This window comes from Bradyrhizobium genosp. SA-4 str. CB756 (assembly GCF_000473125.1).
Taxonomy (GTDB): Bacteria; Pseudomonadota; Alphaproteobacteria; order Rhizobiales; family Xanthobacteraceae; genus Bradyrhizobium; species Bradyrhizobium arachidis.
In genome coordinates this window covers 4669844-4897881 of sequence record NZ_KI421499.1, presented here as the reverse complement: position 1 = coordinate 4897881, position 228038 = coordinate 4669844, and the positions used below count along the sequence as shown (strand labels likewise).

The window sequence follows — 228038 nt, the reverse complement described above, 5'->3', positions numbered from 1 at the left end:
ATGACGTTCCCGTCACGCATGACTGATATCATTGCATAATGCGTGGGCAGAGCGCGCCACGTGAAATGCGCGAAATCCCCTGGAAAACAAGCTGAGAATAGATGGCGGCCGCAGGTGTTAATCACCTCGGGAGCGTGCGCTCTCCGCACTTAGTTGATGATGTCTCAATATCAATTTACTCACGCCGGGAGAATCCGTAAGTAGCATCCGGCTCTGTATTCAGTAACGAAGCCAAACAAAGAAGGGCCGACAAGGATGCCCGGCCCCAGGGAGGAATGAATGAAACTGACGCGACGCGACTTCACTGCCGGAATTGCTGCCGGCATTGCCGCGCCCTACCTCATCAAGAGCGCACATGCGCAAAGCGCCACCATCAAGATCGGCATGTGCGCGCCCGTCACGGGTCCGGCCGCTGAATCCGGCGGTTACGCCATCAAGGGCGCCAGGCTCGCGCTCGAAGCCGTCAACAAGGCCGGCGGTATCCTGGGCAAGCAGGGCGAACTGATCGTCGAGGACGACCAGACCACCAATCCCGGCATCGTGCTCGCGTTCTCCAAGCTCGCCGCGCAGTCCGACATCGTCGGCTTCCTCGGCTCGATCCGTTCGACCCAGGTGCATGCGATGGCGCCCGACGTGATCAAGCTCGGCAAGCCCGTGATGATCGGCGGCACCGATCCGAATCTCACTCACATGGGCAATCAGTGGCTGTTCCGCTGCCGTCCGAATGACAGCTATTCCGGCCGCGTCATCGCCGAATACGGCGTCAACACGCTCGCCAAGAAGAAATGGGCCGTGCTGCACTCGACCGATGCGTTCGGCACCGCGGGCGGCAAGGCGCTGACTGAAGCGCTGACCAAGCTGGGCGCGCCGCCCGTGCTCGATCAGGGCTACGCCAACCAGAGCCAGGATTTCACCCCGGTCGTGCTTGCCATCAAGCAGTCGGGCGCCGACATCCTCGGTTCCTACTTCACCTTCGAGAACGATCTCGGCATTTTCGCCCGCCAGCTCCGTCAACTCGGCGTCAACATTCCCTGGGTCGGCTCTCCCTCGATCGTCAACATCACCGCGCTGAAGCTCGCAGGTCCCGCGCTCTACAACACCTATGGCGTCGCCGACTATGCCGAGGATTCCAGCGAAGGCTCGAAGGCGTTCGGCAAGATCTACCGCGACGCGGTCAAGGTTGCGCCCGACAACCAGAGCTCCTGGACCTTCGACGCCATCAACGTGCTCGCGCAGGGCATCAACAAGGCCGGCACAACCGAGCCCGGCAAGGTTCGCGAAGCCATCCTCGCGATCAAGAAGTTCGCCGGCGCCGAGGGCGAATACAATTTCGACCAGAACGGCGATGGTCTTCACGGCTACAACATCGTGAAGAACGACAAGGGCAAGATCGTCTTCGACAAGCACATCGAGTTCAACGACTGACGTTGAAACGACCTCCTCGATTCCAGTCGGGGAGGTCGAAACGTCTTTCATTGGACGAATCTGACCTCCAACAGAACGCTTGTCATGGATCTCGCCCTACAACTCCTGTTTACCGGCATCGGTATCGGTGCCGTCTACGCGCTGGTTGCGCTCGGCTTCGTGCTGATCTTCCGTGCCACCAACGTGGTGAACTTCGCCCAGGGCGAATTCTCCATGGTCGCCGCCTATCTGATGGTCGTCGCGATCGAAGCCGGTCTGCCCTATTGGGCGGCCTTCATCGTCGCGCTGCTCGGCATGGCGCTGCTTGGTGTCATCTTCAATCTCGGCGTCTACTATCCGCTGCGCCACCGCACCTATCTGCCCGTGATCATCGCCACCATCGGCGCCTCGATCCTGCTGGCGAACTCCGTGCTCGCGATCTACGGCCCTCAGCCCCAGGTGCTGGAAGGCTGGTTTGAGACCCCGGGCATTCAGGTCGGCCCGGTCTATCTCGACAGTCAGTATCTCCTGATCATCGGCGTCACGATTTGTCTCGTGATCTTCAATTTCTGGTTCTTCGAGAAGACGCTGCTCGGCAAGAAGCTGCAGGCGACCTCGCAGGACAAGGAGATGGCTTCGCTGCTCGGCATCTCCGTCTCCACGATGATCATGATCACGTTCATCTATTCGGCCGTGCTCGGCGGTCTCGCCGGCATCCTGGTCGCACCGGTGCTGTTCGTCTCGATCCAGATGGGCTCGACCATCGCGCTGAAGGCGTTCGCGGCCACCATCATCGGCGGCTTCGGCGATGTCGCCGGCGCCATCATCGGCGGCCTTGCGCTCGGCGTGATCGAGACGTTTGGCGCCGCCTATGTCTCGGTGCCCTACAAGGACGGCTTCGCCTTCCTGGTGCTGATCGCCTTCCTGATCTTCCGGCCGCAGGGCATCTTCGGCGAACGCGTGGCGGAAAAAGCATGAGCGCCCCCAGCGACAACATGCCGATTCCGGCGCCCGCCATCCACTCGAAGCCGCTGCTGGTCCGGCATCTGCCGTACTTCATCGGCGCCGCGATCATCGTCGCGCTCGCCGCGACCATGCGCTTCGACGGATATGTCCACAACATCCTGCTGCAGGCCACCACGTTCTCGATCGCGGTGTTCGGCCTCTCGGTCGTGCTCGGCCTGTGCGGCCAGATCAATCTGGCGCAGGCCGCATTCTTCGGGCTCGGCGCCTACGCGGTCGGCATCGGCACGACGGACCTGCATGTCAGCTTCTGGGTTTGTCTCGTCGGCGGCTGCCTGATCTCGCTGCTGGCCGGCGCGTTCCTCGGCATGTCGACCTTGCGGCTCGGCGGTCATTATCTCGCGATGGTGACGATCTCGTTCCAGCAGATCGTCACGCTGGTGATGATCAACGCAATCTGGCTGACGCACGGTCCCGACGGCGTTCCCAACATCAAGCGCCCGGAGCTGTTCCAGTCGTCGCAGAGCTATCTCGCCTTCTGCGTCGCGATGCTGGCGATCGTCGGTTATCTGGTCTGGCATCTCGCCGATACCAAGCTTGGCCGCGCCATGCGCGCGGTGCGCGACAACGAGCTGGCGGCCGGCGTCAATGGCATCGACGTCTTCCGCACCAAGATCTACGCCTTTGCGCTCTGCGCATTGCTCGGCGGTCTCGCGGGCGGCCTGTTCGCCGGCGGCTTTGCCTATGTCAGCCCCGATCAGTTCTCCTTCGCGGAATCGATCGTGTTCCTGACCATGTCGCTGCTCGGTGGCGTCGCGTCGCCGATCGGCTCGGCCATCGGCACGGGTCTTTTGATCCTGATCCCGGAATGGCTGCGCTTCCTCAAGAGCGTGCCAGGGCTGTACCTCGCGATTTACGGCCTGTTCGTAATCCTGATCATCCGCTTCATGCCCGACGGCATCTGGGGCTTCGTCGCCGATGCTTTCACGCGCTGGCGCGCCAAAACCAAGGCGCCGCCCGCTGCGGCCGCACTGCAGTTGAAGCCGGCAACCGTCGGCGGTGACACGGTGTTGGAAGTTACCGGCCTGTCGAAGCATTTCGGTGGCCTCAAGGCCGTCGATGGCGTCGATATCGCCGTGAAGCGCGGCGGCGTGCATGCGCTGATCGGGCCGAACGGCTCGGGCAAGACCACCACGCTCAACGTGCTTTCGGGCCTCTATGAAGCGACGTCAGGCAGGATCGTGCTCGATGGCACCGATATCACCCACATGCCGCCGCATCAGCGCACGGCCGCAGGTCTCGGCCGCACCTTCCAGAACATCCGCCTGTTCCGTTCGATGACCGCGCTGGAGAATGTTGAGATCGGCGCGGAGCGGCCCGGCAATACCATGGTCGGGAAGGGCGATGACGCTCTCACCGAGCGTGCGATGGAGGCGCTGACCTTCGTCGGTCTCGGCAACCGTGCCAACGAGCTGATCTCGAGCTTCTCTTACGGCCATCAGCGCCTGATCGAGATCGCGCGTGCGCTGGCCTCGAACCCGACGCTGCTGCTGCTCGACGAGCCCGCGGCCGGCCTCAATTCGACCGAGAAGCTGGAGCTGCACGAGCTGCTCAAGCGGATCGCCGCGCAGGGACTGACCATTCTGATCATCGATCACGACATGACGCTGGTCTCGGAAGCGGCCCAGCACATCACCGTGCTCAACTTCGGACGCCGCATCGCGGACGGCGAATCCATGGCCGTGCTGCGTCATCCCGACGTCGTCTCCGCCTATCTCGGGAGCGAATGATGCCGTTGCTCGAAATCCGCAATCTCGTGGTGCGCTACGGCGAGATCGAAGCGCTGCGCGGCGTGACCTGCGCCGTGGAGCAGGGCCAGGTGGTGACGCTGCTCGGCGCCAACGGCGCCGGCAAGTCTACGACCCTGCGCGCCATCTCCGGTCTCGCCAAGCCGACCTCCGGCGACATCCTGTTCGACGGCAATTCGATCGCGGGGCTCGGCCCGGAGGCGATCGTCCGCATGGGCATCAGCCACGTGCCGGAAGGACGCCGCGTCTTCCCGGGTCTCACCGTGAAAGAGAACATCATGCTCGGCGCCTCCAACCGGAAGGCCTCGACCTCGGAGATCTCGCGCGAGGCGGACGCGATGTTCGACCTCTTCCCGGATATCCGCAAGTTCAGCAATGCGCTCGGCTGGACGCTGTCCGGCGGCCAGTTGCAGATGGTCGCGGTTGCGCGCGGGCTGATGGCCAAGCCGCGGCTGTTGCTGCTGGACGAGCCCTCGCTCGGCCTTGCGCCCGTCATCGTGCAGGCGGTGTTCAAGATCATCTCCGAGATCCGGCGCAACACGACCGTGCTGCTGGTCGAGCAGAACGCGCGCATGGGCCTGTCGGTGGCCGATTACGGCTATGTGCTGGAGACCGGCCGTATCGTGCTCGGAGGCAAGCCCGACGAGCTCTGGGGCAACGAAGCCATCCGCGCGGCGTATCTCGGCGGCCATGCCAAGGTGAGCGCGTAGCGGGGCCGGTTCCGTCACCGGGATACTGATTCCGGGCGGAAAAATCCGCCGGTGAAGGTATCGAGGCATCCCCTTGCCGGGCGGCACCCGGGCGGCGATAGTGACCGTCGCCCGCAAGGCCGGCATCCAGAGGGCGATTGCATAGGTCTTGCGTCATTGCGAGCGTAGCGCCGCGACCCGGTTCGCGGTAACAGCGAGGGTGCGCCATGGCGGCGCTCGGCGTGGTGACGAAGGTCCAAACAACACGGTCCAAACAACAAAGAAGGAAGGCAACGTGGCGAACAAGGTCAAGGAAATCTGGAAGTCGGGCAAGGCCGTGGTCAACGCGTGGCTCGCTATTCCCTCCGGCTTCTCGGCCGAAATGATCGCGCAATGCGGCTTCGACAGCGTCACCGTCGACATGCAGCATGGCGTGCAGGATTATCTGTCGATGGTGCAGTGCTTCCAGGCGATGGACAAGCATCCGGTGACCCCGATGGTCCGCGTGCCCTGGAACGAGCCCGGCATCATCGGCAAGGTGCTCGATGGCGGCGCCTATGGCGTGATCTGCCCGATGGTCAACACGCCGCAGGAAGCCCGGAACCTCGTTTCCTATTCCAAGTATCCTCCGCAGGGCGTCCGCTCCAACGGTCCGATCCGTGCGGGCATGTACGGCACCGCGGGCTCCTACCAGAAGACCGCCAATGCCGACACCATCCTGCTGCCGATGATGGAGACGAAGACCGCGGTCGAGAACATGGAAGCGATCCTCGACGTCGAAGGCATCGACGGCGTCTATATCGGCCCGTCCGACCTCGGCTTCTCCTACGGTCTCGAGCCCAAGCTCGATCGCACCGAGCCGGAGATCCTCGCGATCTACGAGAAGATCATCAAGGAGTGCGGCAAGCGCGGCCTCAACCCCGGCATTCATTGCAGCGGCGCCGAAGGCGCGGCGCGCGCCATCAACATGGGCTTCAAGCTCGTAACGCTCTCGAACGAGGTCGGCCTGATGACGACCTACGCCAAGATGCAGGTCAACGCGACCCGCAAGGAGTCCGGCGGCAAGGCCTAAGAAACTTGCGAATGGCGAATGGGGGGTAGCGAATAGTGCTGCTCCCCATTTTCCATTCGCCACTCACCACTCGCTATTCGCCTCCGAAGGAGATTCGCCATGACCATCAGCCCCGTCATCCGCCTGCATCCCGATGATGGCGTGCTGATCGCGCGCGCCAGCCTGCCGCCGGGAACGGTCGTCGCCGACGGCGTCACCACCGTCGATCGCATTCCCTCCGGCCACAAGGTCGCGATCAAGCCGATCGCGGTCGGCGAGCCTGTCATCCGCTACGGCCAGATCATCGGCTTTGCGACCGCACCGATCGCGCCGGGCCAGCATGTGCACGTGCAGAACATCGGCATGGGCGACTTCGCCAAGGACTATGCCTATTGCGCCGACGTCAAGCCGACGCCGAATTTCGACCTGCCGGCAACCTTCGAAGGCATTCGCCGCCCCGACGGCCGCGTCGCCACGCGCAACTATATCGGCATCCTCACCTCGGTGAATTGCAGCGCGCATGTCGCAAGCCTCGTCGCCGACGTCTTCAAGAAGAACCCCTTCACCGGCGACAATCCGCTGGCGGACTTCCCCAATGTCGACGGCGTGGTCGCGCTGACCCACAAGACCGGCTGCGGCATGACCCAGAACGAGCCGCTCGCGCTGCTCCGCCGCACGCTGGGCGGCTATGCGCGTCACGTCAATTTCTCCCATGTCATCGTGCTCGGCCTCGGCTGCGAGGTGAATCAGATCGGCGGGCTCATGGAAGAGCAGAAGCTCGCCGGCCGTCTGCGCGCGATGGACATCCAGGAGGTCGGCGGCACCCGCAAGACGGTCGAGGCCGGCATTGCCTTCGTGCGCGAGGCACTTGCTGACGCCAACAAGGTCAAGCGCGAGAGTGTGCCTGCAAGCGAGCTTACCGTGGCCCTGCAGTGCGGCGGCTCGGACGGCTATTCCGGCGTGTCCGCCAACCCGGCGCTGGGGGCTGCGAGCGATCTCATCGTGCGCCACGGCGGCACCGTGATCCTCTCGGAGACGCCCGAGACCTACGGCGCCGAGCATCTGCTCACGCGCCGCGCCGTCAGCCGCGAGGTCGGCGAGAAGCTGGTCGATCTGATGCGCTGGTGGGACGAATACACCGAGCGCGAAGGCGCCGAGATGAACGCCAATCCGAGCCCCGGCAACAAGGCCGGCGGCCTCACCACCATTCTGGAGAAGTCGCTCGGTGCGATGGCCAAGGCCGGCACCACCAATCTCGTCGAGGTGCTGCGCTACGCCGAGCCCATCACCAAGAAGGGCTTTGTCTTCATGGACACGCCCGGCTACGACCCTGTCGCTGCGACCGGCCAGGTCGCCGGCGGCGCCAACCTCGTCTGCTTCACCACCGGCCGCGGCAGCGTGTTCGGCTGCAAGCCCGCACCGTCGATCAAGCTCGCCACCAACACGCCCATGTACAAGCGCATGGAAGAGGACATGGACGTCAATTGCGGCACCATCCTCGAAGGCGAGGAGAGCGTTCAGGAGTGCGGCCAGCGCATCTTCGATCTCATCCTCAAGACCGCATCCGGCCAGCCGACCAAGAGCGAGAGCTTCGATTTCGGCGGCGCCGAGTTCGCGCCCTGGGTGCTGGGCGCGACGATGTGAGAGGGGCGAATGGGGAGTGGCGAGTAGCGAATAGGAAGTAGCGAGTGGAGCATTCTGCCCCCATTCGCCACTCCCTACTCGCCATTCGCCTGGCTTCGCTACTCACCACTCGCCCGTGCCGTAGGCACACCGTGCCCGTTGTTAGTGCTTGATCGATGTCACCAGCGGTGTTCTGCTCAAAAAAGCTGCTGGAGCACCGCACCCCGTGTCGATCTACGTCGCACTGCATCACGTCACGCATTACAAATACGACCGCCCGATCGATCTCGGACCGCAGACCATCCGCCTGCGGCCGGCGCCGCACACGCGCACGCCGATCCTGAGCTATTCGCTCAAGGTCACGCCATCAAATCATTTCGTGAACTGGCAGCAGGACCCGCAGGGCAACTGGCTCGCTCGCTACGTCTTTCCGGAGAAGACCACCGAGCTGAAATTCGAGGTCGACTTCACGGCGCAGATGACCACGGTCAATCCGTTCGACTTCTTCGTCGAGCCCTATGCCGACAGCTTTCCGTTCGAGTATCCGAAGGATCTGAAGACGGAGCTCGCGCCTTATCTCGAGACCATCAAGCCCGATCGCCTGTTCGCGAAATATCTCGACACCATCCCGCATGAAGCACCGAACACGGTCAACTTCCTGGTCGAGCTCAACCGGGGGCTCCAGAAGAAGGTCCGCTACATCATCCGCATGGAGCCCGGCGTGCAGACGCCGGAGGAAACGCTCGCCTCCGGTGCCGGATCATGCCGCGACTCCGCCTGGCTCTTGATCCAGACCCTGCGCCATCTCGGCCTCGCTGCGCGCTTCGTCTCCGGCTACCTGGTTCAGATCCGTCCCGACATCGATCCGATCGAGGGCCCGCCGGAAGTCGAGAACGACTTCACCGATCTGCACGCCTGGGCCGAGGTCTATCTGCCGGGCGCGGGCTGGGTCGGGTTCGACGCGACCTCCGGCATGCTGGCGGGCGAGGGGCACATCCCGGTCGCCGCCACCCCGCATTATCGCTCGGCCGCGCCGATCTCCGGCGGCGCCGGCTTTGCCGAGGTCGAGTTCGCCTTCGACATGAGCGTGAAGCGCATCCGCGAAGCGCCGCGCATCACAAAGCCATTCTCCGACGAATCCTGGGCGCGCCTCAACGATCTCGGCGAGCAGGTCGACGGCGATCTCGTTGCCCAAGACGTGCGGCTCACCATGGGCGGCGAGCCGACCTACGTCTCGGTCGACGACCTCGAAGCGGCAGAGTGGAATACGGACGCCGTCGGCCCGACCAAGCGCACGCTCGCCGACGACCTGATCCGCCGCCTGCGCACGCGCTTTGCGCCCGGCGGCCTTCTGCATTACGGCCAGGGCAAATGGTATCCGGGCGAGAGCCTGCCGCGCTGGGCCTTCGGTCTCTACTGGCGCAAGGACGGCGTGCCGATCTGGAAGAACGCCGATCTCATTGCCAAGATCGAGAATCCGCGGCGGCCGGAGGTCAGGGACGCGCAGGCCTTCATGGAAGGCACGGCGGCGCGGCTCGGTCTCGACCTCGGCTACATCATGCCGGCCTATGAGGACCCGGCCTATTGGCTGCAGAAGGAGGCCGAGCTTCCGGTCAACGTCGATCCGACGGACTCGAAGCTGTCCGATCCCGAAGCGCGCGCCCGCATGGCCCGGGTGTTCGACCAGGGCCTGACCACGCCGCGCGGCTTCGTGCTGCCGATCCAACGCTGGAATGCACCGCCGCGCTGGCGCAGCGAGCGCTGGCCGCTCCGGCGCAATCACCTGTTCCTGTCGCCGGGCGATTCACCGCTCGGCCTGCGCCTGCCGATCGGCTCGCTCGGCTACGTCCCGCCCAACCAGTATCCCTACATCGTCGAGCAGGACCCGATGGAGCCGCGCGGCAAGCTCCCGGTGTTCACCCGCATGGCGCGCCCGGCATCGCCGGCGCGGACAGCGCCCGAGCAGCTGAACACTGCGATCCCGGTGCGCACCGCCATGGCGGTGGAGATCCGCGACGGCGTGATCTGCGCCTTCATGCCGCCGGTCGAGCGCATCGAGGATTATCTCGAGCTGATCTCGGCGCTGGAGGATACCGCCGAGGAGATGCAGCTTCCCGTCCATGTCGAGGGCTATCCGCCGCCGTTCGACCCGCGCATCGAGGTCATCAAGGTGACGCCTGACCCCGGCGTCATCGAGATCAACATCCAGCCGGCGAAGAGCTGGCGCGACGCGGTCGAGATCACCTCCGGCCTCTATGAGGACGCCGGCAAGGTGCGCCTCGGCGCCAACCGTTTCCTGGTCGACGGCCGCCACACCGGCACCGGCGGCGGCAACCACGTCGTGGTCGGCGGCTCGAGCCCGCAGGACTCGCCGTTCCTGCGCCGGCCCGATCTGCTGAGGAGTCTGGTCCTGTACTGGCAGCGACATCCCTCGCTGTCCTATTTCTTCTCCGGCCTGTTCATCGGCCCGACCAGCCAGGCGCCGCGCATCGACGAAGCCCGTCACGACAGCATCTATGAGCTCGAGATCGCGCTCTCGCACGTGCCGCCGCCCGGCTACCAGACGCCGCTGTGGCTGGTCGATCGGCTGTTCCGCCATCTGCTGGTCGACATCACCGGCAACACCCATCGCGCCGAGATCTGCATCGACAAGCTCTATTCGCCGGAAGGGCCGACCGGCCGCCTCGGCCTCGTCGAATTCCGCGCGCTCGAAATGCCGCCGGATCCGCGCATGTCGTTGGCGCAGCAACTCCTGATCCGCGCGCTGATCGCAAAATTCTGGCGCGAGCCGCAACAGGGCAAGTTCGTGCGCTGGGGCACGGCGCTGCACGACCGCTTCATGCTGCCTCACTTCATCTGGGAAGACTTCGTTGATGTGATTTCTGAGTTGAAGCAGTCAGGCTATCCCTTTGAGCCGGAATGGTATCTGGCCCAGCTCGAATTCCGTTTCCCTGCTTTCGGCCGCGTTCATCATGGCGGCGTGACCTTGGAATTGCGTCAGGCGCTGGAGCCCTGGCATGTCTTGGGTGAGGAGGGCTCGGCCGGTGGCACCGTGCGCTACGTGGACTCGTCGGTTGAACGACTTCAAGTGAAAGCTGAAGGTTTCGTCGAAGGCCGCCACATTGTCACCTGCAATGGCCGCCGCCTGCCGATGACCGCGACCGGCCGCTCGGGCGAGGCCGTGGCTGGCGTCCGCTTCAAGGCCTGGCAGCCGGCCTCCGGCCTGCACCCGACTATCCCGGTGCATGCGCCGCTGACCTTCGATCTCATCGACACCTGGAACGGCCGCTCGCTCGGCGGCTGCGTCTACCACGTCGCCCATCCCGGCGGGCGCAGCTACGACACCAAGCCGGTCAACACCTACGAGGCCGAGGCGCGGCGGCTGGCGCGCTTCCAGGACCATGGTCATACACCGGGTCCGATGCAGCCGCCGCCCGAGGAACGCACAAATGAGTTTCCGCTGACCCTCGACTTGCGGACCCCGCTCCTGCAATGAGTATGATGGTGGGGCAGGGAGAGGGGCATGGCCGAGGGCGCAGCCGAGGATGACAGAGCGGGGCAGGCGCAGGGCCAGCGTGAAGGCCAGCGCCGTCTCGCCCAATGGGTCCGCGACTACAGCCGCCTGCCCGGCATCCCCGACGAGTTTCTGGGGCCCGATGGTGCCCCCCGCGCGGTCTGGAGCCGCTTCTTCGACGCCTTCGGCGCGCTGGCGCCCGACGAGGCCGAGCGGCGCTTCGCCATGGCCGACCGTCACCTCCGCGAGGCCGGCGTCACCTACCGCGCGCCCGGCGACAGCGCCGACCGGCCGTGGTCGCTCAGCCAACTGCCGCTCCTGATCGACGAGGCCGACTGGCAGCAGCTCTCCGCCGGCATCACCCAGCGCGCCGAGCTTCTGGAGCTCGTGCTACGCGACATCTATGGCGAGGGCCGGCTGGTCGCCGAGGGCGCTTTGCCGGCGGCCGCGATCGCCGGCAGTCCCGAATATCTCCGTCCGGTCTGCGGCGTGCCGCCGCCGGGCGGGCGTTACCTGTCGCTCTATGCCGCCGATGTCGGCCGCGGCCCCGACGGCCGCTGGTGGGTGCTCGGCGACCGCACCCAGGCGCCGTCGGGCGCGGGCTATGCGCTGGAGAATCGCCTGGTGCAGTCGCGGGCCTTCTCCGATCTCTACAAGTCGATGAACGTGCCGCGCGTCGCGCCGTTCTTCGAGGCGTTCCGTGACAGTCTTCGCGCGCGCGCCGACCGCGACGAGCCGCGCATCGGCGTGCTGACGCCCGGCAGCTTCAGCGAGACCTATTTCGAGCATGCCACGCTGGCGCGCTATCTCGGCTTCCTGTTGGTCGAGGGCGACGATCTCGCCGTCAGCGACAACCGGATCCACATACGCACCGTCGCCGGCCTGAAGCGGCTCGACGTGCTGCTGCGCCGGGTCGATTCCAACTCGCTCGATCCGCTCGAGCTCGATGCGTCCTCGCATCTCGGCGTGCCCGGCCTGATCGACGTGCTGCGCAAGGACGGCGTCGTCGTCGCCAACATGCCGGGTTCGGGCGTCTTGGAGGCGAGGGCGCTGCTCGGCTTCCTGCCGGCGCTGAGCCGCCGCCTGCTCGGCGAAGAGTTGAAGATGCCGCACATCGCGACCTGGTGGTGCGGCCAGCGCAACGCGCGCGATGAGGTGCTGTCGCGGCTCGAGGAGGTCGCGATCGAGGGCGCCTACCGCCGTGGCGTTCCCGGCTTCGACAGCAAAGGTCCGGTGCTCGCAAGCGAGCTCGATGCCAGCGGTCGCCAGCGCCTGGTCGACGCCATCAGCGCGCGCGGCATGGACTATGTCGGTCAGGAGGTGGTGCGGCTCTCGACCATGCCGGTGTGGGAGCAGGGACAGCTCACGCCGCGCCCCTTCGTGCTGCGCGTGTTCGCGGCCGCAACCCCGGACGGCTGGGCCATCATGCCCGGCGGCTTCTGCCGGATCGCCGAGCAAGCCGATGCGCGCGCGGTGTCGATGGGCGACGGCGCGCGCGCGGCCGACGTCTGGGTGGTCTCCGAGAAGAAGGTCTCGACCGCGACGCTGCTGCCGGCGACTGACAAGGTCCGCATCCGCCGCATCGCCGGCGTGCTGCCGAGCCGCGCCGCCGACAATCTGTTCTGGCTCGGCCGCTATCTCGAACGCGCCGAGGCGACGCTGCGCCTCGTGCGCGCGCTGGGCTCGCCGAGCGGACCCAACAAGGGCACAGCGGCCTCGCTGCAATCGGCCGACCGCATCCAGCGTCTGCTGGTGGCCTGGGGCGCGATCTCGCAGGCCTCGCGCGCGGCGCCGGGGCGCATCGTCGCCGAAGCGTTGCAGAGCGCGGAGCGCTTTGGCTCGGCGCTGTCGCTGGTGCGCGCGGCACAGCGCACCGCGACCTCCTTGCGCGAGCGGTTGTCGCCCGATGCCTGGCAGGTCATCACCGAGATGGCCGAGCGCCTCGCGCTCGAGGTCGAGGACGACGACGACGTGCTGAGCGCGGCCGAGCTCACCTTGCAGGAGCTCGCGAGCTTCGCCGGCCTTGCGCAGGAGAACATGAACCGCGCGGCCGGCTGGCGCTTCCTCGACATTGGCCGCCGCGCCGAGCGCGCCATCAACACCACGCGCTTTGCACGTCAATTTGCATATGACGAGGCGGGCGATGAGGATCTCGACATCCTGCTGACGCTGGTGGATTCCCAGATCACCTATCGCTCGCGCTATCTGCTGGCGCCGATCCTCGCGCCCGTGCGCGACCTCGCCGTGCTCGACACCTACAACCCGCGGTCCGTCGCGTTCCAGGTCGCGACCTTGAACGAGCACATCGCCGCGCTGCCGAGCCTGAAGGAGCACGGCCTGATCGAGCAGCCGCAGCGGCTTGCGGTGGCGGTGCAGGCGATGCTCGCCACCGCAGAAGCCGAGAAGCTCGAGGTCAAGACGCTGTTCGGACTGGAGCAGGATCTGCTCAGCCTCGCCGAGGCGGTGGGCTTGCACTACTTCCCGCACGGCCCCAATGCCAGCCGGCCGGAAAAGCTGACGGGGCTGGCGTGATCTACGACATCCGTCACGTCACCACTTACGAGTATGAAAGTCCGGTCAGTTTCGCCCGCTGCACGCTGCGACTGGAGCCGCGAACCGGCAATGGCCAGGAGCTGATCTCGCATCGCGTCGAGATCCGTCCGCGTCCGGCCGAGCGTCATGTCCGGCGCGATTTCTTCGGCACGCTGACCGAGAGCATCGTGATCGAGGCCGCGCATCGCAACTTGCGGATCGATTCACGTTCGCGTGTCTCCGTCGAGCGGCAGCCGCCGGCGCGAGATGCCTCGAGCCCGCCCTGGGAGAGCGTTCGCGACGTCGCCTTCGAAGCAACCAGCCTCGGGCCGTCCTCGCCGGTCGGCTATGTCTTTGCAAGCCCGCTGGTGCCGGTGCTGCGTCCCGTCAGTGCCTATGCTGCAGAGAGTTTTGCGTCAGGCAGGGGTATCCTCGCTGGCGCGGTCAATCTCATGCATCGCATCCGCACCGAATTCCGCTACGATCCCAAGGCCACCGTGATCTCCACGCCGCTCAACGAGGTCTTCGACAAGCGCCACGGCGTTTGTCAGGATTTCGCTCATGTGATGATCGCAGGGCTGCGCGGCCTCGGTCTGCCGGCGGCCTATGTCAGCGGCTATTTGCGCACCATTCCGCCGCCGGGTCAGCCGCGCTTGCAGGGCGCCGACGCCACCCATGCCTGGGTGTCGCTGTGGTGCGGGGCGGAGCTCGGCTGGGTCGATTTCGATCCGACCAACGATCTCCTGGTCGCCAATGACCATATCATGCTCGCGGTCGGCCGCGACTTCTCCGACGTCTCGCCGGTCGACGGCATCATCGTCGGTTCGCCGAAACAGAAGCTCGGCGTCGCCGTCGACGTGCTGCTGGTAGAGTGAATGCCGTGTTCTCACTGCGGTCGCCCGGGCGTGTCGATCCGTTCCCGCAAGCCTGATGTCGCAGAGCACAACGGTAACATATTTCCGTCATCGCGTTGCCGGGGGTTTGGTCACTTGGCCCAAGATGGGCTATGCTGGCCGCCTGCGTCGAGGGCAAGAATGAAACGTCGGGAGTTGGCGTGAGACACCACCGGCAAGCGGGGCTGCATCGAACGGGGCTGCATCCATGATGACGTTACCGAGACTGGCGGCTGAATCCCTGGAGAAGTTGCTGGGCTCGTTCATGCGTCGCAGGTACGACGAGTCCTATGCCAGGGTGGTGGAGGCCTCGACGCGCACCGCAATGGAATGCATCGGCAACAGCGATGCGCTCTATCACAACATCGAACATACGATGCTGGTGACGCTGGCGGCCCAGGCGATCATGCTCGGCCGCAACCTGCACGCGCACATCGATGCCGAGGACTACATTCATGTCCTGATCGCCTGCCTTGCGCACGATATCGGCTATGTTCGCGGGCTGTTTCCGGAGGATGACGAGGACGGTTTCGTGATCGACGAGGCCGGCACCAAAGTGTCGCTGCCGCGCGGCGCATCGGATGCCAGTCTGATGATGTATCACGTTGATCGCTCGAAACTTTTCGTGAGGCGGCGGCTCCCGCCGATCCGCGGCGTCGACAGCGAGCGCGTCGCCCGCGCCATCGAGGGCACCCGCTTCCCGGCCCGCGAGGGGCAGGAATATGACGACGAGGCCTCGATCCTGCGCGCCGCCGACTTCATCGGCCAGCTCGGCGATCCCAACTATCTGCGCAAGGCCAACGCGCTGTACTACGAGTTCGAGGAGGTCGGCATCAACCGCCAGCTCGGCTACGACTCGCCCGCCGACATCGTGAACCGCTATCCACAATTCTATTGGAACAGCGTCGCACCACACATCCAGACCGAGATCGGCTATCTCAACAAGACCGAGATCGGCCGGCAGTGGATCGCCAACCTCTACAGCAACGTCTTCCGCGCCGAGCGCGACATCTCGCTGTCCGGCCCGCAGAAGTAACGGCGCGCTCGTAGCCCGGATATCGCGGAGCCTGTCATCGGCCTACGATACCCCGCGCATCCGTGAGAAAATCATGCAACAAAAAACCATCACCACGGATATCCTCGACATCGCCTATCTCGACTACGGCGCTGAGGATGGCTGGCCCTGCATCATGGGCCACGGCTTTCCCTACGATGTGCACGCCTATGCCGACACCGCGCCGCTCATCGCGGCGGCGGGCGCGCGGGTGCTGGTGCCCTGGCTGCGCGGCTACGGGCCGACGCGGTTTCGCTCCGCGTCGACCTTGCGCTCCGGCGAGCAGGCGGCGCTCGGGGCCGATCTCCTCGCCTTCATGGACGCGCTTCGCATCGAGCGCGCCGTCGTCGGCGGCTATGATTGGGGCGGACGCGCGGCCTGCGTCGTCTCGACGCTGCATCCCGAGCGCGTCGTCGCGCTCGTCTCCGGCAATTCCTACAACATCCAGAACATCGCGCGCTCCATGGAGCCGGCCTCGCCGCCGGAGGAGGCGGCGTTCTGGTATCAATATCTCTTCCACAACGAGCGCGGCCGCCGCGCGCTGGAGCGCAACCGCCGTGGCTTTGCGCGACAGCTCTGGTCGATGTGGTCGCCGACATGGACGTTTGATGACGCGACTTTCGAGAAGAGCGCAGCCTCGTTCGACAATCCTGATTTCGTCGATGTCGTGATCCACTCCTATCGCCACCGCTACGCGCTGGTCGAGGGCGATCCGGCCTATGCGGGCATCGAGGCGAAGCTCGCCGCGCAGCCGCAGATCCGCGTTCCCACCATCGCGATCGACGGCGACAGCGATGGCGTCAATCCCGGCACCGCGCACCACGCGCGCAAGTTCGAAGGTTTTTTCGAGCGCCGCGTGTTCGCCGGCGCCGGTCACAATCTGCCGCAGGAGCGCCCTGCCGAATGGGCGCAGGCCGTGCTCGACGCGCGGAAGGCGGCTGCGGCATAGACAGCCTAGCTCCTCATCCTGAGGAGCCCGCAAAGCGGGCGTCTAAGGATGAAGGCCACGGCTGGGCCTGCATGGTTCGAGACGCGCTTCGCGCTCCTCACCATGAGGGTCTTGGAGCGCCTGCGCCCAACTAAGCCGCCACCCTTCGCGATTTTTCCCGATTCCGGGAACCTTTTGCAGCTGCCGCCGTCCAAGCTGTGGGGCCGCTTCTGTCCGCGGCTCGTTGCAGGGGAGGTTTTGAATGAAGTTGCAAGCGCGCAAGCTGGAACGGGTTGCGGTGGCGCAGGCGCCGAGCGACCGGCCCGACAGGGCGGAGGTCGAGCAGGCGATCCGGACCATGATCCGCTGGGCCGGCGACGATCCGGCGCGCGACGGCCTGCGCGAGACGCCGGACCGCGTCGCGCGCGCTTTCGAGGAGTATTTTTCCGGCTATGCGCAGGATCCGACCGAAATCCTGCAAAAGACCTTCGAGGAGATCGAGGGCTATGACGAGATGATCGTGCTGCGCGGCGTTCGCTTCGAGAGCCATTGCGAGCATCACATGGCGCCGATCGTCGGCCGCGCCTGGGTCGCCTATATCCCGCAGGGGCGCGTCGTCGGCATCAGCAAGCTTGCGCGCGTCGTCGATGTCTACGCCAAGCGCCTCCAGATCCAGGAGAAGATGACCGCGCAGATCGCCAACACGATCAACGATGTGTTGAGGCCCGAAGGCGTCGGTGTCATCATCAAGGCGACGCATCACTGCATGACGACGCGCGGCGCGCACAAGCCCGGCACCGATCTCGTCACCAGCCGCATGTTGGGCGTGTTCCGCGACAATGCGCTGACCCGCCAGGAACTCCTGGGGCTGGCCAATTCGGACGATTGATCCGCAAGGAGACGACGCCAAGGAGACGATCATGACCGAGGACAAGAAGCCGAGCGGACCCGACCTCACCGGCGGCGTGTCGCTGACCGAATTCAAGGACGGCAAATTGCTCGGCCATGTCGGCGAGGAGGATGTCCTGCTGGTGCAGGCCGGCAGCGACATCTTCGCGATCGAGCCGGCCTGCAGCCACTATCACGGCCCACTCGCCGAGGGGCTGGTGGTCGATGACACCATCCGCTGTCCCTGGCATCACGCCTGCTTCTCCTTGCGCACGGGCGAGGCGACCCGCCCGCCGGCGCTGAATGCACTCGCGGTATGGGACGTCGCCCGCGATGGCGACAGGATCGTCGTTCAGCGCAAGCGTGAGGCGCCGAAACCATCAACGGCTCATCGCAGCGCGCCGACGCCGGAAAAATTCGTCATCGTCGGCGGCGGTGCGGCGGGCTTTGCGGCGGCCGAGACGCTCCGGCGCGAGGGTTTTAGCGGCGCCATCACCATGCTCAGCAATGACGCCGCGATGCCGGTCGACCGTCCCAACCTCTCCAAGGATTACCTCGCCGGCAACGCGCCGGAGGATTGGCTGCCGCTGCGCGGCGAGGACTATTATCAGGACGCCGGCATCGACCTCAGGCTGAACACGGACGTCTCGGCGATCGATCCGAAGGCGCGCAGCGTGACGCTCGGCAATGGCGACAAGCTCCCGTTCGACCGGCTGCTGCTGGCCACCGGCGCCGAGCCGGTCAAGCTCCGGATTCCCGGCGCGGACCAGCCGCATGTCCACACCCTGCGCTCCGTCGCCGACAGCCGTGCCATCATCAAGGCGGCCGGCAGCGCCAAGCGCGCGCTGGTGATCGGCGCCAGCTTCATCGGCCTGGAAGTTGCGGCATCGCTGCGTGCGCGCAAGATCGAGGTGCATGTCGTCGCGCCCGAGGAGCGGCCGATGCAGAAGGTGCTCGGCCCCGAGATGGGCGACTTCGTGCGCGCGCTGCACGAGGAGAACGGCGTCAACTTCCATCTCAAGGACACCGTCGAGAAGCTCGACGGCACCCGCGCCACATTGAAGAGCGGCGCCGTCATCGAGGCCGATCTCGTCGTGGTCGGAATCGGCGTCAAGCCGCGCCTCTTGCTGGCCGAGCAGGCCGGCCTTGCCGCCGATCGCGGCGTCAGCGTCAGCGAATTTCTGGAGACCAGCATCGCCGGCATCTTCGCAGCCGGCGACATCGCGCGCTGGCCCGATCCGCATTCGCGGCACACCATCCGCGTCGAGCACTGGGTGGTGGCGGAGCGCCAGGGCCAGACCGCGGCGCGCAACATGCTCGGCAGGCGCGAGCGCTTCGACGCCGTGCCGTTCTTCTGGAGCCAGCATTACGACGTGCCGATCAACTATGTCGGCCATGCCGAGAGCTTTGACGACATCGCGATCGACGGCAGCATTTCCGGCAAGGACTGCTTGTTGAAGTACCGCAAGGGCGGCCGCGTGCTGGCGGTCGCCTCAATTTATCGCGACCTCGACAACCTCAAGGCCGAGCTCGAGATGGAGCGGTCGCGCCCCTGACGCGCCGCATTCGATCTTGATTTGCGTCAATGTTGCTGCCGCTGAGGGTGCTCTGCTGGCTGTCGCCCCGGCCCGGCCCGTGCTATCCTGGCGTGTGCCTCCGGGCTTGCATGCAGGAGTAGCCGCCATGACAAGTGCTTCGGATACGACTCATCCTTCAGGCCTCGGCTCGGGCATTACGGCGCTTCACGCCAAATGGGGCTGGATCGTCGCCCTCGGCGTCGTCTATCTCATCGCCGGCTTCATCGCGCTCGGCAGCATGGTGATGGCGACGGTCGCGAGCGTGATCGTGGTCGGCGCCATGATGATCGTCGCCGGCGCCACCGAGATCATCGGCGCGTTCCAGATGAAGAGCTGGGGCAAATTCCTGATCTGGGCGTTGCTCGGCGTGCTCTACGTCATCGCCGGCTTCCTCACCTTCGAGAACCCGCTGTTTGCGGCAGTCCTGCTGACGCTTTTCCTCGGCATATCGCTGATCGCCTCCGGCGCCGTCAGGCTGTTTCTCGCCTTCAGCATGAAGCGCGAAAGCCCGTGGGTGTGGGTGGCGCTCTCCGCCGCCATCACGCTGCTGCTTGGCCTCCTGATCGTGGCGCGCTGGCCGGTCAACAGCGTCTACATCCTCGGCCTGTTCCTCGGCATCGACCTGATCATGGCCGGCGCCGGCTGGATCAGCCTCGGCTTCGCCCTGAAGCGGCGCGGCTAGGGCGATCGCCGGGGGACCCTGATGCGCTGGCTCTATCTCGCGATCATCGTTCTCATCGCGGCGGCGACGGTGATCTTCGCCGCGCAGAATTTTGAGACGGTCACGATCTCCTTCTTCAGGATGAATTTCAGCCTGCCGCTCGCAGTCCAGACCGTCGTGGTCTATCTGCTCGGCGCGGCGACGGGAGGTAGCTTGTTTGCCCTGCTGCGCCGCTCCTACGCAGGCTCGAAACGAAGCGCCGAGTGACCAGCAACTCGACGCAAGACCATCTTGCGGAACTCCGCTGAGCTGACGCGCTGACAAGAAGCAGCGCGCCGCGTGGTTGCCTCGCGCGGCGATAATCATCGGGGAGAAACCATGAAAGCCGCTTTGGCCCTGGCCGCAGCGCTGGCTGCAGCCTGCCTGTCGACGCCCGTGTTCGCGCAGAAATCCTACGGTCCCGGTGTCAGCGACACCGAGATCAAGATCGGCAACACCATGCCCTATAGCGGCCCGGCATCGCCGCTCGGCATCACCGGCCGGGTGATCTCCGCCTATTTCGACGAGGTCAACGAGAAGGGCGGAGTCAACGGCCGCAAGCTCAACCTGATCTCGCTCGACGACGCCTTCTCGCCGCCCAAGACCATGGAAGCTGCGCGGCGCCTCGTCGAGGGCGACGGCGTCGCCTTCATCTTCGCAACCATGGGCACCGCACCGAGCTCGGCGATCGCGAAATATCTCAACAGCAACAAGGTGCCGCAGCTCTTCTTGATCAGCTCGGCCTCGAAGTGGAACGATCCGGCCAACATGCCGTGGTCGATGGCGCTGCCCTGGGCGCCGAACTACACCAGCGAGGCCGCGATCGACGTCGCCTATGCCCGCGCCAAGAACCCGAATGCGCGCTTCGCGGTGCTCTATCAGAACGACGACGCGGGCAAGGAATATTTCCGCGGGGTCAAGGAGGCGCTCGGCGCTGACGCCGACAAGGCGATCGCGATGGCTTCGAGCTTCGAGGTCACCGATCCCACCGTCGATTCCCAGGTGCTGACTCTCGCCAACACCAAGGCCGACGTCTTCATGATCTATTCGGTGACGCCGCGCGCCTGCGCGCAGGCGATCCGGAAAGCCCATGAGGTCGGCTGGCAGCCGACGCGCTTCCTCGCCTCCGGCTGCGCCAACAAGGCGACGGTGATGACGCCTGCTGGCCTCGATGCCGGCAAGGGCGTGCTCTCGCTTGGCTCGCTCAAACCCTTCGTCGAGCAGCCCAAGGACGATCCGGCGATGGCGGCCTATATCGAGTTCATGAAGAAGCGCCTGCCCAATGCCGACATCAACAACGTCGCCGGCCTCTACGGCTACACCGTCGCCGAGGCGCTGGTGGTGCTGCTCAAGCAATGCAAGGACAATCTGACGCGCGAGAACATCATGGCGCAGGCGGCTAACCTGAAGAACGTGCCGCTGTCGCTGCTGATGCCCGGCATCACCCTCAACACCACGCCGCAGGATTTCCGCCCGATCAAGGACGGCTACATGCTCCAGTTCGACGGCAACGACTGGGTCGTCGCGAGCGAGCTGCTGCGAGGGACGTGAGGGCAGGCGGCGGGTCGGGTCAGCCGGCCTCTCCGCGAACTCGGTATCGTAGGGTGGGCAAAGGCGCACTTGCGCCGTGCCCGCCACCTATCAATACGGAAACAGGAGCGTGGGCACGCTTCCGCCTTCGCTCTTCGAGCTACGGCGGACAGGTCGCTTTGCCCACCCTACGAGACTGACGAATGCCACAGACGCGGTGCACCCTCTCCCCTTGCGGAAGAGGGTGGATGCGCGAAGCGCAGCCGGGTGAGGGGTATCTCTCCGCGAGTCAAATTTGCGTTTGAGTTTGCGGAGCCAACCCCTCATCCGGCGCCATAGCCGAAGCTTTGCTTCGGCGTTCTTAAGAACGGCGGCCGAAGGCCGCCTATGCCACCTTCTCCCACAAGGGGAGAAGGAAAGAGGAGACCACCATGGACTTTCAACACTCCGCCCGTTCGCTGGAGCTGCAGGACCGCGTCCGGCAGTTCATGCGGACCCATGTCGAGCCGGTCGAGGAGCTCTATTACGAGCAGGTGAAGCCGGAGGCCGCGCGCTACAAGACGCCGCAGATCCTGCAGGACCTGAAGCGGCTGGCGCGGGAGCAGGGGCTCTGGAATCTGTTCCTGTCAGGCGAGCACGGTCCGGGGCTCTCCAACCTCGAATACGCGCCGGTGAAGGAGATCATGGGCCGCATCCTCTGGGCGCCCGAGGTGTTCAACTGCTCGGCGCCCGATGTCGGCAACATGGAGGTGCTCGCAAACTACGGCACCAAGGCGCAGCAGGAGCGCTGGCTGAAGCCGCTGCTGGAAGGGCGCATCCGCTCCGGCTTCTCGATGACGGAGCCGCAGGTCGCCTCCAGCGATGCCACCAACATCCAGTGCGCGATCAAACGCGACGGCGACGACTACGTCATCAACGGTCGCAAATGGTTCACCTCCGGTGCCATGAACGAGGATTGCGAGATTCTGATCGTGATGGGCAAGACCGCGCCCGATGATCCCGATCGCCATCGCCAGCAATCCATGATCCTGGTGCCGAAGGCGACGTCCGGCGTGCGCATCGTCCGCGACATGCTCACCTACGGCTACGACGACGCGCCGGTCGGCCACCCCGAGATCGTCTACGACAATGTCCGGGTGCCCGCCGAGAACATGCTGCTCGGCGAAGGCCGCGGCTTCGAGATCGCGCAGGGGCGGCTCGGCCCCGGCCGCATCCATCATTGCATGCGCCTGATCGGCTGCGCCCAGCGCGCGCTGGAATTGATGTGCCAGCGCTCCGTGTCGCGCGTCGCCTTCGGCAAGCCGCTGGCCGAGCAGGGATCGGTGCGCGAGGACATCGCGCACTCCTTCTGCGAGATCGCGCAGGCGCGGCTGCTCACGCTGCAGGCCGCCGACAAGATGGACCGCGAAGGCAACAAGGCCGCGCGCGATTTGATCGCCGCGGCCAAGATCGTGGTGCCCAGCATGGCCGCCCGCGTCATCGACCGCGCCATCCAGATCCACGGCGCCGCCGGCGTCTCGCAGGACACATTCCTCGCCCGCGCCTATGTCTACGCCCGCTTCATCCGCATCGGCGACGGGCCGGATCAGGTGCACCTTGCCGCGGTCGGCAAGGAGCTGATCAAGCGCGGCGGGGTGATGGGTTAGGGCCGAATGGCGTTGGGTTGAATCGGGTGCCGCAGGCTCGGTTCACCTCGCCCGCTTGCGGGAGAGGTCGGCATAGGCGGCCCTTGGCCGCCGTCCTTTAAAAACGCCGATGCTTTGCATCGGTTATGGCGCCGGGTGAGGGCTTTCTCCTCTAGGGAGTGTCCCATTGCGGATGCACCCTCACCCCAACCCTCTCCCGCAAGCGGGAGAGGGCGCGCACCTCCGCCGTTGCAGCGATCAAGTCTCATCTCATCGCGCTTTAAGCCGCAAGGAGCTTAGCCGCCGGCCGTGACGGATGCGCAGCCGGGCACCGCAGGATCGCCGGCGCAACATTATATGTTATGTTTTGTGTTATTTATGAGAATCGGAAGGCTGCCCCTGGCCTGCCTCCGGCAATGACTTGGCATTATTTCAGGCCATTGCGGCATTGTTTCAGATCATTGTAGCACAATAGTAACGACTGCCGTTGAGAGTGGCGCTGAGCGCGCTCTACCGCAGGTTCACGCAGGTGAAGGGAATAGACCGCTTCCGCCCGCGGAGAGCGCTTTTTGCCGGCCTCACAAGGGGCGGCCGCGCCCCGGATCTGTCAGGAAGCAATTTCAGCATGAATCACCGTTGGATGATCGTGGCCGCGATCCTGCTGACGGCCTTGCTTGTTCAGATACCCGTCGTTCTCAACGCGGATCTGGGCTGCCTGCTGACCGAAGGCGAGAAGGTCCTGGATGGCGGCAAGCTCGGGGTCGACGTCTTCGAGGTGAATCCGCCGCTCTCGGTCTACCTCTACATGCCCGCGTTGATGTTTGCGCGCGCGACCGGCCTCGCACCCGAGATCGTCGTGATCATCCTGGTGATGATCGAGATCGTCGGCGCGCTCGTCGTGATCGACCGCGCCGGTGTGGCGGCAGGGCTGGAAGCCGGCGAGAGAAATCTTGCAACGTGCCTGCTCGCGTTCCTGTTCGCAATTCTTTCCAGCGCCGTCTTCGGCCAACGCGAGCACATTGCCGTCATTGCCCTGACCCCTTTCGTCGCGATCACCGCGATCCGCTGGCGCGGCCTTGGTCCGGGACCGGTTGCGGTCGTGGCGGGACTGGGGGCAGGACTCGCCATGAGCCTCAAGCCGCATCTTGCGCTCGTGGCAGGCGTTCCGATCATCCTTGCCGCCTTGCGCCAGCGCTCGCTCAGGGCCTTGTTCACCGCTGAAGCGTGCACAGCCGCTGCCGTCGTCACCGGCTACGGCGCGGTGCTCGTTCTCGCCTTTCCCGACTATCTGTTCACCTATGCTCCGATGGTCGCGGCCACCTATGTGCCGTTGAGGATGAATCTGGGCGATCTGCTGTATTTTCCGGCCATCGTGATCTTCGCGTCCATCGCGTTTCTGCGCCTTGTGGCTCCGCAACACTTCAAGCTGGACGGCGACGCAACCCCGTGGCTCGCCGCAGCCGTCGGCGGCGCCGCGAGTTTCGTTCTGCAAGGCAAGGGCTGGACCTATACGGCGTTCGCGCTTTGCATGTTCGCGGTCGCCGCGCCGTTGCTGCATGTTCGCACGAGAACGTTGCGCCTGCCGGTCATGATCGGCGGCCTCGCGGCCATTGTGTTCATCGGGTTCTGCCTGTCCGTGCCGGTCCGGCACTTTCCTCCGCTGGAAGAGCGTATCGAGGCCCTCGTCAAAAACCCGCGGCTGCTCACGATCACCGATCACGTCGCTCTCGGGCATCCGCTCGTCCGCCAGATCAATGGCACCTGGGCGGGCAATTCCTGTGTGCAGATGCTGGCGGCCGGCGCGATGATGATCCAGAAAAACGCGCAGCTCAGTCAGGGCGAACGGGCAAAGCTGGACGGCATCATCGATTTCGAACGGCGGCAACTCCTGGCCGACCTGCGAAGCGGCCGCCCCGATGTGATTCTGGTGGACACCTACATGTTGAGCTCGGTTCCGTTCGATTGGCTGGCCTGGGCCAATTCGGATCCCGAGCTCAAGCTCGAGTTGAGCCACTATCGTGAGGTCGAGGATGTCGGCCGCGTTCGAATCTTCGTCGATCAAAAAGCGATTTCGGAACGATAGTCCCGCGACGCATGATCCGGTTCCGACCCGGCGCGACATTTTGTCGATGCAACATCGTCATGATCTATTCAAAATTCACGGCTAGTCTCTGCATTGACGATACGGTTCGCCGGATGTACGCGGGCTGGATCGCAAGCCTCGGCCCGCATGCCGGGGCTTTTCGTTGTTGAGGCCTTCGCCACGGGAATGGCTGCGCAGGCCGCGCGAGACGCACCATCATTCGTTGATCTGGATCAAGCAGGACACGGCGCCGCGTGGCGCGATACGGCCCGTATCGCATTTCACCGGAGCCCCACAATGTGGGTCCTGATGTACGTCTTCTCCTATTCGGTCAGTCCAGCCGCAACGAACGACAGGGCGGAATGGCGGCTGCTGCCGACCGTCGTGTTTCAGGAGTTCTCGAGCGAAGAGCGATGCAGGGCGGCAAAGTCGACGCTCGAGTCCAGCCTGGGCCAGGCGGGCGCGAGGCTGAAGAGCGGCCTGGAAGACTTGAAGAGCCTGGGAAAGGCCGACCCCAGCCAGATCATCATCGCCTACAATGTGGAATGTCTGCCGAAATAGGCGCAGCGGCGGACCAGGCCGTGTACCTATAAACCCGGCGGCGTCATGTGCCGGGTGACTACGTCTGCTTTGCTCCAATAGCGACCAGGTTCGTGGGGCCGAAATTTGCCGTAGGGAACACAACCGCCTGACCTCATTGCTTTGCGGGCTGTCGCGAACCGGACTCCGGTGCTCTCCATGGGGCCACCCGCGGAACCCAGCGGCGGACGTTCGCGCGATATGCCTCGTACTCTGAACCAAACGTGTCCCGCAAAGTCGGCTCTTCATAGGCAACGACGAACAGGTGGAAGGCGAGCCAGAGCAGTGCGCCAAACAGAACGAGGCGCCCATCGCCAAACAACATAGCCTGACCAAGGATGATTGCGACGACGGCGAGGTAGATCGGATTGCGCACATGCCGGTAGAGACCTGTGACCACCAGGTTCTTGGTTGGCGCAACGGGCGCAGGTGTGCCGAGTCCTTGAAGCGCAAATCGTGCAAAGGAGTCCACGAGTCCCGGCAAACCGACCAAGATGAGGAGGACGCCGACTGAGCGCGCGCCCTCAAGACCGAAAAAAGCAGGCCTAAACTCCCAGCGAGTCATCGACCACGGGATCAGCCCTGCGAGCACGCACGGCGCAACCAGGAAGAATAGTGCAGAGCCCAAGACGGCACTCACCCTTTGCATGGTGACCCCCTGATGCTTTCGCTGGCGGCGCTATTTATTGAAAGAGCATCGGTTGAATCGCGACGGCCTTGCGAAAGCGTCTCGACCAAGCCCACAGTCCAGCACATCGGGCATCCGCGTAACGCGACGAGGGCTGCAACGCCCGCGCCCAGGGATAGCCAAGGGTGCGCGGTCTGGTGGACGATGGCCCAAGCGAGTAGCGCCGCCGCCGCTGCGCCGCGCATCAGGTGTGCGCCCAGGAAAGCGCTCCCGAACATGCCGATTCCACGAAAGTAATTCATGTGCTCTCTCGTCCGCTGTTCTTTGTGCCGAGCAGGTATTCGCGCACCAATGTGCGGGCGCGGCGCAGGCGGCTTTTGGCCGCTTCGCGCGTCACGCCGAGCCGCCGGGCGATTTCCCCAATCGTCAGATCTTCGAGATCTCGCAACAGCAGCACTTCGCGATGCGACGGCGAAAGCGACTCGATCGCATTGACCAAGTCTATGCGTAACTCGTCCGGCGGGACCTTTGCGAGCTCGCGTGCCTCTTCCAGGCTGGCGAGCTCCTCGACACCGCGCATCAGCATCAGCGCCGGCAGCATGCAAAGGCGCGCGATGACGGTTAGCAGCCAGCCAGCGAGTGCGGCTGGACTGCGGATCGTGCCCACGCGCCGGTAGACGACGATGAGTGCTTCTTGCACCACATCTTCGATGACCGAGGCGCGGTAGCAAAGGCGCCGGGCGTAGCGTCGAATGTCCGGCTGCAGCGCCACCAAGAGCTGTGTGAGCGCGTGCCGGTCGCCCGACTGTGCCGCGAGCAAGAGATCGTCTGATACGCGCGCCAAGGCGGTCACCCCTTCAGCGGCTCGCGCCCGGCGACGGCGCAAGCAGGACAATAGCCGAACACGCCAGTGACCAGCGTCACCACACCCGCACCGCTGAGCAGTAGCCCGAGCGGCGAAGCGTGCAGCGCGACCACGCCGCAGATGAGCATCAAGCCGCCGCCGATCAGCCTGGCCGCGCGCTCCCACCCGCCAACATTCTTCCTATACCACATGGTTCTGTGCTCCGGTTCGTGACGCGCCGCTATGGCGCACTCACCCAGACAAGAGGGCGCAAACCCGGCGCCGGGGTCGCGGCCGAAAAAATAATTTTCAGGGGGGGCAGCTTCAGCAGGCTGTCGTGGGCGTCGGGCGCGGGCCCCGCGACATTCGGAAGGCGGCCGCCCATGAGGCGTAGCGCAAAATCGCGGTCTGTCGCAGGTCATCCGGCCGGATCGCATCGGCGGGCCGCTGCATCATAGCGCCACGGCAAAGCGCAACCAGGTCGAACGATTCTTCAACAGGATCAAACAATGTCGTCGTGTGGCGACGCGCTACGACAGGCTTGCGGGAAACTACCTTGTGCTCGTCCAACTCGCATCTATCCGGCTATGGCTGGCCGCGCGTTATGAGTCCACGCCCTAGCCTGGCCTGTCGAGGTGGCGCATTGTCCGTACGGTCCATTCTGGCACAAACTGCATAAATTGACCGGCCTAACCCATGTTAGTCTTGGGCATGAGCAACGAGCTTCTCCTGCGTGTCATCGCCATTGCGGCCGGTGCTTTCACTGTGGCCGCCGTCTCTGCACTCATCTTTAATCATTGATCTATCTCAAGCCGTGCGTGTCGCCCAGGCGTTTCATGCTGCGGGCAGGACACCCGGACGGAGTGCAACGATGCGGCCGTGGGCGATGCATTCGCTGGCTTGGGGGTTGACCGCGATCGGCCTGATCGTCCTCGCTTCCATGATGCTCTAGGGCTGCCACCGGCGCGCAAGCGCCTTATGCGCGCATCGACCAGCTGCGCGCATGGACCAGCGCCGCGCGATCAAGACGTTGCTGACGGTGTGACGGCGGAGCAGGGCGCCGTCTATCGGGAGCGGCTTTGCAGGCTCCCGATCAGCTGCCCAACGTGCTCATCGATCTTGCCCAGCGCCGTTGCCGCATCGAGATACTCGATATCATCCACGTCCCAGTATTCGACACGATGGGCGACGCCGGCAAAGCGGCGCTCGATCATGGGGCGATGCTCGGCGTCCTTCAGCGCGACCACAAGCCCAGCTTGCGCAAAATCGTCGAGCGTGCAGAGCACCGGATGCCGCGTACCGCCTCCCGGCGCGATGCCCTTCGCTTGCAGGGCTTCCAATGCGTGGCGCGAGATCGGTCCCACGTTTTCAGGCGAGAGCCTTTCGGCCACGGCGCGCGAGAAGGAGAGCCAGTCCAGCCCTTCGCGCCTGGCGCGGTGGTTGAAGATCTCTTCGGCGTAGCGGCTGCGGTAGTAGTTGCCGGTGCAGAGAAACAGCACGCGATTGTTCTTGTTCATTGAGTTGTACTTCCAGGGATGACTGTCTTTGCCGTTTGCGGCAGCCCGCGTGGTTTGCGACGAATGAAATCACCGTGCCCGCGAGGGCGGCAATTGCGACCGAATGCCTACCCAGCGCAGGGATGATGGGATCGGGAATGGAAGCATCGCGCGGCCACGGGTCCGGATCGGCATGCTGACATCATGCCAGTGTTTTGCCCGACGTGTCAAAGAGAATTCGTAAAATCCGCATAAATCCTGCGCGGACAGCCAATCCATTGATAAGGCTCACCCCGGCTACTGTGCATGGGGTTGTTTTCGATATTTTGTTTGGAGCAGGCCCACCGCCGCCTCTGCAGCGGCGGATGCACTGATCATCCCGCCTTGTCATCCCGCCTTGGCGATGCGGCCGTCCGCCGCGCCCGAGCGCAGGTTCTGGAAGAATTTTTCCACCTCCCGCGACAGCGTCTCGGCCGTTGCGGTGAGGCTGCTCGCGGCCGTCAGCACGGAGGATGCGGCCGTGTCGGTCTCGCCGATGGCGTCGCGCAGCGAGGTGATGTTGGCGACCAGCGTCTCGTTGCCCTGGGCGGCGCTTTGCGCGTTGGAGGAGATCTCGCGCGTGGCCTGGTCCTGCTGGCCGATGGCGCCCGCGATCGCCGAGGTGACCTCGTTGATCTCGCGCACCGCGCCGCCGATCTCGCGCACCGCATCGACCGCGTTGCGGGTGGAGCTCTGGATCATCGAGACGTTCTCGCCGATCTCGGCGGTGGCCTTGGCGGTCTGGCCCGCCAGCGCCTTCACCTCGTGGGCGACGACGGCAAAGCCGCGGCCGGCATCGCCGGCGCGGGCGGCTTCGATGGTGGCGTTGAGCGCGAGCAGGTTGGTCTGCTCGGCGATCGCCTGGATGAGATTGAGCACGCCGTCGATGCGCTGGGTGGCGGCCGCAAGGCTCTCGATCTCGGCAATGGATTTCTCGGTGCGCTGGCCGGTCTGCTCGACCGCGCTCGCGGACTGCCGCACCTGGCGGCCGATCTCCTCCACCGACGCCGACAGCTCCTCGGCCGCGCCCGCCACCGCGGTGACGTTGTTTGAAGCCTGCGCGGTGGCGTCGGCTGCCGTGCCGGCGCGGCCGCTGGCGTTGGCGGTGGCGCGCGTGATGGTCTGCGCGGTCTCGCGCATGACGGTGGCGTTGTCGCCGAGGCCGCGCATGATCGCGCCGATCGCCTCGCGGAACGCCTCGACGGATGTCTCGATGTGGCGGGCGCGCTCATCGCGCGTCGCAGAGTCCTGCGAGACCTGCGAGGCCAGATTGCGGTTGCGGTCCATGGCCTCCTGGAAGACCTGGATCGCGCGGGCCAGCGCGCCGATCTCGTCGGCGCGCTCGGTGTGCGGCACCGTGACATCCTCGGCGCCGTCGGCGACCTGCTTGATGGTCGCGGTGATGGCCGAGAGCGGCCGCGCGATCGAGCGAGCGATGATGACGATGCCGATCACGACCAGCACCAGCGCCACGCCGCCGAGGCAGGTCAGGACGAAGGACAGGGTGCGGTTGGTCTCGGTCTCCTGCGCGATCTGCTTGGCGCGCTCGGCATAGACCTTGGACAGTGCCTCGAGGTCCTTGTTCAGCGCCGAGCGCACCGCGCGGTTGGCGTCGTTGTCGCCCCATTCGCGGCCTGCCGCTGCATTGATCTCGACGCCGCGGCGCACCAGCTCCTTGCGGAAGTCGACGAACTGCTCGATGCGCTTCTTGAAGGTGGCGAACTGCTCGGCATCGTCGGCCTTGACGATGGTCTCCCAGCGCTTCACGACCTCGAGGATCTGCACGTTGAACTTGAGCAGGCCGTCGCCGAATTTCTTCACGACGGCGGGCTCGGTCGACATGTAGACGCCGCGCGACTCCATCACGACCGCGTAGACCAGCGAGTTGACCCGCTCGACGTTCAGCGCGGCGGCGTTGGCGGTCTCGATCGCGCTGGTCAGGTCGGCGCTGCGCCGGCTGTTGTAGTCGGACAGCATCGCGATCGCCGCCGTGAGCAGGGCGAACAGCGCGAAGATCGCATAGAGCTTGACGGTCAGCGTGAAACGGCCCGCCTGGCTGGCGGCATTCCCAGATCGGTCTGATGTCATGGTGCGGGGCCCGAATGGCCGGGAGCGGCCGGAAAGTGCGGTCGTCTAAAATTGATGCAAAACTATGCAGAACGAAGGTGGATGCAGCGTTAACGCGCAGCTTCGGCCCCTTCGCCCTTAGTCGAAGGAAAGGTAAGATATTTCAGCGTCTTGATCCGAAGGTATAGTTTCAGGATAGTCCATGGTGTCGGCCGCTGGCCGACGAGCCCCGGAGAGGCCCTTGGTCTACCGCCACACGATCGATGCCACGACCTACACCTTCCCCGACTTGCGCGATCTGCTCGCCAAGGCGACCCCGCCGCGCTCCGGCGACCGGCTGGCCGGGATCGCCGCCGCTAGCGCCGAGCAGATGATCGCGGCGCGGATGACGCTGGCCGATGTCCCGCTCGGGCAGTTCCTCCAGGAAGCCGTCATCCCCTATGAGGCCGACGAGGTCACCCGCCTCGTCATCGACAGCCACGACGCAAAAGCGTTTGCGCAGGTCTCCTCGCTCACGGTCGGCGCCTTCCGCGACTGGCTGCTGTCGGATGCGGCAACGCCCGAGGTCCTGCGCAAGCTGGCGGGCGGCATCACCCCGGAAATGGCCGCTGCGGTGTCAAAGCTGATGCGCAACCAGGACCTGATCCTGGCGGCGCGGAAATGCGAGGTCACCACCGCCTTCCGCAACACCATCGGCCTGAAGGGCCGGATGAGCACGCGGCTCCAGCCCAACCATCCGTTCGACGATGCCAGGGGCATCACCGCCTCGATCCTCGACGGCATTTTGCTGGGGGCCGGCGATGCCTGCATCGGCATCAATCCGGCCAGCGACGATCCGGCCGTGATCGCACAATTGCTGCGGCTGCTCGACGAGATCATCGCGCGGCTGAAGATCCCGACGCAAGGCTGCGTGCTCACCCATGTCACGACGACGCTGTCGCTGATCGGGCAGGGCGTGCCGGTCGATCTCGTCTTCCAGTCGGTCGCCGGCACCGAGGCCGCCAACCGCAGCTTCGGCATCGACCTCGCCTTGCTGAAGGAGGCGCGAGAAGCCGGGCTGTTGCAGAAGCGCGGCACGGTCGGCGAGAACGTGATGTATTTCGAGACCGGGCAGGGCTCGGCGCTGTCGGCCAATGCCCATCACGGCGTCGACCAGCAGACCTGCGAGGCGCGCGCCTATGGGGTCGCCCGCGCCTTCGCGCCGTTGCTGGTCAACAGCGTGGTCGGCTTCATCGGCCCGGAATATCTCTATGACGGCAAGGAAATCATCCGCGCCGGGCTGGAGGATCATTTTTGCGGCAAGCTGCTCGGCCTGCCGCTCGGCATCGACATCTGCTACACCAACCATGCCGAGGCGGACCAGGACGACATGGACAATCTGCTGACGCTGCTCGCGGCTGCCGGCGTCACCTTCATCATGGGCGTCCCCGGCGCCGACGACGTCATGCTGAACTACCAGTCCACGTCTTTTCACGACGCGCTCTATGTCCGCGACGTCTTCGGACTGCGCCGTGCGCCGGAATTCGACGACTGGCTGGTGCAGTCAGGCATTGCGGGCGCCGATTTCCGCCTTGCCGGCGATGCAGGCCTGCTGCCCGATTTTGCCTCGCGGCTGATCGCATGAGGGCGCTGAAGCGCCCAGATCCCCGAGAGGAAACCATTGGCGGGCTTCGCGAATTAAGATGCTGCCACAATATTGAGAAATTCCGGCGGCAGCGTTACGCTATGTGTCTGCTGGCAATTTCCGCACCATCTGTCGAGCGTGGCTGGGGGAGCTTTGATGCGAGCTGAAAGCAACGGTACGGCCCGGCGGATCCTGTGTGTGTTTCCGCGTTACACGTCGTCGTTCGGGACCTTCGAGCACTCCTATCCCTTGACCGACGGCGTCTGCGCCTTCATGCCGCCGCAGGGCCTGCTGCTGATCTCCGCCTACCTGCCTGAGGACTGGCAGGTCAAATTCGTCGACGAGAATCTCCGCCGCGCCACGAAGGACGAGTTCGAATGGGCGGAAGCCGTCTTCGTCAGCGGCATGCACATCCAACGCCAGCAGATGAACGACATCTGCCGCCGCGCCCATGAGTTTGATCTGCCGGTCGCGCTCGGCGGTCCCTCCGTCAGCGCCTGCCCGGACTATTATCCGTCGTTCGACTACCTCCATGTCGGCGAGCTTGGCGACGCCACCAACCAGCTGATCGAGATTCTGTCGCGCGACACCGCGCGTCCTGGCGAGCAGGTGGTGCTGACCACCAAGGACCGCGTGCCGATGACGGAGTTTCCGATCCCGGCCTATGAGCTCGCCGATGTGAAGAAATACTTCCTCGGCAGCATCCAGTATTCCAGCGGCTGTCCCTATCAGTGCGAGTTCTGCGACATCCCCGGCCTCTACGGCCGCAACCCGCGCATCAAGACGCCGGAGCAGATCATCGCCGAGCTCGACCGCCTGCGCGAATGCGGCATGACGGACACGGTCTATTTCGTCGACGACAATTTCATCGGCAACCGCAAGGCGGCGATGGATCTGCTGCCGCACCTGATCGAATGGCAGAAGAAGACCGGCTATGTGGTGCGGCTCGCCTGCGAGGCTACGCTCAATATCGCCAAGCGCCCCGAGATCCTCGAGAAGATGCGCGAGGCCTATTTCATCACCATCTTCTGCGGCATCGAGACGCCCGATCCCGATGCGCTGAAGGCGATGCACAAGGACCACAACATGATGGTCCCGATCCTCGAGGGCGTGCGCACCATCAACTCCTACGGCATGGAGGTGGTGTCCGGCATCATCATGGGGCTCGACACCGACAAGCCGAATACATCCGAAGCGCTGCTCGCCTTCGTCGAGGAATCGCGCATTCCGCTGCTCACCATCAACCTGCTCCAGGCGCTGCCGAAGACGCCGCTCTGGGACCGGCTGGAGAAGGAAGGACGCCTGATCGAGGACGATGGGCGCGATTCCAACGTCGACTTCCTGCTGCCCTATGACGACGTTGTCGCGTCCTGGAAGCACGCCATGGCCGTCGCCTACGAGCCCGAGAAGGTCTACGCGCGCTTCCAGTATCAGTGCGACCAAGTCTATCCCCACCGCCTCAAGATGCCGGTGCCGGACGAGATGAAGACCTGGGCTAATATCCGACGCGGCCTCGTCATGGTCAGGAACATCTTCTGGAAGGTCGGCGTGCTCGGCAATTACAGGCGCGTGTTCTGGAAGTTCGCGCTGGGCCGCATCAAGCGCGGCGATCTCGAAGGCCTGATCGGCTGCACCCTGATTGCGCACCATCTCATCACCTTCGCGCGCGCGGCGTCGAGCGGCCAGCAGAATGCCTCGAACTACTCGATCCGGCTGCGCGAGGCTGCCGTTCCCGCCGAATGAGTGATAAGTCCGTTCCGGCTCGGCCGACCATTGATCTGCGGTCGCTCACACCCGCGCGCGTTGCGCTCGGGCGCAGCGGTGCGAGCGTGCCGACCAAGCCGCTGCTCGATTTCACGCTGGACCATGCCCGCGCTCGCGATGCCGTGCATGCCGCCTTCGATGCGTCGCGGCTCGCTGCCGATCTCCGCGCGCTCGGTCTCGCCGTCACCGAGGCGAGCAGCCAGGCGGTCGATCGTAGGGATTATCTGCGCCGGCCGGATCTCGGACGACAGCTCGATGCCGGCTCGGCGGAGCTTCTGGCGCGAAGTGCTTCCGAGCCTTGCCAGCTCGCGATCGTCATCGGCGATGGCCTCTCGGCGGCGGCGGTCCACGCCCATGCGGCGGCGCTGGTGGCCAGCCTGCTGCCGCTGCTTGCGGAAGGGGATGTCGCGATCGGCCATTTGGTCGTCGCCTCAGGCGCGCGCGTCGCGCTCGGCGACGAGATCGGCGCGATTCTCGGTGCGCGCATGGTCGTGATGCTGATTGGCGAGCGGCCCGGCCTGTCGGCGCCCGACAGCCTCGGCGCCTATCTGACCTTCGCGCCCAAGCCCGGCCGCAGCGATGCCGAGCGCAATTGCGTCTCGAACATCCACAAGGCCGGGTTGAGCTATGACGAGGCCGCCTTCAAGATCGCCTGGCTGGTCCGCGAGGGGCTGGCCCGGGAGGTCACCGGGGTGGCGCTGAAGGACGAGAGCGGGGACCGGGCGCCGCGTCGAATCGGCACGGCGCAGCCCGAATGACGGGCATTCCGGCAAAATCGCCGCATCTTGATCGATTCGGCCACCTTCCGCCGCCTTGCGAAAAGGCCTTTTGACCTGCTAAACCGCTGCCGGCGATTTTCCGCGCATTTTCAAAGGGCAAGCCTCCCATTGGTATGGCATTTTCAAGCCGTTCGCGGGACGCCATAAGCTCACAACTTGAGCCGATTTAGGAACTGGATAAGGCATGCTCGAAAAGCACAGCGAGAGTGAGGTTCATGTCGACAAGGTCGAGCAGGGACCTGCGTCCTCGATCGCCTTCGGGCTCGAGCGCATCGGCCTGATCGCGGTCCGGGTGCCGATCGTCTCCTGCATCATCCTCCTCGCGCTGATCGTCGGCGCCGTGTTCGGCATCCACCGGATCAAGATCGACGATTCGCTGTCGCAGCTGTTCCGCTCCGATACCCGCGAATTCAAGCAGTATGAAGAGGTGACCAAGAAGTTCCCGGCCGAGGAATTCGACGTCCTCGTCGTGGTCGAGGGCAAGAACCTCCTGGCGCGGAACAACCTCGAGAAGCTGCGCGACTTCATCACCGACATGCAACTGGTCGAAGGCACGCGCGGCCTCGTCTCGCTGTTCTCGGCGCGTCAGGCGCCGGCGCCGGGCAAGCTGCCGGCGGCGCTATTCCCGGCCGAGCTCCCCGAGGGCGAGGCCTATGACAAGTTCATCGAGACCGTCAAAAACAACGAGATCATCCGCGGCAAGCTGCTGTCGGAGGACGGCACGCTGGCGCTGGTCGTGCTGTCGCTCGATCCGGAGGTGGTCGCGTCCAGCAAGCTGACCAAGACCGTCGGCGACATTCGCGCGCTGATGAAGGAGGATCTCGGCGACACCGGCCTCAACGTGCAGCTCTCCGGCGTGCCGGTGATGCAGCTCGAGATCCGCAACGCCGTCGAGCGCGACGGGCTGACCTACAACATCCTCGGCATCCTCGCCGGCTGCGTCATCGCCATCATCTTCTTCCGCAAGATCTCGTTCATGATCGCGGCGGCGTTCCCGCCGATGATCGCGATCCTCCTGGCGCTCGGCGCGCTCGGCTGGGCCAATTTCAATCTCAACATGTTCCTGAACGTGATGACGCCGCTCATCATGGTGATCAGCTTCTCGGACTCGATGCAGCTCACCTTCGCCGCGCGCGACCGGCTGATCGCAGGCCAGGACAAGTTCACCGCGTTCAAGAACGCCGTGCTGGTGGTGGGCCCGGCCTGCGTGCTGACGCACGGCACCGCGGGCATTTCCTTCATCGCGCTGCAATTCTCCGACTCCGACCTGATCCGCAAGTTCGGCGAGGCGGGCCTCGCCGCCACCATCATCGCGCTGGTCGCGGTGCTGTCGCTGGTGCCGGTGTTCGGCGTGCTGTTCGTGCGCAACGAGAAGATCTTTGCCGTGAAATTCCAGAGCGCGGATGCTGGCGTGCAGGCGCTGCGCAATTTCTGCTACTGGATCGCGGTGCGCATGGTGGGCCGCCCCGGCCTGTTCAGCCTGATCGCGGTGCTGTTCGTCGGCGGCCTCGGCGTCATCTACGCCAATCTGGAGCCGCGCTACCGGCTCGCCGACCAGGTGCCGGACAAGCGTCAGGCCGTTGCCGCCAGCGACCGGCTCGACGCCAAGCTCACCGGCGCCAACCCGGTCAACGTGCTGATCCAGTTCCCCAAGGGCGAAACACTGTATTCGCCGGAGACGCTGCAGACCATCGCGGACGTGCACGCGACCGTGGAGAAGGCGGCCGGTGTCGGCAATGTCTGGTCGCTCGAGACCCTGCGGCGCTGGCTGGCGGCAAAGGCCGGCAGCGCCGACGTCGCGACGCTGAAGGAATATGTCAACGTCATCCCCGAGCATCTGGTGCGCCGCTTCATCGACGCCGAGCAGGATGCCGTCGTGGTCGCGGGCCGCGTTCCGGACAAGGATTCCAGCCAGCTGCTGCCGATCGTCGACAAGCTCGATTCCGAGCTCGACGCCGTCCGCAAGAAGCATCCGGGTTACGAGATCGCGGTGACGGGCCTCGCCGCTATCGCGGCGCGCAACTCGGCCAGCATGATCGAGAAGCTGAACCGCGGCCTCACGGTTGAATTCGCGCTGGTCGCGCTCTTCATCGGCCTGGCCTTCCGCTCATGGGTGGTGATGTTCGCCTGCATCCTGCCGGGCATCTTCCCCGTCGTGATGTCGGGAACGGTGCTGTGGGCGATGGGCGAGGGGCTGCAATTTGCCAGCGTCGTCGCGCTCACCGTCTCGTTCGGCCTGGGCCTCAGCGCCACCATCCACTTCCTCAATCGCCTGAGGCTCGAGAGCAAGCCCGGCGTCGGCTCGGCGCTCGCGGTGGAGCGGGCGACCGTGCTGGTCGGCCCCGCGCTGATCCTGACCACGGTGGTGCTGGCCTGCGGCCTCGTCGTCACCGTGTTCTCGGACCTGCCGTCGCTGCGGCTGTTCGGCTGGCTCAGCGCCTTCTCGATGGTCATGGCGCTCGTCGCCGACCTCTTCATCCTCAGGCCGACGGCGATGTGGCTGATCAATCTGCACGCCAGGCTTCAGGGGCCCGACAAGCCGGCGATCTGAGCGCCTTCATCCACCGGACATGGAATCGGCGCAGTCTGGACGACTGCGCCGGTTTTCGTTCCGAGGATAGCTCATGCGGCCGATACGGCACGACAGCTCGATCGTGGAGTTTCAGCGGAAGCGGGGCGGCGATTGCGCCGCCTTTTTCGTCCCGTTCTTGACATCGGGCATGATCCTGCTCGACGCCGGCTGCGGGCCCGGGACGATTACGGCGGCGCTCGCTGGCCTGGTCGCAAAGGCGGTCGGCGTCGACATCGAGCCGAACGCGATCGCCGCCGCCGATCGGCTGGCAGCGGCGGAAAGCTTGACCAACCTGTCCTTCGTCGAAGCCGACATGACCGCGCTTCCGTTCGAGGACGAGGCGTTTGATGCGGTGTTTTTTCATGCGGTGCTCTACCATCAGAGCCAGGCGGCGCTGGCGCGAGCGCTGGCCGAAGCCTTGCGGGTGCTGAAGCCCGGTGGCCTCATTGCGACGCGTGACGCCGATGTCGGCGGCAACGTCCTTCATCCTGACATCGACGGCGTGCGCCTCGCGCTCGATCTCTGGCAGCGCTGGTACGAGCACGACGATCCGGACGCGCTTCGCTTCGGCCGGCGGCAGAGCTCGATTTTGCGTGCTCACGGTTTTACGCCGGTTTGGACCGGTGCGAGCTATGTCAATCATAGCGCCGATGCTACGAGCCGCAGCGAAGCCGTCGCCGATGCGCGGCGGAGCTTGCTCGGTCTCGGGCCGCAGCTTTTGCGCAAGGGGCTCGCCACGGATGATGAAATTCAGACCGCGTTGGCCGGATGGGACGCCTGGGGGCGCGATCCGGATGCGGTCTATTTCAGATGCCGGTGCGAATGCGTCGCGCGCAAGGACTGACCGGGCCGCGTGCGGCGCTCACGCCTCTACGCGGACGATCCCGTACGGATTGAACTTGAAGTCGTCCTCGGCGTAGTCCTGCTCCCGCGAGATCGTGAGCTTGCGATCGCGAAGCGTCGCCTCGATGCCGTGCTCAGCCATCGCGTTGGCGATCTCCTCCATCAGCATCACCGCGGACCACTCGTTGCCGCGCGATTTCGCGACATAGACCTCCGGCAGGCCGACGAGGTGATAGCCGACGGTCTCGTAATAGCGATCGCCGCCGAGCGGGCGCTTGGCGAAGGCAAGGCGACAGGCCTTGGCGAGGCCGAGCGTCATGCCAAGGCCCTGGCTGGTCTTTGCGCCCGTGCGTGCCTGATCAGCGAGACTGCGCCACCGCACAAGCCCGTGGGCGACGCCCGCGCTTTCGCCCTTCACGGCGGTGGCGCCGGCCTCGATCATCTCCTCGACGATGCGCAAGGCCGCCGCCGAATAGGCGACCGCCTTCTGCTGCTCTAGCGGCGGGCTCAGCAAATAGAGCACGGCTTTATGGTTGGCGACGGCGGCTTCGTCGGCAGCAGACCATGCTTTCGGGAAGACCCGGTCCCAGCACACGCCGAACGACCGCTCCATGTGCGGGTCGGGCTTGGCTTGCGAATAGGTGCGGTCGATCTCGAAATTGAAATCGGCGATCGTCTTTGCCACCGCCTTCGGCGGATGCAGCAGGTTATCGTCCTTGCCAAGAAAGCAGAGCACGTGACGCGGCTTCACGGGCGACGGCTGCATGTTCGGTCCTCGCTGGTCATCGGCGAACGCGCGGGTAGCTGCGAACAGCCCGATCGCCTTGAGCAGATGTCTGCGAACTGGGTCCATCTCAGCAAGCCCGTCAGAACACGTTCACGTCAGCAAAAAGCCCCCGGCTCGCGAGAACCGGGGGCGTGTTCCACATCGATCGGGAAGGGATCAGCCCTTCGTCATCGTGATGTTGACGCCGCGGATCTCGCCCTTCGAGGAGATCTGTACCGTCTGCTTGGTGCCGTTGGTGCGCAGCGACAGATTGGCGGCGAAGCCGTTGGCCTCGACGAAGACGTCGATCTGGCCGCCGCCGGCGGTGCCTTGCAGATTGCCGAAGATGTTGCGGTTGGACTCGCTCCAGTTGCCGGAGATCCGCTCGCCCTGGCTCGTGACATCGCTGGTGAGGTCGAACTTGTAGCTGTCGGAGGCGCAGTGCAGGGCCTGCTTGAGCGCGAGGCCGCTGCCGGCGACCTTGTAGTCTGCCTTGCAGCGGATGCGCTCGGTGGAGCCGTCTGACAGCGACACCGTGCCGGTGCCGGTCCACGCGCCGTCGAAACCGGCAAAGGGTCCGGACGACTGAGCGTGGCTTGCCGTAACTGAGAAGAGCAGCGCAGCCCCGATGCCGGCCGCCTTGATTGCCAGTCCAGATCGCCCAAAGAATTTCATCTCAAATATCCCGTTTTGGAACGACGTTCACTTACGATTAAGAACGTCTCGCCACATCGAAAGTTTAGTGCCTTGAGCCCGTGTCAGGTTCAAAGCTTGGCCGCCAGAGATGGTGGTTCACGACGGCTTGCGCCGCCCCCGATATCGCAATTCCCCGTGTTTCCGCGTGTTTCTGGCCGAAATGGCCGGGCGGAGAGATGCAGGTGTGCAACAGGTGCCAAGCAAAACGCGACGCCTCTGAATTATGACGTAGTATCAATCTCTTCCATCTGCCAATGAAAGCGCAGGGAAGACCTGATTTGGCAGGGTGGCGCCAATTTGGCCGCATTTGCCAGTGCTTGTGCCTTCTCCGAGGCCGCTACTTCCGCGGCGACTTGCCATCAGAACAATCCGTTCCGGCCGTCCGCCCTGTGCTGTCCGGGATCGGTGCGATTCTGCCGTCAGAATGAAGGAATACAATGCGTAAGCTTCTCGTCGCTCTCACCCTGGTGTCCGCATCTCTTTCGACGGCAGCATTCGCCCAGCAGCAAGGTGGGCGCGGCACGGACGCCGAGCAAAAGGCCTGCACGCGCGACGTGCAGAAGTTCTGCCGTCCGGTCATCGACCAGGGCGATTTCACCATCCTGGCCTGCCTCAAGGAGAACCGGGCCAAGATCTCGCAGGCCTGCGACCAGGTCCTGAAGAACCATAACCAGTAAGCTCGGCCACTGGCCCACAAAGGCGGCCGCGGAGCCGCCTTTTCAGGCCGGATCCGGAAGGGCTGCCATCGAGAGACAGGATTGGTTTTGCGGCCGTATTCCCCTATATGGGGGCCGCGGCGGCATCGCCGGCACGAGCCCGCGCGAGCGAAAAAGCTCTTCCTGTCCAAACGATTGTAAACCAGCCCTCGATGACCTCTGCGAGCGAATTGCGATCCGGCAAGGGTGACCGCGACGAGAATTTTCCCGTCGCGTCCTGGATCATTCATCCGCGTCATCGCGCCCTGATCCTGGCCTATTACAATTTCGTCCGCACCGCCGACGACATCGCAGACCACGCCACGCTGCCCCCCGACCAGAAGCTCGCTTATCTCGACCTGCTCGAGGCGGAACTGCTCGGCAAAGGCGACACCCAGGCCGAGGCCGTCACGCTGCGGCGTGCGCTGGCCGAGCGCGGCATGACGCCGCGGCACGCGCTCGACGTGCTGATCGCGTTCCGCATGGACGTGACCAAGCTGCGCTACGAGACCTGGGACGAGGTGATCCACTATTGCCGCTATTCGGCGATGCCGGTCGGCCGCTTCATGCTCGACGTTCATGGCGAGAGTACCTCGACCTGGGCTGCGTCGGATGCGCTCTGTGCTGGCCTTCAGATCAACAACCACCTGCAGGATTGCGGCAAGGATTTCCGCGAGCTCAACCGCGTCTATCTGCCGCGCGACGCGCTGGCGGCGAGCGGTGCTTCCGTGGAGCAGCTTGGGCTGGCGCAGTCGCCGCCGGCGATGCTGGCCTGCCTTCAGTCGCTTGCCGCGCGCAACGAGGCCCTGCTCGACGAGGGCAGGTCGCTAGCTGCGGAGATCCGGGATTTCCGCCTCGGTGTCGACGTCGCGGTGATCCAGGCCTATGCAGATCGCATCGTGCGCCTGCTCAAGGTCCGCGATCCCCTGCGCGAGCGCGTGCATCTGAACAAGTTCGAGCTGCTCACCTTCAGCCTCGCCGGCATGATCGGCGAAGTCGGCCGCCGCGCGATCGGGCGCAAGGCCATTTCCAGACCGGGGACTGCACATGACGCTTGAGGCGGCCACGCCCGGCGCCAGTTATGGCTCGACCGCATCCGGCAGCTCGTTCTATGCCGCGATGCGCATCCTGCCGCATGACCAGCGCGAAGCGATGTTCCAGATCTACAGCTTCTGCCGCCAGGTCGACGACATCGCCGATTCCGACGGCCCGCGCGACGAGCGTCTCGCCGCGCTTCAGGAGTGGCGCAACGACATCGATGCGCTCTATCAGGGCAATCCGCCGCCGCGGCTGAAGGACTACGTCGCCTCGGTGAAGACCTTCGGCCTGAAGCGCGAGGATTTCCTCGCCATCGTCGACGGCATGGAGATGGACGTGCCGCAGGACATCCGCGCGCCTGACATGGCAACGCTCGATCTCTATTGCGATCGCGTCGCGAGCGCTGTCGGTCGATTGTCGGTGCGCGTGTTCGGCCTGCCGGAAGAGGATGGCATCCTGCTCGCGTACCATCTCGGGCGCGCGCTCCAGCTCACCAACATCCTGCGCGACATCGACGAGGACGCAGGTCTTGGCCGGCTCTATCTGCCGCGCGAGGCGCTGCTGCATGCCGGCATCACCTCCAACGATCCGAACCGCGTGATCGCCGAGCGCGCATTGCCGAAGGTCTGCGCACCGCTGACGCAGCGCGCGAAGGCGCATTTCGAGAAGTCGGACGAGATCATGAACCGCAACAAGCGCCGCGCCGTGCGCGCGCCGCGGATCATGTCGAAGTACTACCATTCCATTCTGGACCTCCTGATCGCGCGCGGTTTCAACGCGCCGCGCGAGCCGGTGCGTGTGTCGAAGGTCACACGCATCCTGATCCTGCTCCGTTACGCTTTCATCTGATGCAAATGACAGCTCACATCATCGGCGCCGGAATTTCCGGCCTCTCTGCCGCCGTGCGGCTCGCCAATGCCGGCTTCAAGGTCGCCGTGCACGAGGCGACGCATCAGGCCGGCGGCCGCTGCCGCTCCTATTTCGACGGCGCCACCAATCTCACCATCGACAATGGCAATCACCTGCTGCTGTCAGGCAACGGCCATGCGCGCGCCTATGCGCGTTCGATCGGCACCGAAGCGGGTCTCGTCGGCCCCGACAGCGCGCAGTTTCCCTTCGTCGACATCAAGACCGGCCAGCGCTGGCAGATCGATCTCGGCAACGGCCGGCTGCCGACCTGGGTGCTCGACGAAAGCCGCCGCGTGCCCGACACCGGGCTCACCGATTATCTGAAGCTGGCGCCGCTGATCTGGGCCTCGGAAGACACGCTGGTCGGCAAGTCGATTCCTTGCGAAGGCATCCTCTATCAGCGCCTGGTGCAGCCGCTGCTGCTCGCAGCTCTCAATGTCGATCCGCCCGAGGGCTCGGCCGGGCTTGCCGGCGCGATCGTGCGCGAGACGCTGCTTGCGGGCGGGCAGGCCTGCCGCCCGCTGATCGCGCGCGATGGCCTCAGCGCCGTGCTGATCGAGCCGGCCGTGAACTTCCTGCAGGAGCGTGGCCACTCCGTTCAGCTCGGCCATGAGCTGCGTTCGTTCGTCAGCAGCGACGGCAAGGTGACCGCATTGAATTTCGGCGGCGAGGACGTGGTCCAGCTCGGTGCGGGCGACGTCATCGTGATGGCGGTGCCGCCGCGCGCGGCAGCGAGCCTGCTGCCGGGCCTGAAGACGCCGACCGAATTCCGCGCCATCGTGAACGCGCATTTCCGCTTTGAGCCGCCGCCCGGTTCGGCGCCGATCCTCGGCGTGATCGGCGGCGTCGTGGAATGGCTGTTCGCGTTCCCGAACCGCCTCTCGGTGACCATCAGCAATGGCGACCGTCTGGTCGACATGCCGCGCGAGGAACTGGCGCAGGCGATCTGGAACGATGTCTGCGAGGCGGCCGGCGTGTCCGGCGAGCTGCCACCGTGGCAGATCGTGCGCGAGCGCCGTGCCACATTTGCGGCGACGCCGGCCCAGAATGCCCTGCGTCCGGGGCCGGCGACCGCGCTGAAAAACCTGTTCCTTGCCGGCGATTGGACTGCTACGGGGTTGCCTGCAACCATCGAGGGATCGGTCCGGTCGGGTGATCGCGCCGCCGATCTGGTGCTGGCCGCCAAAGGATCCTGAAAAGCGGCCCTGACGGGCGAATGTCCCGGTCACTTTCAATCGACTATCGGAGCAATCGAGCGACATGGATTCCTTGAACGCGACCCGCCGCGAGGCGGTGGAATCGAGGGTGTTGGAATCGAGCATTGCGTCGGCGACGCAGGGCGTCCTCGGCTTCCAGCAGTCCGACGGCCATTGGGTGTTCGAGCTCGAGGCCGACTGCACGATTCCGGCCGAGTACATCCTGCTGCGCCATTATCTCGCAGAGCCCGTCGACACCGCGCTCGAGGCCAAGATCGGCAATTATCTGCGCCGCGTCCAGGGCGCCCATGGCGGCTGGCCGCTGGTGCATGAAGGCGAGTTCGACATGAGCGCCAGCGTGAAGGCGTACTTCGCGCTGAAGATGATCGGCGATTCCACAGATAGCCCGCATATGGTGCGTGCGCGCGAGGCGATCCATGCCCGCGGCGGTGCGATCCATAGCAACGTCTTCACACGCTTTCTGCTCGCGACGTTCGGGGTCGTGACCTGGCGCGCGGTGCCGGTGCTGCCGATCGAGATCGTGCTGCTGCCGTTCTGGTCGCCGTTCCACCTCAACAAGATCTCCTACTGGGCGCGCACCACCATGGTGCCGCTGATGGTGATCGCTGCGCTCAAGCCGCGCGCGAAGAATCCGAAGGGCGTCGGCATCGACGAGCTGTTCTTGCAGGATCCGCGTTCGATCGGCATGACGGCGAAGGCGCCGCATCAGAGCATGGCGTGGTTCCTGCTGTTCCGTTCGCTCGATGCGATCCTGCGCGTCATCGAACCGATGTTTCCGAAGAGCCTGCGCCAGCGCGCGATCGATGCGGCGCTCGCTTTCACCGAGGAGCGGCTGAACGGCGAGGACGGCATGGGCGCGATCTATCCGCCCATGGCCAACATCGTCATGATGTACGACGCGCTCGGCAAGGACGAGAACTATCCGCCGCGTGCGGTGACGCGCCGGGGCATCGACAAGCTGCTGGTGATCCGCGACGACGAAGCCTACTGCCAGCCCTGCGTCTCGCCGGTGTGGGACACGACGCTGACCGCGCATGCGCTGCTGGAAGCCGGCGGCGACAAGGCGGTGCCTGCGGCCAAGCAGGGCCTCGACTGGCTGATCCCGAAGCAGGAGCTCGAGGTGAAGGGCGACTGGGCGGTGAAGCGGCCCGACGTGCGTCCGGGCGGCTGGGCCTTCCAGTACAACAACGCCCATTATCCTGATCTCGACGACACCGCCGTGGTGGTGATGTCGATGGACCGCATGCGCCGGGAGCACGGTGCGACCGGTTACGACGCGGCGATCGCCCGCGGCCGGGAATGGATCGAGGGCATGCAGAGCGACGATGGCGGCTGGGCCGCCTTCGACGTCAACAACCTCGAATATTACCTGAACAACATCCCGTTCTCGGACCACGGCGCGCTGCTCGATCCGCCGACCGAGGACGTCACCGCGCGCTGCATCTCGATGCTGGCCCAGCTCGGCGAGACCGAGAAGACCAGCAAGCACGTCGCCGACGGCGTGGCCTATCTCCGCAAGACCCAGCACCCGGAGGGTTCCTGGTACGGTCGCTGGGGCATGAACTTCATCTATGGAACCTGGTCCGTGCTCTGCGCCCTCAACATGGCCGGCGTCGACCACAAGGACCCCATGATGCGGAAGGCTGCCGCCTGGCTGGCCTCGATCCAGAACAAGGATGGCGGCTGGGGCGAGGACGCCGTCAGCTACCGCCTGGACTACAAGGGCTGGGAAACCGCCCCCTCGACCGCCTCGCAAACGGCATGGGCCTTGCTTGGCCTGATGGCGGCAGGCGAGGTTGATCACCCGGCCGTCGCCCGCGGGGTGGAGTACCTGATTGCAACACAGAACAAAAAAGGACTGTGGGACGAGCAGCGGTACACCGCCACGGGCTTCCCCCGCGTGTTCTATCTACGTTATCATGGTTACCCAAAGTTCTTTCCGCTGTGGGCGCTGGCGCGGTATCGGAACTTGCGGAACACCAACAGCAGGGTGGTAGGGGTCGGAATGTGACTTTGGGGACGGGGGACTATTTTACCGCGGGCAATGCCATTGATCCGCGGCCGATCTTGATCGTGACTGGACTGGTTCAGGAGGCCCGTATCGCGGCCGGGCCTGGAATGGCTGTGATCTGCTCGTCCAGCAGCCCCAGCCAGCTCCGAGCGCTGCTGACGGTGGTCGATCCTGATACGATTCGCGGTGTGATCTCGTTCGGCGTGGCCGGCGGGCTCGACCCGACGCTGCGCTCCGGTGACGTCGTGCTGGCGACCGAGGTGCTGTCCGGCGATACCCGCTGGGCGGCTGGCCTGTCGCTCGGCGACGACCTGATCGACCGCCTGACGTCGGGCCGCCGCCGCGTGGTGCGCGGCAGCCTCGCCGGCGCCGAGGAGGTGGTCACGAAACGGTCCTGCAAGGCGGCGCTGCATTCCGAGACCGGGGCTGCGGCCGTCGACATGGAAAGCCACATCGCGGCCGCCTATGCCGCCGAGGCCGGGCTGCCCTTTGCCGCGGTCCGCGTCATCAGCGATCCCGCCCACCGTGCGCTGCCCGCGATCGCCCGCGCCGCGATCAAGCCGAACGGCCAGATCGACCTTCCGGCCGTGCTGCGCGGCATCGTGCGCAACCCCACGACGCTGCATGCGCTGGTCTCGACCGGCATCGACTTCAACCGCGCGCTGCGCTCACTTCGCGGCTGCCGCGACTATTTGATCGGGACGGAGCTCATCGAGAGCGAGGTCCTGGTGTCCAAGGCGGCCTGACCTCCTGATGCGATAAAACAAAAGCCCGGCCACCATTGGTGACCGGGCCTTTTGCGTTTTGGTGCATGCTCACTCGGTCGCCACGTGGTTCCGGTCCACGACCCACAGCGTCCGCCGCATCATGCCCTCGACAATTGCTGCCGACTCGCTGGGACGCAGATAGATCGCCGTGGACTTGAGCAGCCATGGCAGCACCGCTTGCTCGAGCCGCTCCTCATAGGCGCGGCGCATCATGTCAAATGCCTGCAGCCCGGGTCCCGCCAGGATCACATGGTGTGGGCGCAGCACGGATATCGTTGCCGCGACCGCCTCGGCAAGCGCGCGGCCCGCCTGCTGAAATACGTGCTCGAGACGGGGATCGCCGCCCCGCGCTCGCTCGCGCAGGAGGGCCATCTGCGCCTCGGAAGGCTGTTGCGCCGCCGCCGGCGGCAGGTCGAGAAATGTGCGGGCGTCGCGGTAGAGCGCATAGTCGGCCAGATGGGCCTCGATACAGCCGCGCTGGCCGCAGCGGCATTGCGGCCCGTTCGATCCCAGTTTGATATGGCCAATCTCGCTGCCGGCGCCGGCGCCCCAGCGCGCTTCGCCGTCGACAACGACGCCCATGCCGACGCCGTGGCCGACCATGATCGTGGCCGAGAGGCCCTGCGCCAGTGGCGGCTCCGCGGCGGTGAGGGCGAGCGCAACGGCGACAGCGTCATTCGCCATCACGACTTCGGCGTTGAAGGCCTCGCGCACCGGCTTCACCAGATCGACATCGGTGACGGAGAGCGCCGGACTCCACAGATGCCGGCCGGTGTCCGCGTTCACGATCCCCTGCAGGGCAATCCCGATTCCCAACAGGCGATGGCGCGGCGTGGCCGTCGCCTCAAGCATCGCATCGATCTGCGTTATCACCAGATCGCACAGCGCGCCCGGATCGAGAGCCCGCGTCGCGATTTCGAGCCGCGATTGCGCCAGGCCGGAGCCGCTGAAATCCGCGATCAGTGTTTCAATCAGATTCATGCGGAGCGAGACCGCGATGATGCGGCCGAACTCCGGGTTCAGGGTCAGCAGCACGGCCGGCCGGCCGCGGCGGCGGCCGTTCAGCCCCTCTGCATCGTCTTCGTCCGTGTCGTCGGACCATGAGGTCGCCGCCGTCTCGGTCTCGCACAGCAACTCTTCCGCGATCAGTCTCGACGTCAGGCCGGAAACGGCGGCGAAGCTCAATCCCGTGCTTCGGGCGAGCTCCACACGCGGCAACGGCCCCTGACGTCGCAAGACCTCGACGAGGCGGCCGCGATTCGAGCCGCGGGCGGTGCTGGAAATTCGTCTCGGCTGCTCAATTTGGTCAACCATGCTGCCTCTTTAATTCATTAAGTGAAGTTAATGAATGAGTGAAAGGGTAGTGTGATCGAAAAAACACAGCTAATGGGTGACGATGGAGAGTCATATTTACTAATGTCATGCCTCATGTACTATTTCCGCGTGAAGAAGGGGGCAGTACATCCCAATTTCGATGTTTTTGCTCTGCGACATTTCTTCGCTTCGTAAAGAAAATAAGGCGCAAAAGCGTCTGAAGCCCCTCATCCGGGGTGGCCAAAGGGAGCTGAAACATGAACGGATCGATGAAGAAATTGCTAGTGCCGTTGCTTGCGACCGCGGCGCTCGCGATGGCGACGGGTGTGGCGCAGGCCCAGCAGAAGAAGACCATCGCGCTGGTCACCAACGTTGCAGCCGACTTCTGGACCATCGCCGGCCGCGGGCTCGAAAAGGCGCAGAAGGAGCACCCGGAATACAACATCGAATTGATCGTCACCAACGAAGGCACGGCGGCGGGCCAGCGGCGCGAGCTCGACGACCTCTTGGTGCGCGGCGTCGCCGGCATCTCCATCTCGGTCGACGATGCGCCGCACGCGACCGAACAGCTCAACAAGGTTGCGGCCAAGACCGTGTTGATCACGACCGACAGCGACGCGCCGCAGAGCAATCGTCTCGCCTATATCGGCACCGACAACGTCGCGGCCGGGCGGCAAGCAGGCGAAGAGATCAAGAAGGCGCTGCCGAACGGCGGCAAGATCGCGCTGTTCGTCGGCACGATGGACGCGGACAATGCCCGCGAGCGGGTGCAAGGCATCAAGGAAGCGATCGCCGGCACCAAGGTCGAGCTGGTCGACGTGTTCACCGACCAGGTCGACTTCGCCAAGGCCAAGGCGAACATGGAGAACGTGCTCGTCAAATATCCCGACATTGCGCTGTTGTCCGGCCTCTGGAGCTACGAGACACCGCTGATCTATGACGCGGTCAAGGCGGCGGGCAAGGCCGGCAAGGTGAAGATCGTCGGATTCGACGAGGACCAGCGCACGCTGCGGGGAATATCCGACGGCACAATCGAATCCACTGTCGTGCAGCAACCGTACGAGTTCGGATACCTCTCCGCCACCAACATCATCAAGACGCTGAACGGCGACAAGTCCTGGATTCCGGCTGACAGCAAGCTGATCGTGCCGACCCAAGTGATCAGCAAATCCAACGTCGCGGAGTTCACCGCAAATCTGAAGGGCCTGCTGAAGAAGTGACTTTCAGCGCCTTTCGACGCCCGGCGGCACGGCCGTCGGGCGTCGTGCGGGAGGAGATGAATGGCGGAAATCCTGTTCGAACTCGCCGGGATCAGCAAGTCCTATCCCGGGGTCATGGCCCTCGACGATGTCAGCCTGCGTGTGTACCGCGGCGAGGTGTTGGGTCTGATCGGCGAGAACGGCGCCGGCAAGTCGACGCTGATGCGCGTGCTGGGTGGCGTGATCGCGCCGAGCAAGGGCGTGATCCGCATCGGCGGCACCGAGCACGTCCGCATGACCGTGAACGAAGCGACGCAGGCCGGCATCGCCTTCGTGCATCAGGAGCTGAACCTTTTCGAAAATCTCGACGTCGCCGCGAACGTCTTCATTGGACGCGAGAGGCTTGTCGGCGGTCCGCTGAAGCTGGTGGATAGCGCGGAGATGCGCGCCCGCGTGACGCCGCTGCTGGAGCGGCTGGGCGCCGATTTCACCCCTGACACGCTCGTCGACAACCTGTCGATCGCCGAGCGTCAGCTGGTGGAGATCGCCAAGGCGCTCTCGATCGACGCCCGCGTGATCATCATGGACGAGCCGACCTCCAGCCTGACGATTTCGGAGACTGAACGGCTGCTGGAGGTGATTGCCGATCTGAAGGCGCACGGCATCTCGGTGATCTACATCTCTCACCGGCTCAGCGAGATCATGACCTGCGCCGACCGCGTCGTGGTGCTCCGCGACGGACGAACGGTGGGAGAGCTGGCGCGGGACAGGCTGAGCCACGCCGCAATGATCCGGCTGATGATCGGTCGCGACCTGAAAGCGCTGCATACGCCGCCGAAGCAGTCGCCGCAGCCGGGCGGCTGCGACATCGTCGGCCTCGTGACATCGGCCTTTCCCGACCGGCAGATCGATCTTTCCGTGCGGCATGGCGAGATCCTCGGACTGGCAGGGCTCGTGGGCGCCGGTCGCACCTCCCTGGCCCGCGCGGCTTTCGGCATTGATCCGCTGCTGGGCGGCGAGATCAGGATCGACAACGCGCCGGTCGATGTCGCATCGCCGCGGGACGCGATCAGGCAAGGCATCTATCTGATGCCGGAGGATCGCAAGAAATCCGGGCTCGTGCTGGAGCTGCCGATCCGGGAGAACGTGACGCTAGCCAGCCTGCTGAATTATGCGCGGATGTGGCTGGTCAGTGGCCCGGCCGAGCGCAAGGTCGCGAAAGAGCAGGTGAGGCGCCTCTCCATCAAGGTGCCGAGCATCGATATGGAGGCCGTGACGCTCTCCGGCGGCAACCAGCAAAAGGTCGTGCTGGGCAAGTGGCTTTCGATGCAGCCGCGCGTGATGTTCTTCGACGAGCCGACCCGTGGCGTCGATGTCGGCGCCAAGAGCGAGATCTACGCGCTGATGCGCGAGCTCGCCGACCAGGGCGTCGCGATCGTGATGATTTCTTCCGACATGGAGGAGGTCATTGGCGTCTCCGACCGGATTGCGGTGATGCATGAAGGGCGCGTCAGCGGCGTGCTGGAGCGCCCGCAGTTCAGCGAATACAACGTGTTGCAGCTTGCAATCGGCCAGGCGCCGGACACCATGGAAGCGGCCGCGCCATGAACAAGAAAGAACTCGGCCTGGGCCTGCTGCTGCTGGTGATTTCCGCCGTCACGGGCGCGATCAATCCGGCCTTCCTATCGCTGGTGAACTTGCTGAACATGGCCAATCTGATCGGCCTGTTCGGTGTGTTCGCGCTTGGCGAGGGGCTGGTGATCATCACCGGCGGCATCGACCTCTCGCTTGGCTCGATGTTCGCGCTGCTCGGCGTCATATTCATCGACCTTCTGACGACGTATCAGGTTCCCTGGCCCTTGGCGCTGCTGGCCGTGTTGCTGGGCGGGCTGGCGCTGGGAGGAATTCAGGGCTTCCTCGTCACCCGGTTGAAGATGCAGCCCTTCATCGTGACGCTGTGCGGGTTGCTGATCTACCGCGGCGCCGCCCGTTACTACACCAGCGACTCGACACGCGGCTTCGGCTACGGCGACGAGGCCGGGACGCTGAGCAGCATTGCCTCGGGCAATGTCGCGGGCATCCCGAACACCTTTATCCTTCTGATCATCCTTGCGCTCGTCCTCGGCGTGCTGCTGCACCGCTCGGTCTACGGGCGCTGGCTCTATGCCGTCGGCAAGAACGAGGAAGCGGCGCGCTTCTCGGGCATCAACACGAATATCGTGATCGCGACCGCCTATATCATCAGCGGCGGGCTCGCCGGAGTTTCAACAGTCTTGTTCGTGTTCTACACGAACTCGGTGTCGCCGAGCTCCTTCGGCAATTTCTATGAGCTCTACGCGATCGCGGCTGCCGTCCTCGGCGGGTGCAGCCTGCGCGGCGGCGAGGGCTCCATCCTCGGTATCGTGCTGGGGACCGCGCTGCTGCAGGTGCTGCAGAACCTCGTGAATATCCTGGGCATTCCCAATTCCCTGAACTTTGCGGTGATGGGGACGGTGATTTTGATCGGCGTGTTGGCGGATCATCAGTTGCAGGCCCGACGGCGGCGCAAGATGGCGCTGGCCGGCCTCGCCCGCACGGCGCCGAGATCGGCATTTGAAGGACAGCAGGGCGCAGCACCGCGCGGCGTGGACGCGCTGCCGGCAAGAACGGGCGACCAGGCATGACGGATCCAGGCTCCAGTCGACACAAAGCAGCTTCGGGGGCGCGCGGCTGCGACGGTGTGCTGGGGAAGGAGCGCGTTCCAGGCTCGATGGCTTGGCGGGAACGTGAGGCAAGAATGACAAAGCCTGAGACGGCGGGAGGACGAGAAAAATGTTGCCCAGGTTTTTGAACACCGCATGTGCATGGGGTGTGGGGATTGCTTTGTCATCGCTGATGGGCGGTGCGGTACACGCGGCCGATTTTCCAACGAAAGCCGCGCCTCTTCCCTATGTGGACGCCGACGACTTCTGGACGAGACCTTATCTGTTCGGCGATCTCGGCCGAACGAGGCTGAAGGAGCAGGGCATCGATCTGGGCCTGACGCTGGGTAATGAAACCGTCGGCAACCTGTCGGGAGGAGACAGGAACACCGCGGCCAACGCTGGACAATTGTGGTTCGGTGCCAAGCTCGATATGGCGAAGCTTGCCGGCATCCCGGGCGGCACGGTCGGCCTCACGCTGGTCCAGCGTTTCGGCGACAACCTGAATACCGAGGCAGGCATTCCGGCCTTGCAGCTGACCAACGAAGTTTTCGGCCGCGGAAATATCTTTCGCCTGACCCAACTCTATTACTCGCAGAAGCTTTTCAATGATCAGCTTGAACTCAAGGGCGGCCGTCTTCCAGTCGGCTCCGACTTCTTCTTCGGTCTGTGCGAGTTCATCAACCTGACCTTCTGCGGCGGCCAGCCCGGCAACATCCAGGGCGGCTACATCTATAACTGGCCGGTGAGCCAATGGGCCGGTGTCGTCCACTACAACTTCGCCAAGGATTTTCAATTGTCGGTCGGCGTCTACGACGCCAATCCGAATTATCTGACGACGGACGATCCGACCGTCTACTACTTGCCGGGCGTCCCTCACTCCAGTCCCGCCAGCGGCGTGCTGGTGCCGGTGGAGTTGGTCTGGGCGCCGAAGGGGCCCTTGAACGGGACCTGGAGATTTGGCGGCTGGTACGACAGCGCATCGACCATCGATGGCGGCCTTCCCGGTATCATCTCCACCATCCCCGGCACTGGAGGCGTCCCGGATCAAAATCTCGGAGATCGACGCGGCCGGTACGGCGTCTACGAGTCGATCCTGCAACGGTTGACCGTTGACGGTCCCGGTGCGGTGGGTTGGTATACCTTCCTCAATACGACCGTTGCCGATCATCGGACGTCGTTCCAGGACTACCAGATCGCCTTGGGCTTCCGGCATACCGGAACGTTCAGCTGGCGTCCCCAGGACGAAGTCGGCTTCGCGGTGGGCACGACCCACGTGAATTCGGCGGCCCTCAGCCCCAACGCGGGCGGCAACGAAGTGCCGATCGAAGTCTGGTACGGCTGGCAGGCGACCGGCTGGCTGAACCTCAAGTTCGACGCGCAGTATGTGATCAATCCCGGCGGCCGCGGCTATAACGCCGCCGGTGTGAAGACCGACAATGCCGTGGTTCTCGGCATGCGTACCGAGGTCCATTTCTGATGTGACGCCAACACGTCTGATGCGAAAGCCGCGGCATGCATGGGGTTGTTGTTCACCTCTTGCATGAAGGAAGCCCAACCAAGGAGGAGAGGGAGCGTAGCCCCGCACATCGCTCCGGTCCTCTCCTTGGCGCTTGAGCGGGACAAAACAAAATGCCCGGTCGCGGTGGCGACCGGGCCTTATGGCTTTGAAGCGCTACTCCGCAGGATGGGTTGAGCCCTTGCGAAACCCATCGCGTCCCGATCACCGTTCTCCGTAATCGCGGCCATCGCTGGCCTGATCGCCGGCCCAATCGGGAGGATAGTTGCCAAAAATCGATCTCGCCGCGATCGTGAATGGATGGCTCTGGCGGATCTCACGAAACGCCGCGCGCAACAACTCGACATGGTCCGTCAGCAACGATAGCTTCCTCTCCGCCGGATTGACGGTGGAGACAGCGCATTGATTTTCCGCCGGCGATCGAACGTCGAGCCCTGTCGATCTCGACCAATGCAATCGGAATAACGGCAGCGTTCTGGTTCATCGAGCGCCGGTGATGAGCAGGTGCCTCAGTGAAAGGAAATCACATGTACAAGACGCTTGGCTTACTGGTGCTGGCAAGCACGATGAGCGGACTGACGGCCGGCCTCGCCCAAACCGCCCAGGAAACAGTGCCGACCATGCTCGCGGCGCAGATACGGATGCAGGGCTTTGCGTGCGAGAAGGCGCTCAGCGCCGTCAAGGACAGCAAACGATCAAAGCCCGATCGCGAGGTGTGGGTGCTGAAGTGCAGCAACGCGACCTACCGAGTCGGTCGCGCTCCCGATATGGCAGCGAACGTCGAGCGGTTGAAATAGCGCCAAGCGAGGGGGCAGGGAGCACAGCACGCGGATTGATTCCGGCCTCCGCGGGCGCTCGCGGCGAACAAAGCAAAAGGCCCGGTCGCGGTGGCGACCGGGCCTTTTCGTTCGTGCCGACTCGTGCGCTTACGCAGCCGTCGAAGCCTTCCGCGCCGCCTTCTCCGCGGCCGCCGCGGCTTCGTCCTTGCGGATCTCCGAGAGCTTCTTCTGGACCTGCTCCGAGAAGATGTACTGCGCCGGGCGCTGCTTGGACATGTCGATCTCCGGCACCATCGGGCCCGTCGTCTTGATGCCGCGCAGCGACACCCACATCGCCTTCAGCGGGTTGTTGAGGGCTGCGGTCGCCGCCGTCGGCTCGTAGCCGCAATGGGCCATACAGTCGGCGCACTTCTCGTACTTGCCGGTGCCGTAGGTTTCCCAGTCGGTGGTGTCCATCAGCTCCTTGAAGGTCTTGGCGTAACCTTCACCGAGCAGGTAGCAGGGCTTCTGCCAACCGAAGATGTTGCGCGCGGGCATGCCCCACGGCGTGCACTCGTATTCCTGGTTACCGGCGAGGAAGTCCAGGAACAGGCCGGAATGCATGAAGTTCCACTTCTTGCCCTTGCCCATCGCGAAGACGTCGCGGAACAGCTTCTTGGTCTTGGTGCGGTTGAGGAAGTGCTCCTGGTCCGGCGCGCGCTCATAGGCGTAGCCCGGCGACATCGAGACGCCGACACCGAGCTCGACGGTGAGGTCGAGGAATTTCGCGATCTCCTCGGCCGGGTGGCCGTCGAAGATGGTGGCGTTGACGTTGACGGTGAAGCCGCGCGCCTTGGCCGCCTTGATCGCGGAGACGGCGCGGTCGAACACGCCCTTCTGCGACACCGCCTTGTCGTGGTGGTCGCGCAGGCCGTCGAGATGCACCGAGAAGAACAAATAGGGCGAGGGCTCGAACAGGTCGAGCTTCTTCTCGAGCAGCAGCGCGTTGGTGCAGAGCGAGACGAACTTCTTGCGCGCAACGAGGCCGCGCACGATCTCGCCGATCTCCTTGTGGATCAGCGGCTCGCCGCCGGGAATTGCGACCATCGGCGCGCCGCACTCGTCGGCCGCGTCCCAGCACTCCTGCGCGGTCATGCGACGGTTGAGGATCGCATCCGGATAATCGATCTTGCCGCAGCCGACGCAGGCGAGGTTGCAGCGGAACAGCGGCTCCAGCATCAGCACGAGCGGATAGCGTTTGCGGCCAAGCAGTTTCTGCTTGAGCAAATAGCCGCCGATACGCATTTCCTTGAAGAAGGGGATAGCCATTGCAGGTTTCTTTCTGGGATTGGAATTCGGGGTAGGTCAGCTCGCAGCCAGTTCGGCCGGAAGCCTGAATTCGATGTTTTCCTCGCGGCCCGGCAGCACCTGGACCTTGACCGGTCCGATCCGCCGCATCGCTTCGATCACGTCATCCACGAGTACCTCGGGCGCCGAGGCGCCGGCCGTGACGCCGACGGTCCTGGCATTCTTCAACCACTCCGGATTGAGCTCGCTGCCGTCGGCAATCAAATAACTCGCGACGCCGGCTTCAGTGCCGATTTCGCGGAGCCGGTTCGAGTTCGAGCTGTTGGCAGCGCCCACCACCAAGATCACGTCGACCAGCTTGCTCAAGTCCCTTACCGCAGATTGGCGGTTCTGTGTCGCATAGCAGATATCCCGGATATCTGGACCTTGAATATCTGTAAAGCGGGCCTGGAGGGCCGCAATGATGTCCTTGGTGTCGTCGACCGACAGTGTGGTCTGGGTGATGTAGGCCAATGGCGTATCTGCGGGCAGCGTCAGGGCGTTAACCTCTTCAACGCTTTGGACCAGCAGCACGGGGCCGGGAACCTGGCCCATCGTGCCCTCGACCTCGGGGTGGCCGGCATGGCCGATCAGGATCAGGGTGCGGCCGCGCGTGATGTAGCGCTTCCCCTGATTGTGAACTTTCGTGACCAGCGGGCAGGTGGCATTGAGCACCGGAAGGTCGCGTGCGGCGGCCTCTTCCTCGACGCTGCGGGCGACGCCATGGGCGCTGAAAACGGTCACGGCCTTCGGCGGAACCTCGGACAGCTCCTCGACGAAGATCGCGCCTTTGTTCTTCAGGCTCTCGACTACGTATTTGTTGTGCACGATCTCATGGCGCACGTAGACGGGCGGGCCGTACTTCTCCAGCGCCCGTTCCACGATCTCGATTGCACGCACCACGCCCGCGCAGAAGCCGCGCGGTTGCGCTAGGTAAACTTCCATAGGACGTCCATCACGCAAGTTGCACCAATCCGCTTCAAGTCCCCGGCGGCACCCCGATCCCGACCAATCAGGTGCAATAACCGCACCATTGGTTTCGCGCACGCGGTAACCACCCACCCCCATCGGGGTTCCGGCGCATGGAGGCGCAATACTTTGTGTCAAAAAATCGGCAGCAAGGAAAGGTCAATGAACCCAGGTTCCCTGGCCGCAGAGGTGTGCGGTATTATAATATGGGAATGCCGGTGAGCAAAAGGCGACCTTTGTGCGCACCGGATCGCCACTTTCCCGCCTCAACTCCCCGGCTATACCGACCGCCCGCATTTCGTGACGGACTTTGCCGTTTACCTCGAACCTCGGTGCGGCGATTGCCACTCAAAACAGCAATAGGTTTCGCCGGGGAACTCCGATAAACAGCGGGCGTTTTCGGCAAGCTGTTCACCAGAAAGAAAAGATGTGCTGCAAAGCGTAGTCGTTGCCATCGTCAGGGCCTGCACCCGGTTTGCCTCCCTCGTCGTCGTTCTCGGGCTCCTGCTGTCGGTAGGTGCGGGCTATTACGCCGCGCGGCACTTCGCCATCAACACCGACATCAATTCGCTGATTTCGCAAAATCTCGACTGGCGGCAGCGCGACCAGCAGTTCGACCGCGCCTTCGACCGCGACGCGACGATTCTGGCGGTCGTTGAGGCCGCAACGCCCGAGCTGACGACCGCCGCGGCGGACGCGCTCTATGCGAAGCTGAAAGACGACAAGACCAATTTCGTGTCGATGCAGCAGCTCGGCACCGGCGAGTTCTTCGAGCGCAACGGCCTGTTATTCCTGCCGACCGAAGAGGTTGCCAAGGCGACCAGCCAATTCGAATCCGCAGCGCCCCTGATCGAGATCATGGCCGGCGATCCCTCGATCCGCGGCCTGACCGGGGCGCTCGAAACCGGGCTTGCCGGCGTCAAGCGCGGGCAGGTGAAGCTCGACAGCACCGAGCGGCCCTTCAACCAGATCGCGCAGACCGTCGAGACCGTGCTCAACAAGGGCAATGCGACCTTCTCCTGGCGCGAGCTCGTCAGCGACCAGCCGCTGTCGGATTCGGACAAGCGCGCCTTCATCGAGTTCAAGCCGATCCTCGACTACAACGCGCTGGAGCCGGGCAAGGACGCTACCGACGCGATCCGCAAGGCTGCAGCCGACCTCGATTTCCCGACCAAATTCCAGGCGCGGGTGCGGCTGACCGGCCCCGTGCCGATCGCGAACGAGGAATACGCCACCGTCCAGGAAGGCGCCGTGGTCAACGGCGTCGGCACGGTCCTCGTCGTGCTGCTGATCCTGTGGCTAGCGCTGCATTCGGCCAAGATCATCTTCGCCGTGTTCATCAATCTGTTCGTCGGACTCGCGATCACGACCGCGGCCGGGCTGATGATGGTGGGCTCGTTCAATCTGCTGTCGATCGCGTTCGCCGTGCTGTTCGTCGGCCTCGGCGTCGATTTCGGCATCCAGTACAGCGTCCGCTATCGCTCGGAGCGCTACAAGCACGACGACCTCACGGGTGCGCTGGTGCTGGCGGCGAAGCGTTCGGCGATCCCGCTGTCGCTGGCGGCGATGGCGACCGCGGCCGGCTTCCTCTGCTTCATGCCGACCGATTACAAGGGCATCGCGGAGCTGGGCCAGATCGCCGGCGTCGGCATGCTGGTGGCGTTCGTCTCCTCGATCACCGTCCTGCCGGCCATGCTCAAGCTGCTCAACCCGCCCGGCGAGAAGGAGCCGGTCGGCTACGCCTTCCTGGCGCCGCTCGACCACTTCCTGGAGAAGCACCGCGTGCTGGTCGTCGGCGGCACGCTGCTGCTGGCGCTCGCCGGCCTGCCGCTGCTCTATTTCATGAAGTTCGACTTCAACCCGATGAACCTGCGCAACCCGCATGCCGAGTCGATCGCGACCTTCCTCGACCTGCGCAAGGATCCCAACACCGGCGCCAATGCCATCAACGTGATGACCACGTCGGAGGAGCAGGCGAGGCAGGTCGAGGCGAGGCTGGAGAAGGTCCCGGAGGTGCTGCGGGTGATGTCGCTCGACAGCTTCGTGCCCCAGGACCAGCAGCCGAAGCTGAAGCTGATCGCGCAGGGCGCCAAGGTGCTCAATCCCGCGCTCAACCCCGATCAGATCGATGCGGCGCCGACGGATAAGGAAAATGTCGAGGCGCTGAAATCCTCGGTCGACAATCTGCGCCGGACCGCCGGTGATGCGAAGGGGCCCGGCGCGGTCGCCTCGCGCCGGCTGGCGGACGCGCTCGAGAAGCTCGCCAATGGCGACGAGGCCACGCGCAACAAGGCGCAGGACGTGTTCGTCACGCCGATGAAGATCGTGTTCGACCAGCTCAGGAACGCGATGCAGGCAGGTCCGGTCACCCTGGCTTCGCTGCCGCCCGATCTCGTCAGCGCCTGGAAGAGCAAGGACGGCGTCATCCGCGTCGAGGCGCTGCCCAAAGGCGATCCCAACGACAACGACACGCTGCGCAGATTTGCCGCCGCGGTGCTCGCGGCCGAGCCGACGGCGATCGGCGGGCCGGTCTCGATCCTGAAGTCCGGCGATACCGTGGTGAAGGCGTTCATCCACGCCGGCATCTACGCGCTATTGGTGATCGGCCTGTTGCTGTGGATCACGCTGCGGCGGTTCGTCGACGTGTTGATGACGCTGGTGCCGCTGCTGGTGGCCGGCGCGGTGACGCTCGAGATCTGCGTGTTGATCGGCCTGCCGCTCAACTTCGCCAACATCGTCGCGTTCCCGCTGCTGCTCGGCGTCGGCGTCGCTTTCAAGATCTATTATGTCGTGGCCTGGCGCTCCGGCAGAACGAACCTGCTCCAGACCAGCCTCACGCGAGCAATCTTCTTCAGTGCGCTGACGACGGCGACTGCGTTCGGCAGCCTGTGGCTGTCGAGCCATCCCGGCACGTCCAGCATGGGCAAGCTGCTCGCACTCTCGCTGGTGACGACGCTTGCCGCCGTGCTGCTGTTCCAGCCGGCCCTAATGGGCAAGCCCCGCAATCTCAGGGAGTAGGCAGATGTCGCCGACCGTGTCGGCGGCACCCTTCTGACCAGGCTTGGCGGCGGTCTTCGGCGCTGCGGGCGCAGGGGCCGCGGCGCCCGTCGTGCCCGGAGCTGCCTGGGTTTTCGGCGCCGTGGGCTTCGGTCCACCTTTCGCCATGGCGTTGGCTGTGCTCAAGGGAATCGGCGGGCCGACCCGGATCCAGGTCTCGCCGCCGCAGAGGAAGCCCATCACGCAGCCCTTGATTTCGAGCTGGTCGGTGCCGACAGGCGTGATGGTCGCGCTGTAGAGTTGGCCGTCCTTGGCGTTGTAGACCTGACCTTCCCACTGATCGGCGCCGGGCTTTTTCTTCATGTCGATCAGGGTCGGCATGCCCAGGGTCGGCCTGTTCTTTTTTGACACATCCGGATTGTTCTCATCGCGGCCGCCGGGCTGCTTTTCCCAGGAAACCGCGCCCCACATGCTGCCACTGCATTGGGCGACACGGATGTTGGCGACGCCGTCGGCGACCCGCCAGTCGCCGGTCGGGTCCGCGGCGAGCGCGGGGGTCAGGCAGGTGTAACCGCCAGCCAGTATTATTCCGGTGTAAAGGGCTAAACGCATGAGAGTTCCTTGGCAGTGCAACATGGTCTAAAGCTGTGCTTGCGAAGATGGTCCGAAAAAGGGCAAAAGGCCGCACAGACCGTTTTCAGTAACGGTCCGTTTTCAGTTGACGAAACGGCCCTCAACCGAAGTATGTAGCGGATGCACAGTCCAAATCCAGACATGTCTCAGCTGTTCGCGGACCGGCAGGCCCAGCGCAGCGCCCTGCATAATCGGTACCTGAACGAGCAGTTCGTCCGGGTTCTCAAGACCATCGGCTACGATGTCGGCTTCCAGAAGGGGCAGGGGCAGTACCTCTACGACCGCGACGGGGCGCGCTATCTCGATCTGTTGTCCGGATTCGGCGTGTTCGCGATCGGGCGCAATCATCCGGTCATGCGCGAGGCGCTCAAGAGCGTGCTCGACGCCGATTTGCCCAATCTGGTCCAGTTCGACGTCTCGACGCTCGCCGGCGTGCTCGCCGAGCGCCTGCTGAAATATGTTCCCTATCTCGACAAGGCATTTTTCGCCAATTCCGGCGCCGAATGCGTCGAGGCGGCGATCAAGTTCGCCCGCGGCGCCACCGGCCGCCCCGGCATCGTCTATTGCGCCCACGGCTATCACGGCCTCACCTATGGCGCGCTGTCGCTGACGGGTGATTCGAACTTCCGCACCGGCTTCGAGCCGCTGCTGCCGGGCTGCACGTCTATCCCGTTCAACGATCTGGCCGCGCTGGAAAAGGCGCTGGCCTCGCGCGAGGTCGCAGCCTTCATCGTCGAGCCGATCCAGGGCAAGGGCGTCAACATGCCCACCGACGAGTTCCTGCCGGGCGCAGCCGCGCTCTGCAAGAAATACGGCACGCTGTTCGTTGCCGACGAGATCCAGACCGGCATGGGCCGTACCGGCCGCTTCCTCGCGGTCGAGCACTGGAACGTCGAGCCCGACATGGTGCTGCTGTCGAAGTCGCTGTCCGGCGGACACGTGCCTGTCGGCGCGGTGCTGACGCGCAAGAGCATCTTCGACAAGATCTTCAACCAGATGGACCGTGCGGTGGTGCATGGCTCCACCTTCTCCAAGAACGACCTGGCGATGGCCGCGGGCATCGCCACGCTCGATGTCATGGAGTCCGAGAAGCTGATCGAGTCCGCTGCCAAGCGCGGCGCCGAGCTGCGCCTTGCGCTGACGCGCATGGTGCCCGGCTACGAGCTGATGAAGGAAGTGCGCGGCAAGGGCCTGATGATCGGCGTCGAGTTCGGCCCGCCGAAGTCGCTGCGGCTGCGCGCCTCCTGGAACGTGCTGGAGACCGCCAACAAAGGCCTGTTCTGCCAGCTCATCACCGTGCCGCTGTTCAAGGACCACAAGATCCTCACCCAGGTCGCCGGCCACGGCAGCCACACCATCAAGCTGCTGCCGCCGCTCACGATCACCGAAGAAGACTGCAACTGGATCGAGCGCGCCTTCGACGACGTCATCGCCGGCAGCCACAAGGTCCCCGGCGCGATCTGGTCGCTCGGCAAGACGCTGGTGGACAACGCGGTGCGGCGGTCGGCGTAAGGCCCCCGCCGCGGCCTGATGTCGCGACGTGCGACCTGCTGAAGCAGGCCGCCTCCTGAAACCCCAAATCGGCACTTACTTTCCCGGCATTGACCTGACCGGGAGAGGAGCTGCGCGATGCCTGTGACTGGCGGCTGTCATTGCGGCGCGATCCGCTATGAGGTGAACGGCGAGACGATGGTGCACGCGCTCTGTCATTGTACGGATTGCCGTCGCCATTCCGGAGCACCGATGGTCGGCTGGGCGATGTATCCGCGCGAAGCGGTCAAGGTGGTGCGCGGCCAGCCGAAGATCTATCACTCCTCGAAGCATGGACGCCGGCACTTCTGTGCCGATTGCGGCACGGGGCTGTTCTACATCAACGAAAACCTGATGCCCGACGTCATCGACATCCAAAGCGGCACCTATGACGACCCCGATGCCATTCCGGCCGTGATGCACATCCAGGCCGCCGAACGGATTGGCTGGATGGAGCGGGCGCATGAGCTGCCCGTGTTCGAACGGTTTCCTCCGCTCGAATAACGGCGTCCGCAGGCGCCGCTACCCCTCCACATTCGCCTTCATCGCGGCCTCGAACTTGTCGACGAACTCGGCGAGCTCGTCGGCGCCGATATCGCTGACGGCCCAGAAGTTCAGGCCGCGATTGCCCCAGCGGCGGCAGTTGAAGCCTTGCATGGTCTCGGTCTTCGGTGCGCGATATTCCGCATTCGACGTCTGCGACACGAACAGGTTGATCACGTGCTGCCGGCGCTTGTAAACGACGGCGCCGATGGCGCGCGCGTCGACATAGTCGAGCCGGCCGCCGACCAGCGTAAAGCCTTGCGCGGTGAGGTCGATCACGGGCGGGGCGACGTCGAGCTTGCCGTTGAACCACGGCTTGACGGTGTGCTGGTCGGTCGAGACCACGTCGATGAGGTGGCCGGCCTGCAGCGAGCGCAGATGCGCGGAGACGACCTCCGACAGGATGCGCTGCTGGTCGTCCTGGCGCAGCACCACGGCGACGACGCCGGAGGCGGCGAGCGCGGAGACCGCCGAGCCCATCGCAAAGCCGCGCAGCACGGAACGGCGGCTCGGCTGCTGGCGCTGCGGCAGCGAGGCCTCGATCCGGCTGCGCAGGCTTGCGGGCGCGGTGTAGCGCAAATCGGTGTCGGCAAGCACGCGCTGCATCTCGCGCTGAGCGGCAAATTCGGCGGCGCAGTCCGGACAGCCAGCGATATGGGCTTCGACCTCGCGCGCATGGCCGGCGTCCAGCTCGTTGTCGAGCAGCGCGTGAAGCAGGATCTTTGCTTCGTCGCAGGTCATTTCGAATGCTCCTCTTCCGCCGTCCAGGCCGCGCGCAGCATGGCGCGGGCGCGGGCGAGGCGGGACATCACGGTGCCGACGGGCACGCCCGCGGCCTCGGCGATTTCACGATAGGACAGGTTATTGATCTCCCGCAGTACGAATGTTTCCCTGAATGGCTCGGCGAGCGCCTCGATCAGCTTGCGGACGACGCCGGCATCGCGGCTGCGCAGCACCTCGGTCTCGGGGCTCGCCTCGCTCTCCTGCCATAGTGGCGTCTGCTCGGCGGCGCCGGGCGTATCCTCGATCGCGCTCGGCCGGTGCGCCCGCCGCGCATATTCGGCGTTGCAGACATTGCGCAGGATCGCGAACAGCCAGGGCTTCATAGCCGGCCCGCGATAGCTGTCGAAGTGCTTCAGCGCGCGCAGATAGCATTCCTGCACCGCATCCTCGGCATCGGAGGCGTCGCGCAGGAGATAGCGCGCGAGCGTATAGACGTCGTCGAGATAGGGTAGCGCCGCCTCGCGGAAGCGCTGCGCCTTCTGCAAATCGTCGTTGGCGGGCATCGCTCCTCGCTTTGCCTCTTGCTTTGCTTCCGCTTTCGCCGCGGTCGAAGCCGCGTGAGCCCGGCCGGCGTGGGACCACCGGCCGGGCAAGACGTTGATGCCTTGGTTGGAGACGTTACTCAACCTTGATCATCCCCGTCATGTGCGGGTGCAGCGAACAAAAATACTTGTAGTCGCCCGCATTGGTGAAGGTGAACGAGAACTTGTCGTCGGTGTCCAGGGTCTTGGACCTGAACTTGCCGGCCGACACCACGGTGTGCGGGATGTCGTCCCGGTTGGTCCAGGTCACGGTGGTGCCGACCTTGATCTTGAGCTCGGCCGGCTGGAACACGAAATTGTCGATGTGCACGTCCAGGTCGTTGTCGGCACGGGCTTTTGTTGCGGGCAACAGGATGGCCGCGGCCAAAGCGAGACCGAGGTCGACACCGAAGTCGCGGCGATTGAGTATTTTCATTGTCAGCTTCCGTTCAACCTTAGCCCTGCAGCGGCGTGTCGATGATCGCGAGCCGCTGCTCGTTCTGCTTGAAGTTGACGCTTGCAACGCCGAGCATAGAGCGGAGTTTTGCGTCCTCGACCTTCATCGGTCCAGGCGAAGGGGCGGCTCCCGGCGCCGGCTGCGGGAACGCGGTCGAGCGCGCGGTGTGGAAGGTGACGTTGCCCTCGACCTTCTGCATCACCTGGTGGATGTGGCCGTTGAGCACGGTGACCGAGCCAAAGCCTTTCACGAGCTCCAGCGCGCGGCCGCCGTCCTCGGTGCCCCAGCCCCATTCGGGATAGACGGTCCAGAGCGGGATGTGGGCGAACAACACGACAGGCGTCGATTTCGACTTGCCGCGCAGATCATCCGCGAGCCAGGCGAGCTGCTCGGCGCCGAGATTGCCGAGGCCACCGGCCTTGAGGTCGACGACGTTGACGAGGCCGACGAAGTGCACGCCGCCGGCGTCGAAGGAGTACCAGCCCTGGCCCTTAGTGCCGCGGCCGTAGCGCTCGCGATAGAACTTCACCTCCTCGTCGAGGAAGTCATGTTCGCCGGGGACGTAGTGCACGTCGAGCTTGCTCTGCGAGATGATGCGCTCGGCATTGTCGAACTCGGCAGCCTTCGACAGGTGGGTGATGTCGCCGGTGTGGATCATGAAGGACGGCTTGGCCGGCATCGCGTTGATCTTGTTCACGGCCTCCTCCAGCGTGCCGAGCGCGTTGGGATTGGCCGGCTTGTCGAAGCCGACATGGCTGTCGCTGATCTGCAGGAAGGTCATGCCGGGCGTGGCCGCCGTCGCGGCTTCAGCCGCGTCGATGATGCCGAGCGAGCGCGGCACGCCGCCCGTGACGGTCCAGAGCACCCCCGTGCCGGCCCAGGTCATGCATTCCAGCACCTTGCGGCGGCTGAAGCCGTCGTCCCCTTGATCGTGTCCGCTCATCGCACCTCTCCGCTTCGCCCGGAATTGGGCTTCGGGGAGGTGATTGCGGGAGGGGGAGGCTTATTCCCGGATGCGATGACGATTTCGTGAGTGAGGCCTCGTGTCACGGACGTAGCGCAGCGCCTCTTGCCGGTGCGCTGCAGAGCAGGGACCTAGAAGGCCGCACGGTACGTGGTGAGATGGCTCCGGCTCTGCGCAGCAGCGTTGCACGCTGCAGCGCGTCCGGGGCACGAGACTTATTTCGCGAATTCTTTCGCGAATTCGCGCACGGCTTCCACCACGGCCGCCGGCATCTCCTGCGCCACGCAATGCCCGGCACCCTCGAAGACCAGCGTGCTCACCTGCGGAATCAGCGAGACCGCGCGCGCTGCCATCACCTTGTAGATCGGCCCCGACTTCGCGGCGGTGGTGACGCGCACCGGGCAGTCGATCTCGGTGAGCGACGTAAAAGGATTGCCGCGGGCGTCGCCGACGTAAACCTGCGTCATCGCCTCGTAGATCGGACGCAGCATCGCTGCCTCGATCTCGGGCGTGCAGCAGAGCCGGACCCGGCCATCCCCCAGCGGCACGAAGCCGTGACGCACATAGGCCCGCAGCGAGGTCTCGGTCCAATCCACGAATGCCGGCGCCGCGCGGTAGCGGTTGAACACGGCATCGTGGCTGTCGAATTCCGCCTGCCGGCGCAGCGCGCCTTGCACGCGGGAGAGGGCCTCTCCGTCCAATCCACCAGCGCGTGCCGCGCGCGGGTCCATGATGGTCGGCTCCATCACGAACAGGCGCGTGAAACGCCCGGGCAATAGCTTTGCCGCGAGCAGGAGGTCGGTCGCCCCCGCACTATGGCCGATGCCGTAGACATCGTGCAGCCCGAGCGCATCGATGACCCGGCAGACGTCGTCGGCGAAGTCCAGGAAGTGATAAGTGCTGGGCTTGTGGCTGGCGCCGTGGCCGCGGCGGTCGAGGGCGTAGACGGTGTAGGTCGACGCAAGTTCGCGCGCGACCTCGTCCCAAACATCGGCGACGAAACCGGTGCCGTGCACGAGCAGGGCGGGCGGCTTGCCGCTCTCGCCCCATTGCAACATGGCGATCTCTGCGCCGGCGGGGCCGATTGAAAAGCGGTGCGGATTGATCATGGCGATGCGATGCTACTTCGCATCCTCCAAGATCATCGTCGCACCCTTCTCGGCGATCATCGCCGTCGGCGTGTTGGTGTTCCCTGACGTGATGGTCGGCATGATCGAGGCATCGACGATGCGAAGGCCGCTGAGGCCGTAGAAGCGCAGGCGCTCGTCGACCACGGCCATCGGATCGTTCGCTGCGCCCATCTTGGCGGTGCCGACAGGATGGAAGATGGTGGTGCCGATGTCGCCGGCGGCCTTCGCCAGCGAGGCATCGTCGTCGCCGACGGAGGGACCGGGCAGATATTCGCTCGGGCGATATTTTGCCAGCGCCTTCTGCTGCATCAGGCGACGGGTGGTGCGGATGGCGTCCGCGCCGACCTGGCGGTCGTCGTCGGTCGACAGATAGTTCGGCGCGATGATCGGCTTTTCGTCCGGTGTCGACGAACGCAGCCGCACGGTGCCGCGCGAGGTCGGCTGGAGATTGCAGGCGCTGACGGTGATCGCGGGGAAGCGGTGCAGGGGATCGCCGAATTTGTCGAGCGACAGCGGCTGCACATGGAACTGGATGTTGGCGCGCGAACGCGTCGCATCAGAGCGCGTGAAGATGCCGAGCTGCGAGGGCGCCATGGTCAGGGGACCGCGGCGGCGGAAGGCGTAGTCGAGCCCCATCAAACCACGGCGGAAGAGATTGTAGTAGGTCTCGTTCAGCGTGCGCACGCCCTCGACCTTGTAGATCGCGCGCTGCTGGAGATGGTCCTGCAAGTTTCGGCCGATGCCAGGCTTGTCCATGACGATGTCGATGCCGAGCGGCGACAGCCAGTCGGCGGGGCCGATGCCGGAGCGATGCAGCACCTGCACCGAGCCGATCGCGCCTGCCGAGAGGACGACCTCGCGTTTCGCGCGTGCCTCGAGGATCTCGCCGTTCTGGATGAAGCGCACGCCGACGGCGCGGCCCTGCTCGATGATGAGGCGATCGACCAGCACATGCTTCTCGAGCCGCAGATTGGGGCGGTTCAGCGCGGGCTTGAGGAAGCCGCGCGCCGACGACCAGCGGCGGCCGCGCTTCTGGTTGACATGGAAGTAACTGGTGCCTTCGTTGTCGCCGGTGTTGAAATCCGGGATGCGCTTGATGCCCATCTCCTCGGCGGCATCACCAACGGCATCGAGAACGTCCCAGGACAGCCGTGGCGCCTCGATGCGCCAGCCGCCGCCGGCGCCGTGATGCTCGCTCGCGCCGAGGAAGTGATCCTCGATCCGTTTGAACAGCGGCAGCACGTCGTCATAGCCCCAGCCAGTCAGTCCGAGCTGGCGCCAATGGTCGTAGTCGGCGGCCTGTCCGCGCATCGAGATCATGGCGTTGATCGCCGAGCAGCCGCCGATCACCTTGCCGCGGGGATAGGCGAGCGAACGGCCGTTCAGGCCGGGCTCGGCCTCGGTCTTGAACATCCAGTCCGAGCGCGGATTGCCGATCGCGAAGAGATAGCCGACCGGAATGTGGAACCAGATCCAGTTGTCGTCGCCGCCGGCTTCGAGAATGAGAACACGGTTCTTGGGCTCGGCCGACAGCCGGTTGGCGAGGATGCAGCCGGCGGTGCCGGCCCCGACGACGATATAGTCAAACTCACCTTCGAGCCGTCTTGGCATTCTGCTTCCACCCAAACAGACGTCATGCCCGGGCTTGTCCCCGGCATCCACGCGCTTCCCGTCCTAATAGTCAGACGTGAATGGCCAAGACAAGCTGGAGACAAGCTGGCCACAAGCCCGGCCATGACGAGGAGACAGAGCTCCCCCGGACCCCAGGCAGTTGGGTGGACTCGCGCTTGCATGGTAGACAGTGCTGTATTTTCAACCAAGCTTTGAGACCTTCCATGCCCATCGTGAACCGTGTCGCCGACCTCCAACCCGATATTCAGGCCTGGCGCCGGGACATTCATGAGCATCCCGAGCTGCTCTACGATGTCCACCGCACCGCAGCATTCGTGGCGGACCGCCTGCGCGAGTTCGGCTGCGACGAGGTCGTGACCGGCATCGGCCAGACCGGGGTGGTCGGCGTGATCAAGGGCAGCAAGCCGGCCGGCGAGGGGCTCAAGGTGATCGGCATGCGTGCCGACATGGATGCGCTCCCTGTCGAGGAAGAGACCAACCTGCCTTACGCCTCCAAGACCCCCGGCAAGATGCATGCCTGCGGCCATGACGGCCATACCGCGATGCTGCTCGGCGCCGCGCGTTATCTCGCCGAGACCCGGAACTTCGCCGGCGATGCCGTGGTGATCTTCCAGCCGGCCGAGGAGGGCGGCGCCGGTGGCGCGGCCATGGTCAAGGACGGGCTGATGGAGCGCTTCGGCATCGAGCAGGTCTACGGCATGCACAACGGCCCCGGCATACCGATCGGCTCGTTCGCGATCCGGCCCGGTCCGATCATGGCAGCGACCGACGAGGTCGACATCATGATCGAGGGTTTCGGCGGCCATGCCGCGCGCCCGCACAAATGCGTGGATTCCGTGCTGGTGGGTGCGCAGGTGATCACGGCGCTGCAATCGATCGTTGCGCGCAGCGTCGATCCCTTGGAATCGGCGGTGATCTCGATCTGCGAGTTTCACGCCGGCAATGCCCGCAACGTCATTCCGCAGACGGCGACGCTGCGCGGCACGATCCGCACGCTGACGCCGGAGGTGCGCAGGCTGGTCGAGAAGCGCGTGCATGAGGTGGTGGCGGGCGTGGCGCAGATCACGGGCGCCAAGATCGATCTGCGCTACAAGCGCAACTATCCCGTCGTGAACAACCACGCCGCGGAGACCGAGGTGGCGACGCGCATTGCGAAGCACGTTGCGGGCGAAGCCAACGTGCTCGAGATGCCGCCGCTGATGGGCGGCGAGGATTTCGCCTATATGCTGGAAGCGCGCCCCGGCGCCTTCATCTTCTGCGGCAACGGCGACAGCGCCGGCCTGCATCACCCCGCCTACAATTTCAACGACGAGGCGATCGTCTACGGCACGTCCTACTGGGTCAAGCTGGTCGAAGAACAGCTCGCGGCGTCGTAAGGCCGAAGCTCGACGCACAAAATGAAAGGGCCCGTGCTTGCACGGGCCCTTTGTCGTTGCGGGATCTGATCGGCTTAGAAGATGCGCGAGAAGATCACGTAGAGCGTGCCCGACAGCAGGATGGCGACGGGCAGGGTCAGGACCCAGGCCATCACCATGTTGCGGATGGTGGCGATCTGGAGACCCGAGCCGTTCGCGGCCATCGCGCCTGCTACGCCTGACGACAGCACGTGCGTGGTCGACACAGGCAGGCCGAAGGTGTCGGCGGCACCGATCGTGGCGGCGGCGACGAGCTCGGCGGAGGCGCCCTGCGCGTAGGTCAGGTGGGTCTTGCCGATCTTCTCGCCGACGGTCACGACGATACGCTTCCAGCCGACCATGGTGCCAAGGCCGAGCGCGATCGCCACTGCAACCTTCACCCAGGTCGGGATGAACTTGGTCGCGCTGTCGAGCCCGCCCTTGTAAGCGTTCAAGGTCGCGACCTCTTCCTTGTTGAGGTCGTTTTCCTTGTCCTTCATCAGGAAGCGGATCGCTTCCGAGGTCAGGTACATGTCGTTACGGGTGTTGCCGACCACTTCCGCCGGCACCTTGTTCAGGGAGCCGTACTTCGCGACCTGGTCGCCGACATCCTTCACCAGCACCGACAGCGAAGGATAGGTGCCTTCGGTGATGTGATGCGAGGTGATGTACTGCGTCACCGCGGGGCGCGGGTCGCCGATGATGTTGTGGCCGGCGCCCTTGGCCGCGATCACCTTGGAGGCGGCGTCCGAAACCTTCTGGAACTGGGCGACCTGCGTCTCCGGCAATGCGCGGTTGAGCGCGTAGGCCGTCGGCACGGTGCCGATCAGGATCAGCATGATCAGGCCCATGCCCTTCTGACCGTCGTTCGAGCCGTGGGCGAAGCTGACGCCAGTGCAGGTCAGGATCAGGAGGCCGCGGATCCAGATCGGCGGGGCCTTGTGGCCTTCGGGAGCTGCGTAGAGCGCCGGGTTCTTGACGATCATCTTGAGCAGCAGCAACAGGACGGCGGCGCAGACAAAGCCGACCAGCGGCGAGAGCAGGAGCGCATAGCCGATTTCGGTGGCCTTGCCCCAGTCCACGCCCGAGGTGCCGTCGCGGCCGCGCATGATCGCGTTGGCGACGCCGACGCCGATGATCGAGCCGATCAGCGTGTGCGAGGAGGAGGCCGGCAGGCCGAAGGCCCAGGTGCCGAGGTTCCAGAGGATCGCGGCGATCAGCAGCGCGAACACCATCGCGAAGCCGGCGCTGGAGCCGACCTGCAGGATCAGCTCCACCGGCAGCAGCGAGACGATGCCGAACGCGACGGCACCGGTCGACGTCAGCACGCCGAGGAAGTTGAACAGGCCGGACCACATCACCGCGAATTCGGCCGGCAGCGAGTGGGTGTAGATCACGGTCGCCACCGCGTTGGCAGTGTCATGGAAGCCGTTGACGAATTCGAAGCCGAGCGCGATCAGCAGCGCGACGAACAGCAGGATGTAGGGAACGTAGCTCGTGACCTTGGTGCCGGTCGCATCGACGTCGGAATAGATGCTGTAGGCGACGAACAGCAGGCCTGCGGCGAGGATGCCGAAGAACAGGATCATCGTCAGCGGATTGAAACCCTTGTCGAGATTGGGCCGGGAAGCAGGCTGGACAGGCGCCGGATCGCCTACCGCACGGTCGAATGCAACATCTGTCATTTTTGGACGCCCCTTAACTAATTTGAAGGGCTATTGTCCGCGATGGATTTGAAGGCTGGATGACAAGTGCGTCCAAAAGTCGCTTTCCCACCTGTATTTAGGCGGCGCGCGGGGCCTTCTTCTGCAGGCCGGCGGCGATCTTCAGGTCTTCGACAAAGCGCTGATACTCCAGCACTTTGGCTTCCGGATCGGGCAGCCGCAGCAGATAGGACGGGTGCACCGTCACCAGCGCCTTGCGCCCGTCGGGCAGGTCTATGAGCCGGCCGCGGGTCTTTCCGATCGGCGTGATCTTGCCGAACACGCTCTGCGCGGCGGTGGCGCCCATCGCGACGATGAGGTCGGGCTGGATTGCCGAAACTTCCCGCTCGTACCATTGCCGGCAGGCCCGGATCTCAGGTGTGTTCGGCTTCTGATGCAGGCGGATCTTGCCGCGCGGCACGAATTTGAAGTGCTTGACCGCGTTGGTGACGTAGACCTTCTTGCGATCTACGCCGGCTTCTTCCAGCGCACGATCGAGCATCTGCCCGGCCGGTCCGACGAAAGGATGGCCGGCGAGGTCTTCCTTGTCGCCGGGCTGCTCGCCGACCAGCATGATGTTGGCGGACTTCGGACCTTCGCCGAACACGGTCTGCGTCGCGTCCTTGTAGAGAGGGCAGGCGCGGCAATGCGCGGCCTCCTCGCGGAGGGCTTCGAGATCGTCGGCAGCAGGTTTGCGTTTCATCGGAGCCTCCGGCCGCTTCTGAGGCTTGTGCGGATCGGTTGCGGCATTGGCAATCATGGCGCCGGTCATGCGCTCGGCGTCCTCGATCAGGGGCTTAATGATCGAAGCCTCGGGCAGGTTCCTCCAGTATTTCTTCGGCATCTCCGTCTGCATCGCCTTCACCTTGAGCCGCGCCGGATTGAAGATGCTGGCGTAGTAGCGCCGCCAGGTTTCCTCCAGCCGGTCTTCGCCCGGCGCCTCGCTCTTGCTCACGCCCGGCGTGAACGAGAGCGTATGGCCGTCCCAATGCGCGCAGAGGTCCGGCGTCAGGATCGACCAGGGCATGTCGGCAAAGCGTTTTGCAAAGAACGGCGCGGCAAGCTCGACGATGTGATGCTCCGGCTCGAACCAGGCGACGTAATGCGCGGCTCGCTCGCGGCCGATCTCGCGGAAGCGCACGAAGGCGTGCATCTTGTGCTCGTCGCGATGGACCGCTCTTGCCATCGCCGTGATGAGCGCGACATCGGGATCGATCGCGACCTCGATGAGATCGTGGTTGTCCTTCAAGCGCCAGAGCAGGCGATAGAGGATCGCAAATCGCTCACCATCGCGGTGGAGGATTGCTGCTTTCGCGAGCTCGACGAATTTTGCCGGCACGTTGAAGGTGCCGTCGTTCACCTCGAGGATCGGAGACGGCGCGGATGGCGCGAACAAATCGGCTTCGCCGCCCTGCACGGCCCAGGTGACATCGGTCGGCTCCACATGATGAAGCACGAGCGAGCGCGCGGCGTTGCGCCAGCCGTCGAAATCGGTTTCGGTGTCGAGGATGATGTACTGCATCAGAAGCCAAATCCCAGTTGCGTTGCCTTCGGCTTGAACCGTTCGATGAGTCCGGCCGCTTCGAGGCGATGCGGTGAGGGGCGGTGATCGCTGAGGACGATGAACGGCAGCGCCTTGTTGCGGGGCACGTGCAGGCGCGCGAGATCGGAGAGGCGGATCGTGGTGGTGCGACGCGCCGCGATGATGCGTTCGACCGCCTTGGTGCCGAAGCCCGGCACGCGCAGCAACTCCTCGCGACTAGCGCGGTTGACGTCGAGCGGGAAGCGGTCGCGATGGCGCAGTGCCCAAGCGAGTTTTGGATCGATGTCGAGCGGCAGCATCGCGCTATCGTCGACGATCTCCGCAACGTCGAAGCCGTAAAACCGCATCAGCCAGTCGGCCTGGTAGAGCCTGTGCTCGCGCAGCAGCGGCGGCTGTACCAGAGGCAGAGCGCGGCTGGCGTCCGGGATCGGGCTGAAGGCGGAGTAGTAGACGCGCCGCAACCGGTAGGCGCCGTAGAGATTGGCGCTGGTGTGGAGAATGGTGTGGTCGTTCGCGCTGTCGGCGCCGACGATCATCTGCGTGCTTTGTCCGGCGGGCGCGAAGCGCTGCGGTTTTGTTTTGGTCTTTGTGTTGCGGTCTTCCTCGGCCTCGTCGAGCTTCAGCCGCAGCCGGCCCATGGTGCGGCGGATCGCGCGGACATCCTTCTCCGGCGCGAATTGCTGCAGGCTCGTCTCCTGCGGCATCTCGATGTTGATGGAGAGACGGTCGGCATATTTGCCGGCCTCCGCGATCAGCGCGTCGTCGGCCTCGGGAATCGTCTTGAGATGGATGTAGCCGCGGAAGTGATGCTCCTCGCGCAGTTTTCGCGCGACGCTCACTACTTGCTCCATCGTGTAATCAGGGCTGCGGATGATGCCGGAGGAGAGGAACAGGCCCTCGATGTAATTGCGCCGGTAGAAGTCGAGCGTCAGCTTGACCACCTCGTCGATGGTGAAGCGGGCGCGCGGCACGTTCGAGGAGGCGCGGTTGACGCAATAGAGGCAATCGTAATTGCAGGCGTTGGTCAGCAGCACCTTGAGCAGCGAGATGCAACGTCCATCCGGCGCGTAGGAATGGCAGATGCCCATGCCTGGGGCGGTCGAGCCCATGCCCTTGCCGTCGCTGGAATCCCGCTTCTCGGTCCCGCTGGAGGCGCAGGAGGCGTCGTACTTGGCGGCATCCGCGAGAATTTCCAGTTTGCGTTGTACGTCCATGCTTGAATCTCTTTGATTCCACTCATGAATCTTTGGCGCGCCAATTCGATTGACTCTTCGGCTGCCGTTAGCTTTATATTAGAACATATCATGAACAAATGAGCCAGCCGCTGGTTCTCTTTTTGAGAGCCACCGGCAATCACCTCTGAAGGAGCGGCGAGCATGAGCAGCGCACGCATCAGCGCGCTTGCGACCTTGCGCGGCCAGATCGAGCGCATCGAGACGGCGGAGGTCGTGCATCAGTATGACCGCGTCGCGCTCGGCCATGGCGAGGCCGATGCCGTGCTGAAGGGCGGGCTCGCGCGCGCGGCGATCCACGAGGTGTTTTGCGCTGGGTCTCAGGGAACAGTTGCGACGGGTTTTGTCATGGGCCTCGCAGGACGCGTCTCGGCGCAGCGGCCGCTGCTGTGGGTGCGGCAGGATTTTTCGGAACTTGAGACCGGCGCGCTGTCGATGAGCGGGCTCGCCGAGCTCGGGCTCGATCCGCGCCGCGTGGTGATGGTGCGCGCCGCCGATGTCGAGAGCGCGCTGCGCACCTCGGCCGACGCGCTCGCCTGCGATGCGCTCGGCGCCGTCGTGCTCGAGCTCTGGGGCGATGCCAGGCAGTTCGATCTCGTCGCGAGCCGCAAGCTGACGCTGGCCGCGCAAGGCTCAGGCGTCACCGGTCTGATGCTGCGGATGGCGGCGCAGCCGCTGCCTTCGACTGCCGAGACGCGATGGATGCTGCGCGCGGCGCATTCGCCGCCGGGCCCAATATGGAGTGCCTGGGGCGCGCCGCGCTTCGATGCCGAACTCTTGCGCAATCGTCATGGCCCGTGTGGCCGGTGGATCATGGAATGGAATTGTGATGAGTGCCAGTTCAGTGAACCGTCGACGCATTCTCAGCCTGTGGCTGCCGCGCCTGCCCATCGACCGGATCCAGCGGTTTTTGCAGGTGAGCGGCGGCGCGCCGGGTGACCCGAGCATCGTCGTCATCAAGGAGAACAATGCGCTGGTGATCCATGCGCTCGACGAGGCTGCCGAGCGCCTCGGCCTGTACATCGGTCAGCCGCTCGCCAATGCGCGGGCGATGTGTCCGGACTTGAAGGTGTTCGACGCCGATGTCGTGGCCGATGCCAAGACGCTCAGCGACATCGCCGACTGGTGCGACCGCTTCACGCCGCTGGTGGCGCTCGATGCGCCGCATGGGCTGTTTCTGGACATCACCGGCTGCGCGCATCTGTTCGGCGGCGAGGCCGCGCTGTTGCAGACGCTGGTCCGTGCGCTTGCCCGGCAAGGTTTTGCCGTCAGTGCGGCGATCGCCGGCACCTCAGTCTGCGCGCGCACGCTGACGCGGCAAACGTCCGGCATCATCGTCGCCGACGGCGGGGAGGCGGTAGCGATCGACCGGTTTCCGGTGTCCGCGCTCGGCGCGGGCGAAGCCATCACCACCGGCCTGCGCCGTGCCGGCCTGAAGACCATCGGCGATGTCGCCTCGCGTTCGCCGAGCGAGATCACGGCGCGGTTCGGTGCCCGGTTCTCCACGCTGCTCGCGCATGCGCTGGGGCAGGGTGATGCGCCGATCAATCCGCGCAAGCCGCTGCCCGACTACATCGTCGAGAAGCGCTTTGCCGAGCCGATCGCAACCGACACCATGATCGCGATGACGCTGTCGCGGCTGGCCGATACGTTGATCGCCTCCATGGAGAAACAGGGCAAGGGCGCGCGGCGCCTCGAAGCCGCGTTCTTCCGCACCGACGGCGTGGTGCGCGCGATCATGGTCGAGACCGGGCGGCCGGTGACGCGAAGCGCGGTCGTCGACCGCCTGTTCCGCGAGCGCCTCGATGCGCTCGCCGATCCCCTCGATCCCGGTTTCGGCTTCGACATGGTGCGCCTGTCGGCAAGCCGCACCGAGATCGTGGTACAGGAGCAGCGTGATCTCGACGCCCATGTTCACGACAATGACGAGCTTGCCGCGCTGATCGACCGCATCGCCGCGCGGATCGGGGGGAAGCGTGTCGTCGTGCACCTGCCGCAGGACACGCATATTCCCGAATGCGCGGTGCTGGCCGCGCCCGCGCAGCATCATCTCGCGGCCGCCATGCAGGCCGAATGGCCGGCGCGCGCCGAGAGCGAGCCGCCGCTACGCCCCTTGCGTCTGTTCGAGAAGCCCGAGCCGATTAAGGTGCCGTTCGCGACCGTGCCCGACGGCCCGCCGCATCAATTCACCTGGCGCCGCGCGCTGCATGCGGTGGTGCGGGTGGAAGGGCCCGAGCGCATCGCCATGGAATGGTGGCGGCAGGACGGCAAGCAGCTGACGCGGGATTATTTCCGCATCGAGGACGCCGAGGGCCTGCGCTTCTGGATTTTTCGCGACGGGCTTTACGAGGGAGAAGTGTTCGACGGCGACGGCGAGCCCGTTTCTCCCAACTGGTATGTGCACGGTCTCTTTGCATGACGACATCAGCCTATGCCGAGATCGGCATCACCACCAATTTCTCCTTCCTGCGCGGTGGCTCGGATCCGCGCGCCTATGTGCATCAGGCCAGCATCCTCGGCATCCCCGTGATCGGCATTGCCGATCACAACACGCTCGCCGGCGTGGTGCGTGCCTACAAGGAGCTCGACAATGACAAGGTGCTGCACAAGCCGAAACTCTTGATTGGCGCGCGCATCGTCTTCATCGACGGCACGCCTGATATTCTCGTGTACCCGCGCGACCGCGCTGCCTATGGCCGGCTGTGCCAGCTCCTCACCCGGGGCAAGCGCGGCGACGACGACATCACGCGGATCGAGAAGGGCGAATGCCATCTCAGGTTTGCTGACCTGCTGGAATTTTCCGAAGGGCAGCTCCTGGTCCTGACGCTGCCGCATCGCTTCGAGCAAACGCAGGCGCTGGATATTCTTGCAAAGCTGAAGGACAGGGGTGCCGAGGGCGTGTGGCTGGCGGCGAGCCTGGTCTATCGCGGCGACGATCGCCGCCGCCTGGCGCGGCTCGATGATCTCGCCGCAAAAGCAAAGGTGCCGCTGCTCGCGACCAACGAGGTGCTCTATCACCATCCCGCCCGCCGTCCGCTTCAGGACGTGCTGACCTGCATCCGGGAAAAGACCACGATCGAGGCGATCGGGCGCAAGCTGGAAGCCAATGCCGAGCGGTTCTTGAAGACGCCAAAGGAAATGTCGCGGCTGTTCCGCGATTTCCCCGAGGCGATCGCGGAGACCATGCGCTTTGCGGACAGAATCGACTTCACGCTCGACCAGCTCAAATACCAGTATCCGGACGAGCCGGTGCCGCCCGGCAAGACCGCGCAGGGGCATCTGGAGGATCTGACCTGGGCAGGTGTCGACAAATATTTCGGCGGCAAGATCGACGACAAGCTGCGTGCGACGCTCAACAAGGAGCTCGCGCTGATCGCCGAGCTGAAATACGCACACTACTTTCTCACCGTGCACGACATCGTGCACTACGCGCGCAGCCAGGACATCCTCTGCCAGGGCCGCGGGTCGGCGGCGAATTCGGCCGTCTGCTACGTGCTCGGCATCACCTCGGTCGACCCGACCAAGGTCGATCTCTTGTTCGAGCGCTTCATCTCCAAGGAGCGGCTGGAGCCGCCCGACATCGACGTCGACTTCGAGCATTCGCGGCGCGAGGAGGTGATGCAATATGTCTATCGCCGCTACGGCCGCCACCGCGCCGCGATCATCGCCACCGTCATCCACTATCGCCCGCGCAGCGCCATCCGCGACGTCGGCAAGGCGCTGGGCCTGACCGAGGACGTCACCGCCGCACTGGCCGACACCGTCTGGGGCAGCTGGGGCAAGGGCCTCAACGACATGCAGGTCAGACAGGCCGGGCTCGATCCGCAAAATCCCATGATCAACCTCGCGGTCGAGCTTGCGACCGAGCTGATCGAATTCCCGCGCCATCTCTCCCAGCATGTCGGCGGCTATGTGCTGACGCAGGACCGGCTCGATACCTATGTGCCGATCGGCAATGCCGCGATGGATGACCGCACCTTCATCGAATGGGACAAGGACGACGTCGACGCGCTCAGCATGATGAAGGTCGACGTGCTCGCGCTGGGCATGCTGACCTGCATCAGGAAGTGTTTTGATCTGATCGCGGACCACAAGGGGCGGCGTTACGTGCTGGCGAGCGTCCCGCAGGACGATCCCAAGGTCTACGACATGCTGTGTGCCGGCGAGTCGCTCGGCGTCTTCCAGGTCGAGAGCCGCGCCCAGATGAACATGCTGCCGCGCCTGAAGCCGCGGACATTTTATGATCTCGTCATCGAAGTCGCGATCGTGCGTCCGGGGCCAATCCAGGGCGACATGGTCCACCCGTATTTGCGGCGGCGGAATGGTCTGGAAAAGGTGAGCTATCCGTCTCCGTTGCCGGATCACGGCGACAAGGATGAGCTTTACAATGTGCTGCACAAAACGTTGGGGGTGCCGCTGTTCCAGGAACAGGCGATGCGGATCGCGATCGAGGCGGCAAAGTTTACCTCCGAGGAGGCCAACGGCCTGCGCCGCTCGATGGCGACCTTCCGCAATGTCGGCACCATCGGCCAGTACGAGGAGAAGTTGATCGGCAACATGGTGGCGCGCGGCTACGATCCCAACTTTGCCAAAAGCTGCTTTGACCAGATCAAGGGCTTTGGCTCCTACGGCTTTCCGGAGAGCCATGCCGCGAGTTTCGCGCAGCTCGTCTATATCTCGTCATGGCTGAAACACTACCACCCCGACGCCTTCTGCTGTGGCCTGTTGAACTCGCAGCCGATGGGCTTTTACGCCCCGGCGCAGATCGTCGGCGATGCCCGCAAGAACGGCGTCGAGGTGCTGGACATCGATGTGTCCTACAGCTTTGCGCAGAACACGCTGGAAGAGGGGAGCGGCAAATACTGCGCCGTGCGCCTGGGTTTTCGCCAGATCGACGGTTTTCATTGGCTGGACGAGGATGAGGAGGAGCTCAAGAGGCAGCAGGCAAAGCGGCAAGGCAAAGTCCATGTCACTCAGAAAGACTGGGCCGACCGCATCATCGACGCCCGCAACAACAGTCGATTCACCTCGCTCGAAGACTTCGCCCGCGACACCGGCCTGCCCAAGCGCGCGCTGATCCTGCTTGCGGATGCCGATGCGTTCCGCTCGCTCGGGCTCGATCGCCGCGAGGCGCTGTGGCAGGTGCGGCGGCTGCCCGACGACGTGCCGCTGCCGCTGTTCGAGGCCGCGACCGCGCGCGAGCAGCCGGACGAGCACGCAAAGTCGCTGCCGCTGATGCCGCGCAGCGAGCAGGTGGTTGCGGATTACCAGACCATCCGCCTATCGCTGAAAGGCCACCCGATGGAATTCCTGCGTGAGATGTTTTCGCGCGAGCGTGTCGTCGCCTGCAAGGAGATCAGCCATGAGAACGAGCGGCGCCGCGTCCGCTGCGCCGGCGTGGTGCTGGTGCGGCAGCGGCCGGGCAGCGCCAGCGGCGTCGTGTTCATGACGCTGGAGGACGAAACCGGCATCGCCAATGTCGTGGTGTGGCCCAAGGTCATGGAGCAGTACCGGAAAGAAGTGATGGGCGCGCGCCTCATCGAGGTCCAGGGCTACATCCAGAGCAGCCCCGAAAAGGTCACGCATCTGATCGCCCAGCGCATGGTGGACCGCTCGCACGATCTGGTCGGATTGGCCAACGATGCGCTGAGCCGCAAGCATCCGGTGCCGGCAGGCGCCACCGTGGTCGAGCCCCTCAACGAGGACCCCCGTGCGCTTGCAGACATGCCCGCGCAAAAACACCGCCACCCCCGCAACGTCCGTATCCTGCCGCCGTCCCGGGATTTTCATTGAGATATGGCACGACGGCCAATCTATCACCGTCACCCTGAGGTGGCCGCTTCTTAAGCGGCCCTCGAAGGGCGACGGCCCCGCAGCACCCTGGCCGTGCATCCTTCGAGTCTCCCCATGGGACGCGGTGCGTCCCATGCCTCGCACCTCAGGATGACGGAACTGGCAGTCGTTGCGAGCCTAGCTGTCGTAGGGTGGGCAAAGGCGCGTAAGCGCCGTGCCCACCATTCCAGGACTCATCGCGAAAGTGGTGGGCACGCTTCGCTTCAAATTCTACGCTAGCAATGACGGGTTTGTTGATCGATCGCGCGCCTCAGTCTCAGTCTCAGTCTCAGTCGTCATGCCCGGGCTTGACCCGGGCATCCACGTCTTTCTGAGTGCGCAGTGACGCGTGGATGGTCGGGTCAAGCCCGGCCATGACGGCGGAGGGAGGTGCGCGCCGCTCTCTAGAAATTCACCCGGTTCGAGATCGCGCCGTCCACCACGAGGTTAGATCCCGTCGTGAACGCCGACACTGGGCTTGCCAGAAACACTGCCGCGCTCGCGATCTCCTGCGGCGTTGCCATACGGCCGGTCGGGTTGCGCTTCATCGCGTCGTTGTAGCGATCGGGCATGTTCTGCTCGATCGTGTTCCAGACGCCGCCCTTGAAATAGACCGTGCCGGGCGAGACGACGTTGATGCGGATTTTCTTCTTGGCGTATTGCCGCGCCAGTCCCTTGGCCATGTGGATCAGCGCTGCCTTGATCGGGCCGTAGGAGCTTGCCGCATCCGCCTGCGCCGCCGCAATCGAGGAGATGATGACGAAGGCCGCATCGCCGCTGCCGGCGCCGCCGGCTTCGAGGAACGGCCGCGCCGCGTCGAACGCATGTACGGCGCCGAGCACGTCGAGCCGGAAATTCTGCTCCCAGGACGCGGCGTCCTGGCCTTGCGCCATCGCGCCGGCATTGGAGAACAGCATGTCGACGCCGCCGAGCTCTTTCGCCGCGCCCTCGATCCAGGCTTTCAGCGCCGCGCCGTCGGTGACGTCGACCGTACCGCCGGTGGCGCGGATGCCGCTGGCCTTCAGCTCGGCGACGGTCGCCGCAACCTGATCGGCATTGCGCGCGCACACCGCGACGTTGGCGCCTTCACCGGCGAGCGTATCCGCAATCGCCCGCCCGATGCCGCGCGTGCCGCCGAGCACGATGGCGTTCTTTCCCTTGAGACCGAGATCCATTGTTGGTTTTCCTTCTTGCTGATTGTGCGCAGTGTAGTCACGTACGCGGCATGGTCGCAAATGCCATTCCGTCACCCTGAGGTGCCGGAGCGTAGCGGAGGCCTCGAAGGGCGACAGCCCGGCTGCCACCGCGGCCGTTCATCCTTCGAGGCTCGACTTGCGATGCGTTGCATCGCAAGCCTCGCACCTCAGGATGACGGGACCGGCAGCAAAGGATTCAAAAGCAATTCTATCCTCACTCCGGCGAGGCCCCCACCGGCGGGCCGCCGGGCGGGCGGTGCAGGAAGGTCAGCGATGCATACGCGCCGACCCAGGAGCCGATCGCGGCGAAAGCCACATAGAAGGCGTTTTCGGTGTAGCTGATCACGGCATAGGACGAGAGCAGGTACCAGATCGCGCTCCAGGTCGCCGCCGGCATGCGCTTGCGCGCGACCACGGCCGAGGTGAACATCACATAGACCGCGTCGGTGGCCGCCGTTGCGACGAACACGGCGCCTGCGGTGAGGGGATCGATGGCGGCCATTGCATTCCTTTCTGCGATCATGACATGGTCGCGAAAATTACAGCATGATGCGGAAAAGTGCGCAGCGGTTTTCCGAAAAGATCATGCTCAACCCGGAAAGGGAGAGAAGCGGTCATGCAAAGCTCCGCCGATATTCTTAGGGGTATCTGGACCTCCGCCGGCGGCGATGCGGCCGCGCTCGCACGCGTGCGGCTGACCGGGGAAGAGCCGCAGATCCCGTCCTCGTTTCGCGTCGCTGTCGCCGGACAGACGACGATCGCTGCCGCCGGCCTCGCTGCGGCCGAAATCTGGCGGCTGCGCAGCGGCGAGGCGCAGGACGTCTCCGTCGACATGCGCCACGCCGTCGCCGAATGCCGCTCCGAGCGCTATCTGCGCCTTGACGACAAGCCGCCGCCTCCGGCCTGGGACGCCATCGCCGGCGTCTACAGGACCGGCGACAATCGCTTTGTCCGCTGCCACACCAACTTTCCGCATCATCGTGACGCCGTCTGCAAGGTGCTCGGCTGCGAGGCGGAGCGCGAGAAAGTGCAAGCCGCATTGATGCACTGGAAGGGTGAGGATTTTGAAACCGCCGCTTACGCCGCGGGCGGTGTCGTTGCCTTGACGCGCTCCTACGACGAATGGTCCGCGCTGCCGCAGGCGCGTGCGCTTGCCGAACTGCCGCTGATCTCGATCGAGAAGATCGGCGATGCTCCGCCAAAGCCGTGGCCCAAAGGCGATCTTCCGCTCTCTGGCATTCGCGTGCTCGATCTCTCCCGCGTCATTGCAGGCCCCGTCGCCGGGCGCACGCTCGCCGCGCACGGCGCCGATGTGCTGCTGGTGTCGGGCCCGGAGCTGCCTGCCATTCCCTGGCTCACCATCGACACCGGCCGCGGCAAGCTCACCAGCTTCATCGAGCTGAAGAGCGAGGCGGGCAGGGCGCAGATGCGCGCGCTGCTGCAAGACGCCGACATCTTCTCGCAAGGCTATCGCCCACGCGCGCTCGCGAGTCTCGGCTTTTCGCCGGAGGATGCAGCGCGCATCAATCCCGGGATCGTTTACGTGACGTTGTCCGCCTACGGCCAAGCCGGTCCCTGGGCCGAGCGGCGCGGCTTCGACTCGCTGGTGCAGACCACGACCGGCTTCAACGATGCGGAAGGGAAGGCTGCCGGCATCGACGGCCCCAAGGAATTGCCGGCGCAGATGCTCGATCACGCCACCGGCTATCTGATGGCGTTCGGCGCAATGATGGCCAAGGCGCGCCAGGCGAGCCAAGGCGGTAGCTGGCACGTGCGTGTGTCGCTGGCCCAGACCGGGCGCTGGCTGTGGAATCTCGGCCGGCTCGATCGCGGCCAGGATACCCCGGATCTTACGGAGGAGGCCGTACATCCTGCGTTCATCGAAGCCGTGCCATCTGGCTTCGGCACGTTGAAGGCGGTGCGCCATTCGGCGCTGCTGTCGAGGACGCCGGCACAATGGAGCCGTCCGGCGATGCCGCTCGGCAGCCATCCGGCACAGTGGCCGGCGCGAAACTGACGGGAAGCTGACGCATCGCAAAATTTTAACGCAAACCGAAAGGTGCCTAGCGTTTTTTAGGTTGTTTGAAATCCCAATTCAGCACTATTAGCGCGACCGACAAGGCAGCCATCTGCCGAGATCGTCGCAGACACGACCGGGCCCCATGGTAGTTGAAAATACCAAGCGAATGCAGGTGCTTACAAAACAACGGGTGATCACATCCGTAGTTTTACTAGCTCTTGCCGGTGCCGGTACCTATGGCTTCCTGCGTGCGGGAGCCAAGGAGAAGAGCCACTCCGAGATTTCCAGCCAGTCGCGCAGGAATGCGCAGAACTTCACGCCGACGCCGTCCGAATGGGCCACGCTGACGATCGAGCCGGTCAAGGCCAGGACCTTCCGGGCCGAATACGTCACCGAAGGCAAGGTCGCGGTCGACGAGGACCGCTCGACGCCGGTGTTCTCGCCCTATGCGGGCCGGGTCACCAAGCTGCTGGCGAAGCCCGGCGAGACCCTGAAGCAGGGCCAACCGCTGTTCACGATCGAGGCCGCCGACACCGTGCAGGCCCAGAACGATTTTATCGCGGCGATGACCGCGCAGAACAAGGCGAAGTCGGCGATCGATCTTGCCGACATCCAGTTCAAGCGTGCCAAGGATCTCTATGAAGGCCACGCTATTCCGCTGAAGGATTATCAGCAGGCGGAAGCGAACCAGGTCCAGGCGCAGAACGACATGCGCTCATCGGTGACGGCGCTGGAGGCCGCGCGCAACAAGCTGCGCATCCTCGGCTTCACCGACGAGACCATTAAGGCGTTCCAGGACAAGGGTGTCATCGATCGCGAGATCACGATCTACTCGCCGATCTCCGGCACGGTCGTGCAGCGCAAGATCGGCCCCGGCCAGTATGTCAACGCCGGCGCCAGCGATCCGGTGTTCGTGGTCGGCGACCTCTCCACGGTTTGGCTCACCGCCTTCGTGCGCGAGAGCGATGCGGCCGCGGTGTGCATCGGTCAGGACATCACCGTCAACGTGATGGCGCTGCCGGGCCGTCCGCTCACGGCCAAGATCAATTACGTCGCCGCCGCGATCGATCCCAACACCCGCCGCCTCCTGGTCCGCGCCACCATCGACAACAAGGACGGCCTGCTCAAGCCGGAGATGTTCGCCAACGTCACGATCTATTCGGCCGGCGATCGCGCCGCGCCGGCGGTGCCCAAGCAGGCGCTGATCTATGAAGCCGACAAGGTCCGCCTCTGGGTCGCGCGCGATGACAAGTCGGTGGAGCTGCGCGAGATCAAGACCGGCCTCATCAACGGCAACCTCGTCGAAGTCACCAGCAATCTGAAACCCGGCGAGCAGATCGTCGTCAAGGGCAGCCTGTTCATCGACCGCGCGGCGTCCGGCAGCTGATCGACGATCTAACACACAAGACAAGCTGAAGACCTAATGGATCGCCTCGTCGCCCTTGCCGTCAATCGGCGCTTCCTGATGGTCGGCATGTTCGTCGCCGTGTTGGTCGGCGGCCTGATCGCGTTCAACCAGCTCAACATCGAGGCCTATCCCGACCCGACCCCGCCGATGGTCGACATCGTGACCCAAAGTCCGGGCCTGTCGGCGGAGGAGATCGAGCGCTACATCACGATCCCGATCGAGACCCAGGTCGCAGGTCTGAAGAACATCACGACCATCCGCACCATCTCGCTCTACGGTCTCTCCGACGTCAAAATCCAGTTCTCCTTCGCCTATACTTATGAAGAGGCGTTGCAGCAGGTGCTGAACCGGCTGGCGCAGCTCGCGCCGCTGCCGGGCAACGTGCAGCCGCAGATCTCGCCGCTCAGCCCGATCGGCGAAATTTTCCGCTACCGCCTGGTCGGCCCGCCGAACTACAGCGTGCTCGATCTCAAGACCATCCAGGACTGGGTGCTCCAGCGCCGCTTCCGCGCCGTGCCCGGCGTCATCGACGTCACGGGGTGGGGTGGCAAGAGCAAGACCTACGAGCTCCAGGTCGATTTCAACAAGCTGGTCGCCAACGGACTGACGCTGCCGCAAGTGCTCCAGGCCGTCGGCAATGCGAACGTCAATGTCGGCGGCAACACCGTCAATATCGGCCAGCAATCGGCCGTGGTGCGCGGCGTCGGCCTGATACGTTCGATCGACGATCTCGCCAACACCATGATCGCCCAGACCAACGGCAATCCGGTGCTGGTCAAGGACGTCGCCACCGTCACCGTCGGGCAGAAGCCCCGCCTCGGCATCGCCGGCATCGACGATGCCGACGACATCGTGCAGGGCATCGTGCTGATGCGTCGCGGCGAGCAGAGCTCGCCGACGATCAAGCGCGTCCATCAGCTCGTTCAAACCATCAACAACTCCAGCATCTTGCCGCCGGGCGTGCGCATCGAACGCATCTACGACCGCGGCGACCTGATCGAGCTCACCACCCACACCGTGCTGCACAACATGGTGGTCGGCATTCTCTTGATCGTGCTGCTGCAATGGATCTTCCTCGGCGATCTCCGCAGTGCGTTGATCGTCGGCGCCACCATTCCGTTCGCGCTGTTCTTCGCCGTGATCATCTTGGTGCTGCGCGGTGAATCGGCGAACCTGCTGTCGGTCGGCGCGATCGATTTCGGCCTGATCGTCGATGCCACCGTCATCATGGTGGAGGCGATCTTCCGCCGCCTGACGCAGACGACGCCGGTGTCGGAAACCGAGCACATGTCGCCCGAGACGCTGTTCGGCATGAAGAGCCACGCCATCCTCAGCGCCGCCGCCGACGTCTCGCGCTCGATCTTCTTCGCCGCCGCGATCATCATCGCGGCGTTCATCCCGCTGTTCACGTTGTCGGGCGTCGAAGGCAACATCTTCGGGCCGATGGCGCGCACCTATGCCTATGCGCTCGCCGGCGGCCTGCTTGCGACCTTCACGGTCACCCCAGCGCTGTCAGCGATCATCCTGCCCGCGCATGTCGAGGAAACCGAGACGAAGGTCATGCAGATCCTGCACCGGCTCTACATGCCGGTGCTGAATTGGGCGGTCGCAAACCGCAGCATCGTCCTCGGTGCCGCGGTCGGCCTCGTGCTGATGACGGTCGCGCTCGCCCGGCTGCTCGGTCTCGAATTCCTGCCGAAGCTGGAAGAGGGCAATCTCTGGATCCGCGCCACGCTGCCGCCGACCATCTCGCTGCAGGAAGGCAATTCCTACGTCAACGAGATGCGCAAGGTGATCCGCGCCCGGCCCGAGGTCGAATCCGTGGTGTCGCAGCATGGCCGTCCCGACGACGGCACCGACGCCGCCGGCTTCTTCAACGCCGAGTTCTTCGCCCCGCTCAAGCCCGCTAGCCAATGGCCCGGCACGCGCGACAAGGAAGAGCTGACCGCGCAGCTGCTCAAGCAGCTCGACGACCGCTTCCCCGGCGTCGAATTCAACTTCTCGCAATATCTCCAGGACAACGTCTCCGAAGCCGTCTCCGGCGTGAAGGGCGAGAACTCGATCAAGCTGTTCGGCAGCGATCTCCAGGCGCTCACCGACACCGCCAACAAAATCAAGCAGGTGCTGTCGACCGTGCAGGGCGTCACCGACCTTGCGGTGTTCACCTCGCTCGGGCAGCCGACCATCCAGATCGACATCGACCGTGCCAAGGCCGCCCGCTATGGCCTCGCGCCCGGCGACATCAATGCCACCATCAAGGTCGCGATCGGCGGTGACACCGCGGGCGATCTCTATGAGCCCGGCAGCGACCGCCACTTCCCGATCATCGTGCGCCTTGCGCCGGAATACCGCCGGAGTGCCGAGGCGATCCAGAACTTGCGGATCGGCGCGCCCGGGCCGAATGGCACCGTCACCCAGATCCCCTTGAGCGAGGTCGCCACCATCAACCTGGTGTCGGGTGCGGCCTACATCTATCGCGAGCAGCAGGAACGCTATCTGCCGATCAAGTTCTCGGTGCGCGAGCGCGACCTCGGCAGCGCGATCCGCGAGGCGCAGCAGAAGATCGCCGACCAGGTGCAATTACCGCCCGGCTCGCACATGGAATGGGTCGGCGAATTCGGAAACCTCCAGGACGCGATCCGCCGGCTGTCGATCGTGGTGCCGATCTCGCTGGCGCTGATCGGCGTGCTGCTCTGGTTCAATTTCGGCTCGATGGCCGACACGCTGCTGGCGATGAGCGTGATCCCGATGGCGATCTTCGGCGGCGTGCTGGGTCTCTTGATCACCGGCACGGCGTTCAGCGTCTCCGCAGCGATCGGTTTCATCGCGCTGTTCGGCATCGCCGTGATGGACGGCATCATCATCCTGTCGCAGTTCAATCAGTTGATCGAAGAGGGCATGGACCGCATGAGCGCGGTGGTGCGCACCGGCGAATTGCAGCTGCGGCCCGTGCTGATGACCTGCGTCGTCGCCGGCGTCGGCCTGTTGCCAGCGGCGCTGTCGGAGGGCATCGGCTCGCAGGTGCAGAAGCCGCTCGCCGTCGTGGTCGTCACCGGCATGATGCTGGCGCCGGTCGTGATCCTCGTGACCTTGCCGGTCTTGATCTCTTTCTTCTCGCGCCGCGCGCGCTGATATCAGGCCGGCAAACTAAAGCGCGATGAGATTGCGATGAATCGTCATCGCGCTTTAGATTATTGTTTGAGCATGATCTTTTCGGAAAACCGCTGCGCACTTTTCCGGATCATGCTCTAGAACCCGTAAAGCCGCGCCGGATTGTCGACCAGGATTTTCTTGCGCACGCCCGCATCCGGCGCCCACACCGGAAGCTGGTTGAGCAGCCGACCGTCGTCGATCTGGTAGAGCGGCGCGATGTCGGTGGCCTTGCGTCCCTCGACGCGGCTCGAATCCGGATGCGGCCAGTCGGTGCCCCAGACGATGCGATCGGGGTTGGCCGCGATCAGCGCCTGCGCGTACGGCGCCATGTCCTGATAATCGGGCGCGAGCTTCGACGAGCGGTAGGCGCCGGAGATCTTGACATAGGCCTTGCCGGACTTCACCAGCGCGACGAGATCGGAGAAGCCGGGCTGCTCCAGGCCCCGCTCGGCTTCGAGGCCGCCGAAATGGTCGAACACGACCGGCACCGGCGCGGTCTCGACGAGGTCCTTGATCGCCGAGATCATGGCAAGCGTGGTGTAAAGCTGCACGTGCCAGCCGCGCGCTTTCATGCGCTCGACTGCGGCGGTGAAGCGGGGCCGGCCGACATTGGGGTCATTGACGCCGCCGGTCGCCAGATTGAGGCGGACGCCGCGGAAGCCGTCCTGATGCATCGTGTCGAGCGCGCTCTCCGGCGTCTTGTCGTCGATCACGGCGACGCCACGCGCATTCGCGCCGCGCGCCTTCATGCCGAACAGGCTCGACGAATTATCGGTGCCGTAGACGCTGGGCGTGACGATCACCACGCGCTCCATATGTAGCGCCTTGTGCAGTGCGGCCATCTCCTCCGGCGAAGCCGGCTCGGGCGTGTAGACGCGCCCGGCGAAGAACGGAAACTTTTCGACATCGCCGTGGATGTGGGTGTGGCAGTCGCAGGCGTGCGGCGGAACGTCGAAATTGACCGGCGTCGCGGGCTGCGCGGCCCGGGCGTGGGCTCTGTTGGTCATGGCTACTCCGGCGGCGAGGGAGGCAAGCAGGACGCTGCGTCGATTGAGCACGGTTTCTCTCCCTGATTTGTTTTTTTGAGGCCGTGCGAGACAGTATCACATCAGTCCGGCAGCCGCTCCGCTTCGCTGCATAGCTGCTCGACGAGGTCCGCAAGCGGGCGTGAGCCGTCAACGCGCACGACAGGGCAGGACAGGCCGGAGAGCCACGCTTCATGCTTTGCAAGATTGCGGCCTTCGCGATCACCGGCTTCGTAGTGCGAGGCCCATTCGACGAAGTCTTCGGTCTCGGCATGGCGCCAGCCGCCCGGCGCGACGGCATCAGTGCCGAAATGAGCGGCCTCGCGGGCGCGCAATCGCTTCAGCCGGATCTCGCGCGGCGTGGTCACGAAGACGACGAGGTCGAAGTACGAGACGAGCTCCTCGGCCCAGCCGGTGATCGATCCGCTCAGCACCCAATCGAGACGCGGCAGGAACATCTCGCGCATCAGGCGCAGGCGCTCGGCGACCGGGCGCGTCGTCTGATAAGGCGGCACGGTCGGCAGCCAGAAATAGTCGTCGCTGTCGTGATGCGGCAGCGCAAGCCGGCCCGCAAGAGCGCGACCGAGCGTCGTCACGCCGGACCCCGAAGCTCCCATCAGATGGATGCGGCGGCTGTTCATGGCACCCGCGAGAAGATTGAGATTACTGCCCCGACGGCGTGCGCAGGCCGTGCCAGGCGTCGCGGACCTGCTGGTAGTGCACCTCCGGCAAATAATCCGGCGTGTTCAGGCTCAAGGTCTTGACGTCGAGATGGCCGACGGCGCTGAGCAGGGTGTAGGAGGCGATCACGCGGTCGCGCAGCGCGCCGATCAGGCGGGCCTTGGCCTGGATCAGGTCGGCCTGCGAGTTCAAGACGTCGACCGTCGTGCGCTGTCCGCCGGCGGCTTCGCGCTGCACGCCCTGGAGCGCGACGGTTGCCGCCTTCACCTCGGACTCCGAGGCCGAGACCGCGATCTTGGCGCCTTCGTTCGCGACCCATGCGCTGACGGCGGCGGTGCGCGCCTGGTTGCGGACTTGGTCGAGCACGAGCCGGCTCTGCGCCGAGACCTCCTTGGCCTGCCGGGTCTGCGAGGCGGCCTGGCCGCCGTCATAGATCGGCGCGGTGACGCTGGCGACGATCGAGGCCTGGTCCTCGGCGAAGGTGCCGAGCGTCGGGTCGTTGTTGCGGCTTTTGCTGGCGCTGCCCTGGACGCTGGCGCTCGGCAGCAGCGCGCCCTCGGCGACGCGGATATTGGTCGAGGCGACATCGACGTCGAAGCCTGCGGCCATCACCGCCGGATGCTGACGAATCGCCATCGTCATGGCGTCCTCGCGGCTCTTCGGCAGATAACGGTCGACGACCTCGGCGGCTCGAAGCTGCGACGGGGGATTGCCGATCACCTGCGCATAGGTTGCCTGGCTGACCGCGAGCGCGACTTCGGCGGCGTTGAGATCGGCAAGGCCGCGGTTGAGACGGGCTTCGGCCTGCGCGGTATCCGTCGGCGTGACGTCGCCGGCGTTGAGGCGGCGCTGGGTGACCGCGAGCGTCTCGCGCAGGAAGGCGACGTTGGAGCGCTGCGCCTCGACCAGCGACTGGTTGGCGAGCACGTTGGTGTAGGCGGTGACCGCGTCGAGCAGCACGCCCTGGCCGACATTGCGCAGCGCCTCGCGGCCCGACTGCACCTGGAGCTCGGCGGCGCGCACGTTGTTGGCCGTGCGGAAGCCGTTGAACAGGGTCTGCGTCACGGTGACGCCAATCACCCACGGCTTCAGGTTCGCGGTCTGGATGGTGTTGTCGGGCAAAAGGTTGCGCACCGATTGCAGGCCGGCGCTGAGGCTCGCCACGATTTGCGGCCGGTAGCCGGCCAGCGCCTGCGGCACGTTCTCGTCGGTCGCGCGCTGGCGCGCGCGCTCGGCATTGAGCTGCGGGTTGGTCTGGTAGGCTTTCGCCAATGCCTCCGGCAGGGCTTCCGCCGACGCAGCAGCGGGCAGGGCGCAACAGAGCGCCAGCGCGGTCCATGTCGCAAGCACAGGCCCCACGCCCGATCGATGCTGCGTCATCACGCGACCAGCTCTAGCGGCACGCCCAATCATGAAATCCCGCAAACCCCGGCTGTCCGCCCCCCGCCGACGGCGGCCCTCTTAACTGTTTAACCAGCCGAGGTCCCGCAGGCAAACTGCCGCGGGGAAAACCCCCATCTATTCCGTGCTTGTTGCCGGCGAGTCACAGCATTTTTGCGGATCAGCATCAGAGCCTTACACCAGCCTGACCGTCGGCTTGCGCCTACCGGTTCTTGTTCACCGGCTTGCGCTTCTCGATGAACGCGGCCATGCCCTCGGCGCGGTCCTCCAGCGCGAAGGTCGCGTGGAACAGGTTGCGCTCGACGCTCATGCCTTCGGCGAGCGTGGTCTCGAGGGCGCGGTTCACCGCTTCCTTGGCCATCGCGGCGGCAGGCCGCGACATCGCGGCGATCTTCTCGGCGGCGGCCATGACTTCGTCCATCAGCTTGTCGGCTGGCACGATACGGCTGACGAGGCCTGAGCGCTCGGCTTCCGCCGCATCCATCATGCGGCCGGTGAGGCAGAGATCCATCGCCTTGGACTTGCCGATGGCGCGGGTCAGGCGCTGGGTGCCGCCGATGCCGGGAATGGTGCCGAGCGTGATTTCGGGCTGACCGAATTTGGCGGTGTCGGCGGCGATGATGATGTCGCACATCATGGCGAGCTCGCAGCCGCCGCCGAGTGCATAGCCTGCGACGGCGGCGATGGTCGGCTTGCGGCAGCGCGCGACGCGGTCGCCGCCGATCGCGGCGAAATCTTCCGAGAACATGTCGATGAAGCCCTTCGGCTGCATCTCCTTGATGTCGGCGCCGGCGGCAAAGGCCTTTTCGCTGCCGGTCACGACGATGCAGCCGATGGCGTCATCGGCCTCGAGATCGTCGACGGCCGCGGCAATCTCGCGGAAGACGCCGAAGGAGAGCGCGTTGAGCATTTTCGGCCGGTTCAGCTTGATGATACCGACCGCACCCTGGCTTTCGACGATGATGTGTTCGAACGTGCTCATGCTCCACCCACGCGTTTGATTGGGCGGGCAATGTGCCCGCTGGCGCGGATGCCTTCAAGGGGCCCAAAGGCCGCCGGAACAAAGGTCGCCCGGAACACGCCGCAAGATGCGCGTCCCGGGCGTGGAGGTTCTTCTTAAGCCATGAACATGCGCGCGGCGGAGGCCAGTGTCAGCAGCGTGCCGACGCCGATGAAGATCTTGCCGATCAGGGAGCTCTGGTCCCAGGCCGAGCTCTGCTGGCTCGCCATTACCGGCGCCGGCCGCGGCTGCGCGTCGGTTGCGGCGATCACCGCCTTCTGCGCCGGCGGGTTGTCCTGCGGCAGGGCGCGGTCGAGATCGTTGAGCTGGTCGGGTGCGACGACCTGGCTCTCGGCGTCCGAGCCGGCCGGAGTGTCGGCCGCGGCCTGGACGTTGTCGTTGGCGCGGCCCGTCATCGCGGTGGCTGCGGCTGCCGTCGGCGTGTCGGCGGCGGCAAGCTGCGCACGGGCGTTGGCGACTTCCGGCGGCATCTGGCTGGATGCAGGCGCGTCCCTGCTGGCCTTGACCTCGTCGGTCTTCGTCGCAGCGGCCTTGTCGTCGGAGGACTTCTCCGCCGTCTTGCTGCTGCTGCGGCGAGAAGAGTGGCGGCGGTGCTTGCTTGGCTTGTCCGCGTCGGCCTGTTTGCCGGCGCTGTCCGATTTGCTGTCCGCGGCCGCGCTCGGTGCTGCCTGCGCAACGCCTCCGAACAGCAGGAAAAGCCCGGCCAGAAGAATCAGGGCAGCGCGCCCGCTGGTTTTCATCATGTTGACGATCTCCCCAATCCACCCATCCCGGACCGAACAGAGACGCCGGGGCGTGACCACAGCGGGGCGGAAAATGGGAATCTTCGGGCTACACCGGGCGAAAACGGGGCAATCCGGTTCCTCGCGGCCGGCCGCTGGATGCGGGACGGGCCGATCGGTGTTATGAGCCGTCGCAGACTTTTTCGGCCCTTTCGGCAACGCAGCCCGGCACATATCACGAATTCGTGATCTAGCTGACGCCCGCGTAACAAATTGAAAGAGCGGCCGAATTGCATGGTGAGGGCGCGCGTGCGCGGACGTGAGGACGAATGGACCGACCTGATGCGGTCGGCCATGGCTGGCGATGATGCGGCGTATCATCGCCTGTTGAAGGCGGTCACGCCGGTGCTGCGCGCCGCCGCGAGGCGGGGGCCTGGCGCGGGCCGGGCAGCCCCCCGACCAGGCCGAGGATATCGTGCAGGAGATTCTGTTGGCGGTGCATCTGAAGCGGCACACCTGGGACAGCGAAGCCCCCTTCGCGCCCTGGCTGTTCGCGATCGGCCGCAACAAGCTGATCGACACGCTGCGCCGGCGCGGCAAGCGCGTCTTCGTCAACATCGACGATTTCGCCGAGACCTTGCCGGGCGAGGCGCCGCAGGAAACGGCGTCGGCGGGCGAGGTCGCAGCGCAGCTTGGCACGCTGCCGCAGCGTCAGCGCGACGTATTGCAGTCGATCGCGGTCGAGGCCGCCTCGATCAAGGACACGGCGGCGAAATTTTCGATGAGCGAAGGTGCGGTGCGGGTCGCGCTGCATCGCGGACTTGCGGCGCTGACTGCCAAACTGCGAGACCATTAGTCATGGATACCGATCAACTCATTCGCACGCTCGCGGCCGACAATGCCCATCGCGCGCCGCGCGTCGGCGCCGTGCTGACCATGGCGCTGCTGGTGGCCGCGCCGTTGTCGATCCTGATCTTCGCGACGTTCCTCGGCGTGCGGCCCGACGTCATGACGGCCATGCACAATCCGTTCTTCGACATGAAGTTCGCGGTCACGCTGTCGCTCGCGATCCCCGCGATCATCGTCAGCCTGCATCTGTCGCGGCCCGAGGCCTTGATGCGCGGCTGGGGCTGGCTGCTGCTGCTTCCCGTCGGGCTGCTCGCGGTCGCGATCGGCGGCGAGATGATGATGGCGCCGGCAATGCCGATGACGATGCGCATGATGGGCAAGAACTCCAGGGTGTGCCTGGTTGCGATCCCCGCGATGTCGCTGCCGCTGCTTGCGGGCGCACTGTTCGGCCTGCGCCACGGCGCGCCGTCGCATCCGGCGCTCGCCGGTGCGCTCGCCGGCCTGGTATCGGCGGGCCTTGCCGCGACGCTCTATGCCTCGCACTGCACCGACGACTCGCCGATGTTCGTCGCGACCTGGTACACGATCGCAACGGCGCTCGTGACCGCGATCGGCGCCGTCATCGGCTCAAAAGTCTTGCGGTACTAGTGCATGATCCGGAAAAGTGCGCAGCGGTTTTCCGAAAGGATCACGCGCAAACAAGGAGCTGAAGCGCGATGACGATTGAGCCCAATCTCATCGCGCTTTAGTCCCAACGGCTTCACACCGCCGGCGTCGTGCCCTGCATGCGGTGGAAGCGCAGCACCTGCTGCGCTGTCGATGAGCGCAGCGCCTCGTAGGTGTCGCGCAGCATCAGCATGTCGGTCTGCGAGCCGCCGGAGAGCTTCTCGCGCATGGCGATGATGGCGCGCACGCTCGACCAGGACATGCCCGCGACCTTGGCGAGGATCATCACGCCCTCGGTGCGGCTCTCGATCATCATGTTTTCGGCGGTCTCGACCGCGACGCCCGCGAGCGCGGCGAGCCCGGCATTGGTTTCGTCGAACTTGCCCTGCTCGGCGAAGGTGGTGACCTGGAATTCGTTGAGGCGGCCGTCCGCATGCAGCGACTTCACCAGCGCGCGCGCCATCTCCGTCTGCCTCGTCATGGCGGCCGCACGGACCCGCTGGGCCGCTTCCTGGACCACGCTCGAGACTTCGTCCGCAAGCCCAGGATGCGCGGCCTCCAGTTTCCTGCGCACGCTCAGGGAGGCTTTCGCGACCAGCCTCAGATAATGATGGCGCGGCAGATCGGGCCGCAGGCCGATGCAAGTGGCGAGCTCGTCGTCGCGCTCGGCGCGGGTGACGAGGTCGGAGAAGCTTCCCTCGGAAAGCTGGGCGCCGGGATTGCTGACGGTCGACTGCACCACGTCGTCGTTGCCGCGCGTCACCAGCAGGTCGGTCAACGCTTCCGACAGCACGCGACGGAGCGAGATCGCCTTGAGATGCGCCTGGCCCCTGGTGCGCGCGATCTCGAGCAAGGTGGTCTCGTCGAGCCGTTCCGATTTCGACAGCACGGGGCCGGCGACCTCGATGACCTCGTCGAGCGCGAGCGTGCGGATGATCTTTGGCGGTGCCGCCGCGATCGGCGCAAGGCGCTCGGCGAGCAGCGCTCTCGCCGACGTCTCGATCTGCTCGATCAGGCACTGGAACACGTCGTCGAACACGCGGACATGCTCGTCGGAATAGTCCACCGCGTTGCCTACGAAGAGATCGGTGACGCGGCGCAGCGTCTCGACCCGGCGCGCGACGGTGCCGTGCGAGAGCGCGGCCTGCAATTCGTCCAGCAGGTTGTCGGATGGTTTGGCGTGTTTGGATCTCATTGCCCTTTCCTGGAGCGTTGGGTCCGGCGGCGGCTTCTGTCGCACCCGGAGAAAATGGATTGGTCAGCTCGTTGCAATTCGGTTGCGCCCTTGCGCCTTGGCGGAATAGAGCGCGCTGTCGGCGCGCGCGAGAAATGTGTCGGCAGTATCAACGTCGCGCAGCGTCACAACGCCCGCGGAAATCGTCACCCGCAAGCCCGGCGAGAACGCGCTCCAGTCGAGATCGGCGACGATGCCGCGCAGCCGCTCCAGCATGCGCGCGGCCGCATCGGCTTCGGTGTCGGGCAGCAGCAGCAAGAATTCCTCGCCGCCGTAGCGGCCAAAACTGTCGGCCGGGCGGATGTTGGCGAAAATGGTGATGGCGAAGGTGCGCAGCACCTCGTCGCCGACGGGATGGCCGTGGGCGTCGTTGATGCGCTTGAACCAGTCGAGATCGATCAGCGCGATCGCGCAAGGCGCGGACGTCTGCCGCGACTTTTCGATCTCGGCGTCGAGCAGCCGCATGATGCAGCGGCGGTTGTAGGAGCCGGTGAGCTCGTCGAGCTCGGCGAGCTCCTCGATGCGGCGATACGCATCCTTCAGCTCGATGCTGCGCCGATACAGGATCTTGCGCAGCGTGGCGCCGAACAGGCCGAGGAAGGCGCACTGGCCGATCACCAGCACGAAGCAGAGCATCGAGGCAGTGCGCTGCAGCCGTGTCGCAACCGGCATGCCGATCGGCAGGTCGGAGGCGAGGAAAACGGCGGCAAGGCCGCTGGTCGCGATCGCCCAGGTCAGCATCGCCTGGGCCGAGGTCATGCGCAGCGTGCCGAAGGCGAAGATCAGGAACAGCACGCTGATGAAGGCGACGCCGATGGTCGGCACCGACACCAGGAACACGAATTGCAGCGCCATGTGCGCCGAGATCTGGAACACGGTGAGATAGTGGTCGGTGAACCTGTCACCGACGCCTGCCTCCGACAGCACGGCGAACGAGCCGATGATCAGGAGGCCGCCGAACCAGAACAGCGAGGCAACGTCGACCGAGGTCGCGCCGTCATAGGCGTAGAGCAGCAGAACCGAGGCGCCGAGCGAGTAGCTCACGACTTGGCCGATATACATCTGGCGTCGCTGCCGGGCCCTGCGCGCCAGCACCACGGGCGCGGCCGCCTCAGGCGCGAGGACGAGATCCGCGGCCTCAGCGGCATTCCTCTCCGGAAAGGACGTCGCGGCCGTGCTCATGGTCCCGCCAGTGGTGGAGTTCAGCCCAAAAATCTACGTGGCAAGCCTTTAGGTTTGGTATCCTTTGAAACCGAATCCGAACCGTGCAGCGCAGAACAGCATGGTGTTAGCCGGCAGGAGAATTTGCCGGCGATTAGGCATCGTTTGCGATGCGGTCGAGCCAAGGCGGGGGTTCGTGAGACATACGTCGTGCAGGACTGCTATGGAACCGGAATTGGTCGGCCCGCCCGTGCCGGGCAGACACCCCGCAGGAAAGTGTTTCAGTAATATGTTACCTACATCGATCGAGACGGCCAACCGCCGCAGGTGGGACGAGAAAAATGCACGTATGTGGGGTAAATCACACAGGCCCCCGTACGACTGCGGTACGCTGAAGAATTTCGCTTCTCCCGTCGAACCGTCCGCCGTATCGACCCGACCAACTTTGCGAGACGGGCTTTGAGCGTGACACAGGCGGCTTCGGACGAGGTCCTGATCGCCAGGATCGCCCAAGGTGACCGGCTCGCCATGCAGGTGCTGTACGGGCGGCACCATGTCAGGGTCTACAGGTTCGGGCTGAGGCTCGTGCGGGACGAGCAGGCGGCAGAAGACCTCATCAGCGAGGTTTTTCTCGACGTCTGGCGTCAAGCCGGCAAGTTCGAGGGCCGATCCGCCGTTTCAACCTGGCTGCTGGCAATCACCCGATTCAAGGCCCTTTCGGCGCTCCGGCGCAGGAAGGATTTTGAGTTGGACGAAGACGCCGCGAACGCGATCGAGGATTCGTCCGATGATCCGGAAACGGTGGTGCAGAAGAAGGATACCAGTGAAGCGTTGCGGGAGTGTCTGACGGGCCTCTCGCCGGAACACCGGGAAATCGTCGATCTTGTCTACTACCACGAGAAGTCCGTGGAAGAGGTGGCCGAAATCGTCGGCATTCCGGAGAACACTGTGAAGACGCGCCTGTTCTACGCGCGCAAGAAACTGGCCGAACTGCTGAAGGCAGCCGGCGTTGAGCGAGGCTGGCCATGATGGCATTGAGCAAGAAGATGCTGGAGCAAGAGCCCAGTGAGATTGAACTGCTGCTGCCCTGGCACGCCGCCGGCACGCTGAACGCGCGCGACGCCCGCCGCGTCGAGGAAGCGCTGGCGCGCGATCCCGAACTGGCCAAGCAGTATGCCGCGATCCGCGGCGAGTATGAAGAGACCATCCATCTGAACGAGAGCCTGGGGGCTCCGTCGGCGCGCGCGATGCAGAAGCTGTTTGCCGCGATCGACGCCGAGCCGGCGCGGGCAGCCACGCCGTTGCCGCTCTCCACGCGCATCTCGACCTTCTTTGCGAGCCTGTCGCCGCGCACGCTGGCCTGGTCGGCGAGCCTCGGCGCCATCGCGCTGCTGCTGCAGGCCGGCATCATCGGTGCCGTGCTGATGAAGACCCAGACCGCGACCTACCAGACCGCGTCGCTCTCGATCGGCGCGCCGATCACGCGCGAGCTCGGAGCTGCACCGGCGCGGGCGCTGGTGCGCTTCACGCCCGAGGCGCGCGTCGCCGACATCACCGCGCTGCTCGACAGCTACCAGGCCTCGATCATCGGTGATGCCAAGGGCGGCATGTTCCGCCTCCAATTCGACAAGGCGATGAGCCAGGACGAGCTCGCCGCGCTGCTCGCCAGGATGTCGCGCGAGAAGTTCGTCAATCTCGCCGTGGCGGCGCCTTAAGCGCGCCTCTTGACCGATGACAGGCAAGTCCAAGAGTAGGATGCGCGCCGGGGCTTACGCTTCATCGGCCGGTGCCGCGCTGCTGCTCGCCGCCTGTCTCGGCGTCGAGGTCGCAGAGGCGCAGGCGATCATGCGCACGCCGACGATCAGCGTGCCCTCGCGCACGCCGACCATCTCTCCAAACGTCGCCGCACGCGTGAACCCGGGCGTCGCTGCGCGCGTGGTCGCGGTCGACCGCAGTCCGCGTGCGATTGCGACGCCGCGGCTCTCGGCGCGGATAGGGCCGACCCCGGTGATGCCCTATGCCCGCTACTCCCCGAACCTCTATCCCGCCTGCTCCGCACCCTATCGCGACGCCGACGGCGAGTGCCTGGGGCAGCCGAACGCGGGCGGCGAGGGGACTGGCAAGTCGGGCAAGAAGACCGCCGCCAAGGGGCGCGGCAACAATACGCCGGTGGCTGCGAACCTGCGCAGCTTCGCAGGCGAATTCGTCGCCGAGATCGACGGTGCGCTGACGCCGACCGAAGCCGACGAGCTGGCGCGCCGCCATGGCCTTGCGCGCGTTTCCTCCGAAAACTTCCCGCTGATCGGCGCGACGTTCGGCCTGTTCCGCATCACCGATGGCCGCCCGTTCGAGACGGTGCGGCGCGAGTTCGCCGCGGACGGCAGCGTGCGCTCGGTGCAGCCGAACTTCCGCTACGTGCTTCAGGACCAGAAGCCGGCGACGCCGACCGAAGGCGATCCTGCGCAATATGCCCTGGCAAAGCTCCGCCTGCCGCAGGCGCATACGCTGGTGCATGGCGCCAACGTGACCATTGCCGTGATCGATTCCGGCATCGACGCAAGGCATCCCGAGCTCGCCAATTCCATCGCCGACAATTTCGATGCGCTCGGCAGCGCCGAGGGCCCGCACATCCACGGCACCGGCATTGCCGGCGCCATCGTGGCGCACGCCAAGCTGATGGGCAGCGCGCCCGAGGCGCGCATCATCGCGATCCGCGCCTTCGGCGGCACCGGCGGCGGTGCGGAGAGCTCGTCCTACATCATCCTGCGCTCGCTGAACTACGCCGCCGAGCACGGCGCGCAGATCGTCAATATGAGCTTTGCCGGCCCGAAGGACGCGGTGATCGAGCGCGCCATTGCCGCGACCGCCGCGCGCGGCCTCGTGCTGATCGCGGCCGCCGGCAATGCCGGCGCGAAATCACCGCCGCTCTATCCCGCCGCCAATCCCAACGTGATCGCGGTCAGCGCCACCGACCAGCAGGACAAGCTGTTCTCCGCGTCCAACCGCGGCAATTACATCGCGCTGGCGGCGCCCGGCGTCGACATCTTCCTGCCGGCGCCCGACGGCAAATACCAGATGACGTCGGGCACCTCGTTCTCGGCGGCCTATGTCTCCGGCGTCGCGGCGCTGCTGCTCGAACGCAACTACACGCTGAAGCCGGAAGCGCTGCGCATGACGCTTGCGAAGACCGCGCGTGACCTTGGTTCACCCGGACGTGATGATCTGTTCGGCGACGGCGAGGCCGATGCGTTTGCCGCGGTTACCGCTGTTCCCGCCGACAACGCGACGCCGGTTGCGGCGGCGTCCGGTACAACAAAACGTGAAGATGCGCAGCCACGTCGCGATGAGCCGGGCATTCGCGCGATCGAGCAGCCCTCGCTGTCGAGCGCGGCCGATAAAGCCACGGTTTCTCAGGCGGATAGGCCGGCGACGCGATAGTGGCTGCGACAACATTGCGCGCCCGCCAAAGGTTAAAAAATCGAACACCGGATTGAACGTTCAGCCAGCTGCCACGACCAAAATATGTGGGAGCGGTCATCCCTCCCCATCAGTCATATCAGGCGCGAGCGCCCATCCACCCCAAGCGCCCATATGGCTCGACCCGTCCGGTTGTCCCCCCGGACGGGTCTTTTCTTTTTGGGGGTCTGTTTCTTTGAGGCGTCGGATCCATTCAGCTTGCGGTTGAAGGACGGCGCGTGCGTTCATCTCGTCGGCCGACCGGCACGCCGCAACGCCGTCATGCTTGTGCGAAGCTTGACTCGAAATCACAGCAATTCTCCGCACGACTACGGACTTTCATGACGAACGGCGTGTCGTTGCTGGACAAGTCAAAACTTTTCCACAAAATATTCATGTCGCGTCTAAATTGATTCGTGTGCGTTGCGTCGCGTCCGTATTTTTCTCATGACGGGCTGGTTCATGACACATCGCCAAAGCGCGGCCGCCGGCCGCGAGATCGCGGCACGCTGGTGCACTCTCGCCGAGCAGCGGCTGGAGCACCTCTCCGAAATGTTCGAGACCGGACGCTGGCGTCGCTACCACTCCGAGATCGCATTCCTCGAAAACATCCAGGAAGCCAAACTCGCCGTCCAGACCTGGCGCGCGCTCGCAACCGGTGGTGACGTTGCCGCGGCGGCTGCGAGCGTCTCGCCCGCCTTCGGCTGGTCGCCGGCGACCATGCCCCGCGTGTTTCCGCGCGAGCAAGCGGCGCAGACCATGCAGCCCAAGCCTTTGCAGCCCAAGCCTTTGCAGCACAAGCCGCTGCAGCCCAAGGCCGTCCACATCGCGCCTGAGACCGCCGCGCCGGTCAGGCTCGCGCCCAAGCCGGACGTTCTCCCCGAAGTCACCGAAGCCCCGCTCGTACCGCAGGCTCCTGTCTCGCCGCGCGTGGCGGCTGCCAAGTTCGCATCATTCACCGCGCCTGCCGAGGTGCCGCCGCTCAAGGCACCCGCTGCGAGGGCGCCGCTCTCCGCACCTGCCGTGAAGTCACCGGTGGCCACGCCCGCCGCTTTGGCGCCGTTCATCGCCCCCCCTGTGAAGCCGCCGGTCGCGGCGCTCGCGGCCCTGCCGCCGCGTGCTGCCCCTGCCGTGAAGGCGCCGCTGGCCCAGCCTGCCGCAATGGCCGCGCTCCTGCCGCAGTTCGCCCCGCCCGCCGCCGAAATCGTCGCAGCCCCCGAGCGCGTCGTCGAGTTCACCTTCAGCCTCGACGGCCTGCAAGCGAAATACCCGCTGCTGCGGAACGCGTTCTAGCGCAAAGGTTCAAGAGAACCGCCGCGTCCCCCAACTCCGTCATCCTGAGGTGCGAGACACGTGGCGCAAGGCGCCACGTGGGGAGCCTCGAAGGATGAACGGCCCGTCTGCCAACCGCGCGCCTACCGCCTCACAGCGTTCCCGCCGATCACCACCTGCGCGAACCGCTGCGCGCCGTCGGCTGACAGGTCCGACGTCACCGCGCGGGCATGGTCGAGGCCGACCACGGCGCCGCGCGGGGTTTCCGAGATCATGTTGTTGTTGACGAGCGCGGTGCCGGCGCCCGGCACCACGGAGACGCCGACGCCGGCCAGCGCCCTGCGGATCACATTGCCTGATATCGCGACGTCGCGCAGATATTTGCCCCAGCCGGCGACGATGCCGTAGGACGGCGCGTTCTCGATCACGTTGCCGGTCACCGATGAATCCGCCTCGATGTAGATGCCGACGCCGGCGTCGTCATCCGGCGCGGTGCCGATCGGCCGCTTCGGGATCAGGTTGCGAATGATGTTGCCCTGGACCACCGCGATGCGGCCGCCCTCGTTGAAATTGCAGACAGAGACGCCGACGGCCGCGCCATCCACGGTATTGTTGGCGATCACGGCCGCCTCGAACGCGAACTCGGAATAGAGCGCGACCTCGCGCACGTCGCTGACGCTGTTGCCGGTTATGTGGATGTTGGAAGCCGAATTGCCGCGCACCGCCGAGTAGTCGCAGTTCTTGATGCGGTTGCCGCGCACGATCACATTGCCGGCGCGGAAGGCGTTGATGGCGTTGCCGTACTGGCCGGAGCCGCCGGGCCCGGCCTTGATGTCTTCGATGCGGTTATCAGCGACCAGCGTGCCGTCATCGCCGATCGCGGTGCGCAGGATCTCGATGCCGTTGTCATTGGTGCCGAGGATCGTGTTGCGGGAGACGCTGAGGCCCCGCGCGTCGAACGAGACCACCGCGGTCACGGCGATGCTGGTGAAGATGTTGCCGGAGATGTCGCCGGAGACCTGCTCGAGCCAGATGCCGCTGCCTCCTGAGGCGGTGATCTCGCAATCGGTGATACGGACGTCGCGCGCGCCAAGGACGTGGATCAGCCCGCGTCGCGTCGGCAGCGGAATGCTGCCGCCGTCGAAGGTGATGCCGGTGAGCCCGATGGAATCGGAGCCGCCGCTCTGGATCGCCGATGCGCCGCCGGTGAAGACGAGCTTGGTCGCGCCGCGCACTCCGATCAGTTGCGCGCCGTTCGGCAAGCGCAGCAGCCCGGTGCGATAGACGCCCGGCGGCAGCGCCAGCGGCATCTGCGCCCGCGCGGCCTCATCGATGGCGCGCTGGAGCGCGCGCGTCTGATCCTCGCTGCTGCCAGGCCGCACGCCGTATTGCGTAGCATCGCGGCCGAGCAGGGAGGTCAGCGGCGCCGCGCGCGCGGCGTCGGCCGGCATGGCGAGCGCACCGGCGATGCCGGCGGTGGAAGCTCCGATGAGATGGCGGCGATTGAGGTCCATGACGCGTCCTCCGGCGGACGCGGGGGTCCGCAGCGGTTAGGTAGCGCAGGGCGGCGCGAACCGTGGGGATTGTTCGCGGTAGGGTTAAATGTTTACGCAAGATGAGGTGCCGTAGGGTGGGCAAAGCGCAGCGTGCCCACGACTTGATGGCAGACGGAACGAGATGGTGGGCACGGCGCTTCGCGCCTTTGCCCACCCTACGAAGCCGGTGTGTTCCGCTGCTTCCGGGCCAATCCCACCAATTCCATCAACATCGCTTCCCCCGCATCCACCAGCTCCTCCAGCGTGATCCTCGGCGCGCCCTTGCGGCGTACGGCGCCACTGCGCGCCAGCAGCGGGATATGGATGAACGCCGCAAGCCCGGGCCCACCGGCCTTCACGTTCTCAATCGCGCGCCAGCTCAGGTAATTGCAGAGATAGGCGCCGGCATCGCGTGACGCACGGGCGTCGATGCCGGTGAGGCGCGCGGCGCGCAGCAGCCTTGCAGTGTGCGGGCCGAACATCATCGCGTCGGCATGGCCGGCGATGCCACGCTTGCTGGAGCGGGTGTTGGCGGCATCGGGCCAGAGCATGGTGACGGCGTTGCGCGCGCGGGTCTCGATGCGCAAATAGGGCGTGCGCGCGGCGAGGCCGAACATCAGCAGCGCGTCCGGCTTTTCCCTTGCGAGCACCTCCGGCAATTGCCGGTCGACCGCGACGTAGGTGACCGGGAAGATGTGGCTCGCGATCGCGACATCGTCGAGCGCCGGCCGGCGCAGCTGCGTCAGTCGTGCCACCAGCGGCTGGGTCGGGTTATAGGGCGCGCCGGGAAACGATCCGAAGCCGGTCAGGAGAATGCGCAGCTTCTCGCTCATTGCAGCAACTCCAAGATCTGCTCGGCGGCGAGCGCCGGCGTGAGATGGCCATCGGCGACTTCAGCCTCGATTTTCCGGACCTTCGTGCGCACGGACGCCTCGCTGCGCAGCCGTGCCAGCATGCGCTGCTCCAGCATCGACCACATCCACTTCACCTGCTGGTCGCGCCGCCGCGCCGCGAAATCGCCGGACGCATTCATCGCCTTGCGGTGATCCAGGACCTTCTGCCAGAGCTCGGCGATGCCGGTACCGGCCAGCGCCGAATAGGTGACGACGGGCGGATGCCAATGCTCGGACCGGGGGCTTAGAATATGCAGCGCGCCGCGATAGTCGGCGGCGGTGATGTTGGCGCGCTTGAGGTTGTCGCCGTCGGCCTTGTTGATGGCGATCATGTCGGCGAGCTCGACCAGGCCCTTCTTGATGCCCTGCAACTCGTCGCCGCCGCCGGGCAGCATCAGGGCCAGGAAGAAATCGGTCATGTCGCAGACCGCGGTCTCGGACTGGCCGATGCCGACCGTTTCGACCAGCACGACACCGAAGCCGGCCGCCTCGCACAGCAGCATCGCCTCGCGCGTCTTGGCCGCGACGCCGCCGAGCGTGCCCGAGGATGGCGAGGGACGGATGAAGGCATTGTCTGACGCCGACAGCCGCGCCATCCGCGTCTTGTCGCCGAGGATCGAGCCGCCGCTGCGCGCCGAGGACGGGTCGACCGCGAGCACTGCGACCTTGTGGCCCTGCTCGATGAGATAGGTCCCCAGCGCATCGATGGTAGTGGACTTGCCGACGCCCGGCGATCCCGTAATGCCGACGCGGAACGCCTTGCCGGTGTCGGGCAGCAGCATCTGCACCAGCTCGCGCGCCAGCGCCTGATGATCGCCGCGCCGGCTTTCCACCAGTGTGATCGCCCGCGCCAGCGCCGCGCGGCTGCCGGCGCGCAGGTCGCGGGCGAGGGATTTGATGTCGAGCGAGGCCTTCTTCTCAGTCATGCCCTGCTTTACAACGCCCCGCCGGGGCAGGCGAGGGCCGCCCGCCCGATATCACCGGGTCGTTGCCGCCGCCGTCTGCATCGGTTTCACCTTGCGCCACACCCACACCATCACCGGCCACAGCAGCGCGCCGATCGCCATGGCGGCGAGGATGGCGGCGACCGGCCGTTCGAAGAACGGCAGGATGCTGCCGTCGGACTTGATCAGCGAGGTCACGAAGGCCTGCTCGACCATGGTGCCCATGACGATGCCGAGCACCATGGCGGCGACGGGATAGCCGTTAGCCTCCATGACATAGCCGATCACGCCGAAGGCGGCGACGGTGACGACGCCGAACATGTTGTTGCCGATCGCGAACGAGCCGACTGCGCAGCACAGCATGATGATCGGCATCACGGTCGAGCGCGGCGCCAGCAGGATGTAGGCAGCGACACGGATCATCGCGATGCCGAGCGGGATCATCAGGATGTTCGCGATGATGAACATGAGGTAGATCGCGTACATGCTCGACGCCTTCTCGGTGAACAGCGTCGGACCCGGATTGAGGCCCTTCATGTAGAGCACGCCGATCGCGATCGCGGCGATGGTGTCGCCGGGGATGCCGAACAGCAGCGAGGGCACCCAGCCCGACGCGATGCTGGCATTGTTGCTGGCGCCGGCCTCGACCAGGCCCTCGACATGGCCGGTGCCGAATTTCTCCTTCTCCTTGGAGAAGCGCTTCGACATCGCGTAGGAGACCCACGCCGCCATGTCGGCGCCGGCGCCGGGCAGCACGCCGATGATGATGCCGACGATGTTCCCGCGCGTCATCTGCCAATGGTACTTCTTGGTCAGCTTCCACTGCCCGGCCATGATGCTTCCGAATTTGCGCCGCGGCAGCGGCGGCGGCTCGGGCGTCAGCATCGCGCGCATCACCTGCGCCACCGCGAACACGCCGACCAGCGCCGGGATCGGCTCGATGCCGCCGAACAGGTCGGTGATGCCGAAGGTGAAGCGCGGGACGCCGCCGGGATTCTCGATGCCGATGCAGGAGACGAGCAGGCCGAGGAACATGCCGGCGATCGCCTTCACCGGTGAGGAGCGCGCGACCAGCGTGGCGCACATCAGGCCGAGCAGCGCCAGCCAGAAATATTCGAAGGTCGAAAACGACAGCGCGATCTCGGCGAGCGGCGGCGCCAGGATCATCAGCGACAGCACGCCGGCGATGCCGCCGACGGCGGAGAACCAGACGCCGGCCCCGAGCGCGAGCTCGGCTTGGCCCTTGCGCGTCATGGCATAGGCCTCGTCGGCATAGGCGGCGGACGCCGGCGTGCCGGGAATGCGCAAGAGCGCGCCGGGGATGTCGCCGGAGAAGATCGCCATCGAGGAGGCCGCGACGATGGTCGCGATCGCCGCGATCGGCGACAGATAGAAGGTGACGGGCACGAGCAGGGCGGTCGCCATCGTCGCCGACAGGCCGGGCAGCGAGCCGATCACCAGCCCGTACACGGAGGCGGCGAACATCGCGATGATGACCTCCCAGGTGGAGATCAGCGCGAGAGCATCAATCAGGGTCTTGAGCATGGGATCACCAGGGCGTCGGCAACAGGCCGGCGGGAAGCGGCACGCGCAGCAGCTTGCCGAAGATGAGGTGGATGGCGAAGGGCGACAGTGCTGCGAGCGGCAACGCCAGCTTCCACTTCGCGCCGAGCGCGGTGGAGGTGACGTAGACCATGATCGCCGCGGTGATGATGAAGCCGAGCCGGTCGGCGGCGAAGACGTAGAACAGCAGCAGCGCCGGCGGCAGCAGGGCGCGCAGGCCATAGAGCTTGCTCTGGGGCGGCGGCGCGGCCGCCTGTCCGTCCTCGAGCGGGACAAGCTCTTCCTCCTCCTCGAAGGAATGGCCGATGCCGAACACGATCGCGAGCCCGCACAGTGCGAGGCCGGTGCCGATCACGAGCGGAAACACGTTGGGGCCGACCGGCTGCCCCGGCACCGGTGGCAGGATGTAGCCGCCATAGGCTGCAGCCGCGCCGAGCACGACGAGAAACGATCCCGTGACGGAGTCGGGAAGACGCATGAGAGGAGTCCTATGAGGTTTCTTCTCCCTCTCCCCGTTCTTACGGGGAGAGGGTCGGGGTGAGGGGACTTTCCGCGCGGACGGTGAGAGTTGGATTCGCGGAGACTCCCCCTCACCCGAATTCGAGCAAAGCTCGAATTCGACCTCTCCCCGCAAGCGGGGAGAGGTGAGCAATCACGCCTTGCTCAGGCCGGCCGCCTTCATGGCTTCGCCCATCTGGGCATCGCCCTTGTCCATGAAGCCAGCGAACTGGCCGGCATCGCCCCACACCGTGCCGAAGCCGCGATTGCTCATGAAGTCCTTGAACTCGGCGGACTCGTAGACCTTCTTCAGGGCTGCGGTCAGCTTGGTTGCGATCTCCGGCGGCAGGTTCTTCGGCGCGCCGATGCCGCGCCAGGCGCCGGTCGCGTAGTCGATGCCCATCGCCTCCTTCAGCGTCGGCACGTCCTTGAAGATCGGGTTGCGCGCCGGCGCCATGATGGCGAGGCTCCTGGCCTTGCCAGCCTCGATGATGGCGCGCGCCTCCGGCACCGAGCAGGTGGTGAGGTCGAGGCCGCCGGCGGCAAGGTCCTGCATCGCGGGAGCTGCGCCGTTCGACGGCACCCAGGCGACCTGGTTGGCGGGCAGGCCCATCGCCTGCATCCAGCCGACCAGCGCCAGGTGCCAGATGCCGCCCTGGCCGGTGCCCGACGCCTTGAACTTGCCGGGAGGCGCCGCCTTGATCGCCTCGGCGAGCTCTTTCACCGTCTTGTAGGGCGAGGAGGACGATACCTGGATGCCCGGCGGGTCCTCGTTCATCAGCGCCAGCGGGGTGTAGCTCCGGGGCGTCAGATCGGTAAGGCCCTGCCAGTGCATCATCGAGATTTCGACCGTGAGCATGCCGATGGTGTAGCCGTCGGGCTGCGCAGTCGCGATCGCGCTATGGCCAACCACGCCGGAGCCGCCGGTGCGGTTGACCACGTTGAAGGGCTGGCCGAGGTCCTTTTCCAGCAGCGCTGCGACGATGCGCGCGGTTGCGTCCGTGCCGCCGCCCGCGCCCCAGGGCACGATGACGGTGACCGGCCGTGCCGGATAGGCTTGCGCCAGTGCGGGCTTGAAGCCGAAAGCGGCGGATGCCGCGACTGCGGCGCTTGAAGCCGCAAAGGTGCGGCGCGTTATCTTGGACATGAATGCCTCCCAGCGGCGCCCGTAAACTCGGGCGCTCTTGTCAATGACGGCATTCTAGTCGGCTTTGCGGCGCCGCCGCAAGGTAGCGCTACCAGCGCGTTGTGAGCAACGTGGCGCTGCTCAAAACATGCTCACTGCGGCTCCTCCGCGTCGCCCTTCGGCCGCTCGCCGCCGAAAATACGGGTGCCCTCCGTGGTGAGATACGGCTTCAGGGTCTCCCACGGCACGAATGCGACATATTCGCCTTCGGCGTAGGGGCCGACCGCATAGGGCGGATAATGGAAGGTGAGCCCGGAGCTCATGCCCGCCTCGGTTGAAGGGGCGAGCGTCACCGCGCCGATCTTGAGCAGGCTCGGCTCCACGCTCTTGAACCATTCGTCGGTCGCGGTCTCGCTGGTGTCGCGCTTCTTCTTCTCGACTTTGAGCGAGGCGATGATGGCCTTCACCATCGCCTTCATGGTCGGTCCCTTGTCGGCGGTCTCGGTGAAGAAGGGACGGATCGAGATGCGCTTGCCCTCGGCCTTGTCCCACAGGATCGTGTTCACGTCCGAGTTGGGATGGGCGCCGTGAGTGTCCATGTAGTCGTTGCGCAGCAGGCTGACATAACGATCGGCAACGATCGAGCGGATCGCATATTTGCGCTCGAAATCCCAGCCGCCATTCCTGAAGAATTGCGGATCCTCCTTGCGCGACGCGGCAGCTTCCGCTGCGCTCTTGTCGAGCCACTTCCTACCTTCGGCGAGGCAATCCGCCGCCAGCGCAGCATCGGTCTTGATCTTGTCGTCGAGGAAAACGCGGGCGTCGATGCTCTTGTTCTTGACGACAGCGTCGGGCTTTGGGTCGGCGGCGAGGGCGGATATCACGCACGTTGCGCTAAGCGCCACGGCGACGCTCAAACGGATCATGAAGTTCAAGGATTGTGCTCCCTAACTGAGCGTCAAAATACTTCGAGGAAGTCGTCGGCTATCTGGCGCGCAAAGTGGGGAGAGATGGAGCGCCGGACGGTTGCCTGCGCCTGCAAGCCGGTCGCCTCCTCGATGATCTGCTCGACATCGATCAGGTTGAGTAGCGAGAAAGCGACCGCCGGTTCAATCTCGACCAGGACGTCGATGTCGCTGTCCGGCAAATACTCATCGCGAGCCCGCGAGCCGAAGATGCCAAGCTTCGACACGCCCTTGCCTTTGATGGCATCAGCGTTCCTGCGTATCGCGGCGACGATTTCGTCTCGTGTCATGGACACAACCTGGCCGGTTACCCGGCCAGTCTATCATCTACGCCGCCGCCTCGCTATGCCCGAGCCGGGCATTCAGCTTGCGGATCAGCTCCTCGGCCGCATCCGCGATGACGGTGCCGGGCGGGAAGATCGCTTCCGCGCCGGCGGCATAGAGCGCATCGTAATCCTGCGGCGGCACCACGCCGCCGACGATGATCATGATGTCGTCGCGGCCCTGCTTCTTCAGCGCGGCCTTGAGCTCCGGCACGGCGGTGAGGTGTGCTGCGGCGAGCGAGGAGACGCCGAGGATGTGGACGTCGTTCTCGACCGCTTGCCGCGCGGCCTCGTCGGCGGTGGCAAACAGCGGCCCGATGTCGACGTCGAAGCCGATGTCGGCGAAGGCCGACGCGATCACCTTCTGGCCGCGGTCATGGCCGTCCTGGCCGATCTTGGCGACCAGGATGCGCGGGCGGCGGCCTTCGGCCTCCTCGAACGCATCGATCAGCGCCTGAACCTTCTCGACCTGGTTGCCCATGCTGGACGCCTCCCGCTTGTAGACGCCAGTGATGGATTTGATCTCGGCGCGGTGGCGGCCGAACACCTTTTCCATCGCGTCCGAAATTTCGCCGACGGTTGCCTTGGCGCGCGCGGCGTCGATCGCGAGCGCGAGCAGATTGCCGTTGCCTTCGCCGGCCGAACGCGTCAGCGCCGCGAGCGCGGCATCGACGTCCTTCTGGTTGCGCTCGGATTTCAGCCGCGTCAGCTTGTCGATCTGCAAGCGCCGGACATTGGTGTTGTCGACCTTGAGGATCTCGATGCTGTCCTCGTCGGTCGGCTTGTACTTGTTGACGCCGATCACGGCCTGCTTGCCGGCGTCGATCCGGGCCTGCGTCTTGGCCGAGGCCTCCTCGATGCGCAGTTTTGGTACGCCGGCTTCGATAGCTTTCGCCATGCCGCCGAGTTCCTCGACCTCCTGGATGTGGCTCCAGGCTTTCGCGGCGAGATCGCGCGTGAGCCGCTCGACATAATAAGAGCCGCCCCAGGGATCGATGATGCGGGTGGTGCCGCTCTCCTGCTGCAAAAACAGCTGGGTGTTGCGGGCGATGCGTGCCGAGAAATCGGTCGGCAGCGCCAGCGCTTCGTCGAGCGCGTTGGTGTGCAGCGATTGGGTGTGGCCTTGGGTCGCCGCCATCGCCTCCACCGTCGTGCGCATCACGTTGTTGAAGACGTCCTGCGCGGTCAGCGACCAGCCCGAGGTCTGGCTGTGCGTGCGCAGCGACAGCGAGCGCGGGTCCTTCGGATTGAACGGTTTCAGCAGCTTCGCCCAGAGCAGGCGTGCGGCGCGCAGCTTGGCGACTTCCATGAAGAAGTTCATGCCGATCGCCCAGAAGAACGACAGTCGCGGCGCGAAACGGTCGACGTCGAGACCCGCGGCAAGGCCGGCGCGTAGATATTCGACGCCGTCGGCGAGCGTATAGGCGAGCTCGAGGTCCTGCGTCGCGCCAGCCTCCTGCATGTGATAGCCGGAGATCGAGATCGAGTTGTACTTCGGCATCCTCGTCGAGGTGTAGGCGAAGATGTCCGAGATGATCCGCATCGAGGGCGCGGGCGGATAGATATAGGTGTTGCGCACCATGAACTCTTTCAGAATGTCATTCTGAATCGTCCCTGAGAGCTTCTCCGGCGGCACGCCCTGTTCCGCGGCGGCCGCAACATAGAGCGCGAGGATCGGCAGCACCGCGCCGTTCATGGTCATGGACACGCTCATCTGGTCGAGCGGAATCCCTGCAAACAGCGTGCGCATGTCGTAGATGGAATCGATGGCCACACCGGCCATGCCGACGTCGCCGCCAACGCGCGGATGATCAGAGTCATAGCCGCGATGGGTGGCAAGATCGAAGGCGACCGAAAGGCCCTTTTGGCCTGCCGCGAGATTGCGGCGGTAGAACGCGTTGGAATCCTCCGCCGTGGAGAACCCGGCATATTGCCTGACGGTCCAGGGCTGGTTGACATACATGGTCGGGTAGGGCCCGCGCAGATAGGGCGCGATACCGGGATAGGTCTCGAGGAAATCGAGCCCGGCGAGATCCGCCTCGCCATAAGCGGGCTTCACCAGAATGCCCTCGGGCGTCAGCCACGGCTCGGCAGTGCCTGACGGCGCCGCGGTGGCGGCGCGCTCGAAGGCAACATCAGCGAAATTGGGAATGCGGCTCATGGTTCAACCATATCCTCAATCATGATCCGGATGCTGATGGCTGACGATGGTCGCCATCTTCTCCGGTCCGTAGTTCTGCTGCGTGGTCTGGCTCGGCAGGTTGGCGATGCCCACCACCCAGCCGAGCCGGGATTCGGTGCCATATTGCCGTGTCGGCACCACGTGGTCCGGCCGGTCGAAGGCGCCAGTCATGATCTCGATGCGCGGGCCATCGACGCGGCGGAAGCTCAGGGGCGTGCCGCAGGCGGCACAAAAGTCGCGCATCGCGATCGACGAGGATTGGAAAGCCGATGGCGTGCCCTTGGTCCAGGCAAAGTCCGTCTTCTCGATGTCGGCGAAGGAGGCAAACGGCGCGCCGCTGGCCTTCTGGCACATCCGGCAGTGGCAGATCGAAATCTTGTTTGGCGTCGCTGTCAGCGCAAAGCGCACGGCGCCGCACTGGCAGCCGCCGGTGAGAACTGGTTTGCCTGCTTCGGTCATGCCTGCTCCATCCGTCGATAGGCGTCCTGCAGCGTGGCAAGCGCGTCGGCCCCGGCAAAGATGAAGCCGGTGACGCCGGCAGCCCGCAGCGCCCCCTCGGTATCAGTCGGGCGGCCTGCGAGATACATATGTCTGCTGCCAGACGTTTGCAGGGCCTTCGCGACGGCTTCGGCGTGTTCCGCATAGACCTTGTCGCTGGAACAAAGGCAGGCGAGCTCGGCGCCGGAAGCCTTGAAGGCGGCGGCCAGCCTGGCTGGATCGGCAAAACCCTCGCTGTCGAGGGCCTCGATGCCGCCGGCTTCGAAGAAGCTCTTGGCGAAGGTCGCACGCGCCGTGAAATCGGCGGGCGTGCCGAGATTGGCCAGAAACACCTTTGGCCGCGCGCCGCGCGCCTTCAGCGCCGCATCGGATTTGTCGCGCAGCGCCTCGAACGGCTCCGCCAGCCGGATCGGCGGCAGAGGATCGAACTTGTGTTTCTGCTCGCCGTAGGGCGCGAGCGCAACCGGCGTTGCCTTCAGCACCGCGGTCTCGCTCTCATGCAGGTTCGGAAACTCGCTGGCGCCGGTCAGCACGTCGCGGCGCTTTGCGATGTTGGCATCGCGCGCCTTTCGCGCGGCCGCCACCTTGCTCTGGAACAGGCCCTGCTGAAGCGCGGCGAAGGCGCCGCCGGCTTTCTCGCTCTCTTGGAACAGCGCCCAGGCTGCGTCGCAGAGCTGCGCGGTCAGCGTCTCGATGCCGCCGGCGCCCGCGGCGGGATCGCTGACCTTGGCGAGATTGCTTTCCTCCAGCAGCAGGAGCTGCGTATTGCGCGCCACCCGCCGCGCGAACGGATCGGGCAGGCCGAGCGCCAGCGTGTGCGGCAGCACCGTGATCGCATTGGCGCCGGCGAGGCCAGCCGCGAATGTCGCGATGGTCGCGCGCAGCATGTTCACATAGGGGTCGCGCTGCGTCAGCATGCGCCAGGCCGTATCGGCGGCGATGAACAGCGGCTTTGGCGTCAATCCGCACGCCGTCTCGATGCGCGCCCACAACAGCCGCAGCGCGCGGAATTTGGCCATGGTCAGGAACTGGTCGGCATCCGCGGCAAGCCGCGCATAGACCATGCCTTGCGCCTGCTCGAGCGGAATGCCGGCGCCTTCGATCGCGCGTAAGTAAGCGATACCGCAGGCGAGCACGAAGGCGAGCTCCTGCACCTCGGAGCCGCCGGCATCGTGGATCACGCGTCCGTCGGCGGATGCGAACGGCCCCTTGAAGCCGAGCGCGGCGAGGCCCTTGATCGCGCCGGTGACGGCGGGAACGATCTCGTCCCAGGTATAAGGACTATGGCCCCAGACCGCGCCGGCCGCGAGCGGATCGAGTCCGAAGCGGATGTTGCAGGCGGCGGGATCGAGGCCGTTGCTCTTGACATATTCCGCGACATGGATCGCGGCCATCCGCGATTGCGGTCCGATCTCGAGCTCGATGCCGATGTCGGCATCGAGATGAATGTCCTTCAATATTTTTGCGATCGCCTCGGCCGAAGGTTCCAGGCCGAAACCGTGAGCGCCATTGGCGCCGGCGAACACCAGTGCGAGCCCCGTCGCGCCATTCTCCAGATCGGTCAGTGCTTGCGCATTCGCGAGCGCCGCATCGGGATGGTCGATCCGCTGCACGATCTGCCACGGTGCCGCCGCAGGCCGCCCCACCACCGGTGCGACGCCTTTGGCACGCGGATAGAGCGGGTCGATCTTGAGGCCGTCATAGGTCTTGCCGACCAGCTTCTCGAACGGCGCGCCCTTCAGCACGCCATCGACCAGCTTGCGCCAGTCTTCGACGGTCGCCTTGGGAAAATCGGCCGCCAGCGGCAGGTCGTCGGTCACGGAGGTCATACGGCCAAGGGCTCCCAAACGGCTTGTTATTCGCAGGCGAAATTGCCACGCCGAACCGTCCCTGCAAACGGTTGTTTTTGGTTAACCGGTATCCGGAAGCCGCTCAATGCCTTGCGTCGAGACGCTGGCAAGCCCGTCACGCACACGAATGCCTGCGATGACGCGATCGGGTGCGATTTCGGCCAGCGGCACCAGCACGAAAGCGCGCTCGAACAGGCGCGGATGCGGCAAGGTCAGATCGGGCTTCTGCAGGGAAACATCGTCATAGGCGATCATGTCGAGATCGAGCGTACGCGGGCCCCAGCGCCGGTCTTTCTCCCGCGTGCGGCCGAACTTCTGCTCGACCTTCTGCATCACGAACAGCAGCGCGTGCGGATCGAGATCGGTCTCGATCTCGACACAGGCATTGATGAAGGGATCCTGGTCCTCATCGCCCCAGGGCGGCGTCGCGTAGTCCGCGGAGCGCGCGATCATTGCGGCCTGTGCCATGCCGCAGATGTGCGAGATCGCCTTTTTGAATGTCGCGCGGACATCGCCGACATTGCCGCCGAGTGCGATCAGCACGCTCGCCATGTCAGGGGTGCCGCGAGCGCGTCAGCATGATGCCGACGTCGTCGAAGATCGCGGCGATCGGCGCATGCGGCTTGTGCACGGTGATCTTGACCGCACGGATGCGCGGGAAGTGCGACAGGATGGCATCGGCGACCGCGCCGGCGGCCCCTTCCAGCAGCTTGTAATTGGTGTTCTTGAACGCCGCCGTCGTGGTCGCCACGATTTCGGCGTAGGAGACCGTATCGGCGAGCCGGTCGGTGCGCGCAGGCTCCGACAGGTCGGTATAGAGCTCGAGGTCGATGACGAAACGCTGGCCGACCTCGGTCTCGTGATCCATCACGCCGTGGCGGGCATGGATCGACAGGCCGGTGACGAAGATCGTGTCGGTCATTGCTTGCTCTCGATTGCGTTGGCGACGCGCAGGGCCTGCAGGGTCTCGGCGACGTCATGGGTCCGGATGATCTTCGCGCCCTTTTGCGCGGCGATGAGATGCGCGGCGATCGAGCCGGCGAGCCGTTCTTTCGGCTCCGACGGCGACACCGAGGCGATGAAGCGTTTGCGCGAGGCGCCGACCAGAATTGGCAGGCCGAACATGTCGAGCTCGCGTAAGCGCGCCAGCGCCGTCATGCTCTGCTCGGCGGTCTTGCCAAAGCCGATGCCGGGATCGAGCACGATTTTTTCGCGCGCGATGCCGGCCTTTGCGGCGATGTCGAGCGAGCGCAGGAAGAACGCCTTCATGTCCGTGACGATGTCGATGGCGGGATCGACGCTGTCGCGGTTGTGCATGACGATGACGGGGACGCCTCTTGCGGCGATCAGCGGCGCCATGCCGGCATCGCGTTGCAGGCCCCAGACGTCGTTGGCGATCGCTGCGCCCTTATCGAGCGCGAAGGCGACGACCTCGGCCTTCATGCTGTCGATCGACACCGGCACGCCGAGCGCGACGACGCCCGCCAGCACCGGCTTCAGCCGGGCCAGCTCGTCCTCGGCCGTGACGGCCTTCGCGCCCTTGTAGGGCCGGGTGGATTCGGCACCGATATCGATGATGTCGACGCCATCGGCGATCATCGCCCGTGCCCGCTCCAGCGCCTGCTCGGGCGCGATGAACTCGCCGCCGTCGGAGAAGGAATCCGGGGTGACGTTGAGCACGCCCATCACCGCCGGAATGGGCCGGCCCACGAGCGTCCGCAGCGCATCAAGCCCGGCCGAGCCGGCCGGCGGGACGGATGGGGAGGGCGAGGCATTCATGCCGGTGGCTTTAGCGGCCGGGGAGGGGGAGTCAAGACGGGATTGGCGCCAGCGCGCCCTCTGTGACCGTCACACTGAGGCGCTCGCCTCTTCGGCCAGCCTCGAAGGGCGACGGCCCGGCTCTCTCCATGTGGCAGCCAGCGTGGCCGCTCATCTTCGAGGCTCCCGGCGCGATGCTTTGCATCGCGCCACTCGCACCTCAGGATGACGGAGAGAGTAAGCAGGCTAGTACGTGATCTTCGGCGGCAGCTTCTTGGCCTTGGCGATGATGTCGCCGACCGATTTCTCGGAAGGAAGGATGCGGACGAGCTTCTTCCTCTCGTTCGCCTCGCGCATGCTCTGCGCAAGCCTTGCCGGATTGCGATAGGCGAGCTCGCGCACCGTGGTGACGCCGGCGGCACGGACGAGGCCCACCTTGGCACGCCCCATGCCGGGGATGCGCATGTAATCGGAGACGTTGGCCCATTCCAGCAGCAGCTGCTCGCTGATGCCGGTCTTGGCGGAGAGCGCCTTGCGGCCCTTCACAGTCGAGGCCGCCTCGAGTAGCGCGTCGGTCGTGCGGATGCCCTGCGCCTTCAGCTTGGTGGCGGCAAAAGCAGGCAGGCCCTCAATCTCGGAAATCGGATATGTCATGATATTCGATATGAAAAAAGCGTCGCTCAGGCGAACTGGCTGAGGCCTGGCGTCCCCGCAATGATCTTGCCCATCTGATCCGCTCCGATTTTGTCTCGGCCGTAGCGGAAAAGTTCACGGGCGACATTTTGAATCTCGGACATGCCAAGTCCGAGGCTCATCAGGCGCGTGCCGACCGCCATCAGGCCACCGCCCATCAGCCGCGACAGTCCGCCGCTGCTCCTGGATGCCTCGATCGCGGCTTCCGCGCCGGGAATCTGATCGATCAGGGCTTGCACACTGTCGGAAGGACCCTCGTTACGGAGGAAGCCCAGGATAATGCCCACGGTCTTTTCAGCCATAGCACTATCTATGCTGGCGTTTGTCGCCAGCCGCCCGATCAGCTCGTCCATTAGACCCGCCCCTCAACCGGTTGCACGCCGGAGTATTACTTTCGAAAATGATCTTGAGCCGGTGTGGTGTGAATTACAAGCGATGAACGCATGAGACGTTCCGATTCACTCTCGAAGGCGCGAAAAGTGTTGCAACGGTGCAAGAGCGAAGACGGAAACAGCGAAAAAATGCCGCGGTGCGAACGCACCGTTCCTACTTTTGGCTGATGCCGCCGGTATGTTTCCGGCTATGTCGCATGCGCGGGGCCCGTTGAACGGTTTCAATCGGCGCGCGACATGCGTTAAACTACGGAACAGGTTCGCTCAGTTTCAATACGCGAAACTCGGCAGAGAGATCAGAGAGAATAATGACGGCACAGGACAGCAAGCTCGGCGACACCGACGACAAGATCTTCGTCGGCAAGGGAGACGAGCAGGCATGGCTGACGCTGGCGCTCGCCAATCGCCACGGCCTCGTCACCGGCGCGACCGGAACCGGAAAGACGGTGACGCTGCAGGTCATGGCGGAAGGATTTGCGCGCGCCGGTGTTCCGGTGTTCGCGGCCGACATCAAGGGCGATCTCTCCGGCATCTCCGAGGTCGGCGAGGCCAAGGACTTCATCGTCAAGCGCGCCACCGAGATGGGGCTGACGTTCCAGCCTGACCAATTCTCGACGGTGTTCTGGGACGTGTTCGGCGAGCAGGGCCATCCGGTGCGCGCGACCGTCACGGAAATGGGGCCGCTGCTGCTGGCGCGCATGCTCGACCTGAACGACGTGCAGGAAGGCGTGCTCAACGTCGCCTTCCGCGTCGCCGACGACGCCGGCCTCACCCTCATCGACATGAAGGATCTGCGCGCGCTGCTCGACGCGATCGTGCCGGATGCCGGCAAGAAAAGCGCCGATGCCGAGGAAAGCCCGCTCGCCGACATCAAGAAGGCGGCGCAGGGTTTTGGCAACGTCACCAAGGCCACGGTCGGCACCATTCAGCGCCAGCTGCTGGTGCTGGAGAACCAGGGCGCCACCAAATTCTTCGGCGAGCCCGCGCTGACGCTGAAAGATTTCATGAAGACCGACCGCGACGGCCGCGGCATGGTCAACATCCTCGTTGCCGACAAGCTGCTCCAGTCTCCACGGCTTTACGCGACATTCCTGCTGTGGATGCTGTCGGAGCTGTTCGAGGAGCTGCCTGAAGCGGGCGACCTTCCGAAGCCGAAACTGGTGTTCTTCTTTGACGAGGCGCATCTGCTCTTCAACGACGCGCCGAAGGCGCTGTTGGACAAGATCGAGCAGGTGGTGCGCCTGATCCGCTCCAAGGGCGTCGGCGTCTACTTCGTGACGCAGAACCCGATCGACGTGCCCGACCGCGTGCTGGGACAGCTCGGCAACCGGGTGCAGCATGCGCTGCGCGCGTTCACCCCGCGCGACCAGAAAGCGGTCATCGCTGCGGCCCAGACCTTCCGGCCCAACCCCAAGCTCGACACCGCCAAGGTGATCATGGAGCTCGGCAAGGGCGAGGCGTTGGTGTCCTTCCTCGAAGGCAATGGCACACCGGCGATGGTCGAGCGCGTGATGATCCGGCCGCCGTCGGCCCGCATCGGGCCGATCACTCCGGAAGAGCGCAAGGCGATCATGGATGCAAGTCCAGTGAAGGGCAAATACGACACCGCCGTCGATGCCGAGTCGGCGTATGAGATGATCCAGAAGCGCATCGCCGGCACTGCGGCGACCGCCGATGCCGGCGCGGCCGGCGGAGGCGGCGGTATCCTCGGCCAGATCGGCTCGATCGTCGGCACCATCTTCGGCACCAATGTCAAGCGCGGCCGCCTGTCGACGGGACAGGTCATTGCGCGCGACGTGACGCGATCGGTGACCAACCAGGTGATCGGCGGCATGGCGGCCAATATCGGCAAATCGGTCGCCGGCCAGCTTGGCGGCTCCATCGGCCGCACGCTGGTCCGCGGCGCGCTCGGCGGGCTGCTGCGCCGCTAGGCAGACAAGCTGGGTTTGAGGCGGGCTCGTCAAGCCCATCACCACCATAATTTCAGGTGAGGGGGCTCTCCAAGCCTGCCCCAGTCTGCTACGCCCTATCCCTTTGCCGAACTGGACCACACCGTGACCTCGACCGACCCGCTACCCAAGCCTGATCTGCCGCGACGCCTGTCGCTGCGCGCGCCGCTGGATCTGTTGTTCCTGCTCTGCTGCTTCATCCTGACGGCCGACGTCCTCGGTCCCGAGTTCTTCGGCCACAACGGCAAGACCAAGGATTATGCGCTCTGGTATTGGGCCGGGCAGCAGGTGCTGCACGGCGCGCCGCTCTATCCCAGCGACGTCCATCACCAGTTCGATTTCATCTATCCGCCGCTGTCCGCGATCTTGCTCGCGATCCCGAGCTGGTTCGGCAAGATCGCGCTCTACACCGTGCTGTCCATCCTGAACGCGCTGGCGTGGTGGTACACCGGGACCCTCTCCAACGTCATGACTGGATCGGGCCACAAGGCTGGCCCCTGGCTGGAGGCGCTGCCGGTCATCGTCACCGTGACCTTTACGTTCGACATGTTCGACCTCGGCCAGCCGAACCTCGTCCTGCTCGCGATGATGCTGTGGGGCTTCTGGAACTTGCAGCATCAGCGTCCCTGGCTCGCCGGCTTCATGTTCGCGCTCGCCACCGCCATCAAGGTGTTTCCGATCGCGGTGCTGCCTTATCTGGTCTGGCGGCGGAAATGGGTGGCCGTCGGCGCCATGGTCGCCTTCACCGGCATCCTTCTTTACGTCGTGCCGGCGCCGATCCGCGGCTTCGAGCGCAACGCGGCCGAGCTTGCGACCTGGTATCAGGGCATGGTCGGCTCGAGTTCGGAAAAGGGCTTTGGCCAGCGCGACGAGCAGAACTGGTCGTGGGTCAACCAGTCCATCATTGCGGTGACGCATCGCCTGGTCCGGCCGATCAACTACAATCAGGAGGATCCCAACAAGCCGCCGCGCACGATGAATGTCATCGACGTCGACTACAAGACGGCGAACTGGATCGTGCTTGCGGTGTCGGCTCTGCTCGGGCTCGGCTTCCTCGCGGTGATGCCACGGCAAGCGCGGCGAACGGCGCGATCGGATGCCGAGGAGCTCGGCATCCTGTTCTGCCTGATGACGATCGCCTCGCCTCTGGCGCGGCAATACTACTTCATGTGGCTGTTCTTCCCGATGACGGTGCTGATGCATCGCGCCGCCTTCGACGAACGGGCGAATGTGCGGCTGGGAACCTGGCTTGCGCTGGCCGCTGCCGGCATCCTCATGCTGCTGGCGCTGCCCTGGTTTCCCAACGTGATCCAGGCCTGGGGCAACAATCTTGCCGCCACCGGCATTCTCGCCGGCAGCCTTGCATGGCACCTCCGCCATCCGCCGGTTGCGGCTGGCTCTGGCGCTGTGCCGGAGTTAAAAGCCAAGCCATCTTGAAGAGCCATCTTGAACAGGCATCTTGAGCACCCGATGTCTCGGGACTCGAAAGCAGGGAAGACGACCATGGCCAATGCGCAGCTTCAATCCGTGCTCGACCACATCGACAAGGATTTCGACAACAGCCTGGAGCGTCTGTTCTCGCTGTTGCGGATCAAGTCGATCTCCGCGGATCCGGCCTTTGCCGGCGATTGCAAGGCCGCGGCCGAGCATCTCGCCAAGGACATTGCGAGCCTCGGTGTCTCAACCGAAGTGAGGCCGACCGCCGGCCATCCCGCTGTCGTCGGCAAGACCGGAGCGGGCGGCCGGCCGCATGTGATCTTCTACGGTCATTACGACGTGCAGCCGGTCGACCCGATCGACCTCTGGCACAGCCCGCCGTTCGAGCCCGTCGTCACTAACCATGCCGATGGCCGCAAGATCATCGTCGCGCGCGGCGCCGAGGACGACAAGGGTCAGGTCATGACCTTCGTCGAGGCCTGCCGCGCCTGGAAGAAGGTGACGGGCTCGCTGCCGATCGACATCACCTTCCTGATCGAAGGCGAGGAGGAGGTCGGCTCGAAGAACTTCGTGCCGTTCGTCGAGGCCAACAAGGACGAGTTCAAGGCTGATTACGTGCTGGTCTGCGACACCGGCATGTGGGATCCGGAAACGCCGGCGATCACGACGGCGCTGCGCGGCCTGCTCTATGAAGAGGTGAAGATCACCGCGGCCAATCGCGATCTGCATTCCGGCGTGTTTGGCGGCACGGCGATGAACCCGATCCGGGTGTTGACCAAAATCCTCGGCGGCCTGTTCGACGACGACAACCGCATCACCATTCCCGGCTTCTATGACGGCGTGAAGGATACGCCGCCGGAGGTCTTGGAGCAGTGGAAGAAGCTCAACTTCACCCCGGAGTCGTTCCTCAAGCCGGTCGGCCTGTCGCTCCCCGCTGGTGAGAAGGGGCGGCTGATGGTCGAGCAGGCTTCCACGCGTCCGACCTGCGACGTCAACGGCATCTGGGGCGGCTATATCGGCGAGGGCTCGAAGACGGTGATCCCGTCGCATGCCTCGGCCAAGGTCTCGTTCCGGCTGGTCCAGGGGCAGGATCCCCAGAAGATCCGCAAGGCGTTCCGCGATTACGTGACGGCGCGGATTCCGGGCGACTGCAAGGTCGAGTTCGGCGACCATTCCGCCGCGCCCGCCGTGGCGCTCGACTGGAACATGAAGCCGCTCGCCGCGGCCAGCAAGGCGCTGGCGGAGGAATGGGGCAAGGAGACCGTGCTGATGGGCTCGGGCGCCTCGATCCCGATCGTCGCCGACTTCAAGCGCACCCTTGGCCTCGATTCGCTGCTGGTCGGCTTCGGCCTCGACGACGACAACATCCACTCGCCGAACGAAAAGTACGACCTCCGCAGCTTCCAGAAGGGCATCCGCTCCTGGGCCCGCATCCTCGCCGCGCTGGCGGAGGTGAAATAAGACGAGGTGCCGTAGGGTGGGCAAAGGCGCAACGCGCCGTGCCCACCATCGCTCAGTGATTACCAAAGGAGAAGACGTGGGCACGCTTCGCTTTGCCCACCCTACGAGACTGCGTCTCCCGTCATCCTGAGGTGCGAGTGGCGCGATGCTCTAGCATCGCGCCGGGAGCCTCGAAGGATGCACGGCCCCGATGCAGCCGGGCGTCGCCCTTCGAGGCTCGCCGAAGAGGCGAACACCTCAGGGTGACGGTGATGGTGATTGCGACCGCCAGCCCGAATAAAAACGCCGCCCGGGATTGGGCGGCGTTTCATTCCAAAACGTGCAGAGGTCGTTCGAAAGCGATCCTACACCAAATCCCGAAAATCTCAAGATCGGTAGCCCGGAAGCTCGCGGTCGAGCTTGCGCAGCAGCGGCGGCCAGACGAGGTTGGTCGCGCGCAGCTCGGCGCGGTCGCGGTTCGACAGCAATTCGGTGTTCTTCTCGATTGCGATCTCCTCAACCGGATAGACCGGCGTGCCGAGCGCGCGGGTGCGCACCTGCATCGAGCAGGCGCGCTCGAGGTGATACATGCGCTCGAAGGCGGAAGCGACCGAGCGGCCGACCGTCAGCGTGCCGTGGTTACGCAGCAGCATGTGGTTGTGGTCGCCGAGGTCCTTCTGGAGCCGCGGCCGCTCATCGTGATCGAGCGCGATGCCTTCATAGTCGTGATAGGCGAGGTCGTGGGTGACGAGCTGGGCGGTCTGGTTCAGCGGCAAGAGGCCTTCGGCGCTGCTCGACACCGCGGTGCCATCGAGGGTGTGGAGATGCAGCACGCAGATCGCGTCCTCGCGCACCTCGTGGATCGCCGAATGGATGGTGAAGCCGGCCGGATTGATGCTGTATTCGCTCTCGGTGAGCTGGTTGCCGTGCAGGTCGACCTTGACGAGGCTCGAGGCCGTGATCTCGTCGAACATCAGCCCGTAGGGGTTGATCAGGAAGTGATGGTCGGGGCCGGGCACGCGTGCGGAGATGTGGGTGTCGACCAGATCGTCCCAGCCGTACAGCGCAACGAGGCGATAGCAGGCGGCGAGATTGACCCGTTGCTGCCACTCGGCCTCCGTCATGTTCGACGGCACTTCCTTCAGGCGCGCTTCCGCTGGTGACATGGTCATCTCTCCGAACATCGTTGTTGCGGGGAGGGAGCGTAGTCTTGGTCTGGAGCGGCGGCAAGGCGCGCCAGGAGCGCGGCAGTTCAGCGTCGCCCGCATGGAGCGGGCTGCGCTGGAGAAAACTATTACGGCGCCGGGACCGACAGCAGGCTGGAAATACTGCGGCCGCGGATGTCGTAGACGCGGGCGAACACGACGTCGTCGCGCTTGATCTCGACCATCACGGGCGCGGTGAGGCCCTTGCAGTAGAACTCGCCGAGCGTCATGGCGAAATCGGCCGCGTTGGAATCCCAGCCGATGGTGAAGTCGGGGCCGAGCGCGACCTGCGCCGGGCGCTGCGGACCGCACACCGCCACCTTCCATTTGCGATTGACCGGGGGCACTTCCTGGCGCTCGACCAGCTGCTCGCGCAGCTCGTCGGAGGCCTGCTTCAGCGCAAGGCCCCAATAGTCCAGCATGAAGCGGTCGTCGGCGCCGCGCACGGTGCCGGCGATGTGGTTGAAGTGCGTGTATTGATAGGGATGCAACCGGATCATCTCGGCAAGCGAGAGCGCAAGGCCGAAGCAGAAGGTCGCGAGCACGACCGGTTGCCAGGTGCGGTGGTTGGCGCGCAGGCGCTCCATGGTCCAGGCGAAAGCGACGCCGCCGAGCACCGCCATCGGCGGGATCACGAAGACGAAATGGCGGATGCCGTTGTACAGCGCCGGCCGCTTCACCATCGCGATCGCGAGCGGCAGCGTCGCAGCCAGCGTCAGCATCAACAGGATGGTCTTGCGGCGGGCCGGGACCCCGCGGCGCGGCAGCAGCGCGAAGGTGCTGATCACGGCCCCGCCCATCAGCACCAGCATCACCTCGGGCAGCTGCAGCGCGAACAGCGTCGGCAGATAGGACCAGGGCATGTCGGGCACGGACACGATCGCGCCGTCGAACATCTCCTTCCAGGGCTTCTCGAAGAAGTGCGAGAAGTAGGTCAGCGCCTCGAAGGGATTGCCGGGCTCCATGATCGACCACGGCCAGATCAGGCCCATCACGAGATAGCCGAACACGAGGCCGGGCAGCAGCACGTAGACGACGTGGGCGAAGCGGCGGGCTGCCTCGCGGGCGCCTTCGCTGCGTAGCTCCTCCAGGAACAGCGGCATGAAGCCGACCATGGCGTAGACCAGCGCAAGCCCGCCGAGGACGCGGCAGCCGAGCGAAAGGCCGGCCCCCAAGCCGACGATCAGGATCGTGCGCGGCGATGGCTGCGGATATTCCTCCGCGAGCCGGACGAGGCCGAGCATCAGGATGATCATGGCCACCGCGAAAGGCGCATCCTTCGGGTTCATGAACATGTGGCCGTAGAAGATCGGGCACAGCGCGAGCAGCAAGAGTGAGGCAAGGCCTGCAAGAGGCCCGCCGATGCGGCGGCCGAGCCGCCACGTCACCGCAAGCCCGATCACGCCGACGACCGCGCCGACCAGGCGTCGGGTCTCGAACAGCTCGAGCGGAATGACCTTGTGAAGAAGGGCCGCGACCATGTCGAAGCCGCCGCCATACATATAGAGGTTGGCAAAGGAGAGCGCCGCGGTGTCCTTGAAGCCGGAACCGTACATGCGCAGCAGCAGATCGGCATATTCAGCGTGGGTGTAGTCGTCCCAGCCGAGCCCGTAGTCGCGGAAAGTCAAACCTGCGATGACGGCGACCGCGGCCAGCACCAGCATGGCGAGATCGTCGCAAGTCCGTTCGACCGAGCGCCGCTGAGGCGTGTCGATCGCCGAAGTCGTGATGGATGTCATGGCTATTGGTGACCCGGAATCCCCTCTCGGCCCTGCTGGTGCGCGCGGGCCTGCTCCCCGGACTCCGTATAGCGCAGTTCCATTACCAAGTAATTGGGCATTATGGCTAAATTCCTGATGCGACGCAGCAAAACCGGAACTTGGAAGCAGTTTAGCAATAGCGAATCCTAGCTGAAGGGAATGTGAATAAGTCCCTGATTTCCTTCTCTTTAGGAACGCGGCCTACAATTCGCCGTTGGCGTGGAACACCGTATGACGGTATCGTGGCGTAGAGGATGTCGCGTGTGGATGCGCGACCTGGGGTGGGTTCGATGACCTTGGCATTGTTGATCGCGGGCATCGTCGCCATCGTGGCGGGCCTCCTTGCGGTCGCTTTTGGCTTCACCGTCAGGGAATTCAGCCTCGGCAGCACCCTCATAATCTCCGGAACCATCGGCGTCTGCTCCGGAATGCTACTGGTAGGCCTGCATTTCGTGGTGCTCGAGCTGAGGGGTATCGCCCGCCGGCTGGCCGGATCGGCGGCGCCGTCCGAGGTTCGCGTCAGGCCCGTGCTGCCGGGCCTTGCGATGCCGGGTGCGCCTGCGCCCGAGCCGGCGCTTGCTCCCGCGGCAAGGACCGACTCGGCGCCGCCGGCTGCAAGCCCGCCGCCCTGGCAGAGCGAAGCCGCCGCCCGCGAACGTCCACGCGTCGAGCCGCCACCGCCGGAGCCGGACGCTCCACCCGCAGTTCCCGAAGCGCCGCGCCGGCGCAATCTGTTGTTCGCCTCGACCTCGCGCAAGGAGCGCGAGCGCGCGGAGGCGAAGACCGCCGATGGCGCGCCGCCGCAGCCGCCTGGAGCGCCCACGGAGGCCCAGGAGATGCCGCCCGCAAGCTTCGACGACGCCTGGCCGAAGCCGGACCGTGGACGGCCGCAGGAGCCTCCGGCCGCCCCGCGCCGGCCACCGCCAGCGCGCTCGCCATCGACCTTAGCAGAAGCTGCTCCGTTGCCACCTCCGCCGCTGTCACCACCGCCGCCCGCACCGGAACCGGAGCCACCGGCCGCCGAGCAGGCGCCCGTGACGGTGCTGAAATCCGGCGTCGTCGACGGCATGGCCTATTCGCTCTATTCCGACGGCTCGATCGAAGCGCAGATGCCGGAGGGCATGATGCGCTTTGCCTCGATCGACGAGCTGCGTGCCCATCTCGACCAGCGCAGCTGAGGCGCCGTCGCCGCTCAAGTAAAGCCTTACCGTTCTGGTCACGTCCTCAGTAATCAGCCCATATTCATCGGGCGTCTTATTTCAGCCGAACGTATTGTTGACACGGAATACTTTGGTAGCGTCTTTGCGCAGAGACGCGATTTAGGGAAAGGTCGAGGCCATGTCGGATGCCGGGACCAAGAATTTCATCGAGCTGACGGCGAGCATCGTATCGGCCTATGTCGGCAACAATCCGACGCCGGCTGCCGAGATTCCGAACCTGATCAGCCAGGTGCACGGCGCCTTGGTGCGGGTCTCGTCAGGCCGCGCCGAGGCGGTGCCGCTCGAGCCGGCAAAGCCTGCCGTGTCGCTGAAGAAGTCGATCGCGCCGGACTATCTGGTGTGCCTCGAAGACGGCAAGCGCTTCAAGTCGCTCAAGCGCCATCTGCGCACCCAGTACAACATGACGCCGGAGCAATACCGCGAGAAATGGGGCCTGCCCGCCGACTATCCCATGGTCGCCCCGAACTACGCGGTGGCGCGCTCGCAACTGGCCAAGCAGATGGGCCTGGGACAGCAGCAGCGGAAGCGGAAGTAGCGCCAGCCTCGGATCTCGTAGGGTGGGCAAAGGCGCGAAGCGCCGTGCCCACGACCTGTCTCCAACAGCAAAAATGGTGGGCACGCTTCGCTTTGCCCACCCTACGGGACTACGGCACCTTCTACGACGCTTCCGCCAGCGCCTCTTTCGCGTCGGTCTTGATGCGCTCGACCATCGAGCGGAGGCCGTTGGAGCGCTGCGGCGTCAGATGATCGCGGAAGCCGAACTCGTTGAACACGGCGATCGCGTCGGTATCGAGGATCTGCTGCGGCGTGCGGCCCGAGTAAAGCGCGAGCACGATCGCGACCAGGCCGCGCACGATATGCGCATCGCTGTCGCCGCGATATTTCAGGACCGGCGCGCCACCATCGCGTTCGACCAGCTTCTGGAGCCAGACCTGGCTGACGCAGCCGTTCACCTTGTTCGCGGCGGAGTGCTCGGCCTCCGGCATCGGTTCCAGGGTGCGACCGAGCTCGATGACGTACCGGTAGCGGTCGTCCCACTCGTCCAGAAGCTCGAAATTGTCCCTGATTTCGTCGATCGTCGTCATATCGGCCCACAGTTCCTGTTCGAGCCAATATAGGGACGCGAAGAGCCGAAATCGATAGGGTTTGGGGCCTAATTCGCCGCCTGAGGTCCGCGCCATTCCAGCGCGAGGTCGTCCTGGGTCAGGGTGTCGCGCGGCGCCTCGCTCGTCGCCGTGTCGCCTTCGCCGGCCAGTGCGATCGAGCCGGTGTGGTCCGGCGCCTTCTTGTTGTCGCTCTTGCCATCGCTCTTGGCGTCGTTCTTGTCGTTGGTGATCTGCTCTTTCTTGTCGTTGATGATCTGGTAGATCTTCTTCGCGCCGTCCTGGGCGCGCTGGCCGATGATGGTCGCGGCCTGTCCGCCGACCTCGCAGGCCGCCGGCTGGCGCTTGCAGAACTGGCTCATGTCGGACACGGCCGCGGTCGCAGCCTGCACCGCATCGGCGGCGCCGATCTGCGGCAGCTTCTCCGATTCGGGCGTCTTGTCCCGCGGCAGCAGCACGAGCACGAGCCCGAGCCAGAATGTGATGCGGAGCAGAAAGCGCATCTGATCGACCTGTATGTTAGATCCCGCCGCGGCGATGTCCGCGGGCTTGCGACCTAGCAACTCTCGATAAATCGCAAGTGATTGCTTCGAGCTTAATTCGCGGAAAATTGACGCAAAAAACTTCGTAAGGCCCCGGCCTCGTGAATTTCCGATTGATGCCGGGACGCAAGCGATCTTGCGGGCTGCCGCATCCACCATTTCGAAACCATGAGCGGGACGATGAAACCCTGTGTTCACCATTCCCACTGAAGACGTCGTCAAATCGTCTAAAAAGCCGCGCGTTGAGATCATGTCCGGCCGCGCGCGGCGCTGCCTTAGCACTCGTTTAAGGTCGCTCTGACACGGTGGCTCAACGACAAGGAGGCGTTCCGGCGCGTCTTTTGACGAGTGAGCCGAAGCGCGAGACCCGTGACAGTTTTGAGTATCATCCGCGATTGTCTCGATGCGCTGCTGCATCCCTCCGCGCGTTACGATGCGCTGACGCGTGCGCGCCATCGTGCGTTCATGGCGCCGCGGCTGCTCGGCAGCCTGGCCGCCTTCGCCGTTTTTCCTGTTTATCTTGCCATGCGCGGTGCGCCGAGCGCGATCGAGGTCGCCGCTTTCGCCTGGCTGATCGCGCCCATCCTGCTGTCCTGGTTCCTGTCGCGCACCGGCCGCTATGAAGGCGCGCATGTGCTGTCGTCGCTGGCGCTCGCCGGCCTGATCATGGCGATCGCGGGCACCACCGGCGGCATCGAATCCTTTGCCGCGATCTGGCTGGTCGTGGTTCCCCTTGAAGCTGCGCTGTCGGCCTCGCGCCGCGTCGCCGCTTTCGCCTCCCTGCTTGCGCTGTCCTGCGCGGGGCTGCTGATCCTCTTCAGCCAGCTCGGCTGGCTGCCGGCTGGCGACATCAGCGCCGCAGAACGCGGCGTGCTGATGGCGTTCGGTGTCGCCTCCGCGACGCTCTATGCCGCGGGCCTCGCCTTCGGTGCGGAATCGCTCGCGCGCACCAGCGTGACGCTGCTGTCGCGCGAGGAGGAGCGTTATCGCCTGCTCGCGCGCAACATGAGCGACGTGATCTCGCGGCATCGGCGCAACGGCGCGGTGCAGTTCATCTCGCCGGCCGTTGAGGCCATGCTCGGCATGCCGGTCGCGCAGCTGCTTGGTCACGGCCTGTTCGACCGCGTCCATGTCGCCGACCGTCCGGCCTATCTCACCGCGCTGTCGGATGCTGCGCGCGGCGACGTGCGCAGCGTCGAGTTCCGGCTGCGGCGCGAGCCTGATGGGGCCGAGCGCGGGCAGGTCGATTTCATCTGGGTCGAGATGCGGTGCCGGCCGCTCGATCAGGACATGAGCGGGGATGTCGCGCGCGAAGCCGAGGTCGTCGCGGTGATGCGCGACGTCACCGACCGCAAGCTGTCCGAGCAGGCGCTCGACCAGGCCCGCAGCGCCGCGGAGGCGGCCGATGCGGCCAAGACGCGCTTCCTCGCCACCATGAGCCACGAGCTGCGCACGCCGCTCAATGCCATCATCGGCTTCTCCGAGATGATCGCGCAGGAGCAGACCCTGATGCTCGGCGCTGCCCAGCGCAAGGAATACGCCGAGCTCATCAACGCGTCCGGCCAGCATCTGTTGTCGGTCGTCAACGGCATCCTCGACATGTCCAAGATGGAATCGGGCAATTTCGAGATCGCATCGGAGCCGTTCGCGCCGCGCGCCTCGCTGATGCATTGCTGCAATCTGCTGGCGCTGAAGGCGCGGGAGAACGGCATCGATCTCGTCACCGATGCGCCGCAGGATCTGCCTGTGATGACCGGCGATCCGCGCGCGTTCAAGCAGATCGTGCTCAATCTCGTCGCCAACGCCATCAAGTTCACCGAGCGCGGCGGCCAGGTCACCGTGACGGCCTCGGCTTCAAGCTCGCAGCTCACGCTGCGCATCAGCGACACCGGCGTCGGTATTGCGCCGGATGATCTGAAGCGCATTGGCGCGCCGTTCTTCCAGGCCGGCAAGACCTATCAGCGCCGCCACGAAGGCACGGGCCTCGGACTTTCGATCGTGAAGAGTCTCGTGGCGTTGCATCTCGGCGAATTGACGGTACAAAGCAGGTTAGGTGAGGGCACCGCCGTCACCGTCAAGCTGCCGCTCGTCTACACGCCGCCGCAAGCCAAGATCTTCGATGGCAAGCCGGCTGACAGCAAGGTCACGACCTTGACGCCGGTGCTGCGCCAGGAACCGCTCGACGACATCAACGACCAACCTGCTCTGGTGAAGAAACGTGCCTAAGAAGCCAGCCAAGGACGAAGCCGCTCCGCGCCGCCGTGGCGCCAAGGCTGCGGTCATCGACGTCGAGACCGAGCGCAACCTCGTGATGCGCGTGCTGCTGCACAGCCCGAAGGACACGCTGGCCGGTCTCGTCGCCATCGCCGCCATCGCCGCGATCGTCGCCAATGCGCTGTTCCTGCAGACCGGCCGGCATCCGGCGCCGATGTTCGGCACCGTGATCAATCTTCCCGTGCCCTCGTCGGTGCCGTTGTCGAACCCGTTGCCGCGTCCGCGTCCCGTCGGCGCCGACACCTCGCCGCTCGAGCCGAAGGCGACGGAGTTCCGCGTCGAGCCCAAGCCTGCCGAGAGGGTTGCCGAGCGCACGCCGGAGAAGCCGGTCGAGGCAACCGCATCGACCTCGCGCGCGGGCAACGATCCCATGACCAATCTGGTCAAGGCGACGGCCGCGACGCCGCCGTCCGCGATGCGGCCGCCGGCGCCGATCCCGCTGCCGCAGAGCCCGGCCGCGCGGCGCATCGCCGGCGTGCAGCGTGCGCTGTCCGAATACGGCTACGGCAATCTGAAGATCACAGGCACGATCGGTGGCGAGACACAGTCCGCGATCCAGAAGTTCGAGCGCGAGCACAAGATGCCCGTCACCGGCCAGGTGTCGGATCGCCTGCTGCGCGAGCTCGCCGCCGTGATCGGCCATCCCGTCGAATAATCGTCTGGGTTGCGCGTATCCCCGCTTCCGACGGCCCTCGCTGCCTCTGCGCGGACGGACACTTCATCACAATTGACTTGGGATTATTTTGTAGTTACAAAATAACCCTGTGAAGATCGTTTGGGACGAACCGAAGCGCCGAGCCAATCTCGACAAGCACGGGATGGATTTCGCTGATCTCAACGAGGCCTTCTTCGACAATGCCTTGGTTTTGGCCACCTATGGCAACCGCTGGCGCGCGATCGGCATTAACATTCGTGGCGTTGTCTCAGTCATCTTCGCGACCCGCGGAGCTGAGGGCGTAAGCATCGTCAGCATGCGCCCTGCCAGCAAGAAAGAAAGGAGGCTCTATGAAGAAAACCGTCTCTAAGAAGGGTTACACCGCACGGGACCTGCGTGCGGTGAGCGACAATCCGGAATGGACCAAGGATGACTTCGCCAAGGCCAAGACTTTCGATGAGGTTTTCCCGGGCATGCGAAAGGGCCGCGGCCCCAATAAAGCCCCCACAAAGCGACAGGTGACCTTGCGCCTGAGCCCTGTCGTGGTCGACTATTTCAAGGCCGAGGGCCCCGGTTGGCAGAGCCGGATTGACGAAGCGCTCGTCAAGGTGGTGAAGCGCAAGCGCAGTTCTGCCACGGGTTAGTTGATGCGCCTGAAATCAAACATCTGGGTCTCCGCTTATCTGCGCCGCTGCCAGACCGAGGGCGTGTTCGGCGCGGTGCGCCGCCGTGGCGCCGAGGAGGCAGGCGCGGTGTTCGTCAAGGTGTCGCTGCTCGATGGCAATGCGATGCTCTACGTGCCGGCGCCGCAGACCGTCTACGAGGACGGCCGCCCCGTCGATCGCTTCTTTGTGCCGGTCGCGCAGCAGCCTCTGCCGGAGCACACCATTGAGGAGCGCCTGACCAAGGAGCTCCGCTTCGATCCGGATGCGTGGATCGTCGAGACCGAAGACCGCGCGGGGCGGCATTTTCTGGAACTGGCGAAGACTTAGCGCTCTGACGACCCGCCCGTTCCCGTCCGCACCGCAGGCGCGGATCCCGGCTGCACGTCCGGACGCGTCTGGCTCGCGCCGGCACGGGCGCGCTGGCGCTCGCCGTCATGCAGCGAGGGCTGGTACTTTGCCCGCGTCACGGCGAGCGTGGAGCCGCGCCAGGCCGCCAGCATCACCAGGGCCGAGCGGTCGCTGAGGCGGTCGTAGAGCCGCGACAGCCGGTACACCTCGTTCACGGAGTTGCCGATCTCCGGCTTGAAGAACAAGAGGATGCGCTGGAAGTTCGGGCTCGGCATGTCGAGCGCGCGCGCGGCGACCGCGAGCGCTTCGCCGCCGGCATCGTCGACGATTTGCGCGGCGACGCGCGAGGGCAGGATCAGGCTGTCGCCGAGCTCATAGGTGAAGTTCTCGACGTCATTGGCGATTGCCGCCATCTCCAGGATGTGGATCGCGCGCTTGGCGCGCACGGTCGGAATCCGCGGCGCGGCCTTCAGCGGTGTCTGCGCCAGATTGTGCAGGATCAGCGCGCGCTCGGAGGCGCCGGCGCGGAAGAACATGTCATGGATCTCGGCCGCCTCCTTCGGCTGCATCGCCATGTTGGCGGCCATGCGCGCTTCCGCGTCGGTCGGCGCGCGGCGAGGTGAGGGCGCTTGTGCCGGCGCGGGGATCTCGCGTGCAAGCGGAACCCTGCGGCCTTCCTGGGTCGCGACCAGCCCGAGCTTCTGCAGGACCGGGACCGGCGTCTGCGCATAGATCGCGAGCTTCGCCTTGATGGCCGCGCGCGTCGCATCATCGACCTGGTCGATCAGCCGCGTGGCAAGCTCGACGAATTGCCGCTGCTCGTCGTCGCTGTGGGTGCTTGCCTGAACATAGAGGTCGGTCAGCACGCGCAGCAGCGTCGGACGAACATCGACGCCTTCACGACGTGACAGGGTCATCAGCCCGTCGAATCCGGGAAACAGCGACTTGGTCATGGAGAGGTACGCAACTTGGAAGAGACACTTGCGGCGAGCCTAGCGCAGGTTCGTTTAAAGCCTCGTTAAGGAAAACGAGGCGTGAAGCCCGCCCTGCAAATTAAGGCATTGTCGTGCCGCAACGGGACGGCGCGGCGAAGACCGTGCGGTTACGGTCCAAGGGGCGTGTTTACACCCCGTTAACCATGAGCTGATCTTAATGAACCCATGTTGCAGGGGCGCGTTCGGTTGCGCGGCAATTGAAGAGAGCTGACATGGGGACCATCATCGAATTTCCGGCCGGTCGCCGGGTAGGCTCGTCGCGAGACACCACGCCGCGCACGGACACGGGAACGATCGTGATTCTCCCGGTCATCCGTATCGAGCGCGAGAGCGACGAAACCAGCGGCGATCGCGGGCCGGAGCAGGGCACAGCGCCGGGGCGCCGTCGTCGCCGTCGCTAGATCCGGCCGTTGCAATGCCGGAAGCCCCCCGCCAGATCCGCAAATTTCCATCGGCCATCCTGCTCGCAGCTCTCGGCGCGAGCCTTGCCGCCTGTAGCGGCGGCGATTTCGGCCGCACCCGCGCTGACATGCGCAGCGATGACATGCATCGCTGGCTCGGCGTTGAGGCTACCGGCAGCCTCGGCCTGAAGGCCTCGCAGTTCCAGCTCACCGATGAAGAGCGCCAGCTGCGCGACCTCGCCTATCCCATGATCGAGCCGCCGCTGTCGCGTCCGGCCTGGAAAAGCGTGTTCGGCGACTACAAGACGATACCTTCGCCCTGGCACCAGAAGATCGTGTTCGACCGCACCATGTACGGACGCACGCTGATCGACGAGCCGCACCGCTCGCACTCCTCGCGCTACGCGCAGTTGATCGAGGACGTGCGCAACGACATCACCCGTTTCGAGCCGTTCTTTGCCTCCGCGATCCGCGTCATCGACCTCGACAGGAAACGCAATGCCACCATGGCCCGCGTCTCCGAGCTCTCGCCGCGGGAGAGGGAGGATGCCGTTGCGCGCATGCAGGAGAACTCGCTGATCGTGCAGTGGGTGCAGCAGTGCCTCGAGCAGCGCGTCTCCTCCTATCGCTGGGCGCTGGAGCGCCTGGTGATCCAGGCGCCCGACGGCATGGCCGCCGACGCCGACCGCCTGATCGGCGAGCTCGCTGCCCAGACCGCCAACCCGCCGGTCATGAGCCAGCCGCCTTACGGCCGCGCGGTGGTCTCGAAGGGCTGAGCGGTTTGCGTGGGCCGGGCCGTCGCCCGGACCCTTCCGGCTTGCGCCGCTGCTTCTGCAGCTTCCCGACAAAATCCTTCAGGGCATCCGCAAGCGGCACGGATGCGCGATAGGCGAGGCCGACCTCGCGCTTCACCTTGACCTCGATCTTGCGCAACGCGACGTCAGGATTGCCCTTCGCCACGCCTTCCGGGACGATGGCGATGCCGACGCCGGCGGCGACGAGTGCCATCGCCCAGTCCTCCGATTGCGCGATCGCCGCGGTCTGGCGCCGCTGCGCATTGCGGCCGAAGAATGCGCTCTGCTCGCAATGGCAGCGGTCGATCAGGGGGACGTCCGCAAGATCGGCGGCACGTAGCTTCTCCTTCAGCGTCAGCGGATGCGACGGCGGCAGCGCCGCGACATAGCGCTCGCTCCACAGCGGCACGAAATGCTCGTCGCTGCGCAGCATGCTCTTTGCGATGATCCGCGCATCGGCGCGCTCGTCGCTGCCGACGAGGCGGAGCGCGACGTCGCTGCGCGCGGTCAGCGGCTTCAGCAGTGCGATCGTCCGGGGCACGTCGAGCGTGCGCATCAGGCCGAGCGTGAGCGTGGTCCTTGACGCAGGCTTCCTGAACAGGCTGCGCGCGGCATCGGCCTCGTCGATGATGCGGCGCGCGAGGACGTGAAACTGCTCGGCCGAGGCGGTCGGCGCGACGCCCTTCTTGTGCCGGATGAACAGGGTGGTGCCGAGCTCGGCTTCGAGATTGGTGATCGCCGTCGAGATCGACGGCTGTGACACGAAGCAGGCGCGCGCCGCCGCGGTCAGATTGCGCTCGCGGTAGACGGCGGCGAAGTAGCGAAGCTCGCGGATGTCCATAGGATAATCCTAGAGATAGCATAAATATTCGATATTTTACCTATGGTGAGGACGATGACAAGAACGCGCCTGTCACAACAGGCGAGGGTCATCCATGAAAATCCACCATCTCAACACCGGCACGATGTGCCCCGTCGGCCGCCGCCTGGTGAACGGCACCGGCAGCCTGTTCCGGCGTGCGCGTCTGGTCTGCCATTGCCTGCTGGTCGAGACCAATCACGGCCTCGCTCTGGTCGACACCGGCATCGGCCTTGGCGATATCGCAGAGCCCGACCGTCTGGGTCGGCGATGGCTGCGGCAGACCGCGCCAAAACTCGATCCCGCCGAGACCGCGGTCGAGCAGGTGAGGGCGCTCGGCTATTCACCTGCCGACGTGCGCAACGTGCTCCTGACGCATCTCGACCGCGATCACGCCGGCGGCGTGCCCGACTTTCCCCATGCCGCGATCCACGTCCACCGCGCCGAATACGACATGGCGGTGCTGCGACAGCCGGCGCCGCCGCAAGGACGCTACGTCACGGGGCAGTGGGGTCATGGTCCGCGCTGGGCGTTTTACGGCGAAGCCGGCGAAGACTGGTTCGGCTTCAAGGGCGTGCGCGCGCTCGGCGACAGTGAAGCGGACGTGCTGATGATCCCGCTTGCCGGTCACACGCTCGGCCATTGCGGCATCGCCGTGCGCTCGGGCGACACATGGCTGCTGCATGCGGGCGACAGCTATTTCCACCACGGCCAGCTCGACGCATCGCCGCGCGTGCCGTTGATGCTCGGCTACTTCCAGCGCAAGGGCGACATGGACCGCGAGATGCGGATCGCCAACCAGGCCCGGCTGCGTGCGCTCAAGCTGAGCCACGGTGATCGCGTGAGGATCGTCAACAGCCACGATCCCGCGGATTACGAGCGCTGCCGATGCGGAGGGCATTGAGCGCGCGCCTTGCAGGGCGCACGCTCGCCACGGTCTCTATCCGCCGGCGCCAGCTTTTTGATTCAGCAAAAGGCATTGCCTCACTGTCCGCGCGATCGCGGCCGGTGCCTCCTCGGGGATCGCAAAGCAGGAGCTCGCGTTGATCTCGCACAGCACGTAAGTGTCGGCGCCCGTTGCCTCGCGCGGCCCGTACAAAAAGTCCGCGTCCCAGATCACCGGCAATGACGGCTCATCGATGCCGAGCGTCGCCATCATCTGCGGCGTCCATTCGTCCTCCATCGCTCGCCGCAGCGCCTGGAATTGCGGCGCATCGGGCCCGTGCATGATGCGCGGGGCCGGGCTGCGCTTCGGGCGAATCCGGCCCCTCCGGCGGCGGCGGGATCAGGGCCTTGATCTTCTGGTGCCCGCAACCTGCGACCCTGGCACGTAGCAGCGGATCATGCCGTCAATATTGGCCAATGCCTCCACCTTCCAGACGCCCTGGCCGCCATTGCCGCGGTTCTGCTTCAGCACGCGCGGGCCGCTCGTCCGAAGCCGCGGCGGAAACTCCTCGCGGAAGCTCGCGGCCGTCTCGTAGCGATGCGTGTCGGTATGCCAAGCGCGGCGAGGGCCTCGAAGACGCGGACGAAGCGGCTGTTCTGCGCTGTGGCGTCGCGACGCGCGGGAGCGTCTCCGCGGGAGAGGATGGCGATAGCAGGTCGGTGAGAGGAGTGTCGTTCGGTGTTCATGCGCAAGCTCTACGAATTTGCGTGCTGCGCAGAGCTTCGACCTGGGTCTCACGGGGAGTCTGCATCGGCCCCACCCCGAGAATTGGTCGCAGGATTTCAAGAGAGCTTCGGTTCCATTCCCGCGGTGAACTCTTCGTGACGCCCATCCGGCGGTTTCGCGGGATGCTCCGGTTGACAGCCCGGCGGTCCGGGTTTCTACGTTAAGGCATCGGGGATGTGCGATCTCCCCGTGAGGCGACATGCCCAAGCATCGCGTCCTGATCTTCACCAGGGGCGTAGCATGTCATTTTTTACGATCCCATCCGGAAAATCTTCTCGGCTTCCCAATGCGGCACGGCGCGCCAGCGCCTGCGCGGCGCTGATCGGCATCGCCGCCGGCTTCATCGCGGCGGCTCATGCGCAGGACGTCGACTGGCAGAAGGTCGATGAAGCGCTCGGCCGCAAGGCGGCCGCCACCGGCGACGTGCATCGCTACGGCTTCCCGCGCACCGATCTTGCGGTGACGCTCGACGGCGTGACCATCAAGCCCGCGCTGGCGCTCGGCGGCTGGGTCGCGTTCAAGCCTGCGCATGGCGGCGTCATGGCGATGGGCGATCTCGTGCTGCTCGAATCCGAGATCAACCCAGTGATGCTGAAGATGATCGGAAACGGGCTCGAGATCACGGCCGTTCATAACCATCTGCTCGGCGCGAGCCCGGCGACGTTCTACATGCATGTGGCCGGGCACGGCGATGCCCTCAAGATCGCGGCCGCCCTGAAAGACGCGCTCGCCGAAAGCAAGACGCCGCTGTCGCTATCGCCTCCAGCGGCTCCTCCGCCCGCCGTCGATCTCGACACGGCGCAGCTCGACCAGATCATCGGCGTCAAGGGCCAGGCCAATGGCGGCGTCTACCAGTTCAATGTTCCCCGTCGCGATCCAGTCAGCGAGGACGGCATGCAGCTCAGCCCCGCCGCACCGTTGGGTCTCGCAACCGGCATCAACTTCCAGCCCACCGGCGGCGGTAAGGCGGCGATCACCGGCGACTTCGTGCTGGCCGGCGACGAGGTCAACCCCGTCATCACGGCGCTGCGCTCGCACGGCATCGCCGTGACGGCGCTCCACAGTCACATGCTGGACGAGCAGCCGCGTCTCTTCTTCATGCACTTCTGGGCCAACGACGACGCGGTCAAGCTCGCCGGCGGCCTGCGCGCCGCGCTCGACAAGACCGCGAGCGCGAAGAACTGATCCGGGAAGGTGCGGGGACGAGGCGGAATTCGACCGTGCCTCAGCGAATGGCTGCCACCATGGTCGTGACGATGAGCGCGATCGTCACGAGCGCTCCTGCAACATAGAGGATGGTTCTGACGCTGCCGCCTTTGGCGGCGTCGCCGCCACGCAAATAGATTGCAACGTGAGCCTGACGGATCGCGACGTAGACCCATACCAGCGCTGCAAGCACAGCCGGCCTGACGCCGACCATCATCGCCAGCACGGCGGGGACGACGAATGGCGTCAACGCCTCGACCGCGTTCATGTGGACGCGATCGATGCGGTAAAGCGGGTTGGTGTCATCCGCGGGCAGGACAGGTCCGGAGAGTGCCCCGGCCCGGCCTTTGGACGATCCCGAATGCACCGCGAGCACGATGGACGTGAGGCAAAGCAGAAGCACGCCTGCAATGCTGTACGAGTAGGCCGCCATACCGATCTCCGTCATCGACGCTCGCGTCGCATTGAACAAGCGAGAGTCAGGCCTCGCGGGCGATGCGCTCGGCGAACCGCCGAAGGTAGAGCGGCCAACCCTGATCGCTCTCGACGGCTGCGCGCTCGCCTTCCCAACCTTCGCCATGCCGTTCGAGGTGGCGGTGCTCCAGTTCCAGTCTGGTCCGGCTCGGCGTCTCCGCGATGAACCGCACCTCCCATTCACTGGTCTTGTCGGGATCGGTCTCGATTTGCCAGCGCGGGCTGATGTCCCAGCTGAGAAGCACGCGATGGGGCGGTTCAAACGCCAGCACCCGCGCCCAGCGGCATTCGCTGCCGTCAATGCCGCGATCAAAGACGTGTCCGCCCACCCGAGCCTCGAACACGGTCTCTGCGATGGGAACGGCGAGCAGATTGTGCTCGCGCGGCTTGAAGCTGCCGAAGTCTTCGGTGAAGACCTTGAACGCGCGCTCGATAGGCGCCTCGACGACGATAGAATGCTTGACCGGCGCGGCCGATATGCGTGCGTTCATTGCTTATCCTCCGATGGTTTTTCAACGGCTTCCTTGTAGGCTGCCAGCGTGCGGCTCCAGAACCGGTCGAGCCACGCGCGCATCTGGCCGAGCCCTGCCGGATCGATGTGATAAACGTTGCTGGCACCCTTCGGCTCGGCACGAACCAGACGAGATTCGCGCAGCACCTTGAGATGCTGTGATACGGCCGACTGCGAAACGGTGAGCTCTCGCGTGATCTCAACGACCGTGCGAGGCCGTGCGCCCACCAGTTCGAATATCTGCCGGCGGGTCGGATCGCCAAGAGCGGCGAGTTGCGCGCTGTCCTTAGCCATCGCGAGCCACCCGCTCCAGGCCATGCCTGCGGGGATTGCCATTCAGCGGCCAATTCAAGCGATAATTAGTCATGGCTTATGATTAGTGAAAACTAATTATTGTGTCAATCACTGCCGGGCGAGAAATCGCATCTCCGTCAGGATGGGTCGCTTGCGCCATCCTCGTCGGCCTGAAGGATCGTCTCCGACAGCAGCGCTGCGGCTTTCTGAAGTGGGGCGATGAACCGGTCGAGCTCGACGAAGCTCACGCGTGCCACGGGAACGGAGACGCCGAGGCAGGCGATCAGCTCGCGATCCGGAGACAGGATCGGCACGGCGCAGCCGACGACTCCGCGCACATATTCTTCATTGGTCTTGGCCCAGCCGCGTTTGCGGGTCTCGTCGAGGACCTTCATCAGGCTGTCGACATCGACGATCGTTGTCTCCGTGTATTTGGTGAGCGCGAGTGCGCGGCACAGCTTCTCACGCGCCCGCTCAGGCAGCCGGCTCATGTAGATCTTGCCGGTCGACGTGCAGTGGAGCGGCGCCGCTTCGCCCGGATTGAACTGGAGCCCCTGCGGCTGTGACACGCGGACGCTGTCGACGTAAGCAACGACGTTGTCCCGCACGACGCCGATCTCGCACTGCTCGCCGATTTCGGCCGCGACCGCGCGGAGCACGGCATGCCGGCGCGCGGTCCGGAAGGCTGCGCCGATGACCTTGGCGGACAGCGTGACCAGTTGATTGCCGACCACGTAGCGCTTCGTGCCGAGCGCCTTCTGAAGCAGCCCGCGCTGCTCGAGATTGCCGATCAGCCGGTGCGCCGTCGGCAGCGGCAGTGACAGCGCGCCGGCGATTTCCGCGACCGAGGCCGCTCTGGTCTGACCGGCGACGTAACCGACGATCGCGAAAGCGCGGTCGAGCGGTCCGTCGGTGCTGGCTTGCGACATCTGCTTCTCCTGATCGGATGCAAATAATTATCATTTTTCGGAATAAAAGCTATTGAAATATGAAAATCAACTTGGAGAGCGCCGCTGGTTGCCCATATCGTCGGCGCTGCCAAACGATGAACAGGATTTGTGCAACGCAGAACGAGCCCTGCCGGGCCGGGAGAATGGGATGTCTGGCCACTTCGATGTTGATGCTGTGCGGAAGGAGTTTCCGGCGGTCGAGCGGATCACCTATCTCGACTCCGGCTTCCAGACGCCGCTGGCGCGACCGGTCAAGGCGGCGATCGATCAGTTCCTCCGCGAAGGTCTCGAGACGGCTGGCCCCAAGAGCGTGTGGCTCGATCGTGTCGAGCAGACCCGCGAAAAGCTGGGGCGGTTTCTCGGCGTGTCGGCCGATGAGATCGCCTTCACCAAGAACACCTCGGAAAGCATGAACATCGCCGCCAACGCGCTGCCGCTGCGCGCCGGCGACAAGGTCCTGATGATCCATGGCGATCATCCCAACAACGCCTATGCCTTCCTCAATCTGCGACGCAAGGGCGTGACGGTCGAGTTCGTGCCGATGACGGAGGTCGTGAACGCCGAGAGCGTTCGTCCCTACATCGATGCCGGCACGCGGGCGATCTCGATGTCGCAAGTCACCTTCCACGCCGGCCATCGCTTCGACATCGAAAGCATCGGCGCCCTCTGCGCGGAGAAGGGGCTCTATTTTGTCGTGGACGTGATGCAGGCGATCGGCGTCGTGCCGATCGATGCCAAGGCCATGCGCGCGACCTTCGTCGGGTCGGGCAGCCACAAGGGGTTGCTCGTGCCGCAGGGGCTTGGGCTCCTCTATTGGGACAAGTCCAGGACCGAGCTGGAGCCGGCTTATCTCGCGGCCGCCAGCCTTGCGGAAGTCCCGGCCGATCTGATTGCCCGTCCTGACAGGCTCGATCTCGCCACGAGCGCGCGCCGTTTCGAGCTCGGCAATTTCAATCTTCCGGCGATCCATGCGCTCGGTGCCTCGCTCGACATGATCGAAGCGCTGGGCGTCGAGAATATCCAGAACCATTGTCTCGACCTCGGCGATCATCTCATCGCCGGGCTCGATGCGCTGGGCGTTCGTCTCGTCGGCCCCCGCGCGCGGCAGCATCGCGCGCCGCACATCTACGTCATCGCGCTGCCTGCCGCCGAATGGCTCGGCCATTTCGAGCAGAACGGCGTCCGTGTCTCGCCGGAGCGTGACGGCATTCGCGTGTCGTTCGGGATGTTCAACAATTTCGCCGATGTCGATCGCCTGATCGATGTCATCAAGCGGCGCGGCGTGAAGCCGTCATCCAGGGCCGCCTAGGCTGTTCTTCAGAGGGGAGATGCACATGACGAGTCTTGCGCGTGTATTGAGCGTTCTGTCCGGCCTTGCGGCCATCGCCGCCTTGGCAGGCCCTGCGGTCGCAGCCGACAGTCCGACGCTTGCCAAGATCAAATCGAGCGGTGCCATCACGATCGGCCACCGCGAGGCCTCCATCCCGTTCTCCTATCTCGGTCCAGATCAGAAGCCGATCGGCTTTTCGCTGGACCTCTGCGCCGGCATCGTCGAGCGCATCAAGACGGAGCTCAATCTGCCGAACCTCGGCGTCAATTATGCGCCGGTGAACTCGTCCAACCGCATCCCGCTGATCCAGAGTGGTACGGTCGATATCGAATGCGGCGGCACGGCGAATGACAGGAAGCGCCAGGAGCAGGTCTCGTTCTCCGTCGCCACTTTCGTCAGCCAGCCGCGCTGGCTGGTCAAGGCCGACAGCGGCCTGAAGACCGCCCGCGATCTGAAGGGCAAGACCATCGTCGTCACCCAGGGCTCCAATGCCGTGGGCTTTGCGCAAGGCGTCAATGCGAAGGAGCAGCTCGGCTTCAACATCGTCCAGGCAAAGGACCATGCGGAATCCTTCCTGATGCTGAACACCGGCCGCGCGGCCGCCTTCATGGAGGACGATATCCTGCTCGCCGGCCTCAAGGCCGCCGCTCCGAAACCCGACGCGCTGATCTTCCTCCCCGAGGGCTATGCCAAGATCTATTATGGCCTGATGTTCACGAAAGGCGATGCAGGCTTCAAGGCGCTGGTCGATGACGTTCTTGCCAAGCAGATGGCGTCGGGCCAGTTCGAGAAGACCTATGCCAAATGGTTCACCAAGCCGATCCCGCCCAAAGGCGAGAACCTCGCGTTCCCGCTGACGGACGAACTGATGGAACGGATCGCACATCCCAGCGATGCGGTCGACTAGGCAATAGCGGAGCGCATCGCGCAGAACTGCTCGCACCCTGAGCTTCGAGGTTCGCCATGTTCACAGTGCTTTTTGAGCAGACGGCGGATGGCCAGCGCTATATCGACTGGCTGCTGTCGGGCCTCGGCTGGACGCTGGCGCTGGCGTTCTTCGGCTGGTGGATCGCCTTTGCCGTCGGCGTCATCGTCGGCATCGGCCGGACCGCGCAGAGCCGGATCGTCGCGGCCCTGGCGCGGCTCTATGTGGAGATCTTCCGCAACATCCCCGTGCTGGTGCAGATGTTCCTCTGGTACTTCGTGCTGCCGGAGATCCTCCCCGCCGCGCTCGGAAACGCCATCAAGCAGATTCCCCCGCCGTGGGGATCGTTCTTCCCGGCGCTCGTGTGCCTCGGCCTCTACACCGCGGCCAGGATCGCCGAACAGGTTCGCGCCGGGATCGAGGCGCTGCCGAAGGGACAGGTCGAGGCGGCAAGCGCGCTCGGGCTCGGCGGTTATCTGACCTATCGTTACGTCATCCTGCCGCAGGCGCTGCGCCTGATCATCCCGAGCCTGACCAGCGAGGTGATGGGCATCTACAAGAACACCTCCGTCGCTCTCACGATCGGGCTGATGGAGCTGACGGCACAGGCCCGGCAGATCAGCGAAGCGACGTTCCAGACCTTCACCGCGTTCGGCGCTGCGACGCTTGTTTACCTCGCGCTGGCGCTCATCGCCTACCAGGGCATGGCGCTGATCGACAGGGCCGTGCGCGTTCCGGGCACGGGGCACGCAGAGGATGCGGTCGAACCGGCGTCGATGCAGGCCGCCGAACAGGTCGGCTCTTTGCCCGATGCGATGGAGGTCGTGAAATGAACAGCCTCGATTTCTCCATTGTTGCTCAGGCATGGCCGTATCTCTGGTCGGGATTGCTGTTTTCGCTGGCGCTGACCGCGGTGGCTTTCGTGGTCGGCTTGATCCTCGGCACCTGTTTGGCCCTGGTGCAGCACTTCGAAGTGCCCGTGCTTGGCAAGCTCGTGCGCGGCTATGTCGCCTTGATGCGCTCGATCCCGCTGATCCTGGTCCTGTTCTGGTTCTTCTTCCTGGTGCCGATCGTGCTCGGCCATCTCGCCGGTAACGGCCGCCCGATTCCGATCGGCGCCACCTGGACCGCGTTCATCACGTTCGGTCTGTTCGAGGCCGCCTATTACTCGGAAATCATCCGCGTCGGGTTGCGGGCGGTGAACCGGGGACAGTTCGAGGCCTGCCAGGCGCTCGCATTGTCCACCTTCGACACCTATCGCTGTGTGATCCTGCCGCAGGTGCTGCGTGTCGCCAGCCCGATCATCCTGAGCCAGACCATCATCCTGTTCCAGGACACCTCGCTGGTCTACGTGCTGTCGCTCACCGATCTGCTCGGCGCAGCCTCCAAGCTCGCGCAGCTCAACGGCCGTCTGGTCGAGATGTATCTGGTCATCACGGTGGTCTACCTCGCGATCAGCTCTGTGGCATCGCAATGCGTAGCATCCTTGCGCAAGCGCTATGCGATTGCGGGAATGCGCCGATAGACAAGCGAAACCTTCGGAGGGAGCAAATGCTTCAGCAGATGAACGGGAACGGGGCCAATCGGTCCGCTTCCATCGTCACCGTCGAGAACCTGGTGAAGCGGTTCGGCAGTTTCACGGCCCTGAGCGACGTCAACCTGAATGTCGCTGCGGGCGAGAAGATCGTGCTTTGCGGTCCCTCGGGCTCGGGCAAGTCGACGCTGATCCGCTGCATCAATCATATCGAGAAGCATGACGGCGGCCGCATCGTCGTCGATGGCGTCGAGCTGACCGACCGGATGGGCGACGTCAACAGCGTCCGCCGCGAAGTGGGGATGGTGTTCCAGAGCTTCAACCTGTTTCCGCATCTTTCGGTGGTCGAGAACTGCATGCTGGCGCCGATGAAGGTGCGCGGCCTGTCCCGCGCGGAAGCGCAGGAGCGTGCGCTCGGCTTCCTGCGCAAGGTGCGCATTCACGATCAGGCGAACAAATATCCGGGGCAGCTGTCCGGCGGCCAGCAGCAGCGCGTCGCCATCGCGCGCGCGCTGTGCATGCAGCCGAAGATCATGCTGTTCGACGAGCCGACCTCCGCGCTCGACCCGGAGATGGTCAAGGAGGTGCTGGAGACCATGGTGGAGCTCGCGCGGGACGGCATGACCATGGTCTGCGTCACCCACGAGATGGGCTTTGCCCGCGAGGTCGCCGACCGCGTGGTGTTCATGGATCGCGGCTCCATCGTCGAGGAGGCCGATCCGGAAACCTTCTTCCGTGCGCCCGAGACGGAGCGGGCGAGGGCGTTCCTCGGCCAGATCATCCATTAGGAGCGGGTTGGCTCTGCGGCGACAATGAGATCCTGACGGTTCTCATCCTCGATGCTGCCCCAGCGTTCCTCACCATCGGAACGAAGCCGCCACTTCATAGCTACGCGGCGCGCCGAGGATGATCTCGTCGGCGTAGCCCGGGTCGCCCCAGGCCGCATAGCGCTTGTTCGTCAAATTCCTGACCCGGAATGAAATCCGCGTCCGGTCCACCCCCGGGAAGTACGCTTTCGGGATGTCGACGAATGCGAACGCATCGAACGTGGTGTAGGCATTCATGACGAGCAGATTGTCCTGGAAGTTGAAGCGGTCGCCGACGTGACGCATCAGGCCCCCGATCTCGACCGGCAGCGTCGTGTCGAACCGGTACGAGGCGCCGGCATTGGCGATGAAGTTCGGCACGTTGGGCGGCGTCTTGCCTGAATAGGACTGGAATACGCCATTGCCATCGACATAATTGAAATCGATGAAGCGCGACTGCACGAAGGCGACGTTGCCCCACAGTTTCAGGCCGGCGGCCGGGTTGATCGCCGCCGCAATCTCGATGCCCTTGGATTCGATCTTGCCGGCGACGTTGAAGACGATGCCGCTCTCCGGGACGTAGACGTTCTTGCGCTGGATGTCGAAGGCCGAGAACGTGGCCTCGGCCCGCTTGTCGGCCGATAGCACCTTGACGCCGGTCTCGTAGGTGCGCGACGTCGTCAGCAGGAGCGGCACGGACGGTGCGAGGATGAAGATGTTGGCCACCGTCGGGTCTGCCGCGGTCGCGTATTGGCTGTACAGCATCACGCCCGGGGTGATGTCCCAGGTGTAGCCGACGCGGCCGGTGACGGGATTGAACGTCGTCGAGAAGGGATACCCCTTCGCGGACTCCAGCGTGCCGTCGGGGAAGAAGCGGGTCCGGTCCAGCTTGATGTCCTCGAACCGGATGCCGCCGATCAACGCGAAGGTCGAGGTCAGCTTGAGCCGGTCCTCGAACGACAACGAGGCGGTGTTGACGCGGGTGTAGATCTTCTCGTCGCTGCGAGGGCCGTAGGGCCCGCGGTCGGGATTGAGCAGGTCGACGTAGTCGTTGAAGAACAGCGTGTCCTGCGAGACGTTGAACTGGTTGTTGCTCGCCGCCACGGTCGCGACGAAGCGGTTGTCCATTCCGCCAATGCTGGAATTGACGGTGAGGTCGGTGATGTTGCCGTAGAGCCGCTGCGCGTGATCCAGCGCCAGGCGCTCGCGATAGATGCTCTGCGCGCCGGCGAAGTTGCCGACAGTCTGGTCGAACGACGAGATCTCGTTGTTGAACCAGTGCCGGTGCGCGTCATAGCCGTAGACTTGGCTGCGCAGCGAGATGCTGTTGGTGATGTCCCATTGGAAGCCGCTGCGCAGCCAGAGCTCACTGGCGCCGCTGTGATTGTCGAGCACGTTGTAACTCGTGGTCAGCGTACGCGCGTCGATCGTCGGCGGGACTGGCGTGCCGCCGCCGAGGTAATAGTTGCTCCAGACCCCCGAGACGATGCCATTCGTCGGCACGATGCCCGGCCCGTTCGCCGGTACGATCGGCGTGCCCCAGTAGAAGCGGTCCTTGTCCTGCCTGTATTCGGCTGCGCCCCAGACCTTCAGGCTATCGTTGACGCGATAATTCAGCTGGCCCGAGACATTGCTGAGCCTGGAGTAGCTGTCCTCGATGAAGCTCTTGTCGTTGAAATGGCTGATGTCGAAGCGGTAGTCGAGGCCATCGATCAGCGTAGAGCCGCCCGAACCATAACCGGCGCGATAGCCGTTGAAGGAATCGTAGGAGGTGAAGGCTTCGTTGACGATCGGACCGGTATGCGGCGCTTTGGTCACGTAGTTGACGGCGCCGCCGGTTGCGCCAAGACCTGCCACCAGCGAGTCCGGTCCCTTGATGATCTCGACCTGCTGCAGGCCCGCGACATCCATGGGACGGCCGGTCATGGTCGACGGCCCGATCGGAATGCCGTTGTAGAGGGTGTTGAGCTGATCGCCGGAAAAGCCGCGCATCGAGAAGATCGCTGGTGCCCCGGGCGCATCGCCGCCAGTCACGCCGACTGCCGCCTTTGCGACGTCGGTGGTGGTCCGGATGCCCAGGTCCTGCATGGTCTGCTGGCTGATGACCTCGACGGTCGCCGGCGTCTCCCGGGCCGAAATGCCGAGGCGAGAGGAGACCCCGGCGACGGCGGCGGTGTTCAACGGTGTCGTGTCGCCGGCGGGCGGGTTGGTGGGCCTTGCAGCGATCGGTGCTGTCGGTCTTCGCCCCGTGGCCCGGCGGGCGGTCCGAGGCTTTTGGTTGCCCGGGCTGATTGCAGGCGCCGTCCTCGGTGTGGACGGGGAGACAGTCACTGGACCGATCTCCACGGGCGGCTTGTCACGGTCCACGCTCTGCGCGATCGCAGCCGCCGACAGCGACACGGAAGAGAGCAGGGAGATCAGGAAAACACGTGAATAGCCTGGCGCAACGCCGGCACGAGAATGAAGAGTTTGCACGACAACGCTCTGCGGCGACGCAAATAAACTGTCACCGCGGTTGCCTTAGTCATCTACCTTCGCCCCAGGCGGCAGATGCAGCGGCTACTTGTCCGACATCGGGGCACCCCGCCCAATGCGTTCGCGCGTGACTCATGGCTGGCAGCAGGTTTCCTGGCTCGCGGGTCATCGCCTTCGACCGCCTTCCCAGAGGCCCGAACGGGGCTCCAGTGGTTCGTTTGGTCGTCGGCTATCCGCCTACAGTTGCGGGGGCAGCCGCGGAATTGTCCGTCGAGACGGACGCACCGCATTCCCTTGAATAGTCCTTGCGGACACTACCGATCATGAAACTGGCAGCTGGCGATGAAGCCGTCAATATCCGAAGGGGACCCGTCGATTGGCCCGACCTTCGATAATGGCCATGTGTGGCTGTTTTGCCCGACCATCCAAATTCGCGCCGGCATCGATTGGCGCGCGGCGCAATTCCGCTGGCGCCTTCTGCCGCTGCAAACGCTGTTCCCGAAATCTAGAGACATTTGCGAGACCTGCGAGCGCTTCGATCGCTCGCCCAACCGCAAACCAAGGAACGCACCATGCAAACGTCGCTTCACTCCCGTCGATCCGCCATCTTCCTGCTGATGGCAGCCGTGAACATCGGACAGATTTCGATGGCGCACGGCGAGGTGCCAGTCCCCGATGCGATCGTCGGGACATGGGAGGCGGACGACGGCACGGTGAAGCTCGACATGTTCAGGAGCGGAACGGAATTCCAGGCGCGCATGCTCTACGGCAACGAGATCGTGGAGGCGGACAACGTGACCTTCAAGAAGGACGCCAAGAACCCCGATCCCGCGCTGCGTGCGCGGTCGCTGAAGAACATTGTCTTCATCGCCGGCTTGCGCTGGGAGGATGGCGAGTGGGGCGGCGGCACGATCTATGACGCCTCGTCCGGCCGCACCTACAACTGCAAGGCCACCGTCAAGGACGGCAAGATGCACCTCCGAGGCTATCTCGGGCTGCCCGCGATGGGACAAACCCGCACATTCCACCGCGCTCGCGGCTGAACGGATTTCCGCCAGGCCCGAACTGTCTTGCCAAAGCGCGGTCGCTGGTACCGCGCTTTTTCTTGGGAATACAGCGGCCCAAATCGGTCGTCAGGATTGGCGTGTTATGCAAGTCTATTGGCGCGCTTGGTCAGTCAATTCCTGCCACGGAGGCCGCAGGATAAGACAGGAACGAAGAGAGGTTGAAATGTTCGACAAGTCGAAGAGAACGGCGCTCGTCACCGGAGCGTCCTCCGGCATGGGCAAGGAAATCGCAAGGCGTCTTATCAAGGACGGATTCCAGGTCTTCGTCGCCGCGCGGCACGTCGACAAGATGGATGATCTCGTCGAGCTCGGGGCGAGGTCCCTGAGAATGGACATTTCGAGCGAGTCCGACATCCAGGCGACGGTCGATGCCATCCTGCGCGAGGTGGATGGCGTCGATGTGCTCGTCAACAACGCCGGCTTCGGCCTCTACGGTCCCGTCGAGGAGGTCGGCATCGACGAAGCGCGTTACCAGTTCGAGGTGAACCTGTTCGGCGCCGCTCGCCTGACGCAGCTTCTCTTGCCGAAGATGCGCGAAAAGCGCGCAGGCACGATCGTCAACATCACCTCGATGGGCGGCAAGATCTACACCCTCCTGGGTGCCTGGTACCATGCGACCAAGCATGCGCTGGAAGGCTGGTCCGATTGCCTGCGACTTGAACTGGCTCCGTTCGGCATCAAGGTCGTCGTCGTCGAGCCCGGCCTGATCGAGACGGGATTTGGCGATGTGGTTGCCAATGGCCTGCTCAAACGATCGGGTGGAGGTCCTTACGCCAAGCTGACGCAGGCCGTCGCGAAATCGACCCGTGCGGCTTATGGACAGGGACGCGGCACCAATCCAAGCGTCATCGCCGGCGTCGTGTCCAGGGCCGTGAAGGAGCCAAAGCCGCGCACCCGCTACGTTGCGGGTAAATATGCCTTGCCCATGATCAAGATTCGCGAATGGTTCGGCGACCGCCTGTTCGACCGCGTGATCATGAGCCAGATGCGCTAGGATTGTTCATGAGTGGTACAGCGGCAGACAGATGCAAGGTCCCCCGAGCCTTTTGGCAGGCCGTTGAACATATCGGCGTGCCGCCGGCCGTGCTGTTGCGGCAGGCGAAACTGCCGGCGACCTTGCACCTGAACGAGCAGGGGCAGGTCACCACAGTGCAATATTTTGCGCTCTGGAGAGCGCTGGAGGAGCTGAAGCCGGAGCCGGGGCTCGGCTTGATGCTGGTCCAGAGCGTCGAGACGGCGGTGCATCCGCCGTCGAGCCTCGCTGCGTTCTATGCGAGGGATTATCGCGACGGATTGCTCCGCATTGCGCGCTTCAAGCGGCTGTGCTCGCCCGAGCAGCTGCAGGTCAGGGAAGGCGAGGACGAGTGCGTTGTCGCGGTGGAGTGGCCGTATGCAACTGATCCGGAGCCCGCGATTTCGACCGACGTGACCTTTGCCTCGCTGGTCGAGCTCGGACGTCGTGGGACCGGACAGCACCTGACGCCGAAGCGGGTGGAGCTGGTTCGTCCTCGTCCCAAGAGCGACGTCCACCAGAAATATTTCGAATGCCAGATCCGCTATGGCGCGGCACGAAACCTGCTGGTCCTGAAATCCGCAGACCTCGATCGTCCGTTTCCCGGGCACAACAAGGAACTCCTCGAAATCCTGACGCCGGCATTGGCGTCCGCCCTGGGCGAGCTGGAAGCGCGCAGCTCCGTCAGGGAGCAGGTCAAGGTCGTCCTGAAGCGGAGCCTTGCGAGCGGGCGGCCCGAATTGTCCGACGTGGCGCGCGATCTCGGCTTGAGCGAGCGAACCCTTCAGCGCCGCATCACCGACGAAGGTGCGAGCTTCCGCGAGCTTCTCGTCGAGGCGCGTCAGGAGCTCGGGCGGCAACTCCTGTCGGATCCCACCGCCGACATCGACGAGGTCGCATGCCTCCTGGGCTATCAGGACGCAAGCTCCTTCTATCGCGCTTTCCGCTACTGGGAAGGCGTGACGCCGAGCCGCTGGCGCGAGCTGCATGGCAACAAGATTCACTGACGGTTGCTGCGCCCTTTTTGGCGCCTGCGGCAACTTCGTTGGCGCACCTCGTCACTGTCGATCGAGGCCAGCGAGGATAGGACTTGCCGAGTAAGTCCAACTCAATCCATCGAGGATATCGCATGTCTGGCAAAGTCTGGTTCATCACCGGGGCATCCCGCGGCTTTGGTCGCATCTGGGCGGAGGCTGCGCTCAAGCGCGGCGACAAGGTGGCTGCCACCGCCCGCATCCTGGCTGACGTGGCTGATCTCTCGGAAGCTTACGGCGATGCCGTGCTGCCGATGGCCCTGGACGTGACCAATGCCCACGCGGTGCAGAATGCCGTGAGCCGGGCTCACGCGCATTTCGGACGGCTGGACGTCGTGCTCAACAACGCAGGCTACGCGCTGGTCGGGGCGATCGAAGAGGCGCTCGAGGCCGATGTCCGCGCCGAGTTCGACACGAATTTCTTCGGCACGCTGCGCGTCATCCAGGCCGCGCTTCCCTTGCTGCGACGGCAGGGCGGCGGCCACATCATTGGCGTGTCGAGTGTTGCGGGCATCGTCGCCGGGCCCATCACCGGGTTCTACAACGCCTCGAAATTCGCCATCGAAGCTCTCCATGAAAGTCTGGCCCAGGAGGTCAAGGACCTCGGGTTGAAAGTCACGCTGCTCGAGCCTGGCGCCTATGCGACGGGGTTCGCCAGCACGGCCTCGCTCAGGATTTCGCCCGTCATCAATGCCTACAGCAACACGCGGGCGGAGGTATTTGCCGCCGGCGCCAAGCTTGCTTTTGGCGAACCGGAGGCGACGGCCGATGCGATCCTGAAGATCGTCGACGCCGAGAATCCGCCATTGCGGTTCTTCGTCGGCACCGAAGGTCTGCCGCGCGCCCGCTCTGCCTATGCCGATCGCCTCGCGACGTGGGAAGCGTGGGAATCCCTCTCCAACGCTGCTCAGGGCGAGGCGAGAGAACACAACATCGCATCTTAGTCGCACCAGCCCTTTTCTCGACAGGCCCGTCTGCTCCTTGCGAGCGGGAAACAGAGGATCGCAATGAACGCTACCGCAGTTGCAGACTTCTTCCAGTTCTTCCGCTCGTACCTGTCCAATCCCTGGCAGGTCTCCGCCATCGCGCCATCAGGCCAGTCACTGGCGCGCCTGATGACGCAGGAGATCATGCCGGGGACCGGGCCGGTGATCGAGCTGGGGCCTGGCACCGGTATCTTCACCAAGGCGCTGCTCCGGCGCGGCGTCGCGGAGCGCGACCTGCTGCTGATCGAATATGGTTCGGATTTCGTCCGCCTGTTGCAGGAGCGCTTCCCAAGAGCGCGTGTGCTCTGGATGGATGCGCGCCAGCTCGCCCAATACGAGCCGTTCGTGGCACCGGCCTCTGCCGCCGTCAGCGGCCTACCGCTTCTGTCGATGTCGCCGCGCAAGGTGATCGCGATCCTGACGGGAGTCTTCCGCCACATGCAGGAGGGCAGCACGCTCTATCAGTTCACCTACGGACCTCGCTGCCCGGTGCCGCGGCCCATTCTTGACCGTCTCGGGCTGAAGGCGAGCCTGGTCGGCCGGACCGCGCTCAATCTTCCGCCGGCATCCGTTTATCGCATCCGGCGGCGTCCGCGCCTCCGGGGCGGGGGCGACGTCGACGAGCAAGCTCGGGACGTTACGTCCTGGAGATCGCTCCGTGCTCCCAAATGAAAACACCCGCAGCGGATTGCTCCGTGCGGGTGTGACGAACTCTCGATGATGCCATTATGCCCGTGTTTTGCCCGACGTGTCAAACTCACCGAAAGGCGCTGCCCTTTCAGTTTTGAGGCGTCAGCTCAGCGGACTTACTGTCGGGCTGCGCCACTGGCTCCCGGGATCTGTCCTCCGAACTTCGACGAGCCGGTGCCGCTGACGCTCGTCGGCCCGCCCGCCGTCCCGTTCGGGTCGGTACGTGCAGCCGTCCTTCCGGGACCGTGCATCATGTTCATTGAGTTGAACCAGCCGTGATGATGATGGCGTTTGGCGCTGTGGGCCGAGGCATAGCCGGTCGAGCAGGCCAGGACCATCGCTAAAGCAAGGGTTGCTGTTTTCATCGGTGTTTCCTCCAGTTGAGGAAACTGCGGAGGCAGGCGACTGTTCCTCAGCTGTTGCGCCGAACCGATGTTTTGCACCGAAACGTCAACGGCTTCGCCGCAAGCACAGGGCATGGGCCGGAAAGCGGCCTTCTACTGTGCATGGGGTTGTTTTTGGACTCTGTTTTGAGCTGGCCGAAACAGCCGCGCGTCAGCGCCGTCCGCGCGGCGCCTCGGCCTTGGCCGGCGGCTCGGTCTGCGGCGCGCAGGTTGCGGTCTGGAGCGAGGCCTGCGCCTGCGGCATCAGGCCGGGCTCGGCGGCGAGCGCCTTCATCACGATCAGGCCGGTGGTGCTGGGAGAGTCGATGATCAGGCGGTCGGCGGCGGTGACCTCTTCGTCCTCGGGCAGCTCGTTGTGCTGCGCTTCGGTCATCAGGTCGAGCTCGATCACCTTCTTGCCCGCCGAGCGGTCGTTGATGGCGTAATAGGCGATCTCGTTGCGGGTGTAGAACGACACCGACGTATAGGCCTGGCTCACCGGCACCGTCAGCTTGAGCGGGCCGCCCGCGAGGTCATAGCGGCAGATCGCGATCGCAAACGCCGGGTCCATGAACGGCATCGGCGAGGTCTGCGGATCGGCGAGGGGAAGCTGGGTGACGCCGTTGAGCTTGGTCATCGGCGTCAGCCGCGAATAGGCGTCCTGCGTCGCGATCCGCGGCAGCGCCAGCACGCTGACGAGATGGACCACGAGGCCCAGCACCACGCCCGCGACGATCGTGAACAAGAGGCGGATCATGAGCAGCCCACCGTCTTGATGGTGGGCATCGGCGCATCGCGCTGGGTGCGGGTGGCAACGCCGACCGGCGTGTCGTAGAGGCGCAGCATCAATGCGTAGCGCTCAATGCCGCCGGTCGGCAGCCAGTTGCCGGCGCGCGAGCGCGAGGCGATGCGGATCTCGAACGAGCCGTCGGACGACCGCACGATCTCCTGGCTGGTGAAGCCGTAGCGCTGGAGCGAGTTGGCGACGAGGTGGCCCTTGCGATCATAGAGCGTCAGCGTCCAGAACCGCGCCGGCGGCGTCACGCCGGAGACGACGACGTCGCAGCGGCCGTCGAGCGCCTTCTTCTTGTCGTCCGCGGTCGCGGTGAAGGCGACGCCGTCACCGGTGCCGATCGGCAGCTCGCCGTTGCGCACGATGGTGGCGCGCGAATAGGGATCGACGTCGGCGGTGCCGGTGCGCGGGCGCGCGGTCCACGGGCCGATCGTCAGCGCGCCGATCTCGGTGCCGCGCGTCGTCGTCATCCAGGTCGCGCCCAGGCCCACCACGGTTGCGAGCAGAAGCGCCGTCAATGTGATCAGGATCAGCCGCACGGACGTCGATCAGTTCTTGCGCGGGCCAGATGCGTTCGCATTCTCTTCCGCATAGTTCTGCGGGAAGGCGAGCGCGCTCGTCGACGGCGACGGCCTGGCCTGCTTGCTGTCGTCGGCCGCCGATTTGTTCGCGGTCTTGGCGGCGTCGTCGAGCAGCTTCTCGACGCGCACAAGGATGTCGGCGCCGCGCTTGGTCAGCACCGGCGGCGGACCGGGCTTGGTCTCCAGCACTTTCGGCGCCGCGCTGGCCTGCGCGTTCGCATCCTTCGGCTGCGGCGGCAGCTTCTGGCCCATGCCGATGCCGGGAATCTCCCGGACCTCGACGCCCTGATGCGCCGCGACCATGATGTCGTGCCAGGTCTGCGCCGGCAGCGAGCCGCCGGTCATGCGGTTGGTCGGCGAGTAGTCGTCATTGCCGTACCAGACCGCGCAGGTGAAATTGCCGGTGTAGCCGACGAACCAGGCGTCGCGATACGCATTGGTCGTGCCGGTCTTGCCGGCGGTCGGAATGCCGTCGAGCGCGGCGCGGCGCGCGGTGCCTTCGCTCACCACGTGGCTCATCATGCCGGCCATGTCAGCGGCGATGTTCGGCGGAATAGCCTGCTTCGGCTTCGGCCCGTCGCGGTCCCAGCGCCAGACGAGGTCGCCGGCGCCGGTGCGCACCTCCAGCACCGAATGCGGCGTCACCGACTTGCCGCGGTTCGGGAAGGTCGCGTAGGCGACGGCGTGCTCGAGCACGGTGACTTCGTCCGAGCCGATCGGCAGCGACGGCGTGTCGGGCAGCGGCGCCTTGAGGCCGAACCGGCGCGCGACCTCGACGATCTTGGCGCGGCCGATCTTGGCCGGGTTCGGCGCCTTCGGCTGTTCCTTCTGGCCGATCGCGATCGACAGCTTCACCGGCACGACGTTGATCGAGCGCGTGATCGCCTGCGTCAGCGTCACTGAACCTGAATAGGAATGGCCGTAGTTCTGCGGGCACCAATTGCCGATGCAGACCGGGCCGTCGACCACGATCGAGTTCGGCGTGAAGCCGTTCAGCAGCGCGGTGGTGTAGACGTAGGGTTTGAACGAGGAGCCCGGCTGGCGATAGGCGTCGGTAGCGCGGTTGAACTGGCTCGCGCCATAATCGCGGCCGCCGACCATGGCGCGGATGCCGCCGTCGAGATCGGCGACGACGGTTGCGGCTTGCGTCGCGTGATAGTCGCGGCCGAACTGGCGCAGCTGGTTCTCGATCGCGTCTTCCGCGGCCTTCTGCACGTTGGCGTCGATCGCGAGGCGAACGACGAAGACGCGCTCGGTGTAGGACTTCGGGAACGTATCGACCAGCTTGCGCATCTCGTCGAAGGCGTAGTCGAGATAGTAGTTCGGCGAAGCCTCGTCGCGGCGGTCGACGGCGAAGGCGGGGTTGCGGCGGGCGCCGAACACCTGGCCCTCGGTCATGAAGCCGGCATCGACGAGGTTGTCGAGCACGACGTTGGCGCGGGCGCGGGCGGCCGGCAGGTTGATGTGCGGCGCGTATTTCGTCGGCGCCTTGAACAGGCCGGCGAGCATCGCAGCCTCCGCCAGCGTCACGTCGCGCGCCGACTTGTTGAAATAGAAGTGCGCGGCGCCGTCGACGCCGAACGTGCCGCCGCCCATATAGGCGCGGTCGAGATACAGCTTGAGGATCTCGTTCTTGGTCAGGCGCCATTCCAGCCAGACCGCGAGGAAGGCTTCGTTGATCTTGCGCTCGATGGTGCGCTCGTTGCTCAGGAACAGGTTCTTGGCGAGCTGCTGCGTGATCGAGGAGCCGCCCTGGCGGACGCCGCCGGCCTGGGCGTTGGTGACGAGCGCGCGGGCGGTGCCGGCGATGTCGATGCCGAAATGGTCGTAGAAGCGGCGGTCCTCGGTTGCGAGCGTCGCCTTGATCAGCACGTCCGGAAAATCTTCCAGCGGGATCGAATCATTGTGCTTGATGCCGCGGCTGCCGATCGGGTTGCCGTACCGGTCGAGGAACGACACGGCGAGGTCGGACTTCTTCAGCCAATCCTCGTCCGCGGTCTCGCGGAAGGCGGGGATGGCGAGCGTGAGCAGCAGCACGAGCCCGCCGAGCCCGAGGGTCGCGGCCTCCGATAGCGGCTCGATGAACACCCAGCGCTTCCACCGCCCGACATAGAAGCGGTCCATGAAGGTCGAGTAGCGCTCATAGAGCTCGCGGATGCCCTTGGCCGAGGAGAACAGCGAGGAGTCGATGCGCGCATCGAGGTCCAGGAAGAAATTCCGGACCTTGCTCTTCCAGTTGGATGGTGTGTTCTGGACCACCTAGAACCCTTGAGGCTCGGTACGATAGCGTTCAAGCACCCGGCCGGGGCGGCGCCGAGACGTCTTGAGGGAATGTTGCGGCAAACCCAAGGCGCCCGGCAAGCGTCCGAGGGACTTGTTGTTCCTTCTAGCCGAGCATGGCCTATAAACCAATGGTCAGGCTCGCTATTTTGAACAACAGGCCTAATTGACCCCGGTTCATTACGGGCCTTGAGAGGGGCTTGCTTGCAGCACCCTGGCTGCACGCCCTAGATGGCGTTAGCCGTAGCTCTTTCGAACCTTGTTGAGGCGCATGACCGCAGCTCCCAAACGACCTTCCGGCCAGGAACGATTCTTCTGGAAAACCAAGACGTTGGAAGAGATGTCTGGGGAGGAATGGGAAAGTCTGTGCGACGGCTGCGGCCGCTGCTGCCTGAACAAGCTCGAGGACGAGGACACCGGCCAGATCTATTTCACCCATGTCGGCTGCAAGCTGCTCGATGCCGGCACCTGCGCCTGCAAGGACTACCCGAATCGATCCGCCAAGGTTCCCGACTGCGTCCGCCTGACCCCGGCCAATGTCCGTACCCTGAATTGGCTGCCACCGAGCTGCGGCTACAAGCTCGTCGCGGAAGGGCGCGACCTCTATTGGTGGCATCCTTTGGTTTCCGGCGATCCCAACACCGTGCATGAGGCCGGCGTCTCCGTGCGCGGCCGGGTCGAGGGCAGCGAAGAGGACATCCCGGACGAGGAGCTCGAGGACCACATCGTGCAATGGCCGGCCGTGCTGCCGAAACGGGCACGCCTGAAGCGACGCCCGAAGGACTGATCCGCCGCGCGCGGGATCACATGTTCGGGATGGCCCCCGTGCGGGATGCACCCATGCGCCGCGGTGCCTGCCTGGGAAGGATTTTGCTCTCTACATTGCTTGCATAGAACGAATCCTTCGCGGCGTTGTGCCGCCACACCACGTCCGATCGAGATGAACAAGTTCGACCGGCAGAGCAGTTCTGCCGACATCCAGGCGTTGCCCGACGATATCGCCGAAGAGCTCTCCCGCCTTCCGAGCGAGGTCATCAGCGTCGATGACGCGCCGTCCATCTCGCCGCCCGCGGCGCTGACCTCGGACGAGGTCCGCACCATCGTCATCAGCCTGATGTTGACGATGTTCCTGGCCGCCCTCGATCAGACCATCGTCGCGACCGCGCTGCCCACCATCGGGCGCCAGTTCCAGGACGTCTCGAACCTGTCCTGGGTCATTACCGCCTATTTGCTCGCCTCGACCGCCGTTGCGCCGGTGTTCGGCACCTTGAGCGACATCTACGGCCGCAAGGCCATGATCATCACCTCGCTCAGCCTGTTCGTCGCAGGCTCGATCCTCTGCGCGATCGCACCGAACATGCCGATGCTGATCCTGGCGCGCGGCCTGCAGGGGCTCGGCGGCGGCGGCATCATGCCGGTCGTGCAGACCGTAATCTCCGACGTCGTGAGCCCGCGCGAGCGCGGCCAATACCAGGCCTATTTCTCCAGCGTATGGATGGTCGGCGGCATTTTGGGCCCGGTGATCGGCGGTGTGTTCGCCGAACATCTGCACTGGTCGATGATTTTCTGGATCAATCTGCCGCTCACGGCCGCCGCCCTCGCGCTGCTGCTGCCGAAGATGAAGAAGATCCCGGTATTCCACCGCAAGCGCGAGGTCGACTGGCTTGGCGGCGTGCTGCTGATGGCCTCCGCGGTTGTCTTCATGCTGGTGCTGACCTGGGGCGGCACGCGCTTTCCCTGGCTGTCGCCGACCGTGCTTGCGATGGTCGGCGGTGCGGTCGCGCTCGCCGTCACCTTCGTCTGGCACGCGCGTCGCGCCGACGAGCCGTTCCTGCCTTTGCCGCTGCTCGGCGGATCGGTCGCGCCTTACGGGTTGGCGGCCGGTGGCTGCGCGCTCGGTGCGATCACCGGCCTCACGGTCCAGCTGCCGCTCTATTACGAGTCGGTCTATCACCTCAGCGCCAGCGAAGCGGGCCTTGCGCTGATCCCGCTCGCGGCCGTCTCGACCTGCGGCGCGGCGATCGCCGGCCGCACCATGGCGCGCGCCAAGCACTATAAGCGCGTCGCCATCATCGGCACGTCCTGGGCTGCGCTGTGCGGCCTTGGCCTCACACTCACGACATTGCCGCTCTGGGCATTACTGACATTCATGGCCGCGTTTGCGCTCGGCCTCGGCACGACCTTCCCGGTCTGCGTGGTCTCGCTGCAGAATTCCGTCGCCCGTCCGCAGGTCGGCACCATCACCGGCGCGCTGAACTTCTTCCGCTCGCTGATGTCCTCGTTCACGGTCGCAGCCTTCGCCGCGATCCTGCTGATCGCGCTCGGTGCCGACATTCCGCTCGCCGGCGAGCACCACGCCGCTGCCGGCGTCGTGATTCCCACCGAGGACATGCGGCACGCGTTCCGCTACGTCTTCGGCGCCGCCACCGCGCTGATGGCCGGCGCCGCGTTCTGCCTGATCATGATGGAGGAGCGGCCGCTCGCCGGTCCCTCCGTTACCAAGCATGTGGAGATGGCGGAGTAGGGACCTAAAGCGCGATGAGATCAGGATGAATCGTCATCGCGCTTTAGGTTGTTGTTTGCGCATGATCTTTCGGAAAACCGCTTCGCACTTTTCCGGATCATGCGTTAGCCGCCGCGATCGGCATAGGGGTCTTCGTCCGAACCGCCCGCGGTAGGCTGCCGTGCTCTTGCCGCAAGATGGCTCTTGAGCCGTGCCAGCGCATCGGGGGACCAATCATGGACATCCGTGACCGCGACCCAGGCATCGACGTAATGCTCTGGCGCGTAGACGTGGCCAAAGCCCATCGGCGTATTGGTCGCGACCGCCATATCGAGGGCAAGCTGCAGCATCGTCACGATCGGATACCATCGCAGCTCCGGTGAGACGTCCGGCCCGCGCGGTGCGCTCATCCAGGCCGGGGCCTGAAAGGCATCGCGGTAGGCGAAGAACGTGATCGCGTCGCTGGCATATTGCAGATAGACGACGCGCATCGGACCCCATGGTGCATCCGGCGGCACCGTCGGTCCATTCTGATTCATGAAGCGCACGAAGCGGCCGTCGCGGAATTCGGGCAGCCAGGCCGGCGAGCCCGGATTGCGGTTCGCCGTGATCGAGCGCCAGATGCGGCTCTCGAACGGCGGTCCGCTCCACAGCGCACCGGCGATGGGATCGCCGATCGTCTCGAACAGCTCGGCGGATTTCTCCGAGTTCAGGGCGCCGAGGCTGAGCCCGTGCAGATACAGCTTCGGCCGCTTGTCTGTCGGCAGCGTCGTCCAGTAGCCGTAGATTTCCGCGAACAGAGCGCGAGCAGCCTCCGCGCCGTATTCGGGCTGAAACAACAGCGACAGCGGGCTGTTGAGGTAGGAGTACTGCATGGCGACGCTGGCGACGTTGCCATGGTGGAGATATTCGACCGTGTCCATCGCCGACGGATCGATCCAGCCGGTGCCGGTCGGCGTGATGACGACGAGAACGGCACGGTCAAAACCGTGCTGCCGCTTGAGCTCGTCGAGCGCAAGCCTTGCGCGGGCTTGCGCCGTGCCGGCGCCGCCGAGGCCGACATAAACCCGCACGGGCTCCTGCGCGGCCTGTCCCGTGGCGGCGCTGATCTCGGCAGCGCGCGGGCCCGAAGCGATGAAGCGTCGCCCCGTGCGTCCGAGCTCTTTCCATTTCACCAGTGATGCCGCACCTCCTGTTCGATTGGGATCGGTCGGCTGCGGCCGCTCGGGCTCGAACAAGGCGTCGAATTCACGGAAGGATGAATCGAGCGCGTTGAACGCCACGCGGATCAGGACATTGTTGGCGATCGACCAGAACAGCAGGCCTGCGACGAGCACGCCGATGACGTTGGCGACCTTCCGGGGGATGACGCGCTCCGTGCGCGCAGCGAGGACGCGCGCGACAAGCGCGAACAGCCGCCCCAGCACCAGCAGCACCACGAACGTGATCAGGGCGACAGCGCAGACCTTGAGCGGATGCGCGGTCTCGACCGGCGGCATCTTCATCACGGTGCGGATCGAATTCTGCCATTCGGCGGCGCGCCACAGATAGATGACGACGACGATCAGGCAGCCCGTCGCGACCAGTGCATTGGCGCCTGACCGCAGGCGCGGCGAAGGTTCGGGCAGCTCGAGATAGTGCCACAGCCAGCGCCAGAGATTGCCGGCGAGGTAGCCGATCGCAAAGCAGCCGCCGGCGAGGGCGCCTTGCGTGAGATAGCTCCGCGGCACCAGCGTCGGCGTCAGCGCGCCTGCGAAGAACAGGGCGCCCAGCATGAGGCCGACGCCGGACAGCGAGAGCAATTGTCGCCGAATGAACCGCGCCAGAGTCATGAAGGCCCCTTCCGATCGCCGCTACCCTTTGCCGGTATCCGGGAAGCTGCTCTTGCGCGGCAGCAGGATCGTGAACTCCGTGAACTTCCCGGCTCCGTCGCGACGTCGATGGTGCCGCCATGCTGCTTCACCACGATGTCGTGGCTCATCGACAGGCCGAGGCCGGTGCCTTCGCCAGCCGGCTTGGTGGTGAAGAACGGATTGAACATCTTCGCCTTCACCTCGTCGGGGATGCCGATGCCGTTGTCGCGGATGCGGATCTCGATGTGGTCGCCGCGATCGTGCGTGGTGGCGGTCACGATCGGCTCGTAGTCGCCAGAGCCATTGTCCATCTTGCGCCTGGTCACCGCATAAAACCCGTTCGAGATCAGGTTTAGCAGCACCCGCGTGATCTCCTGCGGAAACACGTCGGCTTGCCCGGCCGCCGGATCGAGCTCGCGTTTCATCGTGACGTCGAACTGCGGCTTCTCGGCGCGCGCGCCATGATAGGCGAGGTTGAGGCTCTCCTCGACCAGGGCGTTGATGTCGCTCAGTCGATGCTCGCCGCTGCCTTCGCGCGAATGCAGCAGCATGTTCTTGACGATGGAGTCTGCGCGCTTGCCGTGCTGCACGATCTTTTGCAGATTGTCCTTCAACATGCCCGTCAATTCATCGACTTCGTCGCGGATTTTGTCGGCGAGGCTGGCTGCCTTCAGAATATCGTTGAGTTCGTTCGTCAACTCCGATGACAGTTCGGCAAAGTTATTGACGAAGTTGAGCGGGTTCTTGATCTCGTGCGCGATGCCGGCGGTGAGCTGGCCGAGCGAGGCGAGTTTCTCGGTCTGGATCAGTCGGTCCTGCGCGGTACGGAGGTCATCGAGCGAGGCGGCAAGTTCTTTGGTGCGGGCCTGCACCTCGTCGAAGAGGCGTACATTCTCGATCGCGATGACGGCCTGGTCGGCGAAGGTCTGCACCAGTTCGATCTGCCGGTCACTGAAGGGCCGGACGGTCTTGTGGCCAAGAAAGAGCACGCCAGTCGGCTGGCCGGAGCGGAGCAACGGCACGCCGAGAAGTGTACGATACCCGGCCACCCTCTGTTGTTCGGGAAAGGCGTATTCCGGGTCGGCCAGCACGTCGGGAATTTGCACGGCCTTGCCGGTCAGCAGCACACGTCCGACCACGCTGCCCCTGCCCGGGCCGAGGCGAAGGGTTTTTGATACGCGTTCCCATTCCGGCGAGAAATTGTGTCGGGTGGCATGATAATAAGCCCCGTCGGATACCTGCCGCGTGATTGCCGCCATGTCGGCACCGCAAAGGCGCGCGGCAGATTCGGTCAGCGTACTGAGCACGGTTTCGAGGTCGAAAGCCGAGCGGCTGATCACCTTGAGCACGTCTGCAGTCGCAGTTTGCTGTTGCAGCGCTTCGGTCAAATCCTCGGTGCGTTGGCGCAATTCTCGGAGCAACCGCGTGTTCTCGATCGCAACGACCGCCTGGGCAGCAAATTGCTGCAGGAGCGCGATCTGCTTTTCGGAAAAGCGCCGGTTCTCCTGCCGGAAGATCATGACGTTGCCGACCACTCGCTGGTCTTTCAGCAGCGGCACCGCGAGCACGCAGCGCGCGCCGCCGAGATCGACCAGCGCCCGACGGTTCGGTTCTCCGCTGCGATAGGCGTCCGACTCGAGCAGGTCGGCGATTTCGACGAACGCTTCACCCTTCAAGAGGCGCGCGGGCGCGGTGGCCGGACCATAGCTGAGTGGCATCTGGCGCCGGTGCTCATCGTAGGCGGGCGGCAGGCCGTAAGTGGCCGCTGTGTGGAAGTGCGCTCCATCGTAGGTGTTGAGCACGCCGAAACTGGCGGCGCAGAGTTGCATTGCCCTGCTCAGCAAGGCGTCGAATACCGGCGCGAGGTCGCCGGCCGATCGGCTGATGACGCTCAGCACCTCCGATGTCGCGGTCTGTTGCTCGAGTGCTTCGGTAAGCTCGTGCGTCCGCGCCTGCACTTCGTTAAAGAGCCGCGCGTTCTCGATCGCGATCACGGCCTGATCCGCAAAGCTCTGCTGCAGCGCGAGTTCTTCCGGCGTGAATGGCAACAATCTGTCGCGGTAGACGATCAGTGCGCCGACCGCCGTTCCTTCCTGACGCAGCGGCGTGCCGCACATGGTGCGCGTTCCGGCCGCGCGGGCGTGGGGCAGGCCGGGCCAATCGGCCATCGAGGGATCGATCTGGTCGAGGTTTGGGATGTGAATTTGCCGATTCTCCGCCACCACGGTGCCTGGGAGGTTCGGGCCGCCAATGCGGAGCGTCGCTGACGGAACGGCAGAACGGACGCGGCCCGAGGTCTCACCATAGCCGATGGCCTGCGTCCACTCGCCGTTTTCGGCCAGCCGGATGGAGACGCTGGGTGCCCCGAACAGAGCTCCGCAGGTCTCGGCGATCCGTTGCAACGACCGCGCCGCGTTGCCCCGGGTGCTGCCGATGGTCCCCAGGATTTCCGCGCTCGCCTTCTGGCGCTCACGTGACAGGTCCAGTTCGGACTGCAGGCGGTCGTTCTCGGCGATGCCCGCCTGCAATCGCTGCTCGAGTTCGGTGATCTTTGCATTGAGCTCGGTCGCTACGTCCTGCGGAAGCGCAGTCATCCTGAAATCCATATTGCCCAAAGCCTGGCGGCGCTGGGCTCAAACCCTTGTCAGGAGCTCGATTATTTCACCCCGAAATCGAGGGGGCCAGCGATATTCTTACGGAAAGACGGGCGTCGGAGATATCGGCGGAACGGTATCTCGCGGTCAGGGGGAGTCCTTGCCTCCGTCCGGGAAGCTGCTCTTCCGCGGCAGCAGGATCGTGAACTCCGTGAACTTGCCGGGCTCCGTCGCAACGTCGATCGTGCCGCCATGCTGCTTCACCACGATATCGTGGCTCATCGACAGTCCAAGGCCGGTGCCTTCGCCGGCGGGCTTGGTGGTGAAGAACGGATTGAACATCTTCGCCTTCACTTCGTCGGGGATGCCGATGCCATTGTCGCGGATGCGGATCTCGATGCGGTCGCCGCGGTCGCGGGTGGTCGCCGTCACCACCGGCTCGTAACCGGCGGCGCCGGTGTCCGCCTTGCGCCTCGTCACCGCATAAAATCCGTTCGAGACCAGGTTCAGCAGCACCCGCGTGATCTCCTGCGGGAAGACGTCGGCGGAACCTGCCGCCGGATCGAGCTCGCGTTTCACCGTCACGTCGAACTGCGGCTTCTCGGCGCGCGCGCCGTGATAGGCGAGGTCGAGGCTCTCTTCGACCAGCGCGTTGATGTCGCTCTCGCGATGCTCGCCGCCGCCTTCGCGCGAATGTAGCAGCATGTTCTTGACGATGGAATCGGCGCGCCGGCCGTGCTGCACGACCTTGCCGAGATTGTCCTTCAAGAGCCCGGTCAGCTCCTCGATCTCGTTGCGGACATCGTCGGCGAGCGGGACCGGCGCCAGCGCCTCGTTGAGCTCGTCGGTCAACTCGGACGAGAGCGAGGCAAAATTGTTGACGAAGTTGAGCGGGTTCTTGATCTCGTGCGCGATGCCGGCGGTGAGCTGGCCGAGCGAGGCCAGCTTCTCGGTCTGGATCAGCCGGTCTTGCGCAGCGCGCAGATCGTCGAGCGATTTGGCGAGCTCGCGCGTGCGATCTTGCACCTCGTTGAACAGGCGGGTGTTCTCGACCGCGATCACGGCCTGGTCGGCGAAAGTCTTGAGCAGGTTGATCGCCTTTTCGGGAAAATGACCAGCCTCAGGCCGCGTCACGCCGATGGTTCCGATCGCAACGCCGTCACGCAGCATCGGCACCACGAGAATGCTGCGATAGCCTCGCGTCCGCGCCAGCTCCTTCATGGCCTCCGTGAGATCGGGCTCGTTCTGCATGTCGCTGCGGAACGCATATTCGCTGCTGGTCGCCACCCGGCTGTGAATGCCCGACGACGACAGTGATGTCGGAAACGAGCTGAGCAAGTCCTCATTGCCGGCCTCGTTGTCGGTGCTGAAGGCGGCCAGATGCAGCATGCCGCCGATCACGCGCGTGACCGCGGTGGAATGCCCGCCGACCAGCACCTTGGCGCTGTCGGAGATGGCCTGGAACACCGGCGTGACGTCGGCCGGCGAGGCCGCGATCACCTTGAGGATGTCGGCGGTCGCGGTCTGCCGCTCCAGCGCTTCCCTGGTGGCGTTGAACAGGCTGACATTCTTGATCGCGATCACGGCCTGGTCGGCGAAGGTCTGAAGCAGCCGGACGTGATGCTCGTCGAACGTTCCTATCGCACGGCGCGTGGCGATGATGACGCCGATGGCCTCGCCCTCGCTCATCAGCGGCGCGAACAGCATGCTGCGATAGCCGCGGGCGCGCGCGATGTCGCGCGCGGCTGGCTCGAGCTCGGTGTCCGGCAGCTGCGCCGCACTGCCGCCCGCCACGAGGCGGTAAGGCGGGAACTGCGCGAACGGCACCGGAAATGATGCCTGGAGCACGCGGTCGCCGGCCGGATCGGTCGGGGTGAAGGCGGCAAGATGCGCTGCGCCGTCGATATAGCGCAGCACCGCGGTGGAGAAGCCGCCGATCAGGCGGTTGGCACTGGCGGCGATAGCGTCGAACACCGGCTGCACGTCGGAGGGCGAGGCGGCCATCACCTTCAAGATGTCCGCCGTGGCGGTCTGCCGCTCCAGCGTCTGCTGCGTCTCGTTGAACAGCCGCGCATTCTCGATCGCGATCACGGCCTGGTCGGCAAAAGTCTGGAGCAGTTGCACGAGATCGGGCGCGAATGCGCCGACCTCGGCGCGGGTGACGCTGATCATGCCGACCGGCGCGCCGCGGTTCATCAGCGGCATGAACAGGACGCTGCGGAAGCCCCGCAGCCGCGCGAGATCGCGGTTGAGCTGCGGGACGTCATCGGCTTCGCTGTCGGGAAACTGGATGGTCTCGCCGCCGCGCACCAGCCCGAAGGTCGGAAACTCCGTGATCTTCCGCGGAAACGAGGCCATCAGTCCCGCGTCCGCCTCCGGGCTCGTCGGCGTATAGGCGACGAGATGCAGCTCGTCGCCGATGAATTGGAGCACGGTGGCGGAGAAGCCGCCGAGCAGGCGTTTTGAGCTGGATGCGATCGCCTCGAACACCGGCCGGGCGTCGGAAGGCGAGGCCGCGATGGTGCGCAGGATCTCGGCGCTGGCGCTCTGGCGGTCGCGCGCGCTCGCAAGCTCGCTGCGCAGCCGGGCGTTCTCGGCGGCGAGTGCATCGGCGACATCGTTGGAAGGGTTGGTCATTCGCATTCCGGCCTGATGCCGCGACCTGCGCGGCACCAGGGCGGATTATCACATCTCCTGCGGCCGGAGCCAGCGCCCGCAGCGAGGCCCGGCCTCACGTGCCCGGCCGCGACACCTCGGTCTCCTTGCTGGTGATGAACTCCAGCAGCACGGGAATGCCTTCCTGCGTCTTCTGGATGCCGCGCTTGATCGCGGGGATGATGTCCTCGGGCCTCGTTACCCGCTCGCCATAGCCGCCGAAGGCGCGCGCCATGGCGGCGTAGTCGCCGGAGATGTCGGTCGAGCGATATTTCTCGGTCGAGACCGGCATCACCTTCAACTCGATCGCCATCGAGAAATTGTTGAGCAGGATCGACATGATCGGGATGCGCTCGCGCACTGCGGTCTCGAAGTCCATGCCGGTGAAGCCGATGGCGGCGTCACCCCAGACATTGATGCAGAGCTTGTCGGGCTTGGCGAGCTTGGCGCCCATCGCGAGCCCCAGGCCATAGCCGAGCTGCGTCGTCTTGCCCCAGCCGAGATAGGTGAGGGGTTCGACCGATCTCCAGAACGGCGAGAGCTGGTCGCGCGGACTGCCGGCATCATGGGTGATGATGGTGTTGTTGATGTCGACGGTGTGTTGCAGGTCCCACAGCACGCGATAGGGGTTGAGCGGCGCGTCATTGCTGGTCAGCTTCGGCATCCATTTCGCCAGCCACTCCTTGTGCGAGGCCGCGATCTCGGCCGCGACCGCGGACGCATCGCGATCCGCGGTGACAGTCTTGCCGATCTCCTCCAGCAGCGCATCGAGCACGAGCCCGGCATCGCCGACGAGGCCGATCTTCGCCTCCACATCCTTGTTGAGATGGTTCGGGTCGAGCGTCGAATGGATGATGGTCTTGCCCTTCGGCATCGCGATGCCGAAATTGGTCTCGGTGAAGGAGCAGCCGATGCCGAAGATGACGTCGGCCTCGGCAAGGAACTTCGGCACCGCGCGCGGCACGGCGAGGCCGCCGGAGCCGAGCGACAGCGGATGCGTCTCCGGAAACGACGATTTGCCGCCGAGGCTGGTCGTGACGGGAATGGCGAGCCGCTCGGCGAGCCGTTTCAGCTGCGGCCAGGCCTGCGCGTAATGCACGCCCTGGCCGGCATAGATCACCGGCCGTTTGGCATTCACGAGCAGGCTTGCTGCCTCCCTCACATGCACCGGGTCGGCGCCGTAGCGGGTGCGCAGCACCGGCGTGTAGTTCAGCGGCTCCGGCACCTCCTCGTTCCACATGTCGGAGGGAATCTCGACGATCACAGGGCCGCCCCGGCCGTTCTTCAGCTTCGTGAAGGCGCGGCGGAAGATGTTGGCGACTTCAGCCGCAAGGATGATCGGCTCGGATGATTTCGCGAACGGCTTCATCGCCTCGCTGGAATTGAAGTTCGGCTCGATATGCGCAAGCCGGCGCTGATAGCCCATCGGCAGCACCAGCACGGGCACGGATTCGCCGTAGCACTGCGCGACGCCGCCCATCGCGTTCTCCGCGCCGGGTCCATGCTGCATGCAGAACGCGCCGATCGTGCGACCCGACGTCACCCGCGAAATCGCATCCGCCATGTGGATGCCGACGCGCTCCTGCCGCACCATCACCGGGCGGATCTCGGCCTTGGCCGCGTGCTCGATCAGGTGGTTGACGGGATAGCCGCAGAGGATCTCGATTCCCTCGCGCCTCATGATTTCCGCAATGGCAGTGCCGAGCTTCATGGCGTCTCTCTCCTCAGGCAGAGGCCGGTTGATCCGGCCGGTTGAGGAGAGAGGATCAGGAATTCGGGGAATGGTAAAGCACGCGCGGAAGGCGCAGCGGTAGGCCAGCTATGCACCGCGAGCGTGCACCGGTCCCTGCTGGCGATAATGGCCGCAGGCGCTCGCCGTCGGCCGCACGCCTCGCAACAGGCGCGAGGGGGCAACCAGGTCTGGCGTCTCGAAGCCCTCGGTGAATGCGTCATAAATCGGGGCGAGCAGTCGGATGGCCCTGGTCTTGCGGCCGGTCGCGATCCAGTGCGCGGCGAGATCGGTGCCGATCCGCAACTGGAATGTCATCGCTCCTATGGCGCGCGCTTCGGTCAGCGCCTGCTGTAGCCGCTGCTCGGCGCGCAACGGCTCGCCGGCGTGGAGAAGGACCGCTGCCTCGACCCTTTGAAGTTCCGACCGGCACCAGCGCTCGCCCTGACGTTCCTGATGGTCGATCGCCCGCGTGATGACCTCGCGCGCCTCCGCGATCCGCCCCTGCCGCAGATAGGCGCGGGCGAGGACCGCGAGATAGCTGCCGATCCGCATCAAGAAGCGACATTCGATCAGCTCGTCGATCGCGGCGCGAATATCCTCCACCGCGCGCGGATCGCCGCGCAAGTCACGAAGGCAGGCGGAGAAATAGCGCTCGACCGGGACCCAGCGCGAGATGCGTTCACGTTCCAGGTTGCGACGCAGCCGCATCGTGAAGCCCTCGAGCGCATCCAGATTGCCGGTTTCGAGCGCGACAGGAAGTGCGGCAAGCCCCAGCGCGTTCGATTGCGACACCCAATGGCCGCCGCGGTCCGCGGCGTCGACCGCGTCGCGGGCCAGCCTCGCCGCGTAGTCGGCTTGCCCTTGCATCCACGCCACGAACGGCAGGTTGAAGCGGACGGTGATGAACCGGTAGACCTCGTTCGCATCCTTGCGCGAACAGCCCTCGGCCAGCGAGTAGGTTGCCGCAAGACGATCCAGCACCGGGCGGCTCTTGCCCAACTCGCCGGCAAAGGCGCGGGCCCAGGCCAAGGCCCGATCCGCTTCGGACGTTGCCGTCAAATCGCGGTCGCGGTCGCGGTCGGCCAGTGCGGTGGCCTCCTCGAGATGGGCTATCGCGCGCGGGATCTGGCCGATCTGCAACAGGTAAAAGGCAAAACCCACCAGCGCACGCTGCTGATACTCGATGCTGCCGGCCCGCCGCGCAAAAGCGATGGCATCTTGCCAGGCAACCTCGTTCTCATTCGACATGTTGCGCGCGTAGAACAGGCTCCATCCGAGGGCGCAGGCGAGCTTTGCCTTCGACAGATCGCCGCAGGCGGCGGTCTTGGCCAAGGCGAGCGCATCCTCCAGCCGCGCCTGCGCTTCCGACAGGATGGAGGTTTCCGACCACAAGGTGATCGCCGCAACTGTGAGCCTGATTCCGAGGGCAGCATCACCTTGTTCGCCGAACGCCCATGACAGCGCAGCGCGCAAGTCGGCGATGCGGCCAAGGTAGCGCTGCGTCCAATCGGCCGGCTCGCGCCAGTTCCACTCCTCCTCGGACCGTTCGAACAGCGCGAGGACGCATTGTGCATGGCGGCGCAGTGCCTGGTCGCAGGCCGGATCGGCCTTGCGCCGTTCGGCGGCATACCGCCGTGTGCTGTCGAGCAGCCGGTAGCGCAGGCTCGCGCCCCGGGCCTGCGCGCTCAACAGCGATTTCGCGACGAGACCGCTGAGGCCCGTGGCGACGTCGACCGGCGAGAGCCCTGCCGCCTCGGCGACGAAAACCGCGTCCTCGGCGTCGAAGGCGTCAGTGAACACCGACAAAAGGCAAAACAGTCTCGCTTCCTTCTGCGACAGCAGACGGAAGCTCCAGTCGATCGTTGCCATCAGGGTCTCATGGCGCGGCGGCGTGCCCTCGGCGCTGGGGGCGCGAAAACCCAGCTTTTGATCGAGCAGCGCCACCAATTCGCGAGGATTGAACCTGCCGATCTGGGCCGCCGCCAGTTCGATCGCCAGCGGAAGGCCGTCGAGCGATTGGCAGATCGAAGCGACGTCCTCGCAATCGTCATCAGCGAACTGATAGTCCGACCATTCGGCGGCGCGGCGGACGAACAGCTGCACCGCCGGGAATCTCAGGGCCTCATCGACGGTCAGGGCGAGCCCGGATCGCGGCGAGGGCAGCGAACCAAGCCGCACGACATGTTCGGTGGCGGTGCCGAGCGGTTCGCGGCTGGTCGCGAGCAGCCTGGATGGCGAGGTGTCCGTCAGGAACTTGCCGGCAAAGATCGTTGCGGCGGGCAGCACATGCTCGCAATTGTCCAGGATGAGCAGCATCTGCCGCGGCCTCAGATAGTCGAGGGCCGCAGCCAGACCGTTGTCCGTATTGCCTCTGATGCCCAGTGCCGTCACCAGGGCTGCGCCGAACAGCGTCGGATCGGAAATTGTCGCGAGGTCGACGAAGCAGACGCCGTCCCGGCAGTGTGGCGCGTAGGCCCGTGCGGCCGCGACGGCCACGGTCGTCTTGCCGATCCCGCCTGCGCCAGCAAGGGTCACGTGCCGGTTGCCGGCCAACAGGTCGGCGATCTCGACGATCTCCGTTTCACGGCCAACGATGCCGCGCAACAATGGCGGATTGGGCAAGGGGAGGGGATCGGCGTGAGCCAGATCGTCCTCGATCTCGCCGATGCTGATTTGCACGTCCGCGATGAACTTGTACCCGCGACGCGCCACGGTCGCGATGTAGGCGGGCTCGATCTGGGTATCCCCCAGCGAGCGCCGCAGGCTCCACATGTTGACCTTGAGATTGCTGTCGTGGAGGAAGGTGCCCGGCCAGGCCGCCGCCATCAGCTCATTCTTGCTGACCAGCTCGCCGCGGCGCTGCACCAGCAGCTGCAAGAGCTCGAATGCACGCCCGCCCAGTTTGACGGGGCGCCCGTCGAGCAGGAGGAGCTGGCGGCTGGGAACCAGTCGGAAGGGGCCGAAGCAGTAGGTGAGCTCCTGCCGGCGTGTGCCCCGTTGCCGTGTCTCCGTGGCAGCCCGCATTGATCATTGCCAATCGATCGAACAGATCGCCTGCAATTATCATGCGCTGTAAACTTGTTGAAGTAAGCCGTTCTGAATTCGCACGATTGCTGCGGGCATTCGGCCGCAGGATGCTGCGACAAAACCGCTCGCGCGCAGGCGCCGGCTATTTTTTGGGCTTGCCGAGAACCGCCATGCGCATGACCTCGACACCGCCATCGGCAAGTTCCGGAAGCTTGGCGAACCAAGTCTGCACATAGGGCATCGCGTTATGCGCGTCGAAATCGGCCTGGCTGGCGAACACCTCATAGAAGATGAAATGACCGGGTTTGGCACGGTCTTCCTGGAGAAAATAGACCAGGTTCTTGGGATCGCCGCGAACGAGGTCGATCAGCGGCAGTGTGGCGGTGCGCAATTCGTCTTCCTTCCCTGGCTTGGCGCGGACCTGGGCCACCACCGAATAGGCGCCTTCCGGAATCTCCTGATAGCGCACACGCGGGGCTTCCTGGGCGAGGACCGGCGCCGCCGTCATGGCCATCGAGGTAGCGAAGAGCAGGGCGCCGAGCGAATTGCGGACGAGCATTTGCATGATGAAGTCTTTCACATTGAGATCGTGGGCGCTTTGCCAGGCGACCAGCGGAAGCCGGTCGCCCGAGGTTTGATGGTCAGCGCACGATTGTCTGCTGCCGCTTTGCCAGGGCCTCGCTGAAACGCTGCTTGACCGGGCCGAGTGCTTTGACGAATTCAAGCTGCTCGCCTTCCGGCCCCTTGCAATAGATCAGCTCCCAGCCGTTCGAGGGTTCCGCGGTGACCCGGTTCGTGTTGGCGCTGCGGGGAGCGGCCTTGCGGTCCGCTTCCGTCATGACGCGGATGGTGCGGTTCGCTCTCACCTGCGTCATGCCGCGGCGCGCGGACTCGGCTTCGAGGTCGGCGATGAACTTGTTGAAGTCGACGTCGTCGCGAACGTAGAAGCAGATGTGCATCATGCGCGGAAACGCCGGGCTCATGTGCTCCACCGGCTCGGCAAAGCTCTTCGCACTGCCCATCGGCTGATCGGCTTCGCGATATTGCAGCAGTTCGAGCACCATGTTGTCGAACTGGATGAAGCGGACATCGAGCCGCTGCGCTCCGCTTCTGAGGTCGGGAACGCCGATGGTCCTGGGATTGACCCCGCGCGCGTTCGCCTCGATCTCCTGGTCGGCCAGCAGCGTGTTCTGCACGCCGTCGCCCTGGAAATCGCCGTGACGGAACACTTCGGTGCCGCCGAGCACCTCCGTGTAGAACTGATAGGCCCGCTCCATGTTCTGCACCGTCAGTCCGAAATGCTGGACGCCCTGGAGCCGCGCGCCGAGCGGCGCCTCATCGCGCGCAGTTGACGACATGCCGCCGGCGTCCTGTGCTGCGGCCCGCGCGTCGGTCGCCGCGCCGGCGACGAGGCCGGTGACGACGGCTGCGCCGGCGGTCTGGAGCAGGGTGCGGCGACCCATGTCGGTGGCTTTGTCTGCTTCATCTGTCATGTCGCTCTCCTTCGTCATCAGGTAGGTTGGCGTGTGTTGTCCTTCCGGCCGGAGCAGCGCTCGGCCGGGCTGAGTCCGCTGCGCTCGCGCGCTTCAATCGGCCGCGGGAAGCGGGGCTGCGGGGTTGACGAGCCCTTCCGAACGGAGCTCGCGCCAGAAGTCGGCGGGGATGGCTTCCCCGAGCGCAGCGCGATCCTCGGCGATGCGGCCCGGGCGGCTCGCGCCGGGAATCACGGCCGCCACCACCGGATTGGCCAGCGCGAACTGCAGGCCTGCCGCCTTCATGCTGATGCCGTAGCGGTCGGCGATCGCCTTGATCCGCGCGACCTTGTCGAGGATTTCCGCAGGCGCCGGCGCATATTCGAAGTTGGGACCGCCGACGAGTGCGCCGGAGCTGTAGGGGCCGCCGACGACGATCGCGAGCTCGTGCTCGGCAACCATCGGCATCACTCGCTGAAGCGCCCTTGCATGGTCGAGCAGCGTGTAGCGGCCTGCGAGCAGGAAGCCGTCGGGGCGCGGCTCTTCGAGCGCGAGCAGCAGCTCGATCGGCTCGACCCGGTTGACACCGAGGCCCCACGCCTTGATCACGCCCTCGTCGCGCAGCCGGTCGAGCGCCTTGAACGCGCCCTTGCGCGCGGTCTCGAAGACCGAAAGCCATTCGTCGCCGTAAAAATCCTGCGCGACGTCGTGCACGAAGGCGATGTCGATGCGGGATGTAGCGAGCCGCTTCAGGCTGTCCTCGATCGAGCGCAGCGTTGCGTCCCGGGAATAGTCGTTCACGATCTTGTTCGGGCGGCCATATTTGAAGACGCCGCCCTTCTCGCCGAGGTCGCGGGCGCTGACATCCTCGATCTCGTCCAGGATCAATCTCCCGACCTTGGTGCTGACGACATAGTCGCCTCGCGGCCGGCCTGCGAGCGCAGCGCCCATGCGGATCTCGGCAAGACCCGCGCCATAGAAAGGCGCGGTGTCGAAATAGCGGATGCCGTCGTCCCAGGCTGCGTTCACCGTCGCCAGGGCTTCCTGCTCCGGGATGTCGCGGAACATGTTGCCGAGCGGCGCCGCACCGAAACCCAGCTTCCCCGGCAGAATATCCTTGAGAGCCATGTTGCGAGTCCTTCTGTGACAGCCGAAACGATCCGTGCGCGGGCCGGCCGACTCAGTCGGCCGCGGATGTGTCCGCACTTCTGATGAACGCCGCGACCTCGCGCGGATGCGACAGCATCACCGCGTGGCTGCTTTTCATCTCCGTCACCTTCGCGCCGGAGCGCTTGGCCATGGTGCGCTGTGCCGTCGGAGGGATCATGTGATCCTCGCTGGTCACCATGTAATAGGTCGGCTTCGTCTTCCAGGCCACGCGGTCGACCTTGGTCTGCACCGCCTGCAATCCCCACGGCAGTTGTGCGGCACCCATGAAGCGGGTCGTCGCCGCGTCGACATCGGCCGCGAAAGAGGTGGGGAATTTGTCGCGGTCGACGAGAAGATAGTTGCCCTCGGCGACCAGCGGAGCCTTGTGCTCGCCGGCGGGCACCGGCGCTTCCGCCAGCGTGCTGACCGACTCCCCGGCGTCGGGCGCAAATGCCGCGAGATAGACGAGGCTGCGAACCTTCGGATTGTCGCCGGCTTCCGTGATGACCATTCCGCCATAGGAATGTCCGACCAGAATGACCGGATGCCGCGCCTTGGCGATCACGCGTTCGGTCTCCGCGACATCGTCTCGCAGCGAGATCGTCGGCTGCTGGACGACGAGCACCTCATAGCCCGCATTCGAGAGGATATCGTAGGTGTCCTTCCAGCCCGAGCCATCGACGAAGGCGCCGTGGACGAGGACGATGGAAACGGTTCTCTCGGCCGCGACCGCGGGAGCGGCCACTGCGATCGACATTGCGGCAAGTGCGGAGATAAGAGTCTTCATACCAGGCTCCGATCCTCAATACGGCGGCATTGCCGTTGATGCGCGCTTCACTAGCGCTCGCGAGCACTGCGGTATTTCCGATTCCTGCGCGATGACCGACGCTTCTTGCTCATTCGCGAAGAGATCAGCGTTCGACGCCAACTGCGACACGCGCCAAGCCTTTGCCTTGCCTGCCTTTTACCTCTTTTAACCGAGCCGCCTCTGGACTTCGTCATCGCCGCTTGTGAGAAATTCGGAGATCGGCGTGGCAGCGGCCGGGGCTGCAACTCATCACCGGATGGAATGATCGCGCGTTCGCGATACGGGGCCGGAATTCGCCGCAACTTGCGGAGGTCGTGATGGCGCTCGTGACGCATGGAGATGAGAAATACAAGAACAGCGAGAAGCTCGCAGCGGCGGGCGATTGGCCGGGGCTGAGCATCGAGCATCGCAGGTTCGAGGCGGGGCGCCAGGCAACGCCCATCCCCATCTGCACCGAAATCGTCATGGTGCTGTCAGGCGGCGGCATGGTGTGCCGGGCCGGCAACGGCGAAGTCCAGAAGAGTCTCGCGCGGCCGGGCATGAGCTACCTCGTTCCCGTGGGGACGCAGGAGAGCCATCTCGAACTGTCGGACCGAATGGAATGCCTTCATCTCTATCTTCCGCCGGCGCTGCTGGACCAGAGTGCGCTTGCGGACTTCGATATCGATCCGGCGAAAGTCGAGATCGCCTACGCCCACGGTCTGGCGGACCAGGTGCTCTTCCACATCTGCTCGCCGCTGCGCGATCTGCTCCATCGCGCGCGCCAGCCGACCGACGCGCTGTTTGTGAAGGGAATCCAGGTTGCGCTCGCGGCACATCTTCTCGCGAATTATACGATCGACCGCTGGCGCGCGCCGGACAAATCGCCGTCGCTCGACCCGCGGCGCCTCCAGCGCGTGCTGGACTATATCGAGGCTTCTCTCGGCAGCGATATCAGGCTCGAGGATCTGGCGGCCCAGGCCTGCCTCAGCCCCTATCATTTCTCCCGGCTGTTTCGCGAGGCGACCGGATTGTCACCGCACCGCTATGTGACCGATCGCCGCGTCCAGGCTGCCCGGCACGAGCTCGCACGCGACCGTTTGTCCTTGGTCGAAATCGCGCTGGCGTTCGGCTTCGGCTCGCAAGCCAATTTCACGCGCGTGTTCCGCAAGGCCGCAAGTCTCACGCCGGGGCAGTATCGCGAATTGTGCTGCGGCCAAGCCGACGTGAAGGTAGATCGTTCCGATGCGGCATTCCGCAGGGATTGCGCATGATCTCGCAGGAATCGGAAATACGCCTCGGAGTCCATGAGGCAGTGCTGTTGTGCCGACCAGATGATCCGCGAGGAGATAGACCGACATGATCGAGCTCACGGTGAACGGGATCAAGCGCCAGGTGGACGTCGTTGCCGAGATGCCTCTGCTCTGGGTGCTGCGCGACGAGCTCGGCATCACCAGTCCCAAATACGGTTGCGGGGTCGCGCAATGCGGTGCTTGCACCGTGCAGATCGACGGAATGGCGGTCCGGTCCTGCCAGGCGCATATCGGCGAGGTCGCGGGCAAGTCGGTCGTCACGCTCGAAGGGCTGGAGAAGAGGGAGCAGCATCCGGTCCTGCAGGCCTGGATCGAGCATCAAGTCCCGCAATGCGGCTACTGCCAGACCGGCCAGATCATGCAGGCCATCTCCCTCCTTGATCTGATCTCCCAGCCGACGGACGAGGAGATCAATCAGGTAATGTCCGGCAATCTCTGCCGCTGCGGCACCTATCCGCGCATCCGCGCGGCGATCCATGCGGCTGCGGCGAAGAAGATGGCGGAGAAGTGAGATGGGCCACATGCAGACCCTATCGCGTCGGGCTTTCGTTTTCGGCTCCGCTGCCGTCGCCGGCGGCATTGCTTTCGGTGCCTATAGTCACGCTGAGGCGGCCGCGCCGAGCGCCGATGGCAATCCGCTGGCTGCGGGCCTCGCCCCGAACTCGGTGACCTTCAACCCCTGGGTCGAGATCACCCCGGACAAGATCACGCTGATCGCGCAGCACGCCGATATCGGCCAGGGCGTCGGCTCGGTGCAGCCGATCATGATCGCCGAAGAGATGGACCTCGATCCCGGCCAGTTCGAGATTCGCTTCGCTGGTCCCAGTCCCGCCTATTTCAACACCGGCTTCGCCGACGAGTTCGCGCCGTTCGTCGCAGCGGACCAGAGTCCGGCCGCCGAGGAAGCGCGTGCCAAGACGCTCGAATGGTTGAGACAAGCCGGCCTGCAAATGACGGGTGGATCGAGCACGATTCCGGACACCTATCAAAAGCTGCGCGTTGCCGGTGCGGTCGCGCGCGAGACGCTCAAGGCCGCTGCGGCCAAGCGTTCGGGTGTCGCCGTGGCCGACCTTCGCACCCAATCCGGCCATGTGATCCTGCCCAACGGAACCAAGATCGCCTATGTCGATCTCGCCGCGGACGCTTCAAAAATTCCGCCGGTGCTAGATGCACAGCCGCGCGACCCGTCAAAATGGCGCATGCTCGGCAAGCCGATGATGCGGCTCGACGTCCGCTCGAAAGTGATGGGCGAGCTGAAGTTCGGCATCGATATGAAGATGGACGGCATGCTCTATGCCTCCGTCAAGCTGAACCCCAACAAGGGGCAGCCGCTGAAATCCTACGACGCGAGCAAGGCGCGCGCGATGCCGGGGGTGAAGCAGATCCTCGAGATCAAGAATGGCGTTGCGGTGATCGCGACGAACAGCTGGTACGCCATGAAGGCGGTCGACGCCATCGCTTGCGAGTGGGCGCCCTCGGTCTATCCCGCCGAGCAGGCCGACCATTGGAAGGTCCTGGAATCCTCGTTCAAGCCGGAATTCCTGGGCAAGGAGTGGAAGAAGATCGGCGACATCGAAGGTGGCCTGAAGACGGGCACGCGCGTCGAGGCCGAGTATCGCGCTCCTTACGTGGCGCATCAGCCGCTCGAACCGCTGAACGGGATCGGCCTCGTCACCGACAAGGGCATGGAGATCTGGGTCGGCCACCAGAGCCCTCGCTTCGTGCAATATGTCGCGGCGACGGCGATCGGCCTCAAGCCCGAGCAGGTCACCTTCCACAATCAGTGGACTGGCGGAAGCTTTGGCCACCGTCTCGAGTACGAGAACGTCCGCGTTCTCGCCGAGATCGCCAATCAGATGAAGGGAATGCCGATCAAGCTGGTGTTCTCGCGCGAGGAGGACTTTCTCCAGGACATTCCGCGGCAGATTGCGATCGCCCGGCACCGTGGCAGCATCGACAAGGGCAAGATCGTCGCGGCCGACCTGCAACTGGCCTCGACGACCCCGCTCAAGGGGCTGCTCGAACGTTCGGGCACACCCTCGAAGGATCCCGACGGGCAATTGGCCGCCGGCCTGTGGAACGTCTATTACGACATCCCCAATTTCCGCGCCACGAGCTTTGAGGCGCAGGGACTTTCGCCGAGCACGACGTGGCGGTCGGTCGGCGCCTCGACATCGGGCTTCTTCACCGAAAGCTTCATCGACGAGCTGATCCATGCCGCGGGCCTTGATCCCATGAGGGGGCGCATCGCGATGTGCACCGTGCCGCACTATCGCAAGGTCCTGGAGACGGTCGCGGAGATGTCGGACTGGAAGGGACCGCTCGGCAACGGCCGAGGCCGCGGCGTCGCCTTCGTGGAATCCTTCGGAACGCCGGTGGCCGAAGTGGTCGAGGTGACGAAGACGGACCGCGGCATCAGGATCGACAAGGTCTGGGTCGCGGTTGACGTCGGCAAGGTCGTCGATCCCGTCAATTTCGAGAACCAGGTGCAGGGCGGCGTCGTCTGGGGCCTTGGCCACGCCATCAATTGCGAGCTCACCTATGCCAAGGGCGCGGTGCAGCAGACCAATTACAATCATCACGAAGCGATGCGGATCTACCAATGTCCGGTCATCGAGGTGCGCGGGCTCGAGAACGATCCGAAAGTGCGAGGCGTCGGCGAGCCGCCGGTTCCTCCCGCCGCGCCCGCGCTCGCCAATGCGATCTTCGCGGCGACCGGACTGCGGATCCGCGAAATGCCCTTCAACAAGTTCATCGATTTCGTGTGAGGATCAGCGATGAAGAGGTCTCTGATTGCGCTCGTCATCGCCGCGTCCACGATCGCGGCTCTCACCGGAATTGTCGCGGCCAAGGACGAAGGTGCCAAGGAAGGCGCGAAGGACGTGCTGCCGGCGGGCAGCGTCAGCCGCGCCGAAGGGCTTTTGGCCTGGAAGCGGATTGAAGCGGTGGTGACGCATCCGCGCTGCGCCAATTGCCATGTCGATGCCAAGGCGATCCCGATCTGGACGCCGGCAGGGGAAACAAAACCACGCGTGCATGGCATGAACATCCATGGCGGCGAGAGCCGGATCGGCGCGGAGGCGATCCCGTGCTCGACCTGTCACATGACCTCGGCCCAGGCGAACGAGCCGGCACCGTCGCCGCCGCGCGCGGGCATCGACTGGCAGCTCGCGCCGGTGGCTTTCATCTGGTTCGGCAAGAGCGGCGCCGAGATCTGCGCGCAGCTGAAGGATCCCAAGCGCAATGGCGGGCGCGATGCCGCCGGTCTCCTCGATCATCTGCGCCACGATGCGTCGTTGAACGGCTTCATCCCCCGCGGCTGGTCGCCCGGCGCAGGCCGCTCCACGCCACCGGGCACCTTCGAGGATCACGTCAAGGACATGGCCCTGTGGGGGGCCGCGGGGCAGCCCTGTCCGGAGTGAGGCGTTCTCTGCGTCGCGTCAACGCGATCCCAATGGTGGGGACCGCAATCTCGACGGCAAAGTTGTTGGTCGGCCAGCAGTGGTGCTCTGGCCACCTGAATGCAAAGGAGTAACCCATGACCCAACATGTCCTCTTCATCGTCACCAACGCAGCCGTGCTCGGTCCGCATAATCGCAAGGTCGGCTTCTTTTTCGCCGAGGTCGCCCATCCTTTCGAGGTGCTCGACAAGGCTGGCGTCGCGGTGGAGTTCGCGTCCCCGGCCGGGGGATGGACGCCTTACGATGCGTACGACGAGAAAGATCCCGCCCAGAAGGATTTCCTCGCGAGCAAAGCCTTTCGTCGCCTAAATCACAGTCGAAAGTTGTCCGAGGTGGATGCCGCCGACTACGACGCCATCCTGGTGCCCGGAGGTCTCGGGCCCATGGTGGACATCCAGCGCAACGCAGCGGTCCAGAATGCCATCGTGCGCGCCTGGAGCACCGGCAAGCTCGTCAGCGCTGTTTGTCACGGGCCGTGCGCGCTGCTTGGTGTTGACCTTGGTGACGGTACCCCTTTCGTGCGCGGCAAGAAGCTAACGTCCTTCTCAAAGAAGGAAGAGTACGACTACGCCCGCGAGGATGTGCCTTACGAGCTCGAGGACGCGTTGAGGGCAGAGGGCGCCGAGTACTCGTCTGCGGCCAACTGGCAGCCTCACGTCGTCGTCGACGGCCGGCTCATCACGGGGCAGAACCCCGCTTCGGCCGGACCGCTGGGAAAAGAGTTGCTGTCCGCCCTCAAGCGACAGGACCGGTGACGCGAACATCTGAAATTTCGGAGTGGACGCAATTCGCGAGGGGGCTCGGCATCTCTGAAGCTGCGCTTGCCCTCGCATCGGGAGCTGTCGAATGACGCAATCGCCATCCAAGATTACCGCAATCCTGGTTGCTCGCCCAGGCAAGTCCGCTGAACTCAGGGCACTGCTTGTCGGCATGGCACCGCATTCCAGGGCCGAACCCGGTAACCTGCGCTGGGAAGTCTGGCGCGACATATCGAATGAAGATCGCTACGTTCTCGACGAGCTGTATCGGGACGTTGCGGCCGTAGAAGCTCACCGAACCACGCCGCATTACCAGGCCTACCTGGCCAAAATTCCCGAGCTGGCTGATCGGACGGCCGTGGTCTTGGAAGCGGTTGAGGTCGGTGGCCGGTGAACGGCGTCAGCAACTGCACCCGCGAACAGCTCCCCGGATTTCGCTGCGCTCCATCCGGGCTAGGAGCTTGTGAACTGCCACGGCCGAAGTTCGGGCTGGCCAGTGGACAAACCTCCTATTTGCAGTTCTTGCAGATCGTCAGCTTTCGTCTCAACGCCTCATCTTCCGGATCGAACGAGTCCGGGTCCGTGGAGCCATTCTTTGCCCCGCGTGACCGGGCCGGCGGCGCCGCCTGCCGCGGGGTGTCGTTGTCCTCGGTGCCGACGCTGAAACCGTCGTAGTCGGCGGCGGGATTGGGCGATGCCGGAAACCCGCCGATCACGGGCGCCGAAGGTGCTGCGCCGGGCGCGGTCACCAAGGCTGGATCGCGCTTGGGCCGGGAGTTCCTGGCGCTCGCTGGCGGCGATGCTTGCGGCTGCGACGCTTGGGGCGGAGCAAGCGAAACCGGCGGCGCGGTCTGTCCTCTCGCGCTATCCTGCGACCAGGCGCCGACAAACGCGAGGCAGACAGCCAGAACCATCGTGCGTCTCATCGGCATCCTCAAACAACCTTGGTTCAATGATCGACAGCATGACTGTTCGGCCATGTCGTGCTGAAGAATATCAGCACCCAAATGGCTGCCAAAGGTGACGGAAATGGGGAGTTTGCTTCGCCCTACCCGGGCGGGCTCCGGCGAGCGTGCAGGGAGGCGTCGCGTCAGGCCACAGCGGCCGTTACTTCATCGCCGAGCTGACCGAGTTGAACTTGTTGTTGAGGAGCGCGCTGCCGGTGTTGTTGACGATGGTGACGATCGCGAGCGCGATGCCGGCGGCGATCAGGCAATACTCGATGGCGGTGGCACCATTTTCATCGGCAAGAAATGACCTGAGCAAAGTCATCGTCAACTCCTGTTCATCCGTCCAACGTAGGCTGGCGCCGTTTTCGGAATGGTAAATTGATTCACTAACTTTCGGGGGCGCGTGCGCGCGCAAAAGGCCAGGCGGGATGCTTCCTGCCTGCGGCCATATACGATGCCATTCGTTGACTTAAGGTTTCATCACCGGATTTGGCTGGATTTGACGCTGTCTCCGCTCAGGACGTGATCGAGCGCCCCGGCGCGGCGTTGCCGGAGCGTTTCAGCACAGCGGCAAGGCGCCCGACCAGATAGCTCATGACGCGCGGCTGCGACTGCGCGGAGCTGCCGGCGAGGCGCTCGTCCTCGGCCGTGTCGTTGACGAGGCCGATGTAGTTCTTTCTGGCGTCCTGCTGCGGCACGGGTGCAACCCCCGGATTCAATCGACGGCGCAACCATGCTCTGCGCAGCGGGAATCGAAGGTTAATTTTGTCTTCCGTAGGATTACGTGGTGTCCTCCGAGAGCAGGCGAAAACCACGATACGGGCTTAACGGATTGTTGAGGCTGTTCGCCGGCCAGGCGGCGAGCGACGCGTGCGCAGAATCCTGCACGCGACACAGCGCATAAAGCATGATCCGGAAAAGTGCGAAGCGGTTTTCCGAAAAGATCATGCTCAAACAACAACCTAAAGCGCGATGACGATTCATCCCAATCTCATCGCGCTTTAGCTGCGGCCGGCGTCCGCGTTCAGCGCCCGCAACATCGCGATGCGGGCGAACATCATCCAGCCGCCGCCGGTCTCGGCCGCATGGATCAGCGTCTCGATCGCGGTCTGCCAGTGGGGGGCATGCTGCGCGTCCTCGGGCAGCCGCATGATGTGATCGGCCGCCTCCTGCAGCGTCAGCAGCTTACGCCCGCCGCGCAAGGCAATGGGTTCGTCGAACGCCGCCGACCAGGGCATGTCAGGCCGGCCGATCGGCGAGGGGAGAGATCACGGCGCGATGCGACGGTGTGATGCCGCTAGCCGGCCTTCTTCGCCCGCGCCGGCGCGCGCACCGGCTTGTCGGCCTTCCTCGCGGGCTCCTTCGCCGTCTTCGCAGCAGCGTCCTTGCCGCCCTTGCCTGATATCGGCAGCAGCATCTCGCGCTGGCCCTCGACGCGCTTCTTCGGCTTCTTGCCCTTGACCGCCTCCTTGGCGACCTTCGCCGCGGGAGCTGCATCCTTCTCGTTCGCGATGCTCTTCTTCAGCGCGTCCATCAGGCTGATGACGTTGCCGCCGGTCTTTGGCGTTGCCTTCGCGGTGATGGGCATGCCGCTGCGCTTCTTGTTGATCAGGTCGATCAGCGCGGTCTCGTAATGGTCCTCGAACAGCTCGGGCTCGAACGCGCCGGACTTCTTCTCCACGATGTGCTTGGCAAGGTCGAGCATGTCCTTGGTCAGCTTCACGTCCTGGATGTCGTCGAAATATTCGGTCTCGCTGCGGACCTCGTAGGGATAGCGCAGCAGCGTGCCCATCAGGCCGCTCTCGAGCGGCTCCAGCGCGATGATGTGCTCGCGGTTGGTCAGCACCACGCGGCCGATCGCGACCTTGTCCATGCTGCGGATGGTCTCGCGGATCACCGCATAGGCGTCGTGGCCGACCTTGCCGTCGGGCACGAGATAATAGGGGCGGATCAGGTAGCGGTTGTCGATGTCGGCCTTCGGCACGAACTCGTCGATGTCGATCGTGTGCGTGGAATCGAGCGCGATGTCGTCGAGCTCGTCCTTGGTGACCTCGATGTAGGTGTCGGTGTCGACCTTGTAGCCCTTGACGATGTCCTCGGAGATCACCTCGTCACCGGTCTCGGCGTCGACCTTCAGATACTTGATCCGGTGGCCGGTCTTGCGGTTGATCTGGTTGAACGAGACCTTCTCGGTATCCGAAGTGGCCGGATACAGCGCGACCGGGCAGGTCACGAGCGACAGACGCAGAAAACCCTTCCAATTGGCGCGGGGGGCCATGGGCTACTCCAAACGCAACGGGGACAGCAGACAAGAATACCATCGGGGAACACCGAATCATAGCAAGGCGCGATGCGGAATCTTGCAACTGCGTTAACTGGCCATTGGGCGTGCGGTTGCTGCCTCAGTCCGCGGCAAAAGCCGGAACATCATTTCGGATCGAGCGTTGGCTCCAGGGCGGCGACATGGTCGCCGACCATCGGAGGCGACATCCAGAGATTGAGGGCATCATGGCAACCACGCGAGAGCAGAACCGGATCGTCGAAACTCCGACCGAGGCCCGCCAGGGCGAGCCCGGACCTTCGGTGGCCGCGCTGCTCGCCATCTCGACCGGACTGGCAATCCTGATCCTCGCCGTCGTCTGGTTCGTGTTCTTCCGGACCTGACGGCCGACGTCGAGGCGTTCAGACCCTTCCGACTCGCCGCGCAAAGCGGCACATTGCGCTCGCCATGCCCCGGCTCATCCGGTGGCCCGGCGGGCGCAGTCGCGTCGGCGCGTTGTTAGTATATGACTAAAAAGTAACGCAGGCAGTTCCCCGCGTTCATATTCAGTTCACGCCGGAATTGCTCATCTCTGGCGCAGTTGATGCGGCCTATCTCTGGAGAGAAACGTGCGCCTGCTCGTTGTTGAGGACGACCCCGATCTCAATCGCCAGCTCACCAAGGCGCTGACCGACGCCGGCTACGTCGTCGATCGCGCCTTCGACGGGGAGGAGGGGCATTATCTCGGCGACAACGAGCCCTACGACGCCGTTGTGCTCGACATCGGTCTGCCGAAGAAGGACGGCATCTCGGTGCTGGAGGCATGGCGCCGCAACGGCCGCACCATGCCGGTGCTGATCCTCACCGCGCGCGACCGCTGGAGCGACAAGGTCCAGGGCTTCGATGCCGGCGCCGACGACTATGTCGCCAAGCCGTTCCATCTCGAGGAGGTGCTGGCGCGTATCCGCGCCCTGCTGCGCCGCTCCACCGGCCATGCCCAGAGCGAGCTGTCTTGCGGCCCCGTCACGCTCGACACCAGGACCGGCCGGGTCAGCGTGTCGGGCAATCCCGTCAAGATGACCTCGCACGAATATCGGCTTCTGGCCTATCTGATGCACCATTCCGGGCGCGTCGTCTCCCGCACCGAGCTGGTCGAGCATCTCTACGACCAGGATTTCGACCGTGACTCCAACACCATCGAGGTCTTCGTCGGCCGCATCCGCAAGAAGCTCGACGTCGACATCATCCAGACCGTCCGCGGGCTCGGCTATCTCCTGACCCCGCCGGCCGCCTGAAGCCCCCTCGGGCTTGACGACAGCCCGAACAGGGGCCTTGGTCCGGTTATGACGTTCGACGCCCTGACATCCTGCGCCTGCCGGGACCGTTCCGATGGCCGCTAGCTCACTTGCCAACCGGCTGTTCCTGTCGGCGACGGCGTGGCTCGTGGTGATCCTGGCCATCACCGGCGTCGTGCTGTCGTCGGTCTACAAGAACGCCACCGAGCGCGCCTTCGACCGCCGGCTCAATCTCTATCTGCGCACCCTCATCGCCGAGGTCGCGACCCCCGACGAGCCGCCGGACCGCCAGTTCCAGTCGCTCGGCGAGCCGCTGTTCGAGCTGCCGCTGTCCGGCTGGTACTGGCAGATCACGCGCACCGATACCGAGAAGCCGGAGGTGCGCTCCTCGCGCTCGCTGTGGGACAAGAAGCTGCCGAAGCTGGAGGAGCAGGGCGCCGAGCTCACCGCCGCCGGCATTCGCCTCGCCTACGTCGACGGGCCCGAGGGGCAGAACCTGCGCATGGTGGAGCGGCCGGTCGATCTCGGTGCCGACGGCAAATTCCTGGTCAGCGTCGCCGGCGACGACACCGAGATTTTCGACGAGACACGCAGCTTCGACTACTATCTCGGCGGCACCTTCACCGCGCTCGGCATCGTGCTGCTGCTGACCACGGTATTCCAGGTCCGCTTTGGCCTCGCGCCGCTCAAGCGCATCTCGGAATCGATCGCCGACATCCGCTCCGGGCGGGCTGAGCGGCTCGAGGGCGAATTCCCGGTCGAGATCGCGCCGCTGGCGCGCGAGACCAACGCGCTGATCGAAGCCAATCGCGAGATCGTCGAGCGCGCGCGCACCCATGTCGGCAATCTCGCCCACGCGATCAAGACGCCGCTCTCGGTCATCGTCAACGAGGCCGGCGCCCACGCCGCCGAGCCGTTCGCGGCCAAGGTGATGGAGCAGGCCGACGTGATGCGCGACCAGGTCGCCCATCATCTGGAGCGCGCCCGCATTGCGGCGCGGGTCTCGGTGGTCGCGACCGTGACGGAGGTTGCACCTGCCATCGAGGCGCTACGGCGGACCATGGAGAAGATCCACCGCAACCGCGGCATCATGGTCGAGGCCAAGGCCGATCCATCGGCAAAGTTTCGCGGCGAGCGGCAGGATCTGGAGGAGATGGTCGGCAATCTCGTCGACAATGCCTGCAAATGGGCGGCCTCCCGGGTCTTCATCGAGGTCCTGGTCGAGACGGCGCGTCAGGCGGACACCGGCCCGCGGCTGCGGATCCTCGTCGACGACGACGGCCGCGGCCTGTCGGAGGCCGAGCGCGCCCAGGTCTCCCGGCGCGGCCAGCGGCTGGACGAGTCCAAACCCGGCTCGGGACTTGGCCTGTCCATCGTGACCGACCTTGCCGCGCTCTATGGCGGCAGCCTGTCCCTCAGCGGCGCGCCGATCGGGGGCCTGCGCGCCGAGCTGGTGCTCCCAGGAATATAATCCCTTGTTTCTACGGGATTTTTCGGCTTGAGGACGGCCAATCCGCAGAGCCAAAGGGAGCATTCGCACCAACGTCCTCAACCGCTTCTTAAGGCGCAGCCTCCTATGATCGCGCCCGGACGCATCCCACGTCCGCCATCTTACCGTGCATTACCGGGCGCATGAGCCAGACATCGATCGAGCGGCTGAGGGAATATCTCGCGCAGCTCCCGCCGCAGTCGCAGGCGCTGCTGATGCGGGAGTTCGAGCGCGCGCTCGAGCGCGGCCAGGACACGGCCGTGGCGACCCTCGTGCTCGAGCAGCTGCGCAAGATCGTGCGCAAGAGCGAAGCCGACGAAGCCCAGCCGCCGCGCACCGACGATTTGTCCCGGCTGCTGTTCCAGGCGCTGGAACCGTTCTTGGTCGAGGCGGGCGCCCCGATCCGGGTCGGCCAGATCCGCCGCTCCTCGCTGCACCCGATCTGGCAATGGCTCGGCCGCGACGGCGCGCCGGACAAAGTCAATGAATTCGAGGCGGCGCTGGCGCGCATGCCGGCGGAGGCGGGCGGGCAGGTCGAGGCGCTCGCGCACAAGCTCCAGGCCGTGGCTGCCGATGCCATCTTCGAGCTGACGGGGCCGGGCGGCGGCGACAAATCGCGCGCGCTCGCCCGCGTCGGCCCGCCCAATGTGATCGAGGACCTCTATTCGATCGGAGCGGTGCTCCAGGTCCGGGAAGCCATCGCCACCTTGAACGAGAAGCTGCCGCGCTTCCTGCGCGCCTTCGGCGAGCCCCAGATCGCCTCGGTGACGGCGGCGCTCAACATTCCCGTGCTCCAGACGCCGCAGATGCTGCCCTTCGCCCTGTCGATGGTGGCGCAGCGGATGACCGCGCCCTGGCAGATCATCCGCCTCGCCATCAAGATGGCCGCGTCCGACGACGAGATCCGCGTTGCGGCGACGCCCTATGGTGTCGCGGTCACGATGGCCCTGCACGATCTGTCCTGCGTCGCCGCGATCCTGCGCATGGACATCAAGCGCGGCCATTTCGACAACGTCGCCGACAATCTCAAGGCGCTGCATGATGGTGTGCGCGGTCTGCGCACCGAGCTCGACCTGCGCAACGATTCGGTCTGGGGCAAGCAGCTGACTTCGATCCGGGCCGACATCTCCAATGCGCTGCAATCGGAGATCGACAGCGTTCCCGGCCGGGTCCGCCGCATCCTGCGCCAGCGGCCCGAGAAGGACATCCCGCCGGGCGCGCGGATCGACAGCACCGAAGTCGAGGAAACGGCGGCGCTGATCGATTTCGTCGCGACCTGCCGCAACTACGCCAGCGAGCTTGCGATCAACGAGGTGACGCTGCGCACCTATTCCGACCTCCAGCAATATGTCGAGCGCTCGACCGAGCAGCTGGTGCAATCGCTGCGCGCTGCCGATCACAAGGTCCGTACCTACCGGCAGCAGCAGGTGCAGGCCGCGATTCGCTTCTGCCAGGTGCTGTTCGGCGACGACTACGCCTCGCTGATGAGCCGCGCCGCGGAGAACGCAGCTACTGGCGAGCGCAAATCGTCGCGCGCAAGCTGATCCAAGCGCATATTTCGTGATCACAATTTGTGGTTGACGCTACCGGTGGCGAGCCCTACGGTCGCCGTGCAAGTTTTGAAATTTCTATCTGTGGGCGCATGAAACCCATTATCAGCTCCATCGAGATTGAGAACCGCGTCATTGTTGCCAAATATCAGCGGTTGATGGTCGGCGCGCAGGTGGTGCTGGTCGAGAAGGCAAGCGGCCGGCAGCTGCCTGAGACGGTCACCAGGGTTGCATCGCCCGTTCCCGTCGGGGCGTTGCGCATCAGATTGCCTGACGCCATCGAGCCGGGAACGTACTTCCTGAGGGCCTTCAACGGGCATGGCGAGCACGCTGCGCAGAGCGCGGACTTCGAGATCGGCTAAGCCGTTGGATTTTCACCGTTTCGCGACTATGTGCGGTCGCGCCAAATTGACAATTGTCAATTGCCGCATCGTCCGGCCGTGGTGTAAAGCCAACTATGGGCGCGGGTGGCGCGCTGCCGGAAGCTTGCTTGATGACGCTATGGTTCGTGTTCGCGCTGATGACGGTCGCGGCGATCTTCGCCGTGCTCCTGCCGCTCGGCCGTAGCGGACGCGCGCAGGATCAGAATAGCCAAAACCAGGGCAGCGAGGTCGCGGTCTACAAGGATCAGCTCGCCGAGATCGAGCGCGATCTCGCCGCGGGGCTGATCGCCGCGCCCGAAGCCGAGGCCGCGCGCGTCGAGATCAGCCGCCGGCTGCTTGCGGCGGCTGTCAGCGAGCCCGCATTGGAGCCGAAATCGAACCTGAAATGGCGCCGCGCGGCCGCCGTGGTGGCGCTGGCCGGCCTGCCGCTGGTTGCGATCGGCGTCTACATGCCGCTGGGCTCGCCGTTGCTGCGCGACTTTCCGCTGGCACAGCGGGAGCGCGGGGCGGGCACGGGCATGGCGCAGTCGCTCGAGAATCTCGTCGTGCAGGTCGAGCAACATCTGGAAAAGAATCCGACCGACGGCCGCGGCTGGAACGTGCTCGCGCCGGTGCTGGAGCGGCTCGGCCGCTTCGACGATGCGGTGCGCGCCTATCGCAACTCGATCACCTACAATGGCGAGAGCGCGGAGCGGCGGTCCGATCTCGGCGAGGCCATCGCGGCGGCCGCGAGCGGCGTGGTGACCGCCGAGGCCAAGGGCGAATTCGAGCGCGCGCATGCGCTGAACGCCGACGATCCCAAGGCGAACTATTTCCTCGGCCTTGCCGCCGAGCAGGACGGCCGCAAGGACGATGCCGCCAACATCTGGCGCGCGCTGCTGGCGAAAGCGCCGGCGGATGCGCCGTGGCGTCCCCTGGTGCAATCCTCGCTGGCGCGGGTCGGCGGCGGTGGCGTGACGATGCCGGCGCTGCCGGACGAGACGATCGCAGCGTCGAAGGACATGAACGAGGGTGATCGCAACGCGATGATCCGCGGCATGGTCGAGCGTCTCGCCACGCGCCTCAAGCAGAACGGCGACGACGTCGAAGGCTGGCTGCGCCTGGTGCGCGCCTATCTCGTGATGGGTGACCGCGACAAGGCGAAGGGCGCCTCGACCGACGCACGCCAGGCCGTCGCCAACGACGCCGAGCGGCTGCGCCAGCTCAACGAGGGCCTCAAGACGCTCGGGCTCGACGGATGACGATAGTGGGACGAGACGGGAGAACGGACACGCCATGACCCGCAAGCAGCGACGCATGACCATCATCGGCGGTTCGCTCGCCGTGCTCGCGCTCGCGGCCGCGCTGGTGCTCAACGCGCTGCGCGACTCCATCGTGTTCTTCTCGACCCCGACCATGGTCGCCGAGAAGCATGTCGCGCCGGGCAAGCGGTTCCGCCTCGGCGGCCTGGTGCAGCCCGGCTCGCTCCAGCGCGGCGACAATCTCGCGGTGACCTTCGAGGTCGCCGACGGCAGCGCCAAGCTGCCGGTCGCCTACAAGGGCATCCTGCCCGATCTGTTCCGCGAAGGGCAGGGCGTCGTCGCCGAAGGAGCACTCGACGCCAACGGCGTGTTCAAGGCCGACACCGTGCTCGCCAAGCATGACGAGACCTACATGCCCAAGGACGTCGCCGATGCCCTGAAGAAGCAGGGCCACTGGAAGGATGATTACGGCGCGCAAGCGTCCGGTGGCGGCAAGCCTGCGGCCACGACGGCGCAGGGCAACCCGCAGGGAGCGGTGCGGTGATCGCGGAGTCAGGACATTACGCGCTGGTGCTGGCGCTTGGCCTCGCGCTGATCCAGTCCATCGTGCCGCTGATCGGCGCGCGCCTGCGCGATGCCGCGCTGATGAACGTGGCGCGCTCCACCGCGCTCGCGCAGCTGCTGTTCGTCGGCGCCTCGTTCATCGCGCTCGTGATGCTGCACGTGACCTCGGATTTCTCCGTCGCCAACGTCTACGAGAATTCCCACTCGATGAAGCCGCTGCTCTACAAGATCACCGGCGTGTGGGGAAACCATGAAGGCTCGATGCTGCTGTGGGTCTCGATCCTGGCGCTGTTCGGCGGATTGGTCGCAGCCTTCGGCAACAACCTGCCGCTGTCCTTGCGCGCGCATGTGCTGGCCGTGCAGGCCTGGATCGCCAGCGCCTTCTATCTCTTCATTCTGATGACCTCGAACCCGTTCCTGCGCATCGTCAATCCGCCGATCGAGGGACGTGATCTCAATCCGGTGCTGCAGGACATCGGTCTCGCCGTTCATCCGCCGATGCTGTATCTCGGCTATGTCGGCTTCTCGATCTCGTTCTCCTTCGCGATCGCCGCGCTGCTGGAGGGCCGGATCGACGCGGCCTGGGCGCGCTGGGTGCGGCCGTGGACGCTGGTCGCCTGGATCTTCCTGACCCTCGGCATCGCGATGGGCTCCTACTGGGCCTATTACGAGCTCGGCTGGGGCGGCTGGTGGTTCTGGGATCCCGTCGAGAACGCCTCGCTGATGCCGTGGCTCGCCGGCACCGCACTGCTGCACTCGGCGCTGGTGATGGAGAAGCGCAACGCGCTGAAGGTCTGGACCATCCTGCTTTCGATCCTGACCTTCTCGCTGTCGCTGCTTGGCACCTTCCTGGTCCGCTCGGGCGTCATCACCTCGGTGCACGCCTTCGCCACCGATCCGACTCGCGGCGTATTCATACTCTTGATCCTCTGCCTGTTCATCGGCGGCAGCCTGTCGCTGTTCGCGGGCCGCGCGACCTCGCTGAAGCAGGGCGGACTGTTCGCACCGATCTCGCGCGAGGGCGCGCTGGTGCTGAACAATCTGCTGCTCACCGTGGCCTGCGCCGTCGTGCTGTTCGGCACGCTCTATCCGCTGGCGATGGAAGTGCTGGCCGATTTCAAGATGTCGGTCGGCGCGCCCTTCTACAATCTCACCTTCGTGCCGCTGTTCGCGCTGCTGCTGCTCGCCGTGCCGTTCGGACCGATGCTGGCGTGGAAACGGGGCGACCTGCTCGGCGTCATGCAGCGTCTGCTTGCGGCCGGTGTGGCCGGGCTCGTTGCGGTGGCCATCGCCTGGGGCTGGGCGAGCGGCGGCGCGACGCTGGCGCCGCTTGCGATCGGTCTCGGCATCTTCGTCATCGCCGGCGCCATCACAGACCTCGTCGAGCGGACCGGCCTCGTGCGGCTGCCGTTCGCAACGTCGCTGCACCGGGCCCGCGGGCTGCCACGCTCGGCCTGGGGCACGGCGTTCGCGCATGCCGGCCTCGGTGTCGCGCTGATCGGGATCGTCTGCGAGACCACCTGGAACAGCGAATACATCGCGACGATGAAGCAGAACGACGTCGCCCATGTCGCCGGCTATGATCTCAAGCTCGACGGCCTGTTTTCGCGCCAGGGGCCGAACTATCGCGAGATGATCGCCGAGTTCAATGTGAGCCACGATGGCGAGACGATCAGCGTCATGGCGCCGTCCAAGCGCAGCTTTACCACGCGCGGCTCCTCGACGACCGAGGCGGCGCTGCTGACGCGCGGCGCAAGCCAGCTCTACGTCTCGCTCGGCGACGCCACCGCCGACGGCGCGATCGCTGTGCGCATCTATCACAAGCCGCTGGTGCTCCTGATCTGGTGGGGACCGGTGCTGATGGCGTTCGGCGGCATGCTGTCGCTGTCCGACCGCCGCCTGCGGGTCGGCGCGCCGAAGCCGGCGCGGGCCAAGCAGCGCCTCCAGCCGGCGGAGTGATTGTGATGCGCCGGATGATGGCTGCGTTCGTCGCCTTGATGCTGCTGGCTGTGCCGGCGGCGCACGCCGTGCAGCCCGACGAGATCATGTCGGACCCCGCGAAGGAGGCCCGCGCGCGCGACTTGTCGCGCGAGCTGCGCTGCATGGTCTGCCAGAACCAGTCGATCGATGATTCCGATGCGCCGCTGGCGCGCGATCTGCGCCTCCTGGTGCGCGAACGCATCGCGGCCGGCGACAGCAATTCGCAGGTGCTCGATTTCCTGGTGGCGCGCTACGGCGAGTTCGTGCTGCTCAAGCCGCGCTTCGAGCGGCAGACCATGCTGCTCTGGCTGCTCGCGCCGCTGCTGCTGATCGGCGGCGGCCTCGCGCTGTGGCTGCAGATCCGCCGGCGCGCGAAAAGCGGTGCAGATCTACCAGCTCCGCCGCTCACGCCTGAGGAAGAGGCGCGGCTTGCGGCCTTGATGTCGGACGAGCCAAAATCGTCCTAGCTACGTAATGATACGTAGGCGGCATCACGTAGCTCATTTCATGCCCTGTTGACCTTTGTCTGGAAGCTTGTCGCGAGCTTTGATTCCAGCCTCGAGTCCGCAGCGATGTTCACCAACAGCAATCTGACGATCCGTTTCCTGGTCGGCGCCATGGTCGCTGCATTATTGTTCCTGCTGGGCATCGGCGGCGGCACCGGCTTCGTCGCGGTGCTCTATCTCAACAACGAGATCACCAGCCTGTCGTCGGACTTCGCCGCGCTCAGCGGCCCCGCGCGCGACCACGCGATGCAGATCTATCAGCAGGCGCAGACAGCGTTCTCGTATTTCATGGTCGCCTGCGGCGTGATCGCGGTGATCGCTGCCGCGATCTGCCTCACCACCTGGTTCGCCGTGCGCAACGGCATCCTCAATCCGCTGGCGGCGATCGTGCATGCGATGCGCGAGGTCGCCGACCAGAAGTTCGAGACGCCTGTTCCCGGGCTCGGCGGCACCAATGAGATCGGCCTGCTCGCCGGCGCGCTGGAGGTGTTCAAGACCAACGGCCTCGAGCGTCGCCGCCTCACCGAGCAGCAATTACACGAAGCGCAGCATCAGGCCGAGCGCTCGACATTCCTCGACGAACGCGTCAAGCACTTCAACGACCTCGTCGCCAGCGTTGTCGACAGCGTGGCGTCATCCGCAGTGCACCTGAAGAGCAACGCGGAGACATTGTCCCGCACCGCCAATGACACCAGCACCAAGGCCAATGCGGTCGCGAGCGCGGCAAGCCAGGCCAACGCCAGCGTGCAGACGGTTGCGGGCTCGGCCGAGGAGATGACGAATTCGATCGGCACGATCAGCCGCCGCGTCACCGATGCGACCCAGCGCGCCGAGGGCGCAGCGTCCCAGGCCGAGAAGAGCCGCGACACCATCCACACGCTCTCGGATGCCGCCGACAAGATCGGCGAGGTCGTGCAGCTGGTGCAGGCGATCGCCGCGCAAACCAATCTCCTCGCGCTCAATGCCACCATCGAGGCGGCGCGGGCTGGCGAAGCCGGCAAGGGCTTTGCAGTGGTCGCGTCCGAGGTGAAGAGCCTCGCGCACCAGACCAGCAAGGCGACCGAGGAGATCACCTCGCATATCGCCAGCATCCAGGGCATCACCGCAGAGACGCGGGGCGCGATCGATGGCATCTCGAAGACGCTGTCGGAGATCTCCTCGATCATGTCCGGCATCGAGGTCGATACCGCCCAGCAGCGCAACGCCACGCAGGACATCACCCGCAGCGCACAGGACGCCGCGCACGGAACCCTCGATGTCTCCAATCACATCGCCCAGATCACCGCGACCTCTGCCGAGACCGGCCGCATGGCCGCCGAGGCCCGGGATTCCGCCGTCGATCTGTCGCGTCAGGCCGAGACCTTGAAACGCGAGGTGGACGAGTTCATTCTCAGCGTTCGGGCGAGCTGAAAACGCTGAAAAAGCTGCGCTTTCGGCCCATCAGGCAAGTGCGGTTAAGTTCCTAAAAAACCACGACTTTTGGCCTGCGATAAACTGCCGCATCGGCCTCGCCCCTGCATTACAAAAGTTTAACCCCGCCGCCAGCGCACGGTAAGGCGGAAGACCCCATCTTCAGGTCCGTAAAGGTGCCGTATCCGGCACCAGATGGATTTCAAGGCCTTGGAGATCTCTGCATGACCGACCCTATCGACCTCTCGAACCTTCCGTCCTACCGGCAGCCACGCCGGTCGGTGTTTTCCGCGCGCAAGATCGCGCTGATGGCCTCGGTCGTCGCCGGCCTCGGCGCTGCCGTTTACGGCTTCAGCCCGTCGATGTCGCCCGCCGACCTGTTCTCCAGCCCGGCGCATGCGCAGGTCAACAACGAGGTTCGCAAGGTCGAGCGTCCGGTCGGCTTCGCTGACATCGTCGAGCGCGTGAAGCCGTCGGTGATCTCCGTGAAGGTCAACATCAAGGAGAAGACCGCCAGCAACGATGATGGCGACGACGCACAGTCGCCGTTCCAGCCGGGCTCGCCGATGGAGCGCTTCTTCCGCCGCTTCGGCGGTCCGGACGGCATTCCCGGCCTGAAGGGTGGCGGCCGAGGCCGCGTCGTGCAGGGCCAGGGCTCGGGCTTCTTCATCTCGGCTGACGGCTTTGCCGTGACCAATAACCACGTCGTCGACGGCGCCGACAAGGTCGAGGTCACCACCGACGACGGCAAGACCTACACCGCCAAGGTGATCGGCACTGACCAGCGCACCGACCTCGCTCTGATCAAGGTCGAGGGCGGCTCCAACTTCCCGTTCGCCAAGCTTGCCGACAGCAAGCCGCGGATCGGCGACTGGGTGCTCGCGGTCGGCAATCCCTTCGGCCTCGGCGGCACCGTGACCGCCGGCATCGTCTCGGCCAGCGGCCGCGACATCGGCAACGGTCCCTATGACGATTTCATCCAGATCGACGCGCCCGTGAACAAGGGCAATTCCGGTGGTCCGGCGTTCGACACCAACGGCGAGGTGATGGGCGTCAACACCGCGATCTATTCGCCCTCCGGCGGCAGCGTCGGCATCGCGTTCTCGATTCCCGCCAACACCGTGAAGAGCGTGGTGGCCCAGCTCAAGGACAAGGGCTCGGTCAGCCGCGGCTGGATCGGCGTGCAGATCCAACCGGTGACCTCGGACATCGCCGACAGCCTCGGCATGAAGAAGGCCGAAGGCGCGCTGGTGGCCGAGCCGCAGGCGAACGGTCCGGCGGCGAAGGCCGGCATCGAATCCGGCGACGTCATTACCGCGGTCAACGGCGAGTCCGTCAAGGACGCCCGTGAGCTCGCCCGCACCATCGGCGGCATGGCGCCCGGCGCGACCGTGAAGCTCAACGTGCTGCACAAGGGTCAGGACAAGGTCATCAACCTCACCCTCGGCCAGCTGCCGAACACGGTCGAGGCCAAGGCCGACACCGACAAGGACAGCGGCAAGGGTGCGACCAAGGGCACCGACGTGCCCAAGCTCGGCATGACGGTTGCGCCTGCCGATTCCGTGGCCGGCGCCGGCAAGGAAGGCGTTGTCGTCACCGAGGTCGATCCGAAGAGCGCCGCGGCCGAACGCGGCTTCAAGGAAGGCGACGTGATTCTCGAAGTCGGCGGCAAGAGCGTGGCCACTGCCGGCGAAGTCCGCGACGCCATCAATGCGGCGCGGTCCGACAACAAGAACAGCGTCCTGATGCGCGTGAAGAGCGGCGGCCAGTCGCGCTTCGTCGCGATCCCCCTCGCCAAGGGCTGAGGGCAGGAGGCTTACGAGATGAGGGGTGTCGCCGGCATCAGTCGCCCCCGCCGCCGACGCTCCTCGGGGGAGCAGCGCAACGATTGCTTCCCCAGCCTACCTTCCGGTGGAATTACGCCCCCCCTCCGTCGGAAGGCCTAGGGCGGTGAAGTCCCCCCAGCTTCACCGCCCGCCTTTTTCTCGATCCGAGACCGCTTCCCTCGGCTTGCATGCGATTGCCGCTCGCGCCATGTTTAGAAAAGGTTGACCTCCTTGACCGCCGCCGAACGCACGATGCGCCTCCTCATCATCGAAGACGACCGCGAATCCGCCGACTACCTCGTGAAGGCGTTTCGCGAAGTCGGTCACATTGCCGATCACGCCGCCGACGGCGAGGAAGGCCTCGCCATGGCCGAGAACGGCGACTACGACGTGCTGGTGGTCGACCGCATGCTGCCCAAGCGCGACGGCCTGTCGCTGATCGGCGCGCTGCGCGACAAGGACAACACCACGCCGGTGCTGATTCTCTCCGCGCTCGGGCAGGTCGACGACCGCATCAAGGGCCTGCGCGCAGGCGGCGACGACTACCTGCCAAAGCCGTATTCCTTCGCCGAGCTGCTGGCCCGGGTCGAGGTGCTGTCGCGCCGCCGCGGCGGACCGGCCGAGGACACGCTCTATCGCGTCGGCGATCTCGAGCTCGACCGGCTCTCCCACCGCGTCGCCCGCGGCAAGGATGAGCTGACGCTCCAGCCGCGCGAATTCCGCCTGCTCGAATACCTTATGAAGCACGCCGGCCAGGTGGTGACGCGCACCATGCTGCTGGAGAACGTCTGGGACTATCATTTCGATCCGCAGACCAACGTGATCGACGTGCACATCTCGCGGTTGCGCTCCAAGATCGACAAGGGTTTTGAGCGGCCGCTGCTGCACACGATCCGCGGCGCCGGATACATGATCCGTGACGGCATTCGGTAAACTCGTCCGCACCACGGCGTTCCGGCTGACGCTGGTCTATCTGCTGCTGTTCGCGATGTTCGCGGCCTCGCTGCTCGGCTATTTCGCGTGGAATACGCGGCGGCTGATCACCGAGGAGATCACGCAGACGGTCAATGCCGAGACCGCCGAGATCGACGAGATCTACGGCCGCCGCGGCATGTTGGGCGTTGTGCGCACGATCGAATACCGGGCGCTGCGGCCCGGCGCCAACCTCTACCTCGTGACCACGCCGACCGGGCAGGCGATCGCCGGCAATGTCGGCTCGCTGGCGCCGGGCGTGTTGGCGACGCGTGGCTGGTCCGAGACGGCGTACCGCCGCATCGAGGATGCCGATGACCGCGACCACCGCGCGCTGGTGCGCGTCACCGAGCTCGAAAACGGCTTCCGGCTTCTGATCGGCCGCGATCTTGCCGAGCGGCGACGGCTGTTCGGCATCGTCGCCAAGGCGGCGCAATGGTCGGTCCTGATCGTGGTGGTGCTCGGCCTTGGCGGCGGCATTTTCGTCGCGCGCCGCGTGCTCACCCGCATCGACGCCATGACCGGCACGGCCCAGCGCATCATGACCGGCGATCTCAGCGGCCGCCTGCCGGTCGGGCGCAGCGGCGACGAGCTCGATCGCCTCGCCGAAAACCTCAACGCGATGCTGGAGCGGATCGAGGCGCTGATGGCGGGGCTGAAGGAAGTCTCCGACAACATCGCCCACGACCTCAAGACGCCGCTGACGCGCATGCGCAATCGCGCCGAGGAGGCGCTGGCGAAATCGGGCTGCGAGGCCGATTACCGCGCCGCGCTGGAACGGACCATCGAGGAATCCGACGGACTGATTCGCACCTTCAACGCGCTGCTGATGATCGCGCGCGCCGAGTCAGGCCAGGCGCGCGGCAACATGGATGATTTCGACGCGGCCGATGTGGCCGGCGGCATCCACGAGCTGTACGAGCCGCTCGCCGAGGACGACGGCATGACCCTGAAGGTCAAGGCCGAGCCGACGCCGGTTCACGCCAACCGCGAGCTGATCAGCCAGGCGCTCGCCAATCTGGTCGAGAACGCGATCAAATATGGCAAGCCGGCCGCGCAGGTGGCGGGAACCGTGGTCAGCATGGACGCAAGGCAGATCACGATCGAGGCGAAGCGCGAGGGCGACCACGTGCTGCTCAGCGTCACTGATCGCGGCCCCGGCATCCCCGAAGCCGATCGCAAGCATGTCGTCGAGCGATTCGTGCGGCTCGAAGCCAGCCGCACGCTGCCGGGCTCCGGCCTCGGCCTCAGCCTGGCCGCCGCGGTTGCGACGCTTCATGGCGGCGAATTGCGGCTAGGCGATGCCAATCCCGGCCTCGTCGCCACGCTGGTGCTGCCGGCGCGTGCGGGCGCGGGCGACAGGGTTGCTCCTCCGCTGCCGGATGTGCCACAGAAGGTGGCATGAACCACTCCGCGCCGGGAAACGCGGACAAGACTGGTGTGAGCCTCGCGACCCGCTTCGCGGAGGCTCCCCATATTGCCGCTTCCGCAACCGACGAACGACGTCTTGAGAGCTGGCTGGCGGAACTTGAGCCGGCACAATCCGCCCGTATCGAGGGCTTGCTGAGCCATCCCTTCGCGCGGGATATCCTGGCCGGCATTGCGGAATTCTCGCCCTATCTGTTCGATCTGGTGCGCGCCGATGCACTGCGCCTGATCCGCCTGCTCGAATGCGATCCGGATGCGCATCTTCCCGCGTTGATCGCGGAGGCGAGGGGCGCAGTGCTCGCGGCGGGCGACGAAACCGAGGTGATGCGCCTGCTCCGCCGCATGAAGGCGGAAGCGGCTCTGCTGACCGCGCTGTGCGACATCGGCGGGGTCTGGCCGGTGATGCAGGTGACGGTGGCGCTGACCGACGTCGCGGTGTCCTCGGTGCAGGCGGCGCTCCAGTATCTGCTGCGGCAGGAAGCCGCACGTGGCAAGCTCTCACCGCCCAATCCGGAAGCCCCTGAAGAGGGCAGCGGCCTGATCGTGCTCGCGATGGGCAAGATGGGGGCGGGTGAGCTGAACTATTCCAGCGACATCGATCTTATCGTGTTCTTCGATCCCGAAGCCACGACGCTGGCGCCCGACATCGAGCCGCAGCCGTTCTTCGTCCGTGTGACGCAAGGCATGGCGCGCATCCTCCAGCAGCGCACCTATGACGGTTACGTCTTCCGCGTCGATCTGCGCCTGCGCCCGGATCCGTCCTCGACGCAAGTGGCGATCTCGCGCGACGCCGCGCTGAACTACTACGAGCGGGAAGGGCGGACCTGGGAGCGCGCCGCGATGATCAAGGCGCGCGCCTGTGCCGGCGATCCCCGGGCGGGCGAGGCGTTGCTCGCCGAGATCGCGCCGTTCGTCTGGCGCAAACATCTCGACTTCGCCGCACTTGCCGACGTGCACGACATGAAGCGGCAGATGCAGACCTATCGCGGCCAGAGCGAGATCGCGGTCGAGGGGCACAACGTCAAGGTCGGCCGCGGCGGCATCCGCGAGATCGAGTTCTTCGCGCAGACGCAGCAGCTGATCGCGGGCGGCCGCCATCCCGAATTGCGGGTGCGGCCGACGCTCAAGGCGCTCGACATTCTCGCCTCAAGCAACTGGATCACGTCCGCTGCGCGCGACGAGCTGACCACGGCGTACGAATTCCTGCGCCGGGTCGAGCATCGTCTCCAGATGATCGCCGACGAGCAGACTCATGCGTTGCCTGAGGACAAGGAGGCGGTCGAGCGTTTTGCGCGCTTCTTTGGCTATGCGGATCGCGAAGCCTTCGCGCGCGACCTGTTGCGCCAGCTCGAGATCGTGCAGGGGCATTACGAAAAACTGTTCGAGGGCGACGACCCGACCGGCACGGCTAAGCTGCCGGCGCTCGACTACAGCACGGGTCCCGACGATCCGCGCCTACTGCAATATCTGTCCTCGCTCGGCTTCAAGAAGCCTGCCGCCCTCGCGCAGACCGTGCGCGACTGGATCACCGGCGATTATCGCGTGTTCCGCAATGATCAGACGCGAGGCGCCTTCGTCGAGTTCGTGCCGGCCCTGATCGAGGGGCTCGCCCATGCCGAGGAGCCGGATCGCGCCGTCGTGGCGTTCGACCAATTCCTCCAGGCGCTCCAGCGCGGCGGCCGGCTGATCACGCTGCTCGGCCAGAACCGCGATCTCGTGGCGCTGGTGGCCTTGGTGCTGGGCGCAGCGCCCCGGCTCGGCGAGATGCTGGCGCGGCAGCCGCAGCTCATGGACGGGCTGATCGATCCGCGTTTCTTCGGCGCCATGCCGGACAAGCAGGAATTGTCGGGACGGCTGGCGGCGACCGTGCAGGACGCCGGCTCATACGAGGAATTCCTCGATCGCCTGCGCCTGTTCGGGCAGGAGAGCCTGTTCCTGATCGGCACGCGCATCCTGTCCGGCACCGTCACGGCGCAGCAGGCAAGCACGGCCTTTGCCGACGTTGCCGAAGGCATCGTCCACACCGTGCACGGTCTCGTCGCCGACCGCTTCGCCGCCCAGCACGGCCGCATCAAGGATCAGGAGACCGCGATCATCGCGATGGGCCGGCTCGGCAGCCGCGAGATGACGGCCTCGTCCGATCTCGACCTGATCCTGCTCTACGATTTCGACGCCGACGAGCCGGACTCGGATGGGCCGAAATCGCTCCAGGGCGCGCATTATTTCGCCCGCTTCACCCAGCGCCTGATCAGCGCCTTCACGACCCGCACCAATTACGGCGTGCTCTACGAGATCGACATGCGGCTGCGCCCCTCGGGGCGCGCCGGCCCGGTGGCCTCGAGCCTCGTCTCCTTCGCCGACTACCAGGCCAACGAGGCCTGGACCTGGGAGCACATGGCGCTGACGCGCGCGCGCGTGGTGTCGGCTTCGAGCGAATTCCAGGGGCGGATCGAGCGCGTGATCCGCGATGTCCTGACCCGCCGCCGCGATCCCGCCATCACCGCCAACGACGTCGCCGACATGCGCCACGCGATCGCGCAGGAGAAGGGCGAGAGCGACCATTGGGATCTCAAATATGCCGCCGGCGGCATGGTCGATATCGACTTCATCGCGCAATATCTCCAGCTCGTGCACGCCTACGACAAGCCCGAGATCCTCGACGTCAGCACCTTGCAGGTGCTGGACAACGCATGCCGGCTCGGCGTGCTCTCACAGTCGGAGACCGAGATCCTGCGTGCCGCGGCGCGGCTCTATCACGATCTGACGCAGATCCTACGGCTCTGCGTCAGTGACCGCTTCAAGCCTGAGACCGCCGGCACCGATCTTCAGCGCGTGATGGCGCGCGCCGGCGATGCGCCGGATTTCTCCGCGCTGGAGGCCCGCGTGAAGGAGACGCAGAGCGAGGTGCGGCGCGTGTTCAGCGCGCTTCTGGAAGGGAAATAGCCTGCTTCAGCGACGTCAGGGCTTCGAGCACGTTCGGCTCGAGCCCAGCGCCGCCGGCATCGAGATGGGCGAAGATCGCGCGCTTCATCCGGGGATCCCAGAACTTCTTGATGTGCTCGGCGATCCCCGGCACGGCCTTGTCGTGGCCCTGGCTGCGGAAGAACGTGCCGATCTGGTTGGCCATGTAGACGAGGCGGTCAGGCGACGACATCGATAATCTCCTGGGCACCAAGAGCCGCGATGCGGCCCTGGTGCGTGAACACTTCAAACCCGTCGCTGCGGGCAATCGCAATCAGCGTGATGCCGGCAGCCTCCGCGGTGCGCACCGCAAGCGCAGTGGGGGCGGAGACCGCGACCATGACAGGCGCGCCGATGGCGGCCGTCTTCTGCACCATCTCGACCGAGACACGGCTCGTCAGCAGCACCATGCCGACGCTGGCGTCGGTCCGGCTCCGCGCCAGCGATCCCGCGAGCTTGTCCAGCGCATTGTGGCGGCCGACGTCTTCACGCAGGGCCACAATGCCGTTTGCCGGCGACCAGAACGCTGCGGCATGGACCGCGCGGGTCTGCATGTTGATCGATTGCAGGGGCGCGATCGCCTGCATCGCGGTCATGATCTGCTGCGGCGTGAAGATGGTCCCTTGCGGCACGACGGCCGCGGGCCGCACGGCCTCCGCGATGGAGTCGATGCCACAGATGCCGCAGCCGGTGGGGCCGGCGATGTGGCGGCGGCGCTCGCTGATGCGCGCGGCGTCGTCCGAGGCCAGCCACATGCGCAGCTCGATGCCGTCGTCGAGGCGAACCACGTCGAGCGACTTGATGTCGTCGACCGACTTGATGATGCCTTCGTCCAGGCTGAAGCCGACGGCGAAATCCTCGAGGTTCTGCGGCGTCCCCATCATGACGGCGTAAGTGCCGCCATTATAGGTCAGCGCCAGCGGCGTCTCCTCCGGGATCAGCCGCGTCCCATCCGACGTGACGCCGTCACGCCAGATGTCGCGGTCGATGGCCTGGACAGGCACGTGCATGCCGTTACTCCGCGGCCTCTGCCGGCACGATGCGGCGGGAATGCCGCGCCTGCTCGTCATAGGCCTTCTGCCAGTCGGACGGGCCGTTCGACGGCGAGATCTGCACGGCCGTGACCTTGTATTCGGGGCAGTTAGTGGCCCAGTCCGAATAGTCGGTCGTGATCACGTTGGCCTGCGTATCCGGGTGGTGGAAGGTGGTGTAGACGACGCCCGGGGAGACGCGGTCGGTGATCTCCGCGCGCAGCGTGGTCTCGCCGGCGCGGCTCGTCAGGCGAACCCAGTCGCCGTCGCGCACGCCGCGCTGCTCGGCATCGTGCGGATGGATCTCCAGACGGTCCTCGGCATGCCAGACCACGTTCTCGGTGCGCCGCGTCTGCGCGCCGACATTGTACTGGCTGAGGATGCGGCCCGTGGTGAGCAGCAGCGGGAAGCGGGGGCCGGTGCGCTCGTCGGTCGCGACATATTCGGTGACGATGAACTTGCCCTTGCCGCGGACGAAGCCGCCGATATGCATCACCGGCGTACCCTCCGGCGCCTTCTCGTTGCAGGGCCACTGCACCGAGCCGAGCTCGTCGAGCTTGGCGTAGGAGACGCCGGTGAAGGTCGGCGTCAGCGCCGCGATCTCGTCCATGATCTCCGAGGGATGGCTGTAGTTCATCTCGAAGCCCATCGCCTTGGCGAGCGCGATGGTGACCTCCCAGTCGGCCATGCCGTTCTTCGGCGTCATCACCTTGCGCACGCGCTGGATACGCCGCTCGGCATTGGTGAAGGTGCCGTCCTTCTCGAGGAAGCTCGAGCCGGGCAGGAAGACGTGGGCGTAGTTCGCGGTCTCGTTCAGGAAGAGATCGTGGACGATGACGCATTCCATCGCCGACAGCGCCGCCACCACATGCGAAGTGTTGGGATCGGACTGCAGAATGTCCTCGCCCTGCACATAGATGCCCATGAACGTGCCTTCGATCGCGGCATCGAACATGTTGGGAATGCGCAGGCCCGGCTCCGGGTTGAGCTTGACGTTCCACAGCGCCTCGAACTGGTCGCGCACGGCATCGCCCGAGATGTGGCGATAGCCCGGCAGCTCGTGCGGGAACGAGCCCATGTCGCACGAGCCCTGCACGTTGTTCTGGCCGCGCAGCGGGTTCACGCCGACGCCGGGACGGCCGATATTACCGGTAGCCATCGCGAGATTGGCGATCGCGATCACGGTGGTCGAGCCCTGGCTGTGCTCGGTGACGCCGAGGCCGTAATAGATCGCGCCGTTGCCACCGGTGGCGTAGACGCGGGCGGCTTCGCGCAGCACCTTCGGATCGACGCCGGTGAGGATCGCGGTGGATTCCGGGCTGTGGTTCGGCTGCGCGACGAAGGCCGCCCATTCCTCGAACTCGGCCCAGTCGCAGCGCTCGCGCACGAAGGCTTCGTTGACGAGGCCTTCGGTGACGATGACATGCGCAAGCGCGGTCACGACGGCAACGTTGGTACCGGGCATCAAGGGCAGATGCAGCGCCTTCACATGGGGCGATTCCACCATCTCGGTACGGCGCGGATCGATCACGATCAGCTTGGCGCCCTGGCGCAACCGCTTCTTCAGGCGCGATGCGAACACCGGGTGAGCCGAGGCGGGATTGGCGCCGATGATGACGGCGACATCGGTCTCCTCGACCGAGTCGAAATCCTGCGTGCCGGCCGACGTGCCGAACGTCTGCGACAGGCCATAGCCGGTTGGCGAGTGGCACACGCGGGCGCAGGTGTCGACATTGTTGTTGCCGAAGCCGCCGCGGATCAGCTTCTGCACCAGATAGGTTTCCTCGTTGGTGCAGCGGGAGGAGGTGATGCCGCCGATGGCGTCGCGGCCGTACTTCTTCTGAATGCCGCGCATCCTCGCGGCGGCAAAGGAGAACGCTTCGTCCCAGGAGACTTCCTTCCAGGGATCCTCGATCCGCTCGCGGATCATCGGCTTGAGGATGCGTTCCTTGTGGTTGGTGTAGCCCCAGGCGAAGCGACCCTTGACGCAGGAATGGCCACGATTGGCCTTGCCGTCCTTGTACGGCACCATGCGCACCACTTCCTCGCCGCGCATCTCGGCCTTGAAGGCGCAGCCGACGCCGCAATAGGCGCAGGTGGTGACGACCGAATGCTCGGGCTGGCCGATCTCGATCACGGATTTTTCGGTCAGGGTCGCGGTCGGGCAGGCCTGCACGCAGGCACCGCAGGAGACGCATTCGGAGCCGAGGAAGCTCTCGCTCATGCCCGGCGAGACGCGGCTGTCGAAGCCGCGGCCGGAGATGGTCAGCGCGAAAGTGCCTTGCACCTCCTCGCAGGCGCGGACGCAGCGCGAGCAGACGATGCACTTGGAGGGATCGTAGGTGAAGTACGGGTTGGACTCGTCCTTCGGCATCCAGTGGTCGTTGCTGCAGCCGTTCGTCTTGGCGAAAACGTGGTTCTCGCCCTCATAGCCGTAGCGCACGTCGCGCAGGCCGACGGCGCCGGCCATGTCCTGCAATTCGCAATCGCCGTTGGCGCCGCAGGTGAGGCAGTCGAGCGGATGGTCGGAGATGTAGAGCTCCATCACGCCCTTGCGCAGCTTCTTCAACCGCTCGGTCTGGGTGTGAATGACGAGGCCGTTCATGACCGGCGTCGTGCAGGATGCAGGCGTGCCGGCGCGGCCCTCGATCTCGACGAGGCAGAGCCGGCAGGAGCCGTAGGCGTCGACCATGTCGGTGGCGCAGAGCTTCGGGATCTGGTGGCCGGCGTCCATCGCGGCCCGCATGATCGAGGTGCCCTCGGGCACCGTGACCTGATTGCCGTCGATGGTCAGCGTGACCATCGTTTCCGATTTGGAGCGCGGCGTGCCGTAGTCGATTTCCTCGATCAGAGACATTGTCGTTCTCCTATTCCGCGGCCTGAAGCGTGGTCGGGATGGGTGCGAAGTCCTCCCGGAAGTGCTTCAATGCACTGAGCACGGGGTAGGGCGTGAAGCCGCCGAGTGCGCAGAGCGAGCCGAATTTCATGGTGTTGCAGAGGTCCTCGACGAGCGCGAGATTTTCATGGACGCGCTCGCCGTTGATGATCTTCTCGATGGTCTCGACGCCGCGGGTCGAGCCGATCCGGCACGGCGTGCACTTGCCGCAGGATTCGACGGCGCAGAACTCCATGGCGAAGCGCGCCTGCCTGCGCATGTCGACGCTGTCGTCGAACACGACGATGCCGCCATGGCCGATCAGGCCGTCGCGCGCCGCGAACGCTTCGTAGTCGAACGGCGTGTCGAACAGCGCGCGTGGGAAATAGGCCCCGAGCGGGCCGCCGACCTGAACCGCGCGGACCGGACGGCCGGTGGCCGTGCCGCCGCCGATCTCGTCGACGAGCTCGCCGAGCGTGACGCCGAAGGCGGTCTCGTAGAGGCCGCCGTAGCGGATGTTGCCGGCGAGCTGAATCGGCATCGTGCCGCGCGAGCGGCCCATGCCGAAATCGGCATAGGCCTTGGCGCCTTCCGCGAGGATGAAGGGAATCGCCGCGAACGACAGCACGTTGTTGATGACGGTCGGCTTGCCGAACAGGCCGTGATGCGCCGGCAGCGGCGGCTTGGCGCGCACGATGCCGCGACTGCCTTCCAGGCTCTCCAGCAGCGAGGTCTCCTCGCCGCAGACATAGGCGCCGGCGCCGACGCGCACTTCGAGATCGAAGCTGTAGGCGGAGCCGCCGATCTTGTCGCCGAGATAGCCGCCGCGTTTGGCCGCCACGATGGCGGCGTTCATCGCCTCGACCGCATGCGGATATTCGCTGCGGATGTAGATGTAGCCCTTGGTCGCGCCGACGGTGATGCCGGCAGTCGTCATGCCTTCGATGACCAGGAAGGGATCGCCTTCCATGATCATGCGGTCGGCGAAGGTGCCGCTGTCGCCTTCGTCGGCGTTGCAGACGATGAACTTGCGGTCGGCCTTCGCCTGCGCGACGGTCTTCCACTTGATGCCGGTCGGAAAGCCCGCGCCGCCGCGGCCGCGAAGGCCGGATGCGGTGACCTCGTTCAGGATCGCATCAGGGCCGAGCGAGAGCGCGCGCTCAAACCCCTTGTAGCCGCCATGGGCGCGGTAGTCGTCGAGCGAGCGCGGATCGATCACGCCGCAGCGGGCGAAGGTGAGGCGGGTCTGGCGCTTCAGCCAGGGAATCTCGTCGGTCGCGCCGAGCCGCAACAGATGCGGTGTGTTGTTGGCGAGCGCGTCGAGCAGGGAGCGCACGTCGGCTTCGGTCACAGGGCCGAAGGCGATCCGGCCTTGCGGCGTTGCGACCTCGACCAGCGGCTCCAGCCAGTACATGCCGCGCGAGCCGGTCCTGACGATCTCAACGGCGACGCCGCGCTTGGCCGCGGCCTGTTCCAGCGCCAGCGCAACCTCGTCGGCGCCGACGGCGACCGCACCTGCATCGCGTGAGACGAAGAGACGCATGCTCATCGCTGTGCCTCCGCAACCAGGGCATCCAGCCGCTTCTCGTCGAGCCGGCCGATGAGGCGGCCGTCGAGCATCGCCGACGGCGCGGTCGCACACAGGCCGAGGCAGTAGATCGGCTCGAGCGTGACGCGATCATCAGCCGTCGTATTGCCGAGCGACACGCCAAGCTTCGATTCGGCGCGCGCGGCCAGCGCATCGCCGCCCGCGGCCTGGCAGGCCTCTGCGCGGCACAGCTTCAGCACGTGGCGGCCGGCTGGCTTGTGGCGGAAATCATGATAGAAGGTGAAAACGCCGTGCACCTCGGCGCGCGACAGATTCAGCGCCTGCGCGACCATGGGAATCGCCGCCTCCGGCACGTAGCCGAACGCCTCCTGAAGCGCATGCAGGATGACGAGCGTTGCGCCCTCCTGCTTCGCATGTTCAGCGATGATCTCGGCGCCGCGCGTCTCGTCCCAAGGCTCGTAAACCGCTGTCATTCTTCGTTCTCAACCTCAGCGTTATTTCCCCACAAAGTATTTGGAATCATTCGAAGATCAATAAAGCTGTCTCATGCTGCGATTGCGAATTCAGATCGATTTGCAACCGCAATCGGTCGATACGAATTGGTAATGAAGCTTGTATCGGCTGCCGGTTTTTGCGTGTTGGTGCAGGCCCGGCATGCTAGCTTGCATGCCACGACAGAATTCGAGGGGACGTCCGGTTGATCGACAAGCTTGAACTGCTGCTGGCGCTGGCGAAGGAACGGCATTTTGGACGCGCGGCAGAGGCTTGCGGCGTGACCCAGCCGACGATGTCGACCGGGCTGAAGCAGCTCGAGGAGATCCTCGGCGTGATGCTGGTCCAGCGCGGCTCACGCTTCCAGGGGTTCACGCCCGAAGGCGAGCGGGCGCTCGACTGGGCGCGGCGGATCGTGGGCGATGCCCGCGCCATGCGCGACGAGATCAACGGGTTGAAGCACCAGCTCTCCGGCGAGATCCGCATTGCCGCGATCCCGACCGTGCTCGGCATGGTCGCCGCGCTGACGACGCCGTTCCGCGCGCGGCATCCCGAGGTGCGCTTCCGCATCCAGTCCACGACGTCATCGGAGGTACTGGGGCTGCTCGAAAATCTCGAGGTCGATGCGGGGCTGACCTATATCGAGAACGAGCCGATCGGCAAGGTGCGCACCATTCCGCTCTACAACGAGAGCTATCGTCTCTTGACCGCGCCGGACGGAATGTTCGGCGACCGCGAGACGGTGACCTGGACCGAGGTCGGGCAGGTGCCGCTGTGCCTGCTGACGCCCGACATGCAGAACCGCCGCATCATCGATCGTGCGCTGCGCTCGGTCGGCGCGGAGGCGACGCCGACCTTGACCTCGAACTCGCTGCTCGTGTTGTTCACGCATGTGAAGACAGGGCGCTGGGCAAGCGTGATGCCGGCCAAGCTCGCCGAGACACTCGGCCTCTCCGACACCGTGCGTTCGATCCCGATCATCGACCCCGAGGTCAATTACAGCATCGGCATGGTGATCCCGCAGCGCGATCCCATGACGCCGCTGATCGCGGCGCTGGTCAATGTCGCGCGCGAAGTGGCGCCGTCGCTGCAGCTGTAGGAGCCAGAGCGGCGGGGCCGGAGCAAGCGTTGTATCGGTGCTCGTTGAAACGGCTGCCGCGTACTCCGCCCTCATCCTGAGGGCCCGCCGGAGGCGGGCGTCTCGAAGGATGGCCTCGGGCGAGCTTCCCGCCGTGCGCTAAGCCGCCGCCGATATCCCGGTCGCCGCCTTGACGGCGTTGCGCGGCAGGGTGACGCGGACGACGGTGCCGACGTCAATCTTCGAGCGCAGCCGCATCGAGCCGCCGTGGAGCTGCGCCAGCGAGCGGGCGATGGCAAGGCCAAGGCCCGAGCCGTGATAGGTCTTGCTGAGCTGGCTCTCGACCTGCTCGAACGGGCGGCCGAGCCGCGCCAGCGAATGCGGCGCGATCCCGATGCCGGTGTCGGCGATCATCAGCACGATCCTGTCGTCGAGCTCGCGGCTGCGGACCACGACGCGGCCGCCGTCGGGCGTGAACTTCACCGCGTTGGACAAGAGGTTGACGATGATCTGCTTGGTGGCGCGGCGGTCGGCGACGACCGAGATGGACTTCGCGATGTCGGCGTCCAGCGTCAGGTGCTTGTCCTGGGCCCGCCCGGTGACGACGCGCAGGGATTCCGCCAGCGTCTGCGCCAAGTCCAGCTCTTCCATGTCGAGCTTCATGCGCCCGGCCTCGATCTTGGACATGTCGAGGATGTCGTTGATGACCTCGAGCAGGTAGTGGCCGCTGTTCAGGATGTCCTGGCAGTATTCCTGGTACTTCTCGCTGCCGAGCTCGCCGAACATGCCCGAGCCCATGATCTCGGAGAAGCCAATGATGGCGTTCAGCGGTGTGCGCAGCTCGTGGCTCATATTGGCGAGGAATTTCGACTTGGTCTGGTTGGCTTCCTCGGCGCGGGTCTTCTCGCGCTGGTACTTCTCGGCAAGGTCCGCGAGCTCGACCGCCTGGCGCTCCAGCGCTGCCTGCGAGCGCTTCAGGTCGATGACGGTGGCGCGCAGGCGCAGGTCGTTGTCGACCAGCTTCTGCTCGTGCTCCTTGATGCGGGTGATGTCGGTGCCGACCGAGACGTAGCCGCCGTCCTTGGTGCGGCGCTCGCTGATGTGCAGCCAGCTGCCGTCGTCGAGCTGCGCCTCGAAGGTGCGGGCGCCCGGGCCTTGGGCACCGGTCTCGTTGTGGCGGGTGCGCACCTCCGGCATGCGGCCGACCTCGAGCACGGTCTCGTAGGAGGTGCCGGGAATGACGGCGGTGTCGGGCAGCTTGTGCAGGCGCTGGAAGTGCGAATTGCAGAGCACGAGGCGGTCGCTGGCGTCCCACAGCACGAAGGCTTCCGGGATCGTCTCGATCGCGTCGCGCAGGCGCAGGTCGGCTTCCACGGTCTTCTCGGCGAGGCTCTTCTGCTCGGTGATGTCGACCGCGATGCCGATCAGGTGCACGCTGGAATCAGTTGCCCCGCGCGTCTTCTCGCAGCGGACGCGGAGCCAGATCCAGTGGCCGTCAACATGCTGCATGCGGAAGGTCTGGTCGATGTGGTCGATCTTCTCGGAGATGAGCTGGTCGGCGATCTCGAACAGATCGATGTCGTCGGACTTCACCAGCGCGTTGACCTCGCCGAAGGTGAGGAGCTCGTTGCGGCCGTCGAGGCCGAGCATCGAGAACATCGACTGCGACCAGAAGATCCGGCCGCGCGACAGGTCCCAGTCCCACAGGCCGCAGCGGCCACGGTTGAGCGCGGTGTCGATGCGGCCGCGCACCGCGTCGTTGATGAGGTCGCCCTCGCGGGCGCGGGTGGACTGCCAGTGGAAGGCGAAGCCGAGGATCAGGACGACGAAGCCTGTTGTCGCCGACAGCGTCACCGAGAGCGCGGCGTCAGAGCCCCAGATCGGCTCGTTGCGCTCCTGGATCACGGTGACGAGGCCGGGCAGCGACTTGATCTGGCGCGAGATCGCCATCGCGGCGTTGCCGCTCGGCAGCGTCATGTCGGAGACGTTGTTGTCGCGCGGCGGAGCTGCGAGCAGCTGCGCGGTGGTGATCGCATCGAGCAGGCGGTCATTGCCGGCGGGATCGCTGTCGATCGGAATGCGGGCGAGGATGCGGCGGTCGATGCCGGCCGAGGTGACGATGACGTGGCGGCCCGCGGCCAGGCCCCAGGACGGGATGAGGTCGGGCAGCAGCGTCGGCAGGTTCTCGATATTCTTCAGCCGCTCCATCCGCGACGAGGTGAGGCGATCGATGCGTTCGGCGAGCAGGTCGGCAAGCGCGGAGATGTCGTGCCGGACGACCTGCCGCTTCTGCCGCGTCTGGTCGACGACCTGCACGAACGCGCCGAGGCAGATGGTGATCAGGAAGGCGATGATGAGCGTCGGCACGGCGCGGCGCAATGCCGGCTCCGCGATCAGCAGCCGGTGGTAGGCAGGTTTCGCGATCGATTGTGCCAATCCCTTGATCGAATCGGATTGGACGCACGCGTTCGCGGCGTCTGCACGCGACATGCCTTCGGCCCCCTGAAAACTGCTCGGAAGCGGCCCCACGTCGCTTCCGAATCACATCGATTTGAATCCAGTTTTGCCGGGCTGTCGAGAGTCAACGAATCGTTAACGCGAAATTATTCTTATCCAACGCGCAGTTCGCGCATCGTATGTTCGCAAACTCACGGGCGCGAGGAGTCCGAAACGAGAACGTGCGACTCCGCACGCATTCCATGTCACGCGCGCGGCGGTTCGGCGTGACTGATGACGCGCTTCACGCTCGGGAACGCGCGGCGCAGCGCGCGCTCGATCGCGTCGACATGCTCGTGCACCTTGATCACGCTCATCGACGGAGCGGCGCGGCAGTGGAAGTTGACGATCTCGCCGGCATCGGTGTTGCGGACGCGCACATTATGGATGTCGTGGATCTCGCCTTCGCCGGCGAACTCGGCCAGTGCAGTGGCGATGGTCTGCACCCGCTCCGGCGCGGCATCGACGCCGAACGGCAGTTCCGGCTCCAGCGGCTCGATATGAACGTCGACCTCGACGTCCTCGCCGAACTCCTCCTGGATGCTGCGCTCCAGCGTGTTGGCGATGTCATGGGCGGCCTCGAGCTGCATCTCGGCGTCGACCTCGAGGTCGATGCTGACGATCAGCTTGGCGCCGAGATCGTGCACTGTGACGTGGTGGATGGCGAGGCCGGAATTGTGGGCGATCACCATGATGCGGTCGCGCACGGTCTCGTTGTCGCGCGCGACCGGGACCGGGGTGAAGGTGAGGTCGGCATCGCCGAACGCCTTGCCGACGGCGGCCTGCGCCTCGCGCTTGATCTCCTCGACACGGTCGATCGGATAGGTCCGCGGCACCTTGGCGATGGTGTCGATGAAGGTGGTCGCGCCGACCATGCGCACGCGCAACCGCTCGACGTCGATCACGCCGGGGACGCCGCGGATCGCGGCGGTGGCCTTCTCCTGCGCGCCCTCGGGGGCGCGGTCGACCAGCGTCTGCACGGTCGAGCCGGCCATGCGCAGGCCGAGCAGGGCGATCATGACTGCAACCGCGGCGGCGGCCGCGGCGTCGCCCCACCAGAAGCCGAGGGCGGCGAGGATCAGGCCCACGATCACGGCGAACGAGCCCATCACGTCGGAAGCGAAATGCAGCGCGTCGGCGGCGAGCGCCTGGCTCCTGGTCTCCCGCGCGGCCCGGTGCAGGGCACGCGCGCGCCAGAGGTTCACGACGATGTCGATCACCAGCACCACGAACGGCACGGCCGAAATCGTCGGCGGCGCGGTTCCCTCGCGCAAGCGGCCATAGGCCTCGACCAGGATGCCGCCGGCTAGCACGTAGAGCAGGGCGGTGACGCCGAGCGCGGAGATGCTCTCCAGCTTGCCGTGGCCGTAATGGTGCTCCTCGTCGGCCGGCTTGTCGGACACCCGCACCACCGCCCAGGTGATGATGGTTGCGACGAGGTCGATCGAGGAGTGCAGGGCCTCGGAGATCAGCGCGAGCGAGCCGATCGCGATGCCGACGACGAACTTGGCCGCTGCCATGCCGCCGCTGGCGAAGATCGAGATGGCCGCGACCGAGGTCTTGTTGTGCTGGGATGTCATGGCGGGGATGTAGCAGGGTGAGGTCGAACATCAAGCGACGATCCACAGCTATAGTCGCAAGTGAGTTGCAGGAGCGAAGCTATTGCGAATGCTTCCGAATTGGATGGTGGCTGATGCCACTTGCCCCGTCATGCCCGGGCTCGTCCCGGGCATCCACGTTCTTCGTGCCAAGCCGCCAAGACGTGGATGGCCGGGTCAAGCCCGGCCATGACGAGCGGAGAGAGCGGCGCACTCCAAACTCGTAGAGTGGGCAAAGGCGCGATAGCGCCGTGCCCACGATTCCTCCGTGATGGATACAGATCGTGGGCACGCTTCGCTTTGCTGCCCACCCTACGAGACCGGTGTCTTTGGATGGCTCCGGGGCGTTACGGCACCGTCACCACGATCTTCCCCAGATGCTTGTTCGCCTCCATGTGCTCGAACGCCTTGTCGATGTCGTCGAACCCATAGACCTTGTCGATCGGGAGCTGCAGCTTGCGCGATTCCACCGCGCCCCAGATGTCCTTGCGGACCTCCTCGAAGATCTCGCGCACCTCCTCGATGGTGCGGGTGCGGAAGGTGACGCCGATGTAGCTGATGCGGCGGGCGGCATGGAGGTCGAAGTTGAAGTCGGCATGGGTGCCGCCGAGCCGGCCGACATTGACGATGCGGCCCAGGACCCTGGTTGCGGCGAGGTTCTGGTTGGCAACCTTGCCGGAGACCTGGTCGACGATGAGGTCGACGCCTTCGCCGTTCGTCGCCTTCAGCACCTCCTCGGCCCATTTGGGGTCCGAGGAATCGACCGCGAGGTCGGCGCCGTATTCCTTCAGCCGGCCGCGGCGGTAGGCATCGGTCGAGGAGCCGATCACGAGCTTGGCGCCCTTCAGCTTGGCGATCTGCATCGCCATCAGGCCGACGCCGGAGCTCGCGCCCTGGATCAGCACGGCCTGTCCCGGCTGCACGCCGCCGACGGTGACGACGGCATTGTGCATGGTCGCGAGCGCGACGGGCAGGGTGGCGGCCTCCTCGAAATTCATGTTCGAGGGGGCACGGAACAGCCGGCCGTGGTCGGCGAGCGTGTACTCGGCAAACGCCGCGCCGCCCGATCCCATGATGCGATCGCCGACCTTGACGCCCTTGGCGTCCGGTCCGAGCTCGGCGACCTCACCGGCCCATTCCATCCCGAGCACGGTGCCGACACCGCCGGCCGCGCCATGGGCGTGGCCCTTGCGCATGCCGGTGTCGGCGCGATTGAGCCCACAGGCACGCACGCGAACCAGCACCTGCGTGCCTTTCGGCTTAGGTTGAGGAACGTCAGAAATCTGAGCGCCATCAGGGCCGTAGACGTAAGCCTTCATCAATTGCTCTCGCTTCTTACAGTGATTATTCCGCCGCTTGCGCGCTCGGATGAACGATCATGCCTTCAAGCCTGTTCCTGATGATCGCTTCCGCTTCGCGCACGATGCGGGAGATCAGCTCGGCGCAGCTCGGGATGTCCTGGATCAGGCCCTGAACCTGGCCGGCCGACCAGATGCCTTCGTCGGAATTGCCGGTCGCGTAGACCATCTTGCCGCGGGCCCCCGCAACGAGCTCGCGGATGTCCTCGAACCTGGCGCCTTCCTTCTCCATGGCGACGACCCTGGTCGATATCTCGTTCTTGGCGACGCGGGAGGTGTTGCGCATGGTGCGGAAGATCAGCTCGGTCTCGCGCTCGTCATTGGCGACGATCTTTTCCTTGATGAGCTGGTGGATCGGGCTCTCCTTGGTTGCCATGAAGCGGGTGCCCATGTTGATGCCGTCGGCGCCCAGCGCCAGCGCGGCGACGAGGCCGCGGGCATCGGCAAACCCGCCGGAGGCGATCATCGGGATCTTGACCTTGTTGGCGGCGGCCGGGATCAGGATCAGGCCGGGGGTGTCGTCTTCGCCGGGATGGCCGGCGCATTCGAAGCCGTCGATCGAGATGGCATCGACGCCCATCCGCTCGGCCGACAGGGCGTGGCGGACGCTGGTGCATTTGTGCACGACCTTGACGCCGTGCTTTTTGAACTCGTCGACATGCTCCTGCGGCTTGTTGCCGGCGGTCTCGACCACCGTGATGCCGCTCTCGATGATGGCGGCGCGGTATTCCGCGTAAGGCGGCGGCTTGATCGCGGGCAGGATGGTGAGGTTGACGCCAAAGGGCTTGTCGGTGAGGTCACGGCAGCGCGCGATCTCCTTTGTGAGATCCTCCGGCGTCGGCTGGGTCAGCGCCGTGATGAAGCCGAGTGCGCCGGCATTGGCGACGGCCGCGACCAGCTCGGCCCGCCCGACCCACTGCATGCCGCCCTGGACGATCGGGTGCTCGACCCCGACGAGTTCAGTGAAGCGTGTCTGCAGCATGATGTGTTCCCCCCTGGGTGGCCCGCGGGCTCTGTTATCGGTTGATGGCCGGAGGATGCCGCCGGGGGTGGGAAAAGTCTATTGCGCGGGCGTGCGGTTAGGGCGGGGCGCTCATGCAGGGGATGAGGAAGATTCCGCGGGGCGGATAATTTGGATGATCTCGTGTCCCGGACGCGCTGCAACGCCTCTTGGCGTTGCGGCGCAGAGCCGGGACCCACATTCTGCGTCCGGGGCACGGATACCGAGGCTGCTGCTACTCCGCCGACAGCCGCACCATCTGCCGGCCGCCGTTCATTTCCTTGAGGCGGTTGACGAAGTTTTCTGGGCGCTGCCAGCGGTTGGGGACTTGCAGGCCCATGAACTCGGCGATGTCGCCGATGAAGCCGGTGCAGTTGGTGGTCTCGGCATTCCAGACCGGCGAGCTCGTCTGCAATTTCTTGATGTAGGCGAACACGCGCTTGGCGTCGGCCTCGTTGAGATAGACGCGATAGCTCGCGGTCAGATATTCCGGATCGAGATCGCCGTAGCTCGCGCCGGTCTCTGATGGCACCCAGGTGAGGTGACCGAGCACATAGGCCCAGGTGTCGCCGGCGGGCGTGAGCCCAGCAACCTCGACGGCGCGCTCGCTGGTCTTGCCGTACCAGACGAAGGCATGGCCCCAGCTCGCGGCCGTGCGGGCACGGAAGTCGACGTAATAGGGACCTTTCTCCGCGCGCGCGACCGGGCGCCGCGATTGCGGTGCCGGTCGCGAGGCGGTGTCGGTCGTGGCAAGCGCATTGGCGTCCGCCATGCGCTTGTTCGCTTCGTGGGCCGAAGCCGAGGGCGTCGTGCACGCGATCATGGCCGCGAGCGCGGCCCCCGCGATGATGCAGGATCCCGTTCGATCAGCTTTGTTCGTCACGCTGTGCCCCCTCGACTGCCGGCCGCTTGCGCAGATTCCGCTAATGCGTCAGTAGCGCGCTGCGACCGGGCCGGGCGCCTTGCCGATCGGGGCCTTGCCGACCGGGCTCTTGCCGATCGGCATCTTGCCGATCGGGGCCTGCTCCGCCGGATAGACCGGCACGGGCTGGCGGCGCGGCAGGTCCGCAGCGTTCGCAGCCGTCACCAGAGCAAGCGTTGCACCCAGAACAAATACGATCTTCTTCACAGTGATACCCCTAGAAGGTTGGTCCAAACACGGCCATGCCGTGCCCCCAGACACGCCTCACAAAAGGGCGGCCGAATGCGTCCAAGTTGCGGCGTGCACGGGACATGTTGGCGGCATCTATCGGGCGAACGCAGATGTGATGATGTGTCCGGATGTTTCTGGTTGGTGCGATGCCGGTCCTGCGCGGCAATCACCCGATTCGGTTCAGGCTGTTCCTGATCGTCGAGAAGATGCCGCCGATGTCCTTGCGCAAGGCATCGAGCGTGTTGAAATTGTCGAAGATGCGTGCGAGGCGGTCTTCGACTTCGCGCTTGCTCTTGGTCAGCGCGTCCACACGCGAGGCCAGGGTCACGCCGGCATTCGCCTCGATCTCGCCGACGGTTCTGGCGAGCAGGTCGCGCGTGGTGCTGACCTCGGCGATCATCGCCTCGATGCCGAACACCGGGGCCTTCAGCGGGACGAGGTCAGCCTGCGACTTCGACAGCTCGGTCTTGAAGGCGTTCAGCGTCGCCAGCGTCTCCTGCAACGCGCCGAGGCGCTGGCGCGACTGGAGCACGAAGTCGTTCAGCGCGTTCTGACGGTCGGCAAGCGACTTGCCGTCGCGGTCGGTTTCGACCTCGGCGAGCGAGCGCTCGAGCTGGGCTCGGCGTTGACCGAGCTCCTCGAAGTCGAGCCGGACGGCCTTGAGGATGTTGAAACTGTCGTCGATGCGGGCGAGGCGCTGCTCGATCTCGATCTTGTTCTTCGACAGCGTCTCGACCCGGCTGGCGAGCGGCGCCTCGCCGCTGGTCTCTAGCTCGTCGATGCTTTTGGCCAGGCGGTCATGGCTGAGGGCGAGCTCGCCGATCAGCGCATTGATACCGGCGTCGTTCGAGCGCGGCGGCACCAGCTCGGCATGGGATTTCGCCAGATCTTCCTTGTACCGGTCCAGGGTTGCGAAAATGTGCTGGACCGTGTTCACCCGCGTCAGCAGCGCCGATACGTCGCGCGCGATCTCCTTGAGCCGGTCGCCGAGGTTGTTCTTGCGGTCGTCGGTCTCGAGGTCGTGCAGGGAGCGTTCGAGCTGGTTCTGGCGGTCGCGGATCTCGGTGAAGACGGGCTCGACCGCGCGGCGCTGATCGGCGACCTTGCCGACCATCTCGCGCAGCGCCTGCTGGCGGCGGCGAATCTCGGCGAGCTGGTCATGCATATCGGTGGATTCGTTGCGGCCCTGCTGCAGCAGCGCGCGCTGCTCGGTCTCGCCCAGCTTGCCGTCGAGGGCGGAGACCGCCTCCCTGGGGTCGCTCTCGATCAGGTGCTGGACGGTGGCGTCGAGGTGGTTTTGCAGGGCATGGGCGACGACGACGTCCTCACGGGTCTTCCTGAGGCGGTCGCGCAGGGTGTCGAGGCGCCGGTCCTGGCGCGACAAGCGCCAGGCGCTTGCGCCGATCAGCGCCAGGGCGGCGGTCAGGATCGTGCCCGTCGCGATACGTTGCGGCATGGGCAGGCCCGCGAACCAGGCGGACAGGTGGCTGATATCGTAACCGAACGCCTGCTGGACCAAAAACGCGATGGCGGCCAGCAGGACGAACCAGGCACCCAGGAAAAACAGCCACATCGTGAATTCCTCACGCCGGCACAATGTTGCCATAGTTGCTATTGGAGAGCGGAACCGAGATCAAGGGGTGCGGCTGTTGCCGGATGTGTCCAGTCGCACGAATCCACCGCCGGTTGCGTCGGCCGACCGATGGAGCGGCTTGGCGAGGTGCCGGGTTTTCCCGATTGGTTGGGGCCGTGGCTGCCAACTATCCTCAGCGGTCATTCCGGGCTCGCGACTTCGTCGCGCCCCGGAATGACGGAGAGGGTGGGATTCGTAGACCGCATGCAGGTAGCGCCATGCGGGACCACGCCAACGTCTGTCCCGGATGTCAGTCCGGACTACGGCGTCCTGCTCGCTATCACTTCCCGAGGAAGTTCGAACGCATCTTGTCGGCGAACCAGACCACGAAGATCGCAGCGAACGCGAGGGCAAAGTAGAGAGCCGTCCACAAAAGTGCATTAGTGGCATTCGTCATGGCGTCCTCCCTTGCATCAGACATCGATCTGTTGCCGGGAAGGATAATGGCGACCGCGACGGCGCGATTTGCGCAGGATCAATTTTGCCGCGCTGCGGCGAAATGGCCGGCGAGCCTTCATTCCGAGGTCACGATGGAGTTGCGCCCGGGAATGAAGGAGCCGCTACAGCCGGAATTCGTTGGTGAGCTCGCCGATGCCGTCGATCGCGACGGTCACCATGTTCACCGGCTCCTTCATCACGCCGACGCCAACCGATGTCCCGACCGCGATGAGGTCGCCGGGGAGCAGCGTCATGTCGTGCGAAATCCAGCTGACCAGCTCCTGCGCCGAGAAGATCATGTCCGAGATCGGATAGTTCTGCCGCTCGGCGCCGTTGAGGATGGTGCGCACAACGAGCTTGGCTGGATCGAGGCCAGTCGCGATCACGGGGCCGAACGGGCCGTAATCGTCGATCCCCTTGGCGCGGGCCCACTGGGGAAAGGTGGGATCGCGGGTCAGGATATCGTTGGCGGTGATGTCGTTGACGCAGGTGTAGCCGAAGATGAAGCCGTCCGCTTCCGCGGGCGAGACGCGGGCGCAGGTCTTGCCGATGACGATGCCGAGCTCGCCCTCATAGGTGGTCTTGCCGTCATAATAAGAGGGGCGGCGGACCACCGCGCCGGGCGCGGCGATGGTGGTGGTGGCCTTGAGCAGATAGAGCGGCTCCGGCGGCTCGGGCTGGTTCAGCTTGGCTGCGAGCGCGTGGAAATTATTCCAGAGCGCCACGATCTTGCTTGGCGCGCAGGGCGCGAGCAACTCGACCTCCGACAGGGCCAGCGTCTTGCCGGTGGCGGCATGGCGGCCGAACATCTCGCCCTCATGGACGCTGATGCCTGATGCAGTCAGCGTGCCGAAACCGGTCGCGCCGCTATGACGGAAGCGTAGCCAGTGTTTCATCTCGCCCGCCATCACGCCACCGCCAGTGCGCGGGGATCGCCGGGTGCCGCGACGCCGTCATAGAGGCCGGCGATGCGGGCGCGCTGGGTCACCATCGCCAGCACTGAGTCGAGTGCGGGCGTGGCGATGCCGGTGAGGCGGCCCATCTCCTGCACCACGGTGACGAGCGGGTCGATCTCCATCGGGCGGCCACGCTCGAGATCCTGGAGCATCGAGGTCTTGTGCGCACCGACCTTGCGGGCGCCCTCGATGCGGCGCTCGACGTCGACGCGGAATTTGACGCCGAAGGTCTCGGCGATGCCTTGCGTCTCCACCATGATCGCGCGCGACAGCGCACGCGTGGACGGATCGGTGCAGATCACGTCGAGGGTTGCGTGGGTCAGCGCGCTGATCGGATTGAAGCAGACGTTACCCCAGAGCTTGAGCCAGATCTCGTCGCGGATGCGATCGAGCACCGGCGCCTTGAGGCCGGCCGCGACGAAGAGATCGGCGAGGCGCTGCACGTCGGAGGTGATCTCGCCGGAGGGCTCGCCGAGCGGGAAATTGTTGCCGTAGACGTGGCGGATCACACCAGGCGCTTCGATTTCGGTGGCGGGATAGACGATGCAGCCGATGGCGCGCTCGGCGCCGATCTCGCGCCACTGCCGTCCGCCGGGATCGATGCTCTCCAGCGTCGAATTCTCGTATTGGCCGCCATGCTTGTAGAAATACCAATAGGGGATGCCGTTGACGGCGGTGACGATGCGGGTGTGCGGCCCGAGCAGCGGCTGCATCTTCTCGATCACGCCGGTGATCGAATGCGCCTTCAGCGTGATGATGATGTAGTCCTGCACGCCGAGCTCGGCGGGATCGTCGGTGCAGCGCGGATGCACGGTGTGCGTCTCCTCGCCCGCGAGCAGCGTCAGGCCGCGCTCGCGCATCGCCGCAAGGTGCGCGCCGCGGGCGACGAGACTGACGTCCGCGCCAGCGCGCGCGAGCTGAACCCCGAGATATCCGCCGATCGCGCCGGCGCCGTAGATGCAGATCTTCATGAAATCCTCGCGAGCAGTGACCGGAATTTGGGGACGAAAGATCCGGTCCGGCTCAGAAGGATCCGAGCCGGGGCCGGTAGTCGCAGGGGAAGTGTGTGCCCTAAAGCGCGATGCGCTTCAGGCTATTGCTTGAGCATGATCTTGTCGGAAAACCGCTACGCACTTTGCGCTGACGCGGCCCTCCGGGTCCGGATCATGCTTTAGGCGGCCGCTTGCGGCGTGCCGTTGAGCGCCTCGTCGACGGCAGCGGCGATGTCGCGCATGCTGATGACGGAGACGAGGCTGTAATCGTCGATCACGGGCAGATGGCGGATGTGATGACGGTTCATCAGGTGCCGCACGTGCTCGATCGTGTCCGAGGAGGTGCAGGAGACGAGCTGCTGCACCGACACGAGCTGCGAGACCTTGACGTTGATGGCATTGGCGCCGTGCTCGGCAACCGCACGCACCACGTCGCGCTCGGTGAACATGCCGACCGCGGTGTTGCCTTCAGAGCGCACCACGTCCTTGACTACCAGCGCGCTGATGTTGTTGGCGCGCATCAGCTTGGCGGCGATACCCACCGTTTCGTTCATTCGCACCGTTACAACGCGCGGCGTCTTCTTGCGCAGAATGTCTCCGACCAGCATGGCGACCTCCCTGGGTGAATGATGAGGGAAGTGTGGTATACATAATGCCAATCGTCAAGCACTCGATTTGGCTGATCCGAAAAATCTTGCGGCAGCAATGCTGACGTTTGTCGCGCGCCCAAAAGAAAAAGGGGCGCATCGCTGCGCCCCTTTTTTGACCGACGTGACAGGCGTGTGGTCGCTACGCCGTCTCGGTCTTGGCTGCGCCGGTTGCGGTGCTCGCGCTCTCGGCTTCCTTGCCGAGGATGAAGGAGCGGCGCAGCGGCTTGATCACGAACAGCGCCATCAGCGCCGCCGTCGCGTTCAGCGCCACCGCGACCACGAACACGGCCTTCCAGCCATAGGCGGTCGAGATCACGCTGGCGAGCGGGACGAGCAGGGAGGCGGTGCCCTTCGCAGTGTAGAGCATGCCGTTGTTGGTGGTTGCGAATTTCGAGCCGAAGGTATCGCCGCAGGTGGCGGGAAACAGCGAGTAGATCTCGCCGAAGACGCCGAAGTAGACCGCAGTCGCGAGCACGAACACGATCGGGATGTGACCATAGGCCGACAGCGTCAACAGCATGAGCGCCGCCGTGCCGAAGGCGATGAACATGGTGTGCTCGCGGCCGATCGTGTCGGACACGAAGCCGAAGAACGGACGGCCAAAGCCGTCGAAGATGCGGTCGAGCGAGATCGCGAAGGTCAGGGCCGCCATCTGGAAGCCGGCGAGAGTGACCGGCGTGTCGGCGATCTTGAAGTCGTGCGCGATCGGCGCGATCTGCGCCGCGGTCATCAGGCCGCCGGAGGCGACCATCACGAAGACGAGATACATCACCCAGAAAATAGGGGTGCGCAGCACTTGCGGCGGGGTGAAGTCGATCTTGGTCTGCGGCAGATTGAGCTGCTTCTTCTTCGGCGGGATCGAGATCCGCGGCGGCTGGATGAAGAAGGCGAGTACGAACACGATCACGCCCTGGCCGATGCCGAAGACGAGGAAGGCGTGCTGATAGCCGCTCGATGCGATCATGGTCGCGATCGGTACGATGGTGAGGGCTGCGCCCGCGCCGAAGCCGGCAGCCGTTGCGCCGGCGGCGAGGCCGCGACGATCGGGGAACCATTTCAGCGCATTGCCGACGCAGGTGCCGTATACCGCGCCCGCGCCCATGCCGCCGATCACGGCCGCGGTGTAGAGCAGGGGAAGGCTATCGGCGTAGGAGTTGAGCACCCAGGACAGCGCGATCATCACGCCGCCGAACATGATGACGATGCGCGGGCCGTACTTGTCGACGAACCAGGCCTCGATCGGCACCAGCCAGGTCTCGGTGACGACGAAGATGGTGAAAGCGAGCTGGATCGCGGCGCGTCCCCAATGGTGGGTCGCATCGATCGGATCGACGAACAGCGTCCAGCCATATTGCAGGTTGGCGATCATCGCCATGCAGACGATGCCCATCACGAGCTGGAGCCAACGGAAACCGGTGCGAAGAGGCGCAGCTGTGACGGCGCCGTCCGTGCTGGAAATCATCAAGAACCTCCCAACGCGCCTGATTGATTGCGACCAGGGATTGCAAGATGACCCGGTGTCGCAAATGTTGTGGCTTATCGTCGCAAGCGCGGCGGGCAGCTTGGTATACCATATTCCAGATTGCAAGTCCTATCTCGCATCTCGCGCCAAAAAATGCACGGTTCCGTTCGGATTACCGGAATCGAAACGGCTTCGGACAAACGAAAACGCCCGGCCGCGAGGCCGGGCGTTGTTGTCAGGAGTTGCTGTGTGAAGCGTGTCAGAGGGTCGATTTCGCGACCACGACCTTGCGCCAGGGTTTCAGCACCGCGATCGCCAGCAGCGAGGCCAAGATGTTGGCGCCGGCCGCGATGATGAACACGTTGTCCCAATTGCCCGAGTTCTGCTGCATCAGGTTCGCGACCGGAACCAGCAGCGCGGCGGTGCCCTTCGCGGTGTAGAGCAGGCCCGCATTGGTGGTCGCGAACTTGGCGCCGAACGTGTCGGTGCAGGTCGAGGGGAACAGCGAGTAGATCTCGCCCCAGGCGAAGAACACGAAGCCCGAGAGCAGCACGAACCAGACCGGATCGTGGCCCCAGAGGTAGAGCATCCAGATGCCGAAGCCTTCCATGCCGAAGGCGATGAACATCGTGTTCTCGCGGCCGATCATGTCGGAGATCCAGCCGAAGAACGGACGCGTCAGGCCGTTGAGCACGCGGTCGATGGTCGCTGCGAAGGTCACCGCGGTCATCGTCACCGCCATCAGCGTCACCGGCACGCTGTCGACCTTCCAGTCAACCGCGATCGGCTTCAGGTTCGCGGTGACCATCAGTCCACCCGCGCCGACGATCACGAACATGAAGTACATCAGCCAGAAGATCGGCTGGCGCAGCACTTCGGTCGGCTGATAGTTGCGCCGAGTCTGGATGATATTGGCATTCGCCACCACGCTCGGCACCTGGCCCGGCTTCGGCGCGAGCAGGAAGAAGGCGAGGATGCAGATGATGATGCCTTGTCCGAGGCCGAAATAGAGGAAGGTGGTCTGGAATCCACTGTCCTTGATCATGGCCTGGATCGGCGCGACGGTGAGGGCGGAGCCTGCACCAAAGCCCGCGGCCGTGATGCCGGCAGCAAGACCGCGCTTGTCCGGAAACCACTTCAGCGCGTTGCCGACGCAGGTGCCGTAGACGCCGCCGGCGCCGATGCCCGCGATGATCATGCCGAGATAGTAGCCGTTTAGCGAGGTCGCCTGCGCATTGATGGCCCAGCCGATGGCGCAGAGCACGCCGCCGACGAGGACGACGATGCGCGGACCGTATTTGTCGACGAACCAGCCTTCGATCGGTACGAGCCAGGTCTCGAACAACACAAAGAGCGTAAAGGCCCATTGGATCGACGCGCGATCCCAGCCGAACTTCTTCTGGATGTCTGGGACGAAGAACGTCCAGCCGTACTGATAATTGGCGATCATCACCATGGCCGCTACACCGATCGCCAATTGCGCCCAGCGATACGTGTCGCTGACGCGCGCGGCTGTAGGGGCCGTTGCCTGCACCATGTCCGTCATAAAGCCTCCCGTGGCGCCTCTAATTTTTCTGCGAGCGCTGGAGCGGCATTCTTGTATTCATTATGCCAAGGTTCAAGCGCTGGTCCGGCCACCGTGCGCAAATGCCGCAGCACCTTGTCTGGTCGCGGCTGTGACTCGGGACAGCACAAGTAGAAATGGCCCCGTCCTGCGGGGCCATTCATCAAAAGTAGCATGTGGATCGGTCTGAAACCGTCGCGCCGGATGGCAGCGCGGGAAAGTGCCCGGCTTACAGGCCGAAACGCGGCAGGTCGCCGTTGTGATTCGAGATCTCGGCGCTCGCCATCAGGAGGCGGTCGATCGCAGCCATCAGACGGGCGAACAGCGAGGAGGAGGGCGCGAGAGCGACGGAGGCGGTCTTGGACATCGGAAATTCCTTTCTCGAGACAGTCAGTGTTGCTGTCTCATTTCGAAAGGCAATCTATGTATACCAGATGCCAGTGTCTATGCGCTTGTTTGCATGGCAGCATGCAGTCTCTCGCATTGCAGCATAATGATGCGTTAAAGCGCCCGGTTCGGGCTTAAAATTGCAAAACGGCGGCCAAAACGACGCATTGGCGCGGATTTGACCGGGATCACCCTAGGTCCGGGCCTTGGCAGGGCAGGTCAAAGCCGTTAGTGCTCTGCCCCCTTTTCCAATCAACTGTCAGAGTGGTTCATGTCGAGCGCCTCGGCCGCCGTCTCGATCGGCATCGATTTTGGGACCAGCAACACGGTCGTCGCGCTTGCGGCGGACGACCGCCGGGTCGAGGCCATCCGCTTCGACCATGGCGGCCAGCGCCACAGCGTCTACGTCTCGGCCCTGTGCTTCTGGGAGGACCGGCCGGGCGCCGGCGCCCAGGCCGAGGGCGGCCCGTGGGCGATCGAGACCTTCCTGGAAGGCCGCCACGTCTACCGCTTCCTCCAGTCCTTCAAGACCTTTGCGGCGAGCTCGAGCTTCCAGACCACGCAGGTGTTCCGGCAACGCTTCAAGTTTGAGGACATCCTGGCGGCGTTCCTGCGCACCCTGGCGCGCCATGGCGGCGAAAAGTTCGGCTTCGAGACATCGAACATCACCGTCGGCCGCCCGGTGCACTTTGCCGGCGGCAATCCCGACGAGGCGCTGGCGATGCAGCGCTATCGCGCCGCGTTCGAGCGTCTCGGCGCCGGCCACGCGCGCTATGTCTATGAGCCCGTGGGCGCGGCGTTCTCCTTCGCCCGCCGGCTGGAGCGCGATGCGACCGTGCTGGTTGCGGATTTTGGCGGCGGCACCAGCGACTTCTCGGTGATGCGCTTCTCGCGCGCCGGCGGCACGCTTCGCGCCGAGCCGCTGGGACATGCCGGCATCGGCATTGCCGGCGACACCTTCGACTATCGCATCGTCGACCACGTCGTCTCGCCGCGGCTCGGCAAGGGCTCGAGCTTCCGCTCGTTCGACAAGGTGCTGCCGGTCCCGAGCGGCCACTACACCAACCTTGCGCGCTGGCATCAGCTCGCGATGATGAAGAGCAATGGCGATCTCCGGGAGCTCCGCGAGCTCGCGCGCACCGCGCTGAAGCCGAAGCTGCTCGAGGATTTCATCACCATCGTCGATCTCGATCTCGGCTTCTCGCTGTACCGCGCGGTGTCCGATGCCAAGGTCGCGCTGTCGGCGCAGGACGAGGTGGACTTCCGTTTCAAGGGCGGCGGCGTCGACATCGGTTCGACCATCGCGCGGAAGAACTTTGAATCCTGGATTGCCGACGACATCGCCCGGTTAGGGGCCACCGTCGACAAGGTGCTGACTGAGGCCGGCATCACCGCGCGCGAGGTGGAGAAGGTGTTCTTGACCGGCGGCACCTCGTTCGTGCCCGCGGTGCGAAAGCTGTTCGCCGACCGCTTCGGTAACGAGCGGCTGATGTCGGGCGACCAGTTCGAGTCGATCGCCTATGGCCTCGCGTTGATCGGGCACAGTCCCGACCCGGACCGCTGGACCGCGGATGGCGGGCTCAAGCAGAAGGGCGCGTAGCCCAGTTACGATCAACCGGTGCCGTAGGGTGGGCAAAGGCGCGGAGCGCCGTGCCCACGATCTTTCCGAGGTTGAAAGAGATTGGTGGGCACGCTGCGCTTTGCCCACCCTACGATACTGATGTCGCTGCTACTGATTGATCTCCGGCTCGACCAGCCGCGCCAGATTGCGCAGCGACTCCTGCCAGCCGAGATAGCAGGCCTCCGCCGGAATGACGTCGGGGATGCCGGCCTGCGTGATGTCGACCTCGGTGCCGACCGACACCTTCTTCAGGATCACGGTCACCTGGATCTCACCCGGCAGATTGGGATCATCGAACTTGTCGGTGTAGCGCAGGCGCTCGCCGGGCACGAGCTCGAGATATTCGCCGCCGAACGAATGGCTGTTGCCCGTGGTGAAATTCCGGAACGACATCTTGAACGTGCCGCCGACCCTGGGCTCGAAATGATGCACGGTGCAGGTGAAGCCGTTCGGCGGCAGCCATTTCGCCATCGCATCGGCCTCGAGGAAGGCGCGATAGATCTTCTCGGGGCTGGTGGCGAGAACGCGGTGCAGTCGTACAGTGCTGGGCATGTTCGTCATTCCTCGTGCAGTGATGGGCCGACGTTCGCGCTTTAAGGCCCGTTGATGTCTAGATGACGAACGAGGGGCTGCCGATCCGACACGTCACCGCAGATAAAAGAGATCGCAGACAAAAGAGCCGCCGGAACCGGCGGCTTTGACGTTGCGCTCGCCGATCGGCCGCTCACCGTGTCCAATCTTCACCCGCGCACAACGTTCCCATGCAGCCCTGGACGTTGAGATTGCCCGACGGCAGCAAGGTCACCGTGCTCGCATAGGTCTTGCCGTCGTCGGCATTGTAGATCCGGCCCGACCATTTGTTGGCGCCGGCGGCCTGCATGTCGATGAACAGGGAGATGCCGACGATCTTCCGGCCGCGCAGCGCCGGATCGGAATTGTGGTCGTCGAGCTGCGGCTTGCCCGTCTTCTTGTCGATCGGCTCCTTCAGCCAGACGACGCGGCCGCACAGCGCATTGCCGCAGCGGCTCACCTTGATCTTCGCATCGCCCGACTGGGTCAGCCAGACGCCGCCGGGATCGCCCGCCGCTGCGGCTTCGGCATTTCCGAGCGGCGAGATGGACAACATGGCTGCGAGCACGTGCCGGACGAGGGTGGAACGCATGGGGGCTCCATATCGGATTAATTATCATGAATTATTTCATGATAAACAATCAATATATCGCGCTTAAGGTTGAGTCAAGCTGATGGAACGGGCATACTGGTCCCCATAGATGACCCTTGCATTGCGGAGTGGCTGGAGATGGATGCGGTGAGGACGTCGGTGCGCGAGGCCCGGCAGCGCTGGTTTCGACGCCTCGATCTTGCGTTCTGGATGATCTGGGCGGCATTCCCGGTGGTGATATGGCTTGCCTATCGCCACAACACGACCGCCTCCGCGTCGATTGCGGCCAGCCTCAGTCCCGAGCAGGCGAAATGCGCGGGCATCGTCACCAACCCGCTCGACATGTCGCGCAAGGGGCAGATGCTGTTCTGGACGTTATTTTTGTTTCAGCTGTCGTTCTTTGCCGTGTTCACCGGCATCCTTCACCGCATGGTGCATCGATTCGCGCGCGGCCGGATCTTCGTGTCCGAGACGCTCCAGGGTGTGTGGTGGATGGGGATCATTCTGGTGATCTGGCCGTTCATCGACCTGATCACTGGCAATACGGTGGCTTATGCCTTGCACGAGATCGGCGACGTCAAGTTCTTCCTGCCGTCCTACAATGTCGACATCGGCACGATCGCGGGCGGGGTGTTCCTGATGGCGCTGAAATTCGTCATCGAGCACGCCATCCTGCTGCAGTCCGAAAACGAACTGACGATCTGAGGTGAATGCTTGTGCCGATCGTCGTGAACCTCGATGTCATGCTTGCGAAGCGGAAGCGCCGCCTCGGGGATCTCGCCGATGCCATCGGCATCTCCATCCAGAACCTGTCGATCCTGAAGACCGGCAAGGCGAGGGCGATGCGTTTCTCGACCCTGGCCGCGATCTGCCGCGAGCTCGACTGTCAGCCCGGCGACATCCTCGAATATGTCGCGGGCGAGGAGAGCGATGCGGGCGAGGGGAGCTGAGCTCACACCTGGCGGGTCTTGTCCGCCTTGGTCTTGGATGCGAGGACCTGGAAGACATCCCCCATGCGCAGTGCCCGGCCATCGGGGAAGGCGGACATCCTGAGGCTCGACGTATGCGTCGCGCCGTCGACCGGAGAGATGAAGGCAAACTGGATCTCGATCTTGTGCTTGATCTCGTAGCCCTGCCATTTCGGGTGCTCGCGCGTCAGCAGCTCGGCGAGCTCACAGCGCAGCATGTCGGAGGTCGACGTGGTCTTGGAGAGAATGCCGCGCTCGACCTTCTCCAGGTAGCACTGCTCGGTCACGGTGCTGACATGCGCGTTGACGCGCTGAAAATTCGTCTTCTTGTCGTACTGATCGTAGGCGGCAAAGCCGGCAATGCCTGCGGCAACCAATCCAAAGAACGCGAGACGCATGCTGATGCTCCCGTTTTAATGGGCGCACCTTCGAGCGTCAGTCATTAAGGGCGACTGAATCCGCTTCGATAGTTTTTGCGACGGGAAACGCCCATCTGACGACAACGCGCTCAATTGAATCAAATTGGCTTGGCGGGATTCCGCGCCGGAGCGTGGGTCGAGCTACCGCGGCGGCCGACGTAAGTCAGCGCGAACTGAATTAGCGGCCCGAAAGCCGGGATCGTGGATCTTACAGGCCGGAGGCCATCCCAAATCGGCCAAGGCCAGGTAGCTTGAGTGCCGGACGCCGGATGTCGAAACCGAGCACGGCGCCAAAGAAATTGATCTCCACACCCTCGACCCAGCCGATCGAGAAGCCGATGTATCCAGCAAGCGAAGCATAGATGCCGGTGCCTGACGCGGTGACACCGAGCCATTTGCCGGTGTAGGGGAAGTCCTTGCCGATCGCAGTCGGCGGCAGGACTGCGCGGAGCTCGGGGACGGAGTCGAGTGCGGCCTGCACGAAGGTGTTCGAGTTGGGGCCAGGCCAGGCGCTATAATCCCCGTAGGAACGGAACCTGTAGTTTTCGATCACATCCCGTATCTTGGGGATCAGCGCTTCCGCGCGCTCTCCATCCACGGCGACGATGGTTTCGGGCAAAGCGCCGAACCACCGCCCATCCGGAGCGAAGCCGTTGGTGCGGATCGGCTCGCCCCAGGCCGTGTAGTCATATCGGGTGTAGGTCGCCGCATGCTTCTCCTTCACGACGATCCAGGTGTGAACGGCAAAGATGCTGCGCCATCTGACGGTTCTTGCCGCGAAGACCCGTATCGTGGCTTCGGGACGATCCGCCGCGGCGGGGAGAAGACCGGCGCTCGACCGGTCGGCCAACTGCCAATTCCCGCGGCCATCGCCCAAGAAGAAATATCGCGCCGCTGACGCAGCGAGAGGCGCAAACAGGAGGAACAGAAAGATGAGCAAGTGTTTCTTCAAGGGAGCGGTGCGGCGGGATCTTCCACGATCATATAGGTCGCAAGGATGCTGCCGCCATAGCTGCTCCAGCCGATCGGTTCCGCTGGATCAAGTGACCGAGGGAGTGTGAAGCCTGGCTGGTTGTTCGAGAGGAGAATCTGCATGGACATGAAGGAAGCCTCGGCGATGACGGAGGCCTCGGGATTGGCGAATGAAGAGGGCATAGGGCGAACCTCAGGATTGAACAGGCCAACAGAGAAAGCAGGGGAGAGCCGTCGGCCGGTCCACTCGCCTTCCTCGGATCCTGCGATGCGATGGGCCGAGCAGTTGCGAGAGGTAACGATGAGGGCGCCTTTGCGGTCGCTGCTTGCTGCTTTCCTGGTCGGAGCATGGATCGCACGCCGGCGATAGGAGCGGCGACTTGCGCGCATCACGATGAGGGAGCTCCAGACACTTCGAAAGGTAGGTGACGTGGCCAAGCGCGAACGACCCAAACGCGACGTCACTGCTCCGGCACTCCAGCCAAGCCCAGCCCCTCATACAGGTGCTCGCGTCCGGCGAGGTAGGTCGGGTTGTCGCTTGGCAGGTGGGAGCGCACACGGCGGATGGAGAAACTTGGATTGAGGGCAAGTGCCGCCCGGGCCGCGCGCTTAGCCTCTTCGATCGCGCCGAGTTGTGCCAACGCAGCGGCCAGCCAAAAATGCGCGAGCGGATGATTTCGATTGGCCTCAATGCTGCGGCGTAGGCAAACGACCGCCTCTCCGTACGCGCCAAGGTGAAACTTGGCCATTCCGACGATCATCAGCCAAATATAAGAACGGGTATCGCGAGGAGACAAACGAAGAGCCTCCTGCACATCGGCTTCGGTCTCTCCCGCACGGCCGATGTACACCTTGGCGAGACCGATCCAGGCGTGAGCATGGGCCAAATTGCGATCCAGCGCGAGGGCTCGTTCGCATTCAGCAATACCCTCAGGCACGCGGTTCGTAAGAACCTGGACGACGCCCAGTCGTAAGTGCGCCAACGCATGCTGAGGAGCCAGCGACAAAACCTCATTTATGGTCGCCTCAGCCCTCGCAAGGCGCGGAGCTGGTTCGTCGGTTAGCAATGCGGCGACTGCTGCTTCATCCAGACCTGCGCGGCCGACCAGCGCGTCGATGCAGCCCGGGTCTAACACCAAGGCTCCCTCGAAAAAGCCGCGCGCCTGCGTCAGGTGCTCTGGCGTAGTGCCTCTGTTCGCGATAGCGACGCCCTGGAAATAAAGATCCATCGCGTCTGGATCTACGGAGCGCTGGGCTCGCCGCGCCTCTGCTGCAATGAGCTCGGCATTCAGCGCACTGGCCAGCCGAGCGACGATCTCGTCTTGCATGTCGAAAAGATCAGCGAGAGGTTTGTCGAACCGTTCGGCCCAAAGGTGACTGCCACTTTCGCTATCGACGAGCTGAGCGTTCACCCGAAGCCGATTGCCGCTTCGCTGGACAGATCCTTCAAGCACGTAGCGCACGTTCAATTCGCGCCCAATCCTCTTCAAGTCGATCGTTGCACCTTTGTACGTGAATGCTGTGTGCCGGCCGATTACAAATGCACCGGATATGCGCGACATGTCGGTGGTCAGGGCCTCTGTGACGCCGTCCGCGAAATACGCTTGCTCCGGACCGCCACCGAGATTGGCAAAAGGCAGCACAACGATAGAGAGGCGAGGTGGAGAGGATGATGGCGGGGGTGCCCGTTGCGTCCGTGGCGACGTGCTCAGATCGTCCCAGATTAAAGCGTAGGACCGCACGGCGCGGTCAATATTCTTGAGAGTTCGCTCGCCGAGATCGATGAACTCGACCCCGGCCTTGCCGCGGACATGATCATACGCAGAAGACGAAATACAGATGCCGCCGGGTTGCGCCAAGCTCTCGAGCCGTGCTGCGATGTTGACCCCATCTCCAAAGATGTCATGCGGCTCGACAATTACGTCGCTAATGTTGATCCCAACCCGGAAGGCAATGCGCCGTTCTTCAACGTCATGAGCGGTCAGCTCCTTGACGCGGCTCTGGAACTGCACCGCAGCTCGAACCGCTGCGACGGCGCTCGGAAATTCTGCCA

200 protein-coding genes, 3 pseudogenes and 1 riboswitch (1 of these 204 cut by a window edge) are annotated in these 228038 nt (G+C 65.0%); of the genes and pseudogenes, 102 read left to right on the top strand and 101 right to left on the bottom strand.

What is annotated here, in order from left to right; all coding sequences use genetic code 11:
- The first annotated feature begins 279 nt into the window (after positions 1–279).
- From BRAGE_RS0123920 to BRAGE_RS56870, 19 genes are all read left to right on the top strand, one after another.
- Positions 280–1425: an ABC transporter substrate-binding protein gene (locus BRAGE_RS0123920; protein ID WP_027558662.1), complete on the top strand. Its 1146-nt coding sequence runs from the start codon at positions 280–282 to the stop codon at positions 1423–1425.
- Between the two features lie 84 nt (positions 1426–1509).
- Complete coding sequence (locus BRAGE_RS0123915) at positions 1510–2382, top strand: branched-chain amino acid ABC transporter permease (RefSeq protein WP_014496848.1); 873 nt, start codon at positions 1510–1512, stop codon at positions 2380–2382.
- Positions 2379–4157 carry a branched-chain amino acid ABC transporter ATP-binding protein/permease gene (locus BRAGE_RS0123910; protein ID WP_027558663.1) on the top strand — a complete coding sequence of 593 codons (1779 nt, stop codon included), beginning with the start codon at positions 2379–2381 and terminating at the stop codon, positions 4155–4157. Before BRAGE_RS0123915 ends, BRAGE_RS0123910 begins: the two co-directional genes overlap by 4 nt.
- Positions 4157–4885 carry an ABC transporter ATP-binding protein gene (locus tag BRAGE_RS0123905; RefSeq protein ID WP_027558664.1) on the top strand — a complete coding sequence of 243 codons (729 nt, stop codon included), beginning with the start codon at positions 4157–4159 and terminating at the stop codon, positions 4883–4885. The genes BRAGE_RS0123910 and BRAGE_RS0123905 overlap by 1 nt, the downstream gene beginning before the upstream one ends.
- Before the next feature lie 274 nt (positions 4886–5159).
- Positions 5160–5936, top strand: a complete 777-nt coding sequence (locus BRAGE_RS0123900) for an HpcH/HpaI aldolase family protein (RefSeq protein WP_027558665.1) — start codon at positions 5160–5162, stop codon at positions 5934–5936.
- Between the two features lie 99 nt (positions 5937–6035).
- Positions 6036–7559 carry a UxaA family hydrolase gene (locus BRAGE_RS0123895; protein ID WP_027558666.1) on the top strand — a complete coding sequence of 508 codons (1524 nt, stop codon included), beginning with the start codon at positions 6036–6038 and terminating at the stop codon, positions 7557–7559.
- Between the two features lie 205 nt (positions 7560–7764).
- Positions 7765–11034 (top strand): DUF2126 domain-containing protein, encoded by a 3270-nt coding sequence (locus BRAGE_RS0123890; RefSeq protein WP_027558667.1) that lies wholly within the window; start codon positions 7765–7767, stop codon positions 11032–11034.
- 27 nt (positions 11035–11061) lie between these two features.
- Complete coding sequence (locus tag BRAGE_RS0123885; protein ID WP_027558668.1) at positions 11062–13584, top strand: circularly permuted type 2 ATP-grasp protein; 2523 nt, start codon at positions 11062–11064, stop codon at positions 13582–13584.
- Positions 13581–14459 (top strand): transglutaminase family protein, encoded by an 879-nt coding sequence (locus BRAGE_RS0123880; protein ID WP_027558669.1) that lies wholly within the window; start codon positions 13581–13583, stop codon positions 14457–14459. Before BRAGE_RS0123885 ends, BRAGE_RS0123880 begins: the two co-directional genes overlap by 4 nt.
- 226 nt (positions 14460–14685) lie before the next feature.
- Positions 14686–15513 carry an HD domain-containing protein gene (locus tag BRAGE_RS0123875; RefSeq protein WP_027558670.1) on the top strand — a complete coding sequence of 276 codons (828 nt, stop codon included), beginning with the start codon at positions 14686–14688 and terminating at the stop codon, positions 15511–15513.
- A gap of 73 nt (positions 15514–15586) precedes the next feature.
- The gene (locus BRAGE_RS0123870; protein WP_027558671.1) at positions 15587–16480 is read left to right on the top strand and encodes an alpha/beta fold hydrolase; all 894 of its coding nucleotides are present in this window, start codon (positions 15587–15589) and stop codon (positions 16478–16480) included.
- A 241-nt stretch (positions 16481–16721) separates the two neighbouring features.
- Positions 16722–17348: a GTP cyclohydrolase I FolE gene (folE, locus tag BRAGE_RS0123865; RefSeq protein ID WP_027558672.1), complete on the top strand. Its 627-nt coding sequence runs from the start codon at positions 16722–16724 to the stop codon at positions 17346–17348.
- A 31-nt stretch (positions 17349–17379) separates the two neighbouring features.
- Positions 17380–18903, top strand: a complete 1524-nt coding sequence (locus BRAGE_RS0123860) for an FAD-dependent oxidoreductase (protein WP_027558673.1) — start codon at positions 17380–17382, stop codon at positions 18901–18903.
- 127 nt (positions 18904–19030) lie between these two features.
- Positions 19031–19606, top strand: a complete 576-nt coding sequence (locus BRAGE_RS0123855) for an HdeD family acid-resistance protein (RefSeq protein ID WP_027558674.1) — start codon at positions 19031–19033, stop codon at positions 19604–19606.
- Between the two features lie 21 nt (positions 19607–19627).
- Positions 19628–19852: a hypothetical protein gene (locus BRAGE_RS0123850; protein ID WP_027558675.1), complete on the top strand. Its 225-nt coding sequence runs from the start codon at positions 19628–19630 to the stop codon at positions 19850–19852.
- A 111-nt stretch (positions 19853–19963) separates the two neighbouring features.
- Positions 19964–21175, top strand: a complete 1212-nt coding sequence (locus tag BRAGE_RS0123845; protein WP_027558676.1) for an ABC transporter substrate-binding protein — start codon at positions 19964–19966, stop codon at positions 21173–21175.
- A 410-nt stretch (positions 21176–21585) separates the two neighbouring features.
- Positions 21586–22800: an acyl-CoA dehydrogenase family protein gene (locus BRAGE_RS0123840; protein WP_027558677.1), complete on the top strand. Its 1215-nt coding sequence runs from the start codon at positions 21586–21588 to the stop codon at positions 22798–22800.
- A 619-nt stretch (positions 22801–23419) separates the two neighbouring features.
- Positions 23420–24862, top strand: coding sequence for a hypothetical protein (locus BRAGE_RS0123835; protein WP_231164308.1), 1443 nt, complete (start codon positions 23420–23422; stop codon positions 24860–24862).
- Between the two features lie 147 nt (positions 24863–25009).
- The gene (locus BRAGE_RS56870; protein ID WP_231164309.1) at positions 25010–25423 is read left to right on the top strand and encodes a hypothetical protein; all 414 of its coding nucleotides are present in this window, start codon (positions 25010–25012) and stop codon (positions 25421–25423) included.
- 133 nt (positions 25424–25556) lie between these two features.
- Here BRAGE_RS56870 and BRAGE_RS49155 read toward each other — a convergent pair whose 3' ends face one another.
- From BRAGE_RS49155 to BRAGE_RS0123815, 3 genes are all read right to left on the bottom strand, one after another.
- Positions 25557–26090, bottom strand: coding sequence for a methyltransferase family protein (locus tag BRAGE_RS49155; RefSeq protein ID WP_027558680.1), 534 nt, complete (start codon positions 26088–26090; stop codon positions 25557–25559).
- Positions 26091–26367: 277 nt separating this feature from the next.
- Complete coding sequence (locus tag BRAGE_RS0123820; protein ID WP_051378508.1) at positions 26368–26913, bottom strand: RNA polymerase sigma factor; 546 nt, start codon at positions 26911–26913, stop codon at positions 26368–26370.
- Between the two features lie 5 nt (positions 26914–26918).
- A complete protein-coding gene (locus BRAGE_RS0123815) occupies positions 26919–27125 on the bottom strand; it encodes a YgaP family membrane protein (protein ID WP_027558682.1) in 207 nt (68 codons plus the stop codon).
- Between the two features lie 256 nt (positions 27126–27381).
- Here BRAGE_RS0123815 and BRAGE_RS52990 point away from each other — a divergent pair.
- Positions 27382–27534, top strand: a pseudogene (locus BRAGE_RS52990) (IS5/IS1182 family transposase); the annotation flags it as partial.
- Positions 27535–27977: 443 nt separating this feature from the next.
- Here the strand turns inward: BRAGE_RS52990 and BRAGE_RS0123800 are convergent.
- Positions 27978–28430: a low molecular weight phosphatase family protein gene (locus tag BRAGE_RS0123800; RefSeq protein ID WP_027558683.1), complete on the bottom strand. Its 453-nt coding sequence runs from the start codon at positions 28428–28430 to the stop codon at positions 27978–27980.
- 366 nt (positions 28431–28796) lie between these two features.
- Positions 28797–30536, bottom strand: a complete 1740-nt coding sequence (locus tag BRAGE_RS0123795; RefSeq protein ID WP_027558684.1) for a methyl-accepting chemotaxis protein — start codon at positions 30534–30536, stop codon at positions 28797–28799.
- 220 nt (positions 30537–30756) lie between these two features.
- Between BRAGE_RS0123795 and BRAGE_RS0123790 the strand changes: the two genes are divergently transcribed.
- The 5 genes from BRAGE_RS0123790 (at position 30757) to BRAGE_RS49150 (ending at position 38098) form a co-directional block, all read left to right on the top strand.
- The gene (locus tag BRAGE_RS0123790; RefSeq protein WP_027558685.1) at positions 30757–32139 is read left to right on the top strand and encodes an ethanolamine ammonia-lyase subunit EutB; all 1383 of its coding nucleotides are present in this window, start codon (positions 30757–30759) and stop codon (positions 32137–32139) included.
- Positions 32140–32295: 156 nt separating this feature from the next.
- Complete coding sequence (locus BRAGE_RS0123785) at positions 32296–33882, top strand: B12-binding domain-containing radical SAM protein (protein ID WP_027558686.1); 1587 nt, start codon at positions 32296–32298, stop codon at positions 33880–33882.
- On the top strand, positions 33879–34661 hold the full coding sequence (eutC, locus tag BRAGE_RS0123780) for an ethanolamine ammonia-lyase subunit EutC (RefSeq protein ID WP_027558687.1): 783 nt from the start codon (positions 33879–33881) through the stop codon (positions 34659–34661). The genes BRAGE_RS0123785 and eutC overlap by 4 nt, the downstream gene beginning before the upstream one ends.
- A 205-nt stretch (positions 34662–34866) precedes the next feature.
- Positions 34867–37233, top strand: a complete 2367-nt coding sequence (locus tag BRAGE_RS0123775; RefSeq protein WP_027558688.1) for an efflux RND transporter permease subunit — start codon at positions 34867–34869, stop codon at positions 37231–37233.
- A 73-nt stretch (positions 37234–37306) separates the two neighbouring features.
- The gene (locus BRAGE_RS49150; protein WP_051377992.1) at positions 37307–38098 is read left to right on the top strand and encodes a class I SAM-dependent methyltransferase; all 792 of its coding nucleotides are present in this window, start codon (positions 37307–37309) and stop codon (positions 38096–38098) included.
- Between the two features lie 18 nt (positions 38099–38116).
- Here the strand turns inward: BRAGE_RS49150 and BRAGE_RS0123765 are convergent, their stop codons facing one another.
- Both BRAGE_RS0123765 and BRAGE_RS0123760 read right to left on the bottom strand, forming a co-directional pair.
- On the bottom strand, positions 38117–38950 hold the full coding sequence (locus BRAGE_RS0123765) for a hypothetical protein (protein WP_027558689.1): 834 nt from the start codon (positions 38948–38950) through the stop codon (positions 38117–38119).
- Positions 38951–39040: 90 nt separating this feature from the next.
- Positions 39041–39538: a hypothetical protein gene (locus BRAGE_RS0123760; protein ID WP_027558690.1), complete on the bottom strand. Its 498-nt coding sequence runs from the start codon at positions 39536–39538 to the stop codon at positions 39041–39043.
- 458 nt (positions 39539–39996) lie between these two features.
- Between BRAGE_RS0123760 and BRAGE_RS0123755 the strand changes: the two genes are divergently transcribed.
- The 6 genes from BRAGE_RS0123755 to BRAGE_RS0123730 all read left to right on the top strand — a co-directional run bounded on the left by BRAGE_RS0123755 (position 39997) and on the right by BRAGE_RS0123730 (position 46175).
- Positions 39997–40236, top strand: a complete 240-nt coding sequence (locus tag BRAGE_RS0123755) for a hypothetical protein (protein ID WP_027558691.1) — start codon at positions 39997–39999, stop codon at positions 40234–40236.
- Positions 40237–40427: 191 nt separating this feature from the next.
- A complete protein-coding gene (gene hpnC, locus BRAGE_RS0123750) occupies positions 40428–41312 on the top strand; it encodes a squalene synthase HpnC (protein WP_027558692.1) in 885 nt (294 codons plus the stop codon).
- Positions 41302–42141 carry a presqualene diphosphate synthase HpnD gene (gene hpnD, locus BRAGE_RS0123745; protein WP_027558693.1) on the top strand — a complete coding sequence of 280 codons (840 nt, stop codon included), beginning with the start codon at positions 41302–41304 and terminating at the stop codon, positions 42139–42141. The genes hpnC and hpnD overlap by 11 nt, the downstream gene beginning before the upstream one ends.
- Positions 42141–43397: a hydroxysqualene dehydroxylase HpnE gene (gene hpnE, locus BRAGE_RS0123740; protein ID WP_027558694.1), complete on the top strand. Its 1257-nt coding sequence runs from the start codon at positions 42141–42143 to the stop codon at positions 43395–43397. The genes hpnD and hpnE overlap by 1 nt, the downstream gene beginning before the upstream one ends.
- Positions 43398–43461: 64 nt before the next feature.
- Entirely contained in the window at positions 43462–45429 is a 1968-nt protein-coding gene (shc, locus tag BRAGE_RS0123735; RefSeq protein WP_027558695.1) for a squalene--hopene cyclase, read from the top strand.
- Positions 45426–46175: a phosphorylase gene (locus BRAGE_RS0123730; RefSeq protein ID WP_027558696.1), complete on the top strand. Its 750-nt coding sequence runs from the start codon at positions 45426–45428 to the stop codon at positions 46173–46175. Before shc ends, BRAGE_RS0123730 begins: the two co-directional genes overlap by 4 nt.
- Positions 46176–46244: 69 nt before the next feature.
- Here BRAGE_RS0123730 and BRAGE_RS0123725 read toward each other — a convergent pair whose 3' ends face one another.
- Positions 46245–47510, bottom strand: a complete 1266-nt coding sequence (locus tag BRAGE_RS0123725) for an ROK family protein (RefSeq protein WP_027558697.1) — start codon at positions 47508–47510, stop codon at positions 46245–46247.
- A gap of 257 nt (positions 47511–47767) precedes the next feature.
- Between BRAGE_RS0123725 and BRAGE_RS0123720 the strand changes: the two genes are divergently transcribed.
- The 4 genes from BRAGE_RS0123720 (at position 47768) to BRAGE_RS0123705 (ending at position 52870) form a co-directional block, all read left to right on the top strand.
- Complete coding sequence (locus tag BRAGE_RS0123720) at positions 47768–48730, top strand: sugar-binding protein (protein WP_084334242.1); 963 nt, start codon at positions 47768–47770, stop codon at positions 48728–48730.
- A 60-nt stretch (positions 48731–48790) separates the two neighbouring features.
- Positions 48791–50317, top strand: a complete 1527-nt coding sequence (locus BRAGE_RS0123715) for a sugar ABC transporter ATP-binding protein (RefSeq protein WP_027558699.1) — start codon at positions 48791–48793, stop codon at positions 50315–50317.
- Positions 50314–51372 carry an ABC transporter permease gene (locus BRAGE_RS0123710; RefSeq protein WP_027558700.1) on the top strand — a complete coding sequence of 353 codons (1059 nt, stop codon included), beginning with the start codon at positions 50314–50316 and terminating at the stop codon, positions 51370–51372. Before BRAGE_RS0123715 ends, BRAGE_RS0123710 begins: the two co-directional genes overlap by 4 nt.
- A gap of 148 nt (positions 51373–51520) precedes the next feature.
- A complete protein-coding gene (locus BRAGE_RS0123705; protein ID WP_027558701.1) occupies positions 51521–52870 on the top strand; it encodes a carbohydrate porin in 1350 nt (449 codons plus the stop codon).
- Between the two features lie 243 nt (positions 52871–53113).
- On the opposite strand, the gene BRAGE_RS56430 is transcribed toward BRAGE_RS0123705, so the two are convergent.
- Positions 53114–53269, bottom strand: coding sequence for a hypothetical protein (locus BRAGE_RS56430; protein ID WP_181411690.1), 156 nt, complete (start codon positions 53267–53269; stop codon positions 53114–53116).
- Between the two features lie 167 nt (positions 53270–53436).
- On the opposite strand from BRAGE_RS56430, the gene BRAGE_RS0123695 reads away from it, so the two are divergent.
- Positions 53437–53706 (top strand): hypothetical protein, encoded by a 270-nt coding sequence (locus tag BRAGE_RS0123695; protein WP_027558702.1) that lies wholly within the window; start codon positions 53437–53439, stop codon positions 53704–53706.
- 129 nt (positions 53707–53835) lie between these two features.
- Here BRAGE_RS0123695 and hpnH read toward each other — a convergent pair whose 3' ends face one another.
- Together hpnH and ispH are read right to left on the bottom strand one after the other, a co-directional pair.
- Positions 53836–54996 (bottom strand): adenosyl-hopene transferase HpnH, encoded by a 1161-nt coding sequence (gene hpnH / locus BRAGE_RS0123690; RefSeq protein ID WP_027558703.1) that lies wholly within the window; start codon positions 54994–54996, stop codon positions 53836–53838.
- A 36-nt stretch (positions 54997–55032) separates the two neighbouring features.
- The gene (gene ispH / locus BRAGE_RS0123685; protein WP_027558704.1) at positions 55033–55959 is read right to left on the bottom strand and encodes a 4-hydroxy-3-methylbut-2-enyl diphosphate reductase; all 927 of its coding nucleotides are present in this window, start codon (positions 55957–55959) and stop codon (positions 55033–55035) included.
- Positions 55960–56412: 453 nt separating this feature from the next.
- Here ispH and BRAGE_RS0123680 point away from each other — a divergent pair, with 453 nt between their 5' ends.
- On the top strand, positions 56413–59001 hold the full coding sequence (locus tag BRAGE_RS0123680) for an MMPL family transporter (RefSeq protein ID WP_027558705.1): 2589 nt from the start codon (positions 56413–56415) through the stop codon (positions 58999–59001).
- Here BRAGE_RS0123680 and BRAGE_RS0123675 read toward each other — a convergent pair.
- Positions 58969–59592 (bottom strand): DUF2147 domain-containing protein, encoded by a 624-nt coding sequence (locus tag BRAGE_RS0123675; protein ID WP_027558706.1) that lies wholly within the window; start codon positions 59590–59592, stop codon positions 58969–58971. The genes BRAGE_RS0123680 and BRAGE_RS0123675 overlap by 33 nt on opposite strands.
- 141 nt (positions 59593–59733) lie before the next feature.
- Between BRAGE_RS0123675 and hpnO the strand changes: the two genes are divergently transcribed.
- Entirely contained in the window at positions 59734–61125 is a 1392-nt protein-coding gene (gene hpnO, locus BRAGE_RS0123670) for an aminobacteriohopanetriol synthase HpnO (RefSeq protein WP_027558707.1), read from the top strand.
- A gap of 117 nt (positions 61126–61242) precedes the next feature.
- Complete coding sequence (locus tag BRAGE_RS0123665; protein WP_027558708.1) at positions 61243–61647, top strand: GFA family protein; 405 nt, start codon at positions 61243–61245, stop codon at positions 61645–61647.
- A gap of 18 nt (positions 61648–61665) precedes the next feature.
- On the opposite strand, the gene BRAGE_RS0123660 is transcribed toward BRAGE_RS0123665, so the two are convergent.
- The 6 genes from BRAGE_RS0123660 to BRAGE_RS0123635 all read right to left on the bottom strand — a co-directional run bounded on the left by BRAGE_RS0123660 (position 61666) and on the right by BRAGE_RS0123635 (position 67152).
- Positions 61666–62427 carry an anti-sigma factor family protein gene (locus BRAGE_RS0123660; protein WP_027558709.1) on the bottom strand — a complete coding sequence of 254 codons (762 nt, stop codon included), beginning with the start codon at positions 62425–62427 and terminating at the stop codon, positions 61666–61668.
- Complete coding sequence (locus tag BRAGE_RS0123655) at positions 62424–62972, bottom strand: sigma-70 family RNA polymerase sigma factor (RefSeq protein WP_027558710.1); 549 nt, start codon at positions 62970–62972, stop codon at positions 62424–62426. The genes BRAGE_RS0123660 and BRAGE_RS0123655 overlap by 4 nt, the downstream gene beginning before the upstream one ends.
- Before the next feature lie 115 nt (positions 62973–63087).
- Positions 63088–63426: a cupredoxin domain-containing protein gene (locus BRAGE_RS0123650; protein ID WP_027558711.1), complete on the bottom strand. Its 339-nt coding sequence runs from the start codon at positions 63424–63426 to the stop codon at positions 63088–63090.
- A gap of 19 nt (positions 63427–63445) precedes the next feature.
- A complete protein-coding gene (locus tag BRAGE_RS0123645) occupies positions 63446–64390 on the bottom strand; it encodes a metallophosphoesterase family protein (RefSeq protein ID WP_027558712.1) in 945 nt (314 codons plus the stop codon).
- Positions 64391–64626: 236 nt separating this feature from the next.
- Positions 64627–65520 (bottom strand): alpha/beta fold hydrolase, encoded by an 894-nt coding sequence (locus tag BRAGE_RS0123640; RefSeq protein ID WP_027558713.1) that lies wholly within the window; start codon positions 65518–65520, stop codon positions 64627–64629.
- Between the two features lie 12 nt (positions 65521–65532).
- A complete protein-coding gene (locus BRAGE_RS0123635; protein WP_027558714.1) occupies positions 65533–67152 on the bottom strand; it encodes a GMC family oxidoreductase in 1620 nt (539 codons plus the stop codon).
- Between the two features lie 224 nt (positions 67153–67376).
- On the opposite strand from BRAGE_RS0123635, the gene BRAGE_RS0123630 reads away from it, so the two are divergent.
- Positions 67377–68549, top strand: coding sequence for a M20 aminoacylase family protein (locus BRAGE_RS0123630; protein WP_027558715.1), 1173 nt, complete (start codon positions 67377–67379; stop codon positions 68547–68549).
- A gap of 74 nt (positions 68550–68623) precedes the next feature.
- On the opposite strand, the gene BRAGE_RS0123625 is transcribed toward BRAGE_RS0123630, so the two are convergent.
- From BRAGE_RS0123625 to BRAGE_RS0123615, 3 genes are all read right to left on the bottom strand, one after another.
- On the bottom strand, positions 68624–70252 hold the full coding sequence (locus BRAGE_RS0123625; protein ID WP_027558716.1) for an inorganic phosphate transporter: 1629 nt from the start codon (positions 70250–70252) through the stop codon (positions 68624–68626).
- Between the two features lie 97 nt (positions 70253–70349).
- A complete protein-coding gene (locus BRAGE_RS0123620) occupies positions 70350–71792 on the bottom strand; it encodes a UdgX family uracil-DNA binding protein (protein WP_027558717.1) in 1443 nt (480 codons plus the stop codon).
- Positions 71792–73027: a putative DNA modification/repair radical SAM protein gene (locus tag BRAGE_RS0123615; RefSeq protein ID WP_027558718.1), complete on the bottom strand. Its 1236-nt coding sequence runs from the start codon at positions 73025–73027 to the stop codon at positions 71792–71794. Before BRAGE_RS0123615 ends, BRAGE_RS0123620 begins: the two co-directional genes overlap by 1 nt.
- Before the next feature lie 162 nt (positions 73028–73189).
- On the opposite strand from BRAGE_RS0123615, the gene BRAGE_RS0123610 reads away from it, so the two are divergent.
- Genes BRAGE_RS0123610 through BRAGE_RS0123600 form a run of 3 tightly spaced genes read left to right on the top strand, consistent with a single transcriptional unit; the run spans position 73190 to position 78838 of the window.
- Positions 73190–73984 carry an ImuA family protein gene (locus BRAGE_RS0123610; protein ID WP_027558719.1) on the top strand — a complete coding sequence of 265 codons (795 nt, stop codon included), beginning with the start codon at positions 73190–73192 and terminating at the stop codon, positions 73982–73984.
- Positions 73875–75464 (top strand): Y-family DNA polymerase, encoded by a 1590-nt coding sequence (locus BRAGE_RS0123605; protein ID WP_035729998.1) that lies wholly within the window; start codon positions 73875–73877, stop codon positions 75462–75464. Before BRAGE_RS0123610 ends, BRAGE_RS0123605 begins: the two co-directional genes overlap by 110 nt.
- Positions 75461–78838, top strand: coding sequence for an error-prone DNA polymerase (locus tag BRAGE_RS0123600; RefSeq protein WP_027558721.1), 3378 nt, complete (start codon positions 75461–75463; stop codon positions 78836–78838). Before BRAGE_RS0123605 ends, BRAGE_RS0123600 begins: the two co-directional genes overlap by 4 nt.
- Before the next feature lie 443 nt (positions 78839–79281).
- On the opposite strand, the gene BRAGE_RS0123595 is transcribed toward BRAGE_RS0123600, so the two are convergent.
- Together BRAGE_RS0123595 and BRAGE_RS0123590 are read right to left on the bottom strand one after the other, a co-directional pair.
- Positions 79282–80052, bottom strand: a complete 771-nt coding sequence (locus BRAGE_RS0123595) for an SDR family NAD(P)-dependent oxidoreductase (RefSeq protein ID WP_027558722.1) — start codon at positions 80050–80052, stop codon at positions 79282–79284.
- A gap of 235 nt (positions 80053–80287) precedes the next feature.
- Complete coding sequence (locus tag BRAGE_RS0123590) at positions 80288–80575, bottom strand: hypothetical protein (protein ID WP_027558723.1); 288 nt, start codon at positions 80573–80575, stop codon at positions 80288–80290.
- A 114-nt stretch (positions 80576–80689) separates the two neighbouring features.
- Between BRAGE_RS0123590 and BRAGE_RS0123585 the strand changes: the two genes are divergently transcribed.
- From BRAGE_RS0123585 to BRAGE_RS0123575, 3 genes are all read left to right on the top strand, one after another.
- The gene (locus tag BRAGE_RS0123585) at positions 80690–82090 is read left to right on the top strand and encodes a CoA transferase (RefSeq protein WP_027558724.1); all 1401 of its coding nucleotides are present in this window, start codon (positions 80690–80692) and stop codon (positions 82088–82090) included.
- A 145-nt stretch (positions 82091–82235) separates the two neighbouring features.
- Entirely contained in the window at positions 82236–83480 is a 1245-nt protein-coding gene (locus tag BRAGE_RS0123580) for an efflux RND transporter periplasmic adaptor subunit (protein WP_027558725.1), read from the top strand.
- Positions 83481–83516: 36 nt separating this feature from the next.
- Entirely contained in the window at positions 83517–86633 is a 3117-nt protein-coding gene (locus tag BRAGE_RS0123575) for an efflux RND transporter permease subunit (RefSeq protein WP_027558726.1), read from the top strand.
- Positions 86634–86749: 116 nt separating this feature from the next.
- Here BRAGE_RS0123575 and BRAGE_RS0123570 read toward each other — a convergent pair whose 3' ends face one another.
- From BRAGE_RS0123570 to BRAGE_RS0123550, 5 genes are all read right to left on the bottom strand, one after another.
- Positions 86750–87712, bottom strand: coding sequence for an amidohydrolase family protein (locus tag BRAGE_RS0123570; protein WP_027558727.1), 963 nt, complete (start codon positions 87710–87712; stop codon positions 86750–86752).
- Positions 87713–87762: 50 nt separating this feature from the next.
- Positions 87763–88320: a hypothetical protein gene (locus tag BRAGE_RS0123565; RefSeq protein ID WP_027558728.1), complete on the bottom strand. Its 558-nt coding sequence runs from the start codon at positions 88318–88320 to the stop codon at positions 87763–87765.
- A 22-nt stretch (positions 88321–88342) separates the two neighbouring features.
- On the bottom strand, positions 88343–89773 hold the full coding sequence (locus BRAGE_RS0123560) for a TolC family outer membrane protein (RefSeq protein ID WP_027558729.1): 1431 nt from the start codon (positions 89771–89773) through the stop codon (positions 88343–88345).
- 190 nt (positions 89774–89963) lie between these two features.
- Positions 89964–90743, bottom strand: coding sequence for an enoyl-CoA hydratase (locus BRAGE_RS0123555; RefSeq protein ID WP_027558730.1), 780 nt, complete (start codon positions 90741–90743; stop codon positions 89964–89966).
- Positions 90744–90877: 134 nt separating this feature from the next.
- Positions 90878–91525 carry a hypothetical protein gene (locus tag BRAGE_RS0123550; RefSeq protein ID WP_027558731.1) on the bottom strand — a complete coding sequence of 216 codons (648 nt, stop codon included), beginning with the start codon at positions 91523–91525 and terminating at the stop codon, positions 90878–90880.
- A 321-nt stretch (positions 91526–91846) separates the two neighbouring features.
- Here BRAGE_RS0123550 and BRAGE_RS49145 point away from each other — a divergent pair.
- Positions 91847–92360, top strand: a pseudogene (locus tag BRAGE_RS49145) (sigma-70 family RNA polymerase sigma factor).
- Between the two features lie 2 nt (positions 92361–92362).
- Complete coding sequence (locus BRAGE_RS0123540; protein WP_027558732.1) at positions 92363–93001, top strand: NrsF family protein; 639 nt, start codon at positions 92363–92365, stop codon at positions 92999–93001.
- Between the two features lie 112 nt (positions 93002–93113).
- Here the strand turns inward: BRAGE_RS0123540 and BRAGE_RS0123535 are convergent, their stop codons facing one another.
- Both BRAGE_RS0123535 and BRAGE_RS0123530 read right to left on the bottom strand, forming a co-directional pair.
- Complete coding sequence (locus BRAGE_RS0123535) at positions 93114–94214, bottom strand: DUF2336 domain-containing protein (RefSeq protein ID WP_027558733.1); 1101 nt, start codon at positions 94212–94214, stop codon at positions 93114–93116.
- 63 nt (positions 94215–94277) lie between these two features.
- Positions 94278–95435: a GGDEF domain-containing protein gene (locus tag BRAGE_RS0123530; protein ID WP_027558734.1), complete on the bottom strand. Its 1158-nt coding sequence runs from the start codon at positions 95433–95435 to the stop codon at positions 94278–94280.
- A 438-nt stretch (positions 95436–95873) separates the two neighbouring features.
- Here BRAGE_RS0123530 and BRAGE_RS0123525 point away from each other — a divergent pair, with 438 nt between their 5' ends.
- From BRAGE_RS0123525 to BRAGE_RS0123510, 4 genes are all read left to right on the top strand, one after another.
- Positions 95874–96443, top strand: a complete 570-nt coding sequence (locus BRAGE_RS0123525) for a sigma-70 family RNA polymerase sigma factor (protein ID WP_027558735.1) — start codon at positions 95874–95876, stop codon at positions 96441–96443.
- Entirely contained in the window at positions 96440–97129 is a 690-nt protein-coding gene (locus BRAGE_RS0123520) for a hypothetical protein (protein ID WP_027558736.1), read from the top strand. The genes BRAGE_RS0123525 and BRAGE_RS0123520 overlap by 4 nt, the downstream gene beginning before the upstream one ends.
- Before the next feature lie 16 nt (positions 97130–97145).
- Positions 97146–98852 (top strand): S8 family serine peptidase, encoded by a 1707-nt coding sequence (locus tag BRAGE_RS0123515; protein WP_027558737.1) that lies wholly within the window; start codon positions 97146–97148, stop codon positions 98850–98852.
- Positions 98853–99332: 480 nt separating this feature from the next.
- Complete coding sequence (locus BRAGE_RS0123510) at positions 99333–100163, top strand: TIGR03809 family protein (protein WP_027558738.1); 831 nt, start codon at positions 99333–99335, stop codon at positions 100161–100163.
- A 122-nt stretch (positions 100164–100285) separates the two neighbouring features.
- Here the strand turns inward: BRAGE_RS0123510 and BRAGE_RS0123505 are convergent, their stop codons facing one another.
- The 16 genes from BRAGE_RS0123505 to BRAGE_RS0123430 form a co-directional block, all read right to left on the bottom strand.
- Positions 100286–101656: a TIGR03808 family TAT-translocated repetitive protein gene (locus BRAGE_RS0123505; RefSeq protein ID WP_027558739.1), complete on the bottom strand. Its 1371-nt coding sequence runs from the start codon at positions 101654–101656 to the stop codon at positions 100286–100288.
- Positions 101657–101853: 197 nt separating this feature from the next.
- Positions 101854–102510 carry a pyroglutamyl-peptidase I gene (locus tag BRAGE_RS0123500; RefSeq protein WP_027558740.1) on the bottom strand — a complete coding sequence of 219 codons (657 nt, stop codon included), beginning with the start codon at positions 102508–102510 and terminating at the stop codon, positions 101854–101856.
- Positions 102507–103496, bottom strand: coding sequence for a methylmalonyl Co-A mutase-associated GTPase MeaB (meaB, locus tag BRAGE_RS0123495; RefSeq protein WP_027558741.1), 990 nt, complete (start codon positions 103494–103496; stop codon positions 102507–102509). Before meaB ends, BRAGE_RS0123500 begins: the two co-directional genes overlap by 4 nt.
- Positions 103497–103547: 51 nt before the next feature.
- Complete coding sequence (locus BRAGE_RS0123490) at positions 103548–105059, bottom strand: tripartite tricarboxylate transporter permease (RefSeq protein ID WP_027558742.1); 1512 nt, start codon at positions 105057–105059, stop codon at positions 103548–103550.
- Positions 105060–105063: 4 nt separating this feature from the next.
- Positions 105064–105555 carry a tripartite tricarboxylate transporter TctB family protein gene (locus BRAGE_RS0123485; RefSeq protein WP_027558743.1) on the bottom strand — a complete coding sequence of 164 codons (492 nt, stop codon included), beginning with the start codon at positions 105553–105555 and terminating at the stop codon, positions 105064–105066.
- 174 nt (positions 105556–105729) lie between these two features.
- On the bottom strand, positions 105730–106722 hold the full coding sequence (locus tag BRAGE_RS0123480; RefSeq protein WP_027558744.1) for a tripartite tricarboxylate transporter substrate binding protein: 993 nt from the start codon (positions 106720–106722) through the stop codon (positions 105730–105732).
- A gap of 131 nt (positions 106723–106853) precedes the next feature.
- A complete protein-coding gene (locus BRAGE_RS0123475) occupies positions 106854–107627 on the bottom strand; it encodes an RsiV family protein (RefSeq protein ID WP_027558745.1) in 774 nt (257 codons plus the stop codon).
- A gap of 32 nt (positions 107628–107659) precedes the next feature.
- Entirely contained in the window at positions 107660–107893 is a 234-nt protein-coding gene (locus tag BRAGE_RS0123470; protein ID WP_231164310.1) for a nucleotidyltransferase family protein, read from the bottom strand.
- Positions 107894–107993: 100 nt separating this feature from the next.
- A complete protein-coding gene (gene scpA, locus BRAGE_RS0123465; protein ID WP_027558747.1) occupies positions 107994–110150 on the bottom strand; it encodes a methylmalonyl-CoA mutase in 2157 nt (718 codons plus the stop codon).
- 15 nt (positions 110151–110165) lie between these two features.
- Positions 110166–110630, bottom strand: a complete 465-nt coding sequence (locus tag BRAGE_RS0123460; protein ID WP_027558748.1) for a GFA family protein — start codon at positions 110628–110630, stop codon at positions 110166–110168.
- Positions 110627–112498: a methylmalonyl-CoA mutase family protein gene (locus tag BRAGE_RS0123455; protein ID WP_027558749.1), complete on the bottom strand. Its 1872-nt coding sequence runs from the start codon at positions 112496–112498 to the stop codon at positions 110627–110629. The genes BRAGE_RS0123460 and BRAGE_RS0123455 overlap by 4 nt, the downstream gene beginning before the upstream one ends.
- A gap of 81 nt (positions 112499–112579) precedes the next feature.
- Positions 112580–113071, bottom strand: coding sequence for a 2-amino-4-hydroxy-6-hydroxymethyldihydropteridine diphosphokinase (gene folK / locus BRAGE_RS0123450; RefSeq protein WP_027558750.1), 492 nt, complete (start codon positions 113069–113071; stop codon positions 112580–112582).
- A gap of 1 nt (position 113072) precedes the next feature.
- On the bottom strand, positions 113073–113441 hold the full coding sequence (folB, locus tag BRAGE_RS0123445; protein WP_027558751.1) for a dihydroneopterin aldolase: 369 nt from the start codon (positions 113439–113441) through the stop codon (positions 113073–113075).
- On the bottom strand, positions 113438–114298 hold the full coding sequence (gene folP / locus BRAGE_RS0123440) for a dihydropteroate synthase (RefSeq protein ID WP_027558752.1): 861 nt from the start codon (positions 114296–114298) through the stop codon (positions 113438–113440). The genes folB and folP overlap by 4 nt, the downstream gene beginning before the upstream one ends.
- A gap of 225 nt (positions 114299–114523) precedes the next feature.
- A complete protein-coding gene (locus tag BRAGE_RS0123435) occupies positions 114524–114931 on the bottom strand; it encodes a DUF4332 domain-containing protein (protein WP_027558753.1) in 408 nt (135 codons plus the stop codon).
- A gap of 26 nt (positions 114932–114957) precedes the next feature.
- Positions 114958–115323 carry a hypothetical protein gene (locus BRAGE_RS0123430; RefSeq protein ID WP_027558754.1) on the bottom strand — a complete coding sequence of 122 codons (366 nt, stop codon included), beginning with the start codon at positions 115321–115323 and terminating at the stop codon, positions 114958–114960.
- A gap of 347 nt (positions 115324–115670) precedes the next feature.
- On the opposite strand from BRAGE_RS0123430, the gene BRAGE_RS0123425 reads away from it, so the two are divergent.
- The 3 genes from BRAGE_RS0123425 (at position 115671) to BRAGE_RS0123415 (ending at position 120209) form a co-directional block, all read left to right on the top strand.
- Positions 115671–117293: a helicase HerA-like domain-containing protein gene (locus BRAGE_RS0123425; protein WP_027558755.1), complete on the top strand. Its 1623-nt coding sequence runs from the start codon at positions 115671–115673 to the stop codon at positions 117291–117293.
- Positions 117294–117416: 123 nt separating this feature from the next.
- Positions 117417–118748: a glycosyltransferase family 87 protein gene (locus BRAGE_RS0123420; protein WP_027558756.1), complete on the top strand. Its 1332-nt coding sequence runs from the start codon at positions 117417–117419 to the stop codon at positions 118746–118748.
- A gap of 66 nt (positions 118749–118814) precedes the next feature.
- Positions 118815–120209: a M20/M25/M40 family metallo-hydrolase gene (locus BRAGE_RS0123415; protein WP_027558757.1), complete on the top strand. Its 1395-nt coding sequence runs from the start codon at positions 118815–118817 to the stop codon at positions 120207–120209.
- Positions 120210–120574: 365 nt separating this feature from the next.
- Here the strand turns inward: BRAGE_RS0123415 and BRAGE_RS0123410 are convergent, their stop codons facing one another.
- Together BRAGE_RS0123410 and BRAGE_RS0123405 are read right to left on the bottom strand one after the other, a co-directional pair.
- Entirely contained in the window at positions 120575–121354 is a 780-nt protein-coding gene (locus BRAGE_RS0123410; protein ID WP_027558758.1) for a class II aldolase/adducin family protein, read from the bottom strand.
- Positions 121355–121482: 128 nt separating this feature from the next.
- Positions 121483–123132, bottom strand: a complete 1650-nt coding sequence (locus tag BRAGE_RS0123405; protein WP_027558759.1) for a glycosyltransferase family 39 protein — start codon at positions 123130–123132, stop codon at positions 121483–121485.
- Between the two features lie 311 nt (positions 123133–123443).
- Here BRAGE_RS0123405 and BRAGE_RS0123400 point away from each other — a divergent pair, with 311 nt between their 5' ends.
- Together BRAGE_RS0123400 and BRAGE_RS0123395 are read left to right on the top strand one after the other, a co-directional pair.
- Entirely contained in the window at positions 123444–124331 is an 888-nt protein-coding gene (locus BRAGE_RS0123400) for a hypothetical protein (protein ID WP_027558760.1), read from the top strand.
- Between the two features lie 160 nt (positions 124332–124491).
- Complete coding sequence (locus BRAGE_RS0123395) at positions 124492–124908, top strand: MucR family transcriptional regulator (protein WP_027558761.1); 417 nt, start codon at positions 124492–124494, stop codon at positions 124906–124908.
- A gap of 121 nt (positions 124909–125029) precedes the next feature.
- Here BRAGE_RS0123395 and BRAGE_RS0123390 read toward each other — a convergent pair whose 3' ends face one another.
- Positions 125030–125458, bottom strand: coding sequence for a SufE family protein (locus BRAGE_RS0123390; protein ID WP_027558762.1), 429 nt, complete (start codon positions 125456–125458; stop codon positions 125030–125032).
- A 68-nt stretch (positions 125459–125526) separates the two neighbouring features.
- The gene (locus BRAGE_RS0123385; RefSeq protein ID WP_027558763.1) at positions 125527–125979 is read right to left on the bottom strand and encodes a DUF5330 domain-containing protein; all 453 of its coding nucleotides are present in this window, start codon (positions 125977–125979) and stop codon (positions 125527–125529) included.
- Positions 125980–126387: 408 nt separating this feature from the next.
- On the opposite strand from BRAGE_RS0123385, the gene BRAGE_RS0123380 reads away from it, so the two are divergent.
- From BRAGE_RS0123380 to BRAGE_RS0123360, 5 genes are all read left to right on the top strand, one after another.
- Positions 126388–128244, top strand: coding sequence for a PAS domain-containing sensor histidine kinase (locus BRAGE_RS0123380; protein ID WP_027558764.1), 1857 nt, complete (start codon positions 126388–126390; stop codon positions 128242–128244).
- On the top strand, positions 128237–128947 hold the full coding sequence (locus BRAGE_RS0123375) for a peptidoglycan-binding domain-containing protein (RefSeq protein WP_027558765.1): 711 nt from the start codon (positions 128237–128239) through the stop codon (positions 128945–128947). Before BRAGE_RS0123380 ends, BRAGE_RS0123375 begins: the two co-directional genes overlap by 8 nt.
- Before the next feature lie 109 nt (positions 128948–129056).
- Entirely contained in the window at positions 129057–129317 is a 261-nt protein-coding gene (locus tag BRAGE_RS0123370; protein WP_027558766.1) for a BrnT family toxin, read from the top strand.
- Positions 129298–129591, top strand: coding sequence for a BrnA antitoxin family protein (locus BRAGE_RS0123365; protein ID WP_028146350.1), 294 nt, complete (start codon positions 129298–129300; stop codon positions 129589–129591). The genes BRAGE_RS0123370 and BRAGE_RS0123365 overlap by 20 nt, the downstream gene beginning before the upstream one ends.
- 3 nt (positions 129592–129594) lie before the next feature.
- Positions 129595–129939, top strand: a complete 345-nt coding sequence (locus BRAGE_RS0123360) for a DUF1491 family protein (protein WP_027558768.1) — start codon at positions 129595–129597, stop codon at positions 129937–129939.
- On the opposite strand, the gene BRAGE_RS0123355 is transcribed toward BRAGE_RS0123360, so the two are convergent.
- Positions 129936–130913, bottom strand: coding sequence for a DUF2336 domain-containing protein (locus BRAGE_RS0123355; RefSeq protein WP_027558769.1), 978 nt, complete (start codon positions 130911–130913; stop codon positions 129936–129938). The genes BRAGE_RS0123360 and BRAGE_RS0123355 overlap by 4 nt on opposite strands.
- Before the next feature lie 254 nt (positions 130914–131167).
- Between BRAGE_RS0123355 and BRAGE_RS0123350 the strand changes: the two genes are divergently transcribed.
- A complete protein-coding gene (locus BRAGE_RS0123350) occupies positions 131168–131356 on the top strand; it encodes a hypothetical protein (protein ID WP_027558770.1) in 189 nt (62 codons plus the stop codon).
- Between the two features lie 14 nt (positions 131357–131370).
- A complete protein-coding gene (locus BRAGE_RS0123345; protein ID WP_027558771.1) occupies positions 131371–132132 on the top strand; it encodes a hypothetical protein in 762 nt (253 codons plus the stop codon).
- Here BRAGE_RS0123345 and BRAGE_RS0123340 read toward each other — a convergent pair.
- Positions 132086–132991 (bottom strand): LysR family transcriptional regulator, encoded by a 906-nt coding sequence (locus BRAGE_RS0123340; protein WP_027558772.1) that lies wholly within the window; start codon positions 132989–132991, stop codon positions 132086–132088. The two genes, BRAGE_RS0123345 and BRAGE_RS0123340, sit on opposite strands and share 47 nt — an antisense overlap.
- Positions 132992–133085: 94 nt before the next feature.
- Between BRAGE_RS0123340 and BRAGE_RS0123335 the strand changes: the two genes are divergently transcribed.
- Positions 133086–133913, top strand: a complete 828-nt coding sequence (locus BRAGE_RS0123335; protein ID WP_027558773.1) for an MBL fold metallo-hydrolase — start codon at positions 133086–133088, stop codon at positions 133911–133913.
- Positions 133914–133949: 36 nt separating this feature from the next.
- On the opposite strand, the gene BRAGE_RS56865 is transcribed toward BRAGE_RS0123335, so the two are convergent.
- Positions 133950–134237, bottom strand: coding sequence for a hypothetical protein (locus BRAGE_RS56865; protein WP_027558774.1), 288 nt, complete (start codon positions 134235–134237; stop codon positions 133950–133952).
- A 684-nt stretch (positions 134238–134921) separates the two neighbouring features.
- Here BRAGE_RS56865 and BRAGE_RS0123325 point away from each other — a divergent pair.
- A complete protein-coding gene (locus BRAGE_RS0123325) occupies positions 134922–135866 on the top strand; it encodes a DUF1259 domain-containing protein (protein WP_084334244.1) in 945 nt (314 codons plus the stop codon).
- Between the two features lie 40 nt (positions 135867–135906).
- On the opposite strand, the gene BRAGE_RS0123320 is transcribed toward BRAGE_RS0123325, so the two are convergent.
- From BRAGE_RS0123320 to BRAGE_RS0123305, 4 genes are all read right to left on the bottom strand, one after another.
- A complete protein-coding gene (locus tag BRAGE_RS0123320) occupies positions 135907–136359 on the bottom strand; it encodes an MAPEG family protein (protein ID WP_231164312.1) in 453 nt (150 codons plus the stop codon).
- Between the two features lie 7 nt (positions 136360–136366).
- Entirely contained in the window at positions 136367–136852 is a 486-nt protein-coding gene (locus BRAGE_RS0123315; protein WP_027558777.1) for an SRPBCC family protein, read from the bottom strand.
- Positions 136849–137166, bottom strand: coding sequence for an ArsR/SmtB family transcription factor (locus BRAGE_RS0123310; RefSeq protein WP_027558778.1), 318 nt, complete (start codon positions 137164–137166; stop codon positions 136849–136851). Before BRAGE_RS0123310 ends, BRAGE_RS0123315 begins: the two co-directional genes overlap by 4 nt.
- A 137-nt stretch (positions 137167–137303) precedes the next feature.
- Complete coding sequence (locus BRAGE_RS0123305; protein WP_027558779.1) at positions 137304–138095, bottom strand: IclR family transcriptional regulator; 792 nt, start codon at positions 138093–138095, stop codon at positions 137304–137306.
- 169 nt (positions 138096–138264) lie between these two features.
- Here BRAGE_RS0123305 and BRAGE_RS0123300 point away from each other — a divergent pair, with 169 nt between their 5' ends.
- The 5 genes from BRAGE_RS0123300 to BRAGE_RS0123280 are packed head-to-tail and all read left to right on the top strand — an operon-like array spanning position 138265 to position 142693.
- Complete coding sequence (locus tag BRAGE_RS0123300) at positions 138265–139425, top strand: aminotransferase class V-fold PLP-dependent enzyme (protein ID WP_027558780.1); 1161 nt, start codon at positions 138265–138267, stop codon at positions 139423–139425.
- A gap of 25 nt (positions 139426–139450) precedes the next feature.
- Positions 139451–140353: an amino acid ABC transporter substrate-binding protein gene (locus tag BRAGE_RS0123295; protein ID WP_027558781.1), complete on the top strand. Its 903-nt coding sequence runs from the start codon at positions 139451–139453 to the stop codon at positions 140351–140353.
- 56 nt (positions 140354–140409) lie between these two features.
- The gene (locus BRAGE_RS0123290; RefSeq protein ID WP_027558782.1) at positions 140410–141204 is read left to right on the top strand and encodes an amino acid ABC transporter permease; all 795 of its coding nucleotides are present in this window, start codon (positions 140410–140412) and stop codon (positions 141202–141204) included.
- Positions 141201–141896: an amino acid ABC transporter permease gene (locus BRAGE_RS0123285; protein WP_027558783.1), complete on the top strand. Its 696-nt coding sequence runs from the start codon at positions 141201–141203 to the stop codon at positions 141894–141896. Before BRAGE_RS0123290 ends, BRAGE_RS0123285 begins: the two co-directional genes overlap by 4 nt.
- Positions 141897–141922: 26 nt before the next feature.
- Complete coding sequence (locus BRAGE_RS0123280) at positions 141923–142693, top strand: amino acid ABC transporter ATP-binding protein (RefSeq protein WP_027558784.1); 771 nt, start codon at positions 141923–141925, stop codon at positions 142691–142693.
- A 69-nt stretch (positions 142694–142762) separates the two neighbouring features.
- Here the strand turns inward: BRAGE_RS0123280 and BRAGE_RS0123275 are convergent, their stop codons facing one another.
- A complete protein-coding gene (locus tag BRAGE_RS0123275; protein WP_063631286.1) occupies positions 142763–145186 on the bottom strand; it encodes a TonB-dependent receptor in 2424 nt (807 codons plus the stop codon).
- Between the two features lie 126 nt (positions 145187–145312).
- Positions 145313–145520: riboswitch (cobalamin riboswitch) on the bottom strand.
- Between the two features lie 238 nt (positions 145521–145758).
- Between BRAGE_RS0123275 and BRAGE_RS0123270 the strand changes: the two genes are divergently transcribed.
- The 5 genes from BRAGE_RS0123270 to BRAGE_RS49135 all read left to right on the top strand — a co-directional run bounded on the left by BRAGE_RS0123270 (position 145759) and on the right by BRAGE_RS49135 (position 149957).
- The gene (locus tag BRAGE_RS0123270; RefSeq protein ID WP_027558786.1) at positions 145759–146229 is read left to right on the top strand and encodes a DUF2147 domain-containing protein; all 471 of its coding nucleotides are present in this window, start codon (positions 145759–145761) and stop codon (positions 146227–146229) included.
- A gap of 187 nt (positions 146230–146416) precedes the next feature.
- Positions 146417–147247 carry an oxidoreductase gene (locus tag BRAGE_RS0123265; RefSeq protein WP_027558787.1) on the top strand — a complete coding sequence of 277 codons (831 nt, stop codon included), beginning with the start codon at positions 146417–146419 and terminating at the stop codon, positions 147245–147247.
- An 8-nt stretch (positions 147248–147255) separates the two neighbouring features.
- A complete protein-coding gene (locus tag BRAGE_RS0123260) occupies positions 147256–148272 on the top strand; it encodes an AraC family transcriptional regulator (RefSeq protein ID WP_027558788.1) in 1017 nt (338 codons plus the stop codon).
- A 122-nt stretch (positions 148273–148394) separates the two neighbouring features.
- Positions 148395–149243: an SDR family NAD(P)-dependent oxidoreductase gene (locus tag BRAGE_RS0123255; RefSeq protein ID WP_027558789.1), complete on the top strand. Its 849-nt coding sequence runs from the start codon at positions 148395–148397 to the stop codon at positions 149241–149243.
- Positions 149244–149306: 63 nt separating this feature from the next.
- Positions 149307–149957 (top strand): class I SAM-dependent methyltransferase, encoded by a 651-nt coding sequence (locus BRAGE_RS49135; RefSeq protein WP_051377989.1) that lies wholly within the window; start codon positions 149307–149309, stop codon positions 149955–149957.
- A gap of 134 nt (positions 149958–150091) precedes the next feature.
- On the opposite strand, the gene BRAGE_RS54735 is transcribed toward BRAGE_RS49135, so the two are convergent.
- From BRAGE_RS54735 to BRAGE_RS0123230, 4 genes are all read right to left on the bottom strand, one after another.
- Positions 150092–150340 (bottom strand): hypothetical protein, encoded by a 249-nt coding sequence (locus BRAGE_RS54735; RefSeq protein ID WP_141262966.1) that lies wholly within the window; start codon positions 150338–150340, stop codon positions 150092–150094.
- Between the two features lie 190 nt (positions 150341–150530).
- Positions 150531–151115: a DUF1254 domain-containing protein gene (locus BRAGE_RS0123240; RefSeq protein WP_027558790.1), complete on the bottom strand. Its 585-nt coding sequence runs from the start codon at positions 151113–151115 to the stop codon at positions 150531–150533.
- On the bottom strand, positions 151112–151690 hold the full coding sequence (locus tag BRAGE_RS0123235; RefSeq protein ID WP_027558791.1) for a DUF1214 domain-containing protein: 579 nt from the start codon (positions 151688–151690) through the stop codon (positions 151112–151114). Before BRAGE_RS0123235 ends, BRAGE_RS0123240 begins: the two co-directional genes overlap by 4 nt.
- A 9-nt stretch (positions 151691–151699) precedes the next feature.
- Complete coding sequence (locus BRAGE_RS0123230) at positions 151700–153991, bottom strand: transglycosylase domain-containing protein (RefSeq protein WP_027558792.1); 2292 nt, start codon at positions 153989–153991, stop codon at positions 151700–151702.
- 292 nt (positions 153992–154283) lie between these two features.
- On the opposite strand from BRAGE_RS0123230, the gene BRAGE_RS0123225 reads away from it, so the two are divergent.
- Both BRAGE_RS0123225 and BRAGE_RS0123220 read left to right on the top strand, forming a co-directional pair.
- Positions 154284–154799 (top strand): YcgN family cysteine cluster protein, encoded by a 516-nt coding sequence (locus tag BRAGE_RS0123225; RefSeq protein WP_027558793.1) that lies wholly within the window; start codon positions 154284–154286, stop codon positions 154797–154799.
- Positions 154800–154952: 153 nt separating this feature from the next.
- Positions 154953–156536 (top strand): MDR family MFS transporter, encoded by a 1584-nt coding sequence (locus tag BRAGE_RS0123220; protein WP_027558794.1) that lies wholly within the window; start codon positions 154953–154955, stop codon positions 156534–156536.
- Positions 156537–156640: 104 nt separating this feature from the next.
- On the opposite strand, the gene BRAGE_RS0123215 is transcribed toward BRAGE_RS0123220, so the two are convergent.
- From BRAGE_RS0123215 to BRAGE_RS0123175, 9 genes and pseudogenes are all read right to left on the bottom strand, one after another.
- The gene (locus BRAGE_RS0123215) at positions 156641–158347 is read right to left on the bottom strand and encodes an alpha/beta hydrolase (protein WP_027558795.1); all 1707 of its coding nucleotides are present in this window, start codon (positions 158345–158347) and stop codon (positions 156641–156643) included.
- A gap of 21 nt (positions 158348–158368) precedes the next feature.
- Positions 158369–160962: pseudogene (locus BRAGE_RS49130) on the bottom strand (GAF domain-containing protein).
- 147 nt (positions 160963–161109) lie between these two features.
- Positions 161110–163599, bottom strand: a complete 2490-nt coding sequence (locus BRAGE_RS0123205) for a GAF domain-containing sensor histidine kinase (RefSeq protein ID WP_027558796.1) — start codon at positions 163597–163599, stop codon at positions 161110–161112.
- A 94-nt stretch (positions 163600–163693) separates the two neighbouring features.
- Positions 163694–165349, bottom strand: a complete 1656-nt coding sequence (locus BRAGE_RS0123200) for a thiamine pyrophosphate-requiring protein (protein WP_265442204.1) — start codon at positions 165347–165349, stop codon at positions 163694–163696.
- An 87-nt stretch (positions 165350–165436) separates the two neighbouring features.
- The gene (locus BRAGE_RS49125) at positions 165437–168373 is read right to left on the bottom strand and encodes an ATP-binding protein (RefSeq protein WP_051377987.1); all 2937 of its coding nucleotides are present in this window, start codon (positions 168371–168373) and stop codon (positions 165437–165439) included.
- A gap of 145 nt (positions 168374–168518) precedes the next feature.
- Positions 168519–168941: a putative quinol monooxygenase gene (locus tag BRAGE_RS0123190; protein ID WP_231164313.1), complete on the bottom strand. Its 423-nt coding sequence runs from the start codon at positions 168939–168941 to the stop codon at positions 168519–168521.
- A 76-nt stretch (positions 168942–169017) separates the two neighbouring features.
- Entirely contained in the window at positions 169018–169869 is an 852-nt protein-coding gene (locus BRAGE_RS0123185; RefSeq protein ID WP_108914377.1) for a VOC family protein, read from the bottom strand.
- Positions 169870–169962: 93 nt separating this feature from the next.
- The gene (locus tag BRAGE_RS0123180; protein ID WP_027558800.1) at positions 169963–170976 is read right to left on the bottom strand and encodes an aldo/keto reductase; all 1014 of its coding nucleotides are present in this window, start codon (positions 170974–170976) and stop codon (positions 169963–169965) included.
- Positions 170977–171028: 52 nt separating this feature from the next.
- Positions 171029–171784, bottom strand: a complete 756-nt coding sequence (locus tag BRAGE_RS0123175; protein WP_231164314.1) for an alpha/beta fold hydrolase — start codon at positions 171782–171784, stop codon at positions 171029–171031.
- A gap of 338 nt (positions 171785–172122) precedes the next feature.
- Between BRAGE_RS0123175 and BRAGE_RS0123170 the strand changes: the two genes are divergently transcribed.
- From BRAGE_RS0123170 to BRAGE_RS0123145, 6 genes are all read left to right on the top strand, one after another.
- Entirely contained in the window at positions 172123–173058 is a 936-nt protein-coding gene (locus BRAGE_RS0123170) for a helix-turn-helix domain-containing protein (RefSeq protein WP_027558802.1), read from the top strand.
- 85 nt (positions 173059–173143) lie between these two features.
- Positions 173144–173608 (top strand): (2Fe-2S)-binding protein, encoded by a 465-nt coding sequence (locus tag BRAGE_RS0123165; protein WP_167336520.1) that lies wholly within the window; start codon positions 173144–173146, stop codon positions 173606–173608.
- A 1-nt stretch (position 173609) separates the two neighbouring features.
- The gene (locus BRAGE_RS0123160; protein ID WP_027558804.1) at positions 173610–175865 is read left to right on the top strand and encodes a xanthine dehydrogenase family protein molybdopterin-binding subunit; all 2256 of its coding nucleotides are present in this window, start codon (positions 173610–173612) and stop codon (positions 175863–175865) included.
- A gap of 9 nt (positions 175866–175874) precedes the next feature.
- The gene (locus BRAGE_RS0123155) at positions 175875–176519 is read left to right on the top strand and encodes a hypothetical protein (RefSeq protein ID WP_027558805.1); all 645 of its coding nucleotides are present in this window, start codon (positions 175875–175877) and stop codon (positions 176517–176519) included.
- A gap of 116 nt (positions 176520–176635) precedes the next feature.
- Positions 176636–177313: a type 1 glutamine amidotransferase domain-containing protein gene (locus tag BRAGE_RS0123150; protein ID WP_027558806.1), complete on the top strand. Its 678-nt coding sequence runs from the start codon at positions 176636–176638 to the stop codon at positions 177311–177313.
- A 91-nt stretch (positions 177314–177404) separates the two neighbouring features.
- Positions 177405–177710 (top strand): putative quinol monooxygenase, encoded by a 306-nt coding sequence (locus tag BRAGE_RS0123145; protein WP_027558807.1) that lies wholly within the window; start codon positions 177405–177407, stop codon positions 177708–177710.
- Positions 177711–177825: 115 nt separating this feature from the next.
- On the opposite strand, the gene BRAGE_RS57730 is transcribed toward BRAGE_RS0123145, so the two are convergent.
- The 6 genes from BRAGE_RS57730 to BRAGE_RS0123115 all read right to left on the bottom strand — a co-directional run bounded on the left by BRAGE_RS57730 (position 177826) and on the right by BRAGE_RS0123115 (position 180544).
- On the bottom strand, positions 177826–178065 hold the full coding sequence (locus BRAGE_RS57730; protein ID WP_416207790.1) for a hypothetical protein: 240 nt from the start codon (positions 178063–178065) through the stop codon (positions 177826–177828).
- A 358-nt stretch (positions 178066–178423) separates the two neighbouring features.
- The gene (locus tag BRAGE_RS0123135; RefSeq protein ID WP_027558809.1) at positions 178424–178588 is read right to left on the bottom strand and encodes a Flp family type IVb pilin; all 165 of its coding nucleotides are present in this window, start codon (positions 178586–178588) and stop codon (positions 178424–178426) included.
- A 193-nt stretch (positions 178589–178781) separates the two neighbouring features.
- Positions 178782–178964: a hypothetical protein gene (locus BRAGE_RS0123130; protein ID WP_027558810.1), complete on the bottom strand. Its 183-nt coding sequence runs from the start codon at positions 178962–178964 to the stop codon at positions 178782–178784.
- 82 nt (positions 178965–179046) lie between these two features.
- A complete protein-coding gene (locus tag BRAGE_RS52980) occupies positions 179047–179250 on the bottom strand; it encodes a hypothetical protein (protein WP_084334246.1) in 204 nt (67 codons plus the stop codon).
- A 17-nt stretch (positions 179251–179267) separates the two neighbouring features.
- Positions 179268–179504 carry a hypothetical protein gene (locus tag BRAGE_RS0123120; protein ID WP_027558811.1) on the bottom strand — a complete coding sequence of 79 codons (237 nt, stop codon included), beginning with the start codon at positions 179502–179504 and terminating at the stop codon, positions 179268–179270.
- Between the two features lie 59 nt (positions 179505–179563).
- Positions 179564–180544 (bottom strand): Ku protein, encoded by a 981-nt coding sequence (locus tag BRAGE_RS0123115; protein ID WP_027558812.1) that lies wholly within the window; start codon positions 180542–180544, stop codon positions 179564–179566.
- A 230-nt stretch (positions 180545–180774) separates the two neighbouring features.
- On the opposite strand from BRAGE_RS0123115, the gene BRAGE_RS55975 reads away from it, so the two are divergent.
- From BRAGE_RS55975 to BRAGE_RS0123045, 14 genes are all read left to right on the top strand, one after another.
- Positions 180775–180930: a hypothetical protein gene (locus tag BRAGE_RS55975; RefSeq protein WP_162832009.1), complete on the top strand. Its 156-nt coding sequence runs from the start codon at positions 180775–180777 to the stop codon at positions 180928–180930.
- Between the two features lie 225 nt (positions 180931–181155).
- Positions 181156–181821, top strand: coding sequence for a response regulator transcription factor (locus tag BRAGE_RS0123105; RefSeq protein ID WP_018315821.1), 666 nt, complete (start codon positions 181156–181158; stop codon positions 181819–181821).
- A 94-nt stretch (positions 181822–181915) separates the two neighbouring features.
- The gene (locus BRAGE_RS0123100; RefSeq protein WP_027558813.1) at positions 181916–183292 is read left to right on the top strand and encodes a sensor histidine kinase; all 1377 of its coding nucleotides are present in this window, start codon (positions 181916–181918) and stop codon (positions 183290–183292) included.
- Between the two features lie 161 nt (positions 183293–183453).
- A complete protein-coding gene (locus tag BRAGE_RS0123095) occupies positions 183454–184854 on the top strand; it encodes a hypothetical protein (RefSeq protein WP_027558814.1) in 1401 nt (466 codons plus the stop codon).
- A gap of 29 nt (positions 184855–184883) precedes the next feature.
- Positions 184884–185222, top strand: coding sequence for a hypothetical protein (locus BRAGE_RS0123090; protein ID WP_416207711.1), 339 nt, complete (start codon positions 184884–184886; stop codon positions 185220–185222).
- A 131-nt stretch (positions 185223–185353) separates the two neighbouring features.
- Entirely contained in the window at positions 185354–186484 is a 1131-nt protein-coding gene (gene ccmI / locus BRAGE_RS0123085) for a c-type cytochrome biogenesis protein CcmI (protein ID WP_027558816.1), read from the top strand.
- Positions 186485–186518: 34 nt separating this feature from the next.
- Positions 186519–187028, top strand: a complete 510-nt coding sequence (ccmE, locus tag BRAGE_RS0123080; RefSeq protein ID WP_027558817.1) for a cytochrome c maturation protein CcmE — start codon at positions 186519–186521, stop codon at positions 187026–187028.
- Positions 187025–189007, top strand: coding sequence for a heme lyase CcmF/NrfE family subunit (locus BRAGE_RS0123075; RefSeq protein WP_027558818.1), 1983 nt, complete (start codon positions 187025–187027; stop codon positions 189005–189007). Before ccmE ends, BRAGE_RS0123075 begins: the two co-directional genes overlap by 4 nt.
- 5 nt (positions 189008–189012) lie before the next feature.
- Positions 189013–189495, top strand: a complete 483-nt coding sequence (locus tag BRAGE_RS0123070) for a cytochrome c-type biogenesis protein (protein WP_027558819.1) — start codon at positions 189013–189015, stop codon at positions 189493–189495.
- 105 nt (positions 189496–189600) lie between these two features.
- Entirely contained in the window at positions 189601–190944 is a 1344-nt protein-coding gene (locus tag BRAGE_RS0123065) for a methyl-accepting chemotaxis protein (RefSeq protein WP_027558820.1), read from the top strand.
- Positions 190945–191168: 224 nt separating this feature from the next.
- Positions 191169–192749: a Do family serine endopeptidase gene (locus tag BRAGE_RS0123060; protein WP_027558821.1), complete on the top strand. Its 1581-nt coding sequence runs from the start codon at positions 191169–191171 to the stop codon at positions 192747–192749.
- A gap of 273 nt (positions 192750–193022) precedes the next feature.
- Positions 193023–193703: a response regulator transcription factor gene (locus BRAGE_RS0123055; RefSeq protein WP_035731438.1), complete on the top strand. Its 681-nt coding sequence runs from the start codon at positions 193023–193025 to the stop codon at positions 193701–193703.
- Positions 193687–195147 carry a sensor histidine kinase gene (locus BRAGE_RS0123050; RefSeq protein WP_027558823.1) on the top strand — a complete coding sequence of 487 codons (1461 nt, stop codon included), beginning with the start codon at positions 193687–193689 and terminating at the stop codon, positions 195145–195147. The genes BRAGE_RS0123055 and BRAGE_RS0123050 overlap by 17 nt, the downstream gene beginning before the upstream one ends.
- A complete protein-coding gene (locus tag BRAGE_RS0123045; protein WP_027558824.1) occupies positions 195144–198113 on the top strand; it encodes a bifunctional [glutamine synthetase] adenylyltransferase/[glutamine synthetase]-adenylyl-L-tyrosine phosphorylase in 2970 nt (989 codons plus the stop codon). Before BRAGE_RS0123050 ends, BRAGE_RS0123045 begins: the two co-directional genes overlap by 4 nt.
- On the opposite strand, the gene BRAGE_RS0123040 is transcribed toward BRAGE_RS0123045, so the two are convergent.
- Genes BRAGE_RS0123040 through BRAGE_RS0123020 form a run of 5 tightly spaced genes read right to left on the bottom strand, consistent with a single transcriptional unit; the run spans position 198088 to position 204059 of the window.
- Entirely contained in the window at positions 198088–198324 is a 237-nt protein-coding gene (locus BRAGE_RS0123040) for a formate dehydrogenase subunit delta (RefSeq protein WP_027558825.1), read from the bottom strand. The two genes, BRAGE_RS0123045 and BRAGE_RS0123040, sit on opposite strands and share 26 nt — an antisense overlap.
- Positions 198311–199141, bottom strand: a complete 831-nt coding sequence (fdhD, locus tag BRAGE_RS0123035; RefSeq protein WP_027558826.1) for a formate dehydrogenase accessory sulfurtransferase FdhD — start codon at positions 199139–199141, stop codon at positions 198311–198313. The genes BRAGE_RS0123040 and fdhD overlap by 14 nt, the downstream gene beginning before the upstream one ends.
- A gap of 4 nt (positions 199142–199145) precedes the next feature.
- On the bottom strand, positions 199146–202019 hold the full coding sequence (fdhF, locus tag BRAGE_RS0123030) for a formate dehydrogenase subunit alpha (protein ID WP_027558827.1): 2874 nt from the start codon (positions 202017–202019) through the stop codon (positions 199146–199148).
- 10 nt (positions 202020–202029) lie between these two features.
- Positions 202030–203586: a formate dehydrogenase beta subunit gene (locus tag BRAGE_RS0123025; protein ID WP_027558828.1), complete on the bottom strand. Its 1557-nt coding sequence runs from the start codon at positions 203584–203586 to the stop codon at positions 202030–202032.
- The gene (locus BRAGE_RS0123020; RefSeq protein WP_027558829.1) at positions 203583–204059 is read right to left on the bottom strand and encodes a formate dehydrogenase subunit gamma; all 477 of its coding nucleotides are present in this window, start codon (positions 204057–204059) and stop codon (positions 203583–203585) included. The genes BRAGE_RS0123025 and BRAGE_RS0123020 overlap by 4 nt, the downstream gene beginning before the upstream one ends.
- Before the next feature lie 224 nt (positions 204060–204283).
- On the opposite strand from BRAGE_RS0123020, the gene BRAGE_RS0123015 reads away from it, so the two are divergent.
- Positions 204284–205177, top strand: a complete 894-nt coding sequence (locus tag BRAGE_RS0123015; RefSeq protein ID WP_027558830.1) for a LysR family transcriptional regulator — start codon at positions 204284–204286, stop codon at positions 205175–205177.
- Positions 205178–205315: 138 nt separating this feature from the next.
- On the opposite strand, the gene BRAGE_RS0123010 is transcribed toward BRAGE_RS0123015, so the two are convergent.
- From BRAGE_RS0123010 to BRAGE_RS55970, 13 genes are all read right to left on the bottom strand, one after another.
- Positions 205316–207646 (bottom strand): PAS domain-containing sensor histidine kinase, encoded by a 2331-nt coding sequence (locus tag BRAGE_RS0123010; RefSeq protein ID WP_027558831.1) that lies wholly within the window; start codon positions 207644–207646, stop codon positions 205316–205318.
- 212 nt (positions 207647–207858) lie between these two features.
- Positions 207859–209232 carry a cation-efflux pump gene (locus BRAGE_RS0123005; RefSeq protein ID WP_027558832.1) on the bottom strand — a complete coding sequence of 458 codons (1374 nt, stop codon included), beginning with the start codon at positions 209230–209232 and terminating at the stop codon, positions 207859–207861.
- A 365-nt stretch (positions 209233–209597) separates the two neighbouring features.
- On the bottom strand, positions 209598–210569 hold the full coding sequence (locus BRAGE_RS0123000) for a zinc-binding dehydrogenase (protein ID WP_027558833.1): 972 nt from the start codon (positions 210567–210569) through the stop codon (positions 209598–209600).
- Between the two features lie 25 nt (positions 210570–210594).
- A complete protein-coding gene (locus BRAGE_RS0122995) occupies positions 210595–211590 on the bottom strand; it encodes an NAD(P)H-dependent flavin oxidoreductase (protein ID WP_027558834.1) in 996 nt (331 codons plus the stop codon).
- Positions 211591–211843: 253 nt separating this feature from the next.
- Entirely contained in the window at positions 211844–212491 is a 648-nt protein-coding gene (locus tag BRAGE_RS0122990) for a hypothetical protein (protein WP_027558835.1), read from the bottom strand.
- A 48-nt stretch (positions 212492–212539) separates the two neighbouring features.
- On the bottom strand, positions 212540–212743 hold the full coding sequence (locus BRAGE_RS0122985; RefSeq protein ID WP_018647766.1) for a hypothetical protein: 204 nt from the start codon (positions 212741–212743) through the stop codon (positions 212540–212542).
- Between the two features lie 184 nt (positions 212744–212927).
- The gene (locus BRAGE_RS0122980) at positions 212928–214334 is read right to left on the bottom strand and encodes a hypothetical protein (protein WP_027558836.1); all 1407 of its coding nucleotides are present in this window, start codon (positions 214332–214334) and stop codon (positions 212928–212930) included.
- Between the two features lie 620 nt (positions 214335–214954).
- Positions 214955–215728 carry a fumarylacetoacetate hydrolase family protein gene (locus tag BRAGE_RS0122970; protein ID WP_035731435.1) on the bottom strand — a complete coding sequence of 258 codons (774 nt, stop codon included), beginning with the start codon at positions 215726–215728 and terminating at the stop codon, positions 214955–214957.
- Between the two features lie 11 nt (positions 215729–215739).
- A complete protein-coding gene (locus BRAGE_RS0122965) occupies positions 215740–216759 on the bottom strand; it encodes a 2-dehydropantoate 2-reductase (RefSeq protein ID WP_027558838.1) in 1020 nt (339 codons plus the stop codon).
- Between the two features lie 200 nt (positions 216760–216959).
- Positions 216960–217388, bottom strand: a complete 429-nt coding sequence (locus tag BRAGE_RS0122960) for a CBS domain-containing protein (RefSeq protein ID WP_027558839.1) — start codon at positions 217386–217388, stop codon at positions 216960–216962.
- Positions 217389–217569: 181 nt separating this feature from the next.
- Entirely contained in the window at positions 217570–218892 is a 1323-nt protein-coding gene (gene oxlT, locus BRAGE_RS0122955; RefSeq protein ID WP_027558840.1) for an oxalate/formate MFS antiporter, read from the bottom strand.
- A gap of 259 nt (positions 218893–219151) precedes the next feature.
- Positions 219152–220438, bottom strand: a complete 1287-nt coding sequence (oxlT, locus tag BRAGE_RS0122950) for an oxalate/formate MFS antiporter (RefSeq protein ID WP_027558841.1) — start codon at positions 220436–220438, stop codon at positions 219152–219154.
- Positions 220439–220685: 247 nt separating this feature from the next.
- Positions 220686–220823, bottom strand: coding sequence for a hypothetical protein (locus BRAGE_RS55970; protein WP_167336519.1), 138 nt, complete (start codon positions 220821–220823; stop codon positions 220686–220688).
- A gap of 291 nt (positions 220824–221114) precedes the next feature.
- Here BRAGE_RS55970 and BRAGE_RS0122940 point away from each other — a divergent pair, with 291 nt between their 5' ends.
- Positions 221115–222443 (top strand): Hsp70 family protein, encoded by a 1329-nt coding sequence (locus tag BRAGE_RS0122940; protein WP_027558842.1) that lies wholly within the window; start codon positions 221115–221117, stop codon positions 222441–222443.
- Between the two features lie 129 nt (positions 222444–222572).
- On the opposite strand, the gene BRAGE_RS0122935 is transcribed toward BRAGE_RS0122940, so the two are convergent.
- Positions 222573–223016, bottom strand: coding sequence for an SRPBCC family protein (locus BRAGE_RS0122935; RefSeq protein WP_027558843.1), 444 nt, complete (start codon positions 223014–223016; stop codon positions 222573–222575).
- Positions 223017–223188: 172 nt separating this feature from the next.
- On the bottom strand, positions 223189–223626 hold the full coding sequence (locus BRAGE_RS0122930; RefSeq protein ID WP_027558844.1) for a DUF2147 domain-containing protein: 438 nt from the start codon (positions 223624–223626) through the stop codon (positions 223189–223191).
- A 138-nt stretch (positions 223627–223764) separates the two neighbouring features.
- Between BRAGE_RS0122930 and BRAGE_RS0122925 the strand changes: the two genes are divergently transcribed.
- Both BRAGE_RS0122925 and BRAGE_RS0122920 read left to right on the top strand, forming a co-directional pair.
- A complete protein-coding gene (locus BRAGE_RS0122925; protein ID WP_027558845.1) occupies positions 223765–224331 on the top strand; it encodes a DUF2975 domain-containing protein in 567 nt (188 codons plus the stop codon).
- An 11-nt stretch (positions 224332–224342) separates the two neighbouring features.
- Positions 224343–224576 carry a helix-turn-helix domain-containing protein gene (locus BRAGE_RS0122920; RefSeq protein ID WP_027558846.1) on the top strand — a complete coding sequence of 78 codons (234 nt, stop codon included), beginning with the start codon at positions 224343–224345 and terminating at the stop codon, positions 224574–224576.
- 2 nt (positions 224577–224578) lie between these two features.
- Here BRAGE_RS0122920 and BRAGE_RS0122915 read toward each other — a convergent pair whose 3' ends face one another.
- The 4 genes from BRAGE_RS0122915 to BRAGE_RS0122900 form a co-directional block, all read right to left on the bottom strand.
- Positions 224579–224992: a hypothetical protein gene (locus BRAGE_RS0122915; RefSeq protein ID WP_027558847.1), complete on the bottom strand. Its 414-nt coding sequence runs from the start codon at positions 224990–224992 to the stop codon at positions 224579–224581.
- A gap of 229 nt (positions 224993–225221) precedes the next feature.
- Positions 225222–225953, bottom strand: a complete 732-nt coding sequence (locus BRAGE_RS0122910) for a DUF3750 domain-containing protein (RefSeq protein ID WP_027558848.1) — start codon at positions 225951–225953, stop codon at positions 225222–225224.
- Positions 225954–225961: 8 nt separating this feature from the next.
- On the bottom strand, positions 225962–226378 hold the full coding sequence (locus tag BRAGE_RS54725) for a hypothetical protein (RefSeq protein ID WP_156950871.1): 417 nt from the start codon (positions 226376–226378) through the stop codon (positions 225962–225964).
- Positions 226379–226446: 68 nt separating this feature from the next.
- On the bottom strand, positions 226447–228038 hold the 3' portion of the coding sequence (locus BRAGE_RS0122900) for an adenylate/guanylate cyclase domain-containing protein (protein ID WP_027558850.1). 199 nt of this gene lie beyond the right edge of the window; the window shows 1592 of its 1791 coding nt (coding positions 200–1791); its start codon lies off the right edge, out of view — the gene reads right to left on this strand; it ends in the stop codon at positions 226447–226449.

What these genes read in the sequence shown, in the direction of transcription:
- BRAGE_RS0123070 (WP_027558819.1), top strand. Translation starts at nt 189,013, where the DNA reads ATGCGCCGGATGATGGCTGCGTTCGTCGCCTTGATGCTGCTGGCTGTG.
- BRAGE_RS49135 (WP_051377989.1), top strand. Translation starts at nt 149,307, where the DNA reads ATGAACGCTACCGCAGTTGCAGACTTCTTCCAGTTCTTCCGCTCGTAC.
- BRAGE_RS0123205 (WP_027558796.1), bottom strand. Translation starts at nt 163,599, where the DNA reads ATGACCAACCCTTCCAACGATGTCGCCGATGCACTCGCCGCCGAGAAC.
- eutC (WP_027558687.1), top strand. Translation starts at nt 33,879, where the DNA reads ATGAGTGATAAGTCCGTTCCGGCTCGGCCGACCATTGATCTGCGGTCG.
- BRAGE_RS0123485 (WP_027558743.1), bottom strand. Translation starts at nt 105,555, where the DNA reads ATGCGTCTTCCCGACTCCGTCACGGGATCGTTTCTCGTCGTGCTCGGC.
- BRAGE_RS49155 (WP_027558680.1), bottom strand. Translation starts at nt 26,090, where the DNA reads ATGCAAAGGGTGAGTGCCGTCTTGGGCTCTGCACTATTCTTCCTGGTT.
- BRAGE_RS0123705 (WP_027558701.1), top strand. Translation starts at nt 51,521, where the DNA reads ATGTTGCCCAGGTTTTTGAACACCGCATGTGCATGGGGTGTGGGGATT.
- BRAGE_RS0123365 (WP_028146350.1), top strand. Translation starts at nt 129,298, where the DNA reads ATGAAGAAAACCGTCTCTAAGAAGGGTTACACCGCACGGGACCTGCGT.
- BRAGE_RS0122995 (WP_027558834.1), bottom strand. Translation starts at nt 211,590, where the DNA reads ATGCTGCAGACACGCTTCACTGAACTCGTCGGGGTCGAGCACCCGATC.
- BRAGE_RS56870 (WP_231164309.1), top strand. Translation starts at nt 25,010, where the DNA reads ATGCCGGGGCTTTTCGTTGTTGAGGCCTTCGCCACGGGAATGGCTGCG.
- oxlT (WP_027558841.1), bottom strand. Translation starts at nt 220,438, where the DNA reads ATGACGGACATGGTGCAGGCAACGGCCCCTACAGCCGCGCGCGTCAGC.
- BRAGE_RS0123665 (WP_027558708.1), top strand. Translation starts at nt 61,243, where the DNA reads ATGCCTGTGACTGGCGGCTGTCATTGCGGCGCGATCCGCTATGAGGTG.
- BRAGE_RS52980 (WP_084334246.1), bottom strand. Translation starts at nt 179,250, where the DNA reads ATGAATCGTCATCGCGCTTTAGGTTGTTGTTTGAGCATGATCTTTTCG.
- BRAGE_RS0123460 (WP_027558748.1), bottom strand. Translation starts at nt 110,630, where the DNA reads ATGACCGAAGCAGGCAAACCAGTTCTCACCGGCGGCTGCCAGTGCGGC.
- hpnD (WP_027558693.1), top strand. Translation starts at nt 41,302, where the DNA reads ATGACGCTTGAGGCGGCCACGCCCGGCGCCAGTTATGGCTCGACCGCA.
- BRAGE_RS0123600 (WP_027558721.1), top strand. Translation starts at nt 75,461, where the DNA reads ATGACGACATCAGCCTATGCCGAGATCGGCATCACCACCAATTTCTCC.
- BRAGE_RS0123500 (WP_027558740.1), bottom strand. Translation starts at nt 102,510, where the DNA reads ATGAGCGAGAAGCTGCGCATTCTCCTGACCGGCTTCGGATCGTTTCCC.
- BRAGE_RS0123040 (WP_027558825.1), bottom strand. Translation starts at nt 198,324, where the DNA reads ATGTCGTCGCCTGACCGCCTCGTCTACATGGCCAACCAGATCGGCACG.
- BRAGE_RS0123475 (WP_027558745.1), bottom strand. Translation starts at nt 107,627, where the DNA reads ATGATCCGTTTGAGCGTCGCCGTGGCGCTTAGCGCAACGTGCGTGATA.
- BRAGE_RS0123635 (WP_027558714.1), bottom strand. Translation starts at nt 67,152, where the DNA reads ATGCCAAGACGGCTCGAAGGTGAGTTTGACTATATCGTCGTCGGGGCC.
- BRAGE_RS0123560 (WP_027558729.1), bottom strand. Translation starts at nt 89,773, where the DNA reads ATGATTGGGCGTGCCGCTAGAGCTGGTCGCGTGATGACGCAGCATCGA.
- ccmI (WP_027558816.1), top strand. Translation starts at nt 185,354, where the DNA reads ATGACGCTATGGTTCGTGTTCGCGCTGATGACGGTCGCGGCGATCTTC.
- BRAGE_RS0123220 (WP_027558794.1), top strand. Translation starts at nt 154,953, where the DNA reads ATGAACAAGTTCGACCGGCAGAGCAGTTCTGCCGACATCCAGGCGTTG.
- BRAGE_RS0123915 (WP_014496848.1), top strand. Translation starts at nt 1,510, where the DNA reads ATGGATCTCGCCCTACAACTCCTGTTTACCGGCATCGGTATCGGTGCC.
- BRAGE_RS0123615 (WP_027558718.1), bottom strand. Translation starts at nt 73,027, where the DNA reads ATGGACGTACAACGCAAACTGGAAATTCTCGCGGATGCCGCCAAGTAC.
- BRAGE_RS0123135 (WP_027558809.1), bottom strand. Translation starts at nt 178,588, where the DNA reads ATGACTTTGCTCAGGTCATTTCTTGCCGATGAAAATGGTGCCACCGCC.
- BRAGE_RS0123165 (WP_167336520.1), top strand. Translation starts at nt 173,144, where the DNA reads ATGATCGAGCTCACGGTGAACGGGATCAAGCGCCAGGTGGACGTCGTT.
- BRAGE_RS0123650 (WP_027558711.1), bottom strand. Translation starts at nt 63,426, where the DNA reads ATGAAAATACTCAATCGCCGCGACTTCGGTGTCGACCTCGGTCTCGCT.
- BRAGE_RS0123795 (WP_027558684.1), bottom strand. Translation starts at nt 30,536, where the DNA reads ATGACATCAGACCGATCTGGGAATGCCGCCAGCCAGGCGGGCCGTTTC.
- BRAGE_RS0123410 (WP_027558758.1), bottom strand. Translation starts at nt 121,354, where the DNA reads ATGTCACCAGCGGAAGCGCGCCTGAAGGAAGTGCCGTCGAACATGACG.
- BRAGE_RS0123775 (WP_027558688.1), top strand. Translation starts at nt 34,867, where the DNA reads ATGCTCGAAAAGCACAGCGAGAGTGAGGTTCATGTCGACAAGGTCGAG.
- folE (WP_027558672.1), top strand. Translation starts at nt 16,722, where the DNA reads ATGAAGTTGCAAGCGCGCAAGCTGGAACGGGTTGCGGTGGCGCAGGCG.
- BRAGE_RS0123515 (WP_027558737.1), top strand. Translation starts at nt 97,146, where the DNA reads ATGACAGGCAAGTCCAAGAGTAGGATGCGCGCCGGGGCTTACGCTTCA.
- BRAGE_RS0123150 (WP_027558806.1), top strand. Translation starts at nt 176,636, where the DNA reads ATGACCCAACATGTCCTCTTCATCGTCACCAACGCAGCCGTGCTCGGT.
- BRAGE_RS0123215 (WP_027558795.1), bottom strand. Translation starts at nt 158,347, where the DNA reads ATGACTCTGGCGCGGTTCATTCGGCGACAATTGCTCTCGCTGTCCGGC.
- BRAGE_RS56865 (WP_027558774.1), bottom strand. Translation starts at nt 134,237, where the DNA reads ATGCACGGGCCCGATGCGCCGCAATTCCAGGCGCTGCGGCGAGCGATG.
- BRAGE_RS0123645 (WP_027558712.1), bottom strand. Translation starts at nt 64,390, where the DNA reads ATGAGCGGACACGATCAAGGGGACGACGGCTTCAGCCGCCGCAAGGTG.
- BRAGE_RS0123835 (WP_231164308.1), top strand. Translation starts at nt 23,420, where the DNA reads ATGATCGTGGCCGCGATCCTGCTGACGGCCTTGCTTGTTCAGATACCC.
- BRAGE_RS0123095 (WP_027558814.1), top strand. Translation starts at nt 183,454, where the DNA reads ATGAGCCAGACATCGATCGAGCGGCTGAGGGAATATCTCGCGCAGCTC.
- BRAGE_RS0123530 (WP_027558734.1), bottom strand. Translation starts at nt 95,435, where the DNA reads ATGAGCACGGCCGCGACGTCCTTTCCGGAGAGGAATGCCGCTGAGGCC.
- BRAGE_RS0122940 (WP_027558842.1), top strand. Translation starts at nt 221,115, where the DNA reads ATGTCGAGCGCCTCGGCCGCCGTCTCGATCGGCATCGATTTTGGGACC.
- BRAGE_RS0123575 (WP_027558726.1), top strand. Translation starts at nt 83,517, where the DNA reads ATGGATCGCCTCGTCGCCCTTGCCGTCAATCGGCGCTTCCTGATGGTC.
- BRAGE_RS0122965 (WP_027558838.1), bottom strand. Translation starts at nt 216,759, where the DNA reads ATGAAGATCTGCATCTACGGCGCCGGCGCGATCGGCGGATATCTCGGG.
- BRAGE_RS0123435 (WP_027558753.1), bottom strand. Translation starts at nt 114,931, where the DNA reads ATGACATATCCGATTTCCGAGATTGAGGGCCTGCCTGCTTTTGCCGCC.
- BRAGE_RS0123620 (WP_027558717.1), bottom strand. Translation starts at nt 71,792, where the DNA reads ATGCAGTACATCATCCTCGACACCGAAACCGATTTCGACGGCTGGCGC.
- BRAGE_RS0123405 (WP_027558759.1), bottom strand. Translation starts at nt 123,132, where the DNA reads ATGACATCCATCACGACTTCGGCGATCGACACGCCTCAGCGGCGCTCG.
- BRAGE_RS0123255 (WP_027558789.1), top strand. Translation starts at nt 148,395, where the DNA reads ATGTCTGGCAAAGTCTGGTTCATCACCGGGGCATCCCGCGGCTTTGGT.
- BRAGE_RS0123285 (WP_027558783.1), top strand. Translation starts at nt 141,201, where the DNA reads ATGAACAGCCTCGATTTCTCCATTGTTGCTCAGGCATGGCCGTATCTC.
- BRAGE_RS0123145 (WP_027558807.1), top strand. Translation starts at nt 177,405, where the DNA reads ATGACGCAATCGCCATCCAAGATTACCGCAATCCTGGTTGCTCGCCCA.
- BRAGE_RS0122935 (WP_027558843.1), bottom strand. Translation starts at nt 223,016, where the DNA reads ATGCCCAGCACTGTACGACTGCACCGCGTTCTCGCCACCAGCCCCGAG.
- BRAGE_RS0123675 (WP_027558706.1), bottom strand. Translation starts at nt 59,592, where the DNA reads ATGCGTTTAGCCCTTTACACCGGAATAATACTGGCTGGCGGTTACACC.
- BRAGE_RS0123025 (WP_027558828.1), bottom strand. Translation starts at nt 203,586, where the DNA reads ATGAGCATGCGTCTCTTCGTCTCACGCGATGCAGGTGCGGTCGCCGTC.
- BRAGE_RS0122925 (WP_027558845.1), top strand. Translation starts at nt 223,765, where the DNA reads ATGGATGCGGTGAGGACGTCGGTGCGCGAGGCCCGGCAGCGCTGGTTT.
- BRAGE_RS0123305 (WP_027558779.1), bottom strand. Translation starts at nt 138,095, where the DNA reads ATGTCGCAAGCCAGCACCGACGGACCGCTCGACCGCGCTTTCGCGATC.
- BRAGE_RS0122970 (WP_035731435.1), bottom strand. Translation starts at nt 215,728, where the DNA reads ATGAAACACTGGCTACGCTTCCGTCATAGCGGCGCGACCGGTTTCGGC.
- BRAGE_RS0123345 (WP_027558771.1), top strand. Translation starts at nt 131,371, where the DNA reads ATGCCGGAAGCCCCCCGCCAGATCCGCAAATTTCCATCGGCCATCCTG.
- BRAGE_RS0123325 (WP_084334244.1), top strand. Translation starts at nt 134,922, where the DNA reads ATGTCATTTTTTACGATCCCATCCGGAAAATCTTCTCGGCTTCCCAAT.
- BRAGE_RS0123020 (WP_027558829.1), bottom strand. Translation starts at nt 204,059, where the DNA reads ATGACAGCGGTTTACGAGCCTTGGGACGAGACGCGCGGCGCCGAGATC.
- BRAGE_RS0123535 (WP_027558733.1), bottom strand. Translation starts at nt 94,214, where the DNA reads ATGAGATCCAAACACGCCAAACCATCCGACAACCTGCTGGACGAATTG.
- BRAGE_RS0123630 (WP_027558715.1), top strand. Translation starts at nt 67,377, where the DNA reads ATGCCCATCGTGAACCGTGTCGCCGACCTCCAACCCGATATTCAGGCC.
- BRAGE_RS0123785 (WP_027558686.1), top strand. Translation starts at nt 32,296, where the DNA reads ATGCGAGCTGAAAGCAACGGTACGGCCCGGCGGATCCTGTGTGTGTTT.
- BRAGE_RS0123185 (WP_108914377.1), bottom strand. Translation starts at nt 169,869, where the DNA reads ATGACAGATGAAGCAGACAAAGCCACCGACATGGGTCGCCGCACCCTG.
- hpnH (WP_027558703.1), bottom strand. Translation starts at nt 54,996, where the DNA reads ATGGCTATCCCCTTCTTCAAGGAAATGCGTATCGGCGGCTATTTGCTC.
- BRAGE_RS0123850 (WP_027558675.1), top strand. Translation starts at nt 19,628, where the DNA reads ATGCGCTGGCTCTATCTCGCGATCATCGTTCTCATCGCGGCGGCGACG.
- BRAGE_RS0123695 (WP_027558702.1), top strand. Translation starts at nt 53,437, where the DNA reads ATGTACAAGACGCTTGGCTTACTGGTGCTGGCAAGCACGATGAGCGGA.
- BRAGE_RS0123180 (WP_027558800.1), bottom strand. Translation starts at nt 170,976, where the DNA reads ATGGCTCTCAAGGATATTCTGCCGGGGAAGCTGGGTTTCGGTGCGGCG.
- BRAGE_RS0123595 (WP_027558722.1), bottom strand. Translation starts at nt 80,052, where the DNA reads ATGGATCTCGGTCTCAAGGGAAAGAACGCCATCGTGCTCGGCGGCACG.
- BRAGE_RS0123800 (WP_027558683.1), bottom strand. Translation starts at nt 28,430, where the DNA reads ATGAACAAGAACAATCGCGTGCTGTTTCTCTGCACCGGCAACTACTAC.
- BRAGE_RS55975 (WP_162832009.1), top strand. Translation starts at nt 180,775, where the DNA reads ATGGCAACCACGCGAGAGCAGAACCGGATCGTCGAAACTCCGACCGAG.
- BRAGE_RS0122980 (WP_027558836.1), bottom strand. Translation starts at nt 214,334, where the DNA reads ATGTGGCTGTTTTTCCTGGGTGCCTGGTTCGTCCTGCTGGCCGCCATC.
- BRAGE_RS0123580 (WP_027558725.1), top strand. Translation starts at nt 82,236, where the DNA reads ATGGTAGTTGAAAATACCAAGCGAATGCAGGTGCTTACAAAACAACGG.
- BRAGE_RS0123000 (WP_027558833.1), bottom strand. Translation starts at nt 210,569, where the DNA reads ATGAAGGCTTACGTCTACGGCCCTGATGGCGCTCAGATTTCTGACGTT.
- BRAGE_RS0123270 (WP_027558786.1), top strand. Translation starts at nt 145,759, where the DNA reads ATGCAAACGTCGCTTCACTCCCGTCGATCCGCCATCTTCCTGCTGATG.
- BRAGE_RS0123910 (WP_027558663.1), top strand. Translation starts at nt 2,379, where the DNA reads ATGAGCGCCCCCAGCGACAACATGCCGATTCCGGCGCCCGCCATCCAC.
- folB (WP_027558751.1), bottom strand. Translation starts at nt 113,441, where the DNA reads ATGACCGACACGATCTTCGTCACCGGCCTGTCGATCCATGCCCGCCAC.
- BRAGE_RS0123005 (WP_027558832.1), bottom strand. Translation starts at nt 209,232, where the DNA reads ATGACATCCCAGCACAACAAGACCTCGGTCGCGGCCATCTCGATCTTC.
- BRAGE_RS0123175 (WP_231164314.1), bottom strand. Translation starts at nt 171,784, where the DNA reads ATGAAGACTCTTATCTCCGCACTTGCCGCAATGTCGATCGCAGTGGCC.
- BRAGE_RS0123660 (WP_027558709.1), bottom strand. Translation starts at nt 62,427, where the DNA reads ATGACCTGCGACGAAGCAAAGATCCTGCTTCACGCGCTGCTCGACAAC.
- BRAGE_RS0123060 (WP_027558821.1), top strand. Translation starts at nt 191,169, where the DNA reads ATGACCGACCCTATCGACCTCTCGAACCTTCCGTCCTACCGGCAGCCA.
- BRAGE_RS0123655 (WP_027558710.1), bottom strand. Translation starts at nt 62,972, where the DNA reads ATGCCCGCCAACGACGATTTGCAGAAGGCGCAGCGCTTCCGCGAGGCG.
- BRAGE_RS0123640 (WP_027558713.1), bottom strand. Translation starts at nt 65,520, where the DNA reads ATGATCAATCCGCACCGCTTTTCAATCGGCCCCGCCGGCGCAGAGATC.
- BRAGE_RS0123350 (WP_027558770.1), top strand. Translation starts at nt 131,168, where the DNA reads ATGGGGACCATCATCGAATTTCCGGCCGGTCGCCGGGTAGGCTCGTCG.
- BRAGE_RS0123540 (WP_027558732.1), top strand. Translation starts at nt 92,363, where the DNA reads ATGGATACCGATCAACTCATTCGCACGCTCGCGGCCGACAATGCCCAT.
- BRAGE_RS0123905 (WP_027558664.1), top strand. Translation starts at nt 4,157, where the DNA reads ATGCCGTTGCTCGAAATCCGCAATCTCGTGGTGCGCTACGGCGAGATC.
- hpnC (WP_027558692.1), top strand. Translation starts at nt 40,428, where the DNA reads ATGACCTCTGCGAGCGAATTGCGATCCGGCAAGGGTGACCGCGACGAG.
- BRAGE_RS0123425 (WP_027558755.1), top strand. Translation starts at nt 115,671, where the DNA reads ATGACGGCACAGGACAGCAAGCTCGGCGACACCGACGACAAGATCTTC.
- BRAGE_RS0123755 (WP_027558691.1), top strand. Translation starts at nt 39,997, where the DNA reads ATGCGTAAGCTTCTCGTCGCTCTCACCCTGGTGTCCGCATCTCTTTCG.
- BRAGE_RS0123315 (WP_027558777.1), bottom strand. Translation starts at nt 136,852, where the DNA reads ATGAACGCACGCATATCGGCCGCGCCGGTCAAGCATTCTATCGTCGTC.
- scpA (WP_027558747.1), bottom strand. Translation starts at nt 110,150, where the DNA reads ATGAGCCGCATTCCCAATTTCGCTGATGTTGCCTTCGAGCGCGCCGCC.
- BRAGE_RS0123895 (WP_027558666.1), top strand. Translation starts at nt 6,036, where the DNA reads ATGACCATCAGCCCCGTCATCCGCCTGCATCCCGATGATGGCGTGCTG.
- BRAGE_RS0123400 (WP_027558760.1), top strand. Translation starts at nt 123,444, where the DNA reads ATGACCTTGGCATTGTTGATCGCGGGCATCGTCGCCATCGTGGCGGGC.
- BRAGE_RS0122930 (WP_027558844.1), bottom strand. Translation starts at nt 223,626, where the DNA reads ATGCGTTCCACCCTCGTCCGGCACGTGCTCGCAGCCATGTTGTCCATC.
- BRAGE_RS0123190 (WP_231164313.1), bottom strand. Translation starts at nt 168,941, where the DNA reads ATGCAAATGCTCGTCCGCAATTCGCTCGGCGCCCTGCTCTTCGCTACC.
- BRAGE_RS0123120 (WP_027558811.1), bottom strand. Translation starts at nt 179,504, where the DNA reads ATGCCCTGGTCGGCGGCGTTCGACGAACCCATTGCCTTGCGCGGCGGG.
- BRAGE_RS0123920 (WP_027558662.1), top strand. Translation starts at nt 280, where the DNA reads ATGAAACTGACGCGACGCGACTTCACTGCCGGAATTGCTGCCGGCATT.
- BRAGE_RS54735 (WP_141262966.1), bottom strand. Translation starts at nt 150,340, where the DNA reads ATGAAAACAGCAACCCTTGCTTTAGCGATGGTCCTGGCCTGCTCGACC.
- BRAGE_RS0123815 (WP_027558682.1), bottom strand. Translation starts at nt 27,125, where the DNA reads ATGTGGTATAGGAAGAATGTTGGCGGGTGGGAGCGCGCGGCCAGGCTG.
- BRAGE_RS0123065 (WP_027558820.1), top strand. Translation starts at nt 189,601, where the DNA reads ATGTTCACCAACAGCAATCTGACGATCCGTTTCCTGGTCGGCGCCATG.
- BRAGE_RS0123115 (WP_027558812.1), bottom strand. Translation starts at nt 180,544, where the DNA reads ATGGCCCCCCGCGCCAATTGGAAGGGTTTTCTGCGTCTGTCGCTCGTG.
- BRAGE_RS55970 (WP_167336519.1), bottom strand. Translation starts at nt 220,823, where the DNA reads ATGTCCAAGACCGCCTCCGTCGCTCTCGCGCCCTCCTCCTCGCTGTTC.
- BRAGE_RS0123265 (WP_027558787.1), top strand. Translation starts at nt 146,417, where the DNA reads ATGTTCGACAAGTCGAAGAGAACGGCGCTCGTCACCGGAGCGTCCTCC.
- fdhF (WP_027558827.1), bottom strand. Translation starts at nt 202,019, where the DNA reads ATGTCTCTGATCGAGGAAATCGACTACGGCACGCCGCGCTCCAAATCG.
- BRAGE_RS0123455 (WP_027558749.1), bottom strand. Translation starts at nt 112,498, where the DNA reads ATGACCTCCGTGACCGACGACCTGCCGCTGGCGGCCGATTTTCCCAAG.
- BRAGE_RS0123395 (WP_027558761.1), top strand. Translation starts at nt 124,492, where the DNA reads ATGTCGGATGCCGGGACCAAGAATTTCATCGAGCTGACGGCGAGCATC.
- BRAGE_RS0123340 (WP_027558772.1), bottom strand. Translation starts at nt 132,991, where the DNA reads ATGGACATCCGCGAGCTTCGCTACTTCGCCGCCGTCTACCGCGAGCGC.
- BRAGE_RS0123490 (WP_027558742.1), bottom strand. Translation starts at nt 105,059, where the DNA reads ATGCTCAAGACCCTGATTGATGCTCTCGCGCTGATCTCCACCTGGGAG.
- BRAGE_RS0123100 (WP_027558813.1), top strand. Translation starts at nt 181,916, where the DNA reads ATGGCCGCTAGCTCACTTGCCAACCGGCTGTTCCTGTCGGCGACGGCG.
- BRAGE_RS0123550 (WP_027558731.1), bottom strand. Translation starts at nt 91,525, where the DNA reads ATGATGAAAACCAGCGGGCGCGCTGCCCTGATTCTTCTGGCCGGGCTT.
- BRAGE_RS0123295 (WP_027558781.1), top strand. Translation starts at nt 139,451, where the DNA reads ATGACGAGTCTTGCGCGTGTATTGAGCGTTCTGTCCGGCCTTGCGGCC.
- BRAGE_RS0122960 (WP_027558839.1), bottom strand. Translation starts at nt 217,388, where the DNA reads ATGCTGGTCGGAGACATTCTGCGCAAGAAGACGCCGCGCGTTGTAACG.
- BRAGE_RS0123520 (WP_027558736.1), top strand. Translation starts at nt 96,440, where the DNA reads ATGATGGCATTGAGCAAGAAGATGCTGGAGCAAGAGCCCAGTGAGATT.
- folP (WP_027558752.1), bottom strand. Translation starts at nt 114,298, where the DNA reads ATGAATGCCTCGCCCTCCCCATCCGTCCCGCCGGCCGGCTCGGCCGGG.
- BRAGE_RS0123310 (WP_027558778.1), bottom strand. Translation starts at nt 137,166, where the DNA reads ATGGCTAAGGACAGCGCGCAACTCGCCGCTCTTGGCGATCCGACCCGC.
- BRAGE_RS0123845 (WP_027558676.1), top strand. Translation starts at nt 19,964, where the DNA reads ATGAAAGCCGCTTTGGCCCTGGCCGCAGCGCTGGCTGCAGCCTGCCTG.
- BRAGE_RS0123565 (WP_027558728.1), bottom strand. Translation starts at nt 88,320, where the DNA reads ATGAACAGCCGCCGCATCCATCTGATGGGAGCTTCGGGGTCCGGCGTG.
- BRAGE_RS0123160 (WP_027558804.1), top strand. Translation starts at nt 173,610, where the DNA reads ATGGGCCACATGCAGACCCTATCGCGTCGGGCTTTCGTTTTCGGCTCC.
- BRAGE_RS0123430 (WP_027558754.1), bottom strand. Translation starts at nt 115,323, where the DNA reads ATGGACGAGCTGATCGGGCGGCTGGCGACAAACGCCAGCATAGATAGT.
- hpnO (WP_027558707.1), top strand. Translation starts at nt 59,734, where the DNA reads ATGCACAGTCCAAATCCAGACATGTCTCAGCTGTTCGCGGACCGGCAG.
- folK (WP_027558750.1), bottom strand. Translation starts at nt 113,071, where the DNA reads ATGGCGAGCGTGCTGATCGCACTCGGCGGCAATGTCGGCGATGTCCGC.
- meaB (WP_027558741.1), bottom strand. Translation starts at nt 103,496, where the DNA reads ATGACTGAGAAGAAGGCCTCGCTCGACATCAAATCCCTCGCCCGCGAC.
- BRAGE_RS0123415 (WP_027558757.1), top strand. Translation starts at nt 118,815, where the DNA reads ATGGCCAATGCGCAGCTTCAATCCGTGCTCGACCACATCGACAAGGAT.
- BRAGE_RS0123590 (WP_027558723.1), bottom strand. Translation starts at nt 80,575, where the DNA reads ATGGCCGCCATCGATCCCCTCACCGCAGGCGCCGTGTTCGTCGCAACG.
- BRAGE_RS0123585 (WP_027558724.1), top strand. Translation starts at nt 80,690, where the DNA reads ATGCAAAGCTCCGCCGATATTCTTAGGGGTATCTGGACCTCCGCCGGC.
- shc (WP_027558695.1), top strand. Translation starts at nt 43,462, where the DNA reads ATGGATTCCTTGAACGCGACCCGCCGCGAGGCGGTGGAATCGAGGGTG.
- BRAGE_RS49150 (WP_051377992.1), top strand. Translation starts at nt 37,307, where the DNA reads ATGCGGCCGATACGGCACGACAGCTCGATCGTGGAGTTTCAGCGGAAG.
- BRAGE_RS0123875 (WP_027558670.1), top strand. Translation starts at nt 14,686, where the DNA reads ATGATGACGTTACCGAGACTGGCGGCTGAATCCCTGGAGAAGTTGCTG.
- BRAGE_RS0123280 (WP_027558784.1), top strand. Translation starts at nt 141,923, where the DNA reads ATGCTTCAGCAGATGAACGGGAACGGGGCCAATCGGTCCGCTTCCATC.
- BRAGE_RS0123055 (WP_035731438.1), top strand. Translation starts at nt 193,023, where the DNA reads ATGCGCCTCCTCATCATCGAAGACGACCGCGAATCCGCCGACTACCTC.
- BRAGE_RS0123355 (WP_027558769.1), bottom strand. Translation starts at nt 130,913, where the DNA reads ATGACCAAGTCGCTGTTTCCCGGATTCGACGGGCTGATGACCCTGTCA.
- BRAGE_RS0123360 (WP_027558768.1), top strand. Translation starts at nt 129,595, where the DNA reads ATGCGCCTGAAATCAAACATCTGGGTCTCCGCTTATCTGCGCCGCTGC.
- BRAGE_RS0123010 (WP_027558831.1), bottom strand. Translation starts at nt 207,646, where the DNA reads ATGTCGCGTGCAGACGCCGCGAACGCGTGCGTCCAATCCGATTCGATC.
- BRAGE_RS0123860 (WP_027558673.1), top strand. Translation starts at nt 17,380, where the DNA reads ATGACCGAGGACAAGAAGCCGAGCGGACCCGACCTCACCGGCGGCGTG.
- BRAGE_RS0123760 (WP_027558690.1), bottom strand. Translation starts at nt 39,538, where the DNA reads ATGAAATTCTTTGGGCGATCTGGACTGGCAATCAAGGCGGCCGGCATC.
- BRAGE_RS0123240 (WP_027558790.1), bottom strand. Translation starts at nt 151,115, where the DNA reads ATGATCCGCCTCTTGTTCACGATCGTCGCGGGCGTGGTGCTGGGCCTC.
- BRAGE_RS0123715 (WP_027558699.1), top strand. Translation starts at nt 48,791, where the DNA reads ATGGCGGAAATCCTGTTCGAACTCGCCGGGATCAGCAAGTCCTATCCC.
- ccmE (WP_027558817.1), top strand. Translation starts at nt 186,519, where the DNA reads ATGACCCGCAAGCAGCGACGCATGACCATCATCGGCGGTTCGCTCGCC.
- fdhD (WP_027558826.1), bottom strand. Translation starts at nt 199,141, where the DNA reads ATGCACGTGCCTGTCCAGGCCATCGACCGCGACATCTGGCGTGACGGC.
- BRAGE_RS0123480 (WP_027558744.1), bottom strand. Translation starts at nt 106,722, where the DNA reads ATGTCCAAGATAACGCGCCGCACCTTTGCGGCTTCAAGCGCCGCAGTC.
- BRAGE_RS0123885 (WP_027558668.1), top strand. Translation starts at nt 11,062, where the DNA reads ATGGCCGAGGGCGCAGCCGAGGATGACAGAGCGGGGCAGGCGCAGGGC.
- BRAGE_RS0123335 (WP_027558773.1), top strand. Translation starts at nt 133,086, where the DNA reads ATGAAAATCCACCATCTCAACACCGGCACGATGTGCCCCGTCGGCCGC.
- hpnE (WP_027558694.1), top strand. Translation starts at nt 42,141, where the DNA reads ATGCAAATGACAGCTCACATCATCGGCGCCGGAATTTCCGGCCTCTCT.
- BRAGE_RS0123510 (WP_027558738.1), top strand. Translation starts at nt 99,333, where the DNA reads ATGACACATCGCCAAAGCGCGGCCGCCGGCCGCGAGATCGCGGCACGC.
- BRAGE_RS0123555 (WP_027558730.1), bottom strand. Translation starts at nt 90,743, where the DNA reads ATGAGCACGTTCGAACACATCATCGTCGAAAGCCAGGGTGCGGTCGGT.
- BRAGE_RS0123390 (WP_027558762.1), bottom strand. Translation starts at nt 125,458, where the DNA reads ATGACGACGATCGACGAAATCAGGGACAATTTCGAGCTTCTGGACGAG.
- BRAGE_RS0123260 (WP_027558788.1), top strand. Translation starts at nt 147,256, where the DNA reads ATGAGTGGTACAGCGGCAGACAGATGCAAGGTCCCCCGAGCCTTTTGG.
- BRAGE_RS0123610 (WP_027558719.1), top strand. Translation starts at nt 73,190, where the DNA reads ATGAGCAGCGCACGCATCAGCGCGCTTGCGACCTTGCGCGGCCAGATC.
- BRAGE_RS0123725 (WP_027558697.1), bottom strand. Translation starts at nt 47,510, where the DNA reads ATGGTTGACCAAATTGAGCAGCCGAGACGAATTTCCAGCACCGCCCGC.
- BRAGE_RS0123710 (WP_027558700.1), top strand. Translation starts at nt 50,314, where the DNA reads ATGAACAAGAAAGAACTCGGCCTGGGCCTGCTGCTGCTGGTGATTTCC.
- BRAGE_RS0123840 (WP_027558677.1), top strand. Translation starts at nt 21,586, where the DNA reads ATGGACTTTCAACACTCCGCCCGTTCGCTGGAGCTGCAGGACCGCGTC.
- BRAGE_RS49125 (WP_051377987.1), bottom strand. Translation starts at nt 168,373, where the DNA reads ATGCGGGCTGCCACGGAGACACGGCAACGGGGCACACGCCGGCAGGAG.
- BRAGE_RS0123045 (WP_027558824.1), top strand. Translation starts at nt 195,144, where the DNA reads ATGAACCACTCCGCGCCGGGAAACGCGGACAAGACTGGTGTGAGCCTC.
- BRAGE_RS0123300 (WP_027558780.1), top strand. Translation starts at nt 138,265, where the DNA reads ATGTCTGGCCACTTCGATGTTGATGCTGTGCGGAAGGAGTTTCCGGCG.
- BRAGE_RS0123385 (WP_027558763.1), bottom strand. Translation starts at nt 125,979, where the DNA reads ATGCGCTTTCTGCTCCGCATCACATTCTGGCTCGGGCTCGTGCTCGTG.
- BRAGE_RS0123870 (WP_027558671.1), top strand. Translation starts at nt 15,587, where the DNA reads ATGCAACAAAAAACCATCACCACGGATATCCTCGACATCGCCTATCTC.
- BRAGE_RS0123765 (WP_027558689.1), bottom strand. Translation starts at nt 38,950, where the DNA reads ATGGACCCAGTTCGCAGACATCTGCTCAAGGCGATCGGGCTGTTCGCA.
- BRAGE_RS0123155 (WP_027558805.1), top strand. Translation starts at nt 175,875, where the DNA reads ATGAAGAGGTCTCTGATTGCGCTCGTCATCGCCGCGTCCACGATCGCG.
- BRAGE_RS0123605 (WP_035729998.1), top strand. Translation starts at nt 73,875, where the DNA reads ATGAGTGCCAGTTCAGTGAACCGTCGACGCATTCTCAGCCTGTGGCTG.
- BRAGE_RS0123505 (WP_027558739.1), bottom strand. Translation starts at nt 101,656, where the DNA reads ATGGACCTCAATCGCCGCCATCTCATCGGAGCTTCCACCGCCGGCATC.
- BRAGE_RS0123625 (WP_027558716.1), bottom strand. Translation starts at nt 70,252, where the DNA reads ATGACAGATGTTGCATTCGACCGTGCGGTAGGCGATCCGGCGCCTGTC.
- BRAGE_RS0123855 (WP_027558674.1), top strand. Translation starts at nt 19,031, where the DNA reads ATGACAAGTGCTTCGGATACGACTCATCCTTCAGGCCTCGGCTCGGGC.
- ispH (WP_027558704.1), bottom strand. Translation starts at nt 55,959, where the DNA reads ATGGAAGTTTACCTAGCGCAACCGCGCGGCTTCTGCGCGGGCGTGGTG.
- BRAGE_RS0123720 (WP_084334242.1), top strand. Translation starts at nt 47,768, where the DNA reads ATGAACGGATCGATGAAGAAATTGCTAGTGCCGTTGCTTGCGACCGCG.
- BRAGE_RS0123225 (WP_027558793.1), top strand. Translation starts at nt 154,284, where the DNA reads ATGACCGCAGCTCCCAAACGACCTTCCGGCCAGGAACGATTCTTCTGG.
- BRAGE_RS0123290 (WP_027558782.1), top strand. Translation starts at nt 140,410, where the DNA reads ATGTTCACAGTGCTTTTTGAGCAGACGGCGGATGGCCAGCGCTATATC.
- BRAGE_RS0123170 (WP_027558802.1), top strand. Translation starts at nt 172,123, where the DNA reads ATGGCGCTCGTGACGCATGGAGATGAGAAATACAAGAACAGCGAGAAG.
- oxlT (WP_027558840.1), bottom strand. Translation starts at nt 218,892, where the DNA reads ATGATTTCCAGCACGGACGGCGCCGTCACAGCTGCGCCTCTTCGCACC.
- BRAGE_RS0122915 (WP_027558847.1), bottom strand. Translation starts at nt 224,992, where the DNA reads ATGCGTCTCGCGTTCTTTGGATTGGTTGCCGCAGGCATTGCCGGCTTT.